Annotated in this window: 242 protein-coding genes, 4 tRNA genes, 1 other RNA gene, 1 pseudogene and 1 riboswitch (2 of these 249 only partly in view); of the genes and pseudogenes, 97 read left to right on the top strand and 151 right to left on the bottom strand. The window is 68.0% G+C overall.

The features are described 5' to 3' along the window. Positions 1–433, top strand: partial view of a CocE/NonD family hydrolase gene (locus tag EV649_RS29880; protein WP_130386935.1) — the end only. 1,475 nt of this gene lie to the left of the window's left edge; only the last 433 of its 1,908 coding nucleotides appear in the window; its start codon lies off the left edge, out of view; its stop codon occupies positions 431–433. Between the two features lie 94 nt (positions 434–527). Here the strand turns inward: EV649_RS29880 and EV649_RS29875 are convergent, their stop codons facing one another. Genes EV649_RS29875 through EV649_RS29810 form a run of 14 tightly spaced genes read right to left on the bottom strand, consistent with a single transcriptional unit; the run spans position 528 to position 16,600 of the window. Continuing rightward, positions 528–1,673, bottom strand: coding sequence for a glycosyltransferase (locus EV649_RS29875; protein WP_130386934.1), 1,146 nt, complete (start codon positions 1,671–1,673; stop codon positions 528–530). A 12-nt stretch (positions 1,674–1,685) separates the two neighbouring features. Next, complete coding sequence (locus EV649_RS29870; RefSeq protein ID WP_130386933.1) at positions 1,686–4,310, bottom strand: glycosyltransferase; 2,625 nt, start codon at positions 4,308–4,310, stop codon at positions 1,686–1,688. Continuing rightward, the gene (locus EV649_RS29865) at positions 4,307–5,608 is read right to left on the bottom strand and encodes a nucleotide sugar dehydrogenase (RefSeq protein ID WP_130386932.1); all 1,302 of its coding nucleotides are present in this window, start codon (positions 5,606–5,608) and stop codon (positions 4,307–4,309) included. Before EV649_RS29865 ends, EV649_RS29870 begins: the two co-directional genes overlap by 4 nt. A 25-nt stretch (positions 5,609–5,633) precedes the next feature. Continuing rightward, positions 5,634–6,836, bottom strand: coding sequence for an acyltransferase (locus EV649_RS29860; protein WP_130386931.1), 1,203 nt, complete (start codon positions 6,834–6,836; stop codon positions 5,634–5,636). A gap of 4 nt (positions 6,837–6,840) precedes the next feature. Beyond that, positions 6,841–7,893: a UDP-N-acetylglucosamine 2-epimerase (non-hydrolyzing) gene (gene wecB, locus EV649_RS29855; protein ID WP_130386930.1), complete on the bottom strand. Its 1,053-nt coding sequence runs from the start codon at positions 7,891–7,893 to the stop codon at positions 6,841–6,843. A gap of 2 nt (positions 7,894–7,895) precedes the next feature. Beyond that, entirely contained in the window at positions 7,896–8,897 is a 1,002-nt protein-coding gene (locus EV649_RS29850) for a Gfo/Idh/MocA family oxidoreductase (protein WP_130386929.1), read from the bottom strand. A 1-nt stretch (position 8,898) separates the two neighbouring features. Then, the gene (locus tag EV649_RS29845; RefSeq protein WP_198682788.1) at positions 8,899–9,990 is read right to left on the bottom strand and encodes a DegT/DnrJ/EryC1/StrS family aminotransferase; all 1,092 of its coding nucleotides are present in this window, start codon (positions 9,988–9,990) and stop codon (positions 8,899–8,901) included. Continuing rightward, on the bottom strand, positions 9,987–10,622 hold the full coding sequence (locus EV649_RS29840) for an acyltransferase (RefSeq protein WP_198682763.1): 636 nt from the start codon (positions 10,620–10,622) through the stop codon (positions 9,987–9,989). Before EV649_RS29840 ends, EV649_RS29845 begins: the two co-directional genes overlap by 4 nt. Next, positions 10,595–11,788, bottom strand: a complete 1,194-nt coding sequence (locus EV649_RS29835) for a hypothetical protein (RefSeq protein ID WP_130386926.1) — start codon at positions 11,786–11,788, stop codon at positions 10,595–10,597. Before EV649_RS29835 ends, EV649_RS29840 begins: the two co-directional genes overlap by 28 nt. Beyond that, a complete protein-coding gene (locus EV649_RS29830) occupies positions 11,781–12,515 on the bottom strand; it encodes a hypothetical protein (protein ID WP_130386925.1) in 735 nt (244 codons plus the stop codon). The genes EV649_RS29835 and EV649_RS29830 overlap by 8 nt, the downstream gene beginning before the upstream one ends. Continuing rightward, entirely contained in the window at positions 12,512–13,834 is a 1,323-nt protein-coding gene (locus tag EV649_RS29825; RefSeq protein ID WP_241998809.1) for a glycosyltransferase, read from the bottom strand. Before EV649_RS29825 ends, EV649_RS29830 begins: the two co-directional genes overlap by 4 nt. Further along, a complete protein-coding gene (locus EV649_RS29820; protein WP_130386924.1) occupies positions 13,831–14,925 on the bottom strand; it encodes a glycosyltransferase in 1,095 nt (364 codons plus the stop codon). Before EV649_RS29820 ends, EV649_RS29825 begins: the two co-directional genes overlap by 4 nt. 3 nt (positions 14,926–14,928) lie before the next feature. Then, the gene (locus EV649_RS29815) at positions 14,929–15,717 is read right to left on the bottom strand and encodes an ABC transporter ATP-binding protein (RefSeq protein WP_130386923.1); all 789 of its coding nucleotides are present in this window, start codon (positions 15,715–15,717) and stop codon (positions 14,929–14,931) included. A gap of 16 nt (positions 15,718–15,733) precedes the next feature. Continuing rightward, positions 15,734–16,600 (bottom strand): ABC transporter permease, encoded by an 867-nt coding sequence (locus EV649_RS29810; RefSeq protein ID WP_130386922.1) that lies wholly within the window; start codon positions 16,598–16,600, stop codon positions 15,734–15,736. A 1,149-nt stretch (positions 16,601–17,749) separates the two neighbouring features. On the opposite strand from EV649_RS29810, the gene EV649_RS29805 reads away from it, so the two are divergent. Then, a complete protein-coding gene (locus EV649_RS29805) occupies positions 17,750–18,739 on the top strand; it encodes a helix-turn-helix domain-containing protein (protein WP_130386921.1) in 990 nt (329 codons plus the stop codon). 6 nt (positions 18,740–18,745) lie between these two features. Here the strand turns inward: EV649_RS29805 and EV649_RS29800 are convergent, their stop codons facing one another. Both EV649_RS29800 and EV649_RS29795 read right to left on the bottom strand, forming a co-directional pair. Then, positions 18,746–19,855, bottom strand: coding sequence for an aspartate-semialdehyde dehydrogenase (locus tag EV649_RS29800; protein ID WP_347233157.1), 1,110 nt, complete (start codon positions 19,853–19,855; stop codon positions 18,746–18,748). Positions 19,856–19,860: 5 nt separating this feature from the next. After that, a complete protein-coding gene (locus EV649_RS29795) occupies positions 19,861–21,129 on the bottom strand; it encodes an aspartate kinase (protein WP_130386920.1) in 1,269 nt (422 codons plus the stop codon). A 161-nt stretch (positions 21,130–21,290) separates the two neighbouring features. On the opposite strand from EV649_RS29795, the gene EV649_RS29790 reads away from it, so the two are divergent. Next, entirely contained in the window at positions 21,291–21,611 is a 321-nt protein-coding gene (locus tag EV649_RS29790) for a metalloregulator ArsR/SmtB family transcription factor (protein ID WP_130386919.1), read from the top strand. 31 nt (positions 21,612–21,642) lie between these two features. Next, positions 21,643–22,230 carry a dihydrofolate reductase family protein gene (locus EV649_RS29785; RefSeq protein ID WP_130386918.1) on the top strand — a complete coding sequence of 196 codons (588 nt, stop codon included), beginning with the start codon at positions 21,643–21,645 and terminating at the stop codon, positions 22,228–22,230. On the opposite strand, the gene EV649_RS29780 is transcribed toward EV649_RS29785, so the two are convergent. Then, entirely contained in the window at positions 22,113–23,345 is a 1,233-nt protein-coding gene (locus tag EV649_RS29780) for an MFS transporter (RefSeq protein WP_241998808.1), read from the bottom strand. The two genes, EV649_RS29785 and EV649_RS29780, sit on opposite strands and share 118 nt — an antisense overlap. 81 nt (positions 23,346–23,426) lie before the next feature. On the opposite strand from EV649_RS29780, the gene dinB reads away from it, so the two are divergent. Beyond that, positions 23,427–24,629 carry a DNA polymerase IV gene (gene dinB / locus EV649_RS29775; RefSeq protein WP_130386916.1) on the top strand — a complete coding sequence of 401 codons (1,203 nt, stop codon included), beginning with the start codon at positions 23,427–23,429 and terminating at the stop codon, positions 24,627–24,629. Here dinB and EV649_RS29770 read toward each other — a convergent pair. The 7 genes from EV649_RS29770 to EV649_RS29740 all read right to left on the bottom strand — a co-directional run bounded on the left by EV649_RS29770 (position 24,626) and on the right by EV649_RS29740 (position 31,223). Next, on the bottom strand, positions 24,626–25,273 hold the full coding sequence (locus tag EV649_RS29770; RefSeq protein ID WP_130386915.1) for a hypothetical protein: 648 nt from the start codon (positions 25,271–25,273) through the stop codon (positions 24,626–24,628). The two genes, dinB and EV649_RS29770, sit on opposite strands and share 4 nt — an antisense overlap. 4 nt (positions 25,274–25,277) lie before the next feature. Continuing rightward, positions 25,278–25,922: a DUF5063 domain-containing protein gene (locus tag EV649_RS29765; protein WP_130386914.1), complete on the bottom strand. Its 645-nt coding sequence runs from the start codon at positions 25,920–25,922 to the stop codon at positions 25,278–25,280. Beyond that, entirely contained in the window at positions 25,915–26,514 is a 600-nt protein-coding gene (gene recR / locus EV649_RS29760) for a recombination mediator RecR (RefSeq protein ID WP_130386913.1), read from the bottom strand. The genes EV649_RS29765 and recR overlap by 8 nt, the downstream gene beginning before the upstream one ends. Position 26,515: 1 nt before the next feature. Beyond that, positions 26,516–27,046 carry a YbaB/EbfC family nucleoid-associated protein gene (locus EV649_RS42070; protein WP_130386912.1) on the bottom strand — a complete coding sequence of 177 codons (531 nt, stop codon included), beginning with the start codon at positions 27,044–27,046 and terminating at the stop codon, positions 26,516–26,518. Between the two features lie 197 nt (positions 27,047–27,243). Then, positions 27,244–27,672 (bottom strand): SRPBCC family protein, encoded by a 429-nt coding sequence (locus EV649_RS29750; RefSeq protein WP_130386911.1) that lies wholly within the window; start codon positions 27,670–27,672, stop codon positions 27,244–27,246. Between the two features lie 49 nt (positions 27,673–27,721). Continuing rightward, complete coding sequence (locus tag EV649_RS29745) at positions 27,722–28,450, bottom strand: Crp/Fnr family transcriptional regulator (RefSeq protein ID WP_198682761.1); 729 nt, start codon at positions 28,448–28,450, stop codon at positions 27,722–27,724. A gap of 91 nt (positions 28,451–28,541) precedes the next feature. Next, the gene (locus EV649_RS29740) at positions 28,542–31,223 is read right to left on the bottom strand and encodes a DNA polymerase III subunit gamma and tau (protein ID WP_130386909.1); all 2,682 of its coding nucleotides are present in this window, start codon (positions 31,221–31,223) and stop codon (positions 28,542–28,544) included. 70 nt (positions 31,224–31,293) lie between these two features. Between EV649_RS29740 and EV649_RS29735 the strand changes: the two genes are divergently transcribed. Beyond that, complete coding sequence (locus tag EV649_RS29735) at positions 31,294–32,109, top strand: aminoglycoside 6-adenylyltransferase (protein ID WP_130386908.1); 816 nt, start codon at positions 31,294–31,296, stop codon at positions 32,107–32,109. A gap of 7 nt (positions 32,110–32,116) precedes the next feature. On the opposite strand, the gene EV649_RS29730 is transcribed toward EV649_RS29735, so the two are convergent. After that, positions 32,117–33,742: a long-chain fatty acid--CoA ligase gene (locus tag EV649_RS29730; protein WP_241998806.1), complete on the bottom strand. Its 1,626-nt coding sequence runs from the start codon at positions 33,740–33,742 to the stop codon at positions 32,117–32,119. A gap of 163 nt (positions 33,743–33,905) precedes the next feature. Between EV649_RS29730 and EV649_RS29725 the strand changes: the two genes are divergently transcribed. Genes EV649_RS29725 through EV649_RS29715 form a run of 3 tightly spaced genes read left to right on the top strand, consistent with a single transcriptional unit; the run spans position 33,906 to position 35,663 of the window. Beyond that, on the top strand, positions 33,906–34,382 hold the full coding sequence (locus EV649_RS29725) for a MarR family transcriptional regulator (protein ID WP_130386907.1): 477 nt from the start codon (positions 33,906–33,908) through the stop codon (positions 34,380–34,382). 2 nt (positions 34,383–34,384) lie between these two features. Continuing rightward, positions 34,385–34,789, top strand: a complete 405-nt coding sequence (locus EV649_RS29720) for an SRPBCC family protein (RefSeq protein ID WP_130386906.1) — start codon at positions 34,385–34,387, stop codon at positions 34,787–34,789. 25 nt (positions 34,790–34,814) lie between these two features. Further along, complete coding sequence (locus EV649_RS29715; RefSeq protein ID WP_130386905.1) at positions 34,815–35,663, top strand: alpha/beta hydrolase; 849 nt, start codon at positions 34,815–34,817, stop codon at positions 35,661–35,663. Here the strand turns inward: EV649_RS29715 and nadE are convergent. Both nadE and ffs read right to left on the bottom strand, forming a co-directional pair. Beyond that, on the bottom strand, positions 35,656–36,474 hold the full coding sequence (nadE, locus tag EV649_RS29710) for an ammonia-dependent NAD(+) synthetase (RefSeq protein WP_130386904.1): 819 nt from the start codon (positions 36,472–36,474) through the stop codon (positions 35,656–35,658). The two genes, EV649_RS29715 and nadE, sit on opposite strands and share 8 nt — an antisense overlap. 34 nt (positions 36,475–36,508) lie before the next feature. Beyond that, positions 36,509–36,605: signal recognition particle sRNA small type (gene ffs, locus EV649_RS29705), an RNA gene on the bottom strand. A 115-nt stretch (positions 36,606–36,720) separates the two neighbouring features. Between ffs and EV649_RS29700 the strand changes: the two genes are divergently transcribed. After that, the gene (locus EV649_RS29700; RefSeq protein WP_130386903.1) at positions 36,721–37,536 is read left to right on the top strand and encodes a TIGR03620 family F420-dependent LLM class oxidoreductase; all 816 of its coding nucleotides are present in this window, start codon (positions 36,721–36,723) and stop codon (positions 37,534–37,536) included. On the opposite strand, the gene EV649_RS29695 is transcribed toward EV649_RS29700, so the two are convergent. Beyond that, positions 37,525–38,037 carry a GNAT family N-acetyltransferase gene (locus EV649_RS29695; RefSeq protein ID WP_130386902.1) on the bottom strand — a complete coding sequence of 171 codons (513 nt, stop codon included), beginning with the start codon at positions 38,035–38,037 and terminating at the stop codon, positions 37,525–37,527. The two genes, EV649_RS29700 and EV649_RS29695, sit on opposite strands and share 12 nt — an antisense overlap. 70 nt (positions 38,038–38,107) lie before the next feature. On the opposite strand from EV649_RS29695, the gene EV649_RS29690 reads away from it, so the two are divergent. Then, positions 38,108–38,195, top strand: a tRNA-Ser gene (locus tag EV649_RS29690). Between the two features lie 135 nt (positions 38,196–38,330). On the opposite strand, the gene EV649_RS29685 is transcribed toward EV649_RS29690, so the two are convergent. The 11 genes from EV649_RS29685 to EV649_RS29635 all read right to left on the bottom strand — a co-directional run bounded on the left by EV649_RS29685 (position 38,331) and on the right by EV649_RS29635 (position 46,861). Beyond that, on the bottom strand, positions 38,331–39,626 hold the full coding sequence (locus tag EV649_RS29685) for a site-specific integrase (RefSeq protein ID WP_130386901.1): 1,296 nt from the start codon (positions 39,624–39,626) through the stop codon (positions 38,331–38,333). Positions 39,627–39,639: 13 nt separating this feature from the next. Further along, a complete protein-coding gene (locus tag EV649_RS29680) occupies positions 39,640–39,867 on the bottom strand; it encodes a helix-turn-helix domain-containing protein (RefSeq protein WP_241998803.1) in 228 nt (75 codons plus the stop codon). A 38-nt stretch (positions 39,868–39,905) separates the two neighbouring features. Then, the gene (locus EV649_RS29675) at positions 39,906–41,228 is read right to left on the bottom strand and encodes a DUF3631 domain-containing protein (protein ID WP_130386899.1); all 1,323 of its coding nucleotides are present in this window, start codon (positions 41,226–41,228) and stop codon (positions 39,906–39,908) included. After that, complete coding sequence (locus EV649_RS29670) at positions 41,225–42,106, bottom strand: bifunctional DNA primase/polymerase (RefSeq protein WP_130386898.1); 882 nt, start codon at positions 42,104–42,106, stop codon at positions 41,225–41,227. Before EV649_RS29670 ends, EV649_RS29675 begins: the two co-directional genes overlap by 4 nt. Next, on the bottom strand, positions 42,103–42,345 hold the full coding sequence (locus tag EV649_RS29665) for a hypothetical protein (RefSeq protein WP_130386897.1): 243 nt from the start codon (positions 42,343–42,345) through the stop codon (positions 42,103–42,105). The genes EV649_RS29670 and EV649_RS29665 overlap by 4 nt, the downstream gene beginning before the upstream one ends. A 24-nt stretch (positions 42,346–42,369) precedes the next feature. Further along, positions 42,370–42,801: an RRQRL motif-containing zinc-binding protein gene (locus EV649_RS29660; protein WP_130386896.1), complete on the bottom strand. Its 432-nt coding sequence runs from the start codon at positions 42,799–42,801 to the stop codon at positions 42,370–42,372. Then, positions 42,801–43,136, bottom strand: coding sequence for a hypothetical protein (locus EV649_RS29655; RefSeq protein WP_130386895.1), 336 nt, complete (start codon positions 43,134–43,136; stop codon positions 42,801–42,803). Before EV649_RS29655 ends, EV649_RS29660 begins: the two co-directional genes overlap by 1 nt. 183 nt (positions 43,137–43,319) lie before the next feature. After that, positions 43,320–45,533, bottom strand: a complete 2,214-nt coding sequence (locus tag EV649_RS29650) for a cell division protein FtsK (protein ID WP_241998801.1) — start codon at positions 45,531–45,533, stop codon at positions 43,320–43,322. Position 45,534: 1 nt separating this feature from the next. Next, positions 45,535–46,395, bottom strand: coding sequence for an ABC transporter permease (locus EV649_RS29645; RefSeq protein ID WP_130386894.1), 861 nt, complete (start codon positions 46,393–46,395; stop codon positions 45,535–45,537). Then, positions 46,392–46,616, bottom strand: a complete 225-nt coding sequence (locus EV649_RS29640) for a hypothetical protein (protein ID WP_130386893.1) — start codon at positions 46,614–46,616, stop codon at positions 46,392–46,394. Before EV649_RS29640 ends, EV649_RS29645 begins: the two co-directional genes overlap by 4 nt. After that, positions 46,613–46,861, bottom strand: a complete 249-nt coding sequence (locus EV649_RS29635) for a DUF6284 family protein (RefSeq protein WP_130386892.1) — start codon at positions 46,859–46,861, stop codon at positions 46,613–46,615. The genes EV649_RS29640 and EV649_RS29635 overlap by 4 nt, the downstream gene beginning before the upstream one ends. A gap of 197 nt (positions 46,862–47,058) precedes the next feature. On the opposite strand from EV649_RS29635, the gene EV649_RS29630 reads away from it, so the two are divergent. From EV649_RS29630 to EV649_RS41285, 5 genes are all read left to right on the top strand, one after another. Continuing rightward, entirely contained in the window at positions 47,059–47,913 is an 855-nt protein-coding gene (locus EV649_RS29630) for a winged helix-turn-helix domain-containing protein (protein WP_130386891.1), read from the top strand. Next, entirely contained in the window at positions 47,910–48,587 is a 678-nt protein-coding gene (locus EV649_RS29625; RefSeq protein ID WP_130386890.1) for an HAD-IA family hydrolase, read from the top strand. The genes EV649_RS29630 and EV649_RS29625 overlap by 4 nt, the downstream gene beginning before the upstream one ends. A gap of 127 nt (positions 48,588–48,714) precedes the next feature. After that, positions 48,715–49,200: a TIR domain-containing protein gene (locus tag EV649_RS29620; RefSeq protein ID WP_130386889.1), complete on the top strand. Its 486-nt coding sequence runs from the start codon at positions 48,715–48,717 to the stop codon at positions 49,198–49,200. Between the two features lie 28 nt (positions 49,201–49,228). Beyond that, positions 49,229–49,630, top strand: a complete 402-nt coding sequence (locus tag EV649_RS41290; RefSeq protein WP_198682760.1) for an HIT domain-containing protein — start codon at positions 49,229–49,231, stop codon at positions 49,628–49,630. Continuing rightward, positions 49,623–50,117, top strand: a complete 495-nt coding sequence (locus tag EV649_RS41285; protein WP_198682759.1) for a hypothetical protein — start codon at positions 49,623–49,625, stop codon at positions 50,115–50,117. The genes EV649_RS41290 and EV649_RS41285 overlap by 8 nt, the downstream gene beginning before the upstream one ends. A gap of 70 nt (positions 50,118–50,187) precedes the next feature. Here EV649_RS41285 and EV649_RS29610 read toward each other — a convergent pair whose 3' ends face one another. From EV649_RS29610 to EV649_RS29580, 7 genes are all read right to left on the bottom strand, one after another. Beyond that, positions 50,188–50,625, bottom strand: coding sequence for a TMEM14 family protein (locus EV649_RS29610; RefSeq protein ID WP_130386888.1), 438 nt, complete (start codon positions 50,623–50,625; stop codon positions 50,188–50,190). Positions 50,626–50,640: 15 nt separating this feature from the next. Then, complete coding sequence (locus EV649_RS29605) at positions 50,641–51,585, bottom strand: TIR domain-containing protein (protein WP_130386887.1); 945 nt, start codon at positions 51,583–51,585, stop codon at positions 50,641–50,643. 470 nt (positions 51,586–52,055) lie between these two features. Then, entirely contained in the window at positions 52,056–52,625 is a 570-nt protein-coding gene (locus EV649_RS29600; RefSeq protein ID WP_130386886.1) for a hypothetical protein, read from the bottom strand. A gap of 21 nt (positions 52,626–52,646) precedes the next feature. Further along, the gene (locus tag EV649_RS29595; protein ID WP_130386885.1) at positions 52,647–53,084 is read right to left on the bottom strand and encodes a hypothetical protein; all 438 of its coding nucleotides are present in this window, start codon (positions 53,082–53,084) and stop codon (positions 52,647–52,649) included. A 105-nt stretch (positions 53,085–53,189) separates the two neighbouring features. Further along, positions 53,190–54,056 carry a class I SAM-dependent methyltransferase gene (locus EV649_RS29590; protein ID WP_130386884.1) on the bottom strand — a complete coding sequence of 289 codons (867 nt, stop codon included), beginning with the start codon at positions 54,054–54,056 and terminating at the stop codon, positions 53,190–53,192. A gap of 66 nt (positions 54,057–54,122) precedes the next feature. Further along, positions 54,123–54,782 (bottom strand): response regulator transcription factor, encoded by a 660-nt coding sequence (locus EV649_RS29585; protein ID WP_130386883.1) that lies wholly within the window; start codon positions 54,780–54,782, stop codon positions 54,123–54,125. Then, positions 54,779–55,567 carry a histidine kinase gene (locus EV649_RS29580; RefSeq protein WP_130386882.1) on the bottom strand — a complete coding sequence of 263 codons (789 nt, stop codon included), beginning with the start codon at positions 55,565–55,567 and terminating at the stop codon, positions 54,779–54,781. Before EV649_RS29580 ends, EV649_RS29585 begins: the two co-directional genes overlap by 4 nt. Before the next feature lie 141 nt (positions 55,568–55,708). Between EV649_RS29580 and EV649_RS29575 the strand changes: the two genes are divergently transcribed. From EV649_RS29575 to EV649_RS29565, 3 genes are read left to right on the top strand one after another with little or no spacing between them, the layout of a single operon-like run. Beyond that, positions 55,709–56,410 carry an ABC transporter ATP-binding protein gene (locus EV649_RS29575; RefSeq protein ID WP_130386881.1) on the top strand — a complete coding sequence of 234 codons (702 nt, stop codon included), beginning with the start codon at positions 55,709–55,711 and terminating at the stop codon, positions 56,408–56,410. Continuing rightward, on the top strand, positions 56,407–58,722 hold the full coding sequence (locus EV649_RS29570; protein WP_130386880.1) for an ABC transporter permease: 2,316 nt from the start codon (positions 56,407–56,409) through the stop codon (positions 58,720–58,722). Before EV649_RS29575 ends, EV649_RS29570 begins: the two co-directional genes overlap by 4 nt. A gap of 42 nt (positions 58,723–58,764) precedes the next feature. Next, complete coding sequence (locus tag EV649_RS29565; protein ID WP_130386879.1) at positions 58,765–59,514, top strand: class I SAM-dependent methyltransferase; 750 nt, start codon at positions 58,765–58,767, stop codon at positions 59,512–59,514. A 48-nt stretch (positions 59,515–59,562) separates the two neighbouring features. Here EV649_RS29565 and EV649_RS29560 read toward each other — a convergent pair whose 3' ends face one another. Then, positions 59,563–60,978, bottom strand: a complete 1,416-nt coding sequence (locus EV649_RS29560; protein ID WP_157996343.1) for a S8 family serine peptidase — start codon at positions 60,976–60,978, stop codon at positions 59,563–59,565. Positions 60,979–61,178: 200 nt separating this feature from the next. Beyond that, on the bottom strand, positions 61,179–61,946 hold the full coding sequence (locus tag EV649_RS29555; protein ID WP_277875715.1) for a nitroreductase/quinone reductase family protein: 768 nt from the start codon (positions 61,944–61,946) through the stop codon (positions 61,179–61,181). 207 nt (positions 61,947–62,153) lie between these two features. Between EV649_RS29555 and EV649_RS29550 the strand changes: the two genes are divergently transcribed. Then, positions 62,154–62,687 (top strand): TetR/AcrR family transcriptional regulator, encoded by a 534-nt coding sequence (locus EV649_RS29550; protein ID WP_241998797.1) that lies wholly within the window; start codon positions 62,154–62,156, stop codon positions 62,685–62,687. 261 nt (positions 62,688–62,948) lie between these two features. Here EV649_RS29550 and EV649_RS29545 read toward each other — a convergent pair whose 3' ends face one another. The 4 genes from EV649_RS29545 to EV649_RS29530 form a co-directional block, all read right to left on the bottom strand. Continuing rightward, on the bottom strand, positions 62,949–63,851 hold the full coding sequence (locus EV649_RS29545) for a carbohydrate ABC transporter permease (protein ID WP_130386875.1): 903 nt from the start codon (positions 63,849–63,851) through the stop codon (positions 62,949–62,951). Further along, complete coding sequence (locus EV649_RS29540; RefSeq protein ID WP_130386874.1) at positions 63,844–64,782, bottom strand: sugar ABC transporter permease; 939 nt, start codon at positions 64,780–64,782, stop codon at positions 63,844–63,846. The genes EV649_RS29545 and EV649_RS29540 overlap by 8 nt, the downstream gene beginning before the upstream one ends. Next, a complete protein-coding gene (locus EV649_RS29535) occupies positions 64,779–66,053 on the bottom strand; it encodes an extracellular solute-binding protein (protein ID WP_130386873.1) in 1,275 nt (424 codons plus the stop codon). Before EV649_RS29535 ends, EV649_RS29540 begins: the two co-directional genes overlap by 4 nt. Positions 66,054–66,170: 117 nt before the next feature. After that, positions 66,171–67,253: a substrate-binding domain-containing protein gene (locus EV649_RS29530; protein ID WP_130386872.1), complete on the bottom strand. Its 1,083-nt coding sequence runs from the start codon at positions 67,251–67,253 to the stop codon at positions 66,171–66,173. A gap of 76 nt (positions 67,254–67,329) precedes the next feature. Here EV649_RS29530 and EV649_RS29525 point away from each other — a divergent pair, with 76 nt between their 5' ends. Continuing rightward, positions 67,330–67,947, top strand: coding sequence for a DUF624 domain-containing protein (locus EV649_RS29525; RefSeq protein WP_241998795.1), 618 nt, complete (start codon positions 67,330–67,332; stop codon positions 67,945–67,947). Between the two features lie 59 nt (positions 67,948–68,006). After that, entirely contained in the window at positions 68,007–69,485 is a 1,479-nt protein-coding gene (locus tag EV649_RS29520; protein ID WP_130386870.1) for a DHA2 family efflux MFS transporter permease subunit, read from the top strand. A 48-nt stretch (positions 69,486–69,533) separates the two neighbouring features. On the opposite strand, the gene EV649_RS29515 is transcribed toward EV649_RS29520, so the two are convergent. Beyond that, positions 69,534–69,923, bottom strand: a complete 390-nt coding sequence (locus EV649_RS29515; RefSeq protein ID WP_130386869.1) for a hypothetical protein — start codon at positions 69,921–69,923, stop codon at positions 69,534–69,536. 147 nt (positions 69,924–70,070) lie between these two features. On the opposite strand from EV649_RS29515, the gene EV649_RS29510 reads away from it, so the two are divergent. Then, positions 70,071–72,530: a Tex family protein gene (locus tag EV649_RS29510; protein ID WP_198682758.1), complete on the top strand. Its 2,460-nt coding sequence runs from the start codon at positions 70,071–70,073 to the stop codon at positions 72,528–72,530. Positions 72,531–72,578: 48 nt separating this feature from the next. On the opposite strand, the gene EV649_RS29505 is transcribed toward EV649_RS29510, so the two are convergent. Continuing rightward, on the bottom strand, positions 72,579–72,779 hold the full coding sequence (locus EV649_RS29505) for a heavy metal-associated domain-containing protein (protein WP_130386868.1): 201 nt from the start codon (positions 72,777–72,779) through the stop codon (positions 72,579–72,581). Then, positions 72,776–73,156 (bottom strand): nuclear transport factor 2 family protein, encoded by a 381-nt coding sequence (locus EV649_RS29500; protein ID WP_130386867.1) that lies wholly within the window; start codon positions 73,154–73,156, stop codon positions 72,776–72,778. The genes EV649_RS29505 and EV649_RS29500 overlap by 4 nt, the downstream gene beginning before the upstream one ends. 37 nt (positions 73,157–73,193) lie before the next feature. Here EV649_RS29500 and EV649_RS29495 point away from each other — a divergent pair, with 37 nt between their 5' ends. Beyond that, positions 73,194–73,793, top strand: a complete 600-nt coding sequence (locus EV649_RS29495) for a TetR/AcrR family transcriptional regulator (RefSeq protein ID WP_241998793.1) — start codon at positions 73,194–73,196, stop codon at positions 73,791–73,793. A 642-nt stretch (positions 73,794–74,435) separates the two neighbouring features. On the opposite strand, the gene EV649_RS29490 is transcribed toward EV649_RS29495, so the two are convergent. The 3 genes from EV649_RS29490 to EV649_RS29480 form a co-directional block, all read right to left on the bottom strand. Then, entirely contained in the window at positions 74,436–76,655 is a 2,220-nt protein-coding gene (locus tag EV649_RS29490) for a DUF222 domain-containing protein (protein WP_130386865.1), read from the bottom strand. A 386-nt stretch (positions 76,656–77,041) separates the two neighbouring features. Beyond that, complete coding sequence (locus EV649_RS29485; RefSeq protein ID WP_130386864.1) at positions 77,042–77,818, bottom strand: GNAT family N-acetyltransferase; 777 nt, start codon at positions 77,816–77,818, stop codon at positions 77,042–77,044. Positions 77,819–77,877: 59 nt separating this feature from the next. After that, positions 77,878–78,282, bottom strand: a complete 405-nt coding sequence (locus tag EV649_RS29480) for a helix-turn-helix transcriptional regulator (RefSeq protein ID WP_130386863.1) — start codon at positions 78,280–78,282, stop codon at positions 77,878–77,880. Between the two features lie 62 nt (positions 78,283–78,344). On the opposite strand from EV649_RS29480, the gene EV649_RS29475 reads away from it, so the two are divergent. Next, positions 78,345–79,517 (top strand): MFS transporter, encoded by a 1,173-nt coding sequence (locus EV649_RS29475; RefSeq protein WP_157996342.1) that lies wholly within the window; start codon positions 78,345–78,347, stop codon positions 79,515–79,517. On the opposite strand, the gene EV649_RS29470 is transcribed toward EV649_RS29475, so the two are convergent. Beyond that, the gene (locus tag EV649_RS29470; protein WP_130386861.1) at positions 79,504–79,917 is read right to left on the bottom strand and encodes a helix-turn-helix domain-containing protein; all 414 of its coding nucleotides are present in this window, start codon (positions 79,915–79,917) and stop codon (positions 79,504–79,506) included. The two genes, EV649_RS29475 and EV649_RS29470, sit on opposite strands and share 14 nt — an antisense overlap. Before the next feature lie 63 nt (positions 79,918–79,980). On the opposite strand from EV649_RS29470, the gene EV649_RS29465 reads away from it, so the two are divergent. The 3 genes from EV649_RS29465 (at position 79,981) to EV649_RS29455 (ending at position 82,139) form a co-directional block, all read left to right on the top strand. Beyond that, positions 79,981–81,360 carry an MFS transporter gene (locus EV649_RS29465; protein ID WP_198682757.1) on the top strand — a complete coding sequence of 460 codons (1,380 nt, stop codon included), beginning with the start codon at positions 79,981–79,983 and terminating at the stop codon, positions 81,358–81,360. A gap of 276 nt (positions 81,361–81,636) precedes the next feature. Next, a complete protein-coding gene (locus tag EV649_RS29460; protein WP_130386859.1) occupies positions 81,637–81,819 on the top strand; it encodes a hypothetical protein in 183 nt (60 codons plus the stop codon). Further along, complete coding sequence (locus EV649_RS29455) at positions 81,816–82,139, top strand: hypothetical protein (RefSeq protein ID WP_130386858.1); 324 nt, start codon at positions 81,816–81,818, stop codon at positions 82,137–82,139. Before EV649_RS29460 ends, EV649_RS29455 begins: the two co-directional genes overlap by 4 nt. Positions 82,140–82,312: 173 nt before the next feature. On the opposite strand, the gene EV649_RS29450 is transcribed toward EV649_RS29455, so the two are convergent. Together EV649_RS29450 and EV649_RS29445 are read right to left on the bottom strand one after the other, a co-directional pair. Beyond that, positions 82,313–83,065, bottom strand: coding sequence for a hypothetical protein (locus EV649_RS29450; RefSeq protein ID WP_130386857.1), 753 nt, complete (start codon positions 83,063–83,065; stop codon positions 82,313–82,315). A 423-nt stretch (positions 83,066–83,488) separates the two neighbouring features. Continuing rightward, positions 83,489–84,289, bottom strand: a complete 801-nt coding sequence (locus EV649_RS29445) for a methyltransferase domain-containing protein (protein ID WP_130386856.1) — start codon at positions 84,287–84,289, stop codon at positions 83,489–83,491. A gap of 89 nt (positions 84,290–84,378) precedes the next feature. Here EV649_RS29445 and EV649_RS29440 point away from each other — a divergent pair, with 89 nt between their 5' ends. Next, entirely contained in the window at positions 84,379–85,233 is an 855-nt protein-coding gene (locus EV649_RS29440) for an aminoglycoside phosphotransferase family protein (RefSeq protein ID WP_130386855.1), read from the top strand. Here EV649_RS29440 and EV649_RS29435 read toward each other — a convergent pair. From EV649_RS29435 to EV649_RS29425, 3 genes are all read right to left on the bottom strand, one after another. Next, the gene (locus EV649_RS29435) at positions 85,217–85,969 is read right to left on the bottom strand and encodes a phytanoyl-CoA dioxygenase family protein (protein WP_130386854.1); all 753 of its coding nucleotides are present in this window, start codon (positions 85,967–85,969) and stop codon (positions 85,217–85,219) included. The two genes, EV649_RS29440 and EV649_RS29435, sit on opposite strands and share 17 nt — an antisense overlap. Before the next feature lie 40 nt (positions 85,970–86,009). After that, complete coding sequence (locus EV649_RS29430) at positions 86,010–87,428, bottom strand: alpha/beta hydrolase (RefSeq protein ID WP_130386853.1); 1,419 nt, start codon at positions 87,426–87,428, stop codon at positions 86,010–86,012. Positions 87,429–87,506: 78 nt separating this feature from the next. Beyond that, positions 87,507–87,869: a nuclear transport factor 2 family protein gene (locus EV649_RS29425; protein WP_130386852.1), complete on the bottom strand. Its 363-nt coding sequence runs from the start codon at positions 87,867–87,869 to the stop codon at positions 87,507–87,509. Between the two features lie 113 nt (positions 87,870–87,982). Between EV649_RS29425 and EV649_RS29420 the strand changes: the two genes are divergently transcribed. Together EV649_RS29420 and EV649_RS29415 are read left to right on the top strand one after the other, a co-directional pair. Beyond that, entirely contained in the window at positions 87,983–88,777 is a 795-nt protein-coding gene (locus tag EV649_RS29420) for a helix-turn-helix transcriptional regulator (protein ID WP_130386851.1), read from the top strand. Next, positions 88,774–89,277, top strand: coding sequence for a DinB family protein (locus EV649_RS29415; RefSeq protein WP_130386850.1), 504 nt, complete (start codon positions 88,774–88,776; stop codon positions 89,275–89,277). Before EV649_RS29420 ends, EV649_RS29415 begins: the two co-directional genes overlap by 4 nt. A 34-nt stretch (positions 89,278–89,311) precedes the next feature. Here EV649_RS29415 and EV649_RS29410 read toward each other — a convergent pair whose 3' ends face one another. Then, positions 89,312–90,334 carry a hypothetical protein gene (locus tag EV649_RS29410; protein WP_130386849.1) on the bottom strand — a complete coding sequence of 341 codons (1,023 nt, stop codon included), beginning with the start codon at positions 90,332–90,334 and terminating at the stop codon, positions 89,312–89,314. Beyond that, the gene (locus EV649_RS29405) at positions 90,334–90,849 is read right to left on the bottom strand and encodes a SigE family RNA polymerase sigma factor (RefSeq protein WP_130386848.1); all 516 of its coding nucleotides are present in this window, start codon (positions 90,847–90,849) and stop codon (positions 90,334–90,336) included. The genes EV649_RS29410 and EV649_RS29405 overlap by 1 nt, the downstream gene beginning before the upstream one ends. 155 nt (positions 90,850–91,004) lie before the next feature. Here EV649_RS29405 and EV649_RS29400 point away from each other — a divergent pair, with 155 nt between their 5' ends. Beyond that, a complete protein-coding gene (locus tag EV649_RS29400) occupies positions 91,005–92,204 on the top strand; it encodes a hypothetical protein (protein WP_130386847.1) in 1,200 nt (399 codons plus the stop codon). 75 nt (positions 92,205–92,279) lie between these two features. Further along, positions 92,280–92,840 carry a hypothetical protein gene (locus tag EV649_RS29395; protein ID WP_130386846.1) on the top strand — a complete coding sequence of 187 codons (561 nt, stop codon included), beginning with the start codon at positions 92,280–92,282 and terminating at the stop codon, positions 92,838–92,840. 52 nt (positions 92,841–92,892) lie between these two features. Here the strand turns inward: EV649_RS29395 and EV649_RS29390 are convergent, their stop codons facing one another. The 5 genes from EV649_RS29390 to EV649_RS29370 form a co-directional block, all read right to left on the bottom strand. Beyond that, positions 92,893–93,342 (bottom strand): hypothetical protein, encoded by a 450-nt coding sequence (locus EV649_RS29390; protein ID WP_130386845.1) that lies wholly within the window; start codon positions 93,340–93,342, stop codon positions 92,893–92,895. Next, positions 93,339–93,863, bottom strand: coding sequence for a SigE family RNA polymerase sigma factor (locus EV649_RS29385; RefSeq protein WP_130386844.1), 525 nt, complete (start codon positions 93,861–93,863; stop codon positions 93,339–93,341). The genes EV649_RS29390 and EV649_RS29385 overlap by 4 nt, the downstream gene beginning before the upstream one ends. A 21-nt stretch (positions 93,864–93,884) precedes the next feature. Beyond that, positions 93,885–95,225, bottom strand: coding sequence for a GGDEF domain-containing protein (locus EV649_RS29380; RefSeq protein WP_130386843.1), 1,341 nt, complete (start codon positions 95,223–95,225; stop codon positions 93,885–93,887). Positions 95,226–95,373: 148 nt separating this feature from the next. Next, positions 95,374–96,921, bottom strand: a complete 1,548-nt coding sequence (locus EV649_RS29375) for a helicase HerA-like domain-containing protein (protein ID WP_130386842.1) — start codon at positions 96,919–96,921, stop codon at positions 95,374–95,376. Positions 96,922–96,979: 58 nt separating this feature from the next. Then, the gene (locus EV649_RS29370; protein WP_130386841.1) at positions 96,980–97,684 is read right to left on the bottom strand and encodes a L,D-transpeptidase family protein; all 705 of its coding nucleotides are present in this window, start codon (positions 97,682–97,684) and stop codon (positions 96,980–96,982) included. Between the two features lie 159 nt (positions 97,685–97,843). Here EV649_RS29370 and EV649_RS29365 point away from each other — a divergent pair, with 159 nt between their 5' ends. Beyond that, complete coding sequence (locus EV649_RS29365; protein WP_130386840.1) at positions 97,844–98,137, top strand: type II toxin-antitoxin system VapB family antitoxin; 294 nt, start codon at positions 97,844–97,846, stop codon at positions 98,135–98,137. Positions 98,138–98,169: 32 nt separating this feature from the next. Continuing rightward, a complete protein-coding gene (locus EV649_RS29360; RefSeq protein WP_130386839.1) occupies positions 98,170–98,733 on the top strand; it encodes a LytR C-terminal domain-containing protein in 564 nt (187 codons plus the stop codon). On the opposite strand, the gene EV649_RS29355 is transcribed toward EV649_RS29360, so the two are convergent. The 5 genes from EV649_RS29355 to EV649_RS41280 form a co-directional block, all read right to left on the bottom strand. Next, entirely contained in the window at positions 98,730–100,241 is a 1,512-nt protein-coding gene (locus tag EV649_RS29355; protein WP_130386838.1) for a potassium/proton antiporter, read from the bottom strand. The genes EV649_RS29360 and EV649_RS29355 overlap by 4 nt on opposite strands. Positions 100,242–100,348: 107 nt before the next feature. Beyond that, a tRNA-Ser gene (locus tag EV649_RS29350) sits at positions 100,349–100,439 on the bottom strand. Positions 100,440–100,452: 13 nt separating this feature from the next. Next, a complete protein-coding gene (locus tag EV649_RS29345) occupies positions 100,453–100,881 on the bottom strand; it encodes a nucleoside deaminase (protein ID WP_130387184.1) in 429 nt (142 codons plus the stop codon). 31 nt (positions 100,882–100,912) lie between these two features. Further along, a complete protein-coding gene (locus EV649_RS29340) occupies positions 100,913–101,398 on the bottom strand; it encodes a tRNA adenosine deaminase-associated protein (protein WP_130386837.1) in 486 nt (161 codons plus the stop codon). 74 nt (positions 101,399–101,472) lie between these two features. After that, a complete protein-coding gene (locus EV649_RS41280; protein WP_166679932.1) occupies positions 101,473–101,634 on the bottom strand; it encodes a hypothetical protein in 162 nt (53 codons plus the stop codon). Positions 101,635–101,738: 104 nt separating this feature from the next. Between EV649_RS41280 and upp the strand changes: the two genes are divergently transcribed. After that, positions 101,739–102,380 carry a uracil phosphoribosyltransferase gene (gene upp / locus EV649_RS29335; RefSeq protein WP_130386836.1) on the top strand — a complete coding sequence of 214 codons (642 nt, stop codon included), beginning with the start codon at positions 101,739–101,741 and terminating at the stop codon, positions 102,378–102,380. A gap of 1 nt (position 102,381) precedes the next feature. On the opposite strand, the gene EV649_RS29330 is transcribed toward upp, so the two are convergent. The 4 genes from EV649_RS29330 to EV649_RS29315 all read right to left on the bottom strand — a co-directional run bounded on the left by EV649_RS29330 (position 102,382) and on the right by EV649_RS29315 (position 105,843). Further along, on the bottom strand, positions 102,382–102,804 hold the full coding sequence (locus tag EV649_RS29330; RefSeq protein WP_277875714.1) for an SGNH/GDSL hydrolase family protein: 423 nt from the start codon (positions 102,802–102,804) through the stop codon (positions 102,382–102,384). A 63-nt stretch (positions 102,805–102,867) separates the two neighbouring features. Then, positions 102,868–103,833 carry a teichoic acid biosynthesis protein C gene (locus EV649_RS29325; protein WP_130386834.1) on the bottom strand — a complete coding sequence of 322 codons (966 nt, stop codon included), beginning with the start codon at positions 103,831–103,833 and terminating at the stop codon, positions 102,868–102,870. 79 nt (positions 103,834–103,912) lie between these two features. Beyond that, on the bottom strand, positions 103,913–104,815 hold the full coding sequence (locus tag EV649_RS29320; protein WP_198682756.1) for a 1,4-dihydroxy-2-naphthoyl-CoA synthase: 903 nt from the start codon (positions 104,813–104,815) through the stop codon (positions 103,913–103,915). Between the two features lie 14 nt (positions 104,816–104,829). Further along, positions 104,830–105,843 carry a LacI family DNA-binding transcriptional regulator gene (locus EV649_RS29315; RefSeq protein WP_130386833.1) on the bottom strand — a complete coding sequence of 338 codons (1,014 nt, stop codon included), beginning with the start codon at positions 105,841–105,843 and terminating at the stop codon, positions 104,830–104,832. Between the two features lie 144 nt (positions 105,844–105,987). On the opposite strand from EV649_RS29315, the gene EV649_RS29310 reads away from it, so the two are divergent. After that, positions 105,988–107,919, top strand: coding sequence for a Xaa-Pro dipeptidyl-peptidase (locus tag EV649_RS29310; RefSeq protein WP_130386832.1), 1,932 nt, complete (start codon positions 105,988–105,990; stop codon positions 107,917–107,919). Position 107,920: 1 nt separating this feature from the next. On the opposite strand, the gene EV649_RS29305 is transcribed toward EV649_RS29310, so the two are convergent. Beyond that, positions 107,921–108,847, bottom strand: a complete 927-nt coding sequence (locus EV649_RS29305) for a helix-turn-helix domain-containing protein (RefSeq protein WP_130386831.1) — start codon at positions 108,845–108,847, stop codon at positions 107,921–107,923. A gap of 133 nt (positions 108,848–108,980) precedes the next feature. Here EV649_RS29305 and EV649_RS29300 point away from each other — a divergent pair, with 133 nt between their 5' ends. The 4 genes from EV649_RS29300 (at position 108,981) to EV649_RS29285 (ending at position 111,829) form a co-directional block, all read left to right on the top strand. Further along, a complete protein-coding gene (locus tag EV649_RS29300) occupies positions 108,981–109,307 on the top strand; it encodes a PadR family transcriptional regulator (protein ID WP_130386830.1) in 327 nt (108 codons plus the stop codon). Then, entirely contained in the window at positions 109,304–110,506 is a 1,203-nt protein-coding gene (locus tag EV649_RS29295; RefSeq protein ID WP_130386829.1) for a hypothetical protein, read from the top strand. Before EV649_RS29300 ends, EV649_RS29295 begins: the two co-directional genes overlap by 4 nt. Before the next feature lie 62 nt (positions 110,507–110,568). After that, positions 110,569–111,336: a hypothetical protein gene (locus EV649_RS29290; RefSeq protein WP_130386828.1), complete on the top strand. Its 768-nt coding sequence runs from the start codon at positions 110,569–110,571 to the stop codon at positions 111,334–111,336. Between the two features lie 25 nt (positions 111,337–111,361). Continuing rightward, complete coding sequence (locus EV649_RS29285) at positions 111,362–111,829, top strand: hypothetical protein (protein WP_130386827.1); 468 nt, start codon at positions 111,362–111,364, stop codon at positions 111,827–111,829. Here the strand turns inward: EV649_RS29285 and EV649_RS29280 are convergent. From EV649_RS29280 to EV649_RS29270, 3 genes are read right to left on the bottom strand one after another with little or no spacing between them, the layout of a single operon-like run. Then, complete coding sequence (locus tag EV649_RS29280; RefSeq protein ID WP_241998791.1) at positions 111,807–112,541, bottom strand: GNAT family N-acetyltransferase; 735 nt, start codon at positions 112,539–112,541, stop codon at positions 111,807–111,809. The genes EV649_RS29285 and EV649_RS29280 overlap by 23 nt on opposite strands. 4 nt (positions 112,542–112,545) lie before the next feature. Beyond that, positions 112,546–113,523: an adenylate/guanylate cyclase domain-containing protein gene (locus tag EV649_RS29275; RefSeq protein WP_130386826.1), complete on the bottom strand. Its 978-nt coding sequence runs from the start codon at positions 113,521–113,523 to the stop codon at positions 112,546–112,548. Further along, positions 113,513–113,911, bottom strand: a complete 399-nt coding sequence (locus EV649_RS29270) for a cyclic nucleotide-binding domain-containing protein (RefSeq protein ID WP_130386825.1) — start codon at positions 113,909–113,911, stop codon at positions 113,513–113,515. Before EV649_RS29270 ends, EV649_RS29275 begins: the two co-directional genes overlap by 11 nt. A gap of 169 nt (positions 113,912–114,080) precedes the next feature. On the opposite strand from EV649_RS29270, the gene EV649_RS29265 reads away from it, so the two are divergent. Beyond that, the gene (locus tag EV649_RS29265) at positions 114,081–115,607 is read left to right on the top strand and encodes a DUF4185 domain-containing protein (protein WP_130386824.1); all 1,527 of its coding nucleotides are present in this window, start codon (positions 114,081–114,083) and stop codon (positions 115,605–115,607) included. On the opposite strand, the gene EV649_RS29260 is transcribed toward EV649_RS29265, so the two are convergent. The 3 genes from EV649_RS29260 to EV649_RS29250 are packed head-to-tail and all read right to left on the bottom strand — an operon-like array spanning position 115,604 to position 119,404. Then, complete coding sequence (locus tag EV649_RS29260) at positions 115,604–116,953, bottom strand: threonine/serine exporter family protein (RefSeq protein ID WP_130386823.1); 1,350 nt, start codon at positions 116,951–116,953, stop codon at positions 115,604–115,606. The genes EV649_RS29265 and EV649_RS29260 overlap by 4 nt on opposite strands. Further along, a complete protein-coding gene (locus EV649_RS29255; RefSeq protein ID WP_198682755.1) occupies positions 116,943–117,920 on the bottom strand; it encodes a sugar-binding transcriptional regulator in 978 nt (325 codons plus the stop codon). The genes EV649_RS29260 and EV649_RS29255 overlap by 11 nt, the downstream gene beginning before the upstream one ends. A 29-nt stretch (positions 117,921–117,949) precedes the next feature. Next, positions 117,950–119,404, bottom strand: coding sequence for a DUF4038 domain-containing protein (locus EV649_RS29250; protein WP_130386822.1), 1,455 nt, complete (start codon positions 119,402–119,404; stop codon positions 117,950–117,952). A 47-nt stretch (positions 119,405–119,451) separates the two neighbouring features. Beyond that, positions 119,452–119,585: riboswitch (FMN riboswitch) on the top strand. Between the two features lie 84 nt (positions 119,586–119,669). Between EV649_RS29250 and ribB the strand changes: the two genes are divergently transcribed. After that, a complete protein-coding gene (ribB, locus tag EV649_RS29245) occupies positions 119,670–120,284 on the top strand; it encodes a 3,4-dihydroxy-2-butanone-4-phosphate synthase (RefSeq protein ID WP_130386821.1) in 615 nt (204 codons plus the stop codon). Here the strand turns inward: ribB and EV649_RS29240 are convergent. From EV649_RS29240 to EV649_RS29210, 7 genes are read right to left on the bottom strand one after another with little or no spacing between them, the layout of a single operon-like run. Continuing rightward, positions 120,268–121,236, bottom strand: coding sequence for a transketolase C-terminal domain-containing protein (locus EV649_RS29240; RefSeq protein WP_130386820.1), 969 nt, complete (start codon positions 121,234–121,236; stop codon positions 120,268–120,270). The genes ribB and EV649_RS29240 overlap by 17 nt on opposite strands. Then, positions 121,233–122,132, bottom strand: coding sequence for a transketolase (locus tag EV649_RS29235; protein ID WP_130386819.1), 900 nt, complete (start codon positions 122,130–122,132; stop codon positions 121,233–121,235). Before EV649_RS29235 ends, EV649_RS29240 begins: the two co-directional genes overlap by 4 nt. Then, entirely contained in the window at positions 122,129–123,124 is a 996-nt protein-coding gene (locus EV649_RS29230) for a sugar phosphate isomerase/epimerase family protein (protein ID WP_130386818.1), read from the bottom strand. The genes EV649_RS29235 and EV649_RS29230 overlap by 4 nt, the downstream gene beginning before the upstream one ends. 17 nt (positions 123,125–123,141) lie before the next feature. Then, positions 123,142–124,029, bottom strand: coding sequence for a carbohydrate ABC transporter permease (locus tag EV649_RS29225; RefSeq protein ID WP_130386817.1), 888 nt, complete (start codon positions 124,027–124,029; stop codon positions 123,142–123,144). Beyond that, the gene (locus tag EV649_RS29220; protein ID WP_130386816.1) at positions 124,026–124,925 is read right to left on the bottom strand and encodes a sugar ABC transporter permease; all 900 of its coding nucleotides are present in this window, start codon (positions 124,923–124,925) and stop codon (positions 124,026–124,028) included. Before EV649_RS29220 ends, EV649_RS29225 begins: the two co-directional genes overlap by 4 nt. A gap of 2 nt (positions 124,926–124,927) precedes the next feature. Beyond that, positions 124,928–126,220 (bottom strand): extracellular solute-binding protein, encoded by a 1,293-nt coding sequence (locus EV649_RS29215; RefSeq protein WP_130386815.1) that lies wholly within the window; start codon positions 126,218–126,220, stop codon positions 124,928–124,930. After that, positions 126,217–127,110, bottom strand: a complete 894-nt coding sequence (locus EV649_RS29210; protein WP_198682754.1) for a nucleoside hydrolase — start codon at positions 127,108–127,110, stop codon at positions 126,217–126,219. The genes EV649_RS29215 and EV649_RS29210 overlap by 4 nt, the downstream gene beginning before the upstream one ends. A 116-nt stretch (positions 127,111–127,226) precedes the next feature. Here EV649_RS29210 and EV649_RS29205 point away from each other — a divergent pair, with 116 nt between their 5' ends. Beyond that, positions 127,227–128,633: an FGGY family carbohydrate kinase gene (locus EV649_RS29205; RefSeq protein ID WP_130386813.1), complete on the top strand. Its 1,407-nt coding sequence runs from the start codon at positions 127,227–127,229 to the stop codon at positions 128,631–128,633. Here the strand turns inward: EV649_RS29205 and EV649_RS29200 are convergent. Further along, positions 128,620–129,474, bottom strand: coding sequence for a hypothetical protein (locus tag EV649_RS29200; RefSeq protein ID WP_130386812.1), 855 nt, complete (start codon positions 129,472–129,474; stop codon positions 128,620–128,622). The genes EV649_RS29205 and EV649_RS29200 overlap by 14 nt on opposite strands. A 200-nt stretch (positions 129,475–129,674) precedes the next feature. On the opposite strand from EV649_RS29200, the gene EV649_RS29195 reads away from it, so the two are divergent. The 7 genes from EV649_RS29195 to EV649_RS41275 all read left to right on the top strand — a co-directional run bounded on the left by EV649_RS29195 (position 129,675) and on the right by EV649_RS41275 (position 137,095). Continuing rightward, positions 129,675–130,424, top strand: a complete 750-nt coding sequence (locus EV649_RS29195) for a cupin domain-containing protein (RefSeq protein ID WP_130386811.1) — start codon at positions 129,675–129,677, stop codon at positions 130,422–130,424. Next, positions 130,421–131,581 (top strand): Gfo/Idh/MocA family oxidoreductase, encoded by a 1,161-nt coding sequence (locus tag EV649_RS29190; protein ID WP_130386810.1) that lies wholly within the window; start codon positions 130,421–130,423, stop codon positions 131,579–131,581. Before EV649_RS29195 ends, EV649_RS29190 begins: the two co-directional genes overlap by 4 nt. Then, on the top strand, positions 131,581–132,732 hold the full coding sequence (locus EV649_RS29185; protein WP_130386809.1) for a dihydrodipicolinate synthase family protein: 1,152 nt from the start codon (positions 131,581–131,583) through the stop codon (positions 132,730–132,732). Before EV649_RS29190 ends, EV649_RS29185 begins: the two co-directional genes overlap by 1 nt. After that, a complete protein-coding gene (locus EV649_RS29180; RefSeq protein WP_130386808.1) occupies positions 132,729–133,544 on the top strand; it encodes a sugar phosphate isomerase/epimerase in 816 nt (271 codons plus the stop codon). Before EV649_RS29185 ends, EV649_RS29180 begins: the two co-directional genes overlap by 4 nt. 15 nt (positions 133,545–133,559) lie before the next feature. Beyond that, entirely contained in the window at positions 133,560–134,315 is a 756-nt protein-coding gene (locus EV649_RS29175) for a sugar phosphate isomerase/epimerase (protein ID WP_130386807.1), read from the top strand. A gap of 81 nt (positions 134,316–134,396) precedes the next feature. Next, positions 134,397–135,836 (top strand): diguanylate cyclase, encoded by a 1,440-nt coding sequence (locus EV649_RS29170; protein ID WP_130386806.1) that lies wholly within the window; start codon positions 134,397–134,399, stop codon positions 135,834–135,836. 173 nt (positions 135,837–136,009) lie between these two features. Continuing rightward, a complete protein-coding gene (locus tag EV649_RS41275; RefSeq protein ID WP_198682753.1) occupies positions 136,010–137,095 on the top strand; it encodes a hypothetical protein in 1,086 nt (361 codons plus the stop codon). Here the strand turns inward: EV649_RS41275 and EV649_RS29160 are convergent. Genes EV649_RS29160 through EV649_RS29150 form a run of 3 tightly spaced genes read right to left on the bottom strand, consistent with a single transcriptional unit; the run spans position 137,076 to position 138,623 of the window. Beyond that, positions 137,076–137,558, bottom strand: a complete 483-nt coding sequence (locus EV649_RS29160) for a GNAT family N-acetyltransferase (protein WP_130386805.1) — start codon at positions 137,556–137,558, stop codon at positions 137,076–137,078. The two genes, EV649_RS41275 and EV649_RS29160, sit on opposite strands and share 20 nt — an antisense overlap. A 19-nt stretch (positions 137,559–137,577) precedes the next feature. Beyond that, positions 137,578–138,396, bottom strand: a complete 819-nt coding sequence (locus EV649_RS29155) for a Fic family protein (RefSeq protein ID WP_130386804.1) — start codon at positions 138,394–138,396, stop codon at positions 137,578–137,580. Beyond that, positions 138,393–138,623 (bottom strand): antitoxin VbhA family protein, encoded by a 231-nt coding sequence (locus tag EV649_RS29150; protein ID WP_130386803.1) that lies wholly within the window; start codon positions 138,621–138,623, stop codon positions 138,393–138,395. The genes EV649_RS29155 and EV649_RS29150 overlap by 4 nt, the downstream gene beginning before the upstream one ends. A 172-nt stretch (positions 138,624–138,795) precedes the next feature. Here EV649_RS29150 and EV649_RS29145 point away from each other — a divergent pair, with 172 nt between their 5' ends. Then, positions 138,796–140,376, top strand: coding sequence for an alkaline phosphatase D family protein (locus EV649_RS29145; RefSeq protein ID WP_130386802.1), 1,581 nt, complete (start codon positions 138,796–138,798; stop codon positions 140,374–140,376). A 9-nt stretch (positions 140,377–140,385) separates the two neighbouring features. On the opposite strand, the gene EV649_RS29140 is transcribed toward EV649_RS29145, so the two are convergent. Further along, complete coding sequence (locus EV649_RS29140) at positions 140,386–141,132, bottom strand: SDR family oxidoreductase (protein ID WP_198682752.1); 747 nt, start codon at positions 141,130–141,132, stop codon at positions 140,386–140,388. Between the two features lie 86 nt (positions 141,133–141,218). Between EV649_RS29140 and EV649_RS29135 the strand changes: the two genes are divergently transcribed. Next, on the top strand, positions 141,219–142,061 hold the full coding sequence (locus tag EV649_RS29135; RefSeq protein ID WP_130386800.1) for a helix-turn-helix transcriptional regulator: 843 nt from the start codon (positions 141,219–141,221) through the stop codon (positions 142,059–142,061). A gap of 3 nt (positions 142,062–142,064) precedes the next feature. Here the strand turns inward: EV649_RS29135 and EV649_RS29130 are convergent, their stop codons facing one another. Continuing rightward, positions 142,065–142,874, bottom strand: a complete 810-nt coding sequence (locus EV649_RS29130) for a polysaccharide lyase family protein (protein ID WP_130386799.1) — start codon at positions 142,872–142,874, stop codon at positions 142,065–142,067. After that, positions 142,874–144,397 (bottom strand): alkaline phosphatase D family protein, encoded by a 1,524-nt coding sequence (locus tag EV649_RS29125; RefSeq protein ID WP_241998788.1) that lies wholly within the window; start codon positions 144,395–144,397, stop codon positions 142,874–142,876. The genes EV649_RS29130 and EV649_RS29125 overlap by 1 nt, the downstream gene beginning before the upstream one ends. 151 nt (positions 144,398–144,548) lie before the next feature. On the opposite strand from EV649_RS29125, the gene EV649_RS29120 reads away from it, so the two are divergent. From EV649_RS29120 to EV649_RS29105, 4 genes are all read left to right on the top strand, one after another. Then, positions 144,549–145,424 carry an aldo/keto reductase gene (locus tag EV649_RS29120; protein ID WP_130386797.1) on the top strand — a complete coding sequence of 292 codons (876 nt, stop codon included), beginning with the start codon at positions 144,549–144,551 and terminating at the stop codon, positions 145,422–145,424. A gap of 51 nt (positions 145,425–145,475) precedes the next feature. Then, positions 145,476–145,811 (top strand): tetratricopeptide repeat protein, encoded by a 336-nt coding sequence (locus EV649_RS29115; RefSeq protein WP_130386796.1) that lies wholly within the window; start codon positions 145,476–145,478, stop codon positions 145,809–145,811. 94 nt (positions 145,812–145,905) lie between these two features. After that, positions 145,906–147,006, top strand: a complete 1,101-nt coding sequence (locus tag EV649_RS29110) for an LLM class flavin-dependent oxidoreductase (protein WP_130386795.1) — start codon at positions 145,906–145,908, stop codon at positions 147,004–147,006. Then, positions 147,003–147,605: an FMN reductase gene (locus tag EV649_RS29105; protein ID WP_130386794.1), complete on the top strand. Its 603-nt coding sequence runs from the start codon at positions 147,003–147,005 to the stop codon at positions 147,603–147,605. Before EV649_RS29110 ends, EV649_RS29105 begins: the two co-directional genes overlap by 4 nt. On the opposite strand, the gene EV649_RS29100 is transcribed toward EV649_RS29105, so the two are convergent. Further along, positions 147,591–148,364 carry a TetR/AcrR family transcriptional regulator gene (locus EV649_RS29100; RefSeq protein WP_130386793.1) on the bottom strand — a complete coding sequence of 258 codons (774 nt, stop codon included), beginning with the start codon at positions 148,362–148,364 and terminating at the stop codon, positions 147,591–147,593. The genes EV649_RS29105 and EV649_RS29100 overlap by 15 nt on opposite strands. A gap of 105 nt (positions 148,365–148,469) precedes the next feature. Here EV649_RS29100 and EV649_RS29095 point away from each other — a divergent pair, with 105 nt between their 5' ends. The 3 genes from EV649_RS29095 to EV649_RS29085 are packed head-to-tail and all read left to right on the top strand — an operon-like array spanning position 148,470 to position 151,156. Continuing rightward, complete coding sequence (locus EV649_RS29095) at positions 148,470–149,417, top strand: ATP-binding cassette domain-containing protein (protein ID WP_198682751.1); 948 nt, start codon at positions 148,470–148,472, stop codon at positions 149,415–149,417. Continuing rightward, on the top strand, positions 149,414–150,208 hold the full coding sequence (locus EV649_RS29090) for an ABC transporter permease (protein WP_130386792.1): 795 nt from the start codon (positions 149,414–149,416) through the stop codon (positions 150,206–150,208). The genes EV649_RS29095 and EV649_RS29090 overlap by 4 nt, the downstream gene beginning before the upstream one ends. Positions 150,209–150,244: 36 nt before the next feature. Then, positions 150,245–151,156, top strand: a complete 912-nt coding sequence (locus EV649_RS29085; protein ID WP_241998785.1) for an FkbM family methyltransferase — start codon at positions 150,245–150,247, stop codon at positions 151,154–151,156. Here the strand turns inward: EV649_RS29085 and EV649_RS29080 are convergent. Next, the gene (locus tag EV649_RS29080; protein ID WP_130386791.1) at positions 151,131–151,898 is read right to left on the bottom strand and encodes an SDR family NAD(P)-dependent oxidoreductase; all 768 of its coding nucleotides are present in this window, start codon (positions 151,896–151,898) and stop codon (positions 151,131–151,133) included. The genes EV649_RS29085 and EV649_RS29080 overlap by 26 nt on opposite strands. A gap of 80 nt (positions 151,899–151,978) precedes the next feature. Here EV649_RS29080 and EV649_RS29075 point away from each other — a divergent pair, with 80 nt between their 5' ends. After that, positions 151,979–152,518: a GNAT family N-acetyltransferase gene (locus EV649_RS29075; protein WP_130386790.1), complete on the top strand. Its 540-nt coding sequence runs from the start codon at positions 151,979–151,981 to the stop codon at positions 152,516–152,518. Positions 152,519–152,601: 83 nt separating this feature from the next. On the opposite strand, the gene EV649_RS29070 is transcribed toward EV649_RS29075, so the two are convergent. Genes EV649_RS29070 through EV649_RS29045 form a run of 6 tightly spaced genes read right to left on the bottom strand, consistent with a single transcriptional unit; the run spans position 152,602 to position 159,326 of the window. After that, positions 152,602–153,417 carry a bifunctional allantoicase/(S)-ureidoglycine aminohydrolase gene (locus tag EV649_RS29070; RefSeq protein ID WP_130386789.1) on the bottom strand — a complete coding sequence of 272 codons (816 nt, stop codon included), beginning with the start codon at positions 153,415–153,417 and terminating at the stop codon, positions 152,602–152,604. Next, a complete protein-coding gene (gene allB / locus EV649_RS29065) occupies positions 153,414–154,754 on the bottom strand; it encodes an allantoinase AllB (RefSeq protein WP_130386788.1) in 1,341 nt (446 codons plus the stop codon). The genes EV649_RS29070 and allB overlap by 4 nt, the downstream gene beginning before the upstream one ends. Beyond that, positions 154,751–155,833: a glycerate kinase gene (locus EV649_RS29060; RefSeq protein WP_130386787.1), complete on the bottom strand. Its 1,083-nt coding sequence runs from the start codon at positions 155,831–155,833 to the stop codon at positions 154,751–154,753. The genes allB and EV649_RS29060 overlap by 4 nt, the downstream gene beginning before the upstream one ends. Further along, positions 155,833–157,608, bottom strand: coding sequence for a glyoxylate carboligase (gene gcl, locus EV649_RS29055; RefSeq protein ID WP_130386786.1), 1,776 nt, complete (start codon positions 157,606–157,608; stop codon positions 155,833–155,835). The genes EV649_RS29060 and gcl overlap by 1 nt, the downstream gene beginning before the upstream one ends. Continuing rightward, positions 157,608–158,492 carry a 2-hydroxy-3-oxopropionate reductase gene (locus tag EV649_RS29050; protein WP_130386785.1) on the bottom strand — a complete coding sequence of 295 codons (885 nt, stop codon included), beginning with the start codon at positions 158,490–158,492 and terminating at the stop codon, positions 157,608–157,610. Before EV649_RS29050 ends, gcl begins: the two co-directional genes overlap by 1 nt. An 18-nt stretch (positions 158,493–158,510) precedes the next feature. Beyond that, positions 158,511–159,326: a TIM barrel protein gene (locus EV649_RS29045; RefSeq protein WP_130386784.1), complete on the bottom strand. Its 816-nt coding sequence runs from the start codon at positions 159,324–159,326 to the stop codon at positions 158,511–158,513. Positions 159,327–159,486: 160 nt separating this feature from the next. Here EV649_RS29045 and EV649_RS29040 point away from each other — a divergent pair, with 160 nt between their 5' ends. From EV649_RS29040 to guaD, 6 genes are all read left to right on the top strand, one after another. Further along, positions 159,487–161,019, top strand: a complete 1,533-nt coding sequence (locus tag EV649_RS29040; protein ID WP_130386783.1) for a PucR family transcriptional regulator — start codon at positions 159,487–159,489, stop codon at positions 161,017–161,019. Positions 161,020–161,156: 137 nt separating this feature from the next. Next, entirely contained in the window at positions 161,157–163,082 is a 1,926-nt protein-coding gene (uraD, locus tag EV649_RS29035) for a 2-oxo-4-hydroxy-4-carboxy-5-ureidoimidazoline decarboxylase (protein ID WP_130386782.1), read from the top strand. Beyond that, positions 163,079–164,515: an FAD binding domain-containing protein gene (locus EV649_RS29030; RefSeq protein WP_130386781.1), complete on the top strand. Its 1,437-nt coding sequence runs from the start codon at positions 163,079–163,081 to the stop codon at positions 164,513–164,515. The genes uraD (EV649_RS29035) and EV649_RS29030 overlap by 4 nt, the downstream gene beginning before the upstream one ends. Further along, a complete protein-coding gene (gene xdhB, locus EV649_RS29025; RefSeq protein WP_130386780.1) occupies positions 164,512–166,851 on the top strand; it encodes a xanthine dehydrogenase molybdopterin binding subunit in 2,340 nt (779 codons plus the stop codon). Before EV649_RS29030 ends, xdhB begins: the two co-directional genes overlap by 4 nt. Further along, positions 166,839–167,705 carry a xanthine dehydrogenase accessory protein XdhC gene (gene xdhC, locus EV649_RS29020; RefSeq protein WP_130386779.1) on the top strand — a complete coding sequence of 289 codons (867 nt, stop codon included), beginning with the start codon at positions 166,839–166,841 and terminating at the stop codon, positions 167,703–167,705. Before xdhB ends, xdhC begins: the two co-directional genes overlap by 13 nt. After that, positions 167,702–168,979, top strand: a complete 1,278-nt coding sequence (guaD, locus tag EV649_RS29015) for a guanine deaminase (protein WP_130386778.1) — start codon at positions 167,702–167,704, stop codon at positions 168,977–168,979. The genes xdhC and guaD overlap by 4 nt, the downstream gene beginning before the upstream one ends. On the opposite strand, the gene EV649_RS29010 is transcribed toward guaD, so the two are convergent. The 9 genes from EV649_RS29010 to EV649_RS28970 all read right to left on the bottom strand — a co-directional run bounded on the left by EV649_RS29010 (position 168,980) and on the right by EV649_RS28970 (position 175,062). Then, complete coding sequence (locus tag EV649_RS29010) at positions 168,980–169,372, bottom strand: hypothetical protein (RefSeq protein WP_130386777.1); 393 nt, start codon at positions 169,370–169,372, stop codon at positions 168,980–168,982. 78 nt (positions 169,373–169,450) lie between these two features. Continuing rightward, entirely contained in the window at positions 169,451–169,963 is a 513-nt protein-coding gene (locus EV649_RS29005; protein ID WP_130386776.1) for a type IV toxin-antitoxin system AbiEi family antitoxin domain-containing protein, read from the bottom strand. A 118-nt stretch (positions 169,964–170,081) separates the two neighbouring features. Beyond that, positions 170,082–171,425, bottom strand: coding sequence for an 8-oxoguanine deaminase (locus tag EV649_RS29000; protein ID WP_130386775.1), 1,344 nt, complete (start codon positions 171,423–171,425; stop codon positions 170,082–170,084). Positions 171,426–171,427: 2 nt separating this feature from the next. After that, the gene (gene pucL / locus EV649_RS28995; protein ID WP_130386774.1) at positions 171,428–172,333 is read right to left on the bottom strand and encodes a factor-independent urate hydroxylase; all 906 of its coding nucleotides are present in this window, start codon (positions 172,331–172,333) and stop codon (positions 171,428–171,430) included. 6 nt (positions 172,334–172,339) lie between these two features. After that, the gene (gene uraH / locus EV649_RS28990) at positions 172,340–172,657 is read right to left on the bottom strand and encodes a hydroxyisourate hydrolase (RefSeq protein ID WP_130386773.1); all 318 of its coding nucleotides are present in this window, start codon (positions 172,655–172,657) and stop codon (positions 172,340–172,342) included. Continuing rightward, entirely contained in the window at positions 172,654–173,148 is a 495-nt protein-coding gene (gene uraD / locus EV649_RS28985; protein WP_130386772.1) for a 2-oxo-4-hydroxy-4-carboxy-5-ureidoimidazoline decarboxylase, read from the bottom strand. The genes uraH and uraD (EV649_RS28985) overlap by 4 nt, the downstream gene beginning before the upstream one ends. Before the next feature lie 86 nt (positions 173,149–173,234). Then, positions 173,235–173,615 carry a helix-turn-helix domain-containing protein gene (locus EV649_RS28980; RefSeq protein ID WP_130386771.1) on the bottom strand — a complete coding sequence of 127 codons (381 nt, stop codon included), beginning with the start codon at positions 173,613–173,615 and terminating at the stop codon, positions 173,235–173,237. Beyond that, complete coding sequence (locus tag EV649_RS28975) at positions 173,608–173,847, bottom strand: thiamine-binding protein (protein WP_130386770.1); 240 nt, start codon at positions 173,845–173,847, stop codon at positions 173,608–173,610. Before EV649_RS28975 ends, EV649_RS28980 begins: the two co-directional genes overlap by 8 nt. A 9-nt stretch (positions 173,848–173,856) precedes the next feature. Beyond that, positions 173,857–175,062, bottom strand: a complete 1,206-nt coding sequence (locus tag EV649_RS28970) for an aldolase/citrate lyase family protein (protein ID WP_241998783.1) — start codon at positions 175,060–175,062, stop codon at positions 173,857–173,859. A 112-nt stretch (positions 175,063–175,174) separates the two neighbouring features. Here EV649_RS28970 and EV649_RS28965 point away from each other — a divergent pair, with 112 nt between their 5' ends. Beyond that, complete coding sequence (locus EV649_RS28965; RefSeq protein WP_130386769.1) at positions 175,175–175,936, top strand: IclR family transcriptional regulator; 762 nt, start codon at positions 175,175–175,177, stop codon at positions 175,934–175,936. 17 nt (positions 175,937–175,953) lie between these two features. Here EV649_RS28965 and EV649_RS28960 read toward each other — a convergent pair whose 3' ends face one another. The 3 genes from EV649_RS28960 to fgd are packed head-to-tail and all read right to left on the bottom strand — an operon-like array spanning position 175,954 to position 178,154. After that, the gene (locus tag EV649_RS28960; RefSeq protein WP_130386768.1) at positions 175,954–176,535 is read right to left on the bottom strand and encodes a GNAT family N-acetyltransferase; all 582 of its coding nucleotides are present in this window, start codon (positions 176,533–176,535) and stop codon (positions 175,954–175,956) included. Positions 176,536–176,563: 28 nt separating this feature from the next. Beyond that, the gene (locus EV649_RS28955; RefSeq protein ID WP_130386767.1) at positions 176,564–177,139 is read right to left on the bottom strand and encodes a GNAT family N-acetyltransferase; all 576 of its coding nucleotides are present in this window, start codon (positions 177,137–177,139) and stop codon (positions 176,564–176,566) included. 10 nt (positions 177,140–177,149) lie between these two features. Next, complete coding sequence (fgd, locus tag EV649_RS28950; protein WP_130386766.1) at positions 177,150–178,154, bottom strand: glucose-6-phosphate dehydrogenase (coenzyme-F420); 1,005 nt, start codon at positions 178,152–178,154, stop codon at positions 177,150–177,152. A gap of 94 nt (positions 178,155–178,248) precedes the next feature. Here fgd and EV649_RS28945 point away from each other — a divergent pair, with 94 nt between their 5' ends. From EV649_RS28945 to EV649_RS42065, 3 genes are all read left to right on the top strand, one after another. After that, on the top strand, positions 178,249–178,572 hold the full coding sequence (locus EV649_RS28945) for a hypothetical protein (RefSeq protein WP_130386765.1): 324 nt from the start codon (positions 178,249–178,251) through the stop codon (positions 178,570–178,572). A gap of 319 nt (positions 178,573–178,891) precedes the next feature. Further along, complete coding sequence (locus EV649_RS28940) at positions 178,892–179,731, top strand: carbon-nitrogen hydrolase family protein (RefSeq protein WP_130386764.1); 840 nt, start codon at positions 178,892–178,894, stop codon at positions 179,729–179,731. Positions 179,732–179,768: 37 nt separating this feature from the next. Next, on the top strand, positions 179,769–180,269 hold the full coding sequence (locus tag EV649_RS42065) for a methylated-DNA--[protein]-cysteine S-methyltransferase (protein WP_130386763.1): 501 nt from the start codon (positions 179,769–179,771) through the stop codon (positions 180,267–180,269). Positions 180,270–180,280: 11 nt separating this feature from the next. Here the strand turns inward: EV649_RS42065 and EV649_RS28930 are convergent, their stop codons facing one another. Then, positions 180,281–180,739 (bottom strand): hypothetical protein, encoded by a 459-nt coding sequence (locus EV649_RS28930; RefSeq protein ID WP_130386762.1) that lies wholly within the window; start codon positions 180,737–180,739, stop codon positions 180,281–180,283. Positions 180,740–180,758: 19 nt separating this feature from the next. Beyond that, positions 180,759–181,601 carry a DUF72 domain-containing protein gene (locus tag EV649_RS28925; RefSeq protein WP_130386761.1) on the bottom strand — a complete coding sequence of 281 codons (843 nt, stop codon included), beginning with the start codon at positions 181,599–181,601 and terminating at the stop codon, positions 180,759–180,761. A gap of 20 nt (positions 181,602–181,621) precedes the next feature. On the opposite strand from EV649_RS28925, the gene EV649_RS28920 reads away from it, so the two are divergent. Beyond that, positions 181,622–182,560 (top strand): phosphotransferase, encoded by a 939-nt coding sequence (locus tag EV649_RS28920; protein WP_130386760.1) that lies wholly within the window; start codon positions 181,622–181,624, stop codon positions 182,558–182,560. A gap of 90 nt (positions 182,561–182,650) precedes the next feature. On the opposite strand, the gene EV649_RS28915 is transcribed toward EV649_RS28920, so the two are convergent. Next, positions 182,651–183,025: a hypothetical protein gene (locus EV649_RS28915; RefSeq protein ID WP_130386759.1), complete on the bottom strand. Its 375-nt coding sequence runs from the start codon at positions 183,023–183,025 to the stop codon at positions 182,651–182,653. A gap of 66 nt (positions 183,026–183,091) precedes the next feature. On the opposite strand from EV649_RS28915, the gene EV649_RS28910 reads away from it, so the two are divergent. Further along, positions 183,092–183,472 (top strand): VOC family protein, encoded by a 381-nt coding sequence (locus EV649_RS28910; RefSeq protein WP_130386758.1) that lies wholly within the window; start codon positions 183,092–183,094, stop codon positions 183,470–183,472. Here EV649_RS28910 and EV649_RS28905 read toward each other — a convergent pair whose 3' ends face one another. Further along, positions 183,473–183,988 carry an AAA family ATPase gene (locus tag EV649_RS28905; RefSeq protein WP_130386757.1) on the bottom strand — a complete coding sequence of 172 codons (516 nt, stop codon included), beginning with the start codon at positions 183,986–183,988 and terminating at the stop codon, positions 183,473–183,475. Beyond that, positions 183,985–184,392: a hypothetical protein gene (locus EV649_RS28900; RefSeq protein ID WP_206751591.1), complete on the bottom strand. Its 408-nt coding sequence runs from the start codon at positions 184,390–184,392 to the stop codon at positions 183,985–183,987. The genes EV649_RS28905 and EV649_RS28900 overlap by 4 nt, the downstream gene beginning before the upstream one ends. Before the next feature lie 106 nt (positions 184,393–184,498). Between EV649_RS28900 and EV649_RS42150 the strand changes: the two are divergent. Both EV649_RS42150 and EV649_RS28890 read left to right on the top strand, forming a co-directional pair. Then, positions 184,499–184,630 (top strand): annotated as a pseudogene (locus tag EV649_RS42150) (ClpX C4-type zinc finger protein); the annotation flags it as partial. A gap of 226 nt (positions 184,631–184,856) precedes the next feature. After that, on the top strand, positions 184,857–185,432 hold the full coding sequence (locus EV649_RS28890) for a histidine phosphatase family protein (RefSeq protein WP_241998889.1): 576 nt from the start codon (positions 184,857–184,859) through the stop codon (positions 185,430–185,432). On the opposite strand, the gene EV649_RS28885 is transcribed toward EV649_RS28890, so the two are convergent. Next, a complete protein-coding gene (locus EV649_RS28885) occupies positions 185,420–186,274 on the bottom strand; it encodes an alpha/beta fold hydrolase (RefSeq protein ID WP_157996337.1) in 855 nt (284 codons plus the stop codon). The two genes, EV649_RS28890 and EV649_RS28885, sit on opposite strands and share 13 nt — an antisense overlap. A gap of 63 nt (positions 186,275–186,337) precedes the next feature. On the opposite strand from EV649_RS28885, the gene EV649_RS28880 reads away from it, so the two are divergent. Next, on the top strand, positions 186,338–186,736 hold the full coding sequence (locus EV649_RS28880; protein ID WP_130386753.1) for a cytidine deaminase: 399 nt from the start codon (positions 186,338–186,340) through the stop codon (positions 186,734–186,736). On the opposite strand, the gene EV649_RS28875 is transcribed toward EV649_RS28880, so the two are convergent. From EV649_RS28875 to EV649_RS28870, 3 genes are read right to left on the bottom strand one after another with little or no spacing between them, the layout of a single operon-like run. Then, positions 186,722–187,366, bottom strand: coding sequence for a hypothetical protein (locus EV649_RS28875; RefSeq protein ID WP_130386752.1), 645 nt, complete (start codon positions 187,364–187,366; stop codon positions 186,722–186,724). The two genes, EV649_RS28880 and EV649_RS28875, sit on opposite strands and share 15 nt — an antisense overlap. Positions 187,367–187,423: 57 nt before the next feature. After that, complete coding sequence (locus tag EV649_RS40945) at positions 187,424–187,588, bottom strand: hypothetical protein (protein ID WP_157996336.1); 165 nt, start codon at positions 187,586–187,588, stop codon at positions 187,424–187,426. Positions 187,589–187,632: 44 nt separating this feature from the next. Further along, complete coding sequence (locus tag EV649_RS28870) at positions 187,633–188,397, bottom strand: phosphotransferase (RefSeq protein ID WP_198682749.1); 765 nt, start codon at positions 188,395–188,397, stop codon at positions 187,633–187,635. Between the two features lie 72 nt (positions 188,398–188,469). Between EV649_RS28870 and EV649_RS28865 the strand changes: the two genes are divergently transcribed. Next, positions 188,470–188,904 carry a VOC family protein gene (locus EV649_RS28865; RefSeq protein ID WP_130386750.1) on the top strand — a complete coding sequence of 145 codons (435 nt, stop codon included), beginning with the start codon at positions 188,470–188,472 and terminating at the stop codon, positions 188,902–188,904. Positions 188,905–189,037: 133 nt separating this feature from the next. Here EV649_RS28865 and EV649_RS28860 read toward each other — a convergent pair whose 3' ends face one another. Continuing rightward, positions 189,038–189,388, bottom strand: coding sequence for a hypothetical protein (locus EV649_RS28860; RefSeq protein WP_130386749.1), 351 nt, complete (start codon positions 189,386–189,388; stop codon positions 189,038–189,040). 283 nt (positions 189,389–189,671) lie between these two features. Here EV649_RS28860 and EV649_RS28855 point away from each other — a divergent pair, with 283 nt between their 5' ends. The 3 genes from EV649_RS28855 (at position 189,672) to EV649_RS28845 (ending at position 191,064) form a co-directional block, all read left to right on the top strand. Then, positions 189,672–189,980 carry a hypothetical protein gene (locus EV649_RS28855; protein WP_130386748.1) on the top strand — a complete coding sequence of 103 codons (309 nt, stop codon included), beginning with the start codon at positions 189,672–189,674 and terminating at the stop codon, positions 189,978–189,980. A 40-nt stretch (positions 189,981–190,020) separates the two neighbouring features. Beyond that, a complete protein-coding gene (locus EV649_RS28850; protein ID WP_130386747.1) occupies positions 190,021–190,368 on the top strand; it encodes a VOC family protein in 348 nt (115 codons plus the stop codon). A 114-nt stretch (positions 190,369–190,482) separates the two neighbouring features. Continuing rightward, entirely contained in the window at positions 190,483–191,064 is a 582-nt protein-coding gene (locus EV649_RS28845; RefSeq protein WP_130386746.1) for a dihydrofolate reductase family protein, read from the top strand. 3 nt (positions 191,065–191,067) lie between these two features. Here EV649_RS28845 and EV649_RS28840 read toward each other — a convergent pair whose 3' ends face one another. Next, the gene (locus tag EV649_RS28840) at positions 191,068–191,733 is read right to left on the bottom strand and encodes a Type 1 glutamine amidotransferase-like domain-containing protein (RefSeq protein WP_130386745.1); all 666 of its coding nucleotides are present in this window, start codon (positions 191,731–191,733) and stop codon (positions 191,068–191,070) included. A 108-nt stretch (positions 191,734–191,841) separates the two neighbouring features. Between EV649_RS28840 and EV649_RS28835 the strand changes: the two genes are divergently transcribed. Further along, positions 191,842–192,372, top strand: a complete 531-nt coding sequence (locus EV649_RS28835) for a GNAT family N-acetyltransferase (protein WP_130386744.1) — start codon at positions 191,842–191,844, stop codon at positions 192,370–192,372. A 29-nt stretch (positions 192,373–192,401) separates the two neighbouring features. After that, the gene (locus EV649_RS28830; RefSeq protein ID WP_130386743.1) at positions 192,402–193,436 is read left to right on the top strand and encodes a hypothetical protein; all 1,035 of its coding nucleotides are present in this window, start codon (positions 192,402–192,404) and stop codon (positions 193,434–193,436) included. Between the two features lie 136 nt (positions 193,437–193,572). On the opposite strand, the gene EV649_RS41795 is transcribed toward EV649_RS28830, so the two are convergent. After that, positions 193,573–193,929: a hypothetical protein gene (locus tag EV649_RS41795; protein ID WP_241998781.1), complete on the bottom strand. Its 357-nt coding sequence runs from the start codon at positions 193,927–193,929 to the stop codon at positions 193,573–193,575. A 97-nt stretch (positions 193,930–194,026) separates the two neighbouring features. Here EV649_RS41795 and EV649_RS28820 point away from each other — a divergent pair, with 97 nt between their 5' ends. Beyond that, positions 194,027–194,590: a dihydrofolate reductase family protein gene (locus EV649_RS28820; RefSeq protein WP_130386742.1), complete on the top strand. Its 564-nt coding sequence runs from the start codon at positions 194,027–194,029 to the stop codon at positions 194,588–194,590. A 31-nt stretch (positions 194,591–194,621) separates the two neighbouring features. On the opposite strand, the gene EV649_RS28815 is transcribed toward EV649_RS28820, so the two are convergent. Both EV649_RS28815 and EV649_RS28810 read right to left on the bottom strand, forming a co-directional pair. Then, entirely contained in the window at positions 194,622–194,861 is a 240-nt protein-coding gene (locus EV649_RS28815) for a hypothetical protein (RefSeq protein ID WP_241998780.1), read from the bottom strand. Between the two features lie 169 nt (positions 194,862–195,030). Further along, positions 195,031–195,106: transfer RNA gene (locus EV649_RS28810), tRNA-Arg, on the bottom strand. Between the two features lie 147 nt (positions 195,107–195,253). Between EV649_RS28810 and EV649_RS28805 the strand changes: the two genes are divergently transcribed. The 4 genes from EV649_RS28805 (at position 195,254) to EV649_RS28790 (ending at position 199,911) form a co-directional block, all read left to right on the top strand. Then, a complete protein-coding gene (locus EV649_RS28805) occupies positions 195,254–195,808 on the top strand; it encodes a hypothetical protein (RefSeq protein WP_130386740.1) in 555 nt (184 codons plus the stop codon). Between the two features lie 83 nt (positions 195,809–195,891). Next, entirely contained in the window at positions 195,892–196,485 is a 594-nt protein-coding gene (locus EV649_RS28800; RefSeq protein WP_241998779.1) for a hypothetical protein, read from the top strand. Next, positions 196,485–197,705, top strand: coding sequence for a hypothetical protein (locus EV649_RS28795; RefSeq protein WP_130386738.1), 1,221 nt, complete (start codon positions 196,485–196,487; stop codon positions 197,703–197,705). Before EV649_RS28800 ends, EV649_RS28795 begins: the two co-directional genes overlap by 1 nt. A gap of 322 nt (positions 197,706–198,027) precedes the next feature. Continuing rightward, positions 198,028–199,911: a phosphoenolpyruvate carboxykinase (GTP) gene (locus EV649_RS28790; RefSeq protein WP_130386737.1), complete on the top strand. Its 1,884-nt coding sequence runs from the start codon at positions 198,028–198,030 to the stop codon at positions 199,909–199,911. A 61-nt stretch (positions 199,912–199,972) separates the two neighbouring features. On the opposite strand, the gene EV649_RS28785 is transcribed toward EV649_RS28790, so the two are convergent. Then, complete coding sequence (locus EV649_RS28785; RefSeq protein WP_130386736.1) at positions 199,973–200,629, bottom strand: phosphoribosyltransferase family protein; 657 nt, start codon at positions 200,627–200,629, stop codon at positions 199,973–199,975. Between the two features lie 38 nt (positions 200,630–200,667). Continuing rightward, entirely contained in the window at positions 200,668–200,907 is a 240-nt protein-coding gene (locus tag EV649_RS28780; RefSeq protein WP_130386735.1) for a hypothetical protein, read from the bottom strand. Between the two features lie 151 nt (positions 200,908–201,058). On the opposite strand from EV649_RS28780, the gene EV649_RS28775 reads away from it, so the two are divergent. Then, positions 201,059–201,943 carry an LLM class flavin-dependent oxidoreductase gene (locus EV649_RS28775; protein WP_130386734.1) on the top strand — a complete coding sequence of 295 codons (885 nt, stop codon included), beginning with the start codon at positions 201,059–201,061 and terminating at the stop codon, positions 201,941–201,943. A gap of 53 nt (positions 201,944–201,996) precedes the next feature. Here EV649_RS28775 and EV649_RS28770 read toward each other — a convergent pair. Continuing rightward, a tRNA-Ser gene (locus EV649_RS28770) sits at positions 201,997–202,086 on the bottom strand. A gap of 278 nt (positions 202,087–202,364) precedes the next feature. Between EV649_RS28770 and EV649_RS28765 the strand changes: the two genes are divergently transcribed. The 4 genes from EV649_RS28765 (at position 202,365) to EV649_RS28750 (ending at position 206,456) form a co-directional block, all read left to right on the top strand. Beyond that, on the top strand, positions 202,365–203,957 hold the full coding sequence (locus EV649_RS28765) for an LCP family protein (protein WP_130386733.1): 1,593 nt from the start codon (positions 202,365–202,367) through the stop codon (positions 203,955–203,957). Positions 203,958–204,213: 256 nt separating this feature from the next. Further along, complete coding sequence (locus EV649_RS28760) at positions 204,214–204,999, top strand: hypothetical protein (RefSeq protein ID WP_130386732.1); 786 nt, start codon at positions 204,214–204,216, stop codon at positions 204,997–204,999. A 34-nt stretch (positions 205,000–205,033) separates the two neighbouring features. After that, complete coding sequence (locus EV649_RS28755) at positions 205,034–205,492, top strand: hypothetical protein (protein WP_130386731.1); 459 nt, start codon at positions 205,034–205,036, stop codon at positions 205,490–205,492. Positions 205,493–205,496: 4 nt separating this feature from the next. Next, positions 205,497–206,456: an alpha/beta fold hydrolase gene (locus tag EV649_RS28750; protein ID WP_130386730.1), complete on the top strand. Its 960-nt coding sequence runs from the start codon at positions 205,497–205,499 to the stop codon at positions 206,454–206,456. Here the strand turns inward: EV649_RS28750 and EV649_RS28745 are convergent. Further along, complete coding sequence (locus EV649_RS28745) at positions 206,453–207,022, bottom strand: hypothetical protein (protein ID WP_130386729.1); 570 nt, start codon at positions 207,020–207,022, stop codon at positions 206,453–206,455. The two genes, EV649_RS28750 and EV649_RS28745, sit on opposite strands and share 4 nt — an antisense overlap. After that, the gene (locus EV649_RS28740; protein ID WP_130386728.1) at positions 207,015–207,608 is read right to left on the bottom strand and encodes a hypothetical protein; all 594 of its coding nucleotides are present in this window, start codon (positions 207,606–207,608) and stop codon (positions 207,015–207,017) included. Before EV649_RS28740 ends, EV649_RS28745 begins: the two co-directional genes overlap by 8 nt. A 156-nt stretch (positions 207,609–207,764) precedes the next feature. On the opposite strand from EV649_RS28740, the gene EV649_RS28735 reads away from it, so the two are divergent. The 3 genes from EV649_RS28735 to EV649_RS28725 are packed head-to-tail and all read left to right on the top strand — an operon-like array spanning position 207,765 to position 208,985. Then, positions 207,765–208,082, top strand: a complete 318-nt coding sequence (locus EV649_RS28735; protein WP_130386727.1) for a metalloregulator ArsR/SmtB family transcription factor — start codon at positions 207,765–207,767, stop codon at positions 208,080–208,082. Beyond that, positions 208,079–208,600, top strand: a complete 522-nt coding sequence (locus tag EV649_RS28730; protein WP_130386726.1) for an SRPBCC domain-containing protein — start codon at positions 208,079–208,081, stop codon at positions 208,598–208,600. The genes EV649_RS28735 and EV649_RS28730 overlap by 4 nt, the downstream gene beginning before the upstream one ends. Next, the gene (locus EV649_RS28725; RefSeq protein WP_130386725.1) at positions 208,593–208,985 is read left to right on the top strand and encodes a VOC family protein; all 393 of its coding nucleotides are present in this window, start codon (positions 208,593–208,595) and stop codon (positions 208,983–208,985) included. The genes EV649_RS28730 and EV649_RS28725 overlap by 8 nt, the downstream gene beginning before the upstream one ends. Here the strand turns inward: EV649_RS28725 and EV649_RS28720 are convergent. From EV649_RS28720 to EV649_RS28710, 3 genes are read right to left on the bottom strand one after another with little or no spacing between them, the layout of a single operon-like run. Further along, a complete protein-coding gene (locus tag EV649_RS28720) occupies positions 208,963–209,364 on the bottom strand; it encodes a GNAT family N-acetyltransferase (RefSeq protein ID WP_130386724.1) in 402 nt (133 codons plus the stop codon). The genes EV649_RS28725 and EV649_RS28720 overlap by 23 nt on opposite strands. 7 nt (positions 209,365–209,371) lie before the next feature. Beyond that, positions 209,372–209,602, bottom strand: coding sequence for a hypothetical protein (locus tag EV649_RS28715; protein ID WP_130386723.1), 231 nt, complete (start codon positions 209,600–209,602; stop codon positions 209,372–209,374). A gap of 14 nt (positions 209,603–209,616) precedes the next feature. Next, positions 209,617–210,036 carry a MarR family transcriptional regulator gene (locus EV649_RS28710; RefSeq protein ID WP_130386722.1) on the bottom strand — a complete coding sequence of 140 codons (420 nt, stop codon included), beginning with the start codon at positions 210,034–210,036 and terminating at the stop codon, positions 209,617–209,619. A gap of 76 nt (positions 210,037–210,112) precedes the next feature. On the opposite strand from EV649_RS28710, the gene EV649_RS28705 reads away from it, so the two are divergent. Beyond that, positions 210,113–210,958, top strand: coding sequence for an NAD(P)H-binding protein (locus tag EV649_RS28705; RefSeq protein ID WP_130386721.1), 846 nt, complete (start codon positions 210,113–210,115; stop codon positions 210,956–210,958). Between the two features lie 53 nt (positions 210,959–211,011). Here EV649_RS28705 and EV649_RS28700 read toward each other — a convergent pair whose 3' ends face one another. Next, complete coding sequence (locus EV649_RS28700) at positions 211,012–211,878, bottom strand: HIRAN domain-containing protein (RefSeq protein WP_130386720.1); 867 nt, start codon at positions 211,876–211,878, stop codon at positions 211,012–211,014. 230 nt (positions 211,879–212,108) lie between these two features. On the opposite strand from EV649_RS28700, the gene ilvA reads away from it, so the two are divergent. Continuing rightward, positions 212,109–213,401 carry a threonine ammonia-lyase IlvA gene (gene ilvA / locus EV649_RS28695; RefSeq protein WP_130386719.1) on the top strand — a complete coding sequence of 431 codons (1,293 nt, stop codon included), beginning with the start codon at positions 212,109–212,111 and terminating at the stop codon, positions 213,399–213,401. Positions 213,402–213,407: 6 nt separating this feature from the next. Here the strand turns inward: ilvA and EV649_RS28690 are convergent, their stop codons facing one another. The 7 genes from EV649_RS28690 to EV649_RS28660 form a co-directional block, all read right to left on the bottom strand. Continuing rightward, entirely contained in the window at positions 213,408–213,851 is a 444-nt protein-coding gene (locus tag EV649_RS28690) for a hypothetical protein (RefSeq protein ID WP_130386718.1), read from the bottom strand. A gap of 70 nt (positions 213,852–213,921) precedes the next feature. Then, positions 213,922–214,164, bottom strand: a complete 243-nt coding sequence (locus EV649_RS28685) for a LuxR C-terminal-related transcriptional regulator (RefSeq protein WP_130386717.1) — start codon at positions 214,162–214,164, stop codon at positions 213,922–213,924. A 5-nt stretch (positions 214,165–214,169) separates the two neighbouring features. Next, the gene (locus EV649_RS28680) at positions 214,170–215,591 is read right to left on the bottom strand and encodes a rhamnulokinase family protein (protein ID WP_130386716.1); all 1,422 of its coding nucleotides are present in this window, start codon (positions 215,589–215,591) and stop codon (positions 214,170–214,172) included. Continuing rightward, entirely contained in the window at positions 215,588–216,988 is a 1,401-nt protein-coding gene (locus EV649_RS28675) for an L-fucose/L-arabinose isomerase family protein (RefSeq protein ID WP_130386715.1), read from the bottom strand. Before EV649_RS28675 ends, EV649_RS28680 begins: the two co-directional genes overlap by 4 nt. Before the next feature lie 9 nt (positions 216,989–216,997). Further along, positions 216,998–219,031: a bifunctional aldolase/short-chain dehydrogenase gene (locus EV649_RS28670; protein WP_130386714.1), complete on the bottom strand. Its 2,034-nt coding sequence runs from the start codon at positions 219,029–219,031 to the stop codon at positions 216,998–217,000. Positions 219,032–219,037: 6 nt separating this feature from the next. Continuing rightward, positions 219,038–220,201 carry an L-rhamnose isomerase gene (gene rhaI, locus EV649_RS28665; protein ID WP_130386713.1) on the bottom strand — a complete coding sequence of 388 codons (1,164 nt, stop codon included), beginning with the start codon at positions 220,199–220,201 and terminating at the stop codon, positions 219,038–219,040. Beyond that, a protein-coding gene (locus tag EV649_RS28660) for an L-rhamnose mutarotase (protein WP_130386712.1) crosses the window boundary here: on the bottom strand, positions 220,198–220,465 show its 3' portion. 80 nt of this gene lie beyond the right edge of the window; only the last 268 of its 348 coding nucleotides appear in the window; its start codon lies off the right edge, out of view — the gene reads right to left on this strand; the stop codon is at positions 220,198–220,200. The genes rhaI and EV649_RS28660 overlap by 4 nt, the downstream gene beginning before the upstream one ends.

Here is a 220,465-nt window from a genome sequence, read left to right as displayed (position 1 = left end):
CAACGCGCTCGACACCGGTTGCTACGCGAAGACGCAGATCAACACCGCGGTCTCCGACACGTCCGTCGTCGTACGGACGCTGGCAGACGTCGGGCACTACAAGTCCCCATACGTGAAGGAATCGCTGCGTTCGGATCGTTGGTACGACCTCACGTTCGAGCTGAACGCGGACGATGTGGTGTTCGCCGCGGGTCACCGGTTGGGTCTCGTTCTGACTGTCGAGCCGGACAACCCGTCGGTCCCGTTCACGGGTGCGACGATCACGCTTGACCCGACGCGCTCGTCCCTCACCCTTCCGCTGACGGGCTACACCACAGCCCTCCAAACAGCCGAGGTACCGCAGGCGAGAGTCCCCTCCACGAGGCTCGCCCAGCCCGAGCCGGAGAAGAACCCGGTCGAACTGATGAAGCAGATGGTCGAAGCCTCCCGCTAACCCATTTGGCTGGTAGACCAGCGAAATGCGGGGTTTGTGACCCTCATCCAGGGTCACAAACCCCGCATTTGATGGGTCAGCCAGGCAAATGGGGTTACTGGGGGAGGTCGGTGTAGGCAGCGACGAGGGTGGCTGCGTCGTGTTCCCAGTTGAGTTCTGCGGCGGCTGCGCGGACTCCGTCGGTGTACGCCGTGTAGTTGTCGATCACCGTGCGGACCGCCGTGGCCAACGAGTGCGCGTTGCCGGGCTCGTAGAGGCCGCCGAGCTTGTACTGCGTGACGACCGCCCTCAGCTCGGGAAGATCAGCCGCGACGACCGGGACACCGGCCCGGACCGCGTGGAAGAGTTTGTTCGGCAGCGCGAGGCGGTGGTTCTCGCAGGTGTTGGTGAGGGTGACGAGCGAGATGCCGTACGAGCGCAGCGTGTCGTCGACCTCGTCGATGGACCGCTCCGCGACGGTCTCCACCGGCCCCAGATCCAAGCGATAGTTGGGATCCACCGACCCCATCAGCACCGTCCGGAACGGCGCCAGCTCACGAGCCGCCGCCACCACGGTCGGCAGGTCCCGCCCGGCTCCGACGCGTCCGGCGTACAGCAAACCCTCGGGCTGCGAAGGTGCCGGCGGTACGTCGTCCGCACGCGGGAACGTGTTCCGTACGACGCGCACATCGGCCAATCCACGCGACCGCAGCCGCGCCGCGATCCCGTCCGACACCGTGAGGACGACCCGCGCCTTCGACGCCAACGCCACCTCGTACCGCCGCCCACGCGCCCGCCACAACGGCGTCGGCCGCCCCGGCAGCGCCCGGTCGAACCACAGCTCATGGCTGTCGTAGATCAGCGCCGCCGACCACTTCTCGGCGTACTCGGCGGCGAGTTCCAACGTGTTGAAGTCGTGCGCATGCACAACATCGACCGGACCGGCGTCGGCCACTCGCGGGGCCGCGGCGATCCGCCACTGCTTCTCGGTGCGGTTCCGGTGCTCGGGCAGCAACAGCCACCGCCCGAACCGCTTGGCCAGCACCTTGGGCCCGGAATGCCCGTGCCCGACCGTCAACCCGCCGTTCCCGCTCCGCAGACCGGAAGAGCGGGAGACCGACTCCACCGTGATCCCAGGCCCCACCTCGAAGCCCTCAGGGACGTCCCGGCCGATCACATGCAGCGTGTGACCGGCCGCGGCGAGCGCCGTCGCCTCCCGCAGGATCCGCGAGTCCCCGGCGATCGGGGACTGCGCGATCATCAAAATCCGCACTTACTCGCTCTCGTCCTCATACACCAGTTCGTTGTTGAGGAACGGCAGCAATTCCGCGACCGACTTCCGCCCGTCGTGCAGGTCCCGGACGAACGACGGTCCCGCGTCGGCGATCTTGCGGGCGGTGTCGCGCTCGGCGACCAGCCGCTCGATCACCTCCGCCAGGTCGTCCGGGTTCGCCTCGGCGATCGGCAGGTCGGTCGGCAACAGGTCGCGAACCGGGTCCGCGATGTGCCCGACGGTGACTCGCCCGGCGGCCATCGCCTCGCAGGCGAACACGCCGTACGAACCGAGCAGCAACTGGTCGACCACGATGTCGGCGCTCTTCACCATCTCGGCGAGCTCAGCATGCGGCACACCCTGGACCCGCTGGTACTTGATCAGGCCCCGTGCATCCAGGTCCGTCAGCACCGGGTCGACGTACGCCGAACCCTTCAAAGCTGAAGCCGACGGCGCGTGCAGCACCACCGGGACTTCCCGCTCGAGCACCGGCTGCGTCGACACGAAACCCTCGACGTCGACGGCGAGCGGCAACCAGATGCCGTTGTCGACGAACTCCAGCAGGTCCGGCGTGGTGACGAAGACCGGTCCCTTGTAGCCGTCGAGGTGGTGGCGCATCAGGTTGTTCGCGGCCTGCAGGCGCACCGTGAGCTCGTCGTCCGGGTTGCGGAACGGCGAGTACCGGTACTGCTCGCGGTGCTGCGCAGGATCGCGGATCTCCGACCCGTGGAACACCAGACCGTGCTTGATCCCGGCCTGGTCCAGCATCGGTACGTCGGTCGTCCACATCTGCCCGCGCTGCTGACCGAACATCGGCCGGCCCGCCTCGAACAGCACGTGGGTGACCTCACGCAACGCGTACGACGTCAGCTCCAGCTGCCAGCGCAGGTCGGACCGGTACTGGCGGTACGTGCCCGTGCGGTGCACGCGGAAGTCGAACGCGCCACTGCCCGTGGTGAGCGACTCCGCCTTGACGTCCGGCACCTCACGCTCGAGCGCGGTCGCCCACAACCATGCCTGTCCGGCGCTGTTGACCGGTCCGAGCAGCAGGTGCCGCCCGGTCTTGCGCATCTTGCCACCCGGCCGCGTGACGTCGAGCTGCTGCCCGGTCAGCTCGCTGTACAGCTCACGGAGCTTGGTCGCCTGCCCGGCCCAGGACACCTCCTGCTGGTACGCCGGATCCGCAACCCGCTCGCGGTAGCTGTCCAGGTCGCCGAGCACCGTGCGGACCTTCGACGCCAGGTCGTGCGCGTCGGCCGCGGTGAAGACCTCGCCGATCTTGGTGCGGTCGACGAACTCCTTCATGCTCGGCATGTCGCTGACCACCACCGGCAGCCCCGCGAACGCGTACTCGAACAGCTTGTTCGGCAGCGCCATCTCGTGGCTCGGGTAGCGCAGGATCGGGATCAGGCCGATGTCGGCGGTCCGCAGGAACGCGACCACCTCGTCCGGCTTCACCGGGTCCAGGCAGTGCAGGCGGTCCTGCACCTCCAGCTGCACTGCTTGCGCCTGCAGCTCGCGGACAGCATCCGTCGCCACACCAGGTACACACACGACGGCCAGGTGCGCGTCCGGCAGATCCGCCAGCGCCTGTACGGCGGTGTGGATGCCACGCGCCCGCGTCACACCACCGCTGTAGACCAGCAGCGGTACGTCGGATGCCAGGCCGATCTGGCTGCGAATGTCGGACACCTCGACCGACACGTCAGCAGGGTTCGGCGTGTTCATCACCACGGCCGGCTCGTGCCGCAGGTTGTGCTCGCGCTGCAACCGGGTCGCGATGGCCGGGCTGACGGTGATCACCCGGTCCGCTTCGCCGATGTACTCGCGCTCGTGGTTGGCCCAGGCCGCGATCGAACGCCGGGTACGGGCGCCGTACTGCGAGAGTCCGGCGACGTACTCGTGCGCGTCGTACACGACCTTCAGCTTGCGGCCACGCAGTTTGGCGCGGCCGGCGGCGCGGGTCGCGACACCGATCACGTGCATGTCGTGGGCGTGCACCACGTCCGGCTCGAGGCGGTCGATCAGGTCGCCGAACGCGATCTCCAGGTCCAGCGCCTCCGGGTGCAGCTTGCGCCACGGCGCCGGCCAGGGCAGCCGGTGCAGCACCCCGTCGTACGCCCGCCAGCCGAACTTGAACGGTCCGTCCGCCTTGTTGCCGACGCCCTTGCGGACCCAGGCGGCGCGCCCGGCGGCCTGCCAGCGCGCCCGGCGGAGCAGCCGGGTGGCGACGCCGGCCTTGAACTTGACCGGATTCCCCTGGCCCGCCTTGGCGCGCGCGATCGCGTGCCCGGAGTCCGCCTTGAGCTCCTTGAGCTCGGCCGCGATCCGCTGGCTGCGCGCCACATAGGTTGCTCGGTACCGGTACCCCACCAGCGGCGGCCGCCAGTTGCGGCGCGCCGTGCGGCTTCGTTTCCGTTCCTCACGCAGTGTGAAAGGCACTGCCACCCGGACGATCAGCGCTCCGTCGAGCATCTCCCTCGACGGCAGACCGCTGGCCGAGACCCCGAGCACAGTCACCTCTGCTCCGGTCTCGGCCAGTGCTGCGGCCTCCTTGCGGACCCGACTGTCGTTGGTGACGTCGTTGGCGACCATCATCACGACCCGCAGGTCGGCATGTGTCACTGGCTGACCGACCTTCCGATCACAATCCGACGCACGCCCGCCCACTTGGCCGGGTCGGTGCGGTCGCGACCGTCGACGAGTACCTTCACGCCCGGCAGGTCGGCCGGGCTCAGCTGCGCGTACTCCGCGTGATCCGCCTGCAGCACCGCGGCGTCCACCGGCGTGCCCAGCGTGTACGGCGTGAAGCCGAGACCCTGGAGCTCCTCGTCGGTGTACAGCGGGTCGTGCACGGACACCTCGGCGCCGCGCGCCTTCAACGCCTCCACGGCCGGGAACACCCCGGAGAACGCGGTCTCCTTGACGCCACCGCGGTACGACGCGCCGAGCACGACGACCTTGGCGCCCTTGAGGTCACCGAACGCGCCCTCGAGCAGACCGATCGTGTAGTCGGGCATCCCGGCGTTCGCCTCGCGGGCGGCCCGGACGACGGTGGCGTCCGGGTCGGTGTACAGGTACAGCCGCGGGTAGACCGGGATGCAGTGGCCGCCGACCGCGATGCCCGGCCGGTGGATGTGGCTGTACGGCTGCGAGTTCGACGCCTCGATGACGGCGTGCACGTCGATGCCGTTCTGGCCGGCGAACCGGGCGAACTGGTTCGCCAGGCCGATGTTCACGTCGCGGTAGGTGGTCTCGGCCAGCTTCGCCAGCTCGGCCGCCTCCGCCGAGCCCAGGTCCCAGACGCCGTTCGCGCGGTCCAGGTCCGGGCGCTCGTCGAAGTCCAGGACGGCCTCGTAGAACGCGGTGGCGCGCTTGGCGCCCTCCTCGGACAGGCCGCCGACCAGCTTCGGGTACTTGCGCAGGTCCGCGAAGACGCGGCCGGTGAGCACCCGCTCCGGCGAGAACACCAGGTGGAAGTCGGTGCCCTCGGTCAGGCCGGAGATCTCCTCGAGCATCGGCTTCCACCGGTTCCGGGTGGTGCCGACCGGGAGCGTGGTCTCGTAGCTGACCAGCGTGCCGGGCGCCAGGTGCTCGGCCAGCGAACGGGTCGCGTTCTCCATCCAGCCGAACTCGGGCTGACCGGTCTGCTCGTCCACGAACAGCGGCACGACCACGACGACCGCGTCGCTGTTCGGGATCGCGTCCGCGTAGTCCGTGGTCGCCCGCAGGCGGCCGTCGGCCACGGTCTCGGAGAGCAGCTCCTGCAGGTGGGCCTCACCCGGGAACGGCTCCTGGCCGGCGTTCACCAGCTCGACGAACTTCTCGTTGATGTCGACGCCGACGACCTGATGGCCCTTGGCCGCGAACTGGACCGCCAACGGCAGTCCGATCTTGCCTAAGGCAACAACACTGACACGCACAGGAACTCCACTAGGTAGTGATTCTTCATCGGGGGCCTCGGAGCTTCCGTTCCAGCGGGTGCTCGACAAGTTTGTAGAGCAGCGCCGAGGCGAAGATCGAGATGACCAGGACACCGGCGTACCAGGTCAGGTTGGACCAGCCGATCGGGCCGGCGATGCCGTGGTACTCCTTGATCGCGTACAGGATCGTGGCGTGCACCAGGTAGAAGGCGTAGGACCACTGGCCCAGCGCCACCATCGGCTTGCTGCGCAGCACCGACCGGCCGCCGCGGGTGTCGCGGGCGGCGACCGCGAGGATCAGGAAGCCGTACAGGAACGTGAGGACTTCCTTCTGGCACAGGCCCATCGTGACCGCGCCCGGGATTTGGGTCGGGTGCAAGCCGGAGTACCAGAGCAGGTACAGCCCGCCGCCGGTGACCAGGAACGCGAACCACACCGGGATCCGCGGCTTCCAGCCGGACCGCAGCGAGATCGCCAGGCCGATACCGAACAGGAACGCCACCGAGTGCAGCACCGGCTGCGGCAGCACCGGTACGTCGGCCTTGTAGTGGAACAGCGCCAGGCGGTACGCCCCGCCGAGCACGAGCACCGAGACGCAGAGGATCAGGCCGCCGACCGTCTTCAGCCGCTGCGTGGCCCGCCAGACGAACGGGAAGTACGCGTAGAAGAACGCCTCGACCGACAGCGTCCAGCCCGCCGGGTTACCGCCGTACAGGATGGTCGGGTTGTTCGACCAGCCCTGCACCAGGAACGCCGACATCACCAGCACCGTCATCGACACCGGCTTGATCCAGGACATCCCGGCCGGCGGCTCGAACCGGTAGAAGACGAAGACGGCCGCCACCAGGGTGAGGAAGTACAGCGGGAAGATCCGGGCGAACCGGCGCCGGTAGAACGTGCTGATCTTCGTCCCCGGCTGCGCCGACCAGGTGAGCACGAAACCGGACAGCACGAAGAAGAACGTGACGCCGGACGTGCCGTACTTCAGGAAGTTCCAGACCGGCAGCGGCGCCAGCTGGGTCATGTGGTGGCAGAACACGAAGAAGGCCGCCCACCAGCGCAAACCGGTGAGCGACTCGACTCGTGGCAACCTCTTGCCGGGGCGCGGTGGGCCCGCGTCGCCGGGGAACGTACTGACGGGCGCGCCGGGAGGCGGAGTCGTGACAGCGGCCGACCCCGGGGCTTCCTGGGTCGGCGACGTCTGGTTCTCTTCGGCGGCCTTCGTCATGTAGTTACTCCGCGAGAGTGGAAACGACACGCTCTGCAGCGTGGCCGTCGCCGTACGGCATCGGGCGGTCACCCGTGGGCGTCGGCCGGGCAGCCAACTCGGGCAGCTTACTCACGTCGGATGTCAACACGTTCCATCCGTCGTCCAGCGTCTCGACCCACTCGGTCTCGGTGCGCAGCGTGGTGCACACCCGGCCGAGCAGGAAGGCCTCCTTCTGGAGACCGCCGGAGTCGGTCACGACACCGGCCGAACCGAGCACGGCCGCGACCATCTCCGGGTACGCCAGCGGCTCCCGGACGTGCAGCGAACCGTCCGGACGCTCCAACTTGATGCCGTGCTCCGCGCACTTCGCGACGAGCCGCGGGTGGGCCAGCAGCAGGACCGGCGTACCGGCAGCGCCGAGACCGTCGACGATCGCGGCCAGCCGCTCCGGGTCGTCGGTGTTCTCGGCCCGGTGGATGGTCGAGACAACGTACTCACCGCGCTTGAACGGCAGGTCGAGCTCGTTGTCCTTGACCGCGTCACGGACCCGGAAGCACACGTCGGTCATCACGTCGCCGACCAGCCGCGACCTGTCCTTCAGACCCTCGTTCGCCAGGTGGTCCATCGCCACCTGCGTGGGCGCAAGGAGCAGATCAGCCGCGTGGTCAGTAAGTACCCGGTTGTGCTCCTCCGGCATCAGCCGGTTGAACGAGCGCAGCCCGGCCTCGAGGTGCGCGACCGGCAGGTGCATCTTCACCGCGGACAGCGTGCCGGCGAGCGTCGAGTTCGTGTCGCCGTACACCAGCACCCAGTCCGGCTTGTGCTCGTCCAGTACGGCGTCCATCGCGGCCAGCATCGCACCGGTCTGGACACCGTGGCTGCCGGACCCGACGCCCAGGTGGACGTCCGGGGCCGGGATCCGCAGGTCGGCGAAGAACACGTCGGACATGTTCTTGTCGTAGTGCTGCCCGGTGTGCACGATCACGTGCTGGTGCTCGGTCGCGGCAAATGCCTCCGCGACCGGCGCCAGCTTCACGAACTGCGGGCGCGCCCCGACAACGCTCAGAACCTTCATGGCTACTGGGACTCCCCGGCGACCTTGACGGTTCGATCCTCGGACGCCGACTGCAGAACGGCCTCGGCCACCTTCACGGTGGTCAGACCCTGCTGCAGCGTGACGATGTCCGCCTCCTTGCCGAGCACCGCGTCGCGGAACGCCTCGTGCTCGGTGCGCAGCGGCTCCGGCTTGCTGATCGCGTACCGGACCATGTCGCCCTCGCTGACACCACGGAAGTGCGCGACGTCGTCCCACGCGGTGACGACGGTGCCGTTCGCGTGGAAGGTCAGGTCGGCGGTCAGAGTGTCCGCGATGAACGCGCCCTTCTCACCGGTGACGACGGTGAGCCGCTCCTTCATCGGGGACAGCCAGTTGACCAGGTGGCTGGTGACGGTGCCGTCGGCCAGCTTGCCGGTCACCGCGATCAGGTCCTCGTACTGCCGGCCCGACTTGTGGGCGCTCTGCGCGGACACCGAGACGAACGGCGACTGGGTCACCCAGGCGGTCAGGTCGATGTCGTGGGTGGCCAGGTCGAGCACCACGCCGACATCGGCGATCCGGGCCGGGAACGGGCCCTGGCGGCGGGTGGTGATCTGGTAGATATCGCCCAGCTCGCCGGCCTCCAGCCGCACCCGCAGCGCCTGCAGCGCCGGGTTGTACCGCTCGATGTGGCCGACCGCGCCGACCAGACCGGCCGCCTCGAACGCCTTCGCGATCTCGGTCGCCTCGGCCGAGGAACCGGCCAGCGGCTTCTCGATCATCGCGTGCACGCCGGCCTCGGCCAGCGCCTTCGCGATCTCGGCGTGGTACTGCGTCGGCACCGCGACCATGCAGTAGTCGAGCTTCTCCGCGATCAGCTGCTCGATGGTCTTGTGCACCGGACGACCGCCGGCCACGTTGAACTTGTCACCGCCCGGGTCGGCCACCGCGACCAGGTCGACGCCCTCGAGGGACGCCAGGACGCGGCCGTGGTGCCGGCCCATCATGCCCAGGCCGATCAGGCCCGCACGCAGGTTCGCCATCTCACGCACCAGCCTTCGCCACGGTGTTCACCGCGGCCACGATCCGGTTCAGGTCGTCCTCGGACAGCGAGGGGTGGACCGGCAGCGAGAGCACCTCGGCCGCGGCCTTCTCGGTCTCCGGCAGGTCCAGCTCACGCTGGAACGACGGGAGCCGGTGGTTCGGGATCGGGTAGTACACGCCGCAGCCGACGCCGTACTCGGTCCGGAGTGCGTTCGCGAAGCCGTCACGGTCCTCGGTCACGCGGATCGTGTACTGGTGGTACACGTGGGTCGCCTCGGCGGCAACTGCCGGAACGGCGACACCCTGCAGGTTCGCGTCCAGGAAGGCCGCGTTCTCCTGCCGCTGCTTGGTCCAGCCGCCGACCTTGGTCAGCTGCACGCGGCCGATGGCGGCGTGCAGGTCGGTCATCCGGTTGTTCAGGCCGACGACCTCGTTCTCGTACTGCTTGAGCATGCCCTGGTTGCGGAACAGCCGCATCCGGCGCTCGAGGTCGGCGTTCGCGACCGAGTTCATGCCGCCCTCACCGGACGTCATGTTCTTGGTCGGGTAGAGGCTGAACATCGCGAACTCACCGAACGTACCGACCGGGGCGCCGTTCCACGTGGCGCCGTGGGCCTGCGCGGCGTCCTCGTAGATCTGGATGCCGTGCTTCTCGGCGATCGCCTGCAGCGCGGTGACATTGGCCGGGTGACCGAACAGGTGCACCGGCATGACGGCCTTGGTCTTCTCGGTGATCGCGGCCTCGACCGCGACCGGGTCCAGGCAGAAGTACGTCGGCTCGATGTCGACGAACACCGGGGTGGCGCCGGTCAGCGCGACGCTGTTCGCGGTCGCGGCGAAGGTGAAGGACGGGACGATGACCTCGTCACCCGGTCCGACCCCGGCGGCCAGCAGGCCGAGGTGGAGACCCGACGTGCCCGAGTTCGTCGCGACGCACGCCCGGCCGGAGACCAGCGCCGCGCCGAACTCCTGCTCGAACGCCGCCACCTCAGGACCCTGGGCGAGCATGCCGGACTGCATGACACGGTCGACAGCCTCGCGCTCCTCCTTCCCGATGATCGGCTTCGCGGCCGGAATCGGCTGCACCATCAGTTCTCCTCCATTGCTTCACCGGCCGGCCGCAGCCGTCCGTCGGTTTCGATGTACATCTCGCCCGTGTTCGGGCACTTCCACTCGCCGTCCCCGACGGAGAGCAGCGGAACCCCGGCCTTGCCGACCCACTTGAGCCGGCGCGCCGGGACCCCGGCGACCAGCGCGAAGTCTGGCACGTCCTTGGTCACCACCGCACCCGCGGCGACGGTCGCCCAGCGGCCGATGGTGACCGGGGCCACGCACACGCTGCGCGCACCGAGTGAGCAGCCTTCCTTCATCGTCACCCCGACCGGTTCCCAGTCGTGCCCGCTCTTCGGCGACCCGTCCGGGTTCACCGCGCGCGGGAAGTAGTCGTTGGTGAGCACCACCGCCGGGCCGATGAACACGCCGTCCTCGAGGGACGCGGGCTCGTACACCAGCGCGTAGTTCTGGATCTTGCAGTTGTCGCCCATCCGGACCCCGGTCCCGACGTAGGCTCCGCGGCCGACGATGCAGTTCTCGCCGAGGACCGCGTTCTCGCGGATCTGGGCCAGGTGCCAGACCGACGAACCGTCGCCGATCTGGGCGCTGTCGTCGACGTCGGCGGATGGCGCGATGCGGGACGTCACAGGGTCTCCTTCGAAATGAGCCAACTTCTCAGTACTTCGGCCGAGCGGCGTCCGTCGTGCAGCTCCGCCACGAAACCGGGGCCGGCGGCCGCCCGCTCGGCGGCGGCGTCACGATCCGCGATCAGGCCGGTGAGGACCTCACCCAGGGTGTCGGGATCCGCCTCCACGATCGGCACCTCTCGCCCGGCCAGACTACGCACCCGGTGGCGCACCCCGTCACCGACGTACGAAACCACGATCCGCCCGGCCGCCAGCGCTTCCGCGGCTGCCACGCCGTACAGGCCGATCCGGAGCTGATCGACAACGATGTCTGCGTCGCCGATGACGTTGGCCATCTGCTCGTGCAGTACGCCGGCGATCCGCCGGTACTCGACCACGCCGCTCTCGTGCAGCCCGGTCAGCACCGCGTCGATCTCCTCGGTGCCCTTGAGTTTCGCGTTCGAGGGAACGTGTGCGACGACCGGCTTCTCGCCGGAGAACAACGGCCGCGCGGCCTGCTGCCAAGGCGCCGGGTCGATCGCGACCGGCAGCCACTGGGCGTTCGGTACGTCGTCCAGCAGGTCGACCGTGGAGACGAACACCGGAAGCTGCAGCGACTCGACGAGCTCGGCGTGCCGGCGGGCCTGCGGCTCGAGGCGGTCGGTCAGCTCGTCACCCGGAGCGAACGGCGACCAGCGCTCGCGCTTCGCGTGCCGGCTGGGCAGGCGGATATCGGAGCCGTGGAAGAGCAGACTCACATTGATGCCCTTGGCGACCATAGTCTCGATGTCGGCGGAGGCGTCCGAGAAGCCGCGGGCGCCGAAGATCGGACGCAGCGACTCGACCATCACATGCGTGTAGTTCTCGACGACGTACTGCTGCTGGGCGCGCTGCCAGCGCGGCTGACCGAACCACGCCAGCGGTACGCCGTAGTCGTCGGCGAACTGGAACTGGCCCTTGCGGTGCAGGGAGAACGCGACGGCGCTGGCGTCCGGCAGGGTCTTGGCGGCCTGTGCCCAGGCATGCCCCTGACCGGCGGAGTTGGTCGGTCCGACCAGCATCCGCACCGGCGTCGTCGCTGCCGGCGGGAACGCCGGCAGCTGCGCGTACGAGTACCGCAAGCCCCGCAGGCGCCGCCGGACCGCTCCCGCGGTCCGGGCCAATGGCGCAGGCAGGTGCTCGCGGATCGTCATCGTCGCTGTGTCACCCATTACCTACTGGTGCCTTCATCATGTCGAGCTCCCGGCGGGCCGCCGGCAGACCGAGCACGACCGGCGTGCTGGCCTTCCGCTGGCCGAGGTTCCAGCCGGCCCAGATGGCGCCGGCGTCGAGCGCGATCACGACATCGGCCTGGTCGATGGTCGACAGCACGTCGCGACGGCTGAGCACCCGCTCCCAGTACGTCTTGCCGAGATCGCTGGTCGCCCGCTGGCCGCGCAGGAACTTCACCGGCGCCGAGGTCTTGATTGCCTTGGGCAACATCCGGCCGGCGACCTTCTTCGCCTTCCGGGCGCGCCACTCGACGGCCTTCACGACCCGCTTGGCCCCGGTGGGACGCGGCTTCGCAGCAGGAGGCGGGGTAGCAGGCGGAGTGGGAGTGGAGGCAGCGGCCGCAACCTGCGCGGCCGCCGGAGCAACCTCTGCCTCGTCCTCGACGACAGTTTCCGGATCGGCAACGGCCTCCGGCGCGATGACCGCGTCCGGCGCCTCGTCCGTCGGCTCCGTGACCGTCTCGGGCTCGGGCTCCACGACCGGCGCGGCCGGCATGCGACCCGGGCCGATCAGCGTGAAGGTGTTGACCTTGTCGGCCACCCAGGCGGACGGTGCCACCCAACCGACGACGTCGATGGTGATGTCCTGGTCGCCGAGGTCCTCACGGACCTGGTCGAAGTACGTCGGCGGCAGCTTGCGCGTGGACAGCAGAACGACGTTGCTCATGCCGCTACCCCCTTCACGCTCGCCGCGAGCGACTCGATCCGCGGATCCAGCTGCAGGTCCCGTCGGTACGACGCACCGAACTCGCGCGCCTTCGCCCGGATCCCCTCGTCCGCGGTGCGGGCCGCGTGCGCCGCCTCGATCAGCGCCGCCGCGATCGCCTCCGGCGTCACGTCCGCGACCGGGAACCACAACGGATGCCCACGCAGTACGTCGGACGCCGCGTTCTCCGGGTCGTGCACCGACACCACCGGCAACCCGGTGGCGAGGTACTCGAACACCTTGCCGCTCGTCACGTACCGGCCCTTGCCCAGCATCAGCAGCTGCGCGTCGAACTCGTCGTACGCCTTGGCGATCTCCGCCTTGCCGACCGGGCCCTCGTAGCTGACCCCGTCCTCTCCTGCGGCGTTGATCGTCGCGAGCATGTCCGCCCGCGGCTGCGCGTAGTACCCGAGGTAGCCGTAGATCTTCGCCTTCGCGCCGGCGAGCTCCTCGGACTGCTCCTTGGCGAGCTGCCAGCCCTTGACGAAGTCCGCGAGCGGCACCTTCGGCGACACCGTTCCGACGTACCCGAAGACCAGCGGCCGGTCGGTGACCGCGCCCCGGTCCTGCGTGTCCGGCACCAGGTCGGGGTCGAAGCCGTTGGCGACGGTGTGCATCCTGCTCGCCTGCGCCGGGTAGAGCTTCTCGTGCCAGTCCTTGATCGGGTCGTTCACGAACCAGACCTCGCGAGCGGACTCGACCAGCTTCTTCTCCCACTTGGCCGCGCGGCTGTTCGGCTCGTGCAGCCGGTCACCGGTGAACACGTCCAGCAGCCACGCGTCGCGGTAGTCCATGACGTACGGCACCTGGAACTTCTTGTGCAGGTGGTACGCCGCGGTGAACGCGACGTGCGGGTTGGCGGTGGCGACCGTCAGGTCGACCTTGTTCGCCTGGTGGATGCGCTCCGCGGCCTTCTCGATCACCGAACGCCACGGCCCGTAGCCGCTCTCCGGGAACGGGATCTGGTCCTGCTTCGTACGCCACTTGGCCCAGAGCTTCGGGTTCGACGCCCGGCGCTTCGACCAGCGGCGCAGGTCGGCTTCGAGAATCGGCCACTCGAACGGGACCCGGACGACCTCGACGGACTCATCGACCCGCTCCTCGAGGGTCAGGTCCGCACCGGTGAACCGGAAGAACGTATCGCGGTCGGCCGTCAGCACGGTCACCTTCCAGCCGAGCGCGGCGAACCGGTTGGCCGTGGCCAGGGCCCGGTAGACACCGCCGCCACGGCAGGGCGGGAAGCCCCAGGCGACGTACAACAGATGAGGGCGGTCGGTCATGCACTTCCCTTTAGCAGTTTGAGAATCGCGTCGGCCAGGTCGTCGTACGGCGTGGTCGTGGGCAGATGGTCCGCCGCCCACTGCAGCGCGTGGTCGCGCAGCTTCTCCAGCTCACCGGGGTCCGCGGACCAGCGCCGCAGGGTCTCGGACGCCTCCGCCACCGAGTCCACCAGGACTCCGCCACCGGACTCCTCGATCACCTTGGTCTGCCGAGGCAGCCGGGTGGACAGCACGGGAAGGCCGCTGGCGAGGTACTCGTAGATCTTGGACGGCATCGCTTCCACGAACGCCGGGGTCGGCTGCAGCATGGCCAGGCTCGCCCAAGCTCCCTTGGTGAGCTGCCATGCCTCTGCCGGTGGCTGGCGCCCGTGCAGCCGGACCCGACCGGTCAGGTCGGGCCGGGCGATCCGGGCCTCCAGTTCGTCCCGGTCCGACGGTGCGACCGGGCCGACCAGGTCGAGAGACCAGTCCGGCGCCGCGGCGACGGTCTCGACCATGTCGAACAGTCCACGGCTCCTGCGCAGGTCCCCGACGTACACCGCACGCGGTGCGCCGGTGGGCGGGGACGGGGCCAGGAAGCCGCGGTTGGGAAGGTTCTGCACCACGATGCGGTGCTTCGCCTGGTGCGGTGCGAGATGCGAGTCGGCGACCACGGTGAGGTCGGCGCCCGCGGCCAGCTTCGAGCCGGCGCGGACGATCAGCCGGGCCGGCAGACCCGCCGGACCCTGCGCCCACGCGCGATCGGCGAGCAGGCGCTCATAGTCCTCGTGCACGTCGACCACGAATTTGCGCCGCCGCAGCGTGGTGACGAGCCGGGTGACCGGGATCATGTCCGGGTCGACCGTCATCACGACCTTGGCGTTGGTCCGCCACGGCAGTACGGCGGTGCGCGCCAGCCGCTGCACCAGGTTGCCGCGCGGCCCGGCGTGCACCACCGCGCCCGCCGGTCCTCCGTCGGCGTCGCCGAGGCCCCACAGCTCGACCGACAGGTCACGGTGCTGCAGGGCAGCGGTGATCTTGTGCAGGCGCGCATCGGCCACGTCGTGGCCGGTCGTGATGATCCCCACGTCCGGCGCGGTGCTGCGTGACATTGGTCAGAGGTCCTCGAGTGAGACAGCTTCTGCTTCGCCGACCTGCAGGAACTTCGTGTAGGCCTGGATGACCTCGTTCGGCTCGCCGCGCATCATCAGCTTGCCCTTGTGCAACCAGATGCAGTCGTTGCACAGCTCGCGGACGCTGCTCATCGCGTGGCTGACCAGGAACATCGTCCGGCTGTTGGTGACCAGTTCCGACATCTTGGCCGCGGCCTTGGTCTTGAACGACGCGTCACCGGCGGACAGCGCCTCGTCGATCAGCAGGATGTCCGGATCCATGTGCACCGCGACGGAGAACGCCAGCCGGCTGAACATGCCGGACGAGTACGTCCGCATCGGCATCTCCATGAAGTCGCCGAGCTCGGCGAACTCCGCGATCTCCTCGTACCGGGCCTCGATCTCCTTGCGGCTCAGGCCCGCCGCGAGTCCACCGAGGACCACGTTCTCCTTGCCGGACAGAGCGGCGTTGAAGCCGACGCCCAGCGACAGCAGGGTGGAGACCCGGCCGTGCACCTCGATCCGGCCCGAGGTCGGCGGCAGGATGCCGGCGACCGCGCGCATCAGCGTCGACTTGCCGGCGCCGTTCGCGCCGATGATGCCGATCGTGGTCCCGTGGTTGACGTCGAACGAGACGTTCTGGACGGCCTTGACCTCACGGACCGCCCGCTCGCCGCGGCCGAACCGCACCAGGGCGCTCTTGAACGTCGGCACCCGCTCGAACGTGGTCCGGTACGTGATGGACACGTCCTGCACCTTGACGGCCGGAATGTCCGAAGGGCTCTTCTGCATCGGCTTCTTCTCAGTGTCAGAGACGGACAACGAACTCACGCTCCCTCGACATGAAGAACAGCGAGCCGATCACGAAGGCGACGATCGCCCAGAACCCACCGCCGGCCCACATCTGCCACTTCGGGATGTCGCCGCGGACCAGCAGGTCCGCCCAGCCGCCGATCAGGGGGTACAGCGGGTTGTACTGGATGAAGCCCTTGAACTTCGCCGGCGCCTGCTCGGCGAACCACAGGACCGGTGACAGGTACAGCCAGATCCGCACGAAGTACGGCAGGAAGCTGGTCGTGTCGCGGAAGTACACCTGTAGGGCCGCGAAGATCATCCCCATGCCGGCGGCGAACACCGTCAGCATGATCAGGAACGCCGGGGCCAGCAGCATCGCCCAGTGCAGGCGCTGCCGCATCGCGAGGTGGATGACCAGATAGACGACCAAGGTCGGCAGGAAGCGGAAGAACGCGGTCCGAACCGCCGACAGCGGCAGCAACATCCGCGGGAACGACTGGTTCATCAGCAGCTTGCCGCCGCCGACGACGCTGGCCGCGCCCGCTGTCATGGCACCCGAGAAGTAGTAAAAGGCGAAGAGGCCGCCGCACATGTGCGCGAACCGCTCGCCGGCATCGATCTTGGAACTCCCACCGGCGATGATGTCGACCAGTAGGTAGTAGACCGCTGCCAGGAGCAGTGGGTTCAGCACCAGCCACACCTGGCCGAAGAAGGTGTTCGTGTTCGCGGCCCGGATGTTGGTCCGGGACATCTCCGCTGCGAACTCCCGCCGCTGCCACAGCGCCTTGAAGTACGGGCGCAGTGCCGGCAGACCGACCTTGTGTGGTTCGTACACGTGCACCGACGGGTTGAACTCCTCGTCGACGCTAGTCGCGTTCATTCAGGCGATGCCTCTCTCTGCCGGAAAGTTGGATCCACGATGGCCGACGCAGACCGGGAAGCAGAGTAGCGGATCGACACGGACGCCGACGACACAGCGGTCCTCCTTAGTGAGCAACGACGTACGGACGGCTACCAAACGTCGTACCCCGCTGCATCCACAACACCTGCGTCGTCCCTCGCCGATCGTTATCCGGAATATACATTTGACAGCCGGGGACGACCAAAACGCCTTCCAGCCAAGTCAAATCGCGGTCAATTCACGAAGTACGACGCTACCCCGCCGTGCGAAGTTGGAGTGACCTGTCACACCGGCCGCGTGACCAGAGGGGTCAGCGGGCACGGATGTTATGAGCGGGACCCCAGGAAGTGCGTCCTGGCCGGGGCGTGCCGGGCGGCGGACGTGACACGCAACACCACATCCGCGCGCCCCATGGACAGCCTCACCATCCACGGAGCACCCTTCAGCACCCCCTGGGGTTCCACCGTCGATCCGGGAGCACGTCCGCAGTGGGCGGTAGCGGACAGCCGCGCCGGATCGGGCAGCACGATGACCAGGGCGGCGGTCATCGCGCCTCGCGTCCGTCCCCAGAGGTGCTGCGTTCGCCGGCAGGTGCGCGCAGCAGGTGTGGGGACGGACCGGAGACCGCAGGAGGACAACGCCTGCCGGGATCCCTGCAGGGACCCGCGGGCGCTGGGGACGGCAGCACCGGTACGGTCGGCGGCAAAGGGCGGAACCGGTCGCATCGGGCACTCCTCCTCATCGGCCTCACGATTGGAGATGCCACATTTTGTACACCCTCCAGCACAGCCAGTGATGGCACGGAAGTGCGAGGGCACCGATGCGCCGGGATCGAGACCCAACCGAAACAGGCTCCGCTGACGAGACAGCCAACTCGGGCCAGAATTGGAACAGCAGCCCGGCGGCGCTCAGGTGGTCCGTCGCCGGGCTGCTGGACCTCAATTCTCGCTCACGACTGCGCGGAAATGGTGGCCAGATGGTGACACGGCACAACAATGCTGACAGGACAACAAATATCGCTGCGTGCATTTGGGTCGACACGTTCAGTGCCGACGGCTCTGGATCGCCCCGTCTAGGCTGGAGGGGCGGTAGCGGACGGTGACAGCAGCCGGAAGGGAGGGGAGCGTAGTGAGCACAACGGACACGGAGCGTGTCGGCCACTTGAAGGTGCTCGGGCTCAACGACGACGAGATCAAGGTCTACCAGCATCTGCTGCGGACCGGCCCGTCGTCGATCACCGAACTGGGCGAGGCGGTCCCCGACCGCGAGCGCTCGATCGACGCCACCCTGGGCGGCCTGGTGCAGGCCGGGCTGGCCAGGCGATCCGGTTCGGACCACTCGCGCTATCTGCCGGTGCCGCCGGACGCGGGCCTGGAGGCGATGACGCTGCGTCGCGAGTCCGAGCTGAAGCAGGCCCGGATCGAGGTCCTGAACGCGTACGACGAGTTCCGCCGGACCGTGCACAACGAGTCCACGACACACCTGATCGAGGTCGTCACCGGCAGCGCGATCGTCGAGCGGATCCACCAGATCAAGAGCGGTGTACAGCGCGAGATCCTGGCCATCGACTCCCCGCCGTACTACATCGGCGGACCGAACCAGGAGGAGATCGACCAGCTCCGCCGCGGCGTCTCCTACCGGGTCGTGTACTCGCCGGAATCGGTCGAGGTGCCGGGGTACCTGACCGAGAACATCCTTCCCTGTGTGGAGGCCGGTGAGCAGGCGCGGGTGTTACCCGACGTACCGGCGAAGCTGACGATCATCGACGGCGCGATCGCGTTCGTGTCGATGTCCGCGCGCGACACCGACGTGAACCGGTCGCTGCTGATCATCCGGCCGAGCAGCCTGCTGTCCGCGCTGATCGGGATGTTCGAGCTGTGCTGGCGCAACGCGCTGCCACTGCACGCGTCGGTGGGCGCCGAGGACGACCGCCTGGAGCCGATCGAGCGTCGCCTGCTGGCGTTGCTGGCGACCGGCGCCGCGGACGACACCATCGCCCGCACGCTCGGTATCAGCCGCCGGACGTTCTTCCGCTACCTGGAGCGCCTGATGAACCGCACCGGCGCCAGCACCCGCTTCCAGCTCGCCCTGCACGCGGCCCGGGAGAACTGGTTGTAGACCCGCTCAGGCCGTTGTCAGGTCTGCGGCGGGGATGAACTCCTTGGCGACGACCTCGGCGATCTGGGCGGTGTTCAGCGCGGCGCCCTTGCGGAGGTTGTCGCCGCACACGAACAGCTCCAGGGCGTTCGGGTCGTCGAGCGACTTGCGGATCCGGCCGACCCAGGTCGGGTCGGTGCCGACCACGTCGGCCGGCGTCGGGAACTCACCCTCGGCCGGGTTGTCGAAGAGCAGCACGCCGGGAGCGTCCCGCAGTACCTCGCGGGCGCCGTCGGCGTCGACCTCCTGGACGAACCGGGCGTGCACCGACAGCGAGTGCGTGGTGACGACCGGGACCCGCACACAGGTCGCGGACACCTTGAGGTCCGGCAGGCCGAGGATCTTGCGGGACTCGTTGCGGACCTTCAGCTCCTCCGACGACCAGCCGTCGTCCTTGAGCGAGCCGGCCCACGGTACGACGTTCAGCGCCAGCGGGGCGGGGAACGGGCCGAGGTCGTTGCCGACCACGCGCCGTACGTCACCCGGCGTGCTTCCCAGCTCGCGGTTGCCGGCCACCTTGGTGAGCTGGTCGTACAACGCGTCGATCCCGGACTGCCCGGCACCCGACGCGGCCTGGTACGACGCGACCACCAGCTGCTCGAGCTCGTAGCGGTGGTGCAGGGCGCCCATCGCGACGATCATCGACAGCGTCGTGCAGTTCGGGTTGGAGATGATGCCCTTCGGCCGGTTCCGCGCAGCCTCGGCGTTCACCTCCGGGACCACCAGCGGCACGTCCGGGTCCATCCGGAAGGCGCCGGAGTTGTCCACCACGACGGCGCCCTTGGCGGCCGCGATCGGCGCCCAGTGCGCCGACACCTCGTCCGGTACGTCGAACATCGCCACGTCGATGCCGTCGAAGGCCTGCTCGCTGATCGCGACGACCTCGACCTCCTCGCCGCGGACCTTGAGCCGCTTGCCCGCGGAGCGCTCGGAGGCGATCAGCCGGATCTCTCCCCAGACGTTCTGCCTGGTCGAGAGCAAGGTCAGCATCACCGTCCCGACGGCGCCGGTCGCACCGACCACCGCCAGGGAGGGCAGACCCGTCCGGTCCTCGATCGTGTTCTCCACAGCGCTCACAGGGGTCACCGTCCCGTTCCTCCGTACACGACAGCAGAGGTGTGCTCGTCGTCCAGATCGAATGCGGTGTGCGCCGCGGTCACGGCAGCATCCACCAGGTTCTCGTCCACGACCACCGAGATCCGGATCTCCGAGGTGGAGATCATCTCGATGTTCACGCCGGCGTCGGCGAGCGCGGAGAAGAACTTCGCGGAAACGCCCGGGTGCGAGCGCATTCCGACCCCGACGACGGAGACCTTTCCGATCTGGTCGTCGTACAGCAACTGCTCGTAGCCGACCTCGTCCTTCATCCGCGCCAGCGCGGACATCGCCCGGGCGCCGTCGGAGCGGGGCAGCGTGAACGAGATGTCGGTGCGGTTCGTGGCGACCGCCGACACGTTCTGCACGATCATGTCGATGTTGGTGTCGGCACCGGCGACCGTCTCGAAGATCCGGGCCGCCTCACCCGGCTTGTCGGGCACGCCGACCACCGTGATCTTGGCCTCGCCGCGGTCCTGCACGACGCCGGAGATGATCGCCTGTTCCATCTGATCCAGTTCCTTCGCATCGACGACCCAGGTGCCTTCCTTCTGCGAGAAGGAGGAACGCACATGGACGGGGACGTTGTAACGCCGCGCGTACTCGACGCAGCGCAGGTGCAGCACCTTGGCGCCGCAGGCAGCCATCTCGAGCATCTCCTCGTAGGAGATCTTCGGGATCTGCTGGGCGGCCGGCACGATCCGCGGGTCCGCGGTGAAGATGCCGTCCACGTCGGTGTAGATCTCGCAGTAGTCGGCCTCCAGCGCGGCGGCCAGCGCGACCGCGGTGGTGTCGGAGGCGCCGCGGCCCATCGTGGTGATGTCCTTGGTGTCCTGGGCGACGCCCTGGAAACCGGCCACGATCGCGATGTGGCCCTCGCCGAGCGCGTCCTCGATCCGGCCCGGCGTGATGTCGATGATGCGCGCGTTGCCGTGCGCGGCGGTCGTGATCACGCCGGCCTGCGAGCCGGTGAAGCTCCGGGCTTCGTAGCCCAGGTTCGCGATCGCCATCGCCAGCAGCGCGGCGGAGATCCGCTCACCCGAGGTGAGCAGCATGTCCAGCTCGCGCGGCGGGGGCAGCGGAGAGACCTGCTGGGCCAGGTCCATCAGTTCGTCGGTGGTGTCGCCCATGGCGGAGATGACCACCACGACGTCGTTCCCGGCCTTCTTTGTCGCGACGATCCGTTGGGCCACGCGCTTGATGCAATCGGCGTCGGCGACCGAAGAACCGCCGTACTTGTGTACGACGCGTCCCACAGTGTTTCTCCTCAAACCACTGGTTGCGGTACGCCGTGCGGCGTTGCACCAGGCGTAGTCGTTCGGTTCATTCTAGCCGTGACCTGACCGTTGCCTACCGGCTGACCAGCAACCGGTCAGCCGCACTTGTCCATATAAGTCATCGCTGAAATACTGTACCGGTGCACGCGTTCGACATTCTCGGCGACCCGGTCCGGCGCCGGATCCTGGAGCTGCTCGCCGACGGCGAACTGCCGGCCGGCAGTATCGCCGGCACCATCGGCGCGGAGTTCGGCATCAGCCAGCCGGCCGTGTCGCAGCACCTGCGAGTGCTGCGTGACAACGGGTTCGCGACCGTGACCGTCGACGGCACGCGGAGGCTGTACGCCGTCGATCCCGAGCCACTGCGGGAGATCGACAGCTGGCTGGACCAGTACCGCAAGTTCTGGACCAACCGGCTCGACGCCCTGGAGACAGAGCTGCATCGCGGCCGCCGGTCATAACCTTCGAGGCATTACCTGCATCTCAGTTGGTATGCGGAACATCGTGGCCAGGTTGTGCATGTCCGAGGACGGCATCGTCGAGCGGCCGGAGCAATGGCTCGCGCGACCGGCGATCGGGCAACTGATACCCGAGAACGGCACCGTGCTGTGGGGCCGGCGCACGTTCGAGCGGTACGCCGGTTCACTCGAGGGTCTCGAACACACCCGGAACCTCGTGGTCGGATCCCGGCCCATCGTCGCGCGCCCCGGCACGGAGATGCTGCAGGGCGACACCCGCCGGGTGCTGTCCGCCCTCAAGGCGGTGCCCGGTGACGACCTGCGCGTGATCGGCAGCCTCACGCTGGTCCGCTCGCTGCTGCGGTGGCGCCTGCTCGACGAGATCTCCCTGCTCATCCACCCGGTCGCCGCGGGTCGCGGCATGCTCCTGGACCGGCGGCACCTGCAACTGATCTCGATGTGTGCCCGCGACGGCGGCGTACTGGAGGCGAACTACCGCGTGCGCTACGCGGCGACCGCTGCGCCGTCGACGGCGCTGGTGTCGAGCGGCCGGTGGGGCGGAACCCGGAGCAGGGACAGGGTCGCGAGCACGGTGAGGCCCGCGGTCAGGACCCACGCGTAGCGAACGCCGAACGCCTCGACCACCGCGCCGGCGACGGCGGATCCGATGGCTGAGCCAACCATTCCACCGCTCTGCGCCCACCCGAAGATCTCGGTGTGCGCGGAGCTCGGGGTGAGCGCGCCGATGCGTTCGTAGAGCGCCGCGACCGTCGGAGCGATCATGCAGCCGGCGGCGAACATCCCGATCGCCAACGCAACCACCGACGACGTCACGAAGATGCAGGCGGCGACCAGTCCGGCGAACAACAGCATCCGCCGCCAGACGGCCGACGTACGTCCGCCGGGCAGGGCCCCGTTGATCACACCGCCGGTCACGCTGCCGACCGCTGCGACCGTCTCGAGAATGCCGGCGATCAGCCGGTTGCCGTGCTCGTCCGCGACAGCGACCATGCCGAGTGACATCGACGCAGCCTTCTGCTCAGCAGCCACCTCAGCCATCACCAGACACGCCCAGGCGAGCAAGATCGGCGTACGGTGCGGATGGAACACCAGTTGCCAGGCAGTGGGACGCGGACCAGCCTCTTCGTCATGCGGTACGCCGGACTGCTGGCTCAGACCGAACCACCAGATCGCTGCCGCCGCCGTGACCGCACAGGCCAGCAGACCGGCCCGTGGACTCGCGAAACTGACCATGACCGCGCCGAGCATCGGGCCGAAGACGAACAGCAGCTCCTGTGCTGTGGCGTCCAGTGAGTAGACCGCACGGAGGCGGGAGCCGTGCACGATCCGCGGCCAGTTGGCGCGCAGGGCGGACGTGACGGGCGCGACGAACACACCAGCCAGCGCGGCCGCGATCGGGAGCAGCCGGTACCAGCTGTACGGCAGCAGAGCGAGCACTGCCATCCAGACGCCCCAGGCCATCCCAGTGCCGATCACTACCTTGCGAGCGCCCTTACGGTCAGCCATCCGTGACCAGACGACGCTCGCAACCGCCGTACCGACGGAGTAGGCGCCTGCGACCACACCGGCCCAGCCGAAGTTGCCGGCCGCGTCCTTGGCCAGGAACGCCAGCGGGACCATCGTCGCCAGCACCGGCAACCGCGCGATCAAGGCCGAGGCGAGCAGCGCCATCACGCCTTGGGTCTTCCAGAGATCGCGGTACGCCGTCAGGTCCATAAGGATCATTCTTTCCTGACATCGATGTCCGCCGCGTCGGGAATTCTCCCTATCTCAATTGTCCACGGTTTATGCGAACATATGTTCGTGCCCGAACTGCAGGCGGCGACCATCCTGCATGCCGACCTCGACGCCTTCTACGCGTCGGTCGAGCAGCGCGATGACCCACGCCTGCGCGGCCGGCCGGTGATCGTGGGCGCCGGCGTGGTGCTCGCCTGCAGCTACGAGGCCAAGGCGTTCGGCGTGCGGACGGCGATGAACGGCGGGCAGGCGATGCGTCGGTGCCCGGGCGCGATCGTGGTCGAGCCGCGGATGTCGGCGTATTCCGAGGCCAGCAAGGCGGTGTTCAAGGTCTTCGAGGACACCACGCCGCTGGTCGAGGGGCTCTCGATCGACGAGGCGTTCCTGGATGTGGCCGGCCTACGGAAGATCCGCGGTGCGCCGGTGGAGATCGCGCGACGTCTGCGCGCCGAGGTGCTGTCGCGGGTCGGGCTGCCGATCACGGTCGGGGTGGCGCGGACGAAGTTCCTGGCGAAGGTGGCGAGCGGTGTCGCGAAGCCGGACGGCCTCCTCGAGGTCGCGCCGGACCGGGAGCTGGAGTTCCTGCACCCATTGGATGTTTCGCGGTTGTGGGGCGTCGGTGAGGTGACCGCGGAGAAGCTGCGGAATCGCGGGCTGACCAGGGTGGGCGATGTCGCGATGCTGCCCGAGGCGGCGCTGGTCGCGATGCTCGGCCGGGCCTCCGGGCGGCATCTGCACGCCCTCGCGCACAACCGGGACCCTCGTCCGATCGAGGTGGGCCGACGGCGCCGGTCGATCGGATCGCAACGGGCATTGGGACGTTCGCCGAAGTCGCCGGCCACGCTGGACGCCGTACTCGCAGGTCTCGTCGACCGCGTCAGCCGCCGGATGCGATCCGCGGGCCGCTCGGGCCGGACGGTGACGTTGCGGCTGCGCTTCGACGACTTCACCCGCGCCACCCGCTCCCACACGTTGCCCCAGGCAACAGATCAGACGCGCGCGATCCTGATCACCGCCCGCGCGCTGCTCCGCGCGGCCAACCCGCTGATCACTACCCAAGGCCTCACGATGATCGGCATCTCGGTCGGCAACCTGGAGAACGAGGCAGCGCTCCAGTTGGCGCTCCCCTTCGACAAGGCTGCCAACAACGAGCTCGACTCCGCTCTCGACCAGGTCAAGGACAAGTTCGGCACCAACGCCATCACCCGAGGCATCCTCCTCGGCAAGTCCCAGGGCCTGGAGATGCCCATGCTCCCGGACTAACTGCGCGGGTAACCGATCTCGGCGATGGATTCCTTGAGATCGGCCAAGCGGCGCTGGCGATTGAGCGACGTGACGACGTACTCCGTCAGCGGCATCAACGCGTACACGTGCCGAACGGCGTCGAGATCCAGCGCTTGTTCGTAGTAGTCCTCGGCGAACGTCAGGTAGGCCTCGGGCCGACCGTCCGCGACCAGTTCGAACAACCGGTCCGCTCCGTCCGCGTCGGCGTTCTCCACCGGGCCACAACGCCAGGCTGTGTCTTCCGTCGTACGCCAGAAGCACACCGTCGCTCGCGGCGCTTCATCCCAGAACGCCTTGTCGTCCCGCTGGGCGTGGAACACCTCGGGTACGCCGTCCAGCAGCCCGGGCCAGGGCTTCATCCCATTGACGTACGGCGACATCGACGACTCGTGATCGAACCCGTATGCGAACGCCCCGTCCGGCGAGAACACGATCGAGTACTCGTTCCCCGACCCGTCCCGCATCAGGGCAGCTTCCTCGGTCCCGGACCAGCGCGCGTCGAACTCGTAGTACCTGGTCGACGCGTCGTCGTTCAGCACCAGATCGAGCACCGCGAGCGCACGACTCACCCGCCGTACGACGGCCGGCTCGGGCAACCGCCGTACGAGTTCGAGAACAGACATCGCGTCAGCGGCGCTGGACGGCCTCTTCGGCGACCTCGACGAGCTCGCGGTCGGTCGCCTCGGTCTCCGGGTCGTGCGCCGGCTCCAGCCGGTCGTGCGCGATCAGCGACTGGATGGCCCGCAGTACGGCGCTCGCAGCAGCACCCCACGTGGACACGTACGAGAACTGCCACCACCACAGCGCCTCGGTGACCCGGCCTTCCTCGTAGTGCGCGAGGCCGTGCACCAGGTCGGTCGCGATCGCGGTGAGGTCGTCGGAGAGCCGGTTGACGGTGATCTCCGGCGGAGCGGCGTACGGATCGAAGACCTCCGCATACTCGTCCAGGCCCTCGAACAGCACCGCGAGCCGGTCCCGCATCGCGTCCAGGTCGGGGTCCGGGCCGGCGTCGCTCTCGAAGCGCTCCTCCGGCACGAAGTCCTCGAACGCGCCGAGCCGGCCGCCGGCGAGCAGCAACTGGCTCACCTCGAGCAGCAGGTACGGCAGCGAGGCGAGGCCCTCGTCGACCCCGTCCTCGTCCGGCTGCGCGGCGATGTCCCGCACCGAGATCAGGAAGCTCCGGACCTGGTCGGCGATCTGCTCGGCGAACTCCTCGAGATCCTCGGAGTCCGTGCTCAGCGCCAGCTCTGCAATATCTGTTGGTTCAGTCATCGATTGATCGTCGCCCTTCAAACGCCCGTCCGAGGGTCACCTCGTCGGCGTACTCGAGGTCACCGCCTACTGGAAGTCCACTAGCCAATCGGGTGACGCGCAACCCCATGGGCCGCAGCAGGCGGCTCAAGTACGTCGCGGTCGCCTCTCCTTCGAGGTTCGGATCGGTGGCCAGAATGATCTCGGTCACCTCACCGCTCGCCAGCCGCTGCATGAGTTCCTTGATCCGCAGCTCGTCCGGCCCGATGCCCTCGATCGGCGAGATCGCCCCGCCGAGCACGTGGTACCGGCCGCGGAATTCGCGGGTGCGCTCGATCGCGACCACGTCCTTGGCCTCCTCGACCACACAGATCAGGCTCAGGTCGCGGCGCGGGTCCCGGCAGATCCGGCACTGCGTCTCCTCGGAGACGTTGCCGCAGATCTCGCAGAACTTGACCCTCTCCTTCACCTGCACGAGCACGTGCGCGAGCCGCCGTACGTCGGTCTCGTCGGCCGCGAGCAGGTGGAACGCGATCCGCTGCGCGGACTTCGGACCCACACCGGGCAACCGCCCCAGCTCGTCGATGAGATCCTGAACGGCCCCCTCGTACACGTCAGCCCGGGTTCTGGCCGGGCTCGCCGGCCGGATTCCCCGGGTTCACGAACCCGACGTTGCCGCGGTTGTCGTCACGCTTGCCTTGGTCGGGGTCGTCAGCCGGCTCGGCCGCCTCGACCGCGGGCGGAGTGCCGGGCAGGCCGAAACCTGCCGGGGACGCCGGGGCGTCACCGCCGAAGCCGGGGAAGCCGCCGTCACCGCCGAACGCGCCGCCCAGCCCACCGGCCAGCGGTCCCATCGCGGCGGCCGCAGCCTGCTTGGCGTTCTCCGAGGCGTCCCGCACCGCGGCGACGATCAGGTCGGCCAGCGTCTCGGTGTCGTCCGGATCGACGGCCTCTTTCTTGATGTTCAGGCTGAGAAGCTCGCCCGTGCCGGACACCAGAGCGGTCACCAGACCGCCACCGGCGGATCCTTCGATCTCCTGACCCTCCAGGTCGGCCTGCGCTTCCATCAACTGGTTCTGCATCGCCTGTGCCTGCGCGAGCAGGTTGGACATGTCGAAGCCCCCAGCACCGCCACCGTCGAACACTGCGATCTCCTCGTTCCAACCGCTCGTGACTACCCCGGGCCTCAACACTAGCCGGTCCCGCTGACAACCCCACCCGCACCCAGAAACCGACCGGTCTCCCCAGTTTGTCCACAGGCCTGTGGACAGGTTCTTCCACACGCCTGTGAATCCTGTGGATACCCTCCGCAATCGATCCCCACCCGCTGTGGACTTCCCCCTCAGGCGCGTTCGAGGATCTCCTGGAGTACTGCGAGGTTGGCCGCGACCGCGGACTTGATCCGACGGACCGCGATGGGCGCCAACAGCGCCAGGTGGCGCGGCGGCTCCAGCTCGATGGTGTTGGTCAGGGTCGTCGCATTCCCCTCGGGACGGAGCGTGTAGCTGATCCGCGCAGGCATTGAGCTCAGCGTTCCGCTGAGGCTGAGCCCCAGGTCGGGCTCGAACTCGGTCACTTCCAGGGTTTCCTCGGCGTGGGCCGGGATGGTCCGGGTCTGCAGGTAACGCGAGCCGACGCCGACCGGCCCGCTGGTGACCTTCCGGGTCTCACCGATCGCATAGTTCCACCGCGGCACGTTCTCGAGATCGGCCAGGTACTCGAACACCGCGGCCGGTGGCCGATCGATCGTGATCGTGTTGGTGAACTGCATGTGATCTCCTCAACTGGCGATCGGCACGATCGCTTCGTGGCCGAGAGAGTCAGTCTTTCGCCGTCGGTCTCCGCATGTCTGTGACTTTTGTCGTCGGCTCGGTCGGGTTCCACGACTGGTCGTACACGCCCGCGGCGTCGAGGATCTGGATCCGGTCCGGCGCGGTCGCGACCAAGCCGGCCAGTCGAAGGTCTCGCAGGACACGAGCCACCACCTCGCGGGCCGAACCGACGGCATCGGCGAGGTCCTGCTGAGACACCCGAGCGACGAGGTCGCCGTGGGGACGCTGCTGTGCCGACGCCAGATCCAGCAGGTGACCGGCAACCCGCTGCCGGACGGTGCCGAACGTGTTGATCGCCGTCTGTTGAAGACTCTCGTACAGCCGTCGGCCGAGTTCTTCGGCCAAGGCCCAGGCGACTTTGCTGTCGTTGTGCGCGGCGGCAGTCAACGTGGCAGCGTCGATCCGGAACAACGTGCAATCAGAGAGCGTCTGCGCGCCGACGTCCGCAGGCCCCGCGACCAACACCGCGATTCCGAGCACGTCACGGTCCCGCGCGTACCGCACCGTCACCTGCCGTCCCTGGGGTGAGGCCATGTAGACGCGCAGCAACCCGTGGACAACCAGCAGCGCCTTCGGAGCCGACCCCTCCCGGTAGATCGTGGTGCCTGCCGGGTATTCGGCGGAGTCTCCGGTCGCGAGTAACTGCCTCACCACCTCGGGCGGCAGCTTCCCGAGGAAGCTACCCGCCAGCGCTTCTACGACGTCCGCATCGGTCACGAGCCCAGCATCCGCCACGAACCCGCGCGTACGAGTCGCGCAGCACCGTCGTGGCTCTCGCGGCGGCCAGTTGTGGTGTCTCGGCTGAGGTTCAGTTGGGTTCTTCGGTGATGATCTGGGCTCCGAGGGTTTCTCGGAGGAGGTCCGTGTGCGAACGGGAGTCCTCTTCCAGCACGACGTCGTCCTCGCCGATCGAGTCGGCTTCCTCTTCGGGAGTCAGCTGCACCTCAGGAGCAGCCGTAGCCGCAGAAGCCGCCTGCCGCGCCTGCTCAGCAGCAACCGCCGCCTCAGCCGCCCGACGCTTACTCCCCGCCTCTCGCCGCTCCGCCACAGACTGCTGCACCGGCTGAGCCGACTGCTGCCGCGCAGGCCGAGCCGCCGGCCCGTCCTCCCAAGGGTCTTCCGGCGGTACGTCGTACTCAGAATCAGGCGGCTCCTGCAAAGCAACCGCACCCGGCGAGCTACCCGCGCCCGCAGGGCCCGCAACAACCGCCGCCCCAGAACCAGCGCCGCCCGCACCTGAATCGCCGGCGCCGGGACTGCTCATGCTGAGTCCGCCTGCACCCGGTCCGCCTGCACCTGGACCGCTCGTGGCTGCTCCGCCTGGCTCGGCTGCAGGGCTGCCGGGACCAGCAACTCCAGGGCCGCCGGAGCCTGCTGCGCCACCGGGCTGCGGGCTGGAACCGCCCGAATGACCAGGTCCGCCGGACTGCGGACTGGGCCGCCCGGCCGAGCCGCCCCCCGCACCCGGGTCAGTCGACGGGTCGACGACTGCCTCGACTCGGCGGTCGACGCCAATAGTGTCGATCATCGCCTGGCGAAGAATCTCGTCGCTTCCGGACCGCGCAAAGCTCTCCCGAGCACCAGCATTCACCAGGCCAAGCGTCAGAGTCTGATCGTCAATCGCGATCACCTGAGCGTTCTGACTCAGCATGATCCAAGCGAACCGCCGCTGCGCCTTCACAGCCTCCAAAACCTCAGGCCACAACCGCCGAATGTCCCCCAACCCCACAGCCCCAACCCCACCAGCAGCCGCCCCAGCACCCGACCCAGCCTGACCCGACTGCGGAGGCTGGACGACCTGCGCAGGTGGACTGGACGGTGGCTGCGAGCTGGACTGTGCAGGTGAACTGGACTGCGCAGATGGTTCGTCGCCCCAGGCCCCCGTACGCGCCCCGCCACCAGAGCCCTGCGCCGCGGGGCCAGCACTGACACCAGACCGCTTGACCTCGTCGCCACCGACCCCAGCACCGGACGCAGCCCCAGCAGATGCGTCACCACCGGACGGCTCTGCACCACCGGCCTGCCCCGCACCGCCAGCACCCTCCGAACCGCCGCCAGCCCCATCGCTCGCACCGGCCGTGCTACCCGGAGCGGCTGCGGCGTCTGGGCTGGCTGGGGTGGGCGTCGCGGTGGGTGGGTCCGTGGGGGCTGGGCGGTTGCCTGCGGTTGCGGCAGCGCGGGCGGCTGCTCTGCTGGTGGCGGCAGCGCCCGGCGTACCAGCAGGTGCCTGAGCGGAGTCCGGCGTACCTGCAGGTGCCTGAGCGGAGTCCGGCGTACCTGCGCTGACTGCTGCAGCGTCTGGCGCACCGCCTCCGGGGACTCCGATCGTGAGGCGGCGTTCCATGCGGTCGAGGCGGGCTTGGATGCCGTTCGTGGAGTCGTCGGCGCCGGGGAGGAGCACCTTGGCGCAGATCAGCTCGAGCTGCAGGCGAGGTGCGGTCGCCCCGCGCATGTCCAGCAAACCCTCCGCGACGATGTCCGCCGCCCGCGTCAGCTCCGCCGGGCCGATCCCAGCGGCCTGCGTCTGCAGTCGCTCCGCCTGGTCCTCGGCGGCCTCGATCAGGCCGGTGGTCACAGCCGTCGGTACGGCGGACAGGATGACGAGGTCCCGCAGACGCCGCAGCAGGTCCTCGGCGAAGCGCTTCGGGTCCTGACCGGTCTCGATGACCTTCTCGATCGTCTCGAACACCGCCGCGCTGTCATGCGCCGCGAACCCGTCCACACACGCGTCGAGCAGCGAGTCGGGCGTGAACCCGAGCAGCGCGACCGCCAGCGCGTACGTCACGCCGTCCGGCCCGGCGCCACCGATCAACTGGTCGAGCACGCTCAGCGAGTCACGCACCGACCCGGCGCCTGCCCGCACGACCAGCGGCAACGCGGCCGGCTCGATCGACACGCCCTCCGACTCGCAGAGCGTCGCCATGTACTCGGCGAGCACCTTCGGCGGCACCAGGCGGAAGGGGTAGTGGTGCGTCCGCGACCGAATGGTCCCGATCACCTTGTCGGGCTCGGTGGTGGCGAAGATGAACTTGAGGTGCGGCGGCGGCTCCTCGACCAGCTTGAGCAGGGCGTTGAAGCCCTGCGTGGTCACCATGTGCGCCTCGTCGATGATGTAGATCTTGTAGCGGCTCTCGACCGGCGCGAAGAACGCCCGCTCCCGCAGGTCACGGGCGTCGTCGACGCCACCGTGCGACGCCGCGTCGATCTCGATCACGTCGATGCTGCCGGGCCCGCCGCGCGCCAGGTCGGTGCACGACTTGCACACCCCGCACGGCTCGGCGATCGGTCCTTTCTCACAGTTGATCGCCCGGGCGAGGATCCGCGCGCTGGTGGTCTTTCCACACCCGCGCGGCCCGGAGAACAGGTAGGCGTGATTCACCCGGTTGTTGCTCAGCGCGTTCCGCAGCGGCGCGGTGACATGGTCCTGCCCGATCACTTGCGCGAACGTGTCCGGGCGGTACCGGCGGTACAAGGCAAGGGGCGCTTCCACGCCCGCCACCCTAGCGCCGCCCGCGGACAATTCCCCGCCCCCGCCCTGGTGAGCGTCCTAGGGTGGTCCGGTGACGACTGGGGATGAGCGGCAGCAGGCGGTGATCACCCGCGCGGGAGAGGTACTGCGCGCCGACGAGCGGGTGCTGGGGGTGTACCTGATCGGCAGTTACGCGACAGGCGCCGCCGACCGCTTCAGCGATGTCGACGTACATCTGGTGGTGACGGACGACAGCACCGAGTGGTTCAGAGAGCACTGGGACGACGTACTGCGGGAGCTCGCCGGGCCGACCGTGCTGGCGGAGCGGCTGCCGGGGATGATCGGCGGGCTCGGGATCACGGCCGATTGGTTGCACGTCGATCTGATCGTGCATCCGCTCACGTCGTTCGACCGGTTCCAGTACGACGGCGTACGGGTGCTGTTCGACCGGGACGGGGCCCTGTTCCCAGAGGGCGATCTCGCGCCGAAGGGCGGCAAGCCCGGGGAACCGTACTGGCCCGCCACCAACGTGAACCTCTTCTTCTACTTCCTCGGAAATTTGGTCACGGTCCTCGGACGCGACGAGCGGATCGTCGGCAACCAGGGCATCGGCGTCGTACGCGACCAACTCGTCGCGCTCATGCTCGCCGAACGCGGCGTACGTCGAAACAGCGGAGTCAAGCGCCTGAACGCGTTCCTGTCCGACGAGCAACGCGCCACCCTGGAGTCCATCCCGGCGGCCGGCACCGACCTCGCCGACATCATTGCGGCGAACCAGTACATCTGCCGCCAGTTCGTCACCCGCGGCACGGCCCTCGCCAAACGAACCGGCGGCGAGTGGCCTCAAGAGTTCGTGGACGTAACCCTCGCGCACCTCCAGAACTACTTCCACGTCAGCTTCGACTGACCGTCCCTTACTTCAAGTGGTAGTTGGCGAAGCGGCTGCGGAGATCCTTCTTCGAGAACTTGCCGACTGACGTCTTCGGAACCTCGTCGATGAACTCGACCGCATCGGGGAGCCACCATTTCGCCACCAACGGCTGCAGGTACTCCAGGATCTCCTCGCCCGTCGCACTCGCGCCCTCCTGGAGGACGACACAGGCGAGCGGCCGCTCGTCCCACTTCGGATGCGGTACGCCGATCACCGCGGCCTCCTTCACCGCGGGATGCGCCATCAACAGGTTCTCCAGCTCGACAGAGCTGATCCACTCGCCGCCGGACTTCACCAGGTCCTTCGTGCGGTCAACGATCCGCACCGACCCGTACTGATCGATGGCGGCGACGTCCCCCGTCTTCATCCACCCGTCCTCGGTGTTCAGCTGCACCCCGTCGTCCGGCCGGTAGTACTCGGCGGCGATCCACGGCCCACGCACCTGCAGCTCGCCCGTCACGTCGTCGTCCCACGGCAACGGCGTGATCGAACCAGGCTCCACGATCCGCACCTCGACACCCGGCAACGGCAGACCTGCCCGCGCCCGCAGATGCGCCTGCTCCTCCTCCGGAAGGTCCTTGTTCCGCGCGGCAACGTGCGCCGCCGTCGCCACCGGGCTCGTCTCCGTCATCCCCCACGCCTGCAGGATCGGCCGGCCCAACTTCGCACGGAACGCCTCCGACAGCGCCTCCGGTACGGCGGACCCACCGCACGGGATCCTCCGCAGCTTCGGCAACTCCACCCCGTCGAGCAGCGGCAGCAACCCCTGCCAGATCGTTGGTACGCCCGCCGACAGCGTGACCTCCTGCTCCTGGAGCAGCTTGAGAATCCCCTTCGGGCTCATGTCCGGGCCGGGGAACACCAGCGAGGCGCCGGCCATGGGCGCCGCGTGCGCCAGGCCCCAGGCGTTCGCGTGGAACATCGGCACGACCGGCATCACGGTGTCAGTCTCGTCGAGCCCGATCCCGGCGTTGGTCAGGACGCCGATCGAATGCAGCCAGGTGGATCGGTGCGAGTAGACGACGCCCTTCGGGTTTCCCGTCGTACCGCTCGTGTAACACATCGCGGCGGCCTGGTTCTCGTCCTCGACGTGGAACTCCACCGGCTCGGCCGCGGCGACCAGTTCCTCGTAGTCGTGGAACCGCGGGTCGTCCGGGATCTCCGCCGCCGGCGCCCCCGCCGGCAGGTCGTCCATCACGACGACATGGCGAACCTCCGGCAGCCGCTCCAGCAACGGCAGGAACAACCCCAGCAGTGACTTGTCGACGAACACGACCTCGTCCTCGGCGTGGTTCGCGATGTAAACGACCTGGTCGGGGAAGAGTCTGATGTTCAGCGTGTGCAGCACCCGGCCGGTGCAGGGCGCGGCGAAGTACAGCTCGAGGTGACGCCCCGAGTTCCACGCGAAAGTCGCGACGCGGCCGTCAGGGCTGATCCCGAGCGTGTCCAGCACCCCGCCCAGGCGTCTGGTCCGGTCCGCCCACTCGCCGTACGTCACCTTCGTCGGCGCCGGACCGCCTGTGTAGACGGTCTTGTCCGGGTAGAACTGCTCCGCCCGCCGGAAGATCGTGTCCAGGGACAGCTGGTAACTCTGCATCAGACCCTTCATGCAGACACTGTGCCAGCCGCGATGTCACCTTGACCATGACCTCAACCGGACTTTCTCCGGAACTCATCCGGAACCCATCCAGAACTGTCGCCTCAGGCAACAGTCGGCGAGACACTCACGGCCAACAGATGACATGACACACGTGTCGTGTAATATATCTGCCATGAAGGTTGTCGAGGAGCTTCGTTATCTCGTGCTGGCGATCCAGCGTGAGGGCAACCGCCTGCTCGCGGCGGAGCTGCGGCCGCTCGGCATCACGCCTTCCCAGGCAGAGGTTCTGCGCGTGCTCCGCGACCACGGCCCACTGACGCTGAACGCTCTCGGCGGGCTGCTCGTGTGCGAGACCGGCAACAGTCCGAGCCGTCTCGTCGACCGGCTCGTCGCGCAGGGTCTGGTCAAACGCGGCATCGACAAGATCGACCGGCGTTATCTCGCGCTCAGCCTGACTCCGCAGGGCCGCGCGCTGCACCGCCGCATCATCACCGCGGAGAACCGGCTGCACCGCACCATGGACGACCGTCTCGCCGGCCAGGCGCTCGACGAGACGATCTCGACCCTTCGTTCGCTCGCCGACGCCTTCCCGACCGGGGCTGCCCTGGCCCGCCGTCGGGGTCCCGCACTCGCCCACCAGGAGAACTAGTCATGGAAAAGGCCACCGAGACCATCCACGCCGGCCAGGCGACGATCCGGCAGGTGCTGCTGGACGCCCTGGGCCTGCCGGAGTGGAACGAGGCGTTCATCGCCATCGACGGCCCCCGCGAGACGAACCCGGGGACCCGCTATGCGCTCCGCGTGCGTCCAGGCTTCTCTGGCGAACTGCAGTACACCGTGGTCGAGGTGGACCGCGTCGAGATCGTCTGGCAGGTCCCCGGCTTCCGCGAGGTCGGTACGTGGACCATCGGGGCGGACAGCCTCGTCACCCACACGTTCGAGCAGTCCGGCCCGCTCGCGAACGTCCTCCGCCCGGCCTACCGCAACATCGCCACCATCCGCCTGGCCCGCCTCGCCAACCGCGTCCGCCAGCTACAGCTCGCCCATACCGCCTGAACCAGACGCGCACTACGCTCCGCTCATGCTGACGGAGGTTCGCGACACCAGGCTGTACGTTGACCAGCGCGGCCGCACAGACGCGCCGCCACTGCTCTTCGTCCACGGCGGCCCCGGTGCGGGCTCGTACGACTTCATGGCGTTCCAAGGCGACCGGCTCGCCGGCGACTTCCATCTGATCGGCGTCGACCAGCGCGGTGTGCAGCGGTCCGACGCACTCACCGGTCCGGTCGACGAACAGGACCTGATCGCCGACTTCGAAGCGCTACGCGAGCAACTCGGCATCGAGCAGTGGTCACTGCTTGGTCATTCGTACGGCGGCCGCCTGGCGCTCCGGTACGCCGTCGCGCACCCGGACTCGATCACCCGGGTCGTCTTCGAGAACCCCGCCTGGGACATGGCGCTCGCCACCGAGAACCTCGTCCGCGCCGCACTGCCACTTCTCCCGGGAGCCGAGCTCCCGCCACACACCGGTCCGGCAACCAAGCAAATGTGGGACGAGCGGATCGCACTGCTCGGCCAGCTCGGCGACAAGCGCATGGGGATGTACCTCGGGCCGGACTCCCAGGACCTGCGACTGCCCGCCGACACCGAGCTCCCCGACGAGTACCACGAGCGCTCGGGCCATTTCTCCGGCGAGATCACCAAGTCAGCCAGCTTCGTCGAGCCCGTCTTGCAGTATCTCGGTCAGCTGACCCAGCCGGCGCTCCTGATCAAGGGCGAGCACGACCCGGCCACCAGCCCGCGGGAGATCGAGCTGTTCCGTTCCGACGTACCGGACGGCACCTATTACTACGCGAGCGGCGCCGGGCACTTCCTGCACGCCGAGCAGGCGGACCTCTTCGCCCGGCTGGTGACCGAGTTCCTCAGCTGAAGGCGAGGGGGACGGCTCGTTTGTGGGCCGTACGGCGGTGCGTGGCGATGATCGTGCTCGCGGCCTTCTCGTCCACGTCGCGGCCCTCGAGGAAGTCGTCGATCTCGTCGTACGTCACGCCCAGGACCGCCTCGTCCGGGACGCCCGGGTTGTTCGTCTCCAGGTCCGCGGTCGGCACCTTGCCGGTGATGTCCGGTGACGCACCGAGCCACTCGCCGACCGCGCGGACGCGGCGCTTGGAGAGCCCGGACAGCGGCGTCAGGTCGCACGCGCCGTCGCCGTACTTGGTGAAGAAGCCCATCACGGCCTCCGCCGCGTGGTCCGTGCCGACCACCAGACCGCTGCGGGCGCCGGCCACGAGGTACTGCGCGACCATGCGCTGACGAGCCTTGATGTTGCCGACGTGGAAGTCCTCACGGTCGCCCAGGCCGGAGTGCCGCACCGCCTCGACCATGGCGTCGGTGGCCGGCTTCACGTCGACCACCAGGGTCTCGTCGGGCTTGATGAACTCGAGCGAGCGCTGGGCGTCCGCCTCGTCGGCCTGCACGCCGTACGGCAGCCGCATCGCGACGAACGTCGCCTGACCGCCCTCCGACCGGACCCGCTCGACCGCGAGCTGGCAAAGTCGGCCGGCCGTGGCGGAGTCGACGCCGCCGCTGATCCCGAGCACGTACGCCGTCGCGCCGCTCCGCCGGAGTCGGTCCGCGAGGAACTCGACCCGCTGCTCGACCTCGTTGCCCACGTCGAACGTCGCGGGCACACCGAGCTCCGCAATGATCAGTTCCTGCAGGTAACGGCTCTCGGGGTTCATCGCACTCCTCTGTCTCGGGAGGACCAAGCCTAGACATGAGGATTCCCCGCGCACCCGGAAGAGCTCACTTACCCTTGCTGCCTTCCGGCCCTGGGGGGATTGGGCGAGATACCGCCACGCGGGGAACCAGCCACGAGTGTACGGGATCCCAACACCGCGTCCGAAATCCACCCGGCAGATTCGCCGGCCTCTGAGCTGTGAGCGAACAGGGGTGCGCGGCCCCGTCGCGAGGTTCAAGCTTGGTGGGTGACGGATCATCAATTCGGCCCCTTCGGCATCACCACCGGGCTCGACAGCAGTGCGGAGTCCATTGCGGCGGCGCGGGCGGCCGAGGAGCTCGGGTACCCGGCGATCTGGCTGTCCGGCGGGCCGCTGCCCGGGCTGCAGACCATCACCGATCTGGTGGGCGCGACGACGGCGATCAAGTTCGTCAGCGGGATCCTGGCGGTGGTGAAGTACAGCGCGGTCGACGTGAGTACGACGTACGCCGCGTTGGAGGCATCTGCCCCGGGACGGTTCACGGTCGGGCTGGGTGGGGCGCACGGCGCCAAGCCGATTGCCACGCTCAACGCGTACCTGGACGAGCTGGACGTACCTGTGGAGCACCGGGTGCTCGCGGCGCTCGGTCCGCGGATGCTGAAGCTCGCTGCGGACCGATCCGCCGGCGCGTACCCGTTCCTGACCAGTGCGTCGTACTCCGCCGAGGCGCGGAAGGTCCTGGGACCAGACAAGCTCCTTGCCGTCAGCCACCTCGTCGTACTGGAGACAGACGCGGACCGGGCTCGGGCGATCGCACGGGACACCATCAGCTTCTTCCCGCGCATCCCTGGGTACGCTGCCTCGCTGAAACGACAGGGGTTCAGTGAAAACGACCTGTCCTCGCTGCCTGACCACATGATCGATTCACTCGCCGCCTGGGGCAGTCCGGCGGACATCAAGGCCAAGCTGACCGAGCACTTGGACGCCGGTGCAGACCACGTGGCCGTCAACGTGATCACCGGAGTGACAGGACCCCAGCCGATCGAGCAGTGGCGGGCGCTAGCTCCCGCGCTACTCGGGTAGCGGCTTCTCGTACAGGCGGGCGCTCGACTCGAGCTTGTCGTAGCGGTACGGGCGTACCTCACCAGTCGCCTCGAACCCCTGCCGCTGCCAGAAACCGGTAGCGACCTGTGCGTTCGTGTCCACCACAGCCAGCCGCATCGTCCGGATCTCAGGCCACGTGGTCTCGACGTACCGCTGGACAAGCTCGTACGTCGTTCTGCCGTAGCCGCGACCCTGGTGACCCGAGTGCACCTCGAGCAGACCGATGAACGCGGTGCGCTCGTTCGGGAAGCCCCTGAGCAGGTCGACGACCGCAACGAGCTGCTGCCCAGCGAACGCCCCCAACACAACCTTCGCGTCCTCAGCCAGCCCCTCCGGCCGCATCATCAACAGACTCTGCGCATCCGACTCCCCCGGCGGATACCCCGTGATCCGCTCCGTATACCCCGGATCCGACTCAATCAACTCCTGCAGCCCACCCACGTCCCCCACGCCGATCGCCCGCAACAGCAAGTCACCCATGTCCCCGACCCTAAGGTCCGAGGACGCCCCGATTTCGGATTCCCGCGCGCCCTCGGTATTCTCTCGCCTTGGAGGATTCGCCTAGAGGCCTAGGGCGCACGCTTGGAAAGCGTGTTGGGGGCAACCCCTCACGAGTTCGAATCTCGTATCCTCCGCCAGTCTCCAGGATTGAAGAAACCGCAGGTCAAGGCGCGGTTTCGGACTCCGGAGGCACGAACGACAGAGGGGCCGGACGCTGAGCGTCCGGCCCCTCTTCATGTCCCAGGGTCTCAACGAGGGTCTCAACAGCCCTCTCAGGCAGGCACGAGAACCCCACCGGCTGCCTCGTCCGGGTCGTCGTCCTCCCCCGCCTCGGTGGCCGCCCAGAGCAGGCCGCCGACGCGTTCGGCAATGTCCATCCGGACCGGCGCGGTGACGTGCTGGTACCGCTTGACCATCGATGACGAGGACCAGCCCATCACGTCCATGACCGCCCGCTCGGGTACACCGAGCAACAGCAGGACCGTTGCGGCCGTGTGCCGGGCATCGTGCAGTCGGCCGTCACGAATCCCAGCAGCAGCCAGAATCGCTTTCCACTCCCGGTAGTCCATGTTCGGGCTGAGTGCTTCTCCGGTTCGCTTGGCGAACACCCACCCTTCGTCCTTCCAGAGCTGCCGGGCACGGGACCTTTCGGCGGCCTGCTCTCTCCAGTGCGCCTGCAAAACCTTCGTCAGTTCCTTCGGTAGACCTATCGTCCGGCGACCGGCCCGCGATTTCGTCGGCGCGGCGTCCGGACGAGCTTTCTGACGCTTCGGACAGAATCCGGGCTTCCGGCCGCACGGATCGTCTTCGCACCCATGCTTGTACTTCGGCCGGTTCAGGCTTCGCCGTACCCGTAGCACTCCGGTCTTCATATCGACGTCCGACCACTTCAGTCCTAGCGCCTCGCCCTGACGCAATCCGAGCGCCAAGGCGATTGCCCATCGCGCACTGTTTCGGCGCTTGTTCGCCTCGACCAAGATCGCCTTGATCTCATCGACGGTGTACGGATCGATCTCGTCCTCTTCTTCCAAGTCCAGCCGGGGCGGAATCGCCAACTCAGCGGGGTTATCCGCCGTCATTGCACCTCGCTTCTCGGCTTCACCCAGCGCCCTCCGAATGGTCCGGTGTGCCTGATGAGCTGTACCGGCCGACGATCCGTTCTCCTGCATCTTCGTGTAGAAGCGCTCCAGGTGCTCAGGCAGCAACTTGTTCAACTTGTGCGCTCCGAGACCGGGAATGAGGTGCACCCGCACGGCGACCTCATATGCGTCGTATGCGCCGTCTCGCAGGGTTGGCCGGGCGATCGTCAGCCAGTGCGTAAGCCATTCCGCAACCGTCCACTTCTTCGGCCCGGTCCGGCGTACCTTGCCGCTGTCGCGCTGCTTCTCCAGCTCCTTGACGCGTGCCACCACGTCTTCCTTGCGCCTGCGCTTCACGTGTGCCCGGTCAGGCTTCCCGTCGTCCTTTACGCCCATGGTCACGCGGCCGTGCCAGTAACCATCCGAGCCGAGATAGATCGACGACCGGCCGTCAGGGTTCTTGTGACGCTTCGCTTTCTCTTCACTCACTGGGGATTCCTTCCTAGGCGGCCTGTCGGCTGTCGCGGGCAGCGGCCCGGAGACGATCGATGTACTCGGTGATGCACTCCGCTGGGATTCGCCGCAGGCGACCGAGCGGGATCGATTCGAGGTCGCCCGACTTCAGCAGGGCGAACACAGTTGTCCGGCCGATGCCGAGCTGTTGCGCGGCCTGCTCCACGGTCAGCAACAACGGCGCAGTGGTGGTGATCGAGTCCTCAGCGATGCTCATCGGGAAGAGATCTCCTTCAGTCAGTCGGTCGCGTTCGCTCATGCGCAGTCCGTGCGGTTGTTGTCGTCGGCAAGGTCTGGAACGGCTCTGAGGGCCCAAGCCGTCCCAGCCGTCCCAGGCGTCCCTTCGCTGGTCAGGTGCGGGACGGCTTGGGTGGGTGGGACGGCTTGAGCCGTCCCAGGGGTGGAAGCCGTCCCCGGCGCGACCTGCATTGGGACGGCTGGGACGGCTGGGACGGCTTGTGCCGTACCCGTGTCGTCGGTGGTGGTTTCGGGTTCGGGGCAGTAGCGGTTCCATGCGTCGGTGAAGGCGCTGCGGTGGTAGCCCTTGGCCTGTCCGGTGGGGAACCGGATGTTGCCGCTGCGGATCTCAAAGTCACGGAGCAGCATGCCGAGCTTCATCGGTGACAGCCCGCCCGATCCGAGCGTCGCCCAGGGTGCCTCTTCGTCGGCCAGGAGCCGTTGCAGCAGGTCGGCAGTAGGTAGCGCGTCGGCGTCGCGGAACGCGCTGCGGCAGTCGGCCAGCAGCCGCACCGATAGCGGCAGCTCGGCGGAGTCCTCCTGATCAGCGAGTAGCGTCAGCGCGGCCTGCCGTGCGTCGGCGGGCCAGTGGTCTCCGGCCAGGTCGGCGACCGCGATGAGGGGTTCCCAGGTGTCGGCGGCGCGGTCTTCCAGCGGCATCGTGGGCATGGCGTCGGTCAGCTCGTCCAGGTGCGCGGTGAGCCATTCGTGCAGCCGGTTACGGACTACCGCCAGGGCCGGGGCGTCACGGCGTACGCGGTAGGGCTGGACGGTTTCACCGGCTGCGCGGCGTCGCATCCGGATGACGGCGGCGCGGTCCTCGATGGTGTCGGGCATCGCGCCGATCCCTGCCAGGGCGGCCATTGCGAACGTCTCGTGGCTCTCCACGCGGTCGCGTCCGGCGTTGTATCGCTTGGTTGGGCGGCCCCGCTGGTGACCGGCGTTGAGCAGTCCGCGCAGGTCTTCGTTGTCGCCTGCCTTCGGGCCAAAGATCGTGTCGGCCTCATCGATCAGCAGCGTCGGCGGGTCGGACGGGGTGAGCCCGATCGACCGGTAAACCGCTGATGGGCTGGCGTTCGCGGTCATCATCGGCTGGTGACACATTGCCTCTACCATGTCCAGCAGGCGCGACTTCCCGCACCGTCGCTGCGGTGCCCGGATAACCAGCCGTGCCGCGCAGTTCCACGCCGGTACCGCGTGGGTAGCGGCGATCCACAGCACGACGGCGATCAGCGCGGCCGGGCTGGGAAGGATGACGTAGCGGGTGATGGTGGCGGCAACGTCGTTCAGCAGTTCGGCACCGTCGATCCGCTCGGGTGCGGTGTCGTTCGGGGTGGTCATGCGGCGATCCCTTCGTCATGGAAGCCACCGGAGATCGCGGCTCGAATGTCGCGGGCGGTCTGTTCGACTTGCTGCCCCACGTCGGTTAGTGCGGCGATCGCGTCGGCGTGGGTGATCGCACCGGCCGCGACCATCCGCGCAACGCCGCGAGCGGCGCCGTAGAGCGTCGTTCGTCGCTTGCCCTCGGGTGCGTTGCGTACGGCATTGAGCGTTGATGTGAGCAGGCTCTGCGGGTTCGAGATGCCCCCCGCTCGGGTTGTCCGGATCGGCCCGGCCGGGCGGGTGGTCGAATCGGCCGGCATAGGGGGCAGGCACGCGTCGATCAGCGGCGGGGGCATCTCGATCGGTTCGCCCATCCCGTCGCCCCACCGGTAGGGCTGGTGAGTGCGGTGGTGGATCGACGGCGGAAGTACGACGTACCCGCCGTCTGCCTTCACGTCGATCCCCGCTCGGTTCGGCATCGGGCGCGAGCCGATCTCGCGGCCAGGGTGGCGGTAGTACAGATGCACGCCACCGGAGCCAGTGCGAACCCACAGCGTGCGCGGCACCAGCTCGTGCGCCACCAGCTCCGCCAGACTCGCGCCTCCACCGTGCGCGGGGTCCACATCGACCACCACGAGCCCGGACACGGCACCGGTCCGGACGGCGAGCTGTCCGGCCGGAACGGCGGCCACGACGTGCGCGATTCGTTCGGGGTCGGTCGTGGCGGCGTAGAACCCGTGGCAGGTCAGGTGTCCGCAGGTCGCCGGGTCGTGCGCGTCACGAGGACAGTCGTTGCAGTTGGCGACGGGCCGCTTGGAGCGACCGAGCATGAACACCGGCCAGCCCCGTCCGGCCGCCTCCAGTGCGGCGGTCAGGATCGGCTCCGGGGCGGTCATTGCGCGCCCCACTGGTCACCCTTGCTGGCGTGCTTCCACTTCGCGTGTGAGGTGCAGCGGGTGTGGGTCTTGCCCTCGCTGTCGCGGAACTTGACCCACCAGCAGGGCCGGTACTGGGCTTTGCCGTTCACGACGACCTGATCGGTCCGGTAGCCCTTGTCTACAACGGTGCCGGTGGCACAGCCGGTGGTCAGGCAGAGCAAGACAGCCGCGACGGCGGCGGGAATGAGTCGCATCATCAGGGTTCCTTTGCTCGAGGTGGGTTAGGCGGCGTCAGCGCCGATTACGTGGTCGTACGCGTACATGCACGTGTCACAGAGCGGGTCGTGTGTCGGGACGCAGTAGGTGACGACGCGGCCGCACTTGCGGCAGGTCCGGCGTGCCTGCATCGCCTTGTCGAGCGCGTTGAGCTGTGCCGGTGACGGGGTGCGGGAGGGCTTGGCGAGGTCGAGCCTGTACAGCCAGGCCCACCGCTTGCCGCCTCGCCACACGAGCAGCGCGTACGGTTCCTGTCCGCCCGGAGACATGCGCATCGCCCGGAGCTGACGGCGAGTGGCCAGCCCTGCGGGTGCCCACCGGAACCTGAACACCGGGGTGCCGTAGTAGTCCCAGCCGAGAGCCTGTTTGCCGTTCCACAGCTCGACCCAGCACGACTTGGCCGGGTGGAGGCTGAGCCCTGCCAGCGCGGCGCACATCAGCGCTCGCCCTTGCTGGTCGAGTTGGTGCCCGCGCCTCGGGTGGCGCGGATGCGGTTGATGATGTGGCGTCCGAATCGGACCCGCAGGCCGGTTCCCTTGCAGCGCGGGCAGTGCCGGTACGCCTTGCCGAACGGCGACTTGAACTTGCCGACGCCCTTGCACTTGCGGCACTTGCCGAACGGCCAGACAGCGCAGGTGAGCAGGTACAACCCGGCGACGGCGGTCACGATGAGTGTCACCGTGGCGGCCTGTTCGGCGGTGTGGATGGTCGCGGCCAGCTCGCTACCGTGGGTAGCGGCGGTCAGGATGGGGGTAGCGGCGGGGTGAAGCACGGGAAGCCTCCAGGAGCCGGTTTTGGGCGTGCGGGACCGTGGCCGCGACCCGCTACCTGCGGAAATACGGCCTGGTCAGGTTGGAGATTGGGGGTAGCGGGACGGGTAGCGCGAGCGCTACCGGTAGCGGTCCGGCCGCTACCTCAGCCGTCCCACCACCCCAACGCGGTTGATAACTCTCTGTTAGCGGCTGGTCCCGTCACGGCGGCCCATGGCGGCCCGCACATCGACAGCGCGGCAGCCCTTGCGGACCACGCCGTCACGCTTCACGTCGCGGGAGTCCACGTGCAGAGCACGGGCTTGAGCGGAGATCGCCTCGGCCGTCGTGCCCTCGTACTGCTCGGGCATCTGCTCGGCCAGCCGCCCGGCGATCGCCTCCCAGTGCGCGGCCGTGTCGGCACCGAGAACGGTCAGCATGTCGGCCAGCACGTCGCGGGTGCTGCGCTCGATCTCCTCACCGGCCGCCTCACCTGTCAGGCTCCCGGCGTGCTCGCGGTGCTTGCGGGCGGCCTTCAGGATCTTCTCGGCGTCCTCGTGGTCGGCCAGGAACGTCCGCACCGTTGGGGTGTCGTTGGCCGCGCCGTACAGGAAGCCCACACCCTTGTACTCCGGGCCGACCGGCAGCGAAGACGCGTCGTAGCCCTCGGCGTAGGCGTCGCCACCGAGCACGGCCATGGACACGTCACGGTTGCCGCACTTGAGCGCGAACCGCACCGAGTGGTTGTCGCGGTAGCGATTGAACAGCCGCTGCACGTCACCCGCACCGATCCCGGACGGCTTCTGAGTGGAGTCCACCAGCCACACACCAGCACTCGGACCGGTGGCCTGAATCCGCGAGAGCTTCTGCGCGATCTTCTTATTGGCTTCCTGGTCCTCGGTCTCGAAGTAGATCTGGAACTCCTCCATGATCATCACCGTGACCCGCAGGTCCGGGTAGCGCGGGTCACGCGCCAGCTCCGGGGTGAGCTTGCCCTCCGGGCACTCCGAGACCGGCAGCGACTGAAGGATCGTGTTCACCTTGTCGATGTGCGCCAAGACCTCGTCCAGGGTCGCAATCAGGTGCTCGATCGGGTTGTCATCCAGCGGGTTCGGGTAGTCGCCCACGATGTAGCGGTGCGCCACGAGACGGAACGCCAGCCAGTCACTCGACTTCTTGCCGTCAGCAACGATCAACCTGACGTACGGGTCCAGCGCGCAGTACAACGCGATCAGCCGAGCCGAGAACGTCTTACCCATGCGCGGCTGAGCGCCGACCATGATCGAGGACCACGGCAGGTCCAGCAGCACCAGCGCGTCTCGCTCGTCCTTGCCGAACCGCATCGGCTTCCACACCGAACGCGGCTTGCAGTCCAGCATGTCGGTGCGCCCGGCCGGGATCGTCAGCGGGTCCACGTCGGCCACGAATAGCGTGTGCCGCCTGGTGCTGGTCTTGTTCGGGGTCAGGTAGACCTGGTTCACGTGCACGTCCAGGCCGGAAGCGATCTTCTCCCGTGCGTTCAGGACTTGCGACCACGTCCGGCCGTAGCCGAGATCGATCGTGACCTGCGTGCCGGTGTTGCGGGCGTCGCGGGACATGGTGGAACCGAACCGCACCTCGTCGCCGGGCTTGTCCGGCTTGCCGAGTCCGGCCGCGTAGTAGGCGCGCAGCACGATGTCGGAGTTGAGCTTGCGGTACCGGGGTGCGACTACGGCCGTTCCGACCAGCGACTTTCCGGCAGGGCGGCCGTAGTGCGCCAGCACCGCAGTCAGCCCGGCCAGCACAGCGGCTACAGCGGCCGCAGGAGCCATGTTTAGGCCCACCAGCGCACCAACGGTGACGGCGATGTTCTGGACGGCCAGAACGCCGCCACGCCACAGCCGCGTTGCCTTGAGCTGACGGTGGATCCGCTCCCACTCCTTCAGCGCGTTCTCGTCGGCCGCCTTCTGCTCCAGCGCGAACGAGTTCGGCACCCACCACCACCGCACCTGCGCCCCGATCAGCCGCGACAGACCACGACCGGCGAACCACAGAAACTTCGTTGCGTACCAGGGCGAACGGACCGCATGGAACGCCGTCACGTGCCCAGCCCGGCCGCCAGCTCGGCGCATCGTCGCGGGCAGCGCCTTCGGCCGCAAATGCACCGGAACGATCGGCAGCCGCTCCCCCGACTGCACCGGCACCGGCAGCGACGGCTTGTCCACCGGCACCAGCACGTTCCCCGTCGCCGGGTCGTCGGTGTCGCCGTCCAACGCGATTTCGTAGGCGGTGTCCATCCGCTCAACCTCGGCAGGCGACACCGGCACCGGCGCGCCGGCCAAATCCTCCGGCCCCTGCGCGTCGTCACGCCGGGCGCGGTGCGCGTCCAGGTCGATCGGGTCGGCCAGCTCGTTGTTCTGGCTGCTCATGGGTTCTGTCATGTCACTTCTCCCCGTTCTCGCGGGTGTGGATCAGGTGGGCCAGCGCGGCGCCCATGCCGAGCACGGCAACCGGCAGGCAGGCAACGGCAGTGGTGATCGGCCACGGCGCGGCCGTGACGCCAGCGGCCTCCAGCAGGTGATAGGCGACCTGACCCAGCGCGCCCAGCGCGAGCGCGGCCAGGGCGGACCGCTTAGCGAACCGGCGCGCACGGACCGGGACGCAGCCGGACAGCCACACCCGCAGCGCGAACGCGGCATAGGTCTCGACACCGATCGGAAGCGTGATCGCAGAGTTCAGGGTGAAGCCGTCCGCGATCCCCGGCAGTGGATGTACGACACCGAACCCGGTCAGCTCACCGAGCCCGACCCAGCCGGACCAGACCGCGACGAACGCGGGCAGCGCCAGCAGCAGCACCGGCCACGACCGAACCGGGCGCATCTCGTCCCCGGTCTCAGGAGCGGTGTCCGTGGTCGCTTCGGAAGCCGGGGAGATGCCCTCCGCGTTGGCAGCCGCGGGAACCGGCTCGACCGGCGCGGCGGCGTCGGCCGAAACCATGTCTGCAGGCGGCGTGACCTGCGGAGACTCCTCCGCAGCGCCGTCAGGGGTTGGGTCGGTGGCCGTGGTCTCCGTGGTGGTCTCATCCGGGTCCGGCACCGAGTGGAGCCGGGTCTCCGGGCGGTCCTCGGCACGCTCCTCGGTCAAGGCGATGTGCACGGCTTTGGCCTTGTCCTTGCCAACGCGTAGGTGCTTCATGAGCCGGTTCTGCGAGGGGATCTCGCCCAGCTCGGCGGCGAGACGGCGTCCGGCCGGGATCAAGTCCTCGACCGGGACCGGGTACGACGTGCGAAGCGGAGTACTCATCGCGTCTCGCCTCCCGTCAGGTGGCTAGCGACCCAGCCGCCCGCGTCGGGCAGGGAGTCGGCGGTGTGCAGGACGTGGTCGCCGTGCCAGACGATCCACGCTGTCCCCAGCGCCGTACGCGGCGAGACGACCTGCACGAGGTCGTAGCCCGCGAGCTTCCACCAGCCCAGATCGACCTGCATGAGATCCGGCAGGGGCATCTCGACAACCTGCGCGGTCATGCCACGCCCTCCGTCTCCGGGGCACGGACGGCCAGCTCCCGGCCCGCCTCCAGCACCCGACGCTCTGCGCGCCGAATCCGGCGCGTCTCCAGCTCCGACGCGTGCGGCCCGGCGTTGATGCACGCGATCTGTGCGTCCAACAGGTCCAGCTCGGCCGCGATCAGTGGCCATTCCGCCTCGATACCGGCCAGATCCGCAGCGGTTGGCTCCTCGCTGCTGACGGCCGACAGGTGGATGATGCTCATGGGTTGTGCTCCTCTTCAGATGACTAGTACGACCCAGGCGTCTCGGCGGGTGCCACCGCCGGGACGCCACCTGGCCAGTCGGCCTAGCCTGCCTAGCCAGATTTGGTGAGACAGAAAGCTACATAGGCTGGCTAGTCAGGTCAAGCATCTGGACGCGATTGCCCTAGCCTGCCTAGTCAGCTAGTAGGCTTGTTGATATGGAGCCACTGCTAGATCCGTCTGACCCGCGACCGCCGTTCAAGCAGGTCGCCAACGCTCTACGCGCGGCGATCCTCACGAAGAAGGTGAAGGCGGGAGAGAAGCTCCCGTCTCAGAACGAGCTGGCGACGCAGTACGGCGTTGCCCGGATGACAATCCAGCAAGCACTACGGATCTTGCGCGATGAGGGCCTGATCGTCTCTCGCGTCGGCAGCGGCGTGTACGTGCGCGAGCAGGCGGACCAGGCGGTCGGCCTGCGCCCGCACATTGAAAAGGCGTTCGAGCAGGACACCGTACGTATCGACTTCGCAGGCCTCACCGGCGAAACGCTCCTCGGTGCGCTTGAGGAACCAATCGACCGCATTAGGCGCGGGCGCTTGACTCCCCAGTCGATCAATATCCGCATGCTCTTGCCGGATCTCAGTCAGCCAATCGCCGTGCCGTCACGGGCTGGGAATAACCCAGGAGATGACTCCGGCGTCCGGGCTCGGGTGTCAGGGATTGCCCACCGGTCTGCGGGCGAGATCACACAGTCCATTCGCGAACTCGGAGAGATGGGACTCGTTCCCAAGGCTGATGTCGAAACCCGAGTAGTTGCAGGACTCCCGATGATGTTCAAGCTCTACGCGCTGAACGATGAAGAGATCTTCTTCGGCTTCTATCCGGTCAGGGAGCGGGAGGTGGAAATCGACGGAGAAACCGTCCCGATCTTCGACGCGGTCGGTAAAGACACGGTCCTTTTCCATCATTCGACCACCGACAACGATCAAGCAACAGGATCGCAGTACGTCGACCAGGCGCGGCGATGGTTCGAGAGCCTTTGGGGCACATTGGGGCAGGTTCGCGAACTGTGACCATCGATCCACTCGGGCAAATATTCTCGTCAGCGGAAGCGGTCCTTTTCGATTTCGACGGCCCAATCTGCTCCGTTTTCGACGGCTACCCTGCCCAGCTCATCGCGAGCGAGCTGCGCGAGTTGGCCGGCACGGTGCCACACGACCTTGACGAGGCTCTGCGGAAGGCAGCAGGTCCGCACGAATTGCTGTTCGCAGCCGCCGATGAACCGCAGCTCGCCGCGCTGCTTGAGAGGGCTCTACAGGACTCCGAGCTGAGAGCGGTGGAGACAGCCCTCCCGACTCCGGGTGCGGTGGAGTCCCTCGCAGCGTGCAAACGCACCGGGAAGCTGGTCGCAATCGTGAGCAACAACTACGCCCAGGCGGTCAATCGCTACCTCGCCCACACCGGCCTAGCCGACCTAGTCGCGCACGTCGAGGGCCGCGATCCCTCGGACCCAACGCTGATGAAGCCCAGCCCGCACCTGATCGAGAACGCTACGAAGGCGCTCGGTGTGCGTACGGCCGCCTGCGTCTTCATCGGCGACCAGGCGAGCGACATGGAAGCGGGCCGAACGGCCGGGGTCCACACAATCGGCTACGCCAACAAGCCTGGCAAGGCCGACGCACTCTCGACGGCAGGAGCTGATGTTGTCGTCGAGAGCATGAATGTGGTCGCGGTGGCCATTCGCTGAGGCGCCCCTGCTCGATATCCGGCCGCCATGGATTGGGTTCCGGATAGTGGTGCAGAGCGCTAGGCTCCTTCCACGCAGGGTGACGACGGGCGACCAGCCCGGCTCACTGCGCCAGGGAGGGGGCTTCGTGGCGAAGTCAGTGTTCTACAGCTTTCACTATGACCGAGATGCCTGGCGGGTCCAGCAGGTCATCAACATGGGCGCATTGGAGGGCCAGCCGATCTTGAGCGCCCAAGACTGGGAGAAGGTCAAGAGGCGAGGAGATCAGGCGATCAAAGATTGGATCGCTGACCAGATGAAGTACAAGAGCGCCGTGGTTGTCCTGGTCGGCGCTCAGACCGCGAACCGGCCATGGGTCAAGTACGAGATCGGTTACGCCTGGGACAACTACAAGCCGCTCGTCGGTGTCCGTATCCACGGATTGGCCGACGGGGCCGGGCACACGGACAGCGCGGGGGCGAACCCGTTCAGTCAGGTGATTTTGCAAGATGGGAACAACGTGGGCGACCATGTGCCGCTGTATTCCCCGAATGGTTCGAATAGCCAAGCGGTATATGCCAGCATCAAGGAAAACCTGACAACATGGGTTAACAATGCCGTCAAGCGATCCTGACTGTCCGTTCTGCGAAATCATCCAACGGGTGGACCCCGACGTACGCGAGGTGTACCGGGATGAGCATGTGGTCGCGTTCTTCCCGACGGAACCTGCCACCCTTGGACACACCTTGGTGGCATCCCGTGAGCACATCCCCGATATCTGGGGCTTGGACGAGGACCTCGCTGCATATATCGGGCGCGCCGTCGTACGGCTCGCCGGTGCGGTACAGCGGGCGGTCCAACCAGAGGGCTTGAACATCATTCAATCCAACGGGACGGCCGCCACGCAGACCGTGTTCCATTTCCACGTGCATCTTGTGCCGCGTTGGACGGAAGACGGTATTGGCCGCATCTGGCCGCCAGAGACCCACTTCACGGATGCGCAGAAGGACGACGCCTGGGAGCGACTCCGCGAACAGTGCAGGAGGCTCGTGTCCCATGCCTGATCTGGAAGAGCCGGGAAACGCTGCGTCCGATCCAGAGGACAGACGCAAGCACCTCGACTTCATCCAAGCCATCGTGACCCGAATGTCGGCGGCTTCGTCCGGCGCCAAAGGCTGGCTTCTTCCCGTTGTCGCGGCGACCTTTGGTTACGCAATAACCAAGCACGCCAACTCGGTTGCTCTGCTTGGCACTGGGGCCGTCGTACTGTTTGCCTTCCTTGACGCCAATTACCTTCGCCAAGAGAAGGCGTATCGGCGGCTATACAAGGCAGTGGCAACCGGAACCAACAGTGTCCAGGCGTTCACCCTGGATCCCTCCCATTCGTTGGCGTCTCCAGACGACCGGGCACCGGAAGGTTGGCCGGCTTGGATGCCGGAGTGGATTGATCGTCTCGTTCCAGGGCCGTCGGTGTGGGCTTCGTGGTCGATCGGGCCGTTCTATGGCGTGTTACTGGTGGCCGGAATCCTGCTGACATGTTTGGTTGGTTGAAGCCCGCCGCTGCTGCTTAGTTTCGAGGCGTTCGCCAACGGCCGCGCGGCTAGCTAGATCCACGCGACTGTCAGCCGCGCTCTAATCGCCGAGTCTCTCGACGTATCTTTCTCTCGACAGACTGTTGACGAAGATCTAGGTCCCGCAACAGTTTCCGATACTCGTCTTCCTGTCTCCCTGCTTCGCGCTCGACCTGGATCGCCCACATCTGCGCGAGGAATGCGCCAAATCCAAACAGCGCGCCTACAACAAGCGCCGCCCCAAGATTCGGGAGATTGCCCGGCAGGAAGAAGAACAAGATTCCGGTGGAGGCGACAACCAGGTGAAACCCGGCGAACAACCAGCCCAAGTGCTGTGAGCCGACGTAGCCTGCTAATCGCAGCGGGCCTACGACGACCGCCCACCAGTTGTACCGGTCACCCTCGGCCTCGGCGCGAGCTTCGTCGATCGCGTCGAGTTGATCACTTAGTTTGCGGAGCTTGTCATCCGACTCGTCAGCGTTAGCCATGACTGGGCACCGGCATCAACTCGTCGTACTCGACAAATTCGAGAAGTCCATTGCTTCGACACAATTTCTGGCGCATTGGGCGCATCGATCACCCGAGCCGACTGTGAGCATCTCGACCGCAACTAGGGTCGAGTACTCCATGTTGAAATCGTCCATGGCGTCGTCCTCGTAGACGACTTGGTTGTCCCAGCTCACTACGACGAGGTCATCTCCTTCCCCATCGGGATCGCTACGCTCTTCAGCCTTGAATCCAAGTGATCGAACCCCGCGCAAGGTGGCTAGGGTCTCAGCGGGGGTGACCTCCAACTCTCTGCGGATAAGGTCCAGGCTGTCATGAACATTTTCCGGCAATTCGGACTTGCACCCATAAACGAACAGTTGAGCGATGAGTCGTCTTTCAGCTTCGGACATCCGGCGAAGCGTATTCATAAAATTGGTGGCCACCGCGTACGCCTGGTCTTGCTCAGCCGGATCTTCGAGCTCCAGGGCCTTGAACAGCAGATCAGGTTTCGGCGGAAAATAGTTCTCGCGGGCTCGTGGTCCCAGTTTCTCGACAACCAGCGCGGCCACCTCATCCGGCGTCAGAGACGTTCCGCTTAGATATCCGACAGTCTCTCGTAGTCCGGGCACCTCGGCGTCATCGAATCGAACCGGCAGCACGTACTCTGCGTTCTCATTCATTGCCCGCGCCTGGGCGCTTCGTCGCTCGTGGGTCGTCCACACCTTCCGCGCATAGGCTTCCGAGACAAAGAGTATGCAGAACCGCGCTGCCTTGCGGTACACCCAATCGAGATGCTCGTAAAGGTCTTTCCCCCAAAGAGTCGCCTTTTCGTAGTCGTCATAAAAGACGCGGACACCTCGCTCGCGAAGAGATGCCGCGACATCCGCCACATAGTCGCGTTGTTCGCCCGCAAAAGATAGGCAAACGTCGTATATGGGTTGCCCCCCTGACTCACTCATCCACTGAGGGTATGGCTGCCCGCAGCAATGTGGAAGGCTCCGATCACCTGTACTGCTTGCACGATCTGGCGCGGAGAAGCACGTGTTTGACCCAGGGGTCAGCCGCCCACCTTCCGCCCCATGTGCAGCATTGCCCGGAACTCGATCCCCGGACGCAGTCCTCGATCTGCCGGACCGTCGCCGTCCACGCCGCACCCCAGCGCTTCGGCTCGCTGATGACCTCGTACACCGCGTCGACCTGGGGCGGGAAGGGTCTCAAAGTGGGTCTCATCCGCCCCCGTTCGGGACCGTTCACCAACGATCGCAGTTCGCGAGATCGGCGCTGCTGAAGGTTTCCCGGACCCGGCTGAACGTCGAGTGGCGGTCTTGGAAAGCGTGTTGGGGGCAACCCCTCACGAGTTCGAATCTCGTATCCTCCGCCAGTCTCTTTGGAGAGAGGAAGGGCCGGACGCTCAGCGTCCGGCCCTTCTTCATCTGCGGCTGGCCTGGCGGCGGCCGATGAGGGCGCCGGTGCCGCAGCCGACGGCCATCGCGCCGAGGAGCAGCAACCACCAGTAGCCGGTCAGGTAGCCGACGACCGTGACCACTGCGCCACCGGCCAGGGAGCCGGTGCTTCCCCACGTCTTGCGTGCCGAGAGTGGCGCACGTCCCGATGCCGTACCGGCGGCGTAGAACGCGGCTCCCGAGACAGCCAGCAGTCCGACGCCGACGAGGAGCCACCTCTCGTTGGCCGTCATGAGCGCGTAGACCAACGCCCCGAATCCGGCGACGAAAACGATGCCGAAGGGGGTTAGCTTCCAGCCGCCCATGATGTACAAGCCGCCCATCGCACCGATGAGCAGGGCCGCCCCGATCGGGACGAGCATTGCGATCAGCGCCACGGTCATCGTGTGTTCGTACGGGAAGATCTCGGCCGAGCCCAGCACGCCGGCCACCAACGGGAGCACGATGCCCGCGATGACGAGTCCTACAGCGATCCTGGTCCCGCGCTTCTCGAACTTCGCAAGGTCCTGCTTGCGCTGTGCCTTGTCCGATGTCATTCGAGCTCCTGGAACGAGGCCCTAGCCGCGGTAGGCGCCCCACGAGTGGATGGTCACGAGGCCGGATTTGGTGACCTTGTTGAAGCGGACCCGATAGGTGCCGCTGGCCACGGTCCCGAAGGACAAGGTGTCCACGGTCTTGTAGGTGGTGCAGGGGACGTCCTTCGTCTGTTTCGCATCGCCCCACACGCCGTTGACCAGCTTCTGCAGTCTCACGTCCCAGTAACCGCCTGCGGACAGCACGCCGTAGTCGCAGGAAGCGTAATAGGCGATCTTGATCACGCCGCCGTTCCCGCTGAAGGTGCGATAGGAAATGACGCTGTCCCGGAACTGATAGTTCGTTCCCTCAGCCAGGTACGTCGCCGCGTCACTCTTCTCTGCCTTCGAGATGACGCCCACGGACAGCACCGTCGCAAGGGACAGCACCGCCAAGGTGAGGATTCTCAGCTTCTTCTTCAATTGACTGTCTCTTCTCTGCGAGTCCGCCCGTTGACGCCGGTGATGCTATGAACCGGCCCTGTCGGGTCGCTGCCCGTACCTCACCCGTACACCGGGGGCAGCGTGCTATCGGACTGCAATTACTCGCATGGAGCCGCTGGTGACGCGGATTCGGCGGGTGCGTAGGCCGCGGAGGCGCTCGATGGGCGGGATCAGGCGGGAGACGGGGTCAAGGAGTTCACGCATGCGGGTGGCCACGAACGGGAGTGCGTAGTACTGGTAGGCGCTGTCGACGGCGCGCACGGAGAAACCAGCGCGGTCCAGGAGAGCTGCGATTGTGCGGGGGTCGTAGTAGCTGACGTGTTCGGGGATCTTGTAGGACACCCATCGTCGGCCGGACGCCCGCGACAGCAAGCTTCCGATGTTGGGCGTTACCAGGACGAGCAGACCGCCCGGCCGGAGCAGGCGGCCGGCTTGCTCGAGGAACGCGCCCGGTTCGGTGAGGTGCTCGATGAGGTGCGATCCGAAAATCACGTCGTACTGCTGTTCCTGGATCTCCGGCACCTCCTCCAGCAACCCGCAGAAGACCCGGTTCGGCAGCCGCTCCGACGCCCACTTGACCGCAGTCGGTGAGAGATCGATGCCGTAGGCGTCGTACCCGGCCTGCAGGGCGCACTGCAGGAAGTAGCCGTAACCGCAGCCCACCTCCAGCACCTTGCCGGACGGGACGAACTCGGCGATCCGGCGGAGGTCCTCCCGGAAGGTTGCGAGGTACTCCTGCTCCTGGCTCTCGTACTCCGAGTAGCCGGAACCCTCGCCGCCGAAGTACGAGTCCGTCTCGTACAGGGCGCGGAGGGTCTCCGGTGTCGGCGTGGGCTGGAGCTGAACGAGGCCGCACTCCAAACACTCGGCGATACCGTAATCGTCCTTGGTGAAGCGACGGCGGAAAGGTCCCCGCGCCGCACACAGAATGCATACTGTTTCGTCACTCATGGCGACCCGTCCCCCGTGTTTGAGAAGATGGCGAATCTAGTTGACCCGGAAGCCAATCAGCAAGGGTTAACGGTCTCCGGGGGTGACCAGGCCGGTTTCGTAGGCGAGGACTACGGCTTGGGAGCGGTCTCGGAGGGTTAGTTTGGCAAAGATTCGGGCCGCGTGGGTTTTGACGGTGGCTTCGCTGAGGGTGAGGGCCGTGGCGATCTCGGCGTTGGAGAGGCCTTGGCCCATCAGGGTGAGGACTTCCAGTTCGCGGGGCGTGAGGTTGGAGAGGTCGCGGTGGATGGCGGGTTGGGCGGCTGCGGGGGTGGCGAAGCGTTCGACCAGGCGGCGGGTGATGGAGGGGGACAGGAGGGCGTCGCCGGTGGTGACCAGGCGGACGGCTGCGGCCAGGTGTTCGGGCGTCACGTCCTTGAGGAGGAAGCCGCTGGCGCCGGCGGCCAGGGCGGCGTACACGTAGCTGTCCAGGTCGAAGGTCGTGAGGATCAGGACTCGGCAGTCGGTCGGGGTGGCCAGGATCCGGCGGGTGGCTTCCAGGCCGTCCATGGTGGGCATGCGGATGTCCATCAGGACGACGTCCGGGTGTAGGCGCCGTACGGCGTCGACTGCTTCGGCACCGTCTGCGGCCTCGCCGACGACCTCGATGCCGCGGGCGGTGAGGATCATTCGGAAGCCGGTGCGTACCAGGGCCTGGTCGTCCGCAATCACCACGCGCGTGGTCATGGGCGCTCCAGCGGGAGTTTGGCGCGGACGCGGAAGCCGCCACCGAGGCGCCGGCGGGCGTCGAGCTGGCCGCCGTACACAGCGACGCGTTGCTTGAGGCCGAGGAGACCCCGGCCCTCGCCGTCGGAGACCACTGAACGACCGCTACCAGTCAAGACGCTCGGGCCGGAGTTGAGGACCTCGACCCGCAAGGCGTGCGGCGCGTAGCGGACGGTCACCTCGGCCTTCACGCCGTCGCCGTGCTTGAGGGCGTTGGTGAGCGCCTCCTGGATGATGCGGTACGCCGTGACGTCCAAGCCGGTCGGAAGCGGGTACGGGTCTCCGGAGATCCGTACCTCGACAGGTAGACCGGCAAACGCGATGCGGTCGATGAGCTCGCTGAGACGAGTCAGACTCGGCTGTGGCGACAAGGCGTCGTCCTCGACCCCGTCCGCCTTCGGTGCGAGTACGCCGAGTAGGTGGCGCAGCTCGGCCATGGTGTCGCGGCCTGCGGCCTCTACGGCGAGTAGGGCCGCCTCAGCCTGCTCCGGCTCGGTCGCCAGCACCTGCCGGGCCGCACCGGTCTGGATGACCATGACACTGACGTTGTGGCTCACGATGTCGTGCAGGTCGTGCGCTATCCGCGCCCGCTCCGCGTCGACCGCGTTCCGCGCCGCTGTCTCCCGTTCGCGCTCCAGCAACCACCCGCGCTCCTCCAGCGCCCGCGTGTGGGCACGCCGCGCCCGCACGTACGCGAACGCGAGCAGACCAGCGGCCACGGCCGGCAACGCCACAAGGAACCACATCACGAGGTCCACTGTCCCAAGCCGATCCCCCAAGCGCATCATCCGCCAGGCGCACGCCGTACATCTCCAGGATGACAGCGCGCAGACATTACCCCGGCAGGGTGACGTCAGCGGTCGCCTGCCGGCCCTAGCGTGAGCAGCATGACGGACGACAACGGACAGGCAGTCGTACAGCTCACCGCCGTACGCAAGGAGTACGGCGAATCCGCCGCACTCGATGGAGTGTCGCTGGAGATCTACGCCGGTGAGGCGGTCGCGGTGATGGGACCGTCCGGCAGCGGCAAGTCGACCCTGCTCAGCATGGTCGCCGGGCTGGACCGACCGACGTCAGGGTCCGTCGTGGTGCACGGCGATGACCTGGGGAAGCTGGACGAGAAGGGGTTGGCGCTGTTCCGGCGGCGACGGATCGGGATGATCTTCCAATTCTTCAACCTGCTGGACGACCTGTCCGCGCTTGACAACGTCGCACTGGCCGCACAGCTCACTGGTACGTCGGCCGCGCATGCACGGAAGCGTGCGCTCGAGCTGTTCGAGGAGTTGGGCATAGCTGGTCGCCGCAACACCTACCCCTCGCAGCTGAGTGGTGGTGAGCGGCAACGAGTCGCGGTCGCCCGTGCGCTCATGAACCGCCCGGCCATTCTCCTCGCTGACGAACCGACAGGTGCTCTCGACACTCGTGCCGGCGAGCAGGTGATGGACCTGCTCCTGGACCTCAACCAGATCGGCCAGACGCTCCTACTGGTGACACACGACCAGCAACTCGCGACACGCTGCGCCAACAGGGTCATCGACTTCGTCGACGGGCAGATCGCCGGCGAACGCAGCCTGGAGCGTACGGCGTGAGCGCCGTCTGGCCTGTAGCGCGAGCAGCCGTACGTCGGCGTCGCGTGCAGACCGTGGTGATCGGCGTGGTCGTACTGCTCTCCACCACAATGATCGTCGTCGCGCTAGGCCTGCTGGCTGCTTCGAGCGGTCCGTTCGACCGCGCGTACGCGAAGCAGAGCGGTTCGCAGCTGACTGCGTCGTACGACCGTAGCAAGGTGACCGACGCGCAGCTGACTGAGGCAGCGCGGAGTGCGGCGGCTGTCAGCGGGCCGTTCCCGCAGGCCACGCTCGACCTCGCTCAGCCCCAGATGATGGGGTCACTGGTCACAGTGGGGCGTGCGGACCCAGGTGGCGCCGTCGACCGGCTCAACGTCTGGAAGGGCCGCTGGGCGACCAAGCCCGGCGAGATCGTGCTCAACCGGAACCCGACCGAGTCCAGCGGCCGCGGTACGCCGCAGCTGAACGGGACAGTGGCTGCTGGCGGTCAGACGCTCACCATCGTCGGATTCGCGTACAGCGTGAGTCAGTCGGCGGATGCGTGGGTCACGCCGGAGCAGCTGAACGCACTGCATCCGACGTCGACGCAGATGCTCTACCGCTTCACCCACGCCGCCACGAACGCCGAAGTCACGGCTGGGCAGAAGGCTGTGACGGCTGGTCTGCCGAGCAACGCGCTCATCGGCACGCAGTCGTACCTGGCCCTGCGTGCGATGGTTGCGGGCGAACCCAACACGTTTGTGCCGTTCCTGATGGTGTTCGGGTGGCTGGGGCTCGCTGTCGCCGTACTGATCGTGGCGAATGTCGTGAGCGGTGCAGTGGTCGCAGGGTTCAAGCACATCGGTGTGCTGAAGTCACTGGGGTTCACGCCAACACAGGTGATGACGGTGTACCTCGGGATGGTTTCGATCCCTGCTGTCGTCGGGTGCGCCGGCGGCGTTGTCCTAGGCAACGTACTCGCCACATCCCTACTGACAAGGGCTTTCGAGAACTACGGTGCCGGCGGGACCAGCGTCCCGATCTGGGTCGACGTAGCCACGCTGCTCGGCGTACCGGCGCTCGTTGCACTCTCCGCGTTGCTACCGGCGTTGCGGGCCCGGAGCCTGTCGGCAGCACAGGCGATCAGTGCTGGGAGCGCACCGCGCGCTGGCAGGGGTCTACGGGTGCAGCGGGTGCTGAGCGGCACCCGGATGCCCCGGTCGGTCAGTCTGGGGCTGGGGCTGCCGTTCGCTCGTCCTGGCCGTACGGCGTTGACACTGGCGGCTGTGGTGCTCGGCGTCACCAGCGTGACGTTGGCCGTGGGGCTGGGGAAGTCGCTGACGACGTACCAGACAGCAGCTAGTCGAGCGGGCGCTGTCGACCTGTCGATCTTCGCTGGTCCGAACGGCTCCGGGCCGGAGGGACCAGGTGCGCCACCTGGTGCGAAGCTGACCGACGCTGAGGACGAGGCCGTACTGCGTTCTGCGCCTGGCGTCACGTCGGTGGCGGCGATGGCGGACCTGGAGATGCGGCTGGCTGGTACGCAGACGGACCTCCGCGTGGCGTTCTACCGCGGGGACTTCGACCAGGTCGGCTTCCGGATGCTCGCCGGGCGCTGGTTCGACGGTCCGGGACAGGTGGTGGTGTCGGAACGCTTCCTGAAGCAACGCGGTCTGGCCCTCGGCGACACGATCACGCTGCAGTCGAAGGGCAAGAGCGTACGGGCGCAGATCGTCGGGAAGGCGATGTACAACTCCGGCGACGAGGTGCTGTCCAACTGGGCGACTCTCGCGCTGATCGCACCTGACCTGCGAGCGAACATGTACGAGGTCAACGTGAAGCCCGGGACGGACCTGGACGCGGTGATCAAAGCCGTGCAGGCGAAGGACTCCGGGTTGCAGGAGACGGAGGGTCAGGACGCCGGCACGTTCGTGGCCGTCGTACTCGCGACCGTAGTACTGCTCACGCTGATGCTGGGGACCGTTGCGGCGCTAGGTGTGTTCAACACCGTCGTACTCAACACCCGCGAACGCCGCCGCGACCTGGGCATGCTCAAGTCGATCGGCATGACGCCCGCACAGGTCACCCTGATGGTCGTGACGTCGATGATCGCTCTAGGAGCAGTTGGCGGCCTCCTAGGCATCCCGGTCGGCATCATCGCCCACCGCCTGGTCGTCCCCGCCATGGCCAACGGAGCCCAGATAGAGCTCCCGGACTTCATGCTCGACGTCTACCCCGCCGGCCTGCTCGCTCTCCTGGTCCTCGCCGGCATCCTCATCTCCGCCGCCGGCGCCTACTTCCCCGCCCGCACAGCCGCCCGAACCACCATCGCCCAAGTCCTCCACAACGAGTGAAATGCGCTTGCTCGACAGCAGCTGATCGGGCTGACTGTGTGGATGGACGAGGTGGTGGCGGGTAACCGGGTCGTGTGGGAGCGGGCTTCTACGAAGCATGTTCGGGAGTATGACGAGCTGCTCGAGGAGGCTCGTGGGGAAGGCAGCTTGTTCGCTCGGGAGCGGGAGTTGTTGGCGCCGGTGCTGGAGGAGGGGCCGGTGGTGGTGCACTTCCAGAGTGGGCATGGGCTGGATGACGTAGCGCTGGTGAAAGCCGGGGCGAAGAGCGTTGTGGGTGTGGACTACAGCTCCGTGGCGGCCGGCGCGGCGCAGCGGAGGGCGACTGAGCTTGGCATGGCGTGTCGGTACGTCGTCGCAGAGGTTCCCGGCGTACCGGTGCGGGACGCGTCCGTCGACCTCGTGTACACGGGCAAGGGCGCACTGATCTGGATGCGCGACATCGACGCGTGGGCACGCGACGCGGCGCGCCTGCTCCGGCCGGGTGGACACCTCTTCGTGTACGAGGCCCACCCGGCCGTACCACTCTGGACCTGGGACGAGGACGAGCCGCAGATCCGGCCGGACCGGAGCTACTTCGCCGAGTCGCATATCAACGACACGTTCCCGGGCAACGGCGCCCAGGAGTGGCAGTGGACGCTCGGCCAGATCGTCACCGCGATCACCAAAGCCGGCCTACGGCTCCAGGTCCTCGAGGAGTACGCCGAACCGTTCTGGCGCCCCCAGGACGACACGAACGCCGCCGCTTGGTCTGGCCGCCTGCCGAACTCGTACGCGCTCCTGGCTCAACGATGAGCGAGAGCGGCCGGGTCAGAGCGGCCCGGCCGCTCTCGTCTACCTGAATCAGCTCACGGCCTTCAGGGCGTCGACCTCACCCGAGCCGTACCAACTGTTGTGCGCGCTACCTCCCTGGCAGCTCTGCGGTGCGCCGCTGTTCTGCGGGAACGGCGCATAGATGGACAGGTCGGCCGGGCAACTGAGTGCGTTGGTCGACTGTTGAACTCCTGCGGACAGCGCGCCTGGCGACATGTCGCCGTGGGCGCTCAACAGCAGTGCGGCAACACCGGTCGCGTGAGGTCCGGCCATCGACGTACCTTGCAGGTAGCAGTACTTCGCGCCGTTCTCCACCACGGTCAGGTTCGCAGCGCAAATGGTGCCGACACTGGAGAACGTCGAGAGCACGCGCCCACCTCCGGGCTCGACGATCTGCAGCCGCCGGTCGCCACCCGGCGCGGCCACATCGGCGGTCGACGTGCCGTACGACGAGTAGTACGCCTTGAGCCGCTTGCTACCGGTCGCCGTAACGCCCACGACACCAGGCACCTCGACGGGGACCACCGCGCACGCGTTGGTGATGTTGCGCTCGACCTCGGAGTTCGGTGGGAAGTCCGGGCTGATCACGTCGGTCGTCGGGTGCGACAGATCGGTCGCGTCATTGCCCTCCGACGCGACCACCAGAACGCCCTTGGACTGCGCGTAGCCGATGGCCCGGCGTTCGGCGTTCCAGATCGCTCGCTGGCCGGCGTCGTTGCGGCAGTTGAACAGCCACGGGTCGGCGAAGTAGCTGTTGTTGGTGACGTCGACGCCGTGCGTCGCGGCCCAGACGAACGAGCAGATCACCATCTCCGGGAAGAAATACCCGTCGTCGTTGCTGGACTTGATCCCGGCGATCCGCACGTTCGGTGCGACGCCGACGACGCCGGTACCGTTGGCCGCGGCCGCGATGATGCCGGCCGTGTGGGTCCCGTGCCCGCTGACGTCATTGCCCACCGCAAGGTTCTGCGGTGCGCCACTGGAGCAGTCGGTGCTGTTCGCCGCGTCGAAGTTCGGAGCCAGGTCGGGATGCGTGAAGTCCAGGCCGGTGTCGATGTCACCGACGAGGACGGACCGGCTGCCCGGCGTGATCGCGTGCGCCTGTGGCACGTTGATCTGCCGCATGTTCCACTGCGCGCCGGACAGCGAGTCACCCCACGCCGCGAGCGGGGTCGCCCCTGCCGCGTCGCCGGCGGAGATGTCGGGAGCCTTGATGCCGAGGCCGCTGGTGGCCACCGCACTCTCCACCCCCTTGGTGCGACTCATCGCAGCCGCGAACCCGCTCTGCGAGGAGCGGGCGATGACGACACCGATCGCCGAGTAGCTGGCGACGAGCGTGCCGCCGGCGGACGCGACGGCTTGGTCCGCGCCGGTGGTCTTCGCCCCGGCTGTGTACAGGACGACGTACGTCGACTGGACTCCGGTGTCGGCTGATGCCGATGGCAACGTTGTCAGGCTACCGGCGGCGACCAACAGGAAGCTGGTGGCGACGAAACCCTTTCTGCGTAAGACGTAACGGCTCACGGTTCCTCCCCTTGGGATCGATCTTATGGACCTCCGTGTGCCGCGGGCAGGCTCCCCCAAAAGCCACGCTGGCGGTGGCCGGATCATGTTCCAGCGGCCACCGCCAGCGCAATAGCCCAGCCTCAGAGGTAAGGCAGGAGTTCGGCTTCCTCGCGGTCCAGGTGGGCGTTGAGCTGAGCGATCAGCTCGTCCACCTGGTCCAGGACGTTTGCATCGACCAACTGCTCGAGCTCAGCGAGCAGCACTGCGATCTGGTCGTGCTCCTTCTGCAGTACGGCGACCACGTCCGTCAGCTCCGGGTGCTGCTCGACCAGGGCCGGGAACAACCCGGTCGACTCGCCGGTGTGGTGGTAGTGCAGGCCCTGGCACATAGTCAGGCAGTTGATGCGGAGTTGCGCGCCCAGCGTCCCGGACGTCGCGATCTCGTGCCGGATCAGGGCCAGTTCCCGCCGGAACGCAGAGTGGATGGTCTTCAACATCTCAGCAAAAGACCCGCGTGCGGGTGGTCCCGGTTGCTGGACGAGCGCCACAACCGGAATGGTCCGCGTCGTCTGCTTCTGGTACTCGCCCCACCCCGGATCAGCCTCGACGAGTCGCGCGAAGACCTCGTCGCGCTCGGCACCACGCAGTACGACGGCCGTTGCCGGATAGTCGAACAGCCCGAGGTCGACGCTGACCTTCGGATCGGCGAGCAGGTTGTGATACCAGTCCGGGTGCTTCGGACTGCCGCCGGCCGAGCCGACGACGAGGATGCGGTCACCGTCCGGGTAGTACCCGAGGATCGCGGTGCGCGATTGCCCGGTCCGCGCGCCAGTGGTTGTCAGGAGCAACAACCTGGAGTTCTCGAAAGGCCCGCCGACCCGCCCGTCGTTCGCCTTGAACTCCGCAATGAGTTGTGCAGTGAAATCGTTCAGGATTCGCTTCTCTCTGGTGTCGTGAAAGGGTTCGTAGACAGAGAGAAGCGGGCGGCGGGGCCCGCGCGGCGCTCAGCGCGCAGCCGGGGACCCAACTCGTGAATGGCTCAAGGCCGACCCGGCAGTCACGTCCGAGATCGTACCCGGGCCGCAGGGCCAACCCCAACAGGAGACAATGTCTACGTGGCACTGCCCGATCGGCTCGTCCAGGCCGGGGTCGAACTCCTCGAGGAGGACGGCCTTGCCGACCTCACGCTGCGCGCGATCGCCCGCCGTACGGGCGTCTCGCACGGCGCACCGCGGCGCTACTTCCCCACCCACGACGCGCTGCTGGCCGCGATCGCCGCCACCGGACTGCAGGACCTCGCGGCCCGGCTCAAGACGACCGAAGGACCGCCCGAGGAACAATTGGTAGCGGCTGCCAAAAACTACCTGGAGTTCGCCGCCGAACGCCCAGGGATGTTCGACCTGATCTTCCGCCACGACCTGCTGGCCGGCGCCGGCGGCAATCTCCGCGCGACGTCGCTCCCGCTGTTCCAGAACTTCGTCGACCTGGTCGCCCGGATCCACCCCGACGACGCCGGCCTCCGCGCCACCGCCCTGTGGACAAACATCCACGGCCTCGCCACGCTCCGCGCCACCAACGCCCTGGAACTTCTCGGTACGACGGACCTCGAGCCGATCATCCGGTACGTCGTCCACAGCCACGTGCACTGATTGTGTACAGACCGTCGCTGTCCACACGCGGTACGTCGTACTTCCTGCCGTCTTCGGGAAATCATTTCGGGAACCGGCGAAAAATACTCACGAATGCTGTAACGGGCAGCACACTCCGCCGATAAACGGGTGAACGACCCAGCAGGGGGGACCTAGTGGGGAGTTCCGGTGTTTCTTCGGGACCACCGCATGTGGAGGGGCCTCGCAGGTGCTCACCCGGGGCGGGGTGAGCACCTGTTCGAGGATCTGCCCCTGGATCCGCTAGCCCTTGATCCCCACGTTCGCCATTCCTTCGACGAACCGCTTCTGCGCGAACACGAACAGCACGATCATCGGCAGCGTCGCGAGCGCCGTACCGGCCATCAGGTACGGCCACTGGATCTCCGCCGGGTTCTGGGAGAAGATCGCCAGCCCCAGTTGCAGTGGTCGCATCGAGTCGGACGTGGTGATCATCAGCGGCCAGAGGAACCCGTTCCAGGCCGCCTCGATCTGGAACACCGCGATCGTGATCAGGGCCGGCTTGATCAGCGGCGTCATGATCCGCAGGAAGATACCGAACTCCCCGAGCCCGTCCACCCGGGCCGCCTGAGCCAGCTCGTCCGGCAGCGAGACGTAGAACTGCCGGGCAAGGAAGGTGAACAGCGGCGCCGCGCCGAGCGGGATGATCAGGCCCCACCACGAGTTCAGCCAGCCGATCCCGCCGTGGCCGAGGATGTTGTTGCCGCCGAACAGCGGGATCGACTTCACGATCAGGAACAGCGGCACCAGGATGATCTGGAACGGCACCAGCAGCAGCACGATGAAGTAGTTCAGCAGCGATTTCGCCCCGCGCAGCGGCATCTTGGCCAGTGCGTAGCCGGCCATCGTGCACACCACGAGGGTGAACGCGGTCTCACCGACCGCGATGAACAGGCTGTTGCGGAAGTACCGCAGGAACGGCGCGGTCTGCATCGCCTCGCTGAAGTTGCGCCAGCGCAGTTCGCTCGGCAGCCAGCCGAACTTCGCGATCTCCAGGTTGCTCTTGAACGCGGTCAGCAGCATCCAGACGAACGGCGTGATCATCAGGACCGCGCCGACCGTCAGCACGACGTACAACAGGACCCGGCCCGGCCGGAGTGCCGACGGCTTGGCGGAACCGATCGCCGGCAACGTAGCGCTAGTCATTGGCATCCGCCTTCTGGAGCAGGCGCCCGACCCCGATGAACACCGCGATCACGATCATCATGATCACGGTCTCGGCGGACGCGTAGCCGAGTTTCAGGTCCTGGAACGCGTTCTGATAGATGTCCATCACGAGTACGCGGGTCTCCGACCCCGGACCGCCCTGCGTCATCACGTAGACCAGGTCGAACACCTGGAAGGTGCCCACGATCGACGTGATCAGGACGAAGAACTGCACCGGGCCGATCGCCGGCCAGGTCACGTTCGCGAACTTCTGCCAGCGGTTGGCGCCGTCGATCTCGGACGACTCGAGCAGGTCGCGGGAGACGCCCTGCAGCGCGGCCAGGTAGATGATCACCTTGGTCCCGAGCCCCTGCCAGATGCCGACCACCATCAGCGACGGCAGCGCGGTCGCCGGGTCGGCCAGCCAACGGTTCGGCGCGAACCCGAACAGGCTGAGGAACCCGTTCGCCAACCCGGAGCCCGGGTTGTAGATCCACAGCCAGATGGTCGCCACCGCGACCGTCGCGGTGACGGTCGGGATGTAGAACGCGGTCCGGAAGAAGCTCAGGCCGCGGATCTTCTGGTTCAGCCCGATCGCGACCGCGAGCGAGATCGCCATCGAGATCGGGATCACCACGATCGCGTAGAGCACCGTGTGCCACAACGACGCCTGGAAGTCGACGTCGCGGAACAGGTCGGCGTAGTTGCCGAACCCGACCCAGGCCCAGGTGTCACCGAAGCTGTAGTTGGTCAGGCTGAGGACGAGAACCGCGATCACCGGGATCACGATGAAGATGCCGGAGTGCAGCAGCGCCGGCGCGAGCAGCGCCCAACCGGTCCGGATCTGGCTCTTCAGCAGGGTCCGGCTGTCCTTGGACGCAGACACCTTCCGGGGCGTGCCGAGTGCTGGACGTTCAAGAGTTGTACTCATCGCGACTGTCCTGCCAGGTTGTGCAGCACCTTGGCGGGGTCCTTCTGTCCGAGGACCGCCTGGGTGAGCTGGATGTCGAAGTTGCCGCGCATCTCGAGCCAGTTGGCCGGCACTTCGTTCTCGTTGACCGCGTAGACCAGGCCGTCGGCGACGAACTGGCTCAACGGGTTCGACTTCGCCTGGGGCGAGTTGCTCGCGTCCTTGTAGGCCGGGATCTTCTTGTTCAGCTTGGCGATCGCGTCCAGCGTGGTCGGCTTGGTCAGCGTCTGGATGAAGCCCCAGGCCGCGTCCTTGTGCCGGCTGCGCGACCCGATCGACGCCAGGTCGCCGCCGACGTACTCGATCTGCTTGCCGCTGTCGAAGCGGAAGAACTCCAGGTCGTCGCAGTTCTTCTGCCCGATGCCGTCGGCGGAGCAGTCGACGCCGCCGTTGACGATGCCCATCGCGGCCTCACCAGTGAGCACGAGCGGTTGCTGGGCGGCGTTCGTCTGGCCGTACGGCTGGACGTTGTTGATCATCGACTTGATCCACAGCAGCGTGTCCAGGCCGGCCTTGTTGTCGAAGTTCGGCTCGCCGCCGACGTAGAGCGGCGTACCGGTCGAGGCCAGGAAGGTGGTGAAGGACTGCCGGAACCCGGTCGCCGAGGCGAGGTCGAACCCGCTGCGGGTGACGTTGCCGTCCTTGTCCCGCTTGGTCAGCTTCTCGGCCGCGACCTTGAGCTCGGCGAGCGACTTCGGCGGCTTCGACGGGTCCAGGCCCGCTTCGCGGAAGGCGCTCTTGCGCAGCGCGACCGCACGGGCGTCCGCGATCAGCGGGTACGCGTACAGCTTCTTGTCGTACGTCACCGCCGGGATCAGCGCCGGCGTGCTCTTCTCCTTGATGACGTCCGGTGTCACGCCGTACTTGCCGAGGTCCTCGAAGATGTTCTTCGACGCGAACGGCTGGACCCAGCCGACGCCGGTGACCATCACGTCGTACGGGATGCCCGCTGCGATCGAGGTGGACATCTTCTCGTTCAGATTCTTGTACGTCGCGAAGTCCGGCTCGACCTTCATCTTCGGATAGGTCTTGTGGAAGTCGTCGACGACCTTCTGGAACGCCTCCTTGCCCTTGGTACTGGGCGGGAACGACGGCAGCAGCACCCGCAAGGTCCCGGTCGCCTCGGCCGGCGGTACGCCGTCCGTGCTCTTGTCGATCACCCCGTTGCCACAACTACTGACCACGACGCTGAGCGCAGCGGCCAGCAGGGTCAGTCCCACTCCACGTCTCACAGGGGTACTCCTTCGCTGACTGTTTCGGCCGGGGCTCGTGACCCCACCCGAGTGCAGCGAAAGTATGGGAAAGGGCTTTCCTCGTCAATACCTCGTCGCTCGAATGATCACATTCGATCAGAACCGGAACGCGGCGAGGTTCTGTTCCGTCGTGGCGGTCCCGCAGGAGGTGCGGATGTTGAGCGTGGGAAGCAGGCTGAGGTGCTGGACGGGCATCGACGGCGACTGGAGTTTGCGGAGCAACAGGTCGCAGGCGGTTTCGCCGAGAGCACGCCGCGGCGGGCAGACCGCGGTGAGCGGGACGACGGCCAGCGCGGCGGTGACGTCGTTGTAGGCGATGACGGCCAGGTCCTCGGGGACGCGGAGGCCGAGTTCCATCGCGCGCTCGACCAGGCGGGCGCCGTGCTCGTCGGAGTGGACCAGTACGGCGCGACTCCCGAACGACTCGCACTCGGCGAGGAACGCGTCCAGCTGCGCGACCGCGCCGGGGTCGTCGCCGCGCATCGGCAGGTCGACCGGCGAGAGGAACACCTCGACGCCGAGCGCCTTCGCGGCCGACTCGATCCCCCGGCGCAGCCAGTACGCCGTGACCGTGGCCTGCAGGTTGATCGCGATCCGGCGATGCCCGAGCGCCACGAAGTGCCGCAGCGCCAGCATCGCGCCGTACGCGTGATCGGTGCGGACGTGGTCGTACTCGCGGGCCACCTGGGGAAACCCGAACGCGCGCTCCATCAGCACGACCGGTACGTCGATGTCGTCCAGCCGCGCGTCGAGCCGGTCCGCGTCGCCGTCCCCGAGCGCGGTGCTGATCATCAGCCCGGCGACCCCGATCCCGAGCACCTTGTCGAGCCGCTCCCGCTCGGTCGCCACGTCGTACCCGGAGACGCCGAGGACCAGGCGCGCGCCGTACCGGTCGGCCATCGCCTCGGCGCCGCGGATCACGTCGGAGTAGTACGACGTCGCGCTCGGTACGACGATGCCGATCGTCAGGCGGCTCCCGTGCGTCCCCTGGTCGGCGGTCCCGGTGCCGATCGCGCCGCCGTGCACCCGGCGGAGCAGACCGGCTGAGTCCAGTTCGGCCAGGTCCCGGCGTACTGTGATCGCGGAGACGCCCAGCTCGGCGACCAGGTCGGCCACCCGGAGCCGGCCGTGCCGGCGCAGGCTACGCAGGATCAGCTCGTGGCGCTCCTGTGCAAGCATGCAGCCCCCTGGTCTCTACGTGATTGTTCGTGATCATACGATCAGGACCCGCCCGTACGGAACGAGGAGACGATCGGTGGAGAAGGCCAACCGGACGAGCAGCGTGCTGTCGAGGCTCGCGGTCGTCGGCGACCTGCTGATGCTGCAACTGGTCTTCGTGGTGATCAGCCTGGGCATCCTGACCCTGTTTCCGGCCGCGTTCGCGATGCAGCGGGTGGTCCCGGACGCGATCAGCCAGGAGAAGCCGAAGCTGATGCGGAGGTTCTTCAAGGAGTTCCGCTGGGCGATGAAGCGGTTCTGGCTGCCCGCGTTCGGTCTGTGGGTCGGCGCAGTCCTGCTGGCCTTCGGACTCTCTTTCTGGGCGAACGCGCACGGTCCGGCGCGGATCTTCGCGCTCGCCGTCCTGATCCCGCTCACCGGAATGATCCTGGGGCTGTACCTGAGCGGGCTGGCGATCCTGCCCGCGGCGCCGGAGACCTCCACGGTCAAGTCGCTGTTCCGGTCCGCGAACCTGTTCCTGCTGCGCCGACCGCTCCCGGTGGCCGGCGCAGTCGTCGTACTGCTCACCTGGTTCGCGCTGTCGTCCGTGGTGCCGACACTGCTTCTTGTCGGGTCCGGACTGGTCCCGGCGCTCACGGCGTACGCGCTCTCACGACCGCCTCGCGAAAAAACTTCTGAAGACGTGTCAATCTGATCCCTCCTGGTTCGACGTAGAGGTGTAAGGCCACTACGACGAACTACAAGGAGACCGGAATGTACGCGACGACCGACACCCTGGCGACTGCGCCGGCTGCGCAGGGCGGCCGCTCGCGCCGGCTGGCGCTCTACACCCTCTGCGCGGGCATGTTGATGATCGTGCTCGACGTGACCGTGGTGAACGTGGCCCTCCCGGCCATCCAGGACGACCTGGGCTTCACGAGCTCCTCCCTCGCGTGGGTGGTGAACGCCTACCTGATCGCGTTCGGCGGCCTCCTGCTGCTGGCCGGTCGGCTCGGCGACCTCCTCGGTCGGCGGAACGTCTTCGTCGCCGGACTGGTTGTTTTCACCGCCGCCTCTGTGCTCTGCGGTCTGGCTGGGTCGCAGGAGGTGCTGGTCATCGCCCGGTTCATCCAGGGTGTTGGCGGCGCACTGACCTCCGCAGTGATCCTGGGCATGATCGTGACGCTGTTCCCCGAGCCGCGGGAGCAGGCCAAGGCGATCGGCATGTACGCGTTCGTCGCGTCCGCCGGTGGGTCGATCGGCCTGCTGGCAGGCGGCGTACTGACGCAGGCGATCAGCTGGCACTGGATCTTCTTCGTGAACCTGCCGATCGGCGTGCTGACCGTCGTACTGGCCGTGAAGCTGATCGAGAAGGACAAAGGCCTGGGGATCGGCAAGGGCACCGATGTACCTGGCGCGGTGCTGATCACCGCAGCACTGATGGTCGGCGTGTTCACCATCGTCAAGCCGGCCGCTGAGCTCGGCTGGACCGCTCCGCGGACGCTGGTGCTGACTGCGGTGACGCTGGTGCTGCTGGCCGGATTCATCGTCCGCGAGGCGACCGCCGCCAACCCGCTGGTGCCGCTGCGGATCTTCCGCTCCCGCACCCTGACCGGCGCCAACCTGATCCAGGCACTGTCCGCCTCCGGGATGTTCGGCATCTTTTTCCTCGGCTCGCTGTACCTGCAGCGCGTGCTCGGGTACGACGCTCTGGAGATCGGACTGGCGTTCCTGCCGACCACCGTGGTGATGGGGCTGCTGTCGGTGAGGTACTCCGAGAAGCTGGTGATGCGCTTCGGCCCGCGCCGCCCGCTGATCGTCGGACTGGTGCTGATCGTGGTCGGACTGGCCCTGTTCACGCAGGCCCCGGTCGGTGGCAACTACGTTGTCCACGTCCTGCCGGTACTGGCGCTGCTGGGTCTGGGCGGCGGCATCTGCTTCCCGGCTCTGATGGGCCTGTCGATGTCGGACGTGAAGCCCGAGGACGCCGGTCTGGCTTCCGGCCTCATCGGCACCATGGGCGAGGTCGGCGCCGCCCTCGGCCTGGCCGTCCTGGCGACGCTGTCCGCGACCCGCACCGCCTCGGTCGCCGACACCAAGCCCGCCCTGGACGCCCTGACCGACGGCTACCACCTGTCCTTCGCCATCGCCGCCGTGATCGTCGCCGCCGCAGTAGCCATCGCCGTCACGGTCATGAGGCCTGCTAAGCAGGGTGAGGTCGTCGAAGAGGAACTCGCCCTAGAAGCTGCGTGACCGACGTACACCGAACTCCCCGAGACCACCGTGGTCTCGGGGAGTTCGTTATTCCCGGGCGCCCCGACGACGCCGGAACAAATGGCTGACGAGGACGAGGACCAGAGCGAGCGCGAGAGCGATGAGGGCGCTTGGTCTGCGGTCGAGAACGTCTGTCAGGAGCACGAAGGCCCCACAAGCCACCAGCAGGAACATGAAGACGTAGCCGAGCAGTGGGTACTTCCGCTCGAGGGCCGACACCCAGGCCGGGAAGGCCTTCGGCGCGACGCCCGTCGGGAGCATCAGAACCGTGGCGAAGGTGGCCGTCAGGATGTTCTCCAAGGTCGGTCCATGGACGGCTTGGACGACGAGAAGCAGCGGCACTACCAGGCTGACCACCCGCAGCAGGACGGGTGGCGGCTTGAACATGCGCTCGACGTACCTGCTGGTTCGGCCCATCTGATCCCTCCCGATGGTGATGATCGCACGGGTTGTCCACAGGTGGATGAGATGCGAGTTTCGGGGTGGAGGGTGGGATGGGGAAGGATATGGGTCCTGGCCGGGGCAGAATGCTCGGCGGTTGTTGGGCGTAGAGGGGAATCGGACGTGGTGGTGCAGTCGATCGAGCAGCGGATCGCCGGCGAGCTGGAGGTCGGTGAGAACCAGGTGCGGGCAGCGGTGGCGCTGCTGGACGAGGGATCGACGGTCCCGTTCATCGCGCGATACCGCAAAGAGGTCACCGGGATGCTGGACGATGCCCAGCTGCGCACCCTCGAGGAGCGCCTGCGGTACCTGCGGGAGCTCGAGGAGCGGCGGCAGACCGTGCTCGACTCGATCGAGAGCCAGGGCAAGCTCGACGACGCCCTGAAGGCGTCGATCCTGGAGGCCGACACCAAGTCGCGGCTCGAGGACATCTACCTCCCGTTCAAGCCCAAGCGCCGTACCAAGGCGATGATCGCCCGCGAGAACGGCCTCGAGCCGCTCGCCGACGGGCTGATGGCCGACCCCGACGTCGAGCCGATCGCCGCCGCCGCGGTGTTCGTGAACGCCGAGGTCCCGGACCCGCAGGCCGCACTCGACGGCGCCCGGGCAATCCTCGTCGAGCGGTTCGCCGAGGACGCCGACCTGATCGGCTCGTTGCGGGAGCGACTGTGGGAGCAGGGGCGGTTGGCCTCCGCCGTCCGTGAGGGCAAAGAGACGGACGGGGCGAAGTTCTCGGACTACTTCGAGTTCGACGAGCCGTTCACGAAGATGCCGTCGCACCGGATCCTCGCGCTGTTCCGCGGCGAGAAGGAAGACGTGCTGACAATCACCATCGAGCCCTTGCCCGCGGGCGTGGAGGTCGACGGACCGACGGAGTACGAGACCACCATCGCCCGCAAGGTCGGCGTCGAGAACCAGGGCCGCCCGGCCGACAAGTGGCTCGTGGAGACGGTCCGCTGGGCATGGCGGACGAAGATCCTGGTGCACCTCGGCATCGACCTGCGGATGCGGTTGCGGCAGGTCGCCGAGGACGAGGCGATCCGGGTGTTCGCGGCCAACCTGCGCGATCTGCTGCTGGCCGCCCCGGCCGGCACCCGCGCCACGATGGGCCTCGACCCGGGCTTCCGCACCGGCGTGAAGGTCGCCGTCGTGGACGCGACCGGCAAGGTCGTCAACACCGGCGTCATCTATCCGCACGTCCCGCAGAACCAGTGGGACAAGTCGATCGCCACCCTCGCGGCTTTGGCGGCCGCGCACGACGTACAGCTGATTGCTATCGGCAACGGTACGGCGTCGCGCGAGACTGACAAGCTGGCGGCCGAGCTGATCGCCAAGCACCCAGAACTCAAGCTCACCAAGGCCGTCGTCTCCGAGGCCGGCGCGTCCGTCTACTCCGCGTCGGCGTTCGCGTCCCAGGAACTGCCCGGGATGGACGTCTCGCTGCGCGGCGCGGTCTCGATCGCCCGCCGACTGCAGGACCCGCTGGCCGAGCTGGTGAAGATCGACCCGAAGTCGATCGGCGTCGGCCAGTACCAGCACGACCTCCCGGAGAACTCCCTGTCCCGCTCGCTCGACGCGGTCGTCGAGGACTGTGTGAACGCGGTCGGCGTCGACCTGAACACGGCGTCCGCGCCGCTGCTCACCCGGGTCTCCGGCATCACGCCCGGCCTGGCGGACAACATCGTGCAGCACCGTGACGTCAACGGCCCGTTCGCGTCGCGTACGGCGCTGAAGGACGTGGCACGCCTCGGGCCGAAGGCGTTCGAGCAGGCGGCCGGGTTCCTCCGGATCCCCGAGGGCGACGACCCGCTCGACGCGTCCAGCGTGCACCCGGAGTCGTATCCCGTCGTACGGCGGATCCTCGACGCGACCGGTTCGGACCTGAAGGCGCTGATCGGATCGGCGGAGCTGAAGCGGCTGAAGGCGGCGGACTTCGTCGACGACATGTTCGGTCTGCCGACGGTGACCGACATCCTGGCCGAGCTCGAGAAGCCGGGCCGGGACCCGCGGCCGGCCTTCAAGACCGCGGTGTTCGCCGAGGGTGTGGACAAGATCGCGGACCTGAAGCCGGGGATGAAGCTGGAGGGCCAGGTCACGAACGTGGCCGCGTTCGGTGCGTTCATCGACATCGGTGTGCACCAGGACGGGTTGGCGCACGTGTCGGCGTTGTCGAAGACCTTCGTGAAGGACCCGCGCGAGGTGGTCAAGCCGGGCGACATCGTGATGGTGAAGGTGCTCGAGGTCGACATCCCGCGCCAGCGGATCTCCCTCACGCTGCGCCTGGACGACGAGCTCGGCTCAGGCGGACGCCAAGCGGGCGGCCAGGGCCGTGGACAAGGTGGCGGCCAAGGCGGTCAGGGCGGCGGTCGGGGGCGTGGGTCCGGCGGGCCAGGCGGTCAGGGTCGCGGTCCTGGAGGGTCCGGCGGTCAGGGCGGTCAGGGGCGTGGGTCTGGCGGCTCGGGTGGTCAGGGTGGTCGTGGTGGCAACCGGGGGTCCGGTGGTCGTGGCAACCAGACCGAGACCCCGATGGACGAGACCTCTCTCGCCGACGCCTTCCGCAAGGCCGGCTTCACTGTCCGCTGACGCCGAGGGGGTGACGACCGCTCCGACGTACAGTCGGAATGCGTCTCGTCACCCCTCGACCTCGTAGCCGGCCGCCTCCACAGCGGTTCGGATCGCGGTTGGGTCGACGGGCCGATCGGTGACCAGGGCAACCATTCCGGTCGGCAGATCCACCCTGACCGACTCCACACCGGGCAGCGTCTCGAGCTCCTCGGTGACGAACCCGACGCAGTGGCTGCAGGTCATACCCAGCACCCGGAACGTCGTCATGACGCGCTCACGTCCCGGGTCGCCTGCGTCGTACGGCGCATTCGACCGTCGGGCGCCAACTCGCCGAACAGGTACACCTCGGTCGCGATCTTCCGCCCGCGCCGCAACTCCGCGTGGATCGTGAACCGCGCAGCGACCCGGTCGCTCGTACGGATCGCCTCGTGTACGTCGTACGAGCAGGAAACCACGTTCTTCCGCACCGGGCGGAGGTGATCGATCAGCCGCTGCCGGTCGAGCGTGATGCCATCGGCGATCTGCTCGATGTCTGGCGTGTAGTACTTGTCCACGACCGCCACAGCGTCGCCGCCCGCAACGACCTCCCGTGTGAACGACTCGAAGAAGTCCGCGACGAACTCCCGTGCGCTTAAATCTGACATGCTGTCAAAGATAAGCAGATCCACTAACCTTGACAAGGTGTCAGAGATCAAGCCGGTACGACGCCGGCGCCGAGCGGACGCGGACCGAAGCCGGGCGGCGATCCTGGCCGCGGCGATCGTCCTCCTCGACGAGCAGCCCGACGCCAGCCTGGAACGGATCGCCGAGGCGGCCCACGTCACCAGACAGACCGTGTACGCGCACTTCTCGTCCCGCGACGTACTGCTGAACGCCGCCCTCGACGAACTCACAGCCGAGACGCTGGAGGCGATCGACGCCCTCGACCTCGATCAAGGACCGGCCCTCGGCAACGTACTACGCCTCATCGACCTGGCCTGGCGAACGTTCGAACGCCACCCACTCCTGCTACACCTACCGCACACCAGCACCCCCAACACGCCGCAGCCCGGCACCCACGACGAGCGCCACGACCCGGTAGCGGACCGCCTAGAGCGCCTGATCCGCCGCGGTCAACGCGCCGGCGAGATCACCCGCGACCTCCCCGCCCACTGGCTGGTCACCACCCTCATCACCCTCGGCCACGCCGCCGGCGAATCCGTAGCCACCGGCCGCCTCACCACCCGAACCGCCAACAAGACCCTCCACACAACCATCACCCGCCTCCTACAACCGACCTAGAAGCCGCACGCAAACCTGCCCCACCCCACTCCGCCCAGCCCCACACCCCGTTCGCCTTGCGCGACGCCGCCCGCCCCGGCCGGCCTCACGCCGACCCGTCACGCTGCCCGGTGCGGTCCTACCCCGCGTCAGGCCCGTCCGCATCAGGTCGCTCCGCGTCACGCCGGACGGCGTCGGTGCTCTCGTGGTTGGGCACACGCCAAGCGCCGGCTCTAGACGCGCCGTTCGGCTAGCGACGTACCGATGGTCGCCGGTGTCGGCGTACCGGAGCGCCATCCCGCGTCGCGCCGGGACGGCAGCATCGAGCGAGTACACCGTCGCTGATCTATCTGGCACCGAAACCCGACCGCGGCTCGCGGACCGCTCCGGCGCCGACGGCACGTGCGGCCCGGCTCGACCTCGAAGCGCCCGGATGTGGATCGTGATCGACGGCAGCACACCTCGACCCTGCAGATGTTGGGTTGGCCCCGCTTTGGCGAGTCGGACAAGACTGCCCACAGATCAGCCCGACAAGACTCGAGCTGCAATCGCACGAGCTCGCGGCACCAACTCGTCGCAACCACGCCACCTATCCGGGTCTGGCTCAGTGGCTCGTTGAGGTCTGCGCTGTGACTCAGCTGGGCGCGGCGACCCGGGAGAGACTCACGGGTCGATTCGATGGGTGCCGGTGGGGTCGACGTGGAAGATGAACCCGTGGGGCGTGGTCCATTCGAGTGTCTTGTTGTCGATCCGGCGCACGCTCCATCCGCGCGCGTGGGTCTTCACCCGGTGCCCGAACCTGCCGAGCGGCGCGAGATTCGTGGTGCTCGTCTGCCCGGTTGGTCCGTGCGGGTCGTATGGCTCGATGTGGTCCAGGTCAATCGCGTTGGTGGTCTCGCGAGTGCCGTACGGGAACAGTTCGGCCGGGTGCATCAGCTTGACGCGTTCACGAATCCAGGTCGGGATCTCGTACGCGTCGACGCTCTTGGCGTCGTTGAGGTCGATGACCGGCTTCACCGTGTACGGGCCGTAACCGACGAGTTCGGTGAGCTGAGCCGCGAGCAGTGGCCCGATGGTTTCGGCGCGCAGCACGCCGCAGCCAGTGGCCAGGGTGTGGTCGGTGAGGTGTACGACGACCTCGGTCTGTCCCGGACGTACCTGTCCTGCACGCGCCCGCCGTGGACGCACCTGTCCCTTGGTCCCGTCATCCTGTCGTGCCGGAGTCACCGCGCACTCGAGCTCGGCTGAACTGCCCGGATCACTTGAACTTCCCAGGTCATGCGGACTGCGCGGGTTATGTGAGCTGCCCGGGTGAGCAGGGGCGCCTGGGTCACGTGAGTTGCCCGGGTGGGCAGGAGCACCTGGGTTGCGTGGCCTATTCGGTTGGGCTGGGGTGCCTGGGTCGGGCTGGCCGTTCTGGGCGTTGGGGTTGCCGGGATGGGCGGGGTAGCTCGGGTTGGCGTAGGCGTCTTGCTTGATTTGCGCGAGCCGGACGCGGAGTGCCCGCAGCGCGGCAGGATCCATCGCCGAGCCCTGGTCGGGTTCGGTCCGTGGGTCCGCGGGACCGGGTGGTGTTCGCCGGTCATACGGGTCAGTTGGTGGGTCGGGGTCGTAGGGCGCTGCGGCTTCCAGCCATGGATCGTCTGGCGGACCCGCCGGCTCCACCAGTTCGAGCGACCCCGGACGTTCCAGCGAGTCCGATGGCTCGAGCGGGACCGCTGGTTCGAGCGGACCTGCTGACTCCAGCGGGTCCGCTGGCTCAAGCAGGTCTGGTAGGCGTCGGGCGCCGGGAAGCGGCAGGTCGAGGGGGCTGGTGTGCGTCCCGTCCCCGCCGCTCTCAGTAACCGGCAACACCGCCTCGCCCGGTACCACCACGTCATCCAGCGGGGCCGCATCGTTCGGCATCCCGCCGCTGGGCACCACCGGATCCTGAACCACCGAGTCGTCCTGCACCACCCTGTTCTTCGGCACCACCGCGTCGTTCGGCGCCGTCGGCTTGTTCGGCGCCGTCGGGTTGTTCGGCATTGTGGGGGTGCTGGGTTCGTGGTTGGTGGCTGGCTCGGGTTCGGTGGAGCTGGTTGCCGGGTCCGGCGGGTCGGTCTGGGGTTGGATGCGGGCTTGGGCGAGGAGTTCTTGGGTGAAGGCGGGGTCGGAGAGGATGTCGATGGCGTCGGCGCGGCGGTGCTGGAACGGGCGGGTGTCGCCGAACTTCTTGAGGGCTTCGGCGATGTCGGTGATGGTGGTGTTGCACCGGTTGACCGCGCCGGCGGGGGCCTTGATGTAGATGGTCTTGTTGCCGTGACCGTCACCGCGCCCGATATAGACACCGCGGTCGTCGGCCGCCTCGGCCGCTTCAGCCGCGGCGCGGGCCGGGTCGGCGTGTTTGCGGGCCGCGCGGACGATCTTCTCCAGCCGGTACGGCGAGATGCTGTCGACGATCGCGGCGACCTTGCGGTCGACGTACTCGGCGGCGGCATGGTCGAGGTTCATACACGCCCGCACAATCTGGCGGGCCTTCCACGGAGTGGCCTCGCCGGCCTGGATCCGGGCCCAGGTCAGGGGGAACCGGTGCCGCAACGCCAACGCGTCGGCGAGCAGGTCGCGGCCGACGCCGGGCGAGACCCCGACCACGACGGCGAACTCGGCGATCGCGAACTCGGCGATCTCCGGACAGCCCTCGCCACCCAGGACGACGGCGCGTTCGCGGCCGTCACAGGCGCGGCGGGTGGGGCGGGGTTCACACACGGAGGGGTGGAAGCGGTCGGCGTAGATCTGGGCGGATTCCAGCAGCCGCGCGTCGGCCCGGCTGGCCACCGTGCGGCACTCCGCGGCCTGCTCCAGCAGGTCCCGGGTGGGCAGCGACTCCAGATCTTCCTCGAACATACGTTCGATTCTATGCCAGGCGAACTGGGTGGGGCAAGTTGATGGCGGCCGGTTTGCCCTTATCCACAAGGGGAAACGTCACACGATCAACCTACCAAGAAACGTGTATGCGGGGCCGATAGCTATATCGAGGCGCTGATTGCGAAGACGTGGTCGGCGTGCGCGAAAAGGTCGGGGCAGTGGAGGTCGGTCTGGAGCGACCGGCGCAGCTCAGGTACCTGGCCGTAGAGGACGTACCGGCAGCCCTTGGTGTTTCGCTCCTGTGGCCGGCGACCGAGGCGTGTTCGGTGGGGTGCGGTTGACGGATTCTGGAGGGCTGGCGCAGCTGGGGGGCCGGAGCCAGCCCGGACCGTCCTCGGCAACAATCTCCGCCCGTACCGCCAAGATCAGCGCATGTCGGCCAGATGACCGCCGGGGTCGCCGAGGTGTACGGCCGTTGCCCTAGGCCCGTATCCCAGCCGCCGGTACACCCGGTCCGCACCGTCATCCCCCGGCGTCAGCCAGGCAAGCGTCACCCCGCCCAGTTCGAACGCCTTCAACGTCGCGTACGCCGTCGCAATGCCACCGAACCCGCGCCGTCGACGACTGTGAATCGTCCCGACCCCAGCAACCTCGGACACCCCGTCAGCGACCGCCGTCCACGCGGCAGTCGCGACCGGTACGTCGTCGGCGTACACGAGAACTGCCCCACCATCAAAAGGATCCGGCTTGAACGCGAAGCCGGCGGTATCCATCTCGTACGCCTCCGCCGACACCGCGTTCGCGACCTCCTGACCCTCGTCCGACGCCACGACGCGCACCGTCACGCCGTCCGGCAGCTCGGGCACGATGAGGCCGTCCGGTTCGACGACGAGCAACGGCAGGCGGGATACGAGCGTCATCCCGTTCGCCGCGAGCGCCTCGGCCAGACCGGGGTTTGCCTCCTCGACCACTTCAGCGCTCAGCCAGCGCCCTTCGGCAGCGAAGGCTTGGCGGATCGTGTCGAGCGCCCACGGGAGGTCGTCCGGCGAGAACGGCTGACCAGGTTCGGCCGCGAGCAGGCCGGACAGGTACCAGTCGTCCTTGTCGTGCAGCAGACCAGCGAGAGGCCCCGCGACCACCTGACGTTTCGATCGCGCGGCTCCGGTCAGTTGAGCCGCGGCGATCCGCGCACCGATCTCCATGACCGCGACCCTACGGCGCTTCGATCACCACGCGCGACCGAGATCACCGCACGACCGGGTCAGGCGAGCTGGAGCAGGTCGAGAAGGCGGCTCAGGTCAGCGGGTCCCGGCGGACGGCCCAGCAGTACGGCGAGCGCGTCAAGCGTCGCAATCAACTCCCGCCGGGTAGCGGCTCGAGACCTTCCGCCAGCCACCGCGGCGAGAACCCTGTCGACCCGCTCGGAACCCGCCACCAGTTCGGCGCCGACCGACGGCGAGGGTATCGGAGCCTCATCGCCGATGCGTACGTCGAGCCGCGCCCCGAGCGCAGTCGCGAGCCGATCCAGAGCGGCGATCGTGGGATTGCCGCGCCCGTTCTCCAGGTTCGCGATGTACGGCACGGACAGGCCGGCGTCGACGGCGACCGACGCGATCGTCCGCCCGGCCGCCTTCCGCCGGTCGCGCAGGACGTCACCAAGCTCCATACAACCTATCTTCACAGAACACTCTTGCCGTTGTCTATCTCGACAAGATAGATTCCGGCGGCGTGAGGGACTTTCGGCGACTCTGGTTCAGCGGCGCGATCTCAGGGATCGGGTCCTGGCTCCTGGTGGTCGCGATTCCGTTCCACGTGTTCGCGTTGACCGGGTCGGCGGTGGCAACCGGGCTGACCTTGGCACTCGAGGCCCTTCCGGCACTCCTCATCGGCCCGTGGGCCGGCGTACTGCTGGACCGTTGGAACCTGGCCCGGGCGATGTGGATCGCCGATCTCGTCAGCGCAGCGGCCGTCGGGCTGATCCTGTTCGCCGACCGCGACCACCTCTGGTGGATCTACCTCGCGATTCTGCTCGAGAACACCGCAACGACGGTGTTCCGTCCGGCCGCTCGCGCATTGCTACCGGCCGTCGTCGGAACGGGCAAAGAACTGGCCACCGCGAACGCGATCAACGCCGTCACCGGCAGCGCGATCCGCCTGGCCGCGCCACCGCTAGGCGCATTGCTACTGGCCGGCCCCGGGATCAAGTTCGTGCTCGCCGTCGACGTCGTCAGCTACTTGTTGTCAGCAGCAACCATCGCGACGGTCCGCACCCGCCGGCACGCGGCCACCAACCCACCACCGCGCCCACTGGAAGGTCTCCGGGCCGCCATAAACCATCGCGCCCTGCGCGGCATCCTGATCGGCCAGACGGCCTTCCTCACCGCCAACGCCGGCCTGACGGCCCTCCTCGTACCGTTCACCGTCGACCGCCTGGAAGCGCCCGGGTACGTCGTTGGCTACCTGATCTCCGGCCTCGGCGCCGGGTACCTGATCGGCGCCGCCCTGAGCACGAGAGCCGCCCGCCTCCTGGGAATCCGCGAGCTCCTCACCCTGACCCAACTAGCCACAGCCGCAGCGTTCTTCGGGCTATTCAACGCCCCGAACATCCCGATCGCGATCGTCGCCGCGGCCCTCATCGGCCTCCCCGGCAGCATCCTCCTCATCACCGCCGAGACCACGATCCAGCGCACCGCCCCACTAGAAGCACTCGCGAGCGTGGGCGCGATCTTCTTCGCCGCCGACTCCCTCGCACTGCTGATCGGTGCGCTAGCCGCACCCGCGGCGACGATTGCGCTCGGTCTGCCCGTCACGCTCAACGTCATCGCGGGACTCGCTGTCTGCGCCGCCGGCCTCACGATGCTCGTCGTACCAAAGCATCCAGCAAGCTTCACAAGGAGCTGAGCGCGTCGTACCTGGCCCGCGCGGTGGCGATCTCCGACTGATGGGTCTCCGTCCAGGTAACGAGCGACTGGATCGTCGCGTGCAGCGTGACGCCGAGCGGGGTGAGCTCGTAGTCGACGCGCGGCGGCACGACCGGGTGAACGGTCCGGCTGACCAGGCCGTCACGTTCCAACTGGCGCAGCGTCACCGTGAGCATCCGCTGACTGATGCCGTCGATCGTCTTCTTCAGCTCGGTGAACCGCATACACCGGTTGTCCAGGAGCGCGATCACCAGCAGGGACCACTTGTCGCCGATCCGGTCCAGGATCTGGCGTACGTCGCAGTCCTCCCGCGTGTCCCACTGGAACGCGTCCTCGGTGCAGCAGGAGTGACTCAGTTCCTCTGAAGTGCCTTCTTCCACAATTCCTCATGGTTCCTGATGATGGGGTCAGTTACAAGAGGTAACCATGAGAGGGAGTCTCACGTGTCATCAACCGTCACCCCGGAGCGGCTGACCGGCCGCGCCTGGGCCGTTCTGTTCGTTCTCTGCGGCGCGATCTTCCTGGAAGGCATCGACGTCTCGATGATGGGCGTCGCCCTGCCCTCCATCCGGGCCGAGCTCGGCCTGACCACCGGCGAACTGCAATGGATCGTCAGCGCCTACGCCCTGAGCTACGGCGGGTTCGTGCTGCTCGGCGGCCGCGCCGCCGACCTGCTCGGCCGGCGCCGGATGTTCGTCGGCTGGCTGGTGGTGTTCCTGCTGTTCAGCGGCCTCGGAGGGTTTGCCACCGAAGGCTGGGTACTGATCCTGGCCCGCTTCGTCACCGGGATCGCGGCCGCGTTCATGACTCCGGCCGGCTTGTCGATCATCACGACGACCTACCCAGAGGGACCACAACGCAACAAGGCCTTGCTGGTGTACGCCGGGACCGCGGCCGGCGGATTCTCGCTGGGCATGGTCACGGGCGGACTGCTCACCGCGATCGACTGGCGATGGGTGTTCTTCGCGCCGGTGATCGTCTCGGCCGTGATCCTGGCCGGCGCCGTCGCGCTGATCCCCCGGGACACCATTAGGGCCAAACAAGAAGCGGGCTTCGACCTGGCCGGGGCCTTCACTCTGACCGGTTCGATGTTGTTGCTAGTGGCAACGGTAGTGCGGGCGCCCGACGTACCGGCGGCACAGACAGTGGCAACTGCTGCTGCCGGGCTGATGTTGCTTGGGGCCTTCGTGACGATCGAGCGGCGGGTCACCACGCCGCTGATCAGGCTCGGACTCTTGCGGAACCCCGCCCTGATCCGTGCGAATCTCGGCGCGATCCTCCTGGTCGGATCGTTCGTCGGGTTCCAGTTCATCGCCGTGCTCTATCTGCAGGAATTGCTTGCCTGGTCCGAACTGGAAACCGGACTAGCCCTCATGGTGATCGGCATCGACGCCGTACTCGCCCCGACCCTCACGCCATGGCTGGTGACCCGATTCGGCAACGGCCGCGTGGTGTTGGGCGGGTTCGTGCTGGCCGCCTTCGCCTACACGGCATTCCTGCCGCTGGGAACGAAGTTCGCGGCGATGCTTCCGGCGTTCCTGCTGCTCGGCCTCGCGTTCGCGCTCGCCTATGGGCCGTTGACGATCGCTGCGACCGAGCGAGTCGCCGAGGACGAGCAGGGACTGGCGAGCGGCGTACTGACGACGTCGTTCCAGTTCGGATCCGCACTCGGGCTGGCCGCAGTGGCGGCGGTTCTGGCGGCGGGCGACGAGCTGACCGCCGGCGAATTCCGCACCGGACTCGCGGTACCTCTGGCGGCCGCTGTGCTCGGTGTTGTGGTGGCTTGCATTCCGGTGCGTGAGCGGACCGGTGCAAACAGTTAGTAGGATATCCAGATTCCTTTGGCGGTCGAACAATTCGCGACGCCGAATCGTTATCTGCAAATAGCTGCAAACATTCTTGACAGAGTTTCCGGTCCGCCTGACGATCCGGCTGAGAGGGCGTTGACCTGCGCGTTCGTAGGGTTTCCCTACTCTGCGTTAGGCCTCTGTAAAGGTCCCTACCAAAGTGTTCCGAAGGTGCCCGTCGGTGAGGTGTTCTTTATCTCAACGCCGGACAAAGCCGTTCGGCCGACGATCGAGACTGCCGAAGGAACTGCGATGACCGAGACGCTGGAGACCCCCACAACGCACCGTCGCGTGCGGGTCTGGTTCGGCGCTCACCCGATCGCGGATCACACCGCCATGGCGGAGCAGGCAGTGCAGTACGAGGAAGCCATGCGCCGCCGGTTCGCGTCCCTCCGGGTGACGAGCGAGCCGGTGCTGGTGGACGCAGAGCGATGACTACCCGGCCGACGCTGCTCGGGTACGTACGGGCCGACGCGCTGAGTTGCGCCGAGGAGCTGGCCGCGGCGACCGATTCACTCGTCGCCTTCGCCAGCGCCGAGGGGTTCACCCTCGGAACCGTCTACACCGAGCGCGATTCGGCCGAGTCCGCGGCATTCCACGCACTGCTCGACGAGGTGAAGCGGTCCGACGTCCACGCTGTCGTCGTACCGACCATGAACCACCTCGGGTTCGGCAGCCCCGGCGACACTCCGGCGGCGATGCGGCAGCACCTCGAGTTCCACCAGGCGCACGTCTGGGCGGCCGACTCGAGATAACTCCACACAGGCAAGCGGAGCTGACGTCTTGACCCCTGCATCGGCGTCGGTTCCGCTCTCCACCTCCACAGCTGCACCGGGGATGCCCGGGCGGTAGTGGACCACCAAGGCCCCACCGGCTGCTACCGGTGGGGCCTTGTGCATGCTCAAGCGCCGTACCTGGCCAAGCACCGTCAAGCGACGATCTTGTACCCGTACCGCTTCATCACCCCGGCGACCGCGGTGTTGAAGATCCCGGTCACCTCGAGCTTGAAGTGCAGCTGCACCTTCCGGATCACCCGCTGGAAATGCAGGTGCCAAGGTACGCCGGCCGGCGGCACCGTCTCGGCCTTCGTGATCGCACCGACCCGCGGGTGCGCCGCCCAGGCGATCACCCGGGCCCGGTCCGCGCCCCACACGCCGGTCATGGCGTCGTGCGTCCGCGCGTGCTCCATCGCGGCCAGCGAGATCGTCGAGTCCGGCACCGGCTCCTTCGGCGGGTGTGCCTTCAGGTACAGCTCCCAGGTCATCCCGTAGTACCCGGGCGGTCCGTCGTCCGGGCCGCGGTTGGCCAGCCCGTTCCGCTTCCGGTGGTACTCCGCCACCTGATGCGCGGCGCCGCGGGACAGGTCCTTGTCGCCGACCGCGATCGCGTGCACGTGGTACGGCCAGTTGCCCTGCGCGGGCGTCCGTAACCAGGCGGCGAACCCGACCTGCCGGAGCGCCTTCACCACCGCGACCCGCTGCGCGGCGCTCTTCGTCCGTACGTCGACGTCGACCGCGCCGCCGCCGTCGTGAGTGCCGGCGGAGGCGTCCACGCCGCCGGCGTTGTACGACCCCTGCAGGATCGCGAACTTCGAGTGGTACAGCTGCTCCGCGGCCTCGGCCATCGCCACGGTGCGCTTGTTCATCGTGAAGCCGCGCCAGGAAATCCTTGCCTCAGGCATCTTTCCCACCGGCCTCGGCCCCGAGGATCCGCTCCGCGTCCTCGGCCGCGCCGAGCGCCTCCAGTTCGTCCAGCTGCTCTTCGGTCAACTCTTCGTCGAACACTTCCGGCATTGCTGTTCCTTCCCCCTGGGCATCCGCGCACCGACCCCGGGTGCGCGAAAATCGCGAACCAGCCTAGGCCGCTGTCAGGTCAGGTACTACCGGCGAAGGTTTGAGGAATGTGAAGTTTTCCGTCCGAACCGCGTGCCGGGGTGTGTGCGAAACCGCGAAGTGGGGTACCTGTAGGTGGTCCCGCGGTTCGGTCAGTGCCATTCGGGCATGGGTGGTGTTCACCGAGCCGCGAGTTCTCCCACTGAGGGGCGGGAGAACGACCGGCCCGGCGGGTGTGTCTCTCCCAGGATGCGCCCGCCGGGGTCCGAAACTCAGAGCGCCGACGCGACGAACAAGTACCTGTTCAGGCTGAAGAAGTAGCTCGTGCCGAGACCGCGCAGATCGTCAGCCCAGGCCCGCGCCTCCTCCTGCGTCACGCCGGCATGACCGGGGACGAAATCGGACACGATGTCGATTAAGCCGCCGCTGTACGTGTGCTGGTCGTACGCCGTGTTGAGGATCGGCACCACCTGCTGATGCGTCGGGGTGAAACCGGTCTTCGCCAGTACGTCGGCCAACGTCCGGGGCAGATGCGGATCCGCCAGATGATCCTCGAACGCGGTCAGCACCCGCGCCATCCGCTCCTCGTCGCTCGATCGCCACACCACCGAACCCCAGTCCGTGTCCAGCAGTACGACGCGACCCGCCGGCCGGAGCACGCGTCGTACCTCGTCCAGCGCGGCCACGACGTCGTCGACGTACTCGAAGACCTGCGTGGACACCACCACGTCGAAGCTCTCCGCCGGGTGCGGGATCCGCGCGACCGAGCCGAGTTCGAGCTCGAGGCCCGGTCCGCCAGGGACGTCGGCGCGGGTCCGGGCGATCGCCAGCATGCTCTCGCTGACGTCGATCCCGCAGATCCGCCCGTTCGGCCCCACCTCGCCGGCCATCTCCGCGGCCAGCAGTCCCGGCCCGAAACCGACATCCAGCACCCGGTCGCCGGGCCGCAACGCCAGCGCCGCCCGCACCGCCCGCCGTTGCTCAACCACGTCAGATGTGGTGTAGACCGCCTCGATCTGCCGGGAAACCCCCGCGTCGAACTGCAACCCGTCCTGGTCAACCTCTCCGCCCATGCCCAACATCATGATCCTCGATCGCCCCGCCGGGGAGGGCATTTGCAAATCGGATGAATGCCCCGGGTTGCCCCGGCTACGGTGACCGGATGATCGAGTTGCCCGAGGAGTTCCTGCGGATGCCACGGTGGTGGACCGAGGGCGCGGACTGGCTCCGGGACCTCCCGATGGCAGTCGAGCGGCAGTGCCAACGGTGGGATCTGACCGTGGTGGGAGCGGTTGCACACGGGTCGAACGCGGTCGTCGTACCGGTGACGCGCGGCGGTGAGGAGTTCGTACTGCGGATGTCGCCGCCCGGAGCGGAGGTGGCAGAGCAGACCTGGGCGCTCCGATGGTGGGCAGGTCGGGGCATGGCCCAGCTGTACGACGTCGACGTCGAGGCCGGCGCGATGTTGCTGGAGCGGTTGTCCACACCGTTGACGACCCGGCCGGTCGACGAGGCGGTCGCCGTACTCGGGCAGCTGATGCGCAGACTCGCCGTACCCGCGCCGGACGACGCGCGATCGACCGCGGACATCGTGACCACGCGATCGGCGCAGCTGGAGCCCGAGTGGGAGCGACTCGGCCGGCCGTTCGACGCCGCGATCCTGCGCGAGGCGCTCGACGTCGCGCCGTCCGAGACCACCTCGACGCTCGCGGTCAACGGCGACTTCCACTCCGGTCAGGTGCTCGCCGGGCAACGGGAGGAGTGGCTGACCGTCGACCCGGTGCTGTTCCGCGGGGACATCGAGTACGACCTCGGCCGGGTCCTGTGGTGGGACCTCGACAAGATGGACGACATCGTCCGGTACTTCGACATCGCGGTCCGGGAAGCGGGTCTCGATCGGGACCGGGCGCGTGACTGGGTGCTGTGGCGGACCGTGGACTACTGGTTGTACGGACTCGGCGTTGGATTGACCGAGGACCCGGTGCGGTGCGCGCGATTGGTCACTGACCTGTCCTAGACGACGCAGCCCAGATGAACCGGCTGCGCATCATCCGAGGGGTGTCGGCCGCGTTCGGTGCGATCGAGTGCAGGATCCACGGATGGGTCAGGTACACGTCGCCGGCCTGACCGGTGAGCTCGACGACGCGGACCGGGAGCCCGTCGAGATCGGTCGGCTCCATCGGGTCCACCGTGCGCTGCTCCGACGTCAGGTTGCGGAACCACGGATCCGACCGCAGCACCTGCTCGCGAACCGTCTTGAACTCGCGCTCGTCCGTCGTGGTCAAGAACCGCTCGATCACCTTGTGCGAGCCCGCGACCTGCGGAGTCCCGCCGCCACCCGGCTCGACATCGCCGTACAACGCCCAGATCTTCACAGCTCCGGTCTCGCTCTCGAATCCGACGTCCGTGTGCCATTGCTGATACGGCACGGCCCACGGCACGCCCTCCGGCATCGTGACCAGCACCTGTCCCTGGTGCTTCGGCTCGACCCATTCGCCGAGCAACCCGTCGAGCACCGACCGCACCCGCGGGCCGAGAATCGCGTGGGCGCGTCGATCGAGCTTGGTGGTCTTCAGACCGGTCGGTCGCAACGGCGTCCAGGTCGAACGATCGTCGCGATCCATGTCGTGCCGCGCGGACAGCTCGTTCCAGAGCACGTCCCGCATCCCCGCGGCCTCGTCGGAGGTGAACGCGGACGGGATCTTCACGATCCCGTCGCGCTCGAAAACGTCCAGCTCTTCGGTAGTGAGCATGTTCCATCCTGCGCACGTCCGGCGAGCACCTTCCACCGAATTAACAGCTCTTGGCGGGCAGCCTCCCGTCCAGCAGGTAGTCGGCGATCCGGTCCCGCGCGCAGGCCGAGTTGAAGTACGCCGTGTGTCCGTAGACGTCGGCGGTCAGCAGCCGGCTGTTGTCGATCTGCCGCGCCAGGCTGCGCGCGTTGGTGATCGGCGTCGACGGGTCGTGCAGCGTCGACGTGATCAGGATCGGCGGCGTACCGTGCACCGGCGTTGCACCCCACGGGTTGCTCGGCGGGATCGGCCATCCGGCGCAGGCGGCCGTGATTGCCCAGGCCTCGACCGCACCACCGACCCGCGGCGCGACGGCCTTGGCGAGCGCGAGCCGGGCGCGCGCATCGGCGTACCCACGCAGCTCACCCGGTAGATCCATGCAGGACACGGCGGCGTACGCAGTCTCGGGATCACCCACGTAGCTGACGTTCGCGAAGTCGGTGCCGTCGTCCTTCGCCGCCTTCGCCAGCGCGGTCGCGAGCACCGGCCAGTTGTCCGAGACCATTGATGTCAACGGCAACAAAGTCGGCAGCGCCATCCGGAGTACGTCGCCGTTCACCGGACCGTGCGGACCGGTCAGCGGGGTCTTGTCGGCCTTGCGCACGGTCGCATCCCAGACCGCGCCGACGTCCTGCCCGTGCAGGGCGCACGACGTGTCCTTCGTGCACCACGCGGCGAAGCGGTTGAAGCCGGCCTCCATCTCCTTCGCCTCGTCGAGCATGAGCCGCAGCGGGCCCTGCTTGTGATCGAGAATCCCGTCGAGCACCATCCGGCCGACGCGCTGCGGGAACTGCTGCGCGTACAACGTGCCCAGGTACGACCCGTACGACAGCCCGATGTAGTTGAACTTCGACTCGCCGAGCGCCGCCCGGATCGCGTCCATGTCGCGCGCGACCGTCCGCGTGTCCAGGTTCCGCATCAGGTCGCCGTGCTGCTTCAGGCATTGCTCACCAGTAGCCCGACTCGACGCCACCAAAGCGTCGTACTGCGCCTTGGACTTCGGGAACACCGGTACGCCGCGACGCAGCACCGGACCGCAGTCGAGCTGACTGCTGCTCCCGGTCCCGCGCGGGTCGAAGCTGACCAGGTCATACCGGTCCCGGTACTGCGGCAGCACTGCATCCGCAAGGCCCGCCGCGAAGATCGAGCCGCCCGCGCCACCCGGCCCGCCCGGATTGAAGAACAGCGCGCCGAGCTTGTGTTTCTGATCCTTCGCCGGGACCTTGGCGACGTACACGTTCGTGGTCGGACCGGCCGGTTTCGACCAGTCCAGCGGCACGGTCAGCGTGGCGCATTGCTCGGCCGCGCCGGGTTTGCAGGCCTTCCAGTCCAGGGTCCCCGCGGCGGCCGCCGTACTCACCGGAACGGCGGCCGCAAGCAAGGACCCCACTATCGATGCCGCTGTCAACGATTTCCACATGCCCGCCAACCTAGGCGGCGGACGAAGCACCTCGCATCCGCCGATCGGCGATCCAGAATCAGCCGGAAGGTGGATGCCTCAGTGCGCCGGGGCGAAGTCGTGGAAGCCGATCAGCTTCTGGATCTTGCCGTCGGCGTCGAGCACGACGATGTCCGTGCCGCCGGCGACTGCGTCCTGCCCCTCGGCCTTCAGGTGCCAGGTCCAGCGCAGGTAGTTGTGGTGCTCGTCGATGTCGCCGATGCGGACGAACGACAGCCCCGGGAACATCTGCTGCGCAGCGCCGACCAGCTTGTTCAGCTCGTCGTGGCCGGTGGTCTCGAAGCTCGGGTCCTGGAAGGTCGCGTCGTCGGTCCAGGTCGCGGCGATGAGCTCGGCGCGGCGGTCGGCGTCGGCGGCGTTCCACATCGCGAAGTACTGGTCTGCGAGAGTCGTTGCGTTCATGGTGTTTCCTCCTCGATCGGTTGCGATGACCAGAACCTTGCCGCCAGTCCCGGCGTACCGTCGATGACCTCAGAGGTAATGGTGATGTCTACGCGACCCGCTACGGTCGGAACATGGCAGCGACGATCGAGGAGACGTTCCAGCGCCCTGTCGGTGAGCTTCTGCGCGGCTGGCGGGAGCGCCGGCGGCTCAGTCAGCTCGAGCTGGCGAACCGGGTCGAGGTGTCCACGCGGCACGTGAGTTTCGTGGAGACCGGGCGGTCGAAGCCGAGTCGCGAGATGGTGATGCGGCTGGCCGAGCATCTCGACGTACCGCTCCGGGACCGGAACCAGTTGCTGCTGGCCGGCGGGTTCGCGCCGATCTACAGCGAGGCATCGCTGCACTCGCCGTCGATGCTCGCGATCCGTACGACGCTGCGCCGCCTGCTGAAGGCCCACGAGCCCTATCCGGCGCTGGTCGTCGACCGGTGGTGGAACATCGTCGAGGCGAACGCCGGGATCGCGATCTTCACCACGGACGTCGACGAGAAGTTGCTACAGGCACCGATCAACGCGCTCCGCCTGACCCTGCACCCGGACGGCCTGGCCCGGCGGATCGCCAACATCGCCGAGGTCCGCTCCGCCGCGCTCGCGAGCCTGCAACGACAGGTCGCCGGCACCGCGGATCCCGAACTCCAGGACCTGTACGACGAACTTCGCACGTACGCCGTCAACGACATGCCGGCACCACCCGGGCCGGCCGAGGTCGTCGTACCGTTCAACCTCACCCACGACGGCCGCGAACTGTCGCTCCTGACCACAATCGCGACCTTCGGCACACCGCTCGACGTCACGGTCTCGGAACTCATGATCGAGTCCTTCTACCCAGCCGACGACGCAACCGCCAAATACCTGCGGGCACTGTCATGAAGCCCCCGCGCGACCTCGCCGACACGATCGAACTGCATCTGCAGTACCTCGATCGCTACCGCAGCATCATCGAGAAGAAGCTCATCGGGCTCAGCGACACCGAGCTGCGCAGCAGTCGCCTACCGTCGGGATGGACACCGCTGGAACTGCTGAAACACCTGGTCTTCATGGAGCGCCGCTGGCTGCGCTGGGGCTTCATCGGTGAACCCGTCGACCATCCGTGGGGCGACTCCGCGGACGAGCCGGACAGCCCCTGGACGCTCGAGTCCAACGACACCCTGGAAGGCCTGCTGGCCCAACTGCACGCGGGCGGCGAGTTCACCCGGAGCGTGGTCGCCGGTGAGGATCCGGCGGCGATCGCGGCGGCGGGTGGACGCTTCGGGACCGACGATCGGCCGACGCTGAACTGGATCCTGTTCCACGTCTTACAGGAATACGCACGGCACGCGGGCCACCTGGACGTGGCCCGCGAACTCGTGGATGGTGCCACCGGCGAGTAGGGCTGCGTGACCTACTCGCCGGTGGCGGGGTGCCCTACCGGCCGGAGGAGGGTTGGCCGGTGGGGAAGGTCGTCGGGAGGCTCGGCGTCGGGATGCTGGGCTTCTCGGACGGGGTCGGGAACGTCGGCTTGGTCGTCGGAATCGACGGCTTGCTCGGGAGCGTCGGCTGCGTGGTCTGCGGCTTGCCCGGGTCGACGGTCACCTTGACGCCACCGGAGACCGTAACCGTCGGCAGGGACGGTACAGTCGGCTTGGTGGTCGGCTTGCCCGGCACCGTCGGCAGCGACGGCTTCGGAGCGGTCGGCTTCGTGGTCGGTACGCCGTCCACGCAGTCCGGCACCGTCGGCGTCGGGACCGGCTTGGCCGACGGAAGGCTCGGCTTCGTCGTCGGGAGCGACGGCTTCGTCGGCAGGGTGGGCTTCCCTGGCAGGGTCGGCTTCGTCGTTGGTAGCGACGGCTTCGTCGGCAGCGTCGGCTTGGCGGTCGGCACGGTCGGCGTTCCCGGGAGCGTCGGCTTGGCCGTCGGCAGAGTCGGCTTGTCGGTCGGCCAGCTCGGCGTCGGCAACGTCGGCTTGGTCGTCGGAACCTGCGGCTTACCAGGCAGCGACGGCGGGGTGGTCGGAAGGCTCGGCTTGCCAGGCAGCGTCGGCTTCGCCGTCGGCAGGCTGGGCTTGCCCGGCACGGTCGGCTTCGGCGGGTTGTTCGGGTCGATGGTCTTGTGCACCGAGACCGTCGCCTTGGGCAACTGCGGCTTCTCCGGCTTCTGCGGCAGACACGTCGGGTCCACCGACGGCGCCGTCGGCGTACCCGCCGGAATCACCGCCGGCACCGGAGGCTTTCCGCCACCGGCCAGCAGGTTCTTCACCGGCAGGGCCGGTCCGCCGACCGCGGCGGACACCGTCGCAACGGTTCCGGCCAGTGCGGTGACACCCGCCGCGGCCAGTCCCCGGCGCAGCCAGCTCAGCCGCTTGCCGCGCCGCATCAGGTCGCCGGCGTCCGGCTGCCACGGCTCCATCTCGTACGTGAGCGCGTCGTGTACCCGCTGCTCGTCACTCATCAGTTTCCTCCAACTCCGGTATCGATCAGGTCGGGTGCCAGACGCAACTTGGCCAGCGCCCGGGAGGCCGTGCTCTTCACGGTCCCGGCCGCCATGCCGAGCAGCTCGGCGGTCTCGGCCTCGGAGAGATCCTGCGAGTAGCGCAGCGCGACCACGGCTCTCTCCCGGACGGTCAGACCGCTGAGGGCCGAGAGCACGGCCTCCCTGGTCTGAACCGCCCCGGCGAAGTCCGCCACCGCTCGCTGGTCCCAATCGTTCTGCACCGGGTCGCTGGGTACTTCGTTGTTCCAGCGCCGGCGGGCCTGGGAGAGGAATCGGTTGACCAGCACCCGCCGGACGTACCGCAACGGGTCGCCCTCCAGCCGGTGCCACTTCGGATAGGACCGCATCAACGCCTGCTGCACCAGGTCCTCGGCGGTGTGCCGATCGCCGCACAGCATCTCCGCGAAGCGGAGCAAGGGGGTCGACTGCGCCACGACGAATCGCTCGAAGTCGGCGTCCGCGGTCCGGGTCATCGATTCTCCTCAGCCTCTGTCACACCGGTCCAAACCCGCTGGGTGATCGATCGGGTTCTGCGCAGTCACGAGAAATTTATTCACGGGCTATGCAGAAGAGGTGTTTGTGAGTCACATTGGGTGCTCAAGCCTTCACCGCCCCGGAGGTTCCGCCCATGCGTATCACCCGTACAACCGCGCTCACCGCCTGTCTGGCGATGACCGCCGCGATCTTTACGGCAACCTTGCCCAGCACCGCCGCAGTACCGGATCCGGTCTCGGTAGCGGCCCAGCCCGTCGCCGGATCCAGCAACGTCAAGGTCGACGGCAGCCGCATCATCCTCGGCGACGCCCCGGCCGCGATCGGATCGACCGAGATCAAACAACGCTCCGGCCTGGCCGAGCTCACGCCGGTCCGGTTCGCGGATCCCACGTCCGCCGTTGTCGTCGGCTACACCTCCGGTACGCCGGACGGTTCGTCGGCGGAGGTCGACGTACGGTCGTGGGTCAACAACAGGTGGTCCGAGTGGACGGCCGCCAAAGCGGGTACGCCGACCGCACTGCCCGGCGCGAGCGACCAGGTCCAGGTCCGCATCATCGTCAGCGCACCGTCGACCGGCGCGAGCCCGTGGGTCGGCGATGTCACGGTGCAGCCCACGGACCAGGCCGGCGTACCGCGGATGACGGTCCAAGCGGCACCGCTCAAGTCGCACGTCTTCGCCACGCGTGAAGGTCTGGTCGGCGGTACGACGGCCAACGGCCACGTGATCGTGAGCCGGGACCACTTCGTCGCCCTACCGTCACGGCGCGGTCTGTCCAGCGCCGGATCCGGCACGTACTCGGTGAAGGTCTGCACCGCCTCGCGCTGCGCGTTCGAGCCGGTGTGGGACGTCGGCCCGTGGAACACCAAGGACGACTACTGGAACCCGAGCGCGACCCGCGAGATGTGGAAGGACCTGCCGCAGGGCAAGCCCGAAGCGCAGGCGGCGTACCAGGACGGCTACAACGGCGGGAAGGATCAGTTCGGCCGGACCGTCGCCAACCCGGCGGGGATCGACCTCGCGGACGGCGTGTTCTGGGACGCGCTGAAGCTGGCCGACAACTCGTGGGTCGACGTCACGTACCTGTGGACCGGCGATGGCGGGCGCGGGACGGTGTCGATCTCGTCCGGGTACTTGAACGTGCGGAATGCGCCGAACTCGACCGGGGCGGTCGTCGGGATGGCCGGCAAGTCGGCTCAGGTCACTGTCGAGTGCCAGACGACCGGGCAGAGCGTCACCGGGTCGCAGGGCACGAGCAATGTGTGGCTGCGGGTCAACGCCGGCATGTACGTCGCGAAGGCGTGGGTGTCAGCCGGTAGCTTCGGCGCCTGCTGAACCTCAGCCACTCACCAACACCACGGCCGCACGCTCACCGACTGCTCGGTAGGCGTGCGGCCATCCCCTTGGTGAGTGACTGAGGTCCGCCCCTACTTACCGCGCGACGGGACGGTCGGCGGCTGCGACGGCGTCGCGGTCGGCTCAGGTGTCCGGGTCGGCGCGACAGACGGCGTGCCCGGCACAGTCGGCGTCGGCCGCACCGCACGCGGAGGCCGCGTCGGCGACACCGTCGGCGTCGCGCACGAAGAATCCCTCGGCGCGCGGGTAGGCGTGGGAACCGGCCGCCGCGTTGGTGTCGCGGTCGGGGGGAGACTCGGTGTCGCGGTTGGGCCGCAGGTGGGGGTCGGGGTTGGTGGGAGGGTCGGGGGGACCGGTCGTGCCGATGGCGAGCGGGTCGGGGTTGCGACCTCGCTCGGGGTGGCTGCGGTTGGGGTTGCTGCCAAGGTGGTTGGTGTCGACGCGGCTGGTCCGCCTTGGGCGGTTGTGTCGGCGGCTGAGTTGCCGCTGCGCGCCATCGCCGTACCAGCGACTGCGACGCCCACCACCGCCGCGGCCGCGAGCCCGCTCAGCAGTATCCGGGTCATCCGCCGCTTCCGGCCTACCTCGTCCATTGTTGCCCTCCGCACCTTTTGATGTTCGGTCGGGCTGAAGGACGCAGCCGGGTAGCGAAAAGGTTCTGCCGGACTCAGCCCGGGGCGCGGGTGGGACTGGACGGAGTAGGCAACCCGGATGGCGTACGCCCAGGCGGCCGCACAGGCGCAGTCAGACTCGGAGTACTCGTAGGTCGCGCAGTCGGCGTCCCAGGCGGCCTGGTAGGCGGCATCGTCGGCGTCGGCTCAGGTGTGGTCGGAGTCATGCGAGTCGGAGAAGGAGTCGTAGGCCGGACCGTCGCCGACGGACCAGGGTTCGCAGGCTGCGGTACGTCGCCCCGCAGCTGCCCACTGCCCGCGATTCCCGCGACCGCAACCACAGCGACAACCGCAACCGAAGCCCCGGCCGCAGCAACCCGCCCCCGGACCCGCCGCCGACGCGCACCAGCGATCACCCGCGCCGGATCGAGCGGCGCAATGGAGTCGTCCGGTGCCAGCACGATCCGGAGCTGCTCCTCGTCCGGCGTCCCGCGCTCGTCGTTCATGCTCGCTCCCCCACACCGCTCAGCTCCGGCGCGGCCCGCAGCTTGTCCAGGGCTCGCGCGTTCGCGCTCTTCACCGTCCCGATCGCCACCCCGAGGACCGCCGCGGTCTCGCGTTCGGTCAGGTCTTCGACGTACCGCAGTACGACGACCGCTCGCTCGCGCCGGCTCAGCGTGGCGAGCGCGGCCCCGACCGCCACTCGCCGATGGACCCCACCGCTCGGATCGACGTCCGCTTCGAGAAGCAGGTCGAGCTCCGCCGCGTCGCCACTGGGACGCTCACGCCACGGCCGGCGCCGTACCCAGGACAGGTGCTGGTTGACCACCGCCTGCCGGACGTACGCGAACGGGTCGGCCATCTCGATCCGGTCCCAGCGCAGGTACGCCTTCTCCAGCGCGGTCTGCACGAGATCTTCCGCGAGGCCGGCGTCACCACAGAGCACCCGCGCGAAGTGCACCAACCGCGCGGATCTGGCCAGCACGAACGCCGTGAAGTCGTCGTCACGACTCCCCGTTGCCGCCATGTGCGCTCCGTCCTGCCGTCCTCACCTCACAGGACGCTGAGCGGGCGCCAAAGGTTCTGTCTGTTCCGAGAATTGCGTCGACGCGGTCAGCCGGGGCAACGGGACGGTGTCCGCGGCAAGCCGCACGCGGTTCCGGCCGGCGTCCTTCGCGGCGTACATCGCGCGGTCGGCGCGGAGCAGCAGGTCGTCGACGGTCGCTCCGTCGGTCGGGTAGACCGCGACGCCGACGCTGACAGTCAGGCGGAAGGTGTCCGGGTCCAGGTCCGGGTCGTCGAGTACGCCGGCGCACATCGCGGCCAGCGGGCTGTTGGCGACCGCGTTGCGGAGCCGATCGGCGGTCACCGTCGCCTCGTCGAGACCGGTGTCCGGGAGCGCGATCACGAACTCCTCGCCGCCGAACCGGCCGATCACGTCCTTCGCCCGGATCGCGCTGCGCAGGATCGTCGCGACCGCGCGCAGCGCCTCGTCGCCGACCAGGTGCCCGTGCCGGTCGTTGACCTGCTTGAAGTGGTCGATGTCGATCAGCAGCACCGCCATCGACTCGTGCTGGTTCCGCGAGGTGCGCAGCATCTGCTCGGTCCGCCGGCGCCACCAGTCGACCCGGGTCAGGCTGGTCTTCGGGTCGGTCTGGGCCTCGGTCTCCAACTGGCCGAGGAGCAGCGCGCGCTGCGCGGTCAGCGTGATCGGGACCGCGACGAACGCGAACCACGGGCTGATCAGGCAGGCCGCCGCGAGCAGGCAGCCGAAGGTGGCGGCGGTCGCGTCGGTGCACAGGTCGTCCAGGCCGCCGACCGTCTCGCGACGGTTGCTGCCCGGGATGATCAGCGAGATCGCGAGCCCGCAGAGCAGGGTGTCGGTCACGACGTACGCGATCGCGCCGCCGACCATCGACACGACCAGGCCGAGGCCGCTGTCGCCGGTCAGGCCACGCGCGGAGACGAAGACCGCGTGCGCGGCGCCGACCGCGAGGACGTGGACGGCGGTCGAGAAGGCCCAGCGGTACGGGATGCATTTGCCCGCCCGGATCCGCCACCAGATCCGCAGCAGCACCGCCACCAGGATCGCCAGCGCCGGATGCAGGATGAGCGCCGCAGCGATCATCCACGCCGGGGCGAAGTCCTTGTGCAGTGCACCGCCGCGCCGCCGCCGGCTCTCCACCCGGCGGGCGCCCTCGACGGAGATCAGCGCGGAGACGGTCAGCGCGAACACGACGTCCAGCCCGCGCCAGCTCGGGCGGTCGGTGAACGCGTGCACGCCGTACCCGATCGCGGCCAGGTCGACGAGCACGACGACGGCGAACGCCGGGACCGTCAAGGTCCAGAGCGCCCAGGAACGTATCGCTCGCCTACTCTGTGCAACCATCCCTTCACACGGTACGGCGTGCGGGCGTCAGGTCCCAATCGGTGTCGGCGCGGCTGTGGATGACGACTTGAGAACGATCGCCGATGCTTCGAAATTCAGTCGTTTGATCAACAATCAAACGCAGGTTTTCCCTTGCGGGCAAGGGAAATCAGCGCCGGCGGCGGGCCGCGCCGAACAGGCCGCGGACGATCTCCCGGCCGGCCGAACGGGCGAACTGCTTGAAGGCGGACGACCCGACGACCTGCTCGACCATCGACTTCTCCTGCTTCTGCGCCCGCGGCCGCGACTCCTCCTGCGGCCTGGCCTGCTCCTGCTGCTGCTTCTCGGCCTCGGCCTGTGCGGCACCGGCCTGCACCTTCGCCGCAAGCAGCTCGTACGCCGACTCGCGGTCGAGCATCTGCGAGTACTTCGCGTTGTTCGCCGACGCCTGCACCGTCGCGGTCAGCTGCTCCGCGGACGCCGGCGCCATCAGCGACTGCGGCGCCCGGAGCCGGGTCCACGCGACCGGGGTCGGCGCGCCCTTCTCGTTCATCACGGTCACGATCGCCTCGCCGATCCCGAGCTGCGTCAGCACCTCACCCAGGTCGTACGACGAACTCGGGAACGTCGACACCGTCGCCTTCAACGCCTTCGCGTCGTTCGGCGTGTGCGCCCGCAACTGGTGCTGCACCCGCGAACCGAGCTGCGCCAGTACGTCGTCCGGCACGTCCTTCGGCGTCTGGGTCACGAAGAACACGCCGACGCCCTTCGACCGGATCAGCCGGACGGTCTGCGCGATCGAGTCCAGGAACGCCTTCGAGGCGTCGTTGAACAGCAGATGTGCTTCGTCGAAGAAGAACACCAGCTTCGGCTTGTCCACGTCGCCGACCTCGGGGAGGTCGTGGAACAGGTCGGCGAGCAGCCACATCAGGAAGGTCGAGAACAACGCCGGCCGGTCCTGCAGGTTCGGCAGCTCGAGCAGCGAGATGACGCCCTTGCCGTCGCGCTGCTGCAGCAGGTCCGCGGTGTCGAACTCCGGCTCGCCGAAGAACGCCTCGGCGCCCTGGTCCGCGAATCCGATCAACGACCGCAGGATCACGCCCGCGGTCGCCGCGGACAGACCGCCCAACTCCTTCAGGTCGCCCTTGCCCTCGTCGGACGTGAGGTGCGTGATGACGGCCCGCAGGTCCTTGAGGTCGAGCAGCGTCAGCCCGGCCTTGTCGGCGTAGTGGAAGATCAGCCCGAGCGACGACTCCTGGACGTCGTTGAGCCCGAGCACCTTGGACAGCAGCACCGGGCCGAACGACGTGATCGTTGCGCGGATCGGGATCCCCGCCCCCTGCCCGCCGAGCGCGTAGAACTCGGTCGGGAAGCCGGTCGCGGTCCAGTCCTGGCCGATCGACTTGGTCCGGGCCAGCAGCTTGTCGTTGCCCTCACCCGGCTGCGAGACGCCGGACAGGTCGCCCTTGATATCGGCGGCGAACACCGCGACACCGGCCGCCGACAGCTGCTCGGCCATCAACTGCAGCGTCTTCGTCTTACCGGTACCGGTAGCACCCGCGACCAGGCCGTGCCGGTTCATCATCCCCAGCGGAATCCGGACCGCCGCGTCCGGTGTCGGCTCACCGTCGACCAGCAGTGCGCCCAGCTCGAGCGCCGCCCCCTCGAACGCGTACCCCTGCTTCACGGTCTCCACGACGTCGGCTTTCTCGGCCATCTGAGCGCGCCTTTCCCCGGTTGACGGACTTGCCCGCTCGAATGCTAGCCCTCCGTTGTCACCGCATCACGACCACACGCGTCGCGCCGGCCGCGAAGGACCAGATGGCGACCGACATCGAGGCCGAGACCCGGATGCAGCCGTGCGAGGCCCGGTAGTTCGTACCGAGCAGCCAGTCGGCGTGGATCTGCTGCCCGTTCGACTTGTACGTCGGGATCTGGTGGAACCCGACCCCGCACGGTGCGAACCGGACGAAATGGTTCAGGTAGAGCCGTCCGCCGTCGGTGTTCCGCAGTACCCGCGCCGCTCGCCCGCACTTCGAGCCGCTCGTGTACGTGCCGGCCTTCAGGTACGTCGGGTTGTCGATGATCCCGCCCTGCCGGACCACCTTGCCACGGGCGTCGATCAGCCACACCCAGTTCTGCGTCTGGCTGATCACGATCCGGCGCCCGGTCCCCGAACGGCCCGGCACCGGGCGGACGTCACAGCCTTTCGCGGTCGAGGCCATCAGACGCGCGTACGTCGTACTGGTCAGCGAACCGGTCTGGCTCAGGACGTTGGCGGACTGGAACCGGACCGTGGCCGCCTGGGTCATCGCGCCGGCCTTGCCGTCGACGGGGCCGGAGGTGCAGCCGAGACCGTTCAGACGGGTCTGGGCCGCCTTCACCTGAGAGACCGTGATCGCCTCGGCCGGCGCCGTCGTACCGAGCCCGATCAGCGTGATCGCCGCGGTCGCGAGGCCGAGTTTCGGAAGAATTCGCATACCGTTCACCCCCATGGTCGTGGGCGCGGAACCGCGCTCACTGTTCCCTGTTCCTGTGGGACGTCCAACGGCACCGAAAGGTTGAGTCCGCGCACCGGACTATTCCGGTGACATTCATGACCTCCTCGTGGGACCTTTGACACCGCTAGACTTCGGGGGGTGATCTTCAAGCGTGTCGGGGACGACAAGCCGTACCCGGACCATGGGCTGCGGCCGAAGGACTGGTCTTCGCTGCCGCCCAGGCAGGTGCGGCTGGACGAACTCGTCACGACGAAGGGCACTTTGGACCTGAACGCGCTGCTCGACGAGGACTCGACTTTCTACGGCGATCTGTTCGCGCACGTGGTGGAGTGGAAGGGCGACATGTACCTCGAAGACGGCCTGCACCGCGCGCTGCGCGCGGCGCTGCAGCAGCGTCAAGTCCTGCACGCACGGGTACTGGTAGTGGACTGACCAATGGCTGCCGCTCACGGGGGGTGGAGCAAATGACAGCGATACATACGCAACCGAGACCGCACTCGCGGATCCGGTGGCGTACGCCGATCACGATGGTGATCTTGCTGGGGATCCTCGCCGGTGGGGGCTGGTGGGGCTGGAACTCGCTGGTGAACAGCAGCGCCGAGCCGACCTGCACCGAGCAGAAGCTGACGAACAACCGTCTGGTTCCGAAGCAGGTCGTGCTGAACGTCTACAACGGCGGCGCCCGCGCGGGCTCGGCCGGCCGGGTGGCCGAGGCGCTCAAGCAGCGCGGGTTCAACATCGACAAGGTCGCGAACGAGCCCAAGGGCGACAAGGTCGACGTGGTGGCGCTGCGCGGTGCCGCGGCCGACGCGCCCGAGATGCTCCTGGTCGCGGGTCAGCTGAACCAGAAGGCGGTCATGATCGCCGACGGTCGCACCGACCACACCGTCGACCTGGTCATCGGCGCCGGTTTCGGCTCCGTGAAGCTCAAGGGCATCCCGTCGGTCACGGTCGCCCCTGGCGCCACGGTCTGCCTCCCGGTCATCCACAGCCCGCAGCCGATCCCGTCGGGCCAGAACCCCAACTAACTGTTCTCGCGGCCTCGTTCACCGAACCAGCCGGCCAGGCGGCCGGCTCGGGAGACCGCGCGGAGGCGGCGGACGGTCTGTTCGCGGACCGGGCTGGGCGCGACCACGAGCAGGTTGTCGTCGGCCCGGAGCACGGTATTGCGATCCGGGACGAAGGCTCGTTCGCCGCGGATCACCAGCGCCACCGAGACACCGGGCGGTAGCCGCAGCTCAGTGATCTCGACCCCGGCCAGCCGCGACTTGCTCGGCACATGCACCTGGAGCATGTCCGCGCCGAGCGACTCCAGCGGCGCCACATCGATGTCCACCTCGTGCGCCGCGTTCTCGTCGAGCACGTTCAGCCGCTTCGCCAGCCACGGCAACGACGGCCCCTGCAGCAGCGTGAACAGCAGCACCAGCACGAACACCACGTCGAAGATCCGCTGCGCCTGCGGCACCTGCTCGGCGAGCGGGATGGTCGCGAGCACGATCGGCACCGCGCCGCGCAGGCCCGCCCAGGAGATGAACGTCCGCTCTCGCCACGACAACCGGAACGGCGCCGCCGAGATCGCCACCGACGCGAACCGCCCGACGACCGTCACCGCGACGCCGATCACGAGGGCGACCAGTACGTCGTCCCACCGGAACCGCCCCGGCGACGCCAGCAGCCCGAGCATCACGAACAACCCGATCTGCGCGAGCCAGGCGATCCCGTCGACGAACGACCGGGTCGCTATCCGGTGCGGCAGCTCCGCCCGTCCCAGCACGAGCGACGTCACGTACACGGCCGCGAACCCCGACACGTGGAGCAGCACCGAGCCACCGGCGTACGAGATGAACGCCACGGAGAGCACCGCGAGCGGATACAGGCCGGCGGATCCGAGCGCCATACGGCGGATCAGCCCGACGCTCACCCACCCGATCAGCAGACCGAACAACGCGCCGACCACCAACTCGTAGACGACCATGCCGCTGAACCACAGCAGGCCCTTCTCGCCGACCTCGCCGGTGCTGACGAGCGTCACCAGCAGCACGGTCGGAGCGTCGTTCAGACCGGACTCCGCCTCCAGCGCCCCACGCAGCCTTGGACGGATCGGCACCCGTCTGAGCACCGAGAACACGGCCGCCGCGTCAGTCGGCGACGTGACGGCCCCGAGTAGCACCGACAGCTGCCAGCTCAGCCCCAGGACGAAATGCGCCACACAGGCGACGACACCGACGCTGACCGCAACCCCAACCGTCGCCAGCACGAGCCCGAGTGGCATGACCGGCCGTACTTCGTTCCACCGGGTCGTCAGACCGCCCTCGGTCAGGATCACCACCAGTGCCGCGAACCCGAGCGCATGCGCCAGCTGCGCATCCTCGAAGTGGATGTGCCCCGGACCCGACTCCCCCAGGAGCAGTCCCATCCCGAGGTAGATCAGCAGCGACGGGAGCCCGATCCGCGCGGAGAACCGCACCGCGACCACGGCGACCAGCAGAATCGCCGCGCCCGCGAGCAGAATCCCGTCGAGCTCCGCAACATCCATAGGGGCCCTCTCGTCGAGCGTCCCGAGTCAGGTCCAGAGAGACGAAAACCCTGACGCATCACACAGCATCAGGGTCTCCGGCCTATCTGGCCGCCCCGGAGGGCGGTTGGCGGTGGCGGAGGGATTTGAACCCTCGGACGGGGGTTGCCCGTCACGCGCTTTCGAGGCGCGCTCCTTCGGCCGCTCGGACACGCCACCGCCGAGGACAATATCAAGGTCTGTGGCCGATGAAGAAATCGCGGAGCCGGGCACCGGCCTCGTCGGCCATCACGCCGCCGACGACCTCCGGCCGATGGTTGAGCCGGCGGTCCCGTACGACGTCCCAGAGCGACCCCACCGCGCCGGCTTTCTCGTCGTACGCCGCGAAGATCAGCCGGTCCAGCCGGGACAGCACGATCGCCCCGGCGCACATCGTGCACGGCTCCAGCGTGACCACCAACGTGCAGCCGGTCAGCCGCCACTCGCCGACGTGCCGGGCCGCGTCGCGGATCGCGAGCACCTCGGCGTGCGCGGTCGGATCGCCGGTCGCCTCGCGCTCGTTGTGTCCGCGCCCGATGATCTCGCCACTCTCGTCCACCACGAGGGCCCCGATCGGTACGTCGGGCAACGCCCGCTCCGCCTCCTCGAGGGCCAGCGTCATCAACCGCGACCACGCCTGCCGCAGGATCGGGCTAGCCAACGGCTTCGATCGCGTCGTGGAACTGGTTGCCGAAGCCAAGGGTCTCGGCGATCTCCTCGAGCATCTCCTCGGGATAGAGATCGACGTCGTCGCAGAGCGCGCCGAGGTCCATCGCGCTCATCCCGAGGTCGGCGATGATCGTCAGGTCGCCGGCCGGCACCTGCTCGTCGTCGTCATCGGCCAGCGGGATGTCGAGCTCGTCCACGACCTGCCGGGCCAGCGGCCACTCGGTCGCGGCGGTCACGTCGGAGATCAGCAGCCGGGCGCGACCGCCCAGCACCCGGACCAGGACGAAGAAGTCCTCGTCGACCGACACCATGCCGAGCACCCCGGCCTCACCGGGATACCTGAGGAGCGCGGACACCAACGCGGACAGATCGGGCTCACCGCGCAGTACCAGCGGCGTGACGGTCCAGTTCCCGTCCTCGGTATACGCAGCGACCGCGAAGTCCAGGTCGGTAACCGTGGCATCAGACACCGCATCATCGTCGCAGGTCTGCGGCGTCCCGGCGATCTCAAGCCGATATCAGATGCGCCAACACCGGTCAACGGTCAGTGATGGTACGTCGCTCTGCGCATCGCCTCGCGCAACTGCCGGACGCGGGCCCGCCGGGGCGCGATCCGGTCGCGGAGCGCGCGCATCTCGTCGAGCTCGCGCAGAAAGGCGGCACGGCGGCGCAGCCGGTCGAGCTGCTCGGGCGTCTTCTCGGTCATCGAACTACTCCCTGGTGGGCGAACAGGGCGAATCCAATGCAGTTTCAAGTCTGACAGCGAGCGCGCTTTCCCGCCGCGAATCGCCGACGGTACCGTTCGGCCTTATGCAGATCCTCGTCGTGGACCACCCGCTCGTCGCCCACAAGCTCACCGCGCTGCGCGACGAGCACACGGACTCACCCACGTTCCGGCGGCTGACGGACGAGCTCGTCACGCTGCTCGCCTACGAGGCGACCCGGGACGTGCGCACCGGTCCGGTCACGGTGCAGACCCCGGTCGCGGCAGCACAGGGCGTGAAGCTCGCCGCGCCGAAGCCGCTCGTCGTCCCGATCCTGCGCGCCGGTCTCGGCATGCTCGAGGGGATGACCCGGCTGCTCCCGACCGCGGAGGTCGGTTTCCTCGGCATGGTCCGCAACGAGGAGACCCTGACCGCGTCGACGTACGCCGAACGCCTTCCCGAGGACCTGTCCGGACGCCAGTGCTACGTCCTGGACCCGATGCTCGCCACCGGCGGCACACTCGCGGCAGCGATCCAGTTCCTGGTGGACCGCGGCGCCGACCACATCACCGCCATCTGCCTCCTCGCCGCCCCCGAGGGCGTCAAACGCGTCGAGAACGAACTCACCCACCTCGACGTACCGTGCAACCTCGTCATCGCCGGCATGGACTCCCACCTGAACGAAAAGGGCTACATCGTCCCCGGCCTGGGCGACGCCGGCGACCGCCTGTACGGCGTCGCTCACTAGGTCAGTCGAGAGCGGCTTCCGCGAGGTCGGCCAGTACGGCGTACCCGGCGTCGGAGGGGTGTGCGTCGCCGTCCCGGCACAGCAGGGTGTACGTGCACAGCGCCGTACCGTCGTCGGCGTCGAAGGCCGGCATCGGGTCGACGTAGGTCGCGCGCGCCGACCGGGCCGCCTCGCTCATCGCCTGCTTGAGCGCGCGGAAGATGGGGCCGGTCAGCGCGAAGGCTCCGAGGTGGACGTCGTACGCGCCGATCACGACCAGCTCGGTGTCTGGGGCAACCGTCCGGAGCGTCTGCAGGATGTCCCGCAGGTTGCCCGCCACGCGTGCGATCGCGGCCGGCGCACCCTGGACGATGCACTGGACATTTCCGTTGCAGGAGGCAACGAATGCGTTGGCGTCGTTGCCCCACAACGAGATCGTGACCAGGTCGACCCGGCCGTTGGCACCATGGTGCGGACACTCGGCGGGCAGTACAAGGTGTGGTGACGATCAGACGAGCGCGCTGCGGTAGAAGAGGTTGGCGCGGCGGTCGCCCGTCACGCCGGAGGCGAAGCCGAAGCACAGGCGCGGGCAGCCGAGGGGATCGACGTACACGCCAAGGCCTTCCGCTTCGCGGTAGACCAGGTCGGCGCCGTCCACGATCTTCACGGACTCGACGACCTCGCCCTTGTTGATGTCGTACGTCCAGAGCCTCGACGTCGCCACCGCGGGATCGGGCGTACCGGCGTACGCCTCGCCTTCCCACAGGTAGACGTACGAGCCGTAGAGCGCCCAGCCCTGGAAGTCGATGCCGGCTGTCATCGCGGGCTGTTTGAACGACGCGAGCACCCGCGAGAAGTCCCCGGCGCGCGCCGCGGCCAGCGAGTACACGTTGATGTGGAAGCCGTCGGCCAGCGTGTGCCGGATCCCGATCCGGCCGTGCTGCTGATCCACCGACGGCGTGAACACGGCACCGTCCGCGACCGGCTTCCAACTGCGCAGGCCCGGCGAGTCCTTCGTCAGCGTCGCGCCGTCCTGCCAACGGAAGCGGGCGATCTGCCGGCCACGCGCGTTCGCCGTGTCCACGTCGGTCTCGGTCCAGAGGTACGTCGTACGCCCGACGGTCTCCGCACCGATCGAGACCGCGTGGCCGAACCCGCTCACGTACATGTGCCCGACAACATCACCGGCGAGCGTGAGCTGCGTCAGCGTGAGATCACCACTGTTAGAAGGCGATCCGGCCCGCAACTGCCCGGTGAAGAGCCGCTGGTTCGCATTGTCGAAGGCGATCGACTGCATGACCGTCACGTCCGCCAGCGGCTTGCTGCGAAACACCTCGCCACCCGGCCCGTCGAGCGCGAAACGCCGCGTGGGAGTCAGGGTGAACGGATTGGCGGAGGCGGGCACACCAACGGCTCCGGCAACGACCACTGCACCGGCACCAGCGAGCAACCCACGGCGGGAGAGATTGTTCATAGCGCCCGACCGTAAGCCGTTTACCGCGAACTGTCATCAGTTCGCGCATATTTTTCTGCTAACTAACCACCGGACAGTGTTAGAAGGCGTAGGGGTACTGCGACCAATCCGGGGAGCGCTTCTCCAGGAAGGCGTCGCGGCCCTCAGCGGCCTCGTCCGTGCCGTAGGCGAGGCGGGTGGCCTCACCGGCGAACAACTGCTGCCCGACGAGCCCGTCGTCGATCATGTTGAACGCGTACTTCAGCATCCGCTGGGCGGTCGGCGACTTCGCGCAGATCTTCTTGCCCCACTCCAACGCCATGGCCTCAAGCTCGGCGTGCGGAACGACCTTGTTGACCATGCCCATCCGGTACGCGTCCTCGGCCGAGTACTCGTCGCCGAGGAAGAAGATCTCGCGGGCGAACTTCTGCCCGACCTGCCGCGCCAGGTACGCCGACCCGAACCCGCCGTCGAAGGACGCCACGTCCGCATCCGTCTGCTTGAACCGCGCGTGCTCCGCGGACGCCAGCGTGAGGTCCGCGACCACGTGCAGACTGTGCCCGCCACCCGCAGCCCAGCCGGGAACGACACAGATCACGACCTTCGACATGAAGCGGATCAGCCGTTGTACTTCGAGGATGTGCAGCCGGCCCGCGCGCGCCGGGTCGATGGAGTCGGCCGTCGTACCCTCGGCGTACTTGTAACCGTCCTTCCCCCGGATCCGCTGGTCGCCGCCCGAGCAGAACGCCCAGCCGCCGTCCTTCGGTGACGGGCCGTTGCCGGTGAGCAGCACACAGCCGACGTCGGTGGACATCCGGGCGTGGTCGAGCACGCGGTACAGCTCGTCGACGGTCTGCGGCCGGAACGCGTTGCGCACCTCGGGCCGGTTGAAGGCGATCCGCACCACACCGGCGTCGACCGCGCGGTGGTACGTGATGTCGGTCAGCTCGAAGCCGTCCACCTGCTTCCAGGCCGACGGGTCGAAGATCTCGGAGACGGTCACCCGGCGAGCATATTTCAGCCGCGGGCGGTGCTCTCCCGCAGTACTACTTCCGCCTTGAACGTCTCGGTCGTCGCGTCGCCGCCCTCGATGGCGAGCTCCAGCGCGCGGCGGCCCATCTGCTCCAGCGGCAGCCGTACGGTCGTCAGCCCCGGCCACACGTCCCGCAGCGTCGCGATGTCGTCGAACCCGGCGACACCCAGCTGGCCCGGTACGTCGACACCACGCGCACGCAACGCCGACATCGCGCCGACCGCCATCACATCGTTCACCGCGAACATGCAGTCCACGTCGGCCTTGCGGTCGAGCAACTGCTCCGCGGCGGCGTACCCACCGTCGCGGGTGAAGTCGCCGGACTCGACAGCCACCGGCTCCATCCCCGCCTCTGCCAGGCCCGCGACGAAGCCGGCGCGCCGATCCCGTGCGGTCGCAAGACTTTCCGGCCCACCGAGTACGGCGAACTTCCGCCAGCCGAGCCCGACGAGTTCGCGGGCCAGGTCCGCCGACCCCGAACGGTTGTCAGGTTCAACGGTATGCGCCGGCATCCCGGACTGACTGACCAAGGCGAGACCCGCGCCGGAGTTGAGGAAGGTCTCCACCTCGTTCGCCGTCCGCGCCAGGCTCTCGCTGTCGGTCCGCCGGCTGCCGATCATCACCGCGGCCCGGGCTCGTTGCGCGCGCAACGACGACAGGTAGGCGATCTCCCGGTCCGAGTCACGGAACGTGCTGGCCATCATCACCAGCAGGTTGCGCTCGTCCGCGGCGCGCATCACGCCGTTCGCGATCGCGGCGAAGTACGGGTCCTCGATGTCGTGGACCAGGATGCCGACCAGGTTCGTCGACGACTTGGCCAACGCCTGCGCCTGCGCGTTCGGCGTGTAGCCGAGCTCGACGGCGGCGGCCTTGACCCGTTCCTGCAGCTCTGGACGGGGCACGCGGTCCCCGCCGTTCAGCACACGGGAGGCGGTCGCGACCGACACACCCGCACGCTGCGCCACGTCCAGCAATGTCACCGGTGCTCGCAGATTCACTGGCCTACCCTTTCGTGCGTCCCCCCGGGGGCGGTGGCGGTCACCCTACCGAATCACCCGTTCTCACGCTGAGTATCGGGCAGGTCGCTACCAATCCGGTCAGAACCTGGCATTGCGGCGCGGGAGTGACTAGCCTTCCCAGCCATGAGGACCGTCCGCGCCAGGTTGACGATCCTGGTCTCGTCCGCCGTGCTCAGCCTGACGACCCTCACCGGTCCGGCGATGGCTGGTCCGATCCCGGACGGGCCCGGTACGCCGGCCCTGGCAGCTTCCAGTGTGCCGCAGCATGTCGACGCGCGCACCAAGAGCACCCAGCCGGTCTACGACTACGCGAACGCGATCCGCGAGTCGGTGTACGTCGACACCACGATGGACACCGACAGCGACGGCCAGGACGACGTGATCGCGGTCGACATCGTCCGGCCGAGCGAGACCGCCCTCACCGGCACGAAGATCCCCGTCATCATGGACGCCTCGCCGTACTACTCCTGCTGCGGACGCGGCAACGAGAGCGAGAAGAAGACGTACGACGGCGACGGCGTGATCCGGAAGATGCCGTTGTTCTACGACAACTACTTCGTCCCGCGCGGCTACGCGATGGTCGGCGTGGACATCGTCGGCACCGGCCGCTCCACCGGCTGCGGTGACGTCGGCGGCCGGGACGAGATCCAGTCCGTCGTCGACGTGATCGACTGGCTGAACGGCCGCAACACCGCGCACACCGCCGACGGTCAACTGGTGAAGGCGTCCTGGACGACCGGCGCGGTCGGGATGATCGGCAAGTCGTACGACGGAACGCTCGCGAACGGTGTCGCGGCGACCGGGGTGAAGGGCCTGAAGACGATCGTGCCGATCTCGGCGATCTCGTCGTGGTACGACTACACCCGGTCCGGCGGCGTACCGTACTCGGACGACTACATGCCCTGGCTGGGCGGGTACGTCGGTCACGACAGCGCGGCCTGCGACGAGGTCCGCGGCAAGCTCGGCGACAACGACGATGACGACACCGGCAACTACACGTCGTTCTGGGCCGAGCGCGACTACACGAAGAACGCGTCGAAGGTGAAGGCCTCGGTCTTCATGACGCACGGGCTCAGCGACTACAACGTGCAGACCAACCACTTCTCACAGTGGTGGTCGGCACTGACGCGGAACAACGTGCCCCGGAAGCTGTGGCTGGGTCTCGAGGACCATGTTGACCCGTTCGAGTTCCGGCGCGACGAGTGGGTGGACGAACTGCACAAGTGGTTCGACTACTGGCTGCAGGGCCTGCAGAACGGTGTGATGAAGGAGCCGATGGTCTCGGTCGAGACGACGCCCGACGTGTGGCGCGACTACAAGACTTGGCCGGCCGTGAACCGCCCGATGTCGGTGCCGCTCTCGGTCGGCAAACTAGGTGCCGCGGGCAAGGGTTCGCTGATGGTCACGGACGATCCCGAGCTGACCGAGGACGACATCGTCGCGGACCCGTCGGAGGTGATCGCGGGACGGCAGATGTTCCTGTCCGCACCGCTCACCGCACCGCTGCGGATCAGCGGCACGCCGTCGGTCACGCTCCGGCTGAAGTCCGACTCGTCGACGACACCGGTGACCGCGCGACTCATCGAGTACGGCGAAGCCGCGCGGTACACCGGCGTACGCCGTACCGACGAAAGCACCTGTGAAGGCTCGAGCACCGACTACGACGACAGCTGCTACTTCACCGTCGACAAGGTCACCACCCAGAGCGATCACGGCATCGTCAGCCGCGGCTGGATCGACGCCGCCCACAGCAAGTCGCTCTCGAAGCCGACCCCGTTGACGCCCGGCCAGTGGACCACCGTCAACGTCCCCCTCCGCGCCCAGGACCAGATCATCCCCAAGGGCCGCATCATCGGACTGGCCATCACCCTCTCCGACACCGAGTGGACCTCCCCCAACAACACCGGCGCCTCCATCGACATCGACCTCGCCGGCAGCAAACTCAACATCCCGGTCTCCTCCGGCAAACTGGTTGCCCCCACCCAAATCCCCACCATCGACGTCCAAATCAAAACCCCCACCCAACGCCCCAACCTCCACGACCCCAAGAACTGAGCTAGTTGCCTTCGGCTACGAAGTGCATTGGGTCTCCGGAGGAGAGGTCGGTGATGCCGGCGGTGTGGAACGCGCCTACCAGGAGGGATCTGCGGTGGGCGGCGAAGGTCAGGACGTGGGCGACCATTCCGCCGTACGTGAAGACTCTGGGTGGTTCGCAGGTGGTGTCGACGAAGCTTTCGTCGAAGCGGCCGTCTTCGTTGAGTTGGTTGACCAGGGCCACGAAGCGGGCGCCGGCGTCGGCGTGGCGGGTGCGGAGTTCGGGGATCGGGGTGACGACCTGGCGGCCGCACTCGGGGACCTGGAACGGGCGGTCCTCGACCGACGCCAGCCACATCTCCTCCTGCCAGACCAGGCGGTCCAGTAGGTAGCGGATCGAGATGTCGTCGTCGATCCCTTCGACGGAGAGCTCGATCGGCCGGTCCAACGTGGCGGCGTCCAGGCGGGCGCCGCGTTCGATCATCTCGCCGGTCAACCACACGTGGTGCTCGACCATCCTGACAAGTACGTCCATGCCTCTCACCTTTCTACGAGCCGGCAGCCGAAGCCCGGCCGGCGGCTGGAAATGCACTCCACTCGGCGCCGCGAGGAAGAACATCCGCGACGCTTCCCGCCGCCACTCCCGTGGCGACATCCCATAGGCCCTGGCGAACGCCCGCGTGAACGCCTCGTGCGATCCGTACCCGGCCTCGATCGCGACATCGAGTACGGCGACCGGCTCGGCCAGCAACCGGTACGCCGCCCGCTCCAGCAGCACCCGCCGCCGGAACGCGAACGGCGACTCACCGGCCACCGCACCGATCACCCGATCGAAGTGGAACCGCGACAGATGCACCCGTCCCGCCAGCCCGGCACCGTTCACCGGACCGTCGAGACCGCGTAGACCGTCTGCGACCACCGCTACGAACTCCTCGAACACATCCGCCATGCCCACCACTGTGCCCGTACCACCCGGCCTCCGACTTGATCGAAATTGCGGAACGTCTGAGTGGTTAACGGAGTACTCCACAATGTGTAGTAGTCTTCTCAGCGGAGCACCGCCGGTGCCGGAGGAGGTCGCGATGGACACGAGCCAGCTGCTCAAGGGCGTACTGGATCTCGCAGTGCTGGCCGTTCTGCGGGACGCCGACGGCTACGGGTACGACGTACTCCGCCGGCTGCGCGCCGCGGGACTCGAGGACGTGGCGGACGCCTCCGTGTACGGGACGCTCCGCCGGCTGTTCCAGGCCGGCGCGCTGACGTCGTACGTGCAGCCGAGCGAGGAAGGCCCGCACCGCAAGTACTACGGGCTGAACAAGACCGGCCACGACCTGCTGGCCCGATCGACCAAGACCTGGAATCACTTCGCCGACACGATGTCGGTGCTGCTGGAGGAGGAGGCCGCGTGAACAGCACCCTGACCGGAGCGGTCGCGATCTACCTGACGCAGGTGCGAGCCGAGCTCAGCGACCTGCCGCCGGGTGAACTGGAGGACGTGCTCCAGGACGTCACCGACCACCTCACCGAGGTAGCGGGCGAGTTCGACACCGAGCCGACCTCGAGCGACCTGCAGGAGCGCCTGGGCACGCCGCGGCAGTACGCCGACGAGCTGCGGACCGCGGCGGGTTATCCGGCACGCACCGAGCCGGTCAGCCAGGACTACCTCACGTCCGGTTGGAAGGCGTTGCGCTGGGGCCTGATCGCCGGCACGGTCGGCCCGTTCTTCGTTGCCGTCAGCATCTTCGCGTGGTCGCACGACGAGACGGCATTCTTCGGCCTGCTCGGGCTCGGCGTGCTGTTCGTCGCGGCGTTCCTCGGCGTACGGGCGTTGCACGGCAACGACCCGCGGATCGTCCTGGACACCCCGCGGGGCGCGCAATGGGCGACGGCCGTGCGTGGCTGGATCGACCAGCTCCCGCCGAACGTCCGGCACGAACTGGTGACGATCGGCCAACCGGTCTGGTGGGTCGCGCGCGGCATGATCGGCGCGGGCGGGTTCTTCGCGCTGTTCGGCGCCGCCTCGGTGACCGTGGTCGGAGCCGTCGCCGGTGCGGCGGTCTCGATCTGGATCGGTCGCCGGACCCAGCAGGACCGGCGGTGGCTGTGGTACGTCGTACCGCTCAACGTCGTCGCGGCGGTCGCGGTCCCGGCGTTCCTGGCCGCGGCGTACGTCGGTGCGTCGTTCGGGTTCCTGGACAACTACAACGACTACCGCGGCAGCACCCGGAGCTACGAACCACCGGCCAAGGGCGTGGTGGTGAACGGTTCCACGGTCTCGAACATCTACCCGTTCGATGCCCAGGGCAAGCAGGTCTCGGTCCGGCTGTACGACCAGGACGGCAACCCGATCAGCATGGAGCTGCAGGACTGCGCGACCAGCTACGGGAATGAGTCGCGGGACACCACCACCAACCTGTTCCCGCAGGCCGTGGTCGTCCCCGACGAGAACGGCGACACCGGCCCGGACAACTGCAAGGAGACCACGAAAGCCCCGTTCGTCCCGCCGCCCGCCCCGGCCACCCGGACCACGTCGCCCACACCGAGCACGGTCAAGCCTTCGGGAACACCGACCCCAGGTGTGACGCTCACTGTGAAGCCGACCAGGTGACCCAACGCGCGGACTAGGGTGACTGGCTTCGCTGCCCGCCCTGCTCTGTGAGGTACCTGCTCGTGTGGATTCTCGGTGTAGTTGCCGCCGTCGTCGTAGTCGTCGGTCTGGTGTTGTGGTGGTTGCTGCGCGGTCCTGACGACGACCTGGACAGCGACGAGGACTTCGCGGTGCCGCGCAAGTGGGAGTGGGAGTTCCAGCTCACCGAGGAGCAGGAGAAGGCCCTGATGGAGGGCCTGCACTCGTACCACAGAAGCAAGGACGGCCCGATCGCCGTGCACAGCGAGCACGCCGACGTCACGCTGTTCGCGCCGTACACCGTCATCTCGCTGTACCTGCTGGCGGACCGGTTCGTTGCCCTCGGCCCGGATGCCGTGTCGTACCCGATGAGCTCGGTCGGGCGGTTGCTCGACGAGTGCGCCGACCAGGAGCAGCCCGGCGTACTGCACCTGCGGCACGACTGGTTCCCCGACGAGGGTGCGGACGGGATGGACACGTCCGCCTTCGCCGATCTGGTGATGGACGTGCTCATGCAGCACCCGGACCGGCGAGTCATCCGCGCGTCCTGGAACGGCGACGGCCTGGTCGAGGCGGCCATCCGCGCGACCGACGAGAGCCGGCAAGACAACCGCCTGGCGCTCGACCTGGCCCGCGTCCTCGAGCAATACGGCGCTGCCCGCCAGGCGCAGCCGCAAACGCCGCCGCTCGACCTGCTGCGAATGATCCTGCCCAGGATGGTGACCTCCGAGATTCCGGGCGTCCTGTGGATCCGCCCAGCCACCGCCGACGAGCGCAACATCCTCGCCGACGCCGGCCGTCAATCATCATGACCCGTCGACGACTAGCATCCCGAGCGTGAGCGGGATAACAGCAAAGCACATCCACCAGCGGACTCTGTTGGTTGGAGCAACGGTCGCGCTCGCCTTCTCGGGAGCGTCGACCTGGTGGGAAACCGACACCCGGGTCTACAGCGGATGGTCGCAGGTCGGCTCCGGAGGCTCGGGCTTGATGACAGGCTGGGAACGGGTGATCCTCGTGACGGGCATAACACTCATGCTCGCGATCGGCGTGGCCGCGTGCTGGCCGCCGTATCGGATCTCCCCACCGGTTTCGCGCACCATTGGGCTGGTCATAGCAGCGCTCGGCATCGGCATGCTGGCCATGGCCGCGTCAGGCGGCGACTCCTACGAGACGCATGGCGGGCTAGTGGTCTCCGCTCTCCTCGCGTTGGTTGTTGCCTTCCTCTGGATGTCCCTCGCGAACAATCCCTGGCCGCAGGCCGAGACTGCTGAGGCGTCGGCTACTTCGGATCCGCCGGAGTAGCTGACGCCGCTGCGACACGGCGATACGTGTAGCCCAGGCGTTCGTAGACCTTGATTGCGGCAGCGTTGTTGCCGTCCACCATCAGGCCTACTCGACCGTGGCGCTTCACCAGCTCGGCGGTCACAAAGCCGCACACCTGCCGGGACAGTCCCTTGCCCCGGGCAACGGGATGCGTCGCAACGCCGGCGAGGAACCCGATCTCGGGCGCACTCCAGGCATCCGCGGCGATGCTCAACAGCTCACCGCGGTCACCCGTCACCGCAGCCCACCGCCGTACGCCGGGATGCCCGGGCCACGCGTACGACGAGGGCGATGCCTCGGTCAGCAACGCTTCGATGCCGTCCTCCCCGTCCAGCCAGGCGGCCGTCGTCGTGAGGTCCGGGAGCGTGTCCACATCCATCCACCCGAACGCCGCCGAAAACCTCAGGCCGGGCACGCGCTCCGCCAGATCACGGATCAGCGCCTCGTCGCCGAACGGCCGGTACGACGGACCGACCTCGGCGAGCACGTCAGCGGTCAACCGCACCGCGTGGTCAACCGGACCGATCACCGCAAGCCGATCATGCTTCGACACGTCCGGTGACGCGACCGCCACCGCATCCCCGTCGTACCAAGCGCGGATGCCGGGGACGAAACCCTGTGCGGCCCAATTGATCATCGGATCGTCCGCAGCCGCCGTTGCCAGCGCTGCGGTCGTCAGAAGCTCGTGCACGCGGTCATTCTGCCCGTTGGATCGCGTACGGGACCAAATGGCGGTAGCCGCGGACGGCGACGCGGCGGAGGCGGTGGACGGCGTACGACGAGTGGCCGTCGAGGGCTGTGGCGAGTTCGCGGTCGGCGAGGACCCGGCCGGGTTTGCATTCCGTGGTGAGGCGGGCGGCCAGGTTGACGACCTCGCCGTACACGTCGCCGAGCCGGATCAGGATCGTGCCGTACGCGAGCCCGATCCGCAGCTCGGGAAGGTCCTCGTCGGCGTTCACCGCGTCCTGCAGCGCGAGCGCGACCGCGGCCCCCTGCGCGGCGGTGTCGGCGACGAACAGCACCTCGTCGCCCATCGACTTGATCACCCGGCCGCCGTTCAGCGCGACTACGTCGGCGGCCATGCCCTCGAACCGCTCGATCAGTTCGCCGAGCTCGGCCTCGGTCAACCGTCGCGTCAGGCGCGTGTAGCTGACGATGTCCGCGAACCCGACCGCCCGCACCCCACGCGCCAGCTCGTCGGACCCCGCCACGGCCCGCCCGGCTGCCGCGGCGAGGTGCCGGCGCCAGACGTACGTCTGCAGCCGCTCCATGGCCGGCAGCAACAAACCCGCGACCTCGATCGACTCGTCCGCGGACAGCTTGGACCCACCGAGGAAGTCCAGGAACATCGCCGACTGCCACGACGCCAGCCGGGACTGCGTCTGCCCGAGCTTCCGGGCCAGCGACGACTCCGTCTCGGCTTCGATGAACCCGTCGTCCTCGAGCGCCGCGACCAGCCGCAACGCCTCGACGTCGTCGTCGGTGAAGGCCACCTCGTCGTCCGGGACGGTCGCGAACCCGAGCGCATGCCACATCCGTTCGGCGCGCTGGATCGAGATCCCGGCCCGCTCGGACACCTGGATCCGGGTGAACTTCCGCTCCCCACCCAGGAGTGTCTGCTCGAACTCCCGCGTCAACCCGGCCAGATCCGGCGCCCGAGGGTCAGTGGCCACCGCGGCGCTCGGCGATGGTGGCGTCGATGGCGTCCCGGAACGCCGGCAGCCGGCGGGTGAGGTCGTCGAACTTCTCCCGGGTGAAGTGCAGCAGCTGCAGCCGCGACTTCGCCGTGACGGTTGCCGTTCGCAACGTGTTCTTCCGGACCGCGACCTCGCCGGCGATATCGCCCGGGCCGAGCTCGGCGATCTCCTGGCCCTTCTCGCGGACCGCCGCTGTACCGCTGAGGATCAGGTACGCCGCGTCCGGGGGCGTCTGCTCCAGGATCAGCGACCAGCCGGCCGGTACCGAGACCTCCTCACCGGCGCGGAAGATGTCCCGGATGTCGCGTCCGGACAGATCCGCGAACAGCGGCAGGTCCCGTGGGGACGTCCTACCCAAAGCCACGTCGATCCTCCTCGTCGGCGATCAGCCGATGTTTCCAGTCGGTAACTCTAGCGGGTCGCCCGCGCAATAAACCACACGCCACCCGTTGACCGTCCCGACAACGCGCGGCTACGGTGGTCGGAAATCGATTTCTCAAACCAGCTCTCTGCAACCGCCCGAGGAGACCCTGATGCGGAAACGATGGTTGCTCGTCCTGCCTGCCCTGATCGGAGTGGCCGTCGTGCCTGCCGACCAGTCCCAACCCGCCCAGGCAACGGCCGTACCGTCGCCCGTCGAGCGGATCGCCAAGCTCACCGGTCCCGAGTCGATCAACGACACCGAGGCGCGCTTCGCCCTGAAGGCGACCGACCTCGGCGTCCTCTGGGACAACGGGTCCGGCGAGATCCTGACCGCGTTCGGCGACAGCTACGGCAGTGGCTGGACCGGACCGGGTGGCGGCGCAGGCGACCAGGCGACGATCGACTGGCGGTGCAACCTGCTCTTCCGCAGCAAGGACCGCAACCTGGCCGACGGGATGACGCTCGACTCGGCGGCGGAGGACCGGCCCGGTCATGCCAAGGAGTTCCTGCCCTGCAAGAAGATCGACCGCGACGAGCACACGGTGATCCCGACCGCGGGGGTCTCGGTCGGCAAGCGGCAGTACGTGCAGTACATGTCGGTCAACTACTGGGGTCCGGCCGGCAGCTGGTTCACGAACTACTCCGGCTTCGCGTACTCAGACGACAACGGCGAGAACTGGACCAAGGACACCGGCGCCCGCTGGCAGAACACCAAGTCCTGGGACGACAATTTCCAGATGGTTGCCCTGGCCAAGGACAAGGGCTACGTCTACATGATCGGTACGCCGAACGGCCGCTTCGGCAGCGCGCACCTGGCCCGGGTTCCCGAGCAACAAGTACTGCAGAAGAACGCCTGGCGGTACTGGGACGGCAGGACCTGGTCACCGCAGGAGACGGCCGCCGTACCGATCGCGGTCGGCCCGATCGGCGAGGTGTCGGTGCAGTGGAACGCCCATACCGGCAAGTGGCTGATGATGTATCTCGACGAGCACCGCGCCGCGATCGTGCTGCGCTCGGCGAAGGACCTCACCGGCCCGTGGAGCGGTGAACAGGTCGTCGTCAAAGGCACCGAATACCCAGGCCTCTACGGATCGTTCATGCATCCTTGGTCGTCAGGCCCGGACCTGTACTTCACGATGTCGCAGTGGGACCCGTACAACGTTTTCCTGATGCGCACCAAGCTCACCGACGACGGCCAGATCACCAACCTGGTCACGGATCCCGGCTTCGAGAGCCAAACCAGCGGTACGCCGTCCGCACCCTGGCAACTGAGCGGCACCGGCGGCATCGACCGCTCGAACCTCGGCCACACCGGCGCCAACAACGCGTTCGTCCGCGACTCGATCGGCACCCACCAGATCCAGCAAACCGTTGCCGTACGCCCGAATCACCGCTACCGCCTCTCCGCCTGGATCCGGACGGCGGAGAACAACTCCGAGACGATGCTCGGTGTCCGCACCTTGCGCGGACGCACGATCGCGCAACAGTCCGGCGGCGCGCACCCGCAGTACACGAAGGTCAGCGTCGACTTCGACTCCGGGCGGGAGTCGTTGATCCAGCTGTACGGCGGATTCTTCGGTCACGGTCAGGACGTGTGGCTGCAACTCGATGACTTGGCCCTGGAGGAGGTCCGCTAAGCAGCCCCTCGTCGGCGGCGGGTGCGGCGCGGGCCGGTGCGGCGCCGGATCGGACGGCGGGGGCCGACGAGGCGAGGACCGGCCAGGCGGTCCTCGAGACGGCGCGCCTCGCGGCGGATGGGTTGGGCGACGTACTCGCCGAGGATCAGGCCCGAGGCGAGTGCGACGCCGATCGCGACCGCGGTCGTGAGGCTGACGATGCCGATCAGCTGGCCGACGGCCATCAGCTCGTAGAGGCCCTTGTAGATCGTGAGCCCCGGCAGCAGCGGGATCGATCCGGCGACGACCACGACCAGCGGCGGTACGCCGGTCCGCCGGCCGCTGGAGTAGCCGCCCAGACCGACGACGAAGGCAGCGGCCGCAGTGGACCAGGCCGGCCCGAAAGATGCCCTCGTCATCAAGGTGAAGATCAGCGAGGCCAGCGCACCCATCACGGCGACCGGCAGCAACGCGCGCAGGGGTGCGTACGACGCGTAGGCGAACGCGACCGCCATCACCGCGCCGGAGATCACCATGATCGGGAGGTTCGCCAGCTGGATCGTCTGGGGTTCGATCCCGACATTGAGACCGAGCTTAAGTCCCAGCGTGAGACCCAGCGAAACACCGGCGATGATCCCGCCGGTGAGCAGCATCGCTTCCAGGCTCCGGGCCGCGGCGGTCACGTAGTACCCGGTGATCGCGTCCTGAACGGCACCGGTCAGGGCGATCCCGGCCAGCAGCATGATGATGCCGGCGGCAACGACCAGGGACGGTTTCACCGGCGCGTGTACGGCGTACAGGACCAGGGCGACCGCGGTCGCCACGAACGCTCCGGCGACCTGCTGGTAGAACGCAGGGAGTCGCTGCCGGTTGAACCACCGGTTGTTCAGGTCGATCACGATCGCGGTCAGCACCGCCAGCAACGTGATCAGCCAGCCACCGCCGAGCAGCAGCGTCGCCCCACCGGCCATCACACCCCAGGCCAGCACTGCACTCCAGCGCGGGTACGGCGGACCGGCCGACGTCATCCGGGCGAGTTCGCGCGACGCCTCCTCGCGGGTCACGTCGCCGCGGGCGAACCGTCGTACCAGCCGGTCGACGTCGGTCAGCCGGGAGAAGTCCTGCGACCGGTAGCGGACCAGCCGGATGTGCGTCTCGGGCGCGACGTCCGGCGCCTCCTGGTACGAGACCGCCATCGAGGTGAACGTGATGTCGACTTCGCAGCCGCGCAGTCCGCCGGCCGCGGTGACACCGAGGATCGTGGCGGTCGCGTCCGCCGTACCGGCGCCGCTGGACAGCAGCACCTCACCGACCCGCAAGGCCAGGTCGATGGTGGCGTAAACCTCCCGCTGCTCGTCAGGCTCCATCGAGCAAGCGATGGGCCATCGCGAGGTCGGTGATCAGGATGTTGACCCAGCCGCCGAGCAGGGCCGCGCGGATCGCGGAGTACTTGCGGTCGCCGCCGGCCACCCCGATCCGGCGCGGCACCGCCAGCAACTCCTTCGCGGTCACCCCGATGACCCGCTGGTCGAACGTCGAGCGCACGAGCTTTCCCTCTTCGTCGAAGAACCGGAAACACACGTCCCCGACAGCACCGAGCCGGCGCAACTCGTCCTGGTCGGCCTCCGCGACCGCGTTGCCACTTCGCTGCAGCAGCGGCGAGGGCTCGAGGCTGCCGATCCCGACCAGGGCGTCGGTGAGCTGTCCCCAGGTGCCCAGAACGTCCCGAACGGACACATCGTTCATCATCGCCCGGCGTACGGCGGGGGTCCCGACCAGTCCGGGAGCGGGCAGGTAGACCGGCATCCCACCGGTCAGCTCGGCGAACCGCGCGGTCAGCCGGGTGGCCTGCATCTGCACCGCGGCGTCGCCCAGCCCGCCGACAATCTGGACCACCTTGTCGACGACCGGCACGCTCTTGCGCGGCATCCGGTCGACCGCGCTGATCAGCGTCTCGCTCCAGGACGAGATCCCGACCACGTGCCCGCCGGTCAGCGTCATGTCCAGGTACGCCGCTGCGCCCGAGCCGAGCGCGGGCAGTACGTCGTCCCCCACGCCAAGGGTGTCGACGACGACCGCGTCACGCAGCCCGTACCGGCCCTGCAGTTCGTCCTCGAGATCGCTGTGCACGCCGCTCGGCATGGTCACCACGGTGTGCACGATGCCGACCTCGACGGCCTGTTTCAGCATCCGGGAGACGCGCGCCTGGGACAGGTTCAGCTCGGCGGCGATCTGCGGCTGGCGGATGCCCTTCTCGTGGTACATCCGCGCCACCTTCGCGAGCAGCCGCAGCTCGTCCAGCCCGGGCTGGCGCACCGCGCGGTTGCTGTTCACGACACCCCTCTCAAGACGATCAACCTGGACTATAGGCAGATGTAGACCCTCGGCGCGCCACCAACATCAGGCAATGGACTCTGCGGCGTGTCCCGTTTGCCGGTCGCCACCACCGACCCGTCCCGCGGATCGACGATCGTGTAGCCCAGCGGCACGGTGGGGTCGAACACCATCACCGGCCCGCCGTTCTCGCGGTACACGATCAGGCCGCCCTCCGCCGTACTCAGCGCTCGCCCCGAGATCGTCCGGGTCCAGTCCGGCGCCATGTCGGTGGTCGGCACCCCGTCGAGGATCTTCCCGAGCAGTCCGACGTACGTCGAGCCTTCGAAGTCGATCGCCTCGCGCCAGCCCGCGCCCGGCGCGAGGAAGAAGTCGGAGTGCCCCGGCTCCTCCGCGTGCAGCCGCCACTGCCACAGGCTCCCCGCGCCGTAGACGACGCCCATCGTGCCGCCCGCACACAGGTTGCTCCACGCCTCGTGGCCCTGCCACCAGCCCTCAGCCACGCCGGTCCGGCCGGTGTGCTCGTACGTCGGCTCGCCGTTGGCGACCGCCTTCACCGGCTCGTTCCGCCACATGTCCGCGACGCGTTCCGGCACGTGCTCGCCGGTGTGCCCGGTCTGACACCACTGGAAGTCCAGCCAGTCCGCGTCCTGATGAGCACGCGCGCGGATGTGCGGCCGGTAATGGATACCCGTCGGCTGCTCGTAGCAGTCGGCGGCGTGCACCTCGGCTCCTCCGGCGGCAGTCTGCGGCTCGGCACCAGAGCCGTCCCCGCCGACCAGGTAGACGGCCGGCCGAGCGCCGTACCGCGCGACGAGATAGCGGCAGTAGGCGGCGTACTCCGATGGCGGTACGACGGTGCCCGCGACATCGAGGCCCTTCCAGCCGAAGCCGTGGAACACCGGCTGCAGGACCGGTACCAGACCGTGCTCGACCAAGATGTCGAGCAGTACGTCGAGGTACTGGAAGTACTCGACGTTCATCCGGTTCAGGTGACCGTCGGCGAGATCCTCGAAGCCGATCGCGAACCCTTCGTCCTGGGTCCGGTCGCGCGGCCCGACGGCGCGCATGTCCGGTTGGACGGTCATCAGCAGGACTGCGTTGAACCCCTTCGCCTGCCGGTCGGCGGCGTACTCGCGGACCTGGTCAGGGGTCGCCCGCCACGGCAGCGCCCACGCGGTGTCGGCGACCAGCAGAGCAGGCGTCCCGTCGGCGTGCACCAGGCTGCGACCACCGGGCGACATGCGCCAGAAACCGTGCCGGTAGAACGGGTTCGCCTCGTCAGTTGGAGCCTCGGCGACGTGCAGTTCACCGCCCGACCACGTCCACGAACCGGCAAGTGGCGGAGCGAAACGGACCCGATGCGTGTCACCGCCGTCCCAGAACGCCGGGCGCCGGAGCCGTCGGCCGCTCTCGTGCTCGAACTCGACCCACTCGGAGGTAGCCGGCAGCTCGATCCCCTGCCAGACAGATGAGATGGACATGACACTCCAGGGATGCTCGTTGCCGTTAAGCTGATGGTGAGAAGAACACACGTGCTCTGGGGTCGGTGAAATTCCGAGCCGGCGGTAACAGTCCGCGACCCGTGACTTCGTGAGAAGGAGCGGTTGACCCGGTGGAACTCCGGGACCGACGGTGAAAGTCCGGATGGGAAGACGCACGTGGCAGCTGCACGTCCCTGGAACGGGGGCGTGGAGCTTGTCGTTGCCCCGGAGTGCTCACGAATGCATTGCCGAGAGGACAACGATCGTGAACACCGTGACCAGCCTGGACACCATCGAACATGCTGTCGCCGAGCTCGCCGCCGGACGGCCGGTCGTGGTCGTCGACGACGAGGACCGCGAGAACGAAGGCGACCTGACCTTCGCCGCGAGCCTCGCGACGCCCGAACTGATGGCCCTGCTCGTCCGTCACACCAGCGGTTACGTCTGCGCGCCCGCGGCACCGGAGATCCTGGACCGTCTTGAGCTCCCGCTGATGGTGCCGAACAACCAGGACAGCCTGCGTACGGCGTACACCGTGTCGGTGGATGCGGCGACCGGTGTCGGGACCGGCATCTCCGCCGCGGACCGGGCGCGGACCGTCCGCGTGCTGGCCGATCCCTCGGCGCAGCCCGCGGACCTGATCCGGCCCGGTCACATCCTGCCGTTGCGCGCCGTCGACGGCGGAGTCCGGCAGCGGCCCGGTCACACCGAGGCCACCGTCGAACTCGTCCGGCTCGCCGGACTGCCGCCGGTCGGCGTGATCGGCGAACTCATGAACGACGACGGCACGCTGATGGCAGGCGCGGATCTGCGCGCGTTCTCCGACGCTCATGGCTTCGCGATGATCTCGATCGCGGATCTCGTCACTTACCTGTCTTGAACAGCTTGCGGGCGGCGTCCGCAATGCCCTCGGCGGAGAGACCGTACCGGTCCAGCAAATAGCCGGCCGACCCCGTGGGCGCGAACTCGGGGAACCCGAGGATCGACACCCGCGCCGGATGATGCTGTACGACGGTCTCCGCGACGGCACCGCCGAGGCCGCCGCCGGACACCGCTTCCTCGGCGGTGACGATGCCGGCCGTCTCCCGCGCGGCCGCGACCACGGCGTCGGTGTCCAGCGGCTTCACCGTCGGCATCGACAGCACCCGGGCCGAGATCCCTTCCTCCGCGAGCCGTTCGGCGGCGGCCAGCGCCCGCCACAGCACGGTCCCGTTACTGATTACGGTGACATCGTTGCCCTCTCGCACCGTGATCGCCTTGCCCAGCTGGAACTCGTAGTCGTCGGCGTACACCTTCGGCACGCTCATCCGGCTGACCCGGATGAACACCGGTCCCTCCGAGGAGGCGGCCCAACGGAGCGCGGCCGCGGTCTCGATCGGGTCGGCGGGCACGATGATCCTCATCCCGGCGATGGCCCGAAGCCAGGCGATGTCCTCGATCGAGTGATGCGTCGGCCCGAGTTCGCCGTACGCGACGCCTGGGCTCATGCCGCAGAGCTTGACGTTGGTGTTCGAGTACGCGACGTCGGCCTTGATCTGCTCGAGCGCGCGGGCGGTGAGGAAGCAGGACGCCGCCGACACGAACGGGATCCGGCCGCCGTTGGCCAGCCCGGACGCGACGCCGACCATGTCCTGCTCGGCGATCCCGACGTTGATCAGCCGGTCCGGAAACGCCTTGCGGAAGCTGTTCAGCTTGCTCGACCCGACCGAGTCGTTGACCACGCCAACGATCCGGTGGTCGGCCTCGGCCAGCTCGGCGAGTGTCTCGACGTACGCGTCCCGGCAGTCGTACCGCGGCTGATCCGCGATCGACGTACGGACGATGGTCGTCATACCCGCCCCCTGTCGTAGCGCGCCAACTCGGTCAGCGCCTGCTGGTACTCCGCCGCGTCCGGCACACGGTGGTGCCAGGCGACGTTGTTGCTCATGAACGAGATCGGATGGCCCTTGTGCGTATGGGCAATCACGAAGGTCGGCTTGCCCGGCCGGAACGGTACGGCGGACAGCACGTCGAGCAGCTCGCCGTGGTCGTGACCGTTCACCTCCACCACCGCGAACCCGAACGCCGCCGCCTTCTCCGGCAACGGGTCGAGGTCGTTGGTCTCCTTGGTGGTCGCGCCCTGCTGCAGCCGGTTCCGGTCGACGATTACGGTCAGCCGGTCCAGCTGGTACTGCGAGGCCGCCATCATCGCCTCCCAGTTCGAGCCCTCCTGCAGCTCGCCGTCGCCGACCAGCACATAGGTACGGCGCAGCGAGACGTCGAGCTTCGCCGACAGGGCATGACCGACGGCGATCGGTAGGCCGTGCCCGAGCGGACCGGTGTTGGCCTCGACGCCGGCGACCTTGTTCCGGTTCGGGTGCCCGTTCAGCGCGGACAGCGGCTTGAGGAACGTCGCGAGCTCCTCGACCGGCAGGAACCCGAAGGCCGCCAGCGTGGTGTAGAGCGCCCCCGCGACGTGCCCCTTGCTCAGGATGAAACGGTCCCGCTCGGGGTCGTTCACCGTCGCGGGCGAGATGTCGAGCACAGCGCCGTACAGCGTGGCCAGGATGTCGATCGCGGAGAAGTCACCGCCGATGTGCCCGGCGCCGGCGTGGTGGACCAGCTTGAGGTCCTGGATCCGGATCTGTTTGGCGGCCTCGGCGATGTGCGCAATCTGCTCGGCGCGACTGCTGTGGACCGGCAGCCGGCCGAGCACCGGCATCGTGGTGTGTTCGACGGTCAGCGTCATGCCAGCTCCGCCATCGAACTCAGCAGCACCTTCTGGACCAGCTTCTGAGCGGCGAGCGCGTCGTGCGAGGCTTGCGCAGCGGCGAGGGCTTCGTCATCCAGTACGTCGAGCGCGTGGTGGATCGCCTTCAGGAAGGTGATCGCCTGCTTCGCGGCCTGCACGCTGTCCTCGCGGAACGGGAACTGGTCGAGCTGCCAGACGCCCTCCCAGTTGTTCTTGCGCAGCGTGTGGAAGAACTCGAACGTCTCCACCAGGTGCACCGAGCCGACCACCATGTCGTCGTCCCAGCCGCGCAGGTTGTCGTTGACGTCGATCGCGAACAACCGGCCGTAGTCGATCGCCAGCTGCGCCGCGTCGGCCGGCGTCTCCTGGCCGTACAGCGAGTGGCCGAAGTCGAGCAGGATGCCCAGGTTGGGCAGGCCGATCTTCTCGATGCCGAGCAGCGTGCGGGCGACGTTCGGGAAGATGATCTTCACCCGCGGCTCGCGCGGCTTGTACTCGATCACGAAGTTGATGTCCGGGTGTGCGGACACCAGTTCCTTCAAGCCGTCGAGCGCCAGGTTCCAGATGGCGTGGTAGTTCACCTGGAACGGGTAGTCCCAGCCGTCCTGCCCCGGCCACAGCTTCACGTACGAGCAGCCCAGGTCCTTGGCGAGTTCGGTTGCCTGATGCAACAGCTCCAGTGCCTGCTTGCGGACGGCCGGGTCCGGGTTCGTCAGCGAGCCCTTGACGAAGTCGCGGGTGTAGATCTCCGGCGTGATCGCGATCGCCTTCAGGTTGTTCCGCTGCAGCGCGGCCTTCACCTCGTCGAGCGTCCCGTCGTACCCGGCGAACGGCCAGTTCAGGTCGACGACGGACAGGTCGCCGACCGCACCGGCGCGGTCGATCTGTTCGAGCAGTCCGACGGGATCGCCGTACCCGTCGGTGGCATAGCGGTCCTTGTACGTCGCGAAGTGCCAGATCCCTGCGCCGAAGACCGGCATGTCAGTCATGTTTCCTCCATATGTGATCAACCCTTGAGCGAGCCGGCAGTGAGTCCGCCGACGATCCAGCGCTGCAGCAGCGTGTAGGCGATGAGAATCGGCACCACGGCGATCAGGATGCCTGCCGCGAGACCGGTGTTGTTGTTGGCGAACTGCCCCTGGAAGTTCAGCAGCCCGACCGGGATGGTCTTGTGCGCGTCGGAGTTCAGCAGGATCAGCGCGAACAGGAACTCGTTCCAGGTCGCGACCGCGTCCAGGATCGCCACCGTGACCAGGGCCGGGACCGAGAGCGGCAGGATGATCGTGAAGAACACCCGCCAGTCGCCGGCGCCGTCCACCCGGGCGGCCTCGATGATCTCGTCCGGGAGCTGCCGGAAGAACGACTGCAGCACCAGCACCTCGAACGGGATCCCGAACGCCAGGTACGGCCCGATCAGCCCGAAGATGCTGTCGGTCGCACCCGCCGAGCGCATCATGATGAAGACCGGGACGATCGTGATGTAGATCGGGATGGTCAGCCCGAGGAACACCGTGAACATCACCGTCCGGCGGAACTTCATCCGCAGCTTGGCCAGCGCGAACCCGAGCATCGCCGACACCAGCACGCCGAGCGGCACCTTGATCAGGGCCAGGATGGCGCTGTTCTTGTACGTCGTGGCGAAGTTGCCGATCCCCCACGCGTCCTTGAAGTTCGACCAGGTCAGCTGATCGGGCCAGGACAACGGCCCGTTCCCGATGAAGTCGGCCAGCGGGCGGACCGCGGTGATCACCAGCAGTGCCAGCGGCGAGATCCAGAAGAGCGCTACCACCGCCAGGACCAGCGTCATCACCAGCCCACGCTTGCCCCTCGGCGCCTTCGTAGGCTCGGCAGAGTCGAGCGGCACGTCGACCCGAACTGGAGCTGTCAACGTCATGACGCCTCCTTCGTCTGCGAGCGTACGTACGGGATGCCGACCGCGATGGCGACGAGCGTGATCACGACGGCGATCGCGGTGCCGTAACCGGCCTGGTAGTACTGGAAGACGTTGAAGTACATCCACGTCCCCATCACCTGCGTCGACGTACCCGGGCCGCCGTACGTCATCGCGTAGATCATGTCGAAGACCTTGAACGAGTCGATCAGGGACAGCGCCAGCACGATGTAGTGCGCCGGCCGCAGGCTCGGCATCGTCACGTTCCAGAACTGCTGCCACTTCGACGCACCGTCGACGGTCGCCGCCTCGTAGAGCTCGTTCGGGATGCCCTGCAGCGCGGCCAAGTAGAGGAGCATCGGGAAGCCGGTCCGCAACCAGATCGCCGGCACCATCACGGCCCACAAGGCGGTCGAGTCCTGCCCGAGCCAGGGCTGTGCCAGTCCGTCCAGCCCGATCAGCCGCAGGAACGAGTTGATCGCGCCGTACTGCGGGTTGTAGAGCCAGCCCCAGATGCTCGCGATGGAAACGAGCGGCAGGACGGCGGGCGTGTAGAAGATCAGCCGCAGGATCGGCTTGCCGTGCACCTTTCCGTTGAGCGCGATCGCCAGCAGCAGACCGATGACGGTCGGTACGGCGATCGTGACCACGGTCCAGATCAGGTTGTTCTTCACCGCGGTCACGACGACCGGGTCGCTGGGCATCTTGAGGTAGTTGTCCAGGCCAACGAACTTGTACGTCGCGCTCAGGCCGTCCCAGTTGGTCAGGCTGAACCACAGTGACGACAACGCTGGGTACACCAGGAACCCGACGTACACGATGAGCGCAGGCAGGGCGAACAACCACGGGGACCAGCGGCCGCGACGTTTCGGTTTGGAGAGCGCGACTGTCGTTGCCATACTCAGCTCTTCGCCCAGGCCGAGACGATCTCCTGCATCTTCTTCGCCGCCGCGTCCGGCTTGACCGAGCCCTGCAGCAGGTCGCTCTGCACGCTGAAGTACTGGTCCGCCTGCTTCTTCGGGAACGCCTGGTCCTGGATCGTGTAGAACGGGTTGCTGCCGTACTTCTGCGCCCACTCGGCCGCGAGCGGCAGCGTCTTCGGGTCAGGCTCCGCACCCTTGACCGTGGAGGCGGTGACCTGCAGCGCCTTCTGGGTCGCCGGCTGGATGATGAAGTCGATCAGCGCCGCGGCCTTGTCCGCGTTGCCGGACTTCGCGTTGATCATGTAGCCCTCGACGAAACCGGAGTGCCGGGCCGGAGTCTTGTCGGTCGGCAGTTCGAAGGTGCCGAAGGCGGACGAGCTCTTCTTGGCCGACAGGATCGCCGCCGCCTCGGTCCAGGGACCGGTGATCGTGTATGCCGTCTTGCCCTGGACATAGGCCGGCTCGATATCGGCCGGGTCGAGGCCGAGTGCACCCTGTGGCAACCACTTCTTGTCCTGCCACTTCTTGAACAGGGCGAACGCCTCGACCACCTCGGGCCGGTCCCAGCTCTCGTCCCCGGTCAGCAGCTTGTCGTGCAGCTCAGGTCCGGCGGTGTGCTCCAGCAGGTACTCGAACAGGCGCATGATGTCCCAGCCGTACTTCCCGCCGAGACCACACGGCGTCACGCCGACCGCGACGAGTTTGTCGTTGATCGCCTCCAGCTCGGCATAGCTCTTCGGCGGTCCGCTCACACCGGCCTTGGCGAACAAGGACTTGTTGTACCAGGCACCGATTCCGAGGGACACGAACGGCACTCCGGCCTTCATCCCCTCGAACGTCATCCCGCCGATCGCCTGGGTGTTGATCTTCGAGTCCCAGCCGTACTTGGAGTAGTACGGCGACAGGTCGAGCGACTGCTTCGCCTTCGCGAAGGGCGCTCCGATCTGACCGCCCCAGATCCGCCAGACATCCGGGCCCTTGCCGCCGAGCAGCTCCGTGCGCAGCTTGTCCGGATAGACCGCCGCCCCGGAGCCCGGCAGGCTGTCCACGGTCGTCGTCGTACCGTTCTGCTCGTCGAACTTCTTGAGCTGTGCCTTCAGCAGCCCGATCGTCTCGTCACCCTCGTAGGTGAACAATCGCAGATTGTTCGACGCCGCCTGGGTGGCTCCCCCGCCGGTCGACGTACCACCGCCGGTGCAGGCGGACAGACCGGCGCCGAGTGCGGCGGCGGACGTGAGACCGAGGAAACCACGGCGACTGAACGTGCTCATGAAGCGCTCCTTTGACGGGCAAAACGGCGGATCTTGGCGAACATGTCCTCCAGCAGGAAGCGGACGTCGACCTGCTCGCAGACCTGGATGGGGTTGTCGGTGCCCGGCAGGTACCAGCCGTCGACACCGAAGCGCGGCGCCGGACGGGTCCGGAAGTTGCCGCTGTGCGGGTAGAGCATCAGGGAGATGGCAGGCGAGTCGCCGAGGGAGCGGGACTCGATCGGCTCGCCGTGGTACGTCGCGTTCCACTCGATCAGCTGCTCGATGAGGTACTTGCCCAGCGGACCGGCGTCGCCGATCTTCTCCTCGAGCTCCGCGTAGCTGACCGAGACCTTCGTATAGACGTCGCTCGGGACCTGCCAGACCGTGATCCCGGAGCCGAACACCACGTTGGCGGCGTGGATGTCGTTGGACAGGTTGAACTCCATCCGGTGGTCGGCCGCGTAGCCGTTGTAGCCGCGACCGCCGATCCAGACCACGATCACGTTCCGGTGCACGAGCTCCGGGTCGAGCAGGATCGCCGACGCCATGTCGGTGAGCGGGCCGAGGAACGACACGAACAGCGGATCGCCTTCGGAGGCCAGCTTGGACTCCTCGATGATCAGCCGCGCGCCGGGCGAGTCGAGCGGTGTCTGCTCGTCCGGGATGCCGGTGGCGGCGCCGTTCGCGACGGTGACCTGACCGGTCAGATCCATCAGGTCCAGCAGTAGGTCGATCTCCTCGCGGGACTCCTCCATGCTGCGGTCCGACCGCCAGGTGCCGAAGTGCGCGGGGATCAGGCCGCGGACGTCGAAGGTCGGCGACAGCAGCCCGTGCACGATCGCGAACTGGTCGTCCGCCTCGTTCTTGGCATCGGTGTTGATGATCACCCGGCGTCTACTCGGCCTCACGCGGTCTCCTCCGGCTCTGATTGCGAATAGATATTCAGTAGTGCATAGCCTGTCGCCATGAGTGTCACCACGCGGCTAGAGTCACGTCAAGAGCTCAGTTGAAACTTGGAGGGGCGATGGTCCAGGCGGTACTCGCGGTCGACCAGGGCACGACCAACTCCAAAGCCGCCTTGGTCACCGCCGCCGGCCACGTCCTCGCCACCGCCTCCGCCCCGGTCGGCTTGTCCACGCCACGCCCGGGCTGGGTCGAACAGGACGCGAGCGATCTCTGGCAGAGCGTCCTCACCGCAATCGCCGCCTGCACTTCGTCGTCCACCGCGGTCGACGTCGTGGGGCTGGCGCTTTCCACCCAACGGGAGTCCGTCGTGGGCTGGACCCGGTCGGGCGAACCAGTCGGACCCGTTCTCGGCTGGCAGGACGTACGGACCGCCGAGTGGTGCGCTCAACTCCCCTCGACCGTCGACGACCTGGTCCGCCGACGAACCGGACTGCGCGTGGACGCGATGTTCTCCGCCCCCAAGATGCGCTGGCTCCTCGACCGGTCCGACGCGTACGTCGGCACCGTCGACGCCTGGCTGATCCATCGGCTGACTGGTTGCCAGGAGCACCTGACCGAGGCCGGGAACGCCTCCCGGACCTTGCTCTACGACACGGTCGAGCTCGACTGGTCAACGGAATTGCTCGAAGCATTCAACGTGCCCCGCCCAGCGCTCCCCGACGTACGGCCGTCGAACGCCGGCTTCGGAGTCACGAACGGCGTACCAGGGCTGGCCGACGGGATCCCGATCGTGGCTGTGCTGGCGGACTCACATGCGGCGATGTACGGGCAGGGCTGCACGCAAGCGGGGATGGCGAAGGCGACGTACGGGACCGGCTCGTCGGTGATGACGCCGGTCGCAGGCTTCGTGCCGAGCGGGTGCACGCTCGCCTGGCTCACCGATCGGCCGATGTACGCGCTGGAAGGGAACATCGTGTCGTCCGGGGCCGCGCTCGCCTGGACGGCCGATCTCCTCGGACTGCCAGATGTTGGCGCATTGACGGCACTCGCGGCGACAGTCCCCTCGACCGAGGGCGTCGTACTGGTGCCGGCCTTCGCGGGGCTCGGGGCGCCGCACTGGGATCGTGAAGCGCGGGCGGCGTTGACCGGGATGAGCAGCTCGACCACGCGGGCGCACATCGCGCGGGCGGCGGTTGACGCGGTCGCTCACCAGATCTGCGACATGACGGACACCATTCCCGGCACGCTCAGCAGTCTCCGCGCGGACGGCGGCGCGACGGTTTCCGGCCTGCTCATGCAGACGCAGGCGGATCTGCTCGGACACCCGGTCGAGGCTGCCGACGTACCGGAGATTTCTGCTTTGGGGGTGGCCGAGCTGGCGTGGACCACGCTCGGTGAGACGACCGGCTGGGCCGGTAAGCGGTCCTTCCGGACGTTCGAGCCCGGTCCCGACGCCGGCGATCGTGGCCGGCGTCGAGCCGAGTGGGCCCAGGCGGTCGCCTCGGTGCGCGTCAGGCCAGCTTGATCCGGAACACAGCCAGCCGGGCGTCATGGCCGTCGACGCTCATCGGGATCGCCTTGGTCCCGACGAGATCGAGACGAACCGTACCGTCGCCGGGCAGCCAGTTGATCCGGTCGATGCCGTGGGCAAACACCTTGTGCTCGGCCTCCTGGCCGGTCGCCTGGTCGTAGCCGGGATTGTTGGTGTCCGCGGTCCAGATCACCAGGTGACCGTTGTTGTGGTGGGCCATCACGCGCTCGCGGTGGAGCTTCTTGTGCAGCTCCCACTCGTCGCGGAGGTTCGGGTTGTTGTCGCCGTTGTAGGCGCCCGCGATGTAGTGCGAGTTGATCAGGGCGAACTTCAGGCCCGGGTGCGCGGTGTGCTCGACGACCACCTCGTTGATGAAGCGCGGCGGAGTCACGTTGGCGATACCGCCGTGGACGAACGTCTGCTTCGAGTTCACGATCTTCCACGGCTCCGGGACCGAGATCGGGACCCGGAAGGACTTGGGGTCGCGCAGGAACGCGTTCCGGTACTTGCCCCCGAAGTACCGCGTGATCATCGGCACCTCACCCGAGTCGCCCTCACCGATCTCCTGCCAGCCGACGAACGGCCGGTTGCCCGGGTCGCCACCACGGACCGCCCGGATCGCCGCCTCCCGAGCGTCGAGGTGCTTGCGTCCGATGTTGGCCGTGATGACCGGCAGCCGGAACCATCCCGTCCCCGCCGCAGCTCCCGACGCTGCTTCCGCCGGCCGGGCCGCTGATGCCGATTGGGCCGCGGCCACCGAACCGAGCGTAGCCGCGCCGGCCAGCGCACCACCCCCGAGCAACAGAGCCTGCCGTCTACTGATCCTTTGGGCCATGACCACCTCCGCAAGAGTCCGGCACCGTGGCCGGAGGGCGTATGTCTTGTTGACGGGCTACGACGTAGCCAACCTCACAGCCGTTCCACCGGGGTGTTGGAGATCGCTTTCCGTTACAGGTTGACGGGAGGTTTTCGCCCACCTATGGTTACGGTCACAAGCTGCGGAAAGCCCTTTCCAAGGCTCGGAGGGAGGCGTACATGTGTGAGTTCGAGCCCGGACCGGCCGTGGCGCTGCCGGGCGGTATCGGCATCTCGAAGCTGACGGTGTACGACGTCGAGGCTCCCGACGGCCTGGTCGGCGGTACTCCGCATGTGCACCTGGCCTGCTCCGAGGGGTACTACGTGGTCGCCGGCACCGGCGCCGTACAGACCCTGAACACGAAGGGTTACAGCGAGACGCCGCTACAAGCCGGCACCGTGGTCTGGTTCGACCCGGGCACGATCCACCGGCTGGTCAACGGCGGCGCTCTGCAGATCCTCACGCTGATGTCCAACTCCGGACTCCCCGAGGCCGGCGACGCCGTCCTGACCTTGCCGCCCGAGCACCTCACCGACCGCGAGGCCTACCTGCGCGCAACCACCCTCACCGGCGAGGGCGAGGACCGTACGACGTCCGCGATGGCCCGGCGCGACCTCGCGCTGCAGGGGTACGCCGTACTGCGGGAACGGTACGAAGCGGAAGGACCCGCGGCGCTGGACGACTTCTTCGCGGCGGCGATCCAGCTCGTGCAGCCGCAGCTCGCGGACTGGCGGAAGCGCTGGGAAGAGGGCGCCCGCCGGCTCGCGGACGAGACCGGCGCCGCGCTGGACGCGCTGGAGGCCGGCACCGCACCGCATCTGCAGTCCGCCGAGGTCCACCAACTCCCCACCCCCACCGAGTTCGGCCGGCACGGCATGTGTGGACGACTCGACGTTTATGACACTCAAGCGCGAGAGGCAAGACTGTGAACGAGCGACGCATCGGCATCGTGATGAACGGCGTCACCGGCCGGATGGGCCTGCGCCAGCACCTCGAGCGCTCCATCGTGGCGATCCGGCAGCAGGGCGGAATCCCCGCTGCCGACGGCACGATGATCATCCCCGAGCCGATCCTGGTGGGCCGCAACGAGCTGAAGCTGCGCCGGATCGCCGAGCAGTACGGCCTGGAGCGGTACACCACCGACCTGGCCGAGGCACTGGCCGCGCCGGACGTGGAGATCTACTTCGACTCCCAGCTCACCCAGCTGCGCGAGAAGGGCGTCCGGGCCGCGGTCGAGGCCGGCAAGGCGATCTACTGCGAGAAGCCGATCGCCGAGAGCCTGGACGCGGCCGTCGACCTGGCCAAGCTGGTCCTCGACTCCGGCCTGAAGAACGGCGTGGTGATGGACAAGCTGTCGCTGCCGGGCCTGCGGAAGCTGAAGCGGCTGGTCGACGGCGGGTTCTTCGGCCGGATCCTCTCGGTCCGCGGCGAGTTCGGCTACTGGGTCTTCGAGGGCGACTGGCAGGAGGCGCAGCGGCCGTCCTGGAACTACAAGTCCGAAGAGGGCGGCGGCATCATCCTGGACATGTTCTGCCACTGGCGGTACGTGCTCGACCAGCTGTTCGGCGAGGTCAGGTCCGTGTACTGCCAGGGCGCGACGCACATCCCGACCCGGGTCGACGAGAACGGTGACAACTACGCCGCCACTGCAGACGATGCGGCGTACGGCGTGTTCGAGCTCGAGGGCGGGATCGTCGCGCAGCTGAACTCGTCCTGGGCCACGCGGGTGTTCCGCGACGAGCTGGTCGAGTTCCACGTCGACGGGACCGAGGGGTCGGCGGTCGCCGGCCTGCGGAACTGCCGCGCCCAGCACCGGTCCGCGACGCCGAAGCCGGTGTGGAACCCGGATCTCCCGGTCACCGAGAAGTTCCGCGACCAGTGGGCGACGGTGCCGGACAACGAGCCGATGGACAACGGGTTCAAGGTCCAGTGGGAGATGTTCCTGCGGCACGTGGTCGACGACGCCCCGTGCACCTGGGACTTCGTCGAGGCCGCGAAGGGCGTCCAACTGGCCGAGCTCGGCCTCAAGTCCTGGCACGAGGGCCGCAAGCTCGAGGTCCCCGAGCTGAGCCTGAAGGCCAACTGATGGAGATCGATCTTCCTGCTGCCGACGGACTGGAGACGTATCGTCTCGTTGGTCAGCCGGTTGCTCAGGGCACCTATTCACCGGCTTCGAGTCGGCTGGCGTTCGCCGCGGCGCATGTTGTCGCCGACCCCTTGGGTGACAACTCGCCAGGCGCGCCCGCGGTGATCGACTGGGAGCACACGCTGGAGTTCCGGCGGCACCTGTGGTCGCTCGGGCTGTCGGTCGCGGAGGCGATGGACACCGCGCAACGCGGGATGGGGCTCGACTGGCCCGCGACGCAGGAACTGATCCGCCGCTCAGCCGCAGAAGCCCCCGACGGCCGCATCGCGGTCGGCGTGGGCACAGACCAACTCGTCATCGGCGGCACCCATCCCCTCGACGCGGTCGTCGCCGCCTACGAGGAGCAGCTCGCTGTCGCCGAGGAGGTTGGCGCGCAGCCGATCATGATGGCCAGCCGGGCGTTGTGCGCCGCGGCGGAGTCCCCCGACGACTATCGGAAGGTGTATGACCGCCTGCTCACGCAGTCGACCCGACCGGTCATCCTGCACTGGCTGGGCTCGATGTTCGACCCCGCGCTCGAAGGCTACTGGGGAAGCACCTCGGTGGACGCGGCCGCGGACACCGTCGTCGAGCTGATCAACGACAACGTGTCAAAGGTCGACGGCATCAAGATCTCGCTCCTCGACGCCTCGAATGAAGTTGCCCTGCGCAACCGCCTCCCCCAGGGCGTCCGGCTCTACACCGGGGACGACTTCAACTACCCCGAACTGATCCACGGCGACGGTGAGCGGCACAGCGACGCGCTCCTCGGGATCTTCGCCGCGATCGCTCCGGCAGCAGCGGCTGCTCTCAAGGCGCTGGACGACGGTGACCTGGCGACGTACGAGAAGGTGTTCGCGCCGACGGTCCCGCTGGCCCGCCAGATCTTCTCCGCGCCGACGTACTACTACAAGACCGGCATCGCCTTCCTGGCCTGGCTGAACGGGTTCCAGCCCGGGTTCACGATGGTCGGTGGCCTGCAGACCGGACGGTCGCTGCCGCATCTCGCGGACACGTTCCGGCTCGCGGACCAGGCCGGCGTACTGACGAATCCCGAGCTGGCCGTCGACCGGTTCCGGCAGCTGTTGCGCGTGAGCGGGATCGACGCGTGAACAGGTACAGCCTCAACCAGGCGACCACGAAGTACTGGCCGCTCGAGGACGTCGTCGGGGCGAGCGCGAAGGCCGGTCTGGAGTGGATCGGGCTGTGGCGCGAGCCGATCCAGGAGTACGGCGTCGACAAGGCGGCTCGTCTGGTCGCGGACGCGGGTCTGAAGGTCTCCTCCTTGTGCCGCAGCGGCTTCTTCACGTCGACCGACCCGGCTGAACGGAAGACGAAGATCGAGGACAACCGGCGCGCGATCGACGAGGCCGCGACGGTCGGTACGTCGGTCCTCGTGCTGGTCAGCGGCGGACTCCCGGCCGGGTCACGTGACCTCGACGGTGCCCGCGGCATGGTGCGCGACGGGCTCGCCGAGCTGGCGCCGTACGCCGAAGAACGCGGCGTCACGCTGGCGGTCGAGGCGCTGCACCCGATGTTCTGCTCGGACCGGTGCGTGGTGTCGTCGCTGGGCGGTGCGCTCGACCTGGCGGAGCAGTTCCCGGCGTCGCAGGTCGGCGTGATCGTGGACGCGTACCACCTGTGGTGGGACGCGGACGTGTACCGGCAGATCGAGCGGGCCGGCGAGCGGATCGTGTCGTACCAGGTCAGCGACTGGGTGGTCCCGCTGCCCGAGGACACGCTGCTCGGGCGCGGCCTGATGGGCGACGGTTCGATCGAGCTGCGCCGGCTGCGCGAGGCCTGCGACGCGGCCGGGTACGACGGGCCGATCGAGGTCGAGATCTTCAACCAGCAACTGTGGGACGCGCCGGGGCAGGAGGTTTTCGACCTGGCGCTGGCGAGGTATCAGGAACACGTTCTCTGACAAGGAGCTGTTTGTATGACTGACCGGACCATTCCTGCCGACGGAATCGGGATGCACCTCTACACGATGCGAGACGTGCTGGCCGAGGACTATTCGGGGACGCTGAAGCGGCTGGCCGGGATCGGGTATCGCACAGTGGGCGTGAGTGGGCGGTTCGACCACAGCGCGGCGGAGATCCGTGGGTTCGCGGACGACGCCGGGCTGTCGATCGTGCTGGAGCATGTCGGATACGCGCGGATGAGCGACGACTGGGCCGGCGCGCTGGCCGACGTACAGACGCTCGGGGCGCAGTGGGCCGTCGTACCGTCGATTCCTTCCGAACTGCACTCGGTCGAGGGCTTCAAGACCGCCGCGGCCGCGTTCACCGAGGCCGGGAAGGTGGCGCAGGACGCCGGGCTGAAGCTGCTGTTCCACAATCACGGCCGGGACTTCGACGAGGTCGACGGGCAGGTGCTGTACGACATCCTGCTGGACGTGGACCCGGAGCTGCTCGGGTTCGAGCTGGACCTGTACTGGGCGGTCGACGGCGGGCACGACCCGGCGAAGCTGTTCCAGGAGCACCCGGGCCGGTTCCCGGCGCTGCACGTCAAGGACATGGCCGAGGACGGGTCCTGGGAGGACGTCGGAGCCGGGAAACTCGACTTCGGCGCGATGTTCGCGCACGCCGAGTCGGGTGGCGTGGAGCAGTACCTGGTCGAGCACGACAAGCCCACGGACGCCTGGCACTCGGCCGAGCGCAGCTACCGCGGACTGACCGAACTCCGGTACTGAATCCTGTGACAACAAACGCTTAACCGGGTCAGCTGTGGATACGACTGCTCACGCCTCGTGAAATCGGCCTATCCTCAACGGGTGCAGAACGAGCCCGCGGTCCGGCTGTCTGCCGTCCGTCGCCTGTACGAAGTGAGTGCGCGGATGGGCGCCGGGCGCAGCCTTGCCGAGACGCTGCAAGCGGTCGTCGACGGCGTCGTGAACGGGCTCGGTTTCGGCATCGCCGTACTGAATCTGCGGCACCCGGACGGGAAGTTCGAGGTGATCGCCGTCGCCGGGTCGCCGGAGGCCCGGGCGGCGCTCCTCGGGAAGGTGAGCGCGGCGGACCTGTTCGACGCCGAGTTCGCGATCGCGGACGCGTGGGGCAAGCTCCGGTTCGTACCGCACGAACGGCTCCCGGAGGGCGAGGTGACCGGCTGGGTGCCCGACGTACCGGTATCCGACGCGCCGGACGCCTGGCATCCGCTGGACGCACTCTTCGCGCCGCTGTACTCGTCGGACGGCGACCTGGTCGGGATGCTGTCGGTCGACCTGCCCGAGGACCAGCGCCGGCCGGGTCCGATCCATCGGGAGCTGCTGGAGATCTTCGCGACACAGGCCGGGCTGGCGATCGACAAGGCGCGGCTGACCGATCGGCTGCTGGCCGAGAAGACCCGGCTGGAGGCGAGCGAGGCGACGTTCCGGCTCGTCTTCGAGGGCGCCGGGAACGGGATGGCGACGGTCGCGTTCGACGGGCCGGAGCTGGGCCGGATCCTGCGGGTGAACGACGCGTTCTGCCGGATCACCGGCTACACCCCGGACCAGCTGCTCGGGACGCGGCTGGTGACCTTCCTGCGCGACGAGGAGCCGGACCAGACCCGGGTCGACTTGGAAGAGGTTGCTGCTAGCAACGGTACTTACCGGTTCGAGCGGGTGTTCACGCAGCCGAGCGGGAACGCGATCTGGCTTGCCGGTACGGCGGCGCTCGTCACGCAAGGCGCCGGGCTGCCGCGGATCCTCCTCGTCCAGATCGACGACGTGACCGCCCGCAAGGACGCCGAACGCGAACTCCGCCACCACGCCGCGCACGATCCGCTCACCGGCCTACCGAACCGCCGCCTCCTGCAGCACCGCTTCACCAAAGTCCTCGAGCAGACTCGCGCCACCGGCCGCCCCGGGGCCCTGCTGTTCTGCGACCTCAACCACTTCAAACTCGTCAACGACGGCTACGGCCACGAGGCCGGCGACCGCGCACTCCGCGAGATCGCGACCCGCCTCAGTACGGCGGTCCGCCACGGCGACACCGTTGCGCGGCTAGGTGGCGACGAGTTCGCCGTACTGGCCGAAGACATCACCGGCGACGACCTCACCACCCTCATAACCCGCCTCGAAACCGCCGTCAGCCGACCCCTCCCCAACATCGCCGTCGAAGTAACCACCAGCGTCGGCACCGTCCCCATCACCCCCACCACGACAGACCTCGACACCCTCCTCCACGAGGCCGACCAAGCCATGTACACCGCCAAGAACCGCCGCCCCTAGGAGTGGTGGGTTCGGCTCGCGTCTCCGGAGTGGGGCGAGTAACTGCCCGATCTGGGTGGGTAGGACTCCCCAACCCCCGCCGTTCCGGATCCAATCGATGGCTGCGCCGGTGTCTAGCGCTGTTCGGTGGAATGTGATTGAAAGGACCCAGTCGTAGGACCTGGGGGAGCATCATGCGGACAGTTATGACGGGACCGGCGTGGGTTGCGTACTCGCAGATCTATGTGGAGAGTGCGGAGGACTACGCCGACATGCACGAATGTTTCGCCGGGCAGCGGAACGGGTTGTGCGGGGCGGCGGTGGCGGGGAAGTTGTTTCTGATGACTGGGCTGCACACGGGGAAGGTCGGCTTTACGGTCGAGGTGCACGACAGGATGCCTTCGGTCGAGTACAGCGCGGAGGACGTCGTGGAAGCGGCGTACTGGCCTATCGGTGACGCGGCGTTGGTCACCTGGGGAGGAAGCGGTGGATCGTGGCCGCTGGAGCTGGAGCCGGGAGTGGAATATCGCGTTCGGTACTCCGCCTGGAACATGGACGCTGGCCATCAGGCGGGGCCGCCGATGGACGACGAACCGCTGGTCGACCGGTATCTACTGCAGTTCTGGCCGGCGCGGCCTGCGCCGGATCGGGTGGTGAAGGAGACCAGCAAGCAGGCGGCGTACAGGCACAAGTTCGCCCGCGAGCAGCCGAAACCGGCCCAGTTCGCCGAGATGAAGCAGGAGAGGGCGCGGCAGGCCGAGGAGCAGCGGCTCGCAGAGCACGCGGCGGCTTGGGGCGGAGCCTCGCCGAGTGAGCGGATGCAGGGCGCGCCATACGCCCGGGAGTTGTCGGCGCTGGACCGGGCGTTGGTGGATGCGCTCGAGCAAACCGACCCGCAGACCCTGCGTGCGATTGCGCGGTGGGCGGCGCGGCGCGCGTGCGAGGAGGCCGGGTACGGCGGCAACGAGCAGATCGCCGGAGTTCTGGACCGCATGGACCATGGTGCGGGCTGGCTCGAGACCCTCAACGGGCCGCCGCCACCGGTCGAACCGGGGACGGAGCCGGTCCCGACAATCGCCCTGCTTGGCATCCAGGTGCACGGGTGGTTCGACGAGCGCGACCCCTTCGAGAACACCGAGACGGTGGTCACCGCCACCTTCAACGAGGACCCGTTCCATGCCGCGGTCGAGTCGGTCTGGCTTGCGACGCGGCCGTTTGTCGACAAGGGACGGTTGCCGGTCGAGTTGCGAGAGCGGTTCCTTAGGAACCCAGGTTTTTGAGGGGTTGGGCGGTTAGGCGGTAGATGGTCCATTCGTCTTGGGGTTTGGCGCCCAGGGACTTGTAGAAGTTGATGGCGGGGGTGTTCCAGTTGAGGACGGACCATTCGAGGCGTTCGTAGTTGTTGCGGACGCATTCCTGGGCGAGGGCGGTGAGGAGGGCTTTGCCGAGGCCGGTGCCGCGGGTTTCGGGGCGGACGAAGAGGTCTTCGAGGTAGATGCCGTGGACGCCGCGCCAGGTGGAGAAGCTCAGGAACCAGATCGCGCAGCCGGCCACCTGGCCCTCGTGTTCGGCGACGTGGCAGAAGACCGCGGGGTTGTCTCCGAACAGGGCCGTCTGCAGCTGGTCCGCGGTCAGGTGGCACTCCTCGAGAGCACGTTCGTACTCCGCGAGCGCGTACACCAGTTCCACGATCGCCGGGACGTCTTCCGGCCGGGCACGGCGAATCCGTTCGTCGGTCTGCATACGGCCTATCCTGCACCGGTCAGGTCTGGTGCTCGGCCTCCGCCTCGGCTTCCAGCTCGACGGCACGGGTGCCTGGGCGTTTGTCGTCGACGTCGATCTGCTCGGACTTGTCGATTCCGGCGTACGTCGAATTCTGGAGTTGGAGGGCGGCCGCGAGTTCCGGGTCGGCGCGCAGCACCGAGCCGCGTTCGACGGTCAGCTTGTCGAAGACGGCATACATCTTGCGCGGGTCCGGGTCCGTGCTCTTCTCCAGGTCCGCCGGGTACGACGCACTCGACGCCGCGTTCCACTCGTCCCGCTCGACGCGGTCGAAGTCGAGGCGGTACGGCGACATCTCGGACACGTGGCTGATGAACTGCTTGGCGGTCGCACCGTTGCCTTCCCGGAACGGGTGAGTGAGGTTCTGGTAGCTGTACACCTCGGCGATGCTCTGCACGAACTCCTCGCGCGACATCGTCGACCAGTCCTTCTCGTTGACCTTGTTGCTGACCTTCTCGGTCCACTTGTCCAGGCGCTCGGGCGGCACGAACGGGTTGCCCTGCTTGGACATGTTCACGTCCCGGAACTTCCCGGCCCAGTCGTACACGTCCTGGAACATGTGTTTGTGGATCGCCTGCAGGTGCGCCTTGTCGTACGTGCGCGGGATGTCGACCTCACCGCGGTCCATCTCGCCCTGCCGGACGGCCCGCAGACTGTACTCGGCGAAGTGCAGCTCGATCGGGTTCTTGATGTCGAGCTTGTTCTTCAGACAGCTGCCTGGCTCCCAGAGGTAGGCGTCCCAGCGCTGCTTCCTCTCGGCGGCCTCCGCGGCTTCCTCCGGCGAGACCTCCTCGGTCACTCCGGCCCGCCGCCGGTCACCTTCGACAGCGTCCGGCGGATGTACTCCGCGGTGTCGATCCGGCCCAGTTCGCGATCGATCAGATCGGCGACGTCGTCCCGGCCGGGCTCCCAGCCCTCCAGGCGGTTGTTCGCCAGCGCGTCACTGACCCGCTGCTTCTGCTCGTCGTCGAGTTGGTCGAAAAGGTCCGGCCACCGGCGCGCGTAGCGGCACGGTTCGTACGGCATAGGTCAGCTCCCCGTGTAGTCGGCAATTCCGCCCAGCCTAGCGAAGCCCCGGCTCCTACCGCTCACGCTCGTTAATTTACCGAACTGAGTCGTTAACCTCCGCGTCAAGCCACCGCCACCCGCCGACTGAACACTGACAGCGCTCTCCGACCGCCCGTCATCTGGAGGAACCATGTCCGTGTCCCGCCGTCGCTTCCTCGGGTACGGGGGTGCGGGCGCTGCCGCCGTACTGCTCGGCACCGGGGCCTGGGACGCCTCGACCACGTACGCGTCCCCGTCCGGCACCGGCAACCCGTTCACGCTCGGGGTCGCCTCGGGCGATCCGCAGTACGACGGGGTTGTGCTGTGGACCCGTCTCGCCACCGATCCGTACGCCGTCGACGGGAAGGGCGGCATGCCCGCGCGCCCGGTCCGGGTCGAGTACGAGGTCGCGTACGACGAGAACTTCCGCCATGTCGTACGGCGCTCCAGCGTCGTCGCAACCCCCGAACTCGGGCACAGCGTCCACCCCGAGGTCCGTGGCCTGTTGCCGGACCACGTGTACTACTACCGCTTCCGCGCCGGTCAGGAGGTCTCGCCGACCGGCCGGACCCGGACCGCTCCGCACCCGCTGGCGAACCCGCGCGAACTGCGGTTCGCGTTCGCGTCCTGCAACGCCTGGCAGGACGGGTACTTCACGGCGTACGACCACATGGCGAACGAGGACCTCGACCTGGTCGTGCACCTCGGCGACTACCTGTACGAGTCCGGCGTGAAGACGAACAAGCGCGGCGTGACCACCGACCCGCGGTTCCACACCGAGACGTTCGACCTCGCGCGGTACCGGCTGCAGTACTCGCTGTACAAGACCGAGGCCCCGCTGCAGGCCGCGCACGCCGCGCACCCGTGGATCCACACGTTCGACGACCACGAGGTGGAGAACAACTGGGCCGGCGACCTCTCCCAGCTCGACACCGAGCCGGACCAGGACCCGGCCGTGTTCCGCGCCCGCCGCGCACAGGCGTTCCAGGCGATGTACGAGAACCTGCCGGTGCGGCACGAGCAGATGCCGTCCGGGCCGGACATCCGCTACCACCGCCGGCTCCCGTACGGCCGGCTCGCGGACTTCACGATCCTCGACACCCGCCAGTACCGCAGCGACCAGCCGTGCGGCGACGGCGACTCGTCCACCTGCGACGACCGGTTCGACCCGGACAACACGATGCTCGGCGGCAAGCAGCGCGCCTGGCTGCTGGACGGGTTCCGCCGGTCGAAGGCGCGCTGGCAGGTGATCGGCAACCAGACCCCGATGGGCCAGACCGACTGGACGCCGGGCCCGGAGACGCACGTCTGGCTGGACCCGTGGGACGGTTACGTTGCCGAGCGCAACAAGGTACTCGCGGCCGCGCAGGACAGCGGCGTCCGCAACCTGGTGGTGATCACCGGCGACCGGCACCAGAACTACGCGCTCGAACTGAAGCGCGACTTCGCGAACCCGGACTCGGCGACGGTCGGCACCGAGTTCGTCGGTACGTCGATCACCAGCGGCGGCAACGGCGCCGACACCACGGACCAGGGGCAGCAGTTCCTGGCCGCGAACCCGCACCTGAAGTTCTTCAACTCCCAGCGCGGCTACTCGCGCGTCACGATCGACCAGCACCAGTGGCGTAACGACTTCCGGGTCGTGCCGTACGTCGACACACCGGGCGCCACGATCAGCACGCGGGCGACGTACGTCGTCGAAGACCGCCGCCCGCACGTCCACTCCGCCTGAAAAGCATCATCAGACGCCGAGGCCGCCGTCCACCCGCAGCACAGCACCGGTCACGTACGACGCCCGGTCGCTGAGCAGCCAGGCGGCGGCCTCGGCGACCTCGACGGGCTGTGCGCCGCGGCCGAGGGGCGTCCGCGCGACGAGGCCGTCGATCACACCGGGCGTCGCCTGGTCCCAGTCCTGCAGCATTTCGGTCAGCGTCGTACCGGGTGCGATCGCGTTCACCCTGATGTTCTCGGGGCCGTAGGTGATCGCGGCGGACTCGGTCAGGCTGTTCAGCGCCCGTTTCATCGCGCCGTACGCCGGGAGCGCCGGGTTGCCGGCGAAGCTGCCGACACTCGACGTGTTGACGATGCTGCCGTGCCCGGCGGTGGCCCGAATCGCGGCGACCTCGGCCACGATCGCGGACCACGGGCCTCGCAGGTTCACGGCGTACACCTGTTCGAAGGCTTCCTGGCTGAGTCCGTCCATCGGACCGGGCGGCTGGCCGATCGCGCCGTTGTTGAAGGCGGCGTCGAGACGTCCGTACTCCGCCACGGTTCGGTCGACCGCGGCGCGGACGGAGTCGGGATCGGCCAGGTCGCAGACGACGTACTGCGCGTCGACCTCCTTCGCGACGGCGGCGAGTTCGGATTCGGTGCGGGCGGTGAGCATCAGCTGAGCGCCCTCGGCGGCGAAGAGCCGCGCGGCGGCGGCGCCGATCCCGCGACCCGCACCGGTGATGAAGACGACCTTGTTCTCGAGCAGTTTGTCCATGTCTTCGAGCTTTGGCGCTGCGCGCATCGGTAACCAGGCATCGGTAGTACCTGGTTAACTCGGCGCAGCGAGGCAGACTGGATGACGTGGACAAGGCGGAACTGGCGGCATTCCTGCGCAGCCGACGGGAGCGGGTGGCCCCGTCGGACGTCGGCCTGCCCGCCGGGCGACGACGCCGTACGCCGGGTCTGCGCCGCGAGGAGGTCGCGCAGCTGGCGTACATCTCGACCGAGTACTACACCCGGCTCGAGCAGGCTCGCGCACCGCACCCGTCGAGCGAGGTGCTGGCGGGGCTGTCCCGGGCCCTCCGGATGACCGATGCCGAGCGCAACTATCTGCACCACCTGGCGGGTGTGCCGCCGGTGCGGCCGACCGGACCGCCGCGGGAGGTGCGGCAGAGTATTCTCGACCTCCTCGACCGGCTGCCGAACGCGGCCGCGATCGTCCTGTCGGCCTCCTACGAGGTGATCGCCTGGAACCACCTGGCGACCGCGCTGATGGAGGATTTCTCGGTCCGCTCCCGCCGCGACCGGAACTTGATCCGGCGGGCGTTCCTCGATGGCGACCAGCACGTGTACTCCGTGGTGGACGGCCGCCGCTTCGCCCGGAGCTCGGTCAACCAGCTGCGCGCGACCGCGGCCCGGTACCCCGACGACCCGGAGATCCGGGAACTGATCGCCGACCTGCTGGCCGGGAGTACGGCGTTCGCCGAGCTGTGGGAGGCCCGGGACATCGCGGCCGAGCCGACGCTGTGCAAGTCGTTCCAGCATCCGGTGGTCGGATTGGTGACGGTGAACTGTGACGCGCTCGCGATCCCGGACTGCGACCAGCAGGTGATCATCTACACCGCGACTCCGGGCTCCCCGTCGGAGGAAGCGCTCAAGCTGCTGTCCGTGGTCGGCACCCAACGCCTCGACCTGCCCGGCTGAGCCTCAGCGTCGGGCGAACACGCCCAGGGCGTCGTAGGCGATCCAGGAACCTTGGTCCTTGAAGATTTCCAGGACGTTCTGTCCCGACCGGAAGAGGGCCTTCGGCAACGGCAGCTCCAGGTACGACGGTTTGAGGGGCGATCCCGGGTAGGTGCTGTCGGCAATGGTCGAACCTTTGGTGGCGCCGTTCGCGAAGGTGAGGCGGCCGGCCTCGGTGCCGTTGATCGTCAGGAGCGCCGAGGCCGCGAGGCTGGCGTGGCTGTCGATCAACCAGAGCGCGAGGTCGAGATCCTGCTCGGGTACGGCGGGGAGGTCGAAGCGGAACGTGGCGCGGTGGTTCTTCGTACCGGCCCACTTGTCGCCGGGACCGGGCAGCAGGTAGGACCAGTCCGCTGACGGCGTCGACGTACCGAACGTGTAGTCGACGTCCGACGGGAAGCGGGTCGGGTATTCGGCGTAGCCCTTGGGCGAGAGGGCGAGTTCGGAGCCCTTGCCGTCGAACGTGCCGACGGTCGCGATCGGCGTACCGGAGATTGTGACGGACGTCAGGTTCGCGACCGCTGCCGCCGCCGACTGTGCGGATCGGTTGCCTGCGGCATCGACTGTGACGACCGAGTAGGACCGCGTGACGCCGGTGAAGTCGAGGCCGCGGTGCACGAAGTGCGGGTAGACGGTCTTGCCGATCAGGGTCCCGTCGGCGTACACGGCGTAGTGGTCGACGACGGTCGCCCACGAGACGGGCTTCCAGTCGAGCGTCACGATTCTGATGCCGCCGGCGCCGTGCAGGCCGGTGATTGCTGGTGGTCGACGCATCACAGTGCCTCCAGGCGGGGATCGGCGACGGGCGTGCGGAAGCGGGCGACGACGTTCGGCTGGGCGTTCGTGTCGGCCTGGATGTACGGGAAGTTCACGAACTCGGTGGTCAGCTCGGAACGGGTCATCGTGCTGTGCACGTAACCGCGACGGGCGTTGTAGAGCTTCATGTACGGGTGCTGCAGCCAGTCCTTCGCGTACGCGTCGGTGTCGGTGCCGTCGCCGTTCGAGCCCACGGACGAGCAGACCAGCTCGACCCCGACGGTCCGCGAGGCGGGGTCGGCGAAGTCGAGTTTGAGCTCCGACGCGACGTGGCGGTGGATGTCGCCGGTGAGCATCACCGACGTCCCGGCACCGCCCATCGCCTCGAGGACGCGGCGGCGGTTGGCCGGATAGCCGTCCCATTGCTCGGTGCGGTCGTCGGTGACGGCGCTGAGTACGACGCCGCCCGCGACGATGTTCCACGGCGCGCGGGAGCCGCGAAGTCCGTCGTACAGCCAGGCTTCCTGCTCGGCGCCCATGATCGTGCGCTGCTCCGAGACACGGTCGGCCTCGTCGACGGGCAGCGGGTCGCGGTACTGGCGGGTGTCGAGGAGGTGGACTCTGGCCAGTGAGCCGATGTCGTACCGGCGGTAGATACGGCCGTCCGGACCCTGCGGGAGGCTGCCGAGGGCGAGCGGGGCGTTCTCGTAGTACGCGCGGTACGCGACGGCTCGGCGATGGACGAAGAGCTCGGGCGGTACGCCGTACAGCGAGTTGGCGGCGCCGTAGTTGTTCTGCACCTCATGGTCGTCCCAGACCAGGAACCAGGGCGCGACCGCGTGCGCCGCCTGGAGGTCGGGGTCGGTCTTGAAGAGGCTGTAGCGCAGGCGGTACTGCTCCAGCGTCTCGATCTCGACGCCGTGCTCCGGCCCGACCGTGACGCCCGCGCGCCAAAGGTTGTCACCGGCAACGATCCCGTACTCGTAGATGTAGTCGCCGAGGAAGAACACCGCGTCGGGAGCGCGCCGGGCGATGTCGCGATGCGCGGCGAAGTAGCCGTGGTACCACGCCTGACAGGACGCGGTCGCGAAGGTGAACTGCTCGCCGTACGTCGGCAGGGTCTTGGTGCGACCGACAGGACTGACCTGGGTTCCGACGCGGAAGCGGTAGAAGTACTCGCGGCCCGGCCGGAGACCACGCACCTCCGGGTGGACGGCGTGCGCCAGGTCGGGCGAGGCGATCGCGAGCCCCCGCCGTACGACGTTCCGGAAGCGACTGTCCTCGGCCACCTCCCACTGCACCGGCACCTCGCCGGCCGGCATGCCACCGTGGCCGTCGACGGCGAGCGGGGTGGGGGCGAGCCGGGTCCACAGCACGAAGCCGTCGGGTCGCGGGTCGCCGGACGCGACGCCGAGGGCGAACGCGCCGTCCGGGATCGGGCGGGCCGGGGTGGCGTCGGCCGCGGTCGGCGCGGCGATGCCGAGCGTGACCGAGGCCGCGCTCAGGCCGGTGAGCTGGAGAAAGGTACGACGGGACGGCACTGGCGGCTCCGTTCCTCGGGCGAGTTCCGCCATATTCTTACGTAACAACTCTGCGATTTGTAAGCCCTTGACTACATTGACCACTCGTGGTGCTGAATCCCTGCGGAGATTCCTGTTGGATTTCGCAGTCCGCGCGCGGGAGGTTGGACCTATGGCAGCTGACACGAACAAGACCCGCAGGATCGGTGACGTCGACGTGTCCGCGATCGGGCTCGGCGGGATGCCGATGTCGATCGAGGGCCGGCCCGACGAGGCCCGCTCGATCGCGACCATCCACGCCGCGCTGGACGCGGGGATCACGCTGATCGACACCGCCGACGCGTACCACCTGACCGCGACCGACGACGGCCACAACGAGAGCCTGATCGCCAGGGCGCTGGCGTCGTACGGCGGTGACACCTCGGACGTCCTGGTGGCGACGAAGGGCGGCCACCTCCGGCCCGGCGACGGGAGCTGGACGCTGAACGGGTCCCCGAAGTACCTCGCGGAGGCGGCCGAGGCGTCGCTGAAGCGGCTCGGTGTCGAGGCGATCGGGCTGTACCAGTTCCACCGGCCCGACCCGAAGACGCCGTACGAGGACTCGGTCGGTGCGATCCGCGACCTGCTCGACGCCGGCAAGATCCGGATGGCCGGCATCTCGAACGCGAACCCCGCGCAGATCAAGCAGGCTCAGGAGATTCTCGGCGGCCGGCTCGTCTCGGTGCAGAACCAGTTCTCGCCGGCGTTCCGGTCCAGCGAGCCGGAGCTCGAGCTGTGCGACTCTCTCGGCATCGCCTTCCTGCCCTGGTCGCCGCTCGGCGGCATCTCGCGCGCCGGCGACCTCGGCGCGAAGCACCCGGCCTTCCACACGCTGGCCGCGGAGCTCGGCGTCTCGCCGCAGCGGCTGACGCTGGCGTGGATGCTCGCGAAGTCGCCGCACGTGATCCCGATCCCTGGCTCCAGCCGCCCCGAGACCATCCGCGACTCGTACACCGCTGTCGATTTGCAGCTCACGGCCGAGCAGGTCGCCGTACTCGACGCCGCCTGATCCGTCAGGAATACGGTTCCGGCGTACGGCGTTGCGCGGCCTGTGGAAGACATGCGGGCACTGAGCTACGGACTGGCACAGCAGTACTTCGAGGAGCGGGACTATCGAGGTGCGATCCGGGCGCTCAAGCCGGTGGTCGACGAGACGCCCGACGACGTCGGGACCCGACTGCTGCTGGCGCGGGCGTACTACCACGCAGCTCTGCTGAAGCCTGCCGAAGAGCATCTCCTTGAGGTCATCGACCGCGAGCCGACCGAGTACTACGCGCACCTGATGCTGGCCCGCACCCTCGAACGGCTCTCCCGCCGCGACGAGGCCGGCAAACACCGCCGCATCGCCGCCGCCCTGACCGGCGACGATGAGCTGCTGAAACATCACACGGTGTGAGGGCGGACCTCAGACCCCCGGAATGACTCACTCACGATTGGCGTTCTCCTCGGTATCAGTAGTTTAATAGTGAACTACCTACCGAGGAGGACGGATGCAGTTCGGGGTGTTCAGCGTTGGGGACGTGACCGAGGACCCGACGACCGGGATCACGGTCAGCGAGGGTGAGCGGATCAAGGCGATGGTCCGGATCGCGCTGAAGGCCGAAGAGGTCGGGCTGGACGTGTTCGCGCAGGGCGAGCACCACAACCCGCCGTTCGTGCCGTCGTCGCCGACGACCCAGCTCGGGTTCATCGCCGCGCAGACGTCGAAGATCATCCTGTCCACCGCGACGACCCTGATCACGACCAATGACCCGGTGAAGATCGCCGAGGACTACGCGATGCTGCAGCACCTGGCCGACGGCCGGGTGGACCTCATGATGGGGCGCGGTAACACCGGCCCGGTGTACCCGTGGTTCGGGCAGGACATCCGCAACGGCATCCAGCTCGCCGTCGAGAACTACGCGCTGCTCCGCCGGCTGTGGCGCGAGGAGGTCGTCGACTGGGAGGGCAAGTTCCGTACGCCGTTGCAGGGCTTCACGTCGACGCCCCGGCCGCTCGACGACGTACCGCCGTTCGTCTGGCACGGCTCGATCCGGTCGCCCGAGATCGCCGAGCAGGCGGCGTACTACGGTGACGGGTTCTTCCACAACAACATCTTCTGGCCGATCACGCACACCAAGCGGATGATCGAGCTCTACCGGCAGCGCTTCGAGCACTACGGGCACGGCGCCGCGGACCAGGCGATCGTCGGGCTCGGCGGGCAGATCTTCATGCGGAAGAACTCGCAGGACGCGGTGCGCGAGTTCCGGCCGTACTTCGACAACGCGCCCGTGTACGGGCACGGTCCTTCGCTGGAGGACTTCAGCCGGGAGACGCCGCTGACGGTCGGGAGCCCGCAGGAAGTGATCGAGCGGACGCTGTCGTTCCGGGAGCACTTCGGTGACTACCAGCGGCAGCTGTTCCTGATGGACCACGCTGGGTTGCCGCTCAAGACGGTGCTGGAGCAGTTGGACATCCTCGGCGAAGAGGTCGTTCCGGTGCTGCGGAAGGAGTTCGCCGCGCTGAAGCCGGCGCACGTTCCGGACGCGCCGACGCATGCTTCCCTGAAGGCCGCGGCCGAGCGCGCCCACGACCTGGAGACGATCGAATGAACGAGAAGGTCATCGCAGTGGTGACGGCCGGGCTGACGACGCCGTCGTCATCCCGGCTGCTCGCCGACCAGTTGGCGGAAGCGGTCCGGGACGAGTTGTCCGGACGCGGGATCGGAGCGCGGATCGAGCTGATCGAGGTCCGCGATCACGCCCACGACCTCACGAACAACCTGCTCACCGGCTTCCCGTCGGCCTCGTTGCGCGAGGTCCTCGAGACCGTGGCAGGCGCCGACGCGCTGATCGTGGTCAGTCCGACGTTCAGCGCGTCGTACTCCGGCCTGTTCAAGATGTTCTTCGACGTACTCGACGACCAGGCCCTGGCCGGCAAGCCAGTCCTCCTCGCCGCAACCGGCGGCACCGAACGCCACTCCTTGGTCCTGGAGTTCGCCCTCCGGCCGCTGTTCTCCTACCTCAAGGCGCTCCCGGTGGCGACAGCCGTGTACGCCGCCTCCACCGACTGGGGCCCGAACGCCGCCGGCCTCCGCCCTCGCATCGCCCAAGCCGCCACCGAACTCGTAGCAGCCCTCCACAACGAGACCCCCACGCAGGCCGACCCGTTCAAGAACCCCACCCCGTTCGAGGACCTACTGAACAGCTGATCGCGATTCGATCAACGGGGTGAGGCCGTTGAGGATCGTGGTGAGGCCGAAGGTCAGGACGTGGGCGGGGTCTATGACGGACTGGAAGTGTTCGCCTACTGAGGTGCCTACGCGGCCGGCGGTGGGAAAGTGGGTGCCGGACATGACTGTGGTGAGCGTCGGGGAGATCTGACGCCACCACTCCTCGTCCGAGAGACCGGAGTCGCGTTGGGTGCGGAGTTGTTCGGCGCCGGCCCGGGCGGTGCCCTGGACGTGGGTGAGGACGAGGGTCAGAGCCGAGTCCATCTCGACGTCGGTCAGGCCCAGGCCGTCCAGGGGACGTAGCTCGGTCTCGTACTTGCGCGTGATGTTCGGGCCGAGCGCGGTTCGCATCGTCGGGACCTCGTGAATCCACGGGTGCGCGGTCAGCACCTCCCAGTTGCGGAGGGCGATGAACTCGAGTGCGCCGCGCCAGCCGCCGGGCTGATTCAAAGGCTCGTCGGGGTCCGCGTATAGGTCGCCGTACACCTGGTCGAACATCAGGTCGGTCAGCTCGCCCTTGCCGGGGACGTGCGTGTAGAGCGACATCGTGCCGACCTTCAGCCGCTCGGCGACGGTCCGCATCGAGAACGCCTCGAGCCCGGAGACGTCCGCGAGCGCGATCGCCGCGTCGACGATCGCGCGCACCGTCAGGCCGGAGCGGCCGGGTTTGGTGTGACTCCCCCAGAGCAGTGCCAGACTGCGCGCCGGATCGGGTGCCGCCGCCTTCCTTCCCGCCACCGGAACCTTCCTCTGCCGCTCGTCGTTGAACGCATCGTACCTGAGCCGTACAATGTACGGTACACTCTACGGCTCAACGGGCTGCATCATGCGGAGAGGTGGGACGTGACAACGGAGCGAGTGATCGAGGCCGCCGGCGTACGGAAGAACTACAAGGGCGGCACGGAGGGTGCGGGGCTGAACGGCTTCGACCTGGAGGTCACGGCCGGCACGGTGACGGGCCTGCTCGGCCCGAACGGCGCCGGTAAGACGACAGCGGTGCGGATCCTGTCCACGCTGCTGGAGATGGATTCCGGTACGGCGACGATCGCAGGACACGACGTCCGAAAGCAGGGTGGCGAGGTGCGGCGGCGGATCGGCCTCGTCGGGCAGTACGCCGCGGTGGACGAGATACTCACCGGGCGGCAGAACCTGGTGATGTTCGGGCGGCTCAACCATCTGGGGCGGGCCAAGGCAGTGAACAAGGCGGATGAGCTCCTGGAGCGGTTCAGCCTGACCGAGGCGGCTGGTCAGGCGGTGAGCAAGTACTCCGGCGGGATGCGGCGGCGGCTCGATCTCGCGGCGAGTCTGATCGTGGCGCCGCGGGTGCTGTTCGTGGACGAGCCGACGACGGGACTCGACCCGGCCGGGCGGATCGAGGTGTGGTCCGCCGTACGGCAGCTGGTCGACGGCGGTACGACGGTGTTGCTGACGACGCAGTACCTGGAGGAGGCGGATCAGCTGGCGAACCGGATCTCGATGCTCAAGGAGGGGAAGGTCGTCGCGGAAGGGACACCGGACGAGTTGAAGACGCAGCTGGGGTCGGACTGGCTGGATCTGGTGCTCACGGATCCGGCCGATGTACCGCGTGTCGTGGAGCTGGCCGGACCGTTCGCGGACGGGGAGATCCGGGTGCACGACGTACGGGTGAGTGTGCCGGTGAAGGATCGGACGAAGGCGCTGGTGGCGATGGCGAACTCGTTGCACGAGGCAAGGATCGAGCCGGAGGACCTCACATTGCGTCGGCCGACGCTGGACGAGGTCTTCCTGCACCTGACCGGGGCTGCGGCATGACGGGCCTCGGATGGGCGCTCGCGGACAGCTGGACGATCGCGCGGCGGACGTTGATGCACTGGCGGATGCAGCCGGGGTTGGTGCTGTTCACGTGGTTCTTCCCGGTGCTGATGCTGCTGATGTTCGGCGGGCTGCTCGGCGGGGCGATGGAGTTCCCGGACGGTTCGTCGTACTACGAACTGCTCGTGCCCGGGATCTTCGCGCTGTCGATGCTCTTCGGGCTGGAGGGAACCATGACCGCGGTCACGACCGATGTCTCGAAGGGAGTGACGGACCGGTTCCGGTCGCTGCCGATGAGCTCGGCGGCGGTGGTCCTCGGGCGGTGTATCGCGGACATGCTCGACTCGACGGTGACACTCGTCGTACTGGCCGCGACCGGACTGGCGCTCGGCTGGCGGTGGCACGAGGGGCTGCCGTCGGCGGTGGCCGCGTTCGGGCTGCTGTTGCTGCTGCGGTTCGCGTTGCTGTGGGTCGGGATCTTCATCGGTCTCACGGTGAAGAACGCGCAGAGCGTGACGATGGTGCAGGTGCTGGTGTGGCCGGTGGGGTTCCTGTCCAGCGCGTTCGTCGCGACGTCGACGATGCCGGACTGGCTGGGCACGGTCGCCCAGTGGAACCCCCTGTCCGCCACCGCCACGGCGTCTCGCGCACTGTTCGGCAACCCCGACCCATCGGCCACCGCCACTTGGATCGGCACCCACGCCGGCCTCGCGGCTGTCATAGCTCCTGTGCTGCTGACAGCAATCTTCCTGCCACTCTCGGCGCATCGCTTCCGGACCCTGTCCAGGTGAGCCGCGGCGCGTGAGCATTGCGATCCTGGGTAACGGGTGAGCGTGGACGTCCGGGACGGAGCTGTACGGCGGGTGGCATGGGGCCTGGCGCACGGTGCTGACCGTGTGCTCGGGGCCGGTGCCGCTCGTCGTACTGCGCGCGTGGTGGGCTGGTTCGAGGGGGTGACTGACGGCGGGGTGCATCGCGTTGCGCAGCGGGTCTCGCCGCGGCTGGCGGACCGGAACCCGGGTCTGGTGAAGATCTCGCCGAGGTGGGCGGCGACAGTCGACGTACGGCGGCAGGGTTTGCGGTGGCAGTTGGATCTCCGAGACAACCTGCAGGCCGTTCTGTACTACGCGGGCCGCTACGAGCCCGCAGTACGGCGGTTCCTCCTGAACGAGCTGCGGCGTGGGGATGTCGTGCTCGACGTGGGGGCGAACATCGGAGTACATACGTTCACCGCGGCGAAGCGGTTGAAGGAGCTCGGTGGCGGGCGGGTGATCGCGTTCGAGCCCGCCGCCGACATGGTGGCGGCGTTGGGCGCCGGTGCGGCGCGTAACGACGTACCGCTGGAGGTTGTGCCGGCTGCGTTGGGCGAGCGACCGGCGCTGGCGACGCTTCGGGCGGACAGCCGGTACGACGAGGCGGACACGGGTGTGCGGTCGCTCTACGGCGATGGCGAAGTGGTGCAGGAGGTGTCGGTGGTTCGCCTCGATGACTGGGCGCGGGAGCACGAGCTCGACCGGCTGGACGTGGTGAAGCTCGACATCGAGGGATCCGAGATCGCTGCGCTCACCGGCGCCACCAGGACGCTGAAGCGGTTGCAGCCGCGCGCCTTGCTCGTGGAGGACAAGCGCAGCGATTCGAGCGCGCGGCTGCACGCCGTACTGGATGAATGTGGTTACTGGCCGACTGGCGAGGTGCTGGACCGGAACGCGGTCTTCAGGGCGTCAGCTGACCGCCGTTGATTTCGATGATCTGGCCGGTGACGTAGGACGACATGCGGTCGGAGGCGAGGAAGAGGATCGTGCCTACGCACTCGTGCGGGGTGCCGGTGCGGCCCATCGGGATGGTGGTGAGCATGGCCTGCATCTGGGCGTCGCCGGTGTGGCGGTCGTGGAACGGGGTCTTGATCACGCCGGGGGCGATCGCGTTCACCCGGATACCTTCCGGTGCCAGCTCCTTGGCGAGACCGCGGGTGAACGTGCTGACCGCGCCCTTCGACGTCGCGTAGACCACCGACCCGCCGGCCCCGCCGGTGCGCCCGGCGATCGACGTGACGTTGATGATCGAGCCGCCGCCCTGCGCCCGGAACACCGGCACGATCCGCCGGGAGAGCGCGAACACCGAGGTCAGGTTGACGTCCAGGATCCGGTGGAACTCCTCGTCCGGTACGTCGGCGATCGCGGACCGGTTGACCAGGTCGCCGGCGTTGTTCACGAGTACGTCGATCCGCCCGTGCTGCGCGAGCACCTCGTCGACGAACGCGTCCGCAGCCTTCGAGTCGGCCAGATCCGCCTGGTGCAAGGACGCCGTACCGCCGGCCGTCTGCACCGCACCCACGGTGTGTTTCGCACCCTCTTCGTTCCGGTGGTAATGCAGCGCGACAGTCGCCCCAGTCTCCGCGAAACCGACCGCCGCCGCGGCCCCGATCCCGCTACTGGCCCCGGTCACCACCACAACCTGATCGCTGAAATCCAGATATCCCATGCCGCCTATCTTCTCCCGGCGCCGGCGTGAACGCGCCGGACGGCCGGATGGCGGGAGCCGTGCGGGAGTATTTTCGAGGGATGGGATACGCGCTCGGGGAGCTGGGGCTCCGGCGGTGGCGGACTGGTGATGCGCTGCGGCTGGTGGTCGCGCACGACGATCCGGAGATGGTGAATCAGGGCGGGATCGTGGACCGGGCGTCCGCCGTCGACTGGATCGGGCGGGTCGCGGACCTGGACAACGGGCACGTGTACGCCGTCGCGGACGCGGACGATCATCCGATCGGGTGCGTGGGGGTGACGAACATCGACCGGCACCGGGTCGGCTGGACCTGGTACTGGACGCTCGCCGACGTCCGCGGCCAGGGCGTCGCGCGCGACTCCCTCCGCGCTCTCGCGGGCTGGGCCCACCACGACGCCGGCCTGTACCGCCTCGAACTCGGCCACCGCCTCAACAACCCGGCCTCCTGCGCAGTCGCCGCCGGCGCCGGCTTCCTCTCCGAAGGCGTCGAACGCCAACGCCTCACCTACGACGGCACCCGCTACGACGTAGAACGCCACGCCCGCCTGCTCACGGACCCGCTGCCTCCACCAGTGCGCCCGGTCCGGATCACCGGCTAGGTGGACCGCCACGCAGGCACAACCCCGTCACGACGGGGGTGAGACCGCGTTTTTCGGGGGTTCTGCCTGCATGCAGGTCCACCTCACAGCGTGAGCCTCGGGTGGCGGTTTACGTCCTTGTAGAGGAGGTAGCGGAAGGGGCCGGGGCCGCCGGCGTAGCAGGCTTGGGGGCAGAAGGCTCGGAGCCACATGAAGTCGCCTTCCTGGACCTCGACCCAGTCCTTGTTCAGCAGATAGACCGCCTTGCCTTCGAGCACGTACAGGCCGTGCTCCATCACGTGCGTCTCCGGGAACGGGATCACCCCGCCCGGCTCGAACGACACGATGTTGACGTGCATGTCGTGCCGTACGTCGTCGGGGTCCACGAACCGCTGCGTCTTCCAGCGACCCTCGGTGCCGGGCATCTCCCGGCCCTCGACGTCCGCCTCGTTGGTGACAAGCGCCGGCGGTACGTCGATGCCCTCGATCCGCTCGTACGCCTTCCGCACCAGGTGGAACGTCGCGGCCGCGTCGCTGGTGTTCCGCACTGTCCAGTCGCCACCCGGCGGCAGGTACGCGTACCCGCCCTCGGCCAGCGTGTGCTTCTCCCCCGCGACCGTCAGCACAAGGTTGCCGGAGACAACGAACAGTACGGCCTCGGCGGCCGGGTCCGTCTCCGGCTTGTCGCTCCCGCCGCCCGGCCCGACCTCGACGATGTACTGCGAGAACGTCTCCGCGAACCCGGACAGCGGCCGCGCGATCACCCACAACCGGGTGTCGTCCCAGAACGGCAGCCGGCTGGTGACGATGTCGCGCATGGTGCCGCGCGGCAGGACGGCGTACGCCTCGGTGAAGACCGCGCGGTCGGTGGTGAGGTCGGTCTGCGGGGGCAGCCCGCCCTTCGGCGCGTAGTAGCTCATCGTTCTCCTCGGGTCAGCAGGCGGCCGCGTGGGTCGGCGGCGATGTCGACGGGTTCGCCGCGGAGCCAGGTGCTCCGGACGACGCCGGTCAGCGTGCGTCCGTCGTACGGCGTGATGGCGTTCTTGTGCTGGAGCTGCTGCGCGTCGACAGTGAAGGTCTTGTCCGGGGCGAGCACGCAGAAGTCAGCGTCGTACCCGACCTCGATCCCGCCCTTCGTGGCCAGGCCGGTCTGCGCGGCGGGGGCGGCGGCCATCCAGCGGACGACGTCGGACAGGGTGAAGCCGCGGCGGCGGGCCTCGGTCCAGACGGCGGGCAGACCGAGCTGCAGCGACGCGATTCCGCCCCAGGCGGTGCCGAAGTCGCCGGTGTCGAGGTGCTTCAGGTCGATCGTGGACGGCGAGTGGTCGGACACGACCTGGTCGATCGTGCCGTCGCGCAGACCCTCCCAGAGCAACTCGCGGTTCGCGGCCTCGCGGATCGGCGGGCAGCACTTGTACTGCGTGGCGCCGTCGGGAATGTCCTCGGCGGTGAAGCTCAGGTAGTGCGGGCAGGTCTCCGCGCTGATCCGTACGCCGTCGTTGCGGGCCTGCGTGAGCAGCGGGAGGGTGTCGGCGCTCGACACGTGCAGGATGTGGACGCGACAGCCGGTCTCACGGGCGAGATCGATGACGTGGGCGACCGCCTCGTTCTCGGCCACGCGCGGGCGGGAGTTGAGGAAGGCGTCGTAGCTCGCGCCGTTCGGTGCGGTCGCCTCGTCGATGCGGTGGGCGTCCTCGGCGTGCACGATCAGCACGCCGTCGAAGGTGCTGAGCTCGCGCATCGCGGCCTCGAGCTGGTCCGCGTCGAGTGGTGGGAACTCGTCGACACCGGAGTGCAGGAGGAAGCATTTGTAGCCGAACACACCGGCGTCGTGCAGCGGGCGGAGGTCGGGGACGTTACCCGGGATCGCGCCGCCCCAGAAGCCGACATCGACGTACGACTGGGTCTCGGCGGTCTTGCGTTTGAGCGTGAGCGCCGGGACGTCGCAGGTCGGCGGGATGCTGTTCAGCGGCATGTCGACGATCGTGGTCACGCCGCCTGCTGCCGCGGCCTTCGTCGCGGACGTGAAACCCTCCCAGTCGGTGCGGCCGGGATCGTTGACGTGCACGTGGGAATCGACGAGGCCGGGCAGCAGTACTTCGTCGTCACCGAGCCGCAGTTCGGTCGCGGCGTCGAGCTCCGCGTCGTACGGCGAGATCGCGACGATCCGCCCGTCCCGCACGCCGACAGCGGCCGGCTGTTCCCCGTCGGCCCGTACGACCCGGCGGGCCCGAATCACGAGATCCAGAGCGCTCATGTGATCCCTTTCGCCGTTCGTGCCATCGTAAGGTGATCGACCACGATCCGTTCGCCAAGCTGTTCGAGCAACGGGCGCGGCTCGGCGATACATCGCCGTACGTCGGGTTCCAGGTCGGTGAGCGAGTACGCCGCGCTCACTCCAGCCTCCCGCAACTGCTCTGGCGTCAACTGGTTCACCCCGCAGACGGCAACCACAGGCACCCCAGCCGCGCGAGCCGCAGCCGACACCCCACTGACCGCCTTCCCGTGCAGTGTCTGCTCGTCGAGCGCGCCTTCGCCGGTGATCACGAGGTCCGCGCCGGCGAGTTGTTCGCGGAAGCGGACCATCTCCAGCACCAGGTCGATCCCGGGCCTGAGTTCGGCACCTAGCAGTGCCAGCGCCGCAAACCCGACCCCACCGGCCGCCCCCGCACCAGGAACGTCCCGCAGATCGCTGCCGGTCTGCTCGGCGACGAGGTCGGCCCATCGAGCGAGCTGGGCATCCAATTCCGCAACCTGCTCCGGACTCGCACCCTTCTGCGGCCCGTAAACAGCCGCCGCACCCCGAGGCCCGGTCAACGGGTTGTCCACATCACAAGCAACAACCACCTCAACACCCCGCAACCGGTGAAGGGCATCCAACGATTGGCTGCCGGTGAGGGCATGGATAAGGCCCTGGCCGCCGTCGGTCGAGGCGCTGCCGCCGATGGCGAGGATGATGCGGGTGCAGCCGGCGTCGAGGGCTGCGGCGATCAGTTCGCCGGTGCCGTACGACGTGGCGGTGAGGGGAGCTGGGATGCCGTCGGGGAGGCGGACCAGGCCGGAGACGTCCGCCAACTCGACTACCGCGGTGTCGCCCAACCTGGCGTACCCGCTCCGGACCGGCTCGCCGGTGGGGCCGGAGGCAACGATCGGGACGTGGGTGTAGCCGGCGGCGACGGCGGCGCTGAGGGTGCCATCGCCGCCGTCGGCCACCGGTACCGAGACCACGGTCGCGTCGGGGCAGACTCGTCGTACCCCGGCGCCTACCGCGTCCGCGACCTCGGCGCTCGTCAAGGTGCCCTTGAACTTGTCGGAGGCAACGATTACCCGCGTCATCAGTCCAGCAACGCGAGGGCGGTCGGCGCGTCCTCCGGCGAGATCGCCAGGTCCTCGAACTCGATGACGTTGTCGATCTCGACACCCATCGACACGTTCGTGACCCGCTCGAGGATGACCTCGACGACGATCGGGACCTGATGCTCGACCATCAGCTTCTTGGCTTTCTCCAGCGCCGGCAGGATCCCGTCCGGCTCGGAGACCCGCAACGCCTTGCAGCCCAGGCCCTCCACGACCTTCACGTGGTCGACGCCGTACCCGTTGACCTCCGGGCTGTTGATGTTCTCGAAGGACAGCTGCACGCAGTAGTCCATCTCGAAGTTCCGCTGTGCCTGACGGATCAGGCCGAGGTACGAGTTGTTCACCACCACGTGGATGTACGGGATGTTGAACTGCGCCCCGACCGCCAGCTCCTCGATCAGGAACTGGAAGTCGTAGTCGCCCGACAACGCCACCACCGTGCTGTCCGGATCCGCGACCGCGACCCCCAGCGTCGCCGGGACGGTCCAGCCGAGCGGCCCGGCCTGGCCGGCGTTGATCCAGTGCCGCGGACGGTACACGTGCAGCATCTGCGCCGCCTGGATCTGCGACAGCCCGATCGTGCTGACGTAGCGGACCTCCGGCCCGAACGCCCGGTTCATCTCCTCGTACACGCGCTGCGGCTTGATCGGCACCGCGTCGAAGTGCGTCTTCCGCTGCAGCGTCGTACGGCGTTCGCGGCACTCCGCGGCCCACGCCGTACGGTCCGTCAGCCTGCCGGCAGCGGCCCATTCGCGGGCCACCTCGACGAAGATCTCCAGAGCGGCCCGTGCATCCGACACGACCCCGTAGTCCGGCGCGAACACCCGCCCGATCTGCGTGGGCTCGATGTCCACGTGGATGAACTTCCGCTCACCGCGATAGACATCCAGCCCACCGGTGTGCCGGTTCGCCCACCGGTTACCGATCCCCAGCACCAGGTCGGACGCCAGCATCGTCGCGTTCCCGTACCGGTGCGAGGTCTGCAGACCGACCATGCCCGCACTCAGCGGGTGGTCGTCCGCGATCGCGCCCCAGCCCATCAGGGTCGGTACGACGGGAATACCGGTGAGCTCGGCGAACTCGACGAGCAGGTCGGCCGCGTCGGCGTTGATGATGCCGCCACCGGCGACGATCAACGGCCGCTCGGACTCCGCCAAGAAGGACAGCACCTTCTCCGCCTGTGCCCGGGTGGCCGCAGGACGCGAGACCGGAAGCGGCTCGTACGTGTCGATGTCGAAGTCGATCTCAGTGAGCTGTACGTCGATCGGCAGGTCGATCAGCACCGGACCCGGACGGCCTTCGCGCATCACCTGGAACGCCTTCTGGAAGGTCCCCGGGACCTGCGCGGCCTCCATCACCGTGACCGCCCATTTCGCGACCGGCTTGGCGATCAAGGAGATGTCGACGGCCTGGAAGTCCTCCTTGTGCAGCTTCGCGACCGGCGCCTGGCCGGTGATGCACAGGATCGGGATGGAGTCCGCGGAGGCGGAGTACAGCCCGGTGATCATGTCGGTGCCGGCCGGTCCCGACGTACCGATGCAGACGCCGATGTTGCCGGCCTTGGCCCGGGTGTACCCCTCGGCCATGTGCGACGCGGCCTCGACGTGACGGGCGAGCACGTGCTTGATCCCGCCGTGGGCGCGGATCGCGCTGTAGAACGGGTTGATCGCGGCGCCGGGCAGCCCGAACGCCTGCGTCGACCCTTCCTTCTCCAGAATCAGTACGGCGGCGTCGACCGCGCGCATGCGGGCCATCAGCTGACCGCCTTACCGGAGAGACGCTCCACGCCACGCAGCAGCGCGGAGTGGTCGAGGCCACCATCGCCGTTCGCGCGGGCCGACGCGACCAGCTGCGCCACCAGGGCACCCAGCGGTACGACGACGCCCGCCTCGCGCGCGGCCGCGGTGACGATGCCCATGTCCTTGTGGTGCAGGTCGATCCGGAACCCGGGCTCGAAGGAGCGCGACAGCATGTTCTCCTTCTTCTGGTTCAGCACGGTCGAACCGGCCAGGCCACCGCCCAGTACTTCGAGGGCGGCCTTCGTGTCGACGCCGTACGCCTCCAGGAAGATGACCGCCTCGGAGACGGCCTGGATGTTCGCGGCGACGATCAGCTGGTTGGCAGCCTTGACCGTCTGGCCGGAACCACTCGGGCCGACGTGGACCACGGTCTTGCCGACCACGTCGAACAGCGGCTTGGCCTCGGCGAAGTCGTCCGCCGAACCGCCGACCATGATCGACAGCGCGGCGTTCTTGGCGCCCGCCTCGCCACCGGAGACCGGGGCGTCGAGCAGCCGGAAGCCGATCGCGCGGGCCTGCTCGGCGAGCTGCTGCGTGACGTCGGGGCGGATGCTGGAGAAGTCGATGATCAGCGCGCCGGTCTCGGCGTTCTGGAAGACGCCGTTCTCGCCCTCGAGGACGTCCTGGACGTCGGGCGAGTCCGGCACCATCACGCAGATCACGTCGGCGCCCTTGACCGCGTCACCGATCGAGGTCGCGGCCCGGCCGCCGGCGGCGATCAGGGCTTCCGCGCGCTCCGGCGTACGGTCGAGGCCGGCGACGGTGTGGCCGGCGTTGGCGAGGTGGACGGCCATCGGGTTGCCCATGATGCCGAGGCCGATGAAGGCGATGTTCGTCATGTTCGTCTCCTAGATGGATCAGCGGCGCTCGTACGGCAGCCAGCCGAAGCTTGCTTCTGAGGTGGTGGACGGCTTGTACTCGAGCCCGACCCAGCCGGTGTAGCCGCGTCCCTCGAGGGCGGTGAGCTGGTGGTCGAGCGGGAGGGTGCCCGTGCCGGGCTCATTGCGGCCCGGGTTGTCGGCGATCTGCACGTGGGCGACCCGGTCGGTGTGCTCGGCGATCACCCGGTCGACGTCGTCGCCGTTGACCGCGAGGTGATACAGGTCCGCGAGCAGTCCGACGTTCGGTACGTCGTCGTACGCCGCCTGGACGCGATCGATCACCGCGAGCGCGTCGGACGCGACCTTGAGCGGGTAGCGGTCCGCGCCACTGACAGGCTCGACGAGGACGGTGGCGCCGATCCGCGCGGCGGCCTGGGCGGCGAGGGCGAGATTCTCGACGGCGACGTCGTCCTGCTCCTGATCGCTGCTCCCGTCGACGCGGTTCCCGTACAGGGCGTTGAAGCCCTGGGTACCTAGCCGCTCGCCGATGCCGACGGTGACGTCGACGTTGTCGCGGAACTCGCTCGACCGCTTCGGCCAGGACACCAGGCCGCGGTCGCCGCCCGGCATGTCACCGGCGAAGAAGTTCAGGCCGGTGAGCTGCACGCCGGCGTCGGTGACCGCGTTCACGAAGGCGTCGACCTGCCGCTCCGGCGGGACGGCCTCGACGAACGGCCACCAGAACTCCACCGCGCTGAATCCCGCCCGCCGAGCAGCCGCCGGCCGCTCGAGCAGAGGCAACTCGGTGAAGAGCAAAGAACAGTTCACCGTGTACTTCAGCTGGTGACTCATCCCGACTCCAATTCCGCATTGTGGAACTTAACTTCTGCTCTGTGAAATGACCATAAACTCGGAGCCGATGGTCGTCAAGGCGCCGGCGGCGATGGGGGCTGTCATACGCGTACGCGCGCGTTGTACGTTCCTCTAAAGGGATCCGGGCCGGAGGTACGTCGTGTTGCTGGCTGAGTTGCTGGATGCGCCGGAGCTCGGGTTGCGATTGATGCACTCGGCGGGCGGGACGCTGGACCGGCCGATCGGGCGGCTCGTGACGACCGACCTGCTGGAGCCGGGGAGGTACCTGAGCGGCGGCGAAGTGGTGCTGACCGGGCTGGTCTGGCGCCGGCAGGCAGCCGACAGCGAGGTGTTCGTGGCGTCGATGGCCAGCCGCGGAGCGACCACGATCCTGGCGGGGAAGGCGCAGCTCGGCGACGTACCGGCGGATCTCCTGGAGGCGTGCCGGCGGCATGACGTGACGCTGGTCGAGGTCCCGATCGAGGTCGCGTTCGCGGATGTGACGGAGTACGTCGCGGCAGCGGGATCGGCCGAGACAGGCGCACGATTGTCGGCGAGCCTGGTGCGCCAGCGGCAGCTGTTGTCGTCGATCGCGGCCGGGCGCAGTCTCGACGAACTCGCGGCGCGGATCTCCGCCGAGATCGGGCATGACTGCCGTGTGCTGACCCCGACCGGGCGCCACGTCGTACCGGGGCCCAGCGAGCTCGACGCCGAGACGGTGGACGCGGTGACGCGACGGTTCCTGACGGCGGACCGGATGCCCGCTGTGGCGAAGCAGTCGGGAGCGGAGTACAGCTTGTTCCCGGTCGGATCGGGATTCGGGAACCGGCTGACCGCGTGGGTGCTGGTCATCGACGGCGACCACACGACCTGGCCCCGCGATCACGTCGAGGCGGTGCACGAGCTGAGCGCGATCGCCGCGCTGGACCGCGCCCGCCGCGACGAGGGCCGCCGCGCACTGCGTCCGTTGGTCGCCGACGCACTTGCGTTAGTCGAGTCTGGTGCCCCGCAGGCCGAGGTCGCCGCGCGGCTCCGGCAGGCGGGCGCGCACTCGGAACGGCCGATGGTCGTCGCGGTCGCCGAACTGCGGGAAGACGGCCCCGGCGACGTCGCTCTGAGCCTGCTCGAGGACGTCGCTTTCACGGTCGGTCCGGCCGTTGTCGCGCCTGGCCGAGACGATCTGCTGGTCGCGTTCCTGCCCTTCACGCCCGAGCTTCCCGAGCATCTGCGACGGGCTTTCGGACGTCTCGCCCCGGGCCTCAATCGGTCCCGACTCACGGTCGGGATCAGCGGAGAGACGTCGGTCGAAGCGCTCGCCGGCGCGCTCGAGGAGGCCCGGTTCGCGCAGCGGGCCGCCCGGGCGGCGCGGACGCCGGTCTCGGTGGTGACCTCGGACGAGGTCGCCTCGCACGTCCTCCTCCTCGGCACGCTCCCCGATGACGTACGGCGTACGTACAGCAACCGCGTCCTCGGTGCGGTCCTCGACCACGACCGCCGTACCCATGCCGACCTGCTCATGACGCTGCAGGCGTTCCTCGCTTGCTCGTGCTCCTGGACCCGTACGGCGGAATACCTGCATCTGCACGTCAACACCGTTCGCTACCGGATCGAACGCGTTGAGCAACTGACCGGACGCGATCTGTCGACCCTCGAGGATCGGGTGGACGTGTTCCTCGCCTGCAAATCGCTGTAGTTGTGTGATCACACAAAACGAAGCGTTCTCCGGCAGTTCATCTTCGGAGGTTCACGGGGTGCAATCCACCCCTCGCTAAGTCAATGCTCGGGTGCAGGTCAAAATCCCCGCCGCCCGCAGCCGAGGAGCGTGTCCCGATGAAGGCAGTCCTGCGACCGAGCCGCCATACCAACCGCCATCCCGTCGACCAGGTGCTGCCACCTGGGAAGCTCGCGGTGTACGGCGCTCAGCACGTACTGGCGTTCTACGCCGGGGCGGTGATCGTACCGATCCTGCTCGCCAGTGCGATCGGACTGAACACCGAGCAGCTCATCCACCTGATCAACGCCGACCTCTTCACCTGCGGTATCGCGTCGATCATCCAGTCGGTCGGTTTCTGGAAGGTCGGCGTACGGCTCCCGCTCCTCCAGGGCGTGACGTTCACCGCCGTGTCGCCGATGATCGCGATCGGCCTCGCGGCCGGCGGCGGGACCGACGGTCTGCTGGTGATCTACGGCGCCGTGCTGGTCGCCGGGCTGGCCACCTTCTTCATCGCCCCGTTCTTCAGCAAGCTGATCCGGTTCTTCCCGCCAGTGGTGACCGGCTCGGTGATCACGATCATCGGTTTGGCGCTGCTGCCGGTCGCGGCCGGAGACGCGGTCGGCGGCGCCGGCCCGACCGCGGCGCCGACCAGCGGTAAGAACATGGCGTACGCACTCGGCACGCTCGCGCTGATCGTCCTGATCCAGCGCGTCTTCAAGGGCTTCATGGCCACCATCGCGGTCCTGGTCGGTCTGGTCGTCGGCACCCTGGTGGCCTGGGTGCTCGGCGACGCGCACTTCGGCGCGGTCGGCGACGCGGCCTGGGCCGGCGTGACGACACCGTTCTACTTCGGCTGGCCGAAGTTCTCGATCGCGGCGATCATCTCGATGGTCGTGGTCATGCTGATCACCGCGGTGGAGACCACCGGTGACGTGTTCGCGACCGGTGAGATCGTCGAGAAGCGGATCGGCCGCGACGACATCGCCCGGGCGCTGCGGGCCGACGGCCTGGCGACCACGATCGGCGGGGTCTTCAACTCGTTCCCGTACACCTGCTTCGCCGAGAACGTCGGCCTGGTCCGGCTGACCCGGATCCGCAGCCGGTGGGTGGTCGCGACCGCGGGCGCGATCATGATCCTGATCGGGCTGGTCCCGAAGGCCGGTGCGATCGTGGCCGGCGTACCGCATCCGGTGCTCGGCGGCGCGGCGCTGGCGATGTTCGCGACCGTGGCCGTGGTCGGGTTCCAGACGCTCGCGAAGGTCGACTTCCACGACCACCGCAACGTCGTGATCGTGGCGACCAGCGTCGGTCTGGCGATGTACGTGACCGCGCAGCCGCAGGTCGCGCAGGCCGTGCCGGACTGGGCCGAGATCATCTTCGGCAGCGGCATCACGCTCGGCAGCCTGACCGCGATCGGCCTGAACATCCTGTTCCACCACGTCGGCAAGAGCTTCGGCCCGGCGGTGGCGGGTCAGCCCGGTGACACGGTGCGGCTGGACCAGGTGAACGAGATGACCCGCGAGGAGTTCGTCGAGACCTTCGGCGCCCTGTTCCAGGGTCCGCGCTGGGCCGTCGAGCGGGCCTGGGAGATGCGGCCGTACGCCGACACGCACGCGCTCCGGCGCTCATTCCAGGAGGCGTTGTTCTCCGGTTCCCGCGACGAGCAGGTGGAGCTGATCCAGGCGTACCCGCAGCTCGGATCGCAGTTCGTCGCCGACGGTCTCAGCGGAGAGGCGTCGCTGCGGGACCAGTCGGACAAGGGCCTGACGTTCCTCGGCGACCCGGAGCGGGACGAGCTGACCGCGATCACGTCGGCGTACGAAGAGCGTTTCGGCTTCCCGCTGGTGATCTCGGTGCGCGACGCTGAGTCGTACGAGCGGATCGTCGAGCAGGGCCGCGAGCGGCTCGGCAACTGCGAGAACCAGGAGCACGCCGCCGCGCTGCTCGAGATCGCGAAGATCGCCGGGTACCGGTTCGACGACTTCGTCTCCGACGCCAACCCGATTCACAGTGCACGCACCCGATGGAGCACCAACCGATGACTACGCAAGCCCTCCGCGCACCTGCCTTGACCGTGAACGGTGAGCTCACCGCTCTTGGCGACATCTCTGTGCACACCACCGTGCTGGACTGGCTGCGGGACCGCGGCCTGACAGGCGCCAAGGAGGGGTGTGCGGAAGGCGAGTGTGGTGCCTGCTCGGTGATGGTCGCCCGGCCCGGTACCGACTCGCAGACCGAGTGGACCGCGGTGAACGCGTGCCTGCTGCCGGTCGCGTCGCTGGACGGCCAGGAGCTGGTCACGTCGGAGGGCCTGGGTTCTCCGGCTGAGCTGCACCCGGTTCAGCAGGAGATGGCGGTGCGCGGTGGCTCGCAGTGCGGGTACTGCACGCCAGGCTTCATCTGCAGCATGGCGGCGGAGTACTACCGGCCAGGACGCGCTTGTGGCGAGGGTGATCACGAGCACGGGGCCAATGGGTTCGACCTGCATGCGTTGAGCGGGAACCTGTGCCGGTGCACGGGCTACCGGCCGATCCGGGACGCGGCGTACGCGCTCGATGCCCCCGCCGAGAACGACACGTTCGCCGCCCGACAGGACGCGGCCCCGCCCGCTCCAGCGGCGACGGGGATGGTGTCCACCGAGGGCGAGTTCATTCGGCCCGCTTCGCTTGACGGAGTGCTGGAGTTGATCGCGGAGCGGCCGGACGCGCAGCTCGTGGCCGGTTCGACCGACCTCGGTGTGCAGGTGAACATCTTCGGTTCCCGCCCGTCGCTGACCGTCGCGATCGACCGCCTGGAGGAGCTACGCGAGTTCTCCTTCGGCGCTTCCGAGGTCCGGTTGGGTGCGGCGCTGACGCTGACCGAGATCGAGCGGCGGCTCGCGGGGCGCGTCCCGTTGCTCGCTCAGCTGATGCCCCAGTTCGCCTCGCGGCTGATCCGCAACGGCGCGACGATCGGCGGGAACCTCGGCACCGGCTCCCCGATCGGCGACACCCCGCCGGCGCTGCTCGCGCTCGACGCTTCGCTCGTCCTCGTGTCCCGCCGGGGGGAGCGCGTCGTACCGCTGGCCGAGTACTTCACCGGTTACCGAGAGACCGTCAAAGATCCGGACGAGCTGATCCGGACGATCGTGATCCCGTTGCCGTTGGCACCGATGGCCGCGTTCCACAAGATCGCTAAACGGCGCTTCGACGACATCTCGAGCGTCGCGATCGGGTACGCCGTTGACGTGACGGACGGTGTCGTGCGCGAGGCCCGGATCGGGCTCGGTGGCGTCGCGGCGACCCCGCTGCGCGCCCGGGAGACCGAGGCCGCGTTGGTCGGTCGCCCGTGGACCGAGGAGACCGTGCGGATCGCGGCGGGGGTGATGGCCGCGGAGGGTACGCCGATGGACGATCACCGCGCGAGTTCGTCGTACCGCTCCGCGATGCTCGGCCAGTCGCTACTGCGTTTCTACTTTCAGGGGGTCGGCGCATGAGCTCGTTGTCGGAACGGCCTGCTGCTGCGGTCGTCGGCGTACCGATGCCGCATGAGAGCGCCGCGCTGCACGTGACCGGGGCCGCCTTATATACGGACGATCTGGTGATGCGCACCCGCGACGTACTGCATGCATGGCCAGTGCAGTCGCCGCATGCGCACGCGCGGGTGACTGCACTCAGGGTGAAGCCGGCGTACGACGTACCCGGTGTGGTGCGCGTGTTGACGGCGGACGACGTACCGGGGGTGAACGACGCCGGCGTGAAGCACGACGAGCCGTTGTTCCCGGGTGAGGTGATGTTCAACGGGCATGCGGTGTGCTGGGTGCTCGGCGAGACGTTGGAGGCCGCGCGGCTCGGGTCGTTGGCGGTCGAGGTCGAGTACGAGCCGCTGCCTTCGTTGGTGAACGTGCGCGAGGCGATCGAGGCGGGCAGCTTCCAGGGCATCGGGCGGCACCTGGAGCGTGGCGATGTCGAGGAGGCGTTGGCGGGGGCGGCGCATGTGTTCAGCGGGGAGTTCGAGTTCGCTGGGCAGGAGCACTTCTACCTCGAGACGCATGCGGCGTTGGCGCTGGTGGACGAGTACGGGCAGATCTTCGTGCAGTCGAGCACGCAGCACCCGTCGGAGACGCAGGAGATCGTTGCGCATGTCCTCGGGCTGGCCAGTCACTCGGTGACGGTTCAGTGCCTGCGGATGGGCGGGGGGTTCGGCGGCAAGGAGATGCAGCCGCACGGGTTCGCCGCGATCGCCGCGCTGGGCGCGACGTTGACCGGGCGGCCGGTGCGGTTGCGGCTGAACCGGACGCAGGACATGACGATGTCAGGGAAGCGGCACGGGTTCCACAGCTCGTGGACTGTCGGGTTCGGGGCCGATGGCAAGCTCGTCGCGTTGGATGCCACGTTGACGTCCGACGGCGGGTGGAGTCTCGACCTGTCGGAGCCGGTGCTGGCGCGCGCGATGTGCCACATCGACAACGCGTACGAGGTTCCGCATGTCCGCGTGGACGGGCGGATCGCGCAGACGAACAAGACGTCCCAGACCGCGTTCCGGGGGTTCGGCGGGCCGCAGGGGATGCTCGTGATCGAGGACATCCTCGGACGGTGCGCGCCGCTGCTCGGGTACGACGCGTCGGAGCTGCGTCGGCGGAACTTCTACCAGACGGGCGACTCCACGCCGTACGGACAACCGGTGCGGCACGCGGATCGGCTGGAGTCGTGCTGGAGTCAGGTCCTTGCTGCCGGGGACGTTGCCTCGCGGCAAGCTGAGATTGCTGCGTTCAATGCGACGCATGACCATGTGAAGCGCGGGCTGGCGATGACGCCGGTGAAGTTCGGGATCTCGTTCAACCTGACCGCGTTCAACCAGGCCGGCGCGCTGGTGCACGTCTACAAGGACGGCTCGGTGCTGATCAACCACGGCGGCACCGAGATGGGCCAGGGCCTGCACACGAAGATGTTGCAGGTGGCGGCGACCACGCTCGGGCTGCCGCTGGCGCGGGTACGGCTGGCGCCGACGCGGACCGACAAGGTGCCGAACACGTCGGCGACGGCGGCGTCCTCGGGTGCTGATCTCAACGGCGCGGCGATCAAGAACGCGTGCGAGCAGATCCGGGAACGGCTGGCGCAGGTCGCCGGCGGACGGCTCGGGATCAGCCCGTCGGACGTGCGGTTCGTGGATGGCGTCGTCCGCGGATTGTCCGGGGACGGCGTGGACTGGAACGAACTGGTGAATCTCGCGTACCACCAGCGGGTGCAGCTCTGGGCGGCCGGGTTCTACCGGACGGAGGGCCTGCACTGGGACGCCAACGCGATGCGGGGCGAGCCTTTCAAATACTTCGCGTACGGCGTTGCGGCGTCGGAGGTCGAGGTCGACGGGTTCACTGGGTCGTACACCCTGCGGCGCGTGGACATCGTGCACGACGTCGGGGACAGCCTCAGCCCGTTGATCGACATCGGCCAGATCGAGGGCGGCTTCGTGCAGGGCGCCGGATGGTTAACGCTCGAGGACCTTCGCTGGGACGAGAGTTCCGGCGATCGTCGCGGTCGTTTGTCCACGCAGGCAGCGAGCACGTACAAGCTCCCGAGCTTCTCCGAGATGCCTGAGGTCTTCAACGTCACGCTGCTGGAGAAGGCGCACGAGGAAGGTGCCGTCTACGGCTCCAAGGCCGTTGGGGAACCGCCGCTCATGCTGGCGTTCTCCGTCCGGGAGGCACTGCGTCACGCAGCGGCAGCCTTCGGACCGGTTGGCATCAGCGTCGACCTCCCGTCACCGGCCACACCCGAGGCGGTCTACTGGGCGGTCGATCGAGCGCGGGGAGGTGTCTCGTGGAGTGGGTAAAGGCTGTTCAGCGGTTGCGGGCCGGCCGGCAGGCCGGCGTGCTGGTGACGGTGATGTCCGTTCGTGGGCATGCGCCTCGGGAAGCCGGGGCGAAGATGGTTGTTGCCGCTGACAACGTCTGGGGGACGGTGGGTGGCGGGAACCTGGAGGCCCTGGGCGTGGAGCGTTCGCGGGCGATGATCGCCGACGACGTGACGGCGCCTGAGGTGTTGACGGCGGCGTTGTCCGACAAAGCGCCGTACCAGCACGGAGTCCAGTGTTGTGGTGGTGAGGTGAAGTTGTTGCTGGAACCGTTGCCCGTGGTGCCTTCGGTGGCGATCTTCGGGGTCGGGCATGTGGGGCTGGAGCTGGCGCGGGTACTCGCGCGGCATGATCTCGAGCTGCATCTGATCGACTCGCGGGCCGATCAGTTGACGAGCGATCGGCTAGCAGCGCTAGATGACGCGGTCGCGAACGTCCACGTGCACAACGTGCCGGTGTTGCCGGAGCTCGTTGTCGGCGAGCTGCCGCCCGGTACGCACGTTTTGATCATGACGCACGACCATGCGGAGGATGCGGCGCTCTGTGACGCCGCGATTCGTAACGAGGAGCTGGCGACCATCGGGTTGATCGGCTCCAGTGCGAAGTGGACCCGGTTCCAGCGCAAGCTCGCTGAGGACGGCAACTCGGTCGACGCGATCGCGCGGATCACCACGCCGATCGGTCTGTCCGATCTTCCCGGCAAGGAGCCGGCCGTGATCGCGGTGAGCGTCGCGGCCTGGCTCCTGCAGCAGTTCGTCGCCGAGCGGCATCCCGCGTCGGCCCATTCTGCCGTGCGTCGCCCCACGCCGGCTCAGCGTGAGGCAAAAGCATGACTCTTTATCGTGGCACGTTCATCGACACGCCGGAGAATCCGTTCGACGGCGGCGGCCTGCGGGTCGACAGCGACGCGGGACTGCTGGTCGAGGACGGGATGATCGTTGCCCGTGGCCCGTTCGTGGAGATCCGCCAGGCACACCCCGCCGAGCAGGTCGTGGATCTGCGCGACGGCGTCGTACTACCCGGATTCGTCGACACCCACGTGCACTTCCCGCAGATCCGCGCCGTCGGCGGCCTCGGGCTGCCGCTGCTCGAATGGCTCGACCGGTACGCCCTCCCCGAGGAGGCGCGGATGGCCGACGTCGACTACGCGTCAGGCGTGGCCAACGAGTTCGTTCGCGGACTGGCCGCGGCCGGGACGACGTCGGCGCTCGTCTTCGGCGCCCACTACGCCGACGCGGTCGACACGCTCTTCGACGCCGCGTCCAAGGTGGGCCTCCGCATCACCTCCGGGCTCGTGCTGAGCGACCGCCTGCTCCGGCCGGAGCTGCTCACCACCCCGGTCCGCGCGTACGCCGAGTCGCTCGCCCTCGCAAACCGCTGGCACGGCGTCGGCCGCAACCGGTACGCCGTGACGCCGCGCTTCTCGCTCTCTTGCACGGACGAGCTGCTCGCGACGTGCCGTGAGCTGATGGACGCGATCCCCGGCGCACTGTTCACCTCACACGTGAACGAGAACGAGGCCGAGATCGCGACCGTCGCCGACCTGTTCGGGGGCAGCGACTACGTGACGACGTACGACCGGCACGGCCTGGTGGACCGGCGTACCGTGCTCGCCCACAACGTCCACCCGACGGACGTCGAGCTCAAGATGCTGGCTGTTAGCGGCGCAACCATCGCGCACTGCCCGACGAGCAACGCAGCGCTCGGCAGCGGGTTGTTCCCGCTGACGCGGCACCTGCAGTACGGCGTACGCGTGGCACTCGGATCGGATGTCGGCGCGGGCACCGGCTTCTCGCTCCTGAAGGAGGGGCTCCAGGCGTACTTCTGCCAGCAACTCCAAGGAGACCAGGGCCGCCCGCTCTCGGCAGCCCACCTGCTCTACCTCGCCAGCACCGCCGGCGCCGAGGCCCTGGACCTGCCCCAGGTAGGCCACCTCTCGGTAGGCCACCACTTCGACGCCCAACTCCTCCGCCCCGCCGAAGGCTCCCCCCTCGCCGTGGGCCTCACCCACGCCGAAGACACCGAGGAAGCCCTGGCGCGAATCTTCACCCTAGGCACCCCCGCCGACGTCCAAGCCGTCTGGATCAACGGCGACCTCCTCCACTGATCACCCCCGCCGGGGACTGGGAACTAGCAATTGCCTATTCCCAGTCCCCGCGGCATGTGCCCGCAACGCGCGCCACAGCCGTTCCGCGGTTTCGTGCGGGTGGTTCAGGTCGCCCCCGCCGACTCGCGCTACGCCGTAGCCGCGCTCGCGGAGACGGTCCTCGCGCCACTTCTCTGCCAGTACGGCGTCTGCCGCGTTCTCGCCGTACTTCATCGCGCCGTCGAACTCGACGATCAGGACGCCGCCGAGCAGGAAGTCGACCCTGCCGATCAATCGTCCGTCGGCGTCCCGGATCTCAACCTGCAACTCCGGCGTCGGCAGACCGTGGTTCGCGAGCAGGACGCGAAAGCGTGACTCGCCGACCGATTCGCTCAGGGGGTTCGCAAACTGCACCGCCGCGTGCGCGGCCGGCGTTCCGCGCCACCGTTGATGCCGTCGTGCGACTGCTGCCAGGCACGCCCTGTTTGTGAGTTACATCCGGAGGGCGGCATCGGCGAGGACTACGCCGACCTCGTACGACGTCGTACACGCGGTCTCCACGATCGCGCGATCCACCGTCGTGACCTTGAGGCCGCCCAATTCGACGATCTCGTCGGCGGAGGTCGTGCCGCGATGCACCCGAACCCCTCGGCCAGAGCGGGCCCCACCGGACGCCACGCGAGTGAAGTGTGCCCTCGACAGATCGGTTCCCCAGACGGGCAATCCGTGGAGCAGCGCCGCGGATTGATGACTCACGACGACGTCACCAAGCCGTTCACTCGCCATCCGCACGTTCAGTAGGTGGATCCTCGTCGCACGCTCCCACGGCGGTTCGTCTGTCGGCCAGGCCCGCGGGTCGACGTACGAGTTGAAGCTCAACCTGATCCACTGCCCACTGCGCACGCGTTGCCGCAGCTCACTGTCGCTGTAGCCGGCTGCGAGCGCGTCCGAGCGCGTGAACCACCCGCCCCGGCCCGCCGCGATCACTTCCAATCTCCTGTTCATGCCCTAGAACGTGCACGTCTCACACGCCACGCGGACCGGCGATCCCGCAACTGTGAATAACCCCCGGGGACTGGGAACAGGCAATTGCTAGTTCCCAGTCACCGGGGGATATCGCAGGTCAGCCGAGGAGGGCGGCTTGGGTGTGCGCGACCTGGGTGGCGAGGGTTGTCTCGTCGGCGGTTTGGAGTACGTCGTGTTCTACGACGGGGCGGCCGTTCGCGAGGAGGAGGGCCAGGGGTGGGGGTGTGGAGAGGGCCAGGGCCGCGATCGGGTCGGGGATGCCGGCGTGCGGGAGAGTGGTGAGGTTCCACACGGCCAGGTCGGCCTGTTTGCCGGGTTCGATCGAGCCGATGTCGTTGGAGCGGCCCAGGATGCGAGCGCCGTCCAGGGTCGCCATCTCCAGGGCGGCGCGGACGGTCAGGGCTTGCGGGCCGCCGCGGGCGCGGGCGAAGAGCAGGGCGTGGCGGAGTTCTTCCACCAAGCTCCCGGATTCGTTGCTCGCGGCACCGTCTACGCCCAGGCCGACAGGAGAACCCGCAGCCCGGAGGTCCGCCGTACGGGCGATGCCGGCGCCGAGGCGGGCGTTGGAGCTGGGGCAGTGGGCGACGCCGGTTCCGGTGCTGCCCAGGTGCTTGATCTCCGCGTCGTCGAAGTGGATCCCGTGCGCGAACCACACGTCCGGACCGGTCCAGCCGAGGCGGTCGGCGTACTCGAGAGGCGTGCAGTTGAACGTCTCCCGGCACCAGTCCGTCTCGTCCGTGGTCTCGGCGAGATGGGTGTGCATCCGCACCCCACGCCGCCGCGCCAGCTCCGCGGACTCGCGCATCAGTTCGCCGCTCACACTGAACGGCGAGCATGGCGCGACCACGATCTGCAGCATCGAATCGGGTGACGGGTCGTGCCAGCGATCGATCGCGGCCTCCGTGGCGGTGAGGATCTCGTCGCGGTTCTCGACCACGGAATCGGGCGGCAACCCGCCGTCCTTCTGACCGCGGTCCATCGACCCACGGGCCGGATGGAACCGCAGCCCTATCTCACCCGCCGCCGCGATCTCTGCCGCGAGCAGGCCGCCACCGTCACGGGGGAAGACATAGTGATGATCGGCAACGGTCGTGCATCCGGTCCGCGCGAGTTGCGCGAGCGCCGCTCGCGCCGCGACGTACACGGTCTCCTCGGAGATCCGCGCCCACACCGGATACAGCGTCGTCAGCCACTCGAAGAGGGTCGCGTCCGCGGCGAGGCCGCGCGTAACCCATTGGTACAGGTGCTGATGCGTGTTCACGAATCCCGGCGTAACCAGGCAGCCGTGTCCGTCCACGACGCGAGCATCGTCGTACGCCGGAGCAGGTCCCGGACCGACCGCGACGATACGGTTGCCCTCGACAACCACGTGCCCGACGAACTCGCGCCGGGCCGGATCGAGGGTCGCCACGTAGGCGCCCTCGATCACGATCGTCGACATGGTCAGCAGAACCCGGGTGTCGCGTGCCAGGCGCTGCCCGCGTCGCTGGCGTCGTCCCGCGTCACGGTCGCCTCGATCAGGCCGTACGGGCGATCGGCGGCGATGAAGACCTCGCCGGGGTTCTCGACGCCGAACGGCGACAGGTCGACCAGGAAGTGGTGCTTGTTCGGCGCCGAGAACTTGATCTCGGCGACCTCCGGGTGCTGCTCGAGCACCGCCTCGCCCATGCCGTACAACGTCTGCTGCAACGCAAGACTGTGGATCGTGGCGAAGCGCGAGAGCAGCAGTCCCTTGATCTCGTCGTACGACTTGTCCCAGTCGACCTCTGTGTGGTCGTAGCGCCAGCGCGCGACCAGCGACGTCGCCAGGATCCGGTCGTTCGTCTCCGGCAGCGTCGTGTACTCGTCCTTCAGGAACCCGTGGAACTCCGACCCGGTCGACTTCAGTACGACGAGATCGCTGATCCCCGACACGACGTAGGACTTCCGCTCCGCGCCCCGGCCCTCCACGTTGACGACCGTGTTCCGCACGCCGCCGCCGGTCCGCACGAACGAGTGGTCGTGCTCCTGCCCGTCGACCTGGATCCGCTCCCAGGCGTACTCCTCGACCTCGACCCGCGCCCCCTGCGCGGCCGGCGACGCGTCCAGGAAGTGCGCGCCGAGCGTCAGCGCGTAATCCTCGATCGCTCCGATCCCCTTCTCCTTGGCGAAGGCGAACGCGGTGTTCTTCTGCGTGTCGGTCGGGAGTACGTCGGACTGGTCGCCGGTCGTGTGCGCGTCCTCGAAGTTCCCGCGGAGCGCGGTCGACACGTTCAGGTCGCGGATCTGGTGGCGAGGCGTGTCGCGGTAGATGCGGACGACGCGGTTCTCGGCTTTGCCGTACTGGTTGGCTCCCAGGTGGATGGCCATCTGAGGTCAGCTCCCTCGGTAGGTGGAAAACGCGAACGGGCTGAGCAGCAACGGGACGTGGTAGTGCCGCTCGTCGGCGACCGTGAAGGTCACGGAGACCTCGGGAAAGAAGATGTCCTGGCCGGTGGATTCCGCGTACGCCGCGACGTCGAACCAGAGCCGGTACGTTCCCTGCTCCAACGTCGGCGCGAGCTCCCCGATCCGCCCGTCGTCGTCCGTCGTACCGGTGGCTTCGAGAACGTCACCCCGGTAGAGCCGGACCTGGACGTTCCGCGCCGGTCGCCCCAGCGCGGTGTCGAGGATGTGCGTGGACAGGGAACTCATGCCGCCACCACCTTGCTCAGCCGGAGCAGCGCGATCTTGCGCAACTCTTCGTGTACGACGGTTGCCTCGGTCGCATCGTCGTGCGTGAGACGGGTCCGCAGACTGTCCAGCATCTGCGCCGCCGACAGCCCCGTGGCGCAGATCAGGAACACCCGGCCGAACCGCTCTTCGTACCGACGGTTGCCGTCGGCAAGCTCCTGCCGGACGCCGGCGTCGTCGCCGACACCGGACTGCTCGTTCCGCGACCAGGCGGCCTCGGTGCCCGCGCCCTGCGGCCGGTCACCGATCCGCGGATGCGCCTGAAGTGCACGATCGACCTCGTTGTCGTCGAGCTCCCGGAGCGACTGGTCGGCGACCGCGGTCAGCGCGGCGAGATCGCCGTACGGCCGCTTGGCCAGGATCGCGTCGACCCAGCGGGGCACGTCGCAGCAGGCCGCCAGCGCCGGCCGGAGCCGGTCGGTCGGAGCGGAGTTGAACTCCTCCAGGTCCACGGATCACACCTTCTCGAATCCCGAAATCGACTTTCCGTATGACGAGAGTGGCAGCTGCCGCGCTTGCCGTCAACAGTTTGTTGAAATCAGCGAGCGCGGTTCAGGTAGTTGTAGACGGTGAAGCGCGTGACGCCGAGCGCCTCGGCGACGATCTCGGCCGACTTGCGGTATTCGAAGGCTCCGCGCGCCTCCAGCAGCAGCACGGCCTGCTGCTTGTCGTGCCGCGACAGGTCGCGCAGCGGACCGCCCAACTCCTCGGCGACAGCGGCCAGCAGACTCTGCACGCCGCCCTCCTTCTCGGACGCCTTAGCCGGAGCTGGAGAGGGCAGGCGTACGGCGACCACGGGCTTGCCGTCCCACTCAAGCGTCACGTCGTCCGTGCGGGCGTCCGCTGCGTCGACGAGTTCGGCGTTCAGCCGCTCGACGAGTGGCGCGATCGCCTGCACCAGCGGGTGCTGCTCAGGCATCGCGCCGTACCTGCAAGGTCACCTGGCTCGCGCCGCCGGCGAACGCCGCCTCGAGGACCTTCGGGAGCGCCGGGAGCAGGAGATGCTGCTCGCCGCTGACCTGCGTACCGAGCGGGCCGAACTCGCAATCGAGCCCGGCCGCTTCCGCCGCCCGCAACGCCTCAGTGGCGTGCGCGGGCGGCGCCCCCTCCACATCGAAGGGTTCCGTGGTGAACTCCGCAACCAGTCGCATGCCGCGAGGCTAGGGCATGGGGGCTGCTCTGCGCGCCAGCCTGGCGAGGTCGTTGTCGTCGAACTCTGACGTCTCGATCGCGCCACACTCGATGCCGCGCAGTACGAAACCGGCGAGCGCGGCAGCCGTTGCGGGCTCGTCGAGGTAGCCGGATTCGCCGTCACCCAGGTACGCGCGGAGGCGTTGGGCAGCCTGGTCGAAGCCTTCCCGGTAGAACAGGTACGTCGCCGCGTAGCGGGTCGGGAGTTGGGCAGGGTGCATGTCCCAGCCCTGGTAGATGCCGCGCGCGAGCGAACGACGTACCAGCCGGAAATGCAGGCGCCAGGCGTCGTGGACCGCGTCGCCGACCGGGAGAACGTTGGTCGAACCATCGGAGACGAACACGCCGGTGCCGGCCGCGGCCAGCTGCATGACGTCCTTGGCGTGGTCGGCGACCGGATGCTCCATGCTCTGGTACGCCGCCGCGACGCCGAGCGAGGCGGAGTAGTCGTACGTGCCGTAGTGCAGACCCGTGACGCGTGCGCCGCCGGCCTTGATCATCCGGGCGATCAGCGCGGTGCCGTCCGCGCCGAGGATCGCCTGCGGGGTCTCGATCTGGATCTCGAACCTCAGCGGCGGCAACGAGCGTTGGCGCTCGATCGTTTCGAGCACGAGCACCATCGCCTCGACCTGCTCGACCGACGTCACCTTCGGGAGCGTGATGACGAAGCCGTCGTCGATCGCGCCCAGGTGCTTGAGGAAGAGGTCGAGCGTCCGCACACTGCGACGCCTGGTCGGCGCTTCCAGGGACTTGATCCGCAGGCCCTGGTACGGCGTCTGCTTGCTGGTCGCGAACACCTGGGCGGCCGCGATCGCCGCGGCATCCTCCTCGTCGTCCGGCCGGTTGCCGTAGCCGTCCTCGAAGTCGACACGGAGGTCCTCGATCGGCTCACGCTCGAGCTTGGCCCGCACGCGGTCGTACACGTCGTCCGCGAGTTCGCCGGGCAGATCCAGCACCTTCGCGAACTCCTCGGCCGATCCGCCGTACTCGTCGAGGGCTGCCCGCGCCTGCGCACCCCAGTCCTCCACCGTGCGTACGTCGTACCGGTCGGCCGGAACGTACACGGTGTGGACCGGCTGCCGGACCCCGCGATCGCCGCGATAGTCCGCGGTCAGCGCCGCATCCGCGGCCGCCAGCCGCCGGTCAAGCTCGGTCACCAGATCATCCAGGCTCACTGCCGCCTCCTTTTCCGTATTGTGGAGACTAATATCTACCTTGCGGAAGACACAAGCACTCGCGTTTCCGGGATCTGGCGCTAAACTTCCGTGATCCGGAAAGGTGGTTGTCATGGTGGAGACGAACGGCAAGGGACGCACCGGCAGCGTGCAGTCCATCGAGCGGGCCTTCGGGCTGCTCGAGACGATGGCCGACGCGGGCGGGATGATGGGCCTGTCCCAGCTGGCCGCGGCCTCCGGCCTGCCGCTGCCGACGATCCACCGGCTGGTTCGCACCTTGGTCGACCTCGGCTACCTGCGTCAAGAGCCGTCGCGGCAGTACATACTCGGACCGAAGCTGATCCGGCTCGGGGAGAGTTCGTCGCACATGCTGAGTGTGTTCGCCCGGCCGCATCTGGCCCGGCTCGTCGACGAGCTCGGCGAGTCCGCCAACATGGCGATGCTCGACGGCGACCAGATCGTGTACCTCGCGCAGGTCCCGTCGCGACACTCGATGCGCATGTTCACCGAGGTCGGCCGCCGCGTCCTTCCGCACTGCACCGCGGTCGGCAAGGCGATCCTCGCCCAGTACCCCGACGCCGAGGTCCGCGACCTCCTGCACCGCACCGGCATGCCCAAACACACCGACAACACGATCGTCACCCCCGACGTCTTCACCACCCAGCTCCACCAGGCCGCGGACCTCGGCTACGCGATCGACGAAGGCGAACAGGAAGTGGGTGTTCGCTGCGTCGCAGTCGCCGTCCCCGACGCACCCACTCCCCTCGCCATCTCCATCTCCGGCCCCGCCGGCCGCATGACCGAATCCCTCGTAGAACAAGCCATCCCCCTACTGGCCCAAGCCGCCAAGTCCCTCTCCGACGACCTGCACTAACCGGCCGGCGGTTGGAATCAGGTGTCGGTGTGGAGGCGGCCGTGGAGGTGCCAGTCGTGCCAGCCGTCGGCGTGCATGATCGCCTGCCGGAGTGTTCCCTCGTGGCGGTATCCGGTGCGCTCGGCGACCCGGCACGACGCGGTGTTGGTGGTGGAGTGGTGGATGTTCAGCCGGTTGAACCCGATCGACCCGAAAGCCCAGGTGGACAGGGCCTCGACAGACCTCGCGGCGACCGCTCGTCCTCGGGCCGCCGGGGTCACCCAGTACGACAGCGCGGCTGAACCTTGGGTCAGGGAGATCTCGCGCAACCCGACCTGACCCAGCGGCTGGTCATCTCGATCGACGACTGCCCAGCTCGCCGCGGTCTCGGCGTCCCACCGGTCGACCCACTGTCCGACCCACTCGCCTGCCTCCTCGAGAGTGTCGAGCCGACGGACATGCCAGCGCTGAATGTCGGGACAGCCGAACGCGGTCCGCACCGAGTCCGCGTCCCGCCCTTGCCACGGTCGCAGCAGCAGCCCGTCGTTTGTCACCAGCCGCGGCTGCGCCGCATCCCGCAACGCACCCTGAGCCAGAACCGCATCCACAAGCAGAGGCATTCCGCGATGCTAGTGCGCGGTCAAGAGGTCAGGGGGCGTAGGTGCGCCATTGTTCGGTGAGTTCGTAGCCGAGGGATTGGTTGGCTTGGAGGCTGGCTTGGTTGGCGGCGGCTCCGCCGGTGCTGAAGCGGGTGATGCCGATGTCGAGGAAGGCGAGGATGGAGGCGGCCTTGACGGCCTGGGCGACGCCGCGGCGGCGGTGGGTGGCGAGGACCGAGGTGAAGGCGGTGTCGCCGAAGCCGTCCTTTTCGCGCATCACCGTCGCGCCGACCAGCCGGTTGCCGTCGAAGGCGCCGAAGACCCGGTTCTCCGGCCAGAGCCCCGCGACGTCGGCGAACTCTCCGACCACGCGATGGGTCGCGGGCGTGTAGGGATAGTCCGCCTCGTTCGCCTTCTCCAGCGCATGCAGATCCGCGGCAGACTCGGGCCCGAGTTCGCGGAGCGTGAGTCCGCCGGCGGTAACCCGGCGTACGGCGGACTCCAGCAGCTCACGGTCCGGTTCGAACAGCCGGACCGCCCAGGACTCGGCGACCACGCGATACCCGGCTGCTTCGAGCTCGGCGCACCGCGGGTCGCCTTCCTGAACGATCTCGTATTCGGCCACGGGGTGATTGTCAGCCCAGTTTGCGCAGCAGCGGAAGGACATCCTCGGTGAACTGGGTGAGGAAGCGCTCCTGGTCGTTCCCCGGACCGTGTACGACGAAGTGGTTGAAGCCGGCGTCCAGGTACGGCTGGAACTGCTTCACGACCTCCTCCGGGTCCGACGCCACGATCCACCGCTTCGCAACCTGCTCGATCGGCAGCTCGTCGGCGAGCCGCTCCATCTCGGTTGCACTGGTCACGCTGTGCTTCTGCTCCGGGGTGAGCGACAGCGGCGCCCAGAACCGGGTGTTCTCCAGCGCCAACGCCGGGTCGCGGTCGTACGAGAGCTTCACCTCGAGCATCCGGTCGACGTCCTCGAACTTCTTCCCGGCCTTCTCGGCACCTTCGCGAACGGCCGGGATCAGCTTCTCGGTGTAGAGCTCCATCCCCTTCCCGGACGTCGCGATGAACCCGTCACCGACACGCCCGGCGTACTTCGCGACGAGCGGACCGCCCGCGGCGACGTACACCTTCAGCGGGGTCTCCGGACGGTCGTAGATGAACGCGTCGACGGTCTTGTAGAACGGCCCCTCGGAGCTGACACCGTCCTTCGTCCACAGGTCGCGGATCAGCTGAACGGCCTCCCGCAGCCGAGCGAACCGCTCCTTGAACTCGGGCCACTCCATCCCCGACACCGCGATCTCGTTCAGCGCCTCGCCGGAGCCGACGCCGAGCATGACGCGCCCCGGGTACAGCTCGCCGAGAGTCGCGAACGCCTGCGCGATCACCGCCGGGTTGTACCGGAACGTCGGCGTCAAAACCGACGTACCGAGCAGCACCCGGTTGGTCCGCTCGCCGACCGCCGCGAGCCAGGCGAGCGCGAACGGCGCGTGGCCGCCCTCGTGCCGCCACGGCAGGAAGTGGTCCGACACGGTCACACTGTCGAGCCCGAGCTCCTCGGCCCGAACGGAGTACTCCACCAGATCCCGCGGCCCGAACTGCTCCGCCGAAGCCTTGTACCCGACCCGAATACTCACCCTCTGCTCCAAACGTCGTCTGCGCGTACTCCGGAAGACAACCGCGCCCAGGTCCGACTTTATGCCGCCCGTGGTCGCGCTAGCATCCAGAGTCGTGAATGCAAGTGAAGCCCGAGTGCTAGGTCTGATCGGTACGACGTTCCGCGCAGCGCAGCTGCCGACGATCCAAGTCACGGTGCCGGCCGCACTCGCGGAGCGGGCTGTCGCCGCGTGGCAGCGGGACGCCGAAGAGGCCGTACCGGAGCCGGAGCGCCCGGAAGATCGGGTACGTCGCCAGCGCGCCGGGACGCTCGCGCTGATCGGTCTCACGATCGCCAAACGCGGACATCTGGACGCCGACGGGAACACCGTCGTCGACCTCAACCCGGAGCTGGTCGGGGTCGCGATGGACGCGGCCGACGACGTACATCTGCGCTGACGGCACGCCGTCGTGCTTGGTTGACTCTGCTGGTGACGGTCGGCGAGGATGTTGGTCCGGCGCGGCCCGCGCCTCACCTTCGTCGACCGGCCCCAGCGCGGTCACAGTGAGAAGGCAAAGGGACTTCCTGTCTCGGGCCGCTCGTCCTGGTCTGCCGCCTCGACGGGATCGCTGGGGGATCACGTGCGAGTGCGTGGAAGGCCAGATGACAGCGCACAGGAACTTCAAGCAACGGGTACGAGCCCGCGCCGCGAAAACCGGCGAGTCCTACACGACTGCCCTCCGGCACTTCCGTCCGACTCCACAAGGAGAACCAGACATGCCGGAAGAAACCACACTGCGGGTCGCCGTCGTCCAGTCGACAATGCGCCACGACCCGACGAACGCCGACGAGCTGCGCGCGGGCGGTGCCGAACTCCGCGACTTCATGAGGCAGGCGGCTGCGGCCGGCGCCCGCCTGGTGCACTTCACCGAGGGCGCGATCTGCTTCCCGAGCAAGCAGATCATGTCCTCGCTCGGCCCGGACGAGGTGGGCGCCTCCGACTGGACCAAGGCACAGTGGTCGGTGCTGCAATCCGAGCTCGACCAGATCAACGCACTCGCACGGGAGCTCGGGATCTGGGTGGTGATCCCCTCGGTGCACCACCTGCCGGAGGGGCGCCCGCACAACAGCATGTATGTCGTGTCCGACCAGGGAAAGGTTGTCGCCCGGTACGACGAGCGCACGCTGTCGACGACCAAGGTGAAGTGGATGTACACGGCCGGAAAGCAGCCGGTGACGTTCGACGTCGACGGGTTCCGGTTCGGGCTCGCGCTCGGACTGGATGTGCTGTTCCCGGAGCTGTTCGTGGAGTACGACGGGCTCGGCGCCGACGGCGTCCTGGTGTCCTACGCGACACACCGCGTCTCGGGGCATGAGCACATCGCGGTGCAGGCGCGTGGGTGCGCAGTGAACAACACGTCCTGGATCAGCCTCGCCGTACCGGCGAACCCGGAGGCGGGGCTGACGGCGGGCGTCGTCGATCCCCGAGGCGAGTGGGTAGCGCAGGCCCCACTGGATGGATCGCCGGCACTTGCGGTGGCCGACGTGCACCACGCCGAGACGACGCAGATCGGTCGCGACTTCCGTCGTCGTACGCGGGAGCGCATCAGTTCGTAAGCCCTCACAGGTTCGGGTGCTGACGCGTTCTATCTGTATGAACAGGCATGCGGTGGTCAGCACCCGGATCGGGGAGCTCACGGTGGTGGTGTCGGAGGACGTGCTGGTCGGCGTCTACTTCCCGCACCACTGGGTGAAGCCGACGGCGGAGACGCTGGGTGAGCGGGTCGAGGCGTCCGACCCGCTCATCGCGGTCGTCGTCTCGCAGTTGGAGGAGTACTTCGGCGGCTCGCGGCACACCTTCGAGCTGCCGACCCGGCTGGAGGGCGAGGAGTTCCAGCGGCGGGTCTGGTCGGTGCTCGAGGAGATCCCGTACGGCGAGACGACGACGTACGGCGAAATCGCGGCGCGGCTCGGGGAGCCGGCCCACGCGGCGCAGGCGGTGGGGAAGGCGGTCGGGCAGAACCCGTTGTCGATCGTCGTCCCGTGCCACCGGGTGATCGGGAAGAACGGGTCGCTCACCGGGTACGCCGGCGGATTGAAGCGGAAGCAGTTCCTCCTGGACCTGGAGGAGCCGGTCGGCGCTCGACTGTTCTAGTTGCTTTGTAACTAGTCCTTTTGTGACAGGTCGCCGATCTGGGCGGCGTACCAGTCGAGTTCGGTGAGGTGCTCCGCGATCTGACGGAGGGTCCAGTTCGGGGCGCGGTCCTTGTCCCATTCGGCCGGGCCGAGGGCGGCGTACCGCAGAGCGAAAGTCCGCCCGAGGCGTTGCAGTCGCTGCTCGGCCTCGCGGACATCCTCCTCGGTGAACGGCGCGAGGTCCGCGGCGGATGTGAGTGCGCTCGCGTGCCACTCGTCGGGCTGCGTCGGTACGCCGGCCAGCAGCGCCTCGACCTCGGCCAGGTGATCGATCAGGTGGTCGGCGATCCGGCGAACCGCCTTGTGCGGCGTGAAAATGCGGTCGTCGTCGGACGTCCGCGGTTCGCCGTCCCAGGCCGGCCAGGTGACGATGAGTTTGAGAGACCGTTCGACGGCTTGCTCGACGAGTTCTCCGGGGTTCTGTGTCATGTGGCCGACGCTAAGGCCGTCACACTTCGTCGGCGGCCGAACTGATCCCGAGGCGATCGGCCAGCCGCTCGGCGTCGTACGGCGCGTGCACCTTGGCGTCGTTGTCGAAGTACACGAACGTGTCGCACTTCCAGGAGCGGATCTTGCGCGCCCAGCGGCCGAGCGACTTGTCGTCGTACCCACTCACGTAGAGCTCCTCGGCGCCGTGCAGCCGGACGTAGGCGAAGTCCGCGGTGACGTCGCCGAACATCGGCCACTTGCCGGCGGTGTCCGCACAGACCAGCGCGATGTCATGTTCGCGGCAGAGCTCGATGAATCCCTTGGTCTTGAAGCTGTCATGACGTACTTCGATCGCGTACCGCAGCTGCCCGTCGACCTTCGGCTCGAGCAGTGCGCGGCCCTTCATCCGCTCGTCGTGCCGCTTGGCGACCTCGGCCGCTTCGGCTGTGGTCCGTGGCAACTGCGCGAAGAAGCTCGCACATCGGTCGGCGTCGTACTGGAAGTTGGGCGGCAGCTGCCACAGCACCGGGCCGAGTTTGTTGCCTAGCGCAAGAACTCCGGACGCGAAGAAGTTCGCCAGCGGCGCATCCACGTCGGCGAGTCGCTTGAGGTGCGTGACGAACCGCGGGCCTTTGACCGAGAACACGAAGCCCTCGGGCGTCTCGTCGTACCAGCGCTGGTACGACGTCGGTCGCTGGAGGGAGTAGAACGAGCCGTTCAGTTCGATCGAGTTCAGCCGGGACGACGCGTACTCGAGTTCGGCGCGTTGCGGCAGCCCGTCGGGGTAGTAGACCTTCCGCCACGGCGGGTAGCGCCAGCCCGAGATCCCTACTCGGTACGGGGAGTCCGGCCAGCGCGTCATCCCTCGATTATGGTCCCGGCATGGACATCAACCGCGGCGCGTATCCGGACGCGTTGACGCCTTGGGAGGATCCGTCGTGGCGTACGGCGGCGCTCGGTTGGCTGGATGCCCGGCTCGACGAGCTCGACGTCCGCGAGACCGGACCGCGTCAGGTTCGGGTCCGGCCGTGGTCGGTGCTCGTCCGGGTCGAGGCGGCGGACCCGGTGTGGTTCAAGGCGGCGTCGCCCGGGAGCGCGTTCGAGGCCGGGTTGGGCGAGGCGCTGTCCCGGTGGACGCCCGAGCACGTCCTCACGCCGTACGCCGTCGACGCCCAGCGCGGGTGGTCACTACTGCCGTCCGGCGGGTCGGTGCTGCGCGGTCTCGGGGCTGGGCCGCGTGAGTGGGAGGAGGCGTTGACGCAGTACGCCGACCTGCAGCGGGCGCTCGTACCGCGGGCGGAGGAACTGCTGCGTCTCGGCGTACCTGATGCTCGAATTGATGGGCTGCCGACGGTCTTCGACGATGCTGTCGCTGGGAACGAGACGTTGGATGCGGCGGACCGTGAACGGTTGCGGGTGTTCCGGCCGCGGTTGGTCGCGTGGTGCGAGGAGCTGGCTGCGATCGGCGTACCGGATTCGCTGGATCATGCCGATCTGCATGACGGTCAGATCCTGGTTGCTGGGGCTGGGCGGTACACGTTCTTCGATTGGGGCGACGCGAACGTCGGGCATCCGTTCTGCAGTCTGCTGGTTGCGCTCGAGCGCGCCGCCGAGGAGCACGGTCCGGAGGTGATGGCGCGGTTGGAGGACGCATACCTCGAAACATGGACCGGCCACACGCTGCCCGACCTCCGCCGCGCGGCCGACCTCGCCCGCCGACTCAGCCAGCTAACACGCGCCGGCTCCTGGGCCCGCCTCTTCCCGACTGCGGCCCACATAGGCGACCCCGAACGGGCCGCCGCACTCCTGCGATTGCTCTGAGGCGGACCGCCAGGCCATCACAATTGCCGCGATCGCCCGCGCTCACGCCTGACTACGCCGGGGGCGGCGCGATTGTGATGTGCTGGCGGTTCAGGTCGGGATCCAGGTCGGCCACCACGGCGGGACGTTGCCGGGGCAGGTGCCGGGTGAGGCGGCCGGGGTGCCTTGCCAGGAGAACAGCGCGAGGTCGGCGATCGCGATCGCGATGGAGGCGGCGATCAGCGAGAACAGGAACGCCTTCCCGGCGTACCGGAAGACGATGTTGAACAGCACGAGGTTGACGATCAGCGCGATCGGTACGCCGAGGAACAGCAACGTCAGCCCGTTCGGCACGCTCCCGGTGACGTCTACGTTGCACGCCTTCCACGCCCGCGACGTGAGCACCACCAGCCCGAACGCCGTCCCACCACCAACCACCACCGCAAGGAACGACTCCCCCTTGCTCCCCTTCGCACCAAACGCCATGAGGATCACGGTAAGTGATCCACCAGCCCACTTCACCCCACCCGGCGGGTACACCAGACTGCCCGGATGGACATCAAGCACCGGATGATCGTCTTCGACGCCGCCGACATCGAGGCCGAGAGCAGCTTCTGGGCGACGTTCCTCGACGGCACTGTCGACAGGTGGAGCGATCGCTGGCACGCGATCTGGGTCGACGGCGGGTGGGCGCTCGGGGTTCAGCACGCCCCGGACCACGTACCACCTGACTGGCCGGACGGCACGCCACAGCAGATCCACCTCGACTTCTACTTCGAAGGCGTCGAGGCCCACGCCACCGCAAACGATCGAGCGCTCGCCCTCGGCGCCCGCCTCCTCAAACCCGCCGACGATACCTCGGCAGCCCGCGGCGTACAGGTCTACGCCGACCCAGCAGGCCACCCATTCTGCCTCTGCTGGGTCCCGGGTTAGTCAGCGAATACCGAGCGCGTCGAGTACGCGGTCCGTGACGTCGGGGATCGGGGCGTTCGCGTCGACCAGGAGAGCGCCGTACCGGCTGTTGTCGGCGTCTACGTGCGCGTGCCACGCGAGCACGCGCTCCAGCTCCGGGCCGCTCGATCCGAATGCGCCACGCCGACCCACGAGTCGTCGGCGCAGCGTCGCGGCGTCGACGCTGAGGCTGATGACCGTGTCGAACAGGTCCCAGATCTCGTTGTCGTTTCCCACCGTCCCGCAGATGAATGCGACCCCATCGGCCTCGTCCGCGATCCGCCGCACGGTCTCGGCCGGCAGGCGGTACTTGTTCTCGGCGAACCAGGCGTCGTCGCGGTACGGCGGCATCCGCACCTCGGCCCTCGTCCCGTTCTCGAACCACCGCGCCAGCCCGTCCGCGTCAACGTCGTACACGGCAAACCCCCGCCGCCGCAGCTCCTCGCCCACGGCCGTCTTCCCAACCCCGGAGGACCCCGTCAGATACACCAACCTCATGGCAGCTTCGGGCGGAGCCACATCATCGAGGTGACGTCGAGGTCCTCGTGCGGCACGACGACCACCTGATGCTCGTCCTCGTAGAGCACCCGGCCCGGCGCGGCCGACTCGTACCGTTCGCACGGAAGGTTGTGCGAGGCAAGGATCGCCAGATACCCGGGGATCGGCTCCATCAGGAACACCGCCGACGTCTTGAACCACGAAGCCGCCAGCAGGTTGTCCGCATAGACGGTCGGGTCGACGCTCGCCGGATTCGTGTGCGTCGCGTCGTACCAGTCGTTCGTCGTACGCCGGAACCGTTCCTCCTCCGCACTCAGATACCCCCGATTCCCGAGCATGTTCACCAACCCGAAGATCCCGATCCGCCGGCCCCGCCGATCCGGCACCGGACTCTGATACCGCACAAACAAATCCACCCCGCAGATTCTGCCTCGCCCGTTGACCCGTCGGGTTGTCAGGTTTAGCCTGACAGGCGTGTCAGGGAGACCCTGACAGACTGGAGGGTTGGAGATGCCGGACAACGTGTTGCGGTGTTCGTTCTGTGGGAAGACCAAGGACGAGATCGAGCGGTTGATCGCGGGGCCGGGGGTGTTCATCTGCAACGAGTGCGTGGACCTGTCGGTGCAGGTGATCAACGAGCAGCCGATTCCGTCGTTCCCGCCGCTGGACGGGAAGAGTGACGAGGAGTTGCTGGCCGACATGGTGCGGCTTGACAAGTCGCGCGGGCAGGTCGAGGCCGCCGTACAGGATCGGGTACTGCGCCTGCGTTCCCGCTCGGTCACCTGGGCCCGGATCGGCGAGGCCCTCGGCATCAGCCGGCAGTCCGCCTGGGAACGCTTCTCGGGCGAGGAGTAGGCGATTGACTCGGGTGTTGCTCGTTCGGCACGGGGAGGTCGACGGCAGTCAGCTGAACGCGGAGGGCTGGTGGGGGCCGGCGCGCGATCTGTCGCCGTTGTCCGCGAGAGGGATCGAGCAGGCGAAGGAGGCTGGGCGGCGGCTCAGGGACTGCGGGGCGCGGCGGATTGTGGCTTCGCCGATGACGCGGGCGATGCAGACCGCGAGCCTGATCGCGGCGGAGACACGGCTTCCGTTGACGGCGGTCGAGTTCGATCTTCGCGAGTGGCTTCCAGATGCGACGCTCTCCTGGCGTTCGGCGGAGGCGATCGCGGCAACCGGCGACTTCCACCGTCACGGCGGCGAGTGGCCGCCGGGCGAGACGCGGACGTGGGAGCCGCAGTCGTCGGTACGTCGACGCGCGCTCGGAGCGCTCCATCGACAGGCCGCCGTCGACGACGAGCCGTTCGTTGCTGTGTGCCACAGCATGGTGATCGAGGCACTCACGCACGCCCGCCACGTCGAGTTCTGCGGCGTACACGAGATCAACTTGCAGGACGCCGTACAGCCTGACCCCGCTGAGCCGTTCCTGCCGCGTCAGTCCGCTTGAAGGAAGGCGGCGATCTCGGCGGCGTACCGCTCGGGCTCCTCGACGTTCGGGAAGTGGGCGCTCTCGTCGAACACGCGGAGCTGCGCGCGCGGAAGGCGGGTGGCCAGGTCACGGCATGCGTCGACGCCCGCGTTGCGATCCCAGAAGCCGATCAGCACCAGGACCGGCATGTCGAGCGCGGCGAGCTCGTCGGCGAGCGGCACTGGCCGCGGCGGTTCCTTCGCCAACGCGGCCGCCATCTCGCCCGTGTTGATCAGGCCGCTCTCCGCCCACAGTTCGCGGACCCGCCGGGCGGCCGCGGGCTGATGGAACAAGAAGCGATCGATGGTCGGTCGGTCGACGACGTCCCAGACGGCGCGCGGCCCCGATTCCGCAACCGCCGTACGGATCGCGGCCCGCATCTCGTCGCTGGTGGCGACCGCCTCGAACCCGGATCCCCACGGCGACGGAGTGAGCGGGCCGGCCAGCGCGGTGCCCTGGAGGATCAGCCGGTCGACCCGGTCCGGGTGCGCGACGGTGTACTCGGCCGCGAGGTCCCCACCGAACGAGATGCCGAGCAGCGTGATCCGCGGTAGCTCAAGATGCCGCCGCAGCTGTTCCAGATCGTCGACCAGCAGCGGTACGGCGTACCTCCCGTCCTGATCGCTGCGGCCGGAGCCGCGCTGCTCGTAGTACACAACCGGCCCGAGTTCCTCGAGCAACGGGCCCGTCAGCTGCTCGAAGTCGTAGATGAACCCGCCGGGTCCGCCATGTAGGACGACGATCGGCGTACCCAGGTGTGGATCACCGACGACGCGCACCCAGTGCCGCACCCCGTTGAGCACCACGTACGACTCGGCCACCACCGCAGTCTCACACGCAAATCCGGTGGTTTCACTGACGCTAGCGTTGCTAGGTTCTCGAGGGTGATCAACGACGAACTCATCGATGCGGCCGCGGCCGTGCTGCATCCGTATCACGTCGACGATCGGATCTTCGGCGATGTGGCGTCGGCGCTGCTCACCGACGCCGGCAACGTGTACGTCGGCGTGTGCATCGACACCGCGTCCGGTACGGGATTCTGCGCCGAGCACGCCGCCATCGCCGCGATGGTGACCGCGCGCGAGTACAAGATCGCGAAGATCGTCGCCGTCTGGCGCGGCGACGGCCCGCTGCACGTCGTCGCTCCGTGCGGCCGCTGCCGGGAGTTCATCCGTCAGATCGACCCGTCGAACCTCGACACCGAGGTGATCCTGGGCAGGCGCCGTACGACGCCCTTGCGCACCCTGCTGCCCGATCCCGACTGGTCGTCACCGCTCGACTGAACGCAACCAAGGGTGCCCGGGGATCATCTCGCGTAACCAGATCTGCTTGCCCTCCGCAAGCATCGGCCACACACGAGCGAAGTCCTTCTCGTCCTTCGTACGCCGCTTCCGCGCCTTGAACAGCAGGACGATCTCAGGATTCAGATACCGGATCTCATCATCCGCCACCCACGTGACCTCGTCGATCGGGCCCGTGTGATCCGGCACGAACTTGTTCGTCCACAGCCCGTCGCGATCCGGTGTCAGCGGCAGATCGAGTACCCACGGAGCATCGCCGTCTTCGCGTACCCACAGCTGACTCGCCGAGTTGAACACCTCCGGGTGCTGGTGCGTCAACGGCCGCATGTCGCCACCGGCCAAGTTCCACAGATGCCACTGATCGCCTACGTGCTCGCGGAGCGCAGGTACGTCGGACGCGAGGATTGACACGTCGACGTCATCGTGCTCACGACGTACGCCGGTAAACGCATCCACGGCCCACCCGCCGACCACCCACCACGGCCGCTCGAAACCGTCCATGAACGCCGCCGCTTGAGCCAGATCGAACGGCTCCCAACGCCCGTAAAGGCGAGCCCAGTACTGGGCCTCCTCAGCTTCGGCCGCCGATCGCACCACCGGCTCGGGAGTCATGTCCGCAACGATCCCCGCCGCGCACCCAGCGCAGCAAACGCATTTCGGGGAGTGTTCTTAAATGCGGCTTCGGTCCCTCCGCGGCCACAACGCGGCCGCGATCGTGAAGAGCAACACGGCTCCGACGAGGTCGAACAGGTTGCCCCGGCGAACCGCCGAGACGATGCCTCCAAGTCCGGCGAGAACGAAGAACACAGCGAGCAGCATCCGCAGCACAGTCATTCCCCCACCCCCTACCGGCTAGATCGGGCGTCGCCCGGAAAGCGTTACGGCACCTGACCCGAGAGCAGTGCTGTGACCCACGCGTCGTGGTGAGCCTCGATGTACTCGGCGGTCGGCCCCCAGTGGTCAGCGTGCCCCTCCGCGTAGAGCCGGGCCCAGGGCTGCTTGCCGGTGCGGTGGCCGTGGACCAACAGGTCGTACATACCGCGTGTGTGCGCCGCGATCTGCGCCGGGAAGGCACGGCGCTGCTCCGGGTCGAGCCCGTACCCGTCCGCCAGTGCACGCAGCCGCGGTCCGTCGACGTCGACGCTGCCTCGCGCCGCAAACGGTACGAACCCGTGAGCGGCGTACCCGAGGTCCCACAAGCGCGACGCCGGCCCCGCGTTGTCCCAGTCGATGAACACCCAGCGTTCACCGTCGCGCACCAGATTCCACGGAGCGAGATCGTTGTGGCAGATCAGGTCGCCGCCGGTCGGGTCGGGAACCACCGCATCCCACACGGTGTCGGCCGGCGGTCGAAAGCTTTCCATCGCATCGTGGAGTTCACGAATCATCCGACCGACACGGGCCAACTCGTCCAAGGAGAACGGAGGCAGCGTGTCGGCCAACGCGCCTGGGATGAATTCGAGGACGTGGCGTCCCTCCTCATCCCGCCGCAACGTGCGCGGCGCTCCGTCGAAGTCAGCAAGATGGGTGAGCACCGCCTCGACCCCAGCCGTCTGAACGAGCGCGGGCTTCCGCACCGTCGCGCCGATCCGCACGACCCGGTCGGCGACGTTTCCTCCGGTCAGTACCTCTTCGGCTTCCACGCCCGACATGATGCCCGGCCGGTCGCGTTATCTCGACAGACATTTGGCCGCCGCACCCTTTACGGTGGTCGCATGGCAACGGTCAGGCAGGTTCAGGTCACTTTCGACTGCGCGAATCCTGAGCGCGTCGCTCGTTTCTGGTGTGAGGTGCTGGGGTACGTCGTACCGCCGCCACCGCCCGGGTTCGAGAGCTGGGACGAGTACGACCGCGCGCAGCCTCCCGAACGTCAGGGGTCCGCGTTCGCCTGCGTCGATCCCACAGGCGTCGGCCCGCGGCTGTTCTTCCAGCGCGTTCCCGAAGGCAAGGTCGTCAAGAACCGCGTGCACCTCGACGTGCGCGTCGGCACCGGCCTCGTGGGCGAGGAGCGCCTCGCAGCACTCGAGGCCGAATGCGCACGCCTACTCCCCCTCGGCGCAGTACGCGGCCAACTCCTCCTCGCCGACGAAGAGAACGAGTCCTGCCTCAACATGCAGGACGTCGAAGGCAACGAATTCTGCCTCGACTGAGTCGATGCGCTTCTCCGTCCGCACGTTGGGACTCGAGCCCCGAAACAGACCCCACGCGCGCGGCCGACGACATGACCCAGCAACTACTCTCAACCGCCCCCGACAACTGGCCCCATACCTTCCCGTACGACCACTAGCCGGATCGCCGGTCCTGCAGTTTCGCCTGCAGCTCTTCCCAACCCGCCCGGTAGCCACTCACGGCCATCGCGCTGGCTACTCGGAGACCGTCGGCTTCGACGTCGAACACGTCCGCAGGCCAGTCATGCCGCGCGACACCCCAGAAATCGGTGAACGAACCGGCCGCGTCGGCCTGCACCAGGAACAACTCGACCATGACCCCGTCGACCTCGAACGCCCGCTTGTGCGGGAACCGCTTGGCCACAATCTCCTGTACGTCGCCACGCGCAAGAAACCCGTCCACAACCTCGAAGCCGTCAGCTGGATACAGCAGATCCACGTCCCGATGCGCCCGCGGCGCACTCAACCCAAGCAACTCCGCCGCCCATCCCCCAAACACCCAGGCCCTAACCCCAGCCCCCTCGAGCCGCCCAACGACGTACCGAACAAACTCCAGGTCATTCCTTCGAACCATCCCCGAACCGTAAATCACTCGGAGTACTACATGGACGACGACAGTCAGGCGGTAACCGAGCCGGCTGGGCGGATTGCGCGTGCCCTGCAGGCGGCGCATGAGTATCGGATCATGACGGCTCCGGCTACCGCGACGGCAATCCGCGAGGGCGAGCCACGAGGAATGGGCATGGCGGATGCTGCTCCAGGGCCGCGACCACCTGCGCTTGCTGCTAGGCCGTCGCGATGGTTCCGAAGCAGCCTGGGAGGCCGCGCCGGGGACGACCGGTCATGCAGGCTTCGACGCACTCCTCGCCGTCCTGACAGCACACGAATTCGAGGCAGCCGGCGAGGACCCGCCGGACTGGACCAAGGTCGACCCTCTCCCCGACCGCTGGATTCCTGAACACCCGTTCCTGGACCACGACGAGATCATCAACCAAACCCCGGACTACCTGGCACAAGCCAACATCTTCATCCCCGCCCGCGACCTGACGACCGCCTGACCGACACCCGCAACGTTTGAGGTTGTGGGAGGCTGCGGGGATGGGTGGGACGAGACTTGAGCATGTTCGTGCGAATGTGACTGACCTCAACGCTGCCGTCGAGTGGTACGCGAGGGTTCTCGGGTTCGAGGTGGAGGCCTACTGGCCACCGGACGCACCGAACTACGCGCACTTCGTGACGCATTCTGGTGCGACGTTCGCGGTGATGGAAGCCGAGGGACGAGGCGGGCGATTCAACTTCAGCGTTGACGACCCGGACGCCCTGTGGGACAAGGTGAAAGACCTGGCCGTGGTCGTCGAGCCACTCTTCGACACGGCTTACGGAACGCGAAAATTCACGATCGCGGACCCCGACGGCAACGAACTGGGGTTCGTGCGCAACGGATGAACTTGGCGGATCTCGGAGGAAATCTGGGAGGCGCTGTCGATTCAGGGGTGAGTTGTTCGACGTGTGAGTGAGCGGCTGTCCACGGGGTCGGCTGGAGAGTTCAAGGAGAGCGTTATGACTGCCACATATACCTTCGACATCTTCGCCAGCCTCGACGGTTTCGCGTCGTACGACAACGCCGACTGGGGGCCGTACTGGGGTAAGCAGGGCCTGGAGTTTCTGGATCGGCGGCTTGCCTTGTACGGCGAGGAACAGCGCATGGTCTTCGGAGCCGACACGTTTCGCCTGTTCGTGGAGATGATCGGCTCGAGCAAGGTGCCGGATGAGGCGCTTGATCCGGTGAACGGGCGGATGCGGAGTATGCCGACCACGGTGGTGTCGTCGACGCTCGAAGGACCGTACGACTGGCCGGACGCGACCGTCGTGAGTGGCGATGCTGTGGACGTGATCGCCCGGCTCAAGGAGGAGTCCAACGTACCGCTCCGCTCACACGGCAGCCTCTCGCTGAACCGGGCGCTGATGGCCGCCGGCCTGGTCGACCAGGTCCAGGTGACGGTCTTCCCGGTGATCGCCGGTCAGACGGGGGTGGAGCCGATCTTCCAGGGTGCGGCCGACTTCGACCTCGAGCTGATCGAGAGCCGGACGCTCGACGGCCGCACCCAAGAACTCACCTACCGGCCCACCCTGCACGTCTGACGGCTAGGCGGGGAAGGCCTTCCAGTGGCCTTCGGAGATGACCTCCGTGGTGCCGTTGGCGACCTTGATCGCGGTCTGCTCGTCGATGGCGTACGACGGACCCTCGATGCCGGCCGCCCAGCTCTCCGCGTTGGCCAGGGTGTTCTCCGGCATGCTCTCGTGGTCCAGGTGCGGGAAGATCGAGAAGTCGACGACGCCGAGCGTGCGGTCGTCCGGCGCGGACGGCCACGAGACGAAGTCGTCGCCGATCCGCGGTGTCATCACCATGCTGCCGGCGCTCACGCCGACCCAGACCGTGTCGGGCAGCGACGGCATGAGGTCGAACAGGCCTGACTGCCGCATCCAGTGGCTGAGGTACGTCGCGTCGCCGCCGTCCACCAGCAGTACGTCGGCCTCGCGGACCCACGGCACCCACTGCTCCTCGCCGACGGTGGGCAATGCGGTGAGTTCGAGGACGCCGACGGACTCCCACCCCAGGCTGGGCATGTGCCAGGGAGGTGCACCGGTGACGGAGCCCCGCACAAAGGTGGGCCCGCAGTTCGGATGGCCCCACATCGCCGTCGGGATGAGCAGCGCGCGGGACTCGGCGATCGGCTTGCCCAGCAGCTCGACCAGCGCGTCGCGGATGCTCGGGTTCGTGATGCCTCCGGACGTGAGCAGAAGATGCATACCTGACTCCTTGTCTTGGCGCCCTCGACCGGCCGCCGTTCACCTGTACTACGAACGCCGCGTTCCAGATCCGACACACTGTCAGAAATCCCCTGCTAGCGTGCGCGGATGGAACCTCTGGAACACGTGGCGTGGCCGCCCGAGCCGATCAAGACCGAGCGACTCGTGCTCCGCGAGTCCGAGGCGCGCGACCGTACGGCGTTCGTCGAGCTGCTCGCCTCGCCGGAGGTGAACACGTACCTCGGCGGTCCCCGCCCACGTGACGAGGTCGAGCGCGAGACGCCTGAGGTGCCGGGGCGGTGGCCCGGGAGTTTCGTCGTTGAGCTCGACGGGACGATGATCGGCCACATCCTGCTCAGGAGAGCGACCAAGCATCGCCCGGCGGCCGTGGGGAAGGCCGATCTCGGCTACCTGTTCCTGCCTCGGGCCTGGGGATTCGGGTACGCCGCCGAGGCGTGCGCGGCTGCCCTCGACTGGTTCGACGGCGTCCTACCTGGCGAGCCGGTCGTGCTCGCTACCCAGACCGCCAACGTCGGCTCGATGCGCCTCGCGGCGAAGCTGGGGTTCACGGAGGTAGAGCGGTTCGAGGCCTGGGGCGCCGAGCAATGGCTGGGCATGCGGTCTCCAGTTACGCCGTAACTGTCGGAGCCGGGCGTTAATGTCGCCGGATGCTGCCTGCGAGACCACTAGGCCCGGATGCCCAGGGTCAGTGGGTTCAGCGTTGGCTGTCGCCGGAGTGGACGCAGACCGCGGACGCCTGGGTGAGCGCCCGGCTCGCGGAGTACGGCCGCCGGATCAGCGGCGTACCGGTCACCTACCGGGCTCGCTTCTGGTCTGTCGTCCGCTGCTATCCGACCGCCGAAGGCCTGGTCTGGTTCAAGGAGAACAATCCGGGGCATCGGTTCGAGGCGGGTCTCGTCGCCGCGTTGGCACAGTTCGCGCCGGATGACGTGATCGTGCCGATCGCAGTGGACCGCGAACGCAGCCGGCTGCTCACCGATGACCAAGGCTCGACGCTGACGCATCCGGACGTTGCGGATCAGGCGACGCGGCTCACCGTCGTACAAGCTCTGGCCCGTCTTCAGGGCGCTCTCCTCGGCCGCCTCGACGCGACCGAGCATCCGGGCATCATCGAACTGGCGCCCACCACGGCCGGCCACCGAGTACGCGCTGTAGCGCAGGAGTGGGCGGCGCTGCAGCCCGGGCATCCGCTGCAGCTCGAGCCGGGTCTGCTCGCACGAGCTGCGCGGGCTGCCGACGTACTCGATCGACTAACCGCGTCCCTCAGCGACGTCCTTCCGCTCGACCTGGAAGTCAACGACGTCTACCCCGCGAACATCTTCGCGGACCGTTCAACCGGCGTACTGCGGCCGCGGTTCTTCGACTTCGGCAACGCGGTCTGGGGTCATCCGTTCGTGTCGCTGCACGGTTTCCTCGACTCGGTCGTGGAGTGGACAGGCGCGCCGTTGTCGCATGCACACAGAGATGCGCTGTTCGACGCCTATCTGGCCGTATGGCGTGATCACCTCGACGCGGACCCGCACGTCCTCCGGCACGACCTCGATGCGACCGAGGCGCTGGTCGGCGTACACAAGCTCGTCTCGTGGCTACGCCTCGTCCCGTACGCCGATCCGCTCGAGCTCCAAGCCCGCGCCGAGATCCCCCGGCACTACCTGGCCACCGTCGCCGCGCTGAGAGACTGAGGCCGTGACCGAATACGCTATGCCGCCGGAAGCGGCGGGCACGTTGATTGCGGGCCTGCAGGGGCACGGAGTCGCAGCATGCGTCGGCGGAGGTTGGGCTGTCGATGCACTGGTGGGGAAACAGACTCGGGAACATTCAGATCTCGACATCTGGGTCGACGCGGTCGACTTCGAAGGTCTCGTCGCAGCCTTCGCCGATCAAGGAGTCGATCGGCTCCACCCCTGGCCCGGCGACCGTCCGTGGAACTTCGTCTTGCATGATGGCCACAGTCGTCGCGTAGATCTTCACCTCTACGAGACCCTGAGCGACGGCCGACTCCACTACGGCAGCGTCAACGCGCCGTTCCTGTTCACCCGCGATGACCTCTCGGGTGTAGGCGAGATTGCCGGCGTCTCGGTTCGATGCGAACGTCCTGAGTTCGCCTTGCAGAACCACACCGGCTACGAGTTGCGTGAGGTCGACCGACACGACATCGCCGTGCTCTGCGAACACTTCGGGCTCCAACCTGTCGGATCCGGAGTGAGGCGTTCGTAGTAGGGGTGACGGACGGCCGGAGAAAGGCCGCCGGACTGACAGAAAGGCATGGCGCATGCGGAAACTGATCTACGGCATGAACCTGACCCTGGACGGCTACGTCGCCGCGCCCGGCGACGACATCGGTTGGGGCGTGCCGAGCGACGAGCTGTTTCAGTGGTGGCTCGACCAGGAGTTGGCGATCGGGCTGTTGATGTACGGGCGCAAGCTGTGGGAGGGGATGAGTTCCCGCTGGCCGACCCGCGACCAGCAGCCCGACGCCACCCCGGCGCAGATCGAGTACGCGCGGAACTGGCGGGACACGCCGAAGGTGGTGTTCTCCTCGACGATCGACAAGGTCGACTGGAACACCCGCCTGGTCACCGGCGACGCTGTAGCCGAGATCACCCGACTCAAGGCCGACGACGGCGAGCCGATGAGGGTCGCCGGCGCCACGCTCGCTGGAGCGGCCATGCGGGCCGGGCTGGTCGACGAGTACGAGATCGTCACCCATCCGGTGCTGGTGGGTGGCGGCAGTCCGTTCTTCACCGCGCTGGACAGCTGGGTGAACCTGAACCTGGTGGAAACGCGGACGTTTCCCGGCGGCGTGGTCCTGACCAGGTACGAGACGAGGCGTTGAGCGCGATTCCTTTGCCGCTGCCTCCAAGGAACTAGCTGTCCCCCGTCGCCAGTTCGTGGAAGTACGTGACGGGCTTGCCCAGTGCGTTGGCGTACGCGATCTCGCGGCGGGTGGCCTCCCCGATGTAGCCGCCGGGGTTCACGATTCGTACCTCATCTGCGAGGTCGATCCTGCGGAGGTGCAGCTGGCCCAAGGCCCGCACGAGCAAAGGGTCCAGCACAGGCGTCTCGGTGGCCTCCGGAGCCAGGACGATCGCCAGATCGAGCGTCAAGCGCGTGCGCTCGGTCGCAAACTCCCTGCTGAAGCGCAGGGAACCGCACAGACAAACGATCTTCGGGCGAGCAACCGGCACGTTGGACATGGACACCCTTCAAGAGCCGACGAACAGCCCCGGACAAGAAGAAACCCCAGGTCATCCACCTCGTGACCTGGGGTTTTGTTGGCGCGCTCGGAGGGATTCGAACCCCCAACCTTCTGATCCGTAGTCAGATGCTCTATCCGTTGAGCTACGAGCGCTGGACAACGTCGAGTAACGATACATGGAGGGGACGGGTGGAGGCCAATCGGCTCCGGAGGGAGGTCTCCGGGGGCGAATTCGGGGGTACGGCGGGGGTACGGTGCGGCGCACCCGGGGATGCGAGGTGTGGGCTCTACGATCCGCGCATGGGTATTGCGGACTTGCTCGGTGGGCGGGATCTGGGGGATGTGAAGAAGGCGGTCGGGTTCGTGATGGAGAACTCGGACGACTTCGAGAAGGTGCTGAATCTGGTGCGCGGGTTGCCGGACGACGCACTCGGACTCATCGGGAAGCTGCCGGAGCTGCTGAAGACGATCGGGTCGGGGCTGGCGGAGGCCGGTGAGCAGGCGGCGAAGGCGGCCGGCGCGCTGGTCGGGGACGACGGCGAGGGCGGCGCGCGGAAGGCGCTGGCCGGGAGCGCCGGCACGATGAACGCGGCCAAGGACAAGCTGCACGACGCGGCCGGGATGCTGGCCGGGCTCGCGGGTGAGCTCGACAAGATCCCCGGGGTCGGAGACGCCGCGGCGAAGAAGCTGAACGACGGGAGCGGCCAGATCGGCGGCGTCGCGACCGAGGTCGAGGCCCTGGCCGGGAACTTGCAGGACCTGTCCGGCATTCTCGCGACGGTCGGCGAGGCGCTGAACGGGCTCGGCACGAAGCTCACCGAGTCGGGCGGCTCGGTGAAGACCCTCCTCGGCTGACCGCTGACCACGCAGGCAGTTCCGACCGGCGCGTGTCCGTGTTGAGTCCGCGGGAGGACCTTCGCGTGGTTAAGGTCGCGGGCATGGGTAGTCGACTGGTGCGGGGTACGGCGATCGGGTGTGGTGTGGCCGCGCTGGTGGGAGGTGGGGTCGGGTTCGCGGTCGGGGAGCCGGTGACGCCGAAGGACATCCTGCCGGCGCGGGCGCTGCCGGCGGACCTGTGCGCGCGGATCGGGGACGTGGCGAATCTGTTGCCCAAGGCATCGTCCGGTCCGGTGACGATGACGCAGGGCGGGACGACGACGATCAGCTGCACGGCGGCCAGCTCGCGGCAGAAGGTGCGGGCGTACACCTCGGCGAGCGTGAACGTCACGATCACGGCGTACGGCGGGCTGGACGCCGGCGCGGGGAATGCGCCGTTCACGCCGACCCAGGTCGCGAACCGGACGTTCAGCCGGTCGACGCTGAACAAGTACGACGAGAACCGCCCGTACCCGACCAAGGTCGGCCGGACCGCGACCGGACTGGCCGGTGAGTCCTGGACCGTGCACACGCTGGTGCAGCGCGCGGACATCGTCGTACTGGTGGACTACAAGGCCAACCCCGTGGACGCGGACACGGCGCAGAAGGCAGCGCTGGCCCTCGCGGACCGGGCGATCTGGGAAAGCAAACAGTGATGAACAACAGCACGCCGGAGATCCCGGGCTACCAGTTCGATCAGCGGATCCTGCTGCACCCGCTGGCGGAGTTGTGGCACGGCCGCACGTTCACCGGGACGGACGTGATCGCACTCGTCCTCAGTGAGGAAGGCGCCCGGAACGCGACCGTGGTCGACCGCCTCACCAAGGCGAGCCGCAACGCCGCACTCGAACCCGGCCGGCAGGAGACCCCGCTCTGGGCCGCCAACTTCAACTCCGGCCGCCCGTACGCGATCACGCAACTGGTCCACGGCGAGACCGGAGCCGAGCGCCTCGTCGACCCGCTCGACGGCGTACTCGGGAACGACGACGAGTCGCTGCAGGCCGTCCGCAACCAGCTCGTCGGGTACGGCGCGACGCCGCCGGTCCTCCCGCCCGGGGACAACACGCCTAGCGGCAGCATCCCGTCGTACGTCGACCGCCCCGAGCAGACGTCACCGGAACAAGGACAAGAAGCGCAGCCGCAGTCGAAGATCGAGGTCGCCCGCCAGTACCGCCGCAAGATCGGCGCCTGGATCTACGCCGTCGTCGCGGTCGTCGTGCTGATCGTGTTCAGCATCGCCTACTCGATCGGCACCGCGATCGGCGGGAGCGTCAAGGAGGAACCGGCCGAGGCCGCCCCGCCGCCGGCCGTCAGTCCTGAGCCGATCGCCTCGAGCGTCCTGATCCCACCGATCAACCGCGTGACGACCGCGCCGTACAAGCGGTCCGACGGATCACCCGGCGTCTTCGGCGCGACCTACGCGGCCGGTGCCGACGTACAGGTCGTCGCGAACGCCGAGCTCCCGTTCGCGGTCGGCTGGCCGCGGCCGCCGCAGGTGAGTTTCCTCGGTGAGTCGTCGCAGCTGATCCTGCGGCGGATCGTGACCAGGAACGACTACGAACCGGGCGGACTGAAGAACGCGATGCAGGCGCAGTTCGCGCTGCATCCGTGCGCGAGCCTGGCCAAGTGCCTTTCCGACCGGCCGACGTTCGACCAGCAGTGGACGAAGCTCTACAAGACCACCGCGCCGGCGACCGCGAAGGACGGGCGGACCTGGCTGACGGTGTCGACGAAGACGCCGTACACGATCACGATGACGCGCGCGTTCCAGAGCGGCGGGCAGTGGTGGCTGGTCGGCGCGATGGTCTACGGCCAGCAGGCCGAGGCCGCGGACATCCAGCGGCTCGTGAACGACATCTGGCGGCAGACCAGCTGAAGCACCGGAAAATCTCCTGGAACGGCCCGCGCGAACAGCGCGGGCCGTTCTCATTTTCACAAGCTGAACCGGAAAGCGATTGTCGCGAAAAGTTTGTGACCGGGTTCACGTTCTAGGGGTTCTCAGCACTTGCGTCGATCCCGTACCGTAGTACCACTTGCACACTGGTATACGTCCACTGGACGCACTGGTCTGCGAGAGATCACACCGCCAGCCAGCTGAATCGAACCGCCGGAGACCCCGGCGGCCGGAGCCGTACCCCCTCAGCGTCGAGGGGCCGCACGGTTGCCGGCGCCGACAGCCGAGAGGGAATGAGCCGCCGATGACGACCACCGCCAGCCCGACCCATACCGAAGCCGCCGCTCCCGCCGTCGCCAAGGAGCCCCTCAAAGCCGAGGCACCGTACGACCTGACCGACGCACCGACCCGCCACGCCGGCCTGCTGGCCTGGGTGGCCGAGGTCGCCGCGCTCACGCAGCCCGACCGGATCCACTGGGTCGACGGGTCGGACGCGGAGTACGCCAAGCTCACCGACGAACTGATCGCGGCCGGCACGATGGTCCGGCTGAACGACGAGAAAAAGCCGAACTCGTTCTGGGTCCGCACCGACCCGTCGGACGTCGCCCGGGTCGAGCAGCGCACGTTCATCTGCTCGGTCGAGGAGAAGGACGCGGGGCCGACCAACAACTGGATGGCGCCGGCCGAGATGAAGGCGACGCTGACGGAGCTGTACCGCGGTTCGATGCGCGGCCGGACGATGTACGTCGTCCCGTTCTGCATGGGCCCGTTGACGGCGGACAAGCCGATGTTCGGCGTCGAGATCACCGACTCGGCGTACGTCGTCGCCTCGATGCGGATCATGTGCCGTACCGGCGCCGACGTCCTCGAGAAGCTCGGCACCGACGCGTCGTACGTCCCCTGCCTGCACTCGGTCGGCGCGCCGCTCGCGCCCGGTCAGCAGGACGTGCCGTGGCCGTGCAACGACGAGAAGTACATCGTCCAGTTCCCCGAGGAGCGGGCGATCTGGTCCTACGGCTCCGGGTACGGCGGTAACTCGCTGCTCGGCAAGAAGTGCTACTCGCTGCGGATCGCGTCGGCGATGGCTCGGGACGAGGGCTGGCTCGCCGAGCACATGCTGATCCTGAAACTGATCTCGCCGGAGAAGAAGGTCCACTACATCGCGGCCGCCTTCCCGAGCGCATGCGGCAAGACGAACCTGGCGATGCTCGACCCGACTCTGGAGGGGTGGGAGGTCGAGACGCTGGGCGACGACATTGCCTGGATGCGCTTCGGGAAGGACGGCCGGCTGTACGCCGTGAACCCGGAGTTCGGCCTGTTCGGCGTGGCCCCCGGCACCGGCTGGAAGACCAACCCGAACGCGATGCGCACCATCGAGAAGGGCAACTCGGTCTTCACCAACGTCGCGCTCACCGACGACGGCGACGTCTGGTGGGAGGGCTACTCGCCGACCCCGCCGGACCACCTGACCGACTGGAAGGGCCGCGAGTGGACGCCGGCCTCGGGCGAGCTGTCCAGCCACCCGAACAGCCGGTTCTGCACGCCGATCAAGCAGTGCCCGATCATCGCCGACGAGTACGACGACCCGAACGGCGTACCGATCTCCGCGATCATCTTCGGCGGCCGCCGCGCGACGACGGTCCCGCTGGTGACCGAGTCCCGCGACTGGGCGCACGGGGTGTTCATGGGCGCGACGCTGTCCTCGGAGACCACCGCCGCGGCGGTCGGCCAGGTGGGCGTCGTACGGCGCGACCCGATGGCGATGCTGCCGTTCCTCGGGTACGACGCGGGGCAGTACTTCGACCATTGGCTGACCGTCGGCAAGCAGCACGACGCGGCGCAGTTGCCGAAGATCTTCTACGTGAACTGGTTCCGCAAGGACGAGGCCGGCAAGTTCGTCTGGCCGGGCTTCGGTGAGAACAGCCGCGTGCTGAAGTGGGTCATCGATCGGATCGAGGGCCAGGCGGACGCCGTCGAGACCCCGATCGGCCGGGTACCGGCCGCGGACGCGCTCGACGTCAGCGGGCTGGACCTGACCGCGCAGGACCTGGAGATCGCGCTCGACGTCGACGTCAAGGAGTGGAAGGCCGAGATCCCGCTGATCGAGGAGTGGTTCGCGAAGCTCGGCGACACCGTTCCGACCGAGCTCAAGGTCGAGCTCGACCACCTGAAGGCCCGGCTGGCCTGACGAACACCGGCCGCCGAGTCGGAAGCCGGCGGCCGGGCCAAGTACAGCGCGGTGCCCTGGATCATCCGCCGGGGCGCCGCGCTGTACTTTCTGCGAGCACCCGCCGTACCTCGTCGTCGCTCACCGGTGAGAAGTCCCGGTACGCCTGCCCGACCGCGGTGAAGTACTGCGGGATCCACGCGCACACCACCTGATCCGCGACCCGCGACAGCCGCCGGCAGCTCTCGATTCCGCCCACGGGTACGGCGACGATGACGCGCGCCGGCCGATGGCGTCGTACTGCTTCTACCGCGGCCCGCATCGTCGCGCCGGTCGCGAGGCCGTCGTCGACCAGGATCACCACGCGATCCCGTACGTCGATCGGCGGCCGGTCGCCCCGGTACGCCTGCTCGCGCCGGCGCAGCTCCCGCACCTCCTGCCGGCGTACGTCCTCGAGCGTCTCCGGGTCGACCTCCGCCGCGATCGGCTCGTTGCGGACCACGTGCAACTCCTCGCCGACGCCGGCGATCGCGCCCATCGCCAGCTCCGGCTGACCGGGTAACCCGAGCTTGCGCACGATCAGTACGTCGAGGTCGGCGTCCAGGACGTCCGCGACCGGAGCCGCGACGGGTACGCCGCCCCGCGCCAGCCCGAGGACCAGCACGGAACCGCCGACCGATCCGAGCTCGTCGGCCAGCACGCGGCCCGCGGCCGCCCGATCCGGGTACGGCCTCCTCATACCGCCCATCATCCACGGACGGCGGCGCCTTGGGAGGGTCAGTTGTGTGGGGCCGTGGTCAAGCAGACCCGATCGGCCGGGACGCGGACGGTCTGCTCGGACCCCGCGCGGTCCACGAACTGAACGAGCGCGACCCAGCCGTCGGCGCAGTGCAACCGGCCGATCAACCACGCCGCTGACCAGCGGCCTTCGAGCTGGACGAGCACGTGCGCGGGCAGGCCGACGCCGAGCAGCGGCCGGGGATCACACGCGGTCGTCGGCGGTGCGAGAACGGTCATCTGTCATCACCTCTCGAGATCCGATGCCCGCGCCTCACCGTGACGTCGCACCCCGGGCGCTTGCTGGTACCCAGGAAATGTTTCGGACACGGCACCGAACTGTCACGACCTCGACCCGATCGGCGGGCCGCGGTGTGGGTACGTTGAGCGCATGAAGATCGGTGTGATGCTTCCGCTCGGAGCCGGCGACGGGCCCGATGGCGGGATGGCTGGGTGGAAGGACGTGCGGGCGGCCGCGGAGGCGGCCGACCAGAGTGGGCTGGACTCGGTCTGGCTCGCGGACCACTTCCTCTACCGGGATCCGGAGGGGCAGGTCTTCGGCATGCACGAGAGCTGGACCCTGCTGAGCGCGATCGCCGCGGTCACGTCCCGGGTCGAGCTCGGCAACATGGTGCTCTGCGCGTCGTTTCGCGACCCCGGTCTGACCGCGAAAATGGCCGCGACCCTCGACGAGGTCTCCGGCGGCCGCCTGACCCTAGGCGTCGGCGCAGGCTGGCACGACCCCGAGTACGAGGCGTTCGGCCTGCCAACCGACCACCGCGTAGGCCGCTTCACCGAGTGGCTGGAGATCGTCGCCCGCCTGATCCGAGGCGAGACAGTCACCTACGAAGGCACCTACTACAAGGTCCGCGAAGCCAACCTGGACCCGGCCCCACCCCACCAGATCCCCATCCTGGTAGCCGGCCACCGCCCCCGAATGATGCAACTGATCGCCGAATGGGCCGACGCCTGGAACACCGCTTGGTACGGCGCCCCGACCCTTCAGGTCGAAGAGCGCCTGGAAACCCTCCGCCAAGCCCTGGTTACCGCCGACCGCCCCCAGGAAGCAGTAACCCGCACCGCAGGCATCATCGTCCGCGACCCGGACCAACCAGCCCATGACCCCAACCCCAACGCAATCCCGGTACAAGACCTCCCCCAGACCGCAACGGCGTACCAGAAGCTAGGCGTCAGCCACCTCATCATCTCCCCCGAACCGATGACCCCACGCTCCATAGAACGCATCGCAGAAGCAAAGCGAGAGCTGACCAGCTGAAAAAGGCCGGAGCTCCCTGCTCTGCGCTTTCTGCAGACAGGGAGCTCCAAGAGCGGAGGCGGCGGGATTTGAACCCGCGAGAGGGGGTAACCCTCAACCCGCTTAGCAGGCGGGCGCCATCGACCGGACTAGGCGACGCCTCCTCCGACGGTCCACTCACGGAGCGGACACGACGACGGCCAAGAGTATCTGCTCGACCGGTCCGGGAGCAAAGCGGGTCGGCGAGCACGCTCGGTCGCTGACACGGCACGTTGCGGTAGTAGCCCGGAGCCCCTGTACGCTGGCGAACGTCGACGGGGGTCGCCAGCATCACGTCAACCAACGCGTCAACCAAGTTGGTGTCGTGGGCGTCTGAAGTACCGTGGACCGCTTCGCGCGGCCGACGGAATGGTCGTGACGTCGTCGATCAGGGAACGGAGCTATGTCGCGGAGTACTCGCGCAGCCGGTCGGAGGGCAGCGCCACGTGCCAGCCGGTCCCGGGCCCGAACGCACCGTGCCCGGACGGCGTCGAAGGCGATCAGCCTGACGCTGCTCAGCGCCCTGGTCCCCGGCACGGGGCTGCTGATGGGCGGCCGGAAGAAGCTCGGCGCGTTCATCCTGACGATCAGTGTCGGACTGCTGCTGATCGGCGCGTACGTCGGTCTCACGCACCGCGACTCCGTGCTCGCCCTGCTCGTCTCCCCGCGTCAACTGCTGATCGCGACCGGCGCCGTCGTACTGCTCGGGGTCGGCTGGATCTGGACCGTGGTCGCGTCGCACAAGCTGCTCCGCCCGGTCAGCATGACCTACACGGGCCGGCTGGCCGGCTCGATGTTCGTCGGGCTGCTCTGCTTCGCGATCGCCGTACCGACGACCGTCGCGGCGCAGACCGTGATGGCGCAGCGTGACCTGATCGGCAGCGTGTTCCAGTCCGAGGGGAACTCGAAGAGCGCGACCCGGCCGAAGGTCAGCAACGCGAAGGACCCGTGGGCGAACACCCCGCGGCTGAACCTGCTGCTGCTCGGCGCGGACGACGGCGTCGGCCGGACCGGGACGCGTACCGACACGGTGATCGTGGCGAGCATCGACACCAAGACCGGTGACACCGCGCTGATCTCGCTCAGCCGAAACTGGATGCGGATGCCGTTCCCGGAGGACTCGCCGCTGCACAAGGTGTACCCGGACGGCTTCTGGGACCCGAACCTGGGCAACGTCGAGCAGCCGGAGTACTACCTGGACGCGATGTACGAGAACATCCCGAAGGCGCATCCGGGGATCCTCGGCCAGACCGACAACGAGGGCGCGGACGCGGTCAAGCTGGCCGCGAGCGCCGCACTCGGCCTGGACATCGACTACTACATGCAGGTCAACCTGGCTGGGTTCCGGCAGATCATCGACGCGCTCGGCGGCATCACGGTGAACGTGAACTACCGGGTGCCGATCGGCGGCGACTACGGCGCCGGGCCCGGATCGAACACCGAGAAGAAACCGAGCGGGTACATCGAGCCGGGTCCGAACCAGAAGCTCGACGGCTACCACGCGCTGTGGTTCGCGCGCGGCCGCTTCGGCCTGAGCGACCCGTCCCGGCAGGAGCGGCAGCGGTGCACGATCCACGCGCTGGTGAACAGCGCGAACCCGCAGGCGCTCGTGACGTCGTACCAGCAGATCGCCAAGGCCGGGAAGCAGCTGCTGCGCACCGACATCCCGCAGGACATCCTGGGGGCGTTCATCCAGCTCGCACTCAAGGTGAAGAACGCGAAGGTCACCAACATCGACCTCGACAAGAACAAGAACTTCCCGACCGGCAAGAACCCGGACTACACGGCGATGCAGGAGATCATCCAGAAGGCGATCGCCCCGAAGACCGCCCCGGTCGCCTCGACGCCGACGGCGAAGCCGACCAAGGCGCCGACCTCCGGCTCCACGAAGCGGCCGACCACTCCGTCGAAGACGACCACCGCCCCGGGCGCCGCGGAGAACCTGAACGACGCCTGCGCGTACAACCCGAGCGAGACCGGCACCGGCGGTAACTGATCCGGCTTGGTGAACCCCTTCCAGGGAAGTATTGGACCAAAGTGAAGATTGGTCACACCTGGGGGTGACAGTGAGGCGTTCGGTAGCGGTTGTGGTCGGGATTGCGGTCCTGGCCTGCGCAGGATGCAGCGGCAAGTCGGAAAGTGGTGACGCGCCCTCAGCAGGGGGTACGACGACCAGCACCAGCGAACCACCGCCCTCGTCGGCGGCTCCCACGCCGGCCCCGAAACCGACACCGACTGCCGTAGCGCTCTCGGTGCCGATGTACCAGCGGGCGCTGACCAATGTCGAGAAGGTTCTCAAGCCGTACGTCGCGCGCGTGATGAACGCACAGACGGTCGCCGCGTTCGACGCATCCCGCGCCCAGCTCGCGGGCGCCGTCGTACTCGAACGCAGCGAGCTCGTGAAGATCACGCCGCCACGCGGCCTGGTGTCCGCACATCCCCAGGTCCTCGACGCCTTCGACGCCTATGCCGGGAACGTGGCCACGGAGCTGACCAGAGCCGGGACGACGAAGACCAGCTGCGGTCTACCGAAGGCGCTGGACGTCCGGCTGTACGAGGCGAAGAGCGGCGTCCGGTTCGCCTTCGCCGAGCTCGCGCAGGGCGTGCAGAAGTCGATCGGCAAGGGTGTGAAGTTCGGTGCGCTGTCGGTGCCGGCGAAGCTGGCCCAACCCGCCGTGCTCGGTGGCCGGGGTGAGAACGGCGACGTCTTCCAGCGGTCCGGCTCGCGCGGCTCCGGCTCACTGCGGATCACCAACGCCGGCTCGGACATCGTGGTCGTGGTCACCCCGAGCAGCCCGCGCAAGCCGCAGGCGTCGATCTACGTCCGGGCTAACAAGTCGGCGACGCTGAACGGGATCCGCGGCGACTACTGGGTCTACTACAAGACCGGGACGAACTGGGACGCGAAGAACAACCGGTTCACCGAGAACTGCTCGTACTCGAAGCTCGAACGGTTCCTGGACGGGTCGTACTCGTGGTCGCTCACGCTGAAGTCGGTGGCCGGCAACACCTCGGAGTCCGAGACGGAAGCCTTCTGACCCGGTCACTCCGGGCGGATGAGATCCTGTGGCGATGCGTACGACGTACCGGATGCGGTCGGGACGGTTCCTCGGGATCCTGGCCGCCGGGCTGATCATTCTCGGGGTGGCCGCGGTGCTCTGGGCACTGGGACTGCCGGGCGTCGCCGTATCGGTGTTCGTCACGCTCGGCGGGATGATCGCGCTGGCCGGCCTGTGGATCCTGGCCCGGCCGCCGAAGGTCGCGCGGCTCCGCGACGGCGACCTCGAGGTCCGCGGCCTCCGCACGCCCTGGACCGACATCACCGAGGTCGGCCGGGTCGAGACCACCCACGGCGAGGCGATCGTGCTGCGCACCAAGAATCCCGACCACCCGATTCTGCTGCCGATCTCGTGGCTGGCGCCCGGGAAGGCCGAGAGCCTGGAGACCGCGCTGCGGGACAAGCTGAACGCGGCCCACGGGTACACGATCTGGGACGGGACTGCGCCCGAGGACACCAACAGCGCAGAATGATGCGGTGCTTTCCTTCGAGCTGTCGTACGACGAACTGCTGGCTTACCAGGGCACGAACCCGCGGCCCGCGGACTTCGACGCGTTCTGGGACAAGGCGCTCCTCGATCTCGACTCGTTGCCGGCCGAGGCGGAGTTCGTCGACGCCGTCGATTTCCCGCTGACGACGGCGACCGCGCAGCACCTCTACTTCACCGGGACCGGCGGCTACCGGGTCCACGCGAAGGTACTGCGTCCCGCCGAGCCGACCGGGCCGGCCGTGCTGCTGTTCCACGGGTACGGCGGTGAGCAGCCGGCCTGGGTCGAGCTGCTGCCGTACGCCGCTCGCGGGTTCACCGTCGCGGCGCTGGATGTCCGCGAGCAGGTCGGTTTCCGTACGCCGTCGCAGGCGTCGAACAGCTTCTCGCTGCAGCACCACCTGGTGCACGGACTCGACGACGGGCCGGACGGGCTGCTCTACAAGCACGTCTTTCTGGACACGCGGCGCTTGGCGGACCTCATCGGCGGGCTGCCGGAGGTCGATGCGGCCCGGATCGCGACGACCGGATGGAGCCAGGGCGGTGGACTGTCGCTGGTGGCGGCGGCGCTGACACCGACGATCAAGTACGTGGCGAGTGTGTTCCCGTTCCTGTCGGACTACCAGCGGACATGGGACCTGAACCTGGAGACGTCGCCGTACGACGAGATCGTCACGTGGTTCCGCAAGCGCGACCCACGGCACCTCCGCCAGGAGGAGATCTTCACCACGCTCGGCTACATCGACATCCAGAACCTGGCACCCCGGATCCAGGCCGAAATCACCCTCTTCACCGGCCTCGAGGACCAGATCTGCCCGCCGTCGACCCAGTTCGCCGCCTACAACAAGATCCAGTCCCCCAAGGAAGTCCGCACGTACCCCGACTTCGGCCACGACGACCTCCCCGGCGCCCACGACGCCATCTACCAACTAATCGGCACCAAGCTCTAGGGCACGATCCATGGCTGGTACATCGAGTGCCGGACAACCTCGTAGACGATGCGTTCGTCCTGCCGGCGTTCGATGGCGGCGATCCACGCTCGGGACAGGTCCTCGGGCTCGTCGCCGATGAGAACCACGATCCGGTTCCGGAGGGTGTCCCAGAATCCTGCCAGCCCACCGTCAGCCGGCCCCCATTCGTGGGCGTTGCGGAAGATGTCGTCGGCGAGTTCGAGCAGTTCCTCGCGGGAGTACCGGACCGACTCGAACTCGACGGTGAAGTCGGCCGGCTGAGCGAGGACTGCCCGCTTCACTGCCTCCACCTCGGGTTCGGAGCCGTCGACGGCGCCGACCAGGCGGACGGTGAGGACGCGCGTCCGGTGATCCCAGGACAGCCCTCCGTCGGGCACCGGCCCGGCCTCGACGATCGGACGGATCGCGTCGATCTGCTCCGCCACGTCGGCTTCGCCGGTGATGTCGAGCAGCACCGGTTCCTCGTTCGGCGGGACACCTTTCGTCCTCGCCACCTCGTAGCGGCCCGGGTACGGCGCAAAGTTCGGATCGCCGGTGTTACTCATCGGGCCCAGGCTCCAACGCTGGGCTGTCTGGGCTGCCTTCGCCTGTGGAGCGGATGGTTTGGAGGACGACTCTCGGGTCGTGGAGGCGGTTGATGGCGCGGATCAGTGTGGCGGCGTACTCATAGTCGGGATCGACCTGTAGCAGGACTCGGTTGATCGTAGGATCGAAGCCGCCGCCTATACCTGAGGCGCCTGCCCATCGGCGCTGGTGCTGGAGGAGCCGTGCGGCGAGCTCATCCAAGTCCTTCGCGGAGTACTGGACTCGGACGAAGTTGACGCGCATCCGCGTCGCGCTCCGCGCTATGAGGGATTTCGCCTGCAGGAGGGCTGCGCTGCTGGTCATCTGCACGGTGAGCGTCTTCGTCGACGCGTTCCACAACATGCCCCCGTCGTACGCCGCCAGCGGCTTGAGCAAGCCCGCCAGGCGATCCCGCTCCGCCGACAGGTCCCAGTCACCAGTCACATCCAACGGCACCGACCACTCATTCCGCGGCGTCACCTTGGGATCGTCAGCCGCAGCCCCGGTCACCAGCGACCCGGCCAGCGCCACCCCGGCCCCCACGATCGCGAACCCTCGGGTCCTCACAGCTCGATGCTAGTACCGCTCCAACCGCCGTGGTCGTTTGCGCGCTAGCGGGTTTGTGTCCGATGGCGGGATGTAGGAGGCCAGCGGTGACATAACCCGCCACTGGCGCCTTAGGTACCTTTGTGGTTACGTACCCGAGTGGGTACATTAGCCGTCATGGACCTGGTGTTGCAGGCGTTGGCTGATCAGAGTCGGCGGACGGTGCTGGAGATCTTGCGAGATCATCCCGCGACGGCCGGTGAGTTGGCGGATGCGCTACCGATTGCGCGGCCGGGTGTGTCCCGGCACCTTCGGGTGCTGCGGGAGGCCGGGCTGGTCGACGTACGGCAGGAGGCGCAGCGGCGTATCTACACCTTGCGGCCGGAGGCGCTCGTCGAGGTGGACGAGTGGCTGGACGGGTACCGCGCGCTGTGGCGGAACCGGCTGGATGCGCTGCACACCGAGATCGCACGAGGGAAGAAGGCGTCGCAGTGAGGATCACCGGAACGATGCGGGCTTTGGACCGCACCCGTGGCGCGGTCCGCGTCGAGGACGTCTACGACACGGATATCGACGACCTGTGGGCGGCATGCACCACGCCGGAGCGACTCGCGCGCTGGATCGCCGAGGTGTCCGGCGCGCTGCACGAAGGCGGGACGATCCAAGCCGTCTTCACCAGCACGTGGAACGGTCCGGCCAGGATCGAGGTCTGCGAGGCGCCGCACCACCTGCTACTCACCACGGAACCGGGCACCGACGACGAGAGCCAACTCGAGGCCTGGCTCACTCCGATGGGGTCGCAAACCAAGCTGGTGGTGGAGGAGCGCGGCCTGCCCATCGGTTCGCTCCACTTCCACGGAGCCGGCTGGCAGGTCCACCTCGAAGACCTCGGCCGCTCGCTGGCGAATGACGGTCCAGCACACGACGGCGGCTGGTCGGCGGAGGCGCCTGCCCCGGCCTGGCACGCGCGGTGGACCGAACTCACCCCGGCGTACCGGAGGACCGATGTCTGACAACATCAGCCTGGAAGGGATCACCGTCAACGCACCCGATGCCCTCGTCCTGGCACAGTTCTACGCTGAGATCACCGGTGGAGTCGTCCGCGGTACGTCGCATTGGGCGTCCATCTCGGGGCCCAACGGGGTCATCTCCTTCCAGCAGGTCGACGACTTCCGGCCGCCACAGTGGCCCGGCAACGACGTACCGATGCAGATGCACCTCGATTTCCTCGTCGACGACCTCGAGGCGACGGGCAAGAGAGTCCTGGCCGCCGGAGCCAAACTGCTCGACTTCCAACCCAACTCCGACCACTGCTACGTCTACGCCGACCCGGCCGGCCACCCGTTCTGTCTCTCAACCTGGGACACCGAAACAGCTACAGCAGGAACCAGTAGTTGACCGTCGCCCCTTGCGTCGCCAGGCCTCCACCCAGCGAGTCGTACAACTTGCGCGCCGGAGCATTCTCGGCCCCGGTAGTGAGGAACATCTTGGTAGCACCGGCGGACCGGCCAGCGTCCATGAACGCGCTCGTCAGGGCGCGCCCGATGCCCTGATTTCGGTAGGCCTCGACGACCGCCAGGTTGTGGAGATAGAGCATGGATACACCGTCGGGCCGTGGCAGCAGATAACCCCAGCACCAGCCGGTGACCTTGTCCTCGGTGGTCGCCACGAAGGTCAGCGTGCCGGGGGCGGTTAGGTAGTCAGGGTCGGCGTCGGTGTTCAGGAAGGTACGGACGGCGCGCACAAGCAGCTCGGCATCCGGCGTGACAAGGTGCACCGATGACTCAGTCCCGCTGCAGTGCGGCGTTGATGGCGGTGGTCAGCACCTCGTCGTCGTCGGCCTGCCAGGTGTGGTCCTGCGCGCACGTCCAGTTGTCGGGTTCCGCAGGGATGACGCAGCCGAACAGGCGGACCTTGCCGGCTGCGGCCGCTTCGCGCGCAAGCGGGGTCGGCAGGCCGTAAAGGATCGGCACTCCCCGTTCTCCGCAAACCGGGCAGACCGGTACGTTCGCCATACCGCCAAGGTACTTCACGGCCCGTCCACCAACACCTGGTTGATCTTCGCGAGCGCCTTCATCAGCTGGGCGCGTTCGGTCTTCGTGAGCGTCGCGGTGACTCGGTCCTCGAGCTGTTGGCGCTCGGCCTCGATGGGCGCCTGGAGCGCGCGGCCGGCCGGTGTCAGCCACAGCCGCACGAGGCGATTGTCACGTGGATCGGGCCGGCGTTCGAGCAGGCCTGACTCGGCCAGCCTGGTGGCGAGTTTGGTGACGGCCGGCGTGGTCACGTTCACCGCAGCGGCGATCTCCCCCGGCGTACGGCCGTCCTCCGCCCACAGCGCGGCGAGCAGGTGGTCCTGCCCGAGCCGCAGTCCGTGCCGCTGTACGGCGGCATCCGCGGCGGCCCGCAGCAACTTGGACGTCTTGCTGTGCAGTTCCAGGAACTCGGGCATCGGCAGACTCCTTGACGATCAAATCGTTTACCGGTTAACGTTCTCGACGACTCGTTAACCGGTAAAGGAGTTTGTCATGTTGTTGATCACCGGCGCCACCGGACACGTCGGTCGCGCGCTCGTCGAGGAACTCAATCGGCGCGGCGCCGAGTTCCGCGCGCTTGTCCGCAGCCCGCGGCCGGAGGTGCCCGCCGAGCAGATCGTCGGCGATCTCGACGGACCGCTCGACCTGCGCGGTGTCGACAAGGTGTTCCTGCTCGTGCCCGGCACCGGTCTCGAGCACACGACCAACGTCGTCGCGGCCGCACGTCGCGCCTGCGTCCGGCAGATCGTGTACCTGTCCTCGTACGCCGTACTCGGCGACCCGATCCCCGCGATGGGACGGTGGCACCACGAGCGTGAGCAGCTGATCGCGGACTCGGGGATCGCGGCAACGTTCCTGCGGCCGACCGGCTTCATGACGAACACGTTCGACTGGCTGCCGACGATCCGCGCCGGCGGGTACGTGCTCGACCCGATCGGGCCGGGACGAGCCGCGCCGATCGACCCGGCGGACATCGCGGCGGTCGCGGCGACGGTGCTCGTCGAGGACGGCCACGAGAAGCAGGCGTACACGTTGACCGGCCCCGAGGCGTTCACGGTCGCCGAGCAGGTCGCGATCCTCGGTACGGCGATCGACCGCACACTCGACGTACGCCCGATCGCGACCCCCGAGGAAGCGGTTCGATTCCGTTATCCAGAAGGGGCTCCGGCCGAATTGGCGGCCGCCCTGATCGAGGGCCTGACCCTCATGCACGCCGACACGATCGGCTTGCGAACCGACGTCGCACGGCGTCTGACCGGACGCGCGCCGAACACGTTTTCCGCGTGGTGCAAGGAGAACGCCGGGCAACTCTCCGAGGAGAGTTGCCCGGCGCCTTGAAAGTAGCTCCGCAGTGCCGGCCTGGTGAGGCATGGTCAGTACTGCGCAGCCGCCTAGTTGGCCTCTTTCGTGGCCCAGTAGTGCCATTGCGGGGAAGCGACTGGGGAGCGGGCCAGCCCGTCCGGCCAGGTTGCCGGCAGGTCGTGACTCCGCGCCGCGTAGAGCGTCACCTCCGATGCGCAACGGTCGCCGCGGACGGCGATCCGGGCGGCGGTCTCGGCACGCATGTCGGCGAGGTAATGGATCGCGGGCAGGAACTCGGCGCTCAGCCGCGGGCTGAGCCGGCCGACGGGTTCGTCGTCGAGCCGGATCTCGACCACGATCCGGTGCCGGTCCTGAAAGCTGTCCTCCTCCTCGATCGCGTGCATGGTGGCGTACGCCCAGCACTCGCCCTCCGCGCGGAAGAACGGCGCCAGTACGTCGGGATGCACCTCGCTGCCCGGTACGACGATGCCGCTGCCGGGCGGTAGCAGGTGAAAACTGCCCGGCGGGGGCAAATTCACCGGCATGAGCATGTGCGGCTGCCCGAGGGCGACCGCGACACTGGCGTGGAACTCGGTGCCCTGGGCGCCCTTGCCGTCCCAGTCCGCCGGCTCCCACTCACTTACCCACAGGTGGCACGGAACCTGCGGTTGCAGGCCTTGCGCCACTAGTTCTGACAGCACCGGGTGGTACCGGTGCGCGTCGTCCCTCGGCAGATAGCCGACAACCTTGCCATGCACCCGTACGGCGATCGACCGCGGGTCGAAACGGTTGTGCGGTTCCGGGACGAGGTCCGCCTCGGTGTCCAGATCTGCGCCGCGCGCCGGGATGGGGTCCGGGAACAGGCTTCTGATCGCCTGCTCGTGCGGGGCTTCCCGCACGACTTCCTGACCGCACCACAAAGCGTCGCCCCACAGACTGAACGGAATCAGTTCCATGTGCCCTCCAGTCCTCACTGACCGGCTCTACACGGCCTATCTCTCCCAGGTCCGTGGCCGTTACACCGAGTGAGCGTATGAAAACTAGACTGCCCAGTGAAGAGCCGTTTCACGCCTGGTGCAAGAGTCTGGAACGCAAAAGGTATCTGCCGGTCCGGACTGTGGACGCGAATCGTCTTGTGCAGCGAGCGAATCGGCGAAGATCGTGCAAATGCACGGGAAGGAACGTCATGCAGGGCAGTGGTTCAGTCGCTCGATCGACCGGTGGCAGCACGGTCGGCACCGTCGACGCGGCGGCGATCGAGGCCGCCATCAAGCGCTTGGACGGCGTCGCCGTCCGTACACCGTTGGAACGCAACCTCCGCCTGTCGGAGCGCACCGGCGCCCAGGTCTGGCTGAAGCGGGAGGACCTGCAGATCGGCCGTTCCTACAAGCTTCGCGGCGCCTACAACCTGATCGCGCAGCTCGACGACGCGGCCAAGGCCGCCGGCGTGGTGTGTGCGAGCGCCGGTAACCACGGCCAGGGGCTGGCGTATTCGTGCCACATGCTCGGCGTCCGCGGCAAGGTGTACGTGCCGCGGACGACGCCGCGCCAGAAGCGGGACCGGATCGCGGCGCTCGGCGGCAAGCAGATCCAGGTGATCGTCACCGGCGACACGTACGACGACGCGGCGGCCGCTGCGATCGCGGAAGCTTCCGCGACCGGGGCGACGATGGTGCCGGCGTTCGACGACCCGAGAACCGTTGCGGGACAAGGAACCGTGGCGATCGAGTTGGTGGAGCAGCTCGGCCACGCTCCCGACGTACTCGTGGTTCCGGTCGGTGGGGGCGGTCTCGTTGCGGGGGTTGCAACGTGGATCGCCGAGCGGCATCCCGGCGTACGCATCGTCGGGGTGGAGCCGGGTGGCGCGGCGTCCATGGCAGCGGCGGTCGCGGCCGGCAAGCCGGTGACGTTGCCGCATTTGGACAGCTTCGTCGACGGTGCCGCCGTACGCCGGGTTGGTGACGCGACCCTCCCACTCGTGCAGCAGGCCGGCGTCGAGCTGATGTCGGTGCCTGAAGGGCTCGTGTGCTCGGAGATGCTCGCGCTCTACCAGACCGACGGCCTGATCGCGGAGCCCGCGGGCGCTTTGTCGACAAGTGCCCTCGGCAACGGCCTCGACGTACGCCCGGGCGAGACCGTGGTCTGCCTGCTGTCCGGCGGAAACAACGATGTCAGCCGGTACGGCGAGATCCTCGAGCGCTCGTTGGTGTACGAGGGCCTGAAGCACTACTTCCTGGTGACGTTCCCGCAGGAGCCGGGCGCCCTGCGCGCCTTCCTCGACGAGACGCTCGGTCCCGACGACGACATCACGCTCTTCGAGTACGTCAAGCGCAACAACCGCGAGACCGGCGTCGCCCTGGTCGGCATCGAAATCAGTACCCGGGACGACCTCCCACTGCTGCTGTCCCGCATGGAGGCCGCCCCACTCGACATCGAGCGCATCAACCCGAACTCACCAGAATTCAGGTACTTGATCTGACGTTGCTCAACCCCGCGAGTGCTTCGGGTTCCGCGGGTCGTGCGGATGCCTGCCGTCGTCCCAGTCCGGATCGACCGGTTGCCCCTCGCGGTTCTGGGCGCCGTCGTCCGGCCAGAGGTTCTGGGCCTGGGTGCGATGCTCGTCCGATTCCGCGCGGGCGTTCTCGGCGGCATCGCGCCGCTCGGTCGCGCCGGCCGACAACCGGCGCGCCTCGGCCGTCTTCTCGTCGGCGGCCGCCTGCGCCTTGCGGGCACGCGCGTCCACCTCGTCGGCGACAGCACGCTGCTTGTCGGCCTGGGCCGAGGTTGCTCGCGCCTGCTGTTCGTGCTCGTACGCCTGCTGCTGGGCCCGATGCTGCGACTTGCGCGACATCGCGCTCGCGATCAGTGCGATCACGATGACCAGTACGGCGATCGCGACGACAATCCAGACAATGGTCATTCCGTCCATCGGTCCTCCTCGGCTCGATGATCAGAACCCCCGGTACCCGGAGCCGTCGCCGCCTAACTCGGCACCCTCCTCAGACCAGACCGCGGCGCGCGGCCCAGACGATGGCTTCGATGGCGGTGCTGAAGCCGAGGCGGTCGCAGATCAGCCGGGTGCGCCGGCGGACGGTGCGTTCGGACAGATCGAGGCGCCGGGCGACGCCGTCGACCGGGAGGCCGGTGGCGAGCAGGCGGAGGAGTTGCAGGTCGTCGTGGCTGATCTCGCGCGGCGGCACCCGGCGCGCGAGCGGTCGAAGTTCCTGGGGGAGGACGGTCATGCTGATCACCTTGTTCCGAACACCCGGGACTCGGCGGCGTCCCAGTCGGCCGGTTTACCCTGCGGGTCGTAGCGCCGCAGGCTGTGTGTGGACCGGACCAGGGCGCGCATCGCGCTCAGGTCCGGGAAGGGCTCGCCGAGAGCGCGAGCTTGGACGAGGACGTTGCCCAACGCGGAGGCCTCGACGGGCCCGGCGAGGACCGGTATGCCGCACGCATCGGCGGTGAGCTGGCAGAGCAGCTCGTTCTGCGAACCACCGCCGATCACATGCAATACGTCGACCTCTCGGTCGGCAATCGTCTGCGCTGCACGCAACGTACGGCGGTACGCGAGGGCGAGGCTCTCCAGGATGCAGCGAACCACCGCACCCCGGGACCGTGGTGCGTCCTGACCGGTTGCGCGACAGTGTTCCTCGATCCGCGCGGGCATGTTGCCCGGAGCAAGGAACTCGGGAGCGTCCGGATCGATCAGTACGGCGTACGGCGGTGCGGCGGCGGCGTCCCGCAGCAGCCCGGGCAGGTCGTCGTCGCCCCAGACCCGTTGGCATTCCTGCAGGATCCACAGCCCCATCACGTTCCGCAGGAACCGCGTCCGGCCGTCGACGCCGCCTTCGTTGGTGAAGTTCGCTTCCCGCGCGTCGTCCGTCAGGACCGGTGCATCGAGCTCGAGCCCGACCAACGACCAGGTCCCCGAGGAGATGTACGCGAACCGCTCACCCACCGCAGGCACAGCGACCACAGCCGAGGCCGTGTCGTGCGACCCAACAGCGATGACCGGAATCCCCGATGCCAACCCGGTTTCGTCCGGCAGGACAGTCCCAACCACGTCGCCAGGCTCCCGCAGTTCGGGAAAGATCCGCCGCGGCAGCCCCACCCGCGCGACCAGCTCATCGCTCCACTCACGCGTGCGCACGTCATACAGCTGCGTGGTCGAAGCGTTCGTTCGCTCAGCTCCAACCTCACCGGTCAGCCAGTACCCCAGTAGGTCGGGGATCATCAACAGCTTGTCGGCGGTCGGCAGCTTCTCGGCGGCCAGTTGGTAGATGGTGTTGAACGGGAGCTGCTGCAGGCCCGTGACGGCGTACAGCTCTGCAGCAGGGATCGTCGACAGGACGCGTTCCATCACGCCGTCGGTGCGGGAGTCTCGGTAGTGCACGGGGTTGCCCAGCAGACGACCGGCCTCGTCGAGCAGTCCGTAGTCGACTGCCCAGGAGTCGATGCCGATGCCGTCGAGCGGTCCGGCAGCCTGCAAACCCTCCAGGATCGAGCGGTAGAGGTGCATGACATCCCAGTGCAGCCGGCCGCTCACCCTCACGGGACCGTTCCAGAAGCGGTTCAGTTCACGCAACTCGAGGACGTCAGCGCCCACCTCGCCGAGCATCACCCGCCCGCTCGAGGCCCCGAGATCGACCGCTGCGACCCGCTTCACGGTGCGACCACCGTGAGGTCGAGGTGCATCAGATCGGCGACCGCGGCCAGGTCAGCAGCCCGGTGCCCCGTCCCGAGCGCCCAGTGATGCGCGACCCCGGACGCCGACCACGCGTCGGTCCACTCCCCGGGATCACACCCGAAGTCCACCCGCGACGTCGTGTTGCCGATCTGCAGCAGCGGTCCGGGTACGACGGTCCCCTCGGAAGCGATCAGGTTGAACGACCCGTCCCGCCGCTGCCCCAGACCGCACAGCGTCACCGGCCCCTGCTGTACGTCGAACTCCACCGACACGCCCCACCCGCGCTTGCCGTGGTACACCCCCAGCCCACGCAGCAACGGCTTCCGCGCCGAGATCGCCAGATGCGCCGGCCCGTCGTGCCCCATCTCGACCACGTTGTCGCGGAAGTTCAGCGCCTGCAGCTCGGTGAACGACCCACCGGCGCCGAGCTTGTCCATCACCAGCATCGCCAGCGACGTCCGCAGCTCGTACTCACCGGCCGCCGGCACACCCCTTGCCGTCAGCAACGAAGCGCCGAGGATCATCCCGGCCGCGACCCGCTCGTGCGTCTCGCCGTCGAGGCCGCGGTGGTAATAGGCCAACGAATCAAGGGAAAAGTCCTCGACCAGGCGATCCAGGGCGACCGACACCGTGGCGCCCCACCTGAAGTCGTCATCCTTCACCGAGTCGTCGAGGGTGAAGATCTCCCGGGCGAGCTCCATCCGGGCCGACGTCTCCGCGTCGGTGACCTTCTCCACCCGCACCCGAAGGTCGTCGATCTCCAGGATCTCCACATGCCCACCGAGCTGCGCGGACACCTGCGTCGGGTCGGTGATCACGTCCATCATGCCCGGATACAGATGCCCGAGCAGGCCGTGCCGTCCGTGCCGCAGGGCCGCCCGTACGCCGGCCGCCCGGATCCATCGGTCGATCCGCGCCCAGGCCCGCTCGTCCTCCAGGTAGCCGGACACCGACCGGAAGTCGATCCCGCACCGCTCGAACGCGTTCGCCATCTCCGGCAGCGGACAGGCGCCGCAGTACGCGAGCCAGGCGCCGGTGTCGAAGGTCGCGTGATCCATGGCCTCGGTCGGCTGCAGGTTCAGCAACAGCACCGGCGCCCCGCTGCGCTGGGCAACAGGGACCAGCATGGACGCCGTCATGTACGTCGTGAGGAAGCCGACGATCAGATCACAGTCCGCCGCCCGCAGCTTCTCCGCTGCCGCCGCACCTTCCTGCGCGTCGGAGATGAACCCGACGTCCACCACCTCGCAGTCCAGCGCCGAGAACCGCTCTGAGACCCGGCGAGCCGAGGCCTGCAGTTGCGGCAGCAGGTCCGGGAACTGCGGCCAGTACGCACCCAAGCCGCCCGCGACCAACCCGATCCGACTCTTGACCATCAGACACCCCTAGCGCAGGAATGCGGCGGCCACGCCGGCGTCGACGGGGATGTGCAGGCCGGTCGTGTGCGTCAGGTCCCCACCGGTCAGCGCGAACACCGCGGCCGCGACGTTCTCCGGCAGCACCTCACGCTTGAGCAGGGTCCGCTGCGCGTAGTACGCACCGAGTTCCTCCTCCGGTACGCCGTACACCGCAGCCCGCTTCGCGCCCCAGCCGCCGGCGAAGATCCCGGATCCGCGGACGACGCCGTCGGGGTTCACGCCGTTGACCCGGACCCCGTACTCGCCGAGATCGGCCGCGAGCAGCCGGACCTGGTGGGCCTGATCCGCCTTGGCGGAGCCGTACGCGACGTTGTTCGGGCCCGCGAACACCGAGTTCTTACTGGAGATGTAGACGATGTCGCCGCCCATCCCCTGGTCGATGAGCACCTTCGCGGCCGCCCGAGAGACCAGGAACGAGCCCTTCGCCATCACGTCGTGCTGCAGGTCCCAGTCGCGATCCGTGGTCTCCAGCAACGACTTCGAGATCGACAGCCCGGCGTTGTTGACGATCAGGTCGACACCGCCGAACGCCAGCACCGCCTCGCCCAACGCCGCCTCGACCGCGTCCGCCGACGACACGTCCGCGCCGACCGCGACGGCTACATCCGTGGATCCGATCTCCTTCGCCACCGCCTCGGCCGCAGCCTGGTCGAGGTCCGCGACGACAACGCACGCGCCCTCGGCGGCCAGCCGTTGCGCGATCGCCTTGCCGATGCCCGACCCGCCGCCGGTCACGAAGGCGACGCGGGTGGCGAGCGGCTTCGGACGAGGCATCCGCTGCAGCTTCGCCTCCTCCAGCGCCCAGTACTCGATCCGGAACTTCTCCCGCTCGTCGATCGGCGCGTACGTCGACACCGCCTCGGCGCCCCGCATCACGTTGATCGCGTTCACGTAGAACTCGCCGGCCACCCGCGCGGTCTGCTTGTCCTTCCCGAAACTGAACATCCCGACGCCCGGCACGAGCACGATCGCCGGGTCGGCGCCCCGCATCGCCGGGCTGTCCGCCTCGGCAAAAGCCTGGTAGTACGCCTCGTAGTCCTCCCGGTACTGGGTATGCAGTTCCTTCAGCCGGGCAACTGCTTCGTCCACCGACGCGGACGGCGGCAGGTCGAGTACGAGCGGGCGGACCTTGGTACGAAGGAAATGGTCCGGGCAGGACGTGCCGAGTTGGGCGAGCCGCTGGAGCTTCTCGCGCGACAGGAACTCGAGTACTGCATCCGAGTCGGTGAAGTGGCCGACCTGTGGTTTGTCCGTTGACGCCAGCCCGCGGATAACTGGCGCAAGGGCAGCTGCCCGCTCCCGGCGGTCCTGTGCGGGCAGGGGTTGGTGGCTGGGGACGATCGCGCCGAACGGCTCGGCGACGCCGCGATCCGCCAGGAAGCGTTCCGCCGTACGGATGATCTCCAGGGAGTTCGCCTCGCACTCCTCGGACGTATTGCCCCACGCTGTGATGCCGTGGCCTCCCAGAATGCAGCCGATGGCCTGCGGGTTCTCCCGCTTCACGGCCGCGATGTCCAGCCCGAGCTGGAAACCGGGCCGGCGCCACGGCACCCACACCACGCGGTCGCCGAAGCATTCCGCGGTCAGCTTCTCGCCGTCCGCCGCGGTCGCCAGCGCGATCCCGGAGTCCGGGTGCAGATGGTCGACATGAGGGGCATCGACCAGCCCGTGCATCGCGGTGTCGATCGACGGCGCCGCACCGCCCTTCCCGTGCAGGCAGTAGTCGAACGCGGCGATCATCTCGTCCTCACGGTCCACGCCCGGGTACACGTCGACGAGCAAGTTCAACCGGTCGATCCGGAGCACAGCCAGGCCTGCCGAGGTGAGGGTGCCCAGATCACCACCGGATCCCTTCACCCACAGCAGGTCGACGGGCTGCTGGGTGACCGGGTCCGTTTCGGTGCCCTTCGCCGACGTGTTCCCGCCGGCGTAGTTCGTGTTACGCGGATCGGCACCCAGTCGGTTGCTACGCGCAACGAGCTCGGCTGCAGTGTCGGTCATCGGTGCTCATGCTCCCCATCCGGCCTGCTGGCCGTCGGCTCGGTCTTTGGTGATCTGCTCGAAGTAGCCGCTGCGCTTGTACGCCGCGACCGGGTCCGCGTCCAGGCCCTGCGACTCGCGCAACTCGGCGAGCAGCGGCCGGACATCGGTGTTGTAGGCATCCATCAGGGCCGCGTTCGCACCCAGCACGTCGCCCGACTGCTGAGCGGCCCGCAGTACGTCGCGGTCGACCAGCAGCGCCTTCGCGGTAGCCTCCTGGACGTTCATCACCGAGCGGATGATCGCGGGGATCTTCTCCTCGATGTTGTGGCACTGGTCGAGCATGAACGCGATCCCGCGGTCCGGGTCGAGCGCGTCGCCGCGGACGATCTCGTTCATGATCCGGAACAGCTGGAACGGGTCCGCGGCCCCGACCATCAGGTCGTCGTCGGCGTAGAACCGGCTGTTGAAGTCGAACGCGCCGAGCTTCTTCGTCCGGAGCAGGAACGCCACGATGAACTCGATGTTCGTCCCCGGCGCGTGGTGCCCGGTGTCGATACAGACCGTTGCCTTCGGCCCCAGTTCGAGACAGTGCGCGTACGACGTACCCCAGTCCGGAACGTCCGTGGTGTAGAAGGCCGGCTCGAACAGCTTGTACTCGAGCAGCATCCGCTGATCGTCACCGAGCCGGTCGTACACCTCCCTCAGCGCGGTCGCGAGCCGGTCCTGCCGGTCCTGAATGTCGTCCTGGCCGGGGTAGTTGGTGCCGTCGGAGAACCACAGCTTCAGGTCGCGAGACCCGGTCGCGTCCATGATGTCGACACATTCGAGCAGGTGATCCGTGGCCTTCCGGCGTACCGCGGGATCCGGGTTGGTGACGCTGCCCAGCTTGTAGTCGTCGTCCTGGAACACGTTGCTGTTGATCGCCCCGAGCCGGACACCCTGCTCCTTCGCGTACGCCGCCAGCGCCCCGTAGTCGTCGACCTTGTCCCAGGGGATGTGCAGCGCCACGCTCGGCGCGACCCCGGTGTACTTGTGGACGACGGCCGCGTCGGCGATCTTCTCCTCCGGCGACCGCGGCACCCCAGGCTGGCTGAACACCTTGAACCGGGTGCCGGAGTTCCCGAACGCCCACGAGGGCAGCTCGATCTCTTGCCGGCTGAGGGCGGCCTTCACGGCTTCGGTCGTCATGGTTGGTCCCCTTCAGGATTCAATGCAGTCAGATGGAAGATCTCGGGCAGCAGCAGGAACGACTCGTCCGGCGGCCGGCCGTCTATGCCGGTAAAGAATTCGGTCATCTGGGCTTGCCAGCGGGTGTTGACCTCGGTCGCCGCCATCGCCTTCTGCGCGGCCTCCAGGTCCTCGGACTCGACGTACCCGATCAGCAGGCCGTCGTCGCGGAGGAAGAGCGAGTAGTTGTGCCAGCCCGAGTCCCGCAGCGCGGCCTGCATGTCC

It is taken from the genome of Kribbella sp. VKM Ac-2569 (assembly GCF_004216905.1).
Lineage (GTDB): Bacteria > Actinomycetota > Actinomycetes > Propionibacteriales > Kribbellaceae > Kribbella.
Note: the sequence above shows the minus strand (reverse complement) of the source record. Positions and strands in the feature narration are given on the sequence as shown.

Excerpts from the sequence above, each read along its gene's own strand:
- EV649_RS29400 (WP_130386847.1), top strand. The coding sequence starts at position 91,005 with ATGCGTATCACCCGTACAACCGCGCTCACCGCCTGTCTGGCGATGACC.
- EV649_RS41275 (WP_198682753.1), top strand. The coding sequence starts at position 136,010 with ATGCGGACAGTTATGACGGGACCGGCGTGGGTTGCGTACTCGCAGATC.
- EV649_RS29585 (WP_130386883.1), bottom strand. The coding sequence starts at position 54,782 with ATGACCACGCGCGTGGTGATTGCGGACGACCAGGCCCTGGTACGCACC.
- EV649_RS29530 (WP_130386872.1), bottom strand. The coding sequence starts at position 67,253 with ATGCTTGCACAGGAGCGCCACGAGCTGATCCTGCGTAGCCTGCGCCGG.
- EV649_RS41280 (WP_166679932.1), bottom strand. The coding sequence starts at position 101,634 with ATGACCGAGAAGACGCCCGAGCAGCTCGACCGGCTGCGCCGCCGTGCC.
- EV649_RS29405 (WP_130386848.1), bottom strand. The coding sequence starts at position 90,849 with ATGACCCGGACCGCGGACGCCGACTTCGAGCGATTCGTCGTGGCGCAG.
- EV649_RS29785 (WP_130386918.1), top strand. The coding sequence starts at position 21,643 with ATGCGGAACATCGTGGCCAGGTTGTGCATGTCCGAGGACGGCATCGTC.
- EV649_RS28925 (WP_130386761.1), bottom strand. The coding sequence starts at position 181,601 with ATGACGCGCTGGCCGGACTCCCCGTACCGAGTAGGGATCTCGGGCTGG.
- EV649_RS29435 (WP_130386854.1), bottom strand. The coding sequence starts at position 85,969 with ATGCTCACTACCGAAGAGCTGGACGTTTTCGAGCGCGACGGGATCGTG.
- EV649_RS29715 (WP_130386905.1), top strand. The coding sequence starts at position 34,815 with ATGCTGACGGAGGTTCGCGACACCAGGCTGTACGTTGACCAGCGCGGC.
- EV649_RS28775 (WP_130386734.1), top strand. The coding sequence starts at position 201,059 with ATGAAGATCGGTGTGATGCTTCCGCTCGGAGCCGGCGACGGGCCCGAT.
- xdhB (WP_130386780.1), top strand. The coding sequence starts at position 164,512 with ATGAGCTCGTTGTCGGAACGGCCTGCTGCTGCGGTCGTCGGCGTACCG.
- uraH (WP_130386773.1), bottom strand. The coding sequence starts at position 172,657 with ATGAGTTCCCTGTCCACGCACATCCTCGACACCGCGCTGGGGCGACCG.
- EV649_RS28975 (WP_130386770.1), bottom strand. The coding sequence starts at position 173,847 with ATGCGACTGGTTGCGGAGTTCACCACGGAACCCTTCGATGTGGAGGGG.
- EV649_RS29500 (WP_130386867.1), bottom strand. The coding sequence starts at position 73,156 with ATGTCAGATTTAAGCGCACGGGAGTTCGTCGCGGACTTCTTCGAGTCG.
- gcl (WP_130386786.1), bottom strand. The coding sequence starts at position 157,608 with ATGGCCCGCATGCGCGCGGTCGACGCCGCCGTACTGATTCTGGAGAAG.
- EV649_RS29515 (WP_130386869.1), bottom strand. The coding sequence starts at position 69,923 with ATGGGCCGAACCAGCAGGTACGTCGAGCGCATGTTCAAGCCGCCACCC.
- EV649_RS28725 (WP_130386725.1), top strand. The coding sequence starts at position 208,593 with ATGTCTGACAACATCAGCCTGGAAGGGATCACCGTCAACGCACCCGAT.
- EV649_RS29590 (WP_130386884.1), bottom strand. The coding sequence starts at position 54,056 with ATGAGTGACGAAACAGTATGCATTCTGTGTGCGGCGCGGGGACCTTTC.
- EV649_RS29090 (WP_130386792.1), top strand. The coding sequence starts at position 149,414 with ATGACGGGCCTCGGATGGGCGCTCGCGGACAGCTGGACGATCGCGCGG.
- EV649_RS29425 (WP_130386852.1), bottom strand. The coding sequence starts at position 87,869 with ATGAACGCAACGACTCTCGCAGACCAGTACTTCGCGATGTGGAACGCC.
- EV649_RS29575 (WP_130386881.1), top strand. The coding sequence starts at position 55,709 with ATGACGGACGACAACGGACAGGCAGTCGTACAGCTCACCGCCGTACGC.
- EV649_RS28735 (WP_130386727.1), top strand. The coding sequence starts at position 207,765 with ATGGACCTGGTGTTGCAGGCGTTGGCTGATCAGAGTCGGCGGACGGTG.
- EV649_RS29455 (WP_130386858.1), top strand. The coding sequence starts at position 81,816 with ATGACTACCCGGCCGACGCTGCTCGGGTACGTACGGGCCGACGCGCTG.
- EV649_RS29205 (WP_130386813.1), top strand. The coding sequence starts at position 127,227 with ATGGTCCAGGCGGTACTCGCGGTCGACCAGGGCACGACCAACTCCAAA.
- EV649_RS28700 (WP_130386720.1), bottom strand. The coding sequence starts at position 211,878 with ATGGAACTGATTCCGTTCAGTCTGTGGGGCGACGCTTTGTGGTGCGGT.
- EV649_RS29675 (WP_130386899.1), bottom strand. The coding sequence starts at position 41,228 with ATGACCACCCCGAACGACACCGCACCCGAGCGGATCGACGGTGCCGAA.
- EV649_RS29305 (WP_130386831.1), bottom strand. The coding sequence starts at position 108,847 with ATGGCGGATGTGTTCGAGGAGTTCGTAGCGGTGGTCGCAGACGGTCTA.
- EV649_RS29540 (WP_130386874.1), bottom strand. The coding sequence starts at position 64,782 with ATGAGTACAACTCTTGAACGTCCAGCACTCGGCACGCCCCGGAAGGTG.
- EV649_RS28705 (WP_130386721.1), top strand. The coding sequence starts at position 210,113 with ATGTTGTTGATCACCGGCGCCACCGGACACGTCGGTCGCGCGCTCGTC.
- EV649_RS29000 (WP_130386775.1), bottom strand. The coding sequence starts at position 171,425 with ATGTCGACGATCGTGATCGAGGGCGCCTACGTGGCGACCCTCGATCCG.
- dinB (WP_130386916.1), top strand. The coding sequence starts at position 23,427 with ATGTTCGTGCCCGAACTGCAGGCGGCGACCATCCTGCATGCCGACCTC.
- EV649_RS29480 (WP_130386863.1), bottom strand. The coding sequence starts at position 78,282 with ATGGAGCTTGGTGACGTCCTGCGCGACCGGCGGAAGGCGGCCGGGCGG.
- EV649_RS29835 (WP_130386926.1), bottom strand. The coding sequence starts at position 11,788 with ATGGGTGACACAGCGACGATGACGATCCGCGAGCACCTGCCTGCGCCA.
- EV649_RS28800 (WP_241998779.1), top strand. The coding sequence starts at position 195,892 with ATGGGTAGTCGACTGGTGCGGGGTACGGCGATCGGGTGTGGTGTGGCC.
- EV649_RS28785 (WP_130386736.1), bottom strand. The coding sequence starts at position 200,629 with ATGAGGAGGCCGTACCCGGATCGGGCGGCCGCGGGCCGCGTGCTGGCC.
- EV649_RS29420 (WP_130386851.1), top strand. The coding sequence starts at position 87,983 with ATGGCAGCGACGATCGAGGAGACGTTCCAGCGCCCTGTCGGTGAGCTT.
- EV649_RS29225 (WP_130386817.1), bottom strand. The coding sequence starts at position 124,029 with ATGACGTTGACAGCTCCAGTTCGGGTCGACGTGCCGCTCGACTCTGCC.
- EV649_RS29045 (WP_130386784.1), bottom strand. The coding sequence starts at position 159,326 with ATGAGTCACCAGCTGAAGTACACGGTGAACTGTTCTTTGCTCTTCACC.
- EV649_RS29750 (WP_130386911.1), bottom strand. The coding sequence starts at position 27,672 with ATGCAGTTCACCAACACGATCACGATCGATCGGCCACCGGCCGCGGTG.
- EV649_RS29670 (WP_130386898.1), bottom strand. The coding sequence starts at position 42,106 with ATGACCGCCCCGGAGCCGATCCTGACCGCCGCACTGGAGGCGGCCGGA.
- EV649_RS29355 (WP_130386838.1), bottom strand. The coding sequence starts at position 100,241 with ATGGATGTTGCGGAGCTCGACGGGATTCTGCTCGCGGGCGCGGCGATT.
- EV649_RS28915 (WP_130386759.1), bottom strand. The coding sequence starts at position 183,025 with ATGGCGTTTGGTGCGAAGGGGAGCAAGGGGGAGTCGTTCCTTGCGGTG.
- EV649_RS29130 (WP_130386799.1), bottom strand. The coding sequence starts at position 142,874 with ATGCGTCGACCACCAGCAATCACCGGCCTGCACGGCGCCGGCGGCATC.
- EV649_RS29875 (WP_130386934.1), bottom strand. The coding sequence starts at position 1,673 with ATGATCGCGCAGTCCCCGATCGCCGGGGACTCGCGGATCCTGCGGGAG.
- EV649_RS29505 (WP_130386868.1), bottom strand. The coding sequence starts at position 72,779 with ATGACGACGTTCCGGGTGCTGGGTATGACCTGCAGCCACTGCGTCGGG.
- EV649_RS29780 (WP_241998808.1), bottom strand. The coding sequence starts at position 23,345 with ATGGACCTGACGGCGTACCGCGATCTCTGGAAGACCCAAGGCGTGATG.
- EV649_RS29235 (WP_130386819.1), bottom strand. The coding sequence starts at position 122,132 with ATGACGCTGACCGTCGAACACACCACGATGCCGGTGCTCGGCCGGCTG.
- EV649_RS28710 (WP_130386722.1), bottom strand. The coding sequence starts at position 210,036 with ATGCCCGAGTTCCTGGAACTGCACAGCAAGACGTCCAAGTTGCTGCGG.
- EV649_RS29630 (WP_130386891.1), top strand. The coding sequence starts at position 47,059 with ATGGAGCCACTGCTAGATCCGTCTGACCCGCGACCGCCGTTCAAGCAG.
- EV649_RS28930 (WP_130386762.1), bottom strand. The coding sequence starts at position 180,739 with ATGACACAGAACCCCGGAGAACTCGTCGAGCAAGCCGTCGAACGGTCT.
- allB (WP_130386788.1), bottom strand. The coding sequence starts at position 154,754 with ATGAGCGCTCTGGATCTCGTGATTCGGGCCCGCCGGGTCGTACGGGCC.
- EV649_RS29140 (WP_198682752.1), bottom strand. The coding sequence starts at position 141,132 with ATGGACAAACTGCTCGAGAACAAGGTCGTCTTCATCACCGGTGCGGGT.
- EV649_RS29260 (WP_130386823.1), bottom strand. The coding sequence starts at position 116,953 with ATGGAGCCTGACGAGCAGCGGGAGGTTTACGCCACCATCGACCTGGCC.
- EV649_RS29240 (WP_130386820.1), bottom strand. The coding sequence starts at position 121,236 with ATGACGACCATCGTCCGTACGTCGATCGCGGATCAGCCGCGGTACGAC.
- EV649_RS28795 (WP_130386738.1), top strand. The coding sequence starts at position 196,485 with ATGAACAACAGCACGCCGGAGATCCCGGGCTACCAGTTCGATCAGCGG.
- EV649_RS29695 (WP_130386902.1), bottom strand. The coding sequence starts at position 38,037 with ATGGGTGACTTGCTGTTGCGGGCGATCGGCGTGGGGGACGTGGGTGGG.
- EV649_RS29860 (WP_130386931.1), bottom strand. The coding sequence starts at position 6,836 with ATGACGAAGGCCGCCGAAGAGAACCAGACGTCGCCGACCCAGGAAGCC.
- EV649_RS29485 (WP_130386864.1), bottom strand. The coding sequence starts at position 77,818 with ATGGAGATCGGTGCGCGGATCGCCGCGGCTCAACTGACCGGAGCCGCG.
- EV649_RS29545 (WP_130386875.1), bottom strand. The coding sequence starts at position 63,851 with ATGACTAGCGCTACGTTGCCGGCGATCGGTTCCGCCAAGCCGTCGGCA.
- EV649_RS29580 (WP_130386882.1), bottom strand. The coding sequence starts at position 55,567 with ATGTGGTTCCTTGTGGCGTTGCCGGCCGTGGCCGCTGGTCTGCTCGCG.
- EV649_RS28745 (WP_130386729.1), bottom strand. The coding sequence starts at position 207,022 with ATGAGTAACACCGGCGATCCGAACTTTGCGCCGTACCCGGGCCGCTAC.
- EV649_RS29730 (WP_241998806.1), bottom strand. The coding sequence starts at position 33,742 with ATGAAGGGTCTGATGCAGAGTTACCAGCTGTCCCTGGACACGATCTTC.
- EV649_RS29050 (WP_130386785.1), bottom strand. The coding sequence starts at position 158,492 with ATGACGAACATCGCCTTCATCGGCCTCGGCATCATGGGCAACCCGATG.
- EV649_RS29175 (WP_130386807.1), top strand. The coding sequence starts at position 133,560 with ATGACTGACCGGACCATTCCTGCCGACGGAATCGGGATGCACCTCTAC.
- EV649_RS29520 (WP_130386870.1), top strand. The coding sequence starts at position 68,007 with ATGTACGCGACGACCGACACCCTGGCGACTGCGCCGGCTGCGCAGGGC.
- EV649_RS29445 (WP_130386856.1), bottom strand. The coding sequence starts at position 84,289 with ATGGGCGGAGAGGTTGACCAGGACGGGTTGCAGTTCGACGCGGGGGTT.
- EV649_RS29830 (WP_130386925.1), bottom strand. The coding sequence starts at position 12,515 with ATGAGCAACGTCGTTCTGCTGTCCACGCGCAAGCTGCCGCCGACGTAC.
- EV649_RS29075 (WP_130386790.1), top strand. The coding sequence starts at position 151,979 with ATGGGATACGCGCTCGGGGAGCTGGGGCTCCGGCGGTGGCGGACTGGT.
- EV649_RS28675 (WP_130386715.1), bottom strand. The coding sequence starts at position 216,988 with ATGGTCAAGAGTCGGATCGGGTTGGTCGCGGGCGGCTTGGGTGCGTAC.
- EV649_RS29810 (WP_130386922.1), bottom strand. The coding sequence starts at position 16,600 with ATGAACGCGACTAGCGTCGACGAGGAGTTCAACCCGTCGGTGCACGTG.
- EV649_RS28905 (WP_130386757.1), bottom strand. The coding sequence starts at position 183,988 with ATGAGGTTGGTGTATCTGACGGGGTCCTCCGGGGTTGGGAAGACGGCC.
- EV649_RS29645 (WP_130386894.1), bottom strand. The coding sequence starts at position 46,395 with ATGAGTACTCCGCTTCGCACGTCGTACCCGGTCCCGGTCGAGGACTTG.
- EV649_RS29215 (WP_130386815.1), bottom strand. The coding sequence starts at position 126,220 with ATGAGCACGTTCAGTCGCCGTGGTTTCCTCGGTCTCACGTCCGCCGCC.
- EV649_RS29265 (WP_130386824.1), top strand. The coding sequence starts at position 114,081 with ATGCGGAAACGATGGTTGCTCGTCCTGCCTGCCCTGATCGGAGTGGCC.
- EV649_RS29725 (WP_130386907.1), top strand. The coding sequence starts at position 33,906 with ATGAAGGTTGTCGAGGAGCTTCGTTATCTCGTGCTGGCGATCCAGCGT.
- EV649_RS29160 (WP_130386805.1), bottom strand. The coding sequence starts at position 137,558 with ATGCAGACCGACGAACGGATTCGCCGTGCCCGGCCGGAAGACGTCCCG.
- EV649_RS29770 (WP_130386915.1), bottom strand. The coding sequence starts at position 25,273 with ATGTCTGTTCTCGAACTCGTACGGCGGTTGCCCGAGCCGGCCGTCGTA.
- EV649_RS29490 (WP_130386865.1), bottom strand. The coding sequence starts at position 76,655 with ATGTTCGAGGAAGATCTGGAGTCGCTGCCCACCCGGGACCTGCTGGAG.
- wecB (WP_130386930.1), bottom strand. The coding sequence starts at position 7,893 with ATGAAGGTTCTGAGCGTTGTCGGGGCGCGCCCGCAGTTCGTGAAGCTG.
- EV649_RS29390 (WP_130386845.1), bottom strand. The coding sequence starts at position 93,342 with ATGAACGACGAGCGCGGGACGCCGGACGAGGAGCAGCTCCGGATCGTG.
- EV649_RS28845 (WP_130386746.1), top strand. The coding sequence starts at position 190,483 with ATGACTGCCACATATACCTTCGACATCTTCGCCAGCCTCGACGGTTTC.
- EV649_RS29825 (WP_241998809.1), bottom strand. The coding sequence starts at position 13,834 with ATGACCGACCGCCCTCATCTGTTGTACGTCGCCTGGGGCTTCCCGCCC.
- EV649_RS29815 (WP_130386923.1), bottom strand. The coding sequence starts at position 15,717 with ATGCAGAAGAGCCCTTCGGACATTCCGGCCGTCAAGGTGCAGGACGTG.
- EV649_RS29345 (WP_130387184.1), bottom strand. The coding sequence starts at position 100,881 with ATGACGCTGGCCCTCGAGGAGGCGGAGCGGGCGTTGCCCGACGTACCG.
- EV649_RS28960 (WP_130386768.1), bottom strand. The coding sequence starts at position 176,535 with ATGCCTCTGCTTGTGGATGCGGTTCTGGCTCAGGGTGCGTTGCGGGAT.
- EV649_RS28755 (WP_130386731.1), top strand. The coding sequence starts at position 205,034 with ATGCGTACGACGTACCGGATGCGGTCGGGACGGTTCCTCGGGATCCTG.
- EV649_RS29375 (WP_130386842.1), bottom strand. The coding sequence starts at position 96,921 with ATGGCCGAGAAAGCCGACGTCGTGGAGACCGTGAAGCAGGGGTACGCG.
- EV649_RS29150 (WP_130386803.1), bottom strand. The coding sequence starts at position 138,623 with ATGCCGTACGAACCGTGCCGCTACGCGCGCCGGTGGCCGGACCTTTTC.
- EV649_RS40945 (WP_157996336.1), bottom strand. The coding sequence starts at position 187,588 with ATGACTGTGCTGCGGATGCTGCTCGCTGTGTTCTTCGTTCTCGCCGGA.
- EV649_RS29360 (WP_130386839.1), top strand. The coding sequence starts at position 98,170 with ATGACAGCGATACATACGCAACCGAGACCGCACTCGCGGATCCGGTGG.
- EV649_RS28685 (WP_130386717.1), bottom strand. The coding sequence starts at position 214,164 with ATGACCGTCCTCCCCCAGGAACTTCGACCGCTCGCGCGCCGGGTGCCG.
- guaD (WP_130386778.1), top strand. The coding sequence starts at position 167,702 with ATGACTCTTTATCGTGGCACGTTCATCGACACGCCGGAGAATCCGTTC.
- EV649_RS28910 (WP_130386758.1), top strand. The coding sequence starts at position 183,092 with ATGGACATCAAGCACCGGATGATCGTCTTCGACGCCGCCGACATCGAG.
- EV649_RS29430 (WP_130386853.1), bottom strand. The coding sequence starts at position 87,428 with ATGTGGAAATCGTTGACAGCGGCATCGATAGTGGGGTCCTTGCTTGCG.
- EV649_RS29765 (WP_130386914.1), bottom strand. The coding sequence starts at position 25,922 with ATGACTGAACCAACAGATATTGCAGAGCTGGCGCTGAGCACGGACTCC.
- EV649_RS29115 (WP_130386796.1), top strand. The coding sequence starts at position 145,476 with ATGCGGGCACTGAGCTACGGACTGGCACAGCAGTACTTCGAGGAGCGG.
- EV649_RS29415 (WP_130386850.1), top strand. The coding sequence starts at position 88,774 with ATGAAGCCCCCGCGCGACCTCGCCGACACGATCGAACTGCATCTGCAG.
- EV649_RS29195 (WP_130386811.1), top strand. The coding sequence starts at position 129,675 with ATGTGTGAGTTCGAGCCCGGACCGGCCGTGGCGCTGCCGGGCGGTATC.
- EV649_RS29440 (WP_130386855.1), top strand. The coding sequence starts at position 84,379 with ATGATCGAGTTGCCCGAGGAGTTCCTGCGGATGCCACGGTGGTGGACC.
- EV649_RS29070 (WP_130386789.1), bottom strand. The coding sequence starts at position 153,417 with ATGAGCTACTACGCGCCGAAGGGCGGGCTGCCCCCGCAGACCGACCTC.
- EV649_RS28670 (WP_130386714.1), bottom strand. The coding sequence starts at position 219,031 with ATGACCGACACTGCAGCCGAGCTCGTTGCGCGTAGCAACCGACTGGGT.
- EV649_RS29325 (WP_130386834.1), bottom strand. The coding sequence starts at position 103,833 with ATGAACAATCTCTCCCGCCGTGGGTTGCTCGCTGGTGCCGGTGCAGTG.
- EV649_RS28765 (WP_130386733.1), top strand. The coding sequence starts at position 202,365 with ATGTCGCGGAGTACTCGCGCAGCCGGTCGGAGGGCAGCGCCACGTGCC.
- EV649_RS29820 (WP_130386924.1), bottom strand. The coding sequence starts at position 14,925 with ATGTCACGCAGCACCGCGCCGGACGTGGGGATCATCACGACCGGCCAC.
- EV649_RS29060 (WP_130386787.1), bottom strand. The coding sequence starts at position 155,833 with ATGACGCGGGTAATCGTTGCCTCCGACAAGTTCAAGGGCACCTTGACG.
- EV649_RS29220 (WP_130386816.1), bottom strand. The coding sequence starts at position 124,925 with ATGGCAACGACAGTCGCGCTCTCCAAACCGAAACGTCGCGGCCGCTGG.
- EV649_RS29640 (WP_130386893.1), bottom strand. The coding sequence starts at position 46,616 with ATGACCGCGCAGGTTGTCGAGATGCCCCTGCCGGATCTCATGCAGGTC.
- EV649_RS29005 (WP_130386776.1), bottom strand. The coding sequence starts at position 169,963 with ATGAACAGGAGATTGGAAGTGATCGCGGCGGGCCGGGGCGGGTGGTTC.
- EV649_RS29300 (WP_130386830.1), top strand. The coding sequence starts at position 108,981 with ATGGACACGAGCCAGCTGCTCAAGGGCGTACTGGATCTCGCAGTGCTG.
- EV649_RS29565 (WP_130386879.1), top strand. The coding sequence starts at position 58,765 with ATGGACGAGGTGGTGGCGGGTAACCGGGTCGTGTGGGAGCGGGCTTCT.
- EV649_RS29230 (WP_130386818.1), bottom strand. The coding sequence starts at position 123,124 with ATGACTGACATGCCGGTCTTCGGCGCAGGGATCTGGCACTTCGCGACG.
- EV649_RS28865 (WP_130386750.1), top strand. The coding sequence starts at position 188,470 with ATGGCAACGGTCAGGCAGGTTCAGGTCACTTTCGACTGCGCGAATCCT.
- EV649_RS29460 (WP_130386859.1), top strand. The coding sequence starts at position 81,637 with ATGACCGAGACGCTGGAGACCCCCACAACGCACCGTCGCGTGCGGGTC.
- EV649_RS29120 (WP_130386797.1), top strand. The coding sequence starts at position 144,549 with ATGGCAGCTGACACGAACAAGACCCGCAGGATCGGTGACGTCGACGTG.
- uraD (WP_130386782.1), top strand. The coding sequence starts at position 161,157 with ATGAAGGCAGTCCTGCGACCGAGCCGCCATACCAACCGCCATCCCGTC.
- EV649_RS29385 (WP_130386844.1), bottom strand. The coding sequence starts at position 93,863 with ATGGCGGCAACGGGGAGTCGTGACGACGACTTCACGGCGTTCGTGCTG.
- EV649_RS29080 (WP_130386791.1), bottom strand. The coding sequence starts at position 151,898 with ATGGGATATCTGGATTTCAGCGATCAGGTTGTGGTGGTGACCGGGGCC.
- EV649_RS28980 (WP_130386771.1), bottom strand. The coding sequence starts at position 173,615 with ATGCCTGAGCAGCACCCGCTGGTGCAGGCGATCGCGCCACTCGTCGAG.
- EV649_RS29680 (WP_241998803.1), bottom strand. The coding sequence starts at position 39,867 with ATGAGCATCGCTGAGGACTCGATCACCACCACTGCGCCGTTGTTGCTG.
- EV649_RS29030 (WP_130386781.1), top strand. The coding sequence starts at position 163,079 with ATGACTACGCAAGCCCTCCGCGCACCTGCCTTGACCGTGAACGGTGAG.
- pucL (WP_130386774.1), bottom strand. The coding sequence starts at position 172,333 with ATGGCCATCCACCTGGGAGCCAACCAGTACGGCAAAGCCGAGAACCGC.
- EV649_RS29250 (WP_130386822.1), bottom strand. The coding sequence starts at position 119,404 with ATGTCCATCTCATCTGTCTGGCAGGGGATCGAGCTGCCGGCTACCTCC.
- EV649_RS29635 (WP_130386892.1), bottom strand. The coding sequence starts at position 46,861 with ATGAGCATCATCCACCTGTCGGCCGTCAGCAGCGAGGAGCCAACCGCT.
- EV649_RS42065 (WP_130386763.1), top strand. The coding sequence starts at position 179,769 with ATGAACAGGCATGCGGTGGTCAGCACCCGGATCGGGGAGCTCACGGTG.
- EV649_RS28875 (WP_130386752.1), bottom strand. The coding sequence starts at position 187,366 with ATGACTCCCGAGCCGGTGGTGCGATCGGCGGCCGAAGCTGAGGAGGCC.
- EV649_RS28830 (WP_130386743.1), top strand. The coding sequence starts at position 192,402 with ATGCTGCCTGCGAGACCACTAGGCCCGGATGCCCAGGGTCAGTGGGTT.
- EV649_RS29110 (WP_130386795.1), top strand. The coding sequence starts at position 145,906 with ATGCAGTTCGGGGTGTTCAGCGTTGGGGACGTGACCGAGGACCCGACG.
- EV649_RS29185 (WP_130386809.1), top strand. The coding sequence starts at position 131,581 with ATGGAGATCGATCTTCCTGCTGCCGACGGACTGGAGACGTATCGTCTC.
- EV649_RS28780 (WP_130386735.1), bottom strand. The coding sequence starts at position 200,907 with ATGACCGTTCTCGCACCGCCGACGACCGCGTGTGATCCCCGGCCGCTG.
- EV649_RS29370 (WP_130386841.1), bottom strand. The coding sequence starts at position 97,684 with ATGCGAATTCTTCCGAAACTCGGCCTCGCGACCGCGGCGATCACGCTG.
- EV649_RS29410 (WP_130386849.1), bottom strand. The coding sequence starts at position 90,334 with ATGAGTGACGAGCAGCGGGTACACGACGCGCTCACGTACGAGATGGAG.
- EV649_RS29145 (WP_130386802.1), top strand. The coding sequence starts at position 138,796 with ATGTCCGTGTCCCGCCGTCGCTTCCTCGGGTACGGGGGTGCGGGCGCT.
- EV649_RS28790 (WP_130386737.1), top strand. The coding sequence starts at position 198,028 with ATGACGACCACCGCCAGCCCGACCCATACCGAAGCCGCCGCTCCCGCC.
- EV649_RS29380 (WP_130386843.1), bottom strand. The coding sequence starts at position 95,225 with ATGGTTGCACAGAGTAGGCGAGCGATACGTTCCTGGGCGCTCTGGACC.
- EV649_RS28920 (WP_130386760.1), top strand. The coding sequence starts at position 181,622 with ATGGACATCAACCGCGGCGCGTATCCGGACGCGTTGACGCCTTGGGAG.
- EV649_RS29600 (WP_130386886.1), bottom strand. The coding sequence starts at position 52,625 with ATGACATCGGACAAGGCACAGCGCAAGCAGGACCTTGCGAAGTTCGAG.
- EV649_RS28715 (WP_130386723.1), bottom strand. The coding sequence starts at position 209,602 with ATGGCGAACGTACCGGTCTGCCCGGTTTGCGGAGAACGGGGAGTGCCG.
- upp (WP_130386836.1), top strand. The coding sequence starts at position 101,739 with ATGCAGATCCTCGTCGTGGACCACCCGCTCGTCGCCCACAAGCTCACC.
- EV649_RS29660 (WP_130386896.1), bottom strand. The coding sequence starts at position 42,801 with ATGTGCGCCGCGCTGGCAGGGCTCAGCCTCCACCCGGCCAAGTCGTGC.
- EV649_RS29310 (WP_130386832.1), top strand. The coding sequence starts at position 105,988 with ATGAGGACCGTCCGCGCCAGGTTGACGATCCTGGTCTCGTCCGCCGTG.
- EV649_RS29665 (WP_130386897.1), bottom strand. The coding sequence starts at position 42,345 with ATGATGCGACTCATTCCCGCCGCCGTCGCGGCTGTCTTGCTCTGCCTG.
- ilvA (WP_130386719.1), top strand. The coding sequence starts at position 212,109 with ATGCAGGGCAGTGGTTCAGTCGCTCGATCGACCGGTGGCAGCACGGTC.
- EV649_RS29605 (WP_130386887.1), bottom strand. The coding sequence starts at position 51,585 with ATGAGTGAGTCAGGGGGGCAACCCATATACGACGTTTGCCTATCTTTT.
- rhaI (WP_130386713.1), bottom strand. The coding sequence starts at position 220,201 with ATGACGACCGAAGCCGTGAAGGCCGCCCTCAGCCGGCAAGAGATCGAG.
- EV649_RS28855 (WP_130386748.1), top strand. The coding sequence starts at position 189,672 with ATGCTGCTCCAGGGCCGCGACCACCTGCGCTTGCTGCTAGGCCGTCGC.
- EV649_RS29105 (WP_130386794.1), top strand. The coding sequence starts at position 147,003 with ATGAACGAGAAGGTCATCGCAGTGGTGACGGCCGGGCTGACGACGCCG.
- EV649_RS28850 (WP_130386747.1), top strand. The coding sequence starts at position 190,021 with ATGGGTGGGACGAGACTTGAGCATGTTCGTGCGAATGTGACTGACCTC.
- EV649_RS29610 (WP_130386888.1), bottom strand. The coding sequence starts at position 50,625 with ATGGCTAACGCTGACGAGTCGGATGACAAGCTCCGCAAACTAAGTGAT.
- EV649_RS28690 (WP_130386718.1), bottom strand. The coding sequence starts at position 213,851 with ATGGACGGAATGACCATTGTCTGGATTGTCGTCGCGATCGCCGTACTG.
- nadE (WP_130386904.1), bottom strand. The coding sequence starts at position 36,474 with ATGAACCCCGAGAGCCGTTACCTGCAGGAACTGATCATTGCGGAGCTC.
- EV649_RS29720 (WP_130386906.1), top strand. The coding sequence starts at position 34,385 with ATGGAAAAGGCCACCGAGACCATCCACGCCGGCCAGGCGACGATCCGG.
- EV649_RS28820 (WP_130386742.1), top strand. The coding sequence starts at position 194,027 with ATGCGGAAACTGATCTACGGCATGAACCTGACCCTGGACGGCTACGTC.
- EV649_RS28835 (WP_130386744.1), top strand. The coding sequence starts at position 191,842 with ATGGAACCTCTGGAACACGTGGCGTGGCCGCCCGAGCCGATCAAGACC.
- EV649_RS28840 (WP_130386745.1), bottom strand. The coding sequence starts at position 191,733 with ATGCATCTTCTGCTCACGTCCGGAGGCATCACGAACCCGAGCATCCGC.
- EV649_RS28805 (WP_130386740.1), top strand. The coding sequence starts at position 195,254 with ATGGGTATTGCGGACTTGCTCGGTGGGCGGGATCTGGGGGATGTGAAG.
- EV649_RS29200 (WP_130386812.1), bottom strand. The coding sequence starts at position 129,474 with ATGGCCCAAAGGATCAGTAGACGGCAGGCTCTGTTGCTCGGGGGTGGT.
- EV649_RS28940 (WP_130386764.1), top strand. The coding sequence starts at position 178,892 with ATGCCGGAAGAAACCACACTGCGGGTCGCCGTCGTCCAGTCGACAATG.
- EV649_RS41285 (WP_198682759.1), top strand. The coding sequence starts at position 49,623 with ATGCCTGATCTGGAAGAGCCGGGAAACGCTGCGTCCGATCCAGAGGAC.
- EV649_RS29650 (WP_241998801.1), bottom strand. The coding sequence starts at position 45,533 with ATGACAGAACCCATGAGCAGCCAGAACAACGAGCTGGCCGACCCGATC.
- EV649_RS29850 (WP_130386929.1), bottom strand. The coding sequence starts at position 8,897 with ATGGCGAACCTGCGTGCGGGCCTGATCGGCCTGGGCATGATGGGCCGG.
- EV649_RS28965 (WP_130386769.1), top strand. The coding sequence starts at position 175,175 with ATGGTGGAGACGAACGGCAAGGGACGCACCGGCAGCGTGCAGTCCATC.
- EV649_RS29450 (WP_130386857.1), bottom strand. The coding sequence starts at position 83,065 with ATGCCTGAGGCAAGGATTTCCTGGCGCGGCTTCACGATGAACAAGCGC.